The sequence below is a fragment of the Halomonas sp. MES3-P3E genome, from assembly GCF_002836035.1.
In the GTDB taxonomy this organism is placed as follows: Bacteria; Pseudomonadota; Gammaproteobacteria; order Pseudomonadales; family Halomonadaceae; genus Vreelandella; species Vreelandella arctica.
The window spans coordinates 1-186457 of record NZ_PJBT01000192.1; the positions used below are offsets into that span (position 1 = coordinate 1).

General features: G+C 55.5%; 170 protein-coding genes. 90 read left to right on the forward strand and 80 right to left on the reverse strand.

From position 1 onward, the window contains the following. Positions 1 to 325: 325 nt before the first annotated feature. Positions 326 to 1321: a tRNA dihydrouridine synthase gene (locus CXF87_RS19845; RefSeq protein ID WP_232774972.1), complete on the reverse strand. Its 996-nt coding sequence runs from the start codon at positions 1319 to 1321 to the stop codon at positions 326 to 328. Between the two features lie 178 nt (positions 1322 to 1499). Between CXF87_RS19845 and CXF87_RS19850 the strand changes: the two genes are divergently transcribed. From CXF87_RS19850 to CXF87_RS19860, 3 genes are all read left to right on the forward strand, one after another. Next, positions 1500 to 1757: an OadG family protein gene (locus CXF87_RS19850; protein WP_101147916.1), complete on the forward strand. Its 258-nt coding sequence runs from the start codon at positions 1500 to 1502 to the stop codon at positions 1755 to 1757. Between the two features lie 91 nt (positions 1758 to 1848). Continuing rightward, complete coding sequence (oadA, locus tag CXF87_RS19855; protein ID WP_101147917.1) at positions 1849 to 3654, forward strand: sodium-extruding oxaloacetate decarboxylase subunit alpha; 1806 nt, start codon at positions 1849 to 1851, stop codon at positions 3652 to 3654. Positions 3655 to 3664: 10 nt separating this feature from the next. Next, positions 3665 to 4987: a sodium ion-translocating decarboxylase subunit beta gene (locus tag CXF87_RS19860; RefSeq protein ID WP_101147918.1), complete on the forward strand. Its 1323-nt coding sequence runs from the start codon at positions 3665 to 3667 to the stop codon at positions 4985 to 4987. 304 nt (positions 4988 to 5291) lie between these two features. Here CXF87_RS19860 and CXF87_RS19865 read toward each other — a convergent pair whose 3' ends face one another. Together CXF87_RS19865 and CXF87_RS19870 are read right to left on the reverse strand one after the other, a co-directional pair. Continuing rightward, on the reverse strand, positions 5292 to 5918 hold the full coding sequence (locus CXF87_RS19865) for an IMPACT family protein (RefSeq protein WP_101147919.1): 627 nt from the start codon (positions 5916 to 5918) through the stop codon (positions 5292 to 5294). Beyond that, a complete protein-coding gene (locus tag CXF87_RS19870) occupies positions 5918 to 6322 on the reverse strand; it encodes a LexA family protein (protein ID WP_101147920.1) in 405 nt (134 codons plus the stop codon). Before CXF87_RS19870 ends, CXF87_RS19865 begins: the two co-directional genes overlap by 1 nt. Before the next feature lie 197 nt (positions 6323 to 6519). Here CXF87_RS19870 and ccmA point away from each other — a divergent pair, with 197 nt between their 5' ends. From ccmA to CXF87_RS19940, 13 genes are all read left to right on the forward strand, one after another. Continuing rightward, positions 6520 to 7167 (forward strand): cytochrome c biogenesis heme-transporting ATPase CcmA, encoded by a 648-nt coding sequence (gene ccmA, locus CXF87_RS19875; RefSeq protein ID WP_101147921.1) that lies wholly within the window; start codon positions 6520 to 6522, stop codon positions 7165 to 7167. A gap of 86 nt (positions 7168 to 7253) precedes the next feature. Next, the gene (gene ccmB / locus CXF87_RS19880) at positions 7254 to 7967 is read left to right on the forward strand and encodes a heme exporter protein CcmB (protein ID WP_008957503.1); all 714 of its coding nucleotides are present in this window, start codon (positions 7254 to 7256) and stop codon (positions 7965 to 7967) included. A gap of 14 nt (positions 7968 to 7981) precedes the next feature. Further along, the gene (locus tag CXF87_RS19885) at positions 7982 to 8749 is read left to right on the forward strand and encodes a heme ABC transporter permease (RefSeq protein ID WP_008957502.1); all 768 of its coding nucleotides are present in this window, start codon (positions 7982 to 7984) and stop codon (positions 8747 to 8749) included. Then, the gene (ccmD, locus tag CXF87_RS19890; protein ID WP_008957501.1) at positions 8749 to 8940 is read left to right on the forward strand and encodes a heme exporter protein CcmD; all 192 of its coding nucleotides are present in this window, start codon (positions 8749 to 8751) and stop codon (positions 8938 to 8940) included. Before CXF87_RS19885 ends, ccmD begins: the two co-directional genes overlap by 1 nt. Then, positions 8937 to 9446, forward strand: a complete 510-nt coding sequence (ccmE, locus tag CXF87_RS19895) for a cytochrome c maturation protein CcmE (RefSeq protein WP_101147922.1) — start codon at positions 8937 to 8939, stop codon at positions 9444 to 9446. Before ccmD ends, ccmE begins: the two co-directional genes overlap by 4 nt. Positions 9447 to 9498: 52 nt before the next feature. Then, positions 9499 to 11508, forward strand: a complete 2010-nt coding sequence (locus CXF87_RS19900) for a heme lyase CcmF/NrfE family subunit (protein ID WP_101147923.1) — start codon at positions 9499 to 9501, stop codon at positions 11506 to 11508. Next, positions 11505 to 12032: a DsbE family thiol:disulfide interchange protein gene (locus CXF87_RS19905; RefSeq protein WP_008957498.1), complete on the forward strand. Its 528-nt coding sequence runs from the start codon at positions 11505 to 11507 to the stop codon at positions 12030 to 12032. The genes CXF87_RS19900 and CXF87_RS19905 overlap by 4 nt, the downstream gene beginning before the upstream one ends. Then, the gene (locus CXF87_RS19910; protein ID WP_101147924.1) at positions 12023 to 12493 is read left to right on the forward strand and encodes a cytochrome c-type biogenesis protein; all 471 of its coding nucleotides are present in this window, start codon (positions 12023 to 12025) and stop codon (positions 12491 to 12493) included. The genes CXF87_RS19905 and CXF87_RS19910 overlap by 10 nt, the downstream gene beginning before the upstream one ends. After that, a complete protein-coding gene (ccmI, locus tag CXF87_RS19915; protein ID WP_101147925.1) occupies positions 12490 to 13737 on the forward strand; it encodes a c-type cytochrome biogenesis protein CcmI in 1248 nt (415 codons plus the stop codon). Before CXF87_RS19910 ends, ccmI begins: the two co-directional genes overlap by 4 nt. 24 nt (positions 13738 to 13761) lie before the next feature. Next, on the forward strand, positions 13762 to 17256 hold the full coding sequence (smc, locus tag CXF87_RS19920) for a chromosome segregation protein SMC (RefSeq protein ID WP_101147926.1): 3495 nt from the start codon (positions 13762 to 13764) through the stop codon (positions 17254 to 17256). A gap of 649 nt (positions 17257 to 17905) precedes the next feature. Next, complete coding sequence (gene zipA / locus CXF87_RS19930; RefSeq protein ID WP_101147927.1) at positions 17906 to 19768, forward strand: cell division protein ZipA; 1863 nt, start codon at positions 17906 to 17908, stop codon at positions 19766 to 19768. A gap of 155 nt (positions 19769 to 19923) precedes the next feature. After that, positions 19924 to 21957, forward strand: a complete 2034-nt coding sequence (gene ligA / locus CXF87_RS19935) for an NAD-dependent DNA ligase LigA (RefSeq protein ID WP_101147928.1) — start codon at positions 19924 to 19926, stop codon at positions 21955 to 21957. Further along, positions 21957 to 22232, forward strand: a complete 276-nt coding sequence (locus CXF87_RS19940) for a YheU family protein (protein ID WP_008957491.1) — start codon at positions 21957 to 21959, stop codon at positions 22230 to 22232. Before ligA ends, CXF87_RS19940 begins: the two co-directional genes overlap by 1 nt. A gap of 502 nt (positions 22233 to 22734) precedes the next feature. Here the strand turns inward: CXF87_RS19940 and mnmC are convergent. Together mnmC and CXF87_RS19950 are read right to left on the reverse strand one after the other, a co-directional pair. Further along, positions 22735 to 24762 carry a bifunctional tRNA (5-methylaminomethyl-2-thiouridine)(34)-methyltransferase MnmD/FAD-dependent 5-carboxymethylaminomethyl-2-thiouridine(34) oxidoreductase MnmC gene (mnmC, locus tag CXF87_RS19945; protein ID WP_101147929.1) on the reverse strand — a complete coding sequence of 676 codons (2028 nt, stop codon included), beginning with the start codon at positions 24760 to 24762 and terminating at the stop codon, positions 22735 to 22737. A 157-nt stretch (positions 24763 to 24919) separates the two neighbouring features. Next, on the reverse strand, positions 24920 to 25219 hold the full coding sequence (locus CXF87_RS19950; RefSeq protein ID WP_101147930.1) for a YciI family protein: 300 nt from the start codon (positions 25217 to 25219) through the stop codon (positions 24920 to 24922). Positions 25220 to 25370: 151 nt separating this feature from the next. On the opposite strand from CXF87_RS19950, the gene CXF87_RS19955 reads away from it, so the two are divergent. Together CXF87_RS19955 and CXF87_RS19960 are read left to right on the forward strand one after the other, a co-directional pair. After that, positions 25371 to 26285, forward strand: coding sequence for a PHP domain-containing protein (locus tag CXF87_RS19955; RefSeq protein WP_198556151.1), 915 nt, complete (start codon positions 25371 to 25373; stop codon positions 26283 to 26285). A 102-nt stretch (positions 26286 to 26387) separates the two neighbouring features. Further along, on the forward strand, positions 26388 to 27008 hold the full coding sequence (locus CXF87_RS19960; RefSeq protein WP_008959039.1) for an L-threonylcarbamoyladenylate synthase: 621 nt from the start codon (positions 26388 to 26390) through the stop codon (positions 27006 to 27008). Between the two features lie 7 nt (positions 27009 to 27015). Here the strand turns inward: CXF87_RS19960 and CXF87_RS19965 are convergent, their stop codons facing one another. Further along, positions 27016 to 27894: an ion transporter gene (locus tag CXF87_RS19965; protein WP_008959038.1), complete on the reverse strand. Its 879-nt coding sequence runs from the start codon at positions 27892 to 27894 to the stop codon at positions 27016 to 27018. A 64-nt stretch (positions 27895 to 27958) separates the two neighbouring features. Next, complete coding sequence (locus tag CXF87_RS19970; RefSeq protein WP_101147931.1) at positions 27959 to 28873, reverse strand: CYTH domain-containing protein; 915 nt, start codon at positions 28871 to 28873, stop codon at positions 27959 to 27961. 137 nt (positions 28874 to 29010) lie between these two features. On the opposite strand from CXF87_RS19970, the gene CXF87_RS19975 reads away from it, so the two are divergent. The 3 genes from CXF87_RS19975 (at position 29011) to argA (ending at position 32517) form a co-directional block, all read left to right on the forward strand. Next, positions 29011 to 29691, forward strand: coding sequence for a TIGR00153 family protein (locus CXF87_RS19975; protein WP_008959036.1), 681 nt, complete (start codon positions 29011 to 29013; stop codon positions 29689 to 29691). 10 nt (positions 29692 to 29701) lie between these two features. Beyond that, on the forward strand, positions 29702 to 30967 hold the full coding sequence (locus CXF87_RS19980; RefSeq protein ID WP_008959035.1) for an inorganic phosphate transporter: 1266 nt from the start codon (positions 29702 to 29704) through the stop codon (positions 30965 to 30967). 236 nt (positions 30968 to 31203) lie between these two features. Next, positions 31204 to 32517, forward strand: a complete 1314-nt coding sequence (argA, locus tag CXF87_RS19985; RefSeq protein ID WP_101148038.1) for an amino-acid N-acetyltransferase — start codon at positions 31204 to 31206, stop codon at positions 32515 to 32517. A gap of 35 nt (positions 32518 to 32552) precedes the next feature. Here the strand turns inward: argA and CXF87_RS19990 are convergent, their stop codons facing one another. Both CXF87_RS19990 and CXF87_RS19995 read right to left on the reverse strand, forming a co-directional pair. Continuing rightward, on the reverse strand, positions 32553 to 33119 hold the full coding sequence (locus CXF87_RS19990; RefSeq protein WP_101147932.1) for a carboxymuconolactone decarboxylase family protein: 567 nt from the start codon (positions 33117 to 33119) through the stop codon (positions 32553 to 32555). A gap of 44 nt (positions 33120 to 33163) precedes the next feature. Further along, a complete protein-coding gene (locus CXF87_RS19995) occupies positions 33164 to 34489 on the reverse strand; it encodes an aspartate aminotransferase family protein (protein WP_101147933.1) in 1326 nt (441 codons plus the stop codon). A gap of 163 nt (positions 34490 to 34652) precedes the next feature. Between CXF87_RS19995 and CXF87_RS20000 the strand changes: the two genes are divergently transcribed. Beyond that, positions 34653 to 35540, forward strand: coding sequence for a MurR/RpiR family transcriptional regulator (locus CXF87_RS20000; RefSeq protein ID WP_101147934.1), 888 nt, complete (start codon positions 34653 to 34655; stop codon positions 35538 to 35540). A gap of 9 nt (positions 35541 to 35549) precedes the next feature. Here the strand turns inward: CXF87_RS20000 and CXF87_RS20005 are convergent, their stop codons facing one another. From CXF87_RS20005 to CXF87_RS20015, 3 genes are all read right to left on the reverse strand, one after another. Continuing rightward, positions 35550 to 36809 carry a type II toxin-antitoxin system HipA family toxin gene (locus tag CXF87_RS20005; RefSeq protein ID WP_101147935.1) on the reverse strand — a complete coding sequence of 420 codons (1260 nt, stop codon included), beginning with the start codon at positions 36807 to 36809 and terminating at the stop codon, positions 35550 to 35552. After that, positions 36796 to 37050, reverse strand: a complete 255-nt coding sequence (locus tag CXF87_RS20010) for a helix-turn-helix transcriptional regulator (protein ID WP_008959029.1) — start codon at positions 37048 to 37050, stop codon at positions 36796 to 36798. The genes CXF87_RS20005 and CXF87_RS20010 overlap by 14 nt, the downstream gene beginning before the upstream one ends. Before the next feature lie 226 nt (positions 37051 to 37276). Next, on the reverse strand, positions 37277 to 38131 hold the full coding sequence (locus CXF87_RS20015) for an SDR family oxidoreductase (RefSeq protein WP_008959028.1): 855 nt from the start codon (positions 38129 to 38131) through the stop codon (positions 37277 to 37279). Positions 38132 to 38760: 629 nt separating this feature from the next. Between CXF87_RS20015 and CXF87_RS20020 the strand changes: the two genes are divergently transcribed. From CXF87_RS20020 to CXF87_RS21840, 4 genes are all read left to right on the forward strand, one after another. Then, positions 38761 to 39372, forward strand: a complete 612-nt coding sequence (locus CXF87_RS20020; RefSeq protein WP_101147936.1) for a hypothetical protein — start codon at positions 38761 to 38763, stop codon at positions 39370 to 39372. Positions 39373 to 39395: 23 nt separating this feature from the next. Then, complete coding sequence (locus CXF87_RS20025) at positions 39396 to 39833, forward strand: phage holin family protein (protein WP_008959026.1); 438 nt, start codon at positions 39396 to 39398, stop codon at positions 39831 to 39833. After that, positions 39830 to 40930, forward strand: a complete 1101-nt coding sequence (locus CXF87_RS20030) for a DUF3618 domain-containing protein (RefSeq protein ID WP_101147937.1) — start codon at positions 39830 to 39832, stop codon at positions 40928 to 40930. The genes CXF87_RS20025 and CXF87_RS20030 overlap by 4 nt, the downstream gene beginning before the upstream one ends. 437 nt (positions 40931 to 41367) lie before the next feature. Continuing rightward, on the forward strand, positions 41368 to 41514 hold the full coding sequence (locus tag CXF87_RS21840) for a hypothetical protein (RefSeq protein WP_008959023.1): 147 nt from the start codon (positions 41368 to 41370) through the stop codon (positions 41512 to 41514). 78 nt (positions 41515 to 41592) lie between these two features. Here the strand turns inward: CXF87_RS21840 and CXF87_RS20035 are convergent, their stop codons facing one another. The 3 genes from CXF87_RS20035 to CXF87_RS20045 are packed head-to-tail and all read right to left on the reverse strand — an operon-like array spanning position 41593 to position 44565. Then, positions 41593 to 42525 (reverse strand): hypothetical protein, encoded by a 933-nt coding sequence (locus tag CXF87_RS20035; RefSeq protein ID WP_101147938.1) that lies wholly within the window; start codon positions 42523 to 42525, stop codon positions 41593 to 41595. A gap of 44 nt (positions 42526 to 42569) precedes the next feature. Next, positions 42570 to 43913, reverse strand: a complete 1344-nt coding sequence (xseA, locus tag CXF87_RS20040) for an exodeoxyribonuclease VII large subunit (protein WP_101147939.1) — start codon at positions 43911 to 43913, stop codon at positions 42570 to 42572. Positions 43914 to 43917: 4 nt separating this feature from the next. Beyond that, complete coding sequence (locus CXF87_RS20045; RefSeq protein WP_232774973.1) at positions 43918 to 44565, reverse strand: DsbA family oxidoreductase; 648 nt, start codon at positions 44563 to 44565, stop codon at positions 43918 to 43920. A gap of 115 nt (positions 44566 to 44680) precedes the next feature. Between CXF87_RS20045 and guaB the strand changes: the two genes are divergently transcribed. Together guaB and guaA are read left to right on the forward strand one after the other, a co-directional pair. Then, positions 44681 to 46150 (forward strand): IMP dehydrogenase, encoded by a 1470-nt coding sequence (gene guaB, locus CXF87_RS20050; RefSeq protein WP_101147940.1) that lies wholly within the window; start codon positions 44681 to 44683, stop codon positions 46148 to 46150. 96 nt (positions 46151 to 46246) lie between these two features. Further along, positions 46247 to 47824, forward strand: coding sequence for a glutamine-hydrolyzing GMP synthase (gene guaA, locus CXF87_RS20055; RefSeq protein ID WP_101147941.1), 1578 nt, complete (start codon positions 46247 to 46249; stop codon positions 47822 to 47824). A 187-nt stretch (positions 47825 to 48011) separates the two neighbouring features. Here the strand turns inward: guaA and CXF87_RS20060 are convergent, their stop codons facing one another. Beyond that, the gene (locus CXF87_RS20060; protein WP_101147942.1) at positions 48012 to 48659 is read right to left on the reverse strand and encodes a hypothetical protein; all 648 of its coding nucleotides are present in this window, start codon (positions 48657 to 48659) and stop codon (positions 48012 to 48014) included. A 74-nt stretch (positions 48660 to 48733) separates the two neighbouring features. Further along, the gene (dgt, locus tag CXF87_RS20065; RefSeq protein ID WP_101147943.1) at positions 48734 to 50242 is read right to left on the reverse strand and encodes a dGTPase; all 1509 of its coding nucleotides are present in this window, start codon (positions 50240 to 50242) and stop codon (positions 48734 to 48736) included. Positions 50243 to 50433: 191 nt separating this feature from the next. Between dgt and CXF87_RS20070 the strand changes: the two genes are divergently transcribed. Then, positions 50434 to 51567 (forward strand): Fic family protein, encoded by a 1134-nt coding sequence (locus CXF87_RS20070; RefSeq protein WP_101147944.1) that lies wholly within the window; start codon positions 50434 to 50436, stop codon positions 51565 to 51567. 146 nt (positions 51568 to 51713) lie between these two features. After that, the gene (locus CXF87_RS20075; protein ID WP_101147945.1) at positions 51714 to 52664 is read left to right on the forward strand and encodes a DUF808 domain-containing protein; all 951 of its coding nucleotides are present in this window, start codon (positions 51714 to 51716) and stop codon (positions 52662 to 52664) included. 91 nt (positions 52665 to 52755) lie between these two features. On the opposite strand, the gene CXF87_RS20080 is transcribed toward CXF87_RS20075, so the two are convergent. Continuing rightward, on the reverse strand, positions 52756 to 53928 hold the full coding sequence (locus CXF87_RS20080) for an MFS transporter (protein ID WP_101147946.1): 1173 nt from the start codon (positions 53926 to 53928) through the stop codon (positions 52756 to 52758). A gap of 88 nt (positions 53929 to 54016) precedes the next feature. Here CXF87_RS20080 and CXF87_RS20085 point away from each other — a divergent pair, with 88 nt between their 5' ends. Further along, positions 54017 to 54517, forward strand: a complete 501-nt coding sequence (locus CXF87_RS20085; protein ID WP_008957864.1) for an Lrp/AsnC family transcriptional regulator — start codon at positions 54017 to 54019, stop codon at positions 54515 to 54517. 149 nt (positions 54518 to 54666) lie between these two features. Here the strand turns inward: CXF87_RS20085 and CXF87_RS20090 are convergent, their stop codons facing one another. The 4 genes from CXF87_RS20090 to CXF87_RS20105 form a co-directional block, all read right to left on the reverse strand. Further along, on the reverse strand, positions 54667 to 55161 hold the full coding sequence (locus CXF87_RS20090; RefSeq protein ID WP_101147947.1) for a hypothetical protein: 495 nt from the start codon (positions 55159 to 55161) through the stop codon (positions 54667 to 54669). 160 nt (positions 55162 to 55321) lie between these two features. Beyond that, positions 55322 to 56194, reverse strand: a complete 873-nt coding sequence (locus tag CXF87_RS20095; RefSeq protein ID WP_198556152.1) for a flagellar hook capping FlgD N-terminal domain-containing protein — start codon at positions 56192 to 56194, stop codon at positions 55322 to 55324. A gap of 486 nt (positions 56195 to 56680) precedes the next feature. Further along, entirely contained in the window at positions 56681 to 57271 is a 591-nt protein-coding gene (locus CXF87_RS20100) for a TetR/AcrR family transcriptional regulator (RefSeq protein WP_101147949.1), read from the reverse strand. Between the two features lie 74 nt (positions 57272 to 57345). Beyond that, positions 57346 to 58233, reverse strand: a complete 888-nt coding sequence (locus CXF87_RS20105) for an AraC family transcriptional regulator (protein ID WP_101147950.1) — start codon at positions 58231 to 58233, stop codon at positions 57346 to 57348. A gap of 227 nt (positions 58234 to 58460) precedes the next feature. On the opposite strand from CXF87_RS20105, the gene CXF87_RS20110 reads away from it, so the two are divergent. Together CXF87_RS20110 and CXF87_RS20115 are read left to right on the forward strand one after the other, a co-directional pair. After that, on the forward strand, positions 58461 to 58856 hold the full coding sequence (locus CXF87_RS20110; protein WP_008957857.1) for a VOC family protein: 396 nt from the start codon (positions 58461 to 58463) through the stop codon (positions 58854 to 58856). Between the two features lie 2 nt (positions 58857 to 58858). Then, positions 58859 to 59869 carry a saccharopine dehydrogenase NADP-binding domain-containing protein gene (locus CXF87_RS20115; RefSeq protein ID WP_232774974.1) on the forward strand — a complete coding sequence of 337 codons (1011 nt, stop codon included), beginning with the start codon at positions 58859 to 58861 and terminating at the stop codon, positions 59867 to 59869. A 2-nt stretch (positions 59870 to 59871) separates the two neighbouring features. On the opposite strand, the gene CXF87_RS20120 is transcribed toward CXF87_RS20115, so the two are convergent. After that, positions 59872 to 60477 (reverse strand): TetR/AcrR family transcriptional regulator, encoded by a 606-nt coding sequence (locus CXF87_RS20120; RefSeq protein WP_101147951.1) that lies wholly within the window; start codon positions 60475 to 60477, stop codon positions 59872 to 59874. A 141-nt stretch (positions 60478 to 60618) separates the two neighbouring features. Between CXF87_RS20120 and CXF87_RS20125 the strand changes: the two genes are divergently transcribed. Then, the gene (locus CXF87_RS20125; RefSeq protein WP_008957854.1) at positions 60619 to 61362 is read left to right on the forward strand and encodes an SDR family NAD(P)-dependent oxidoreductase; all 744 of its coding nucleotides are present in this window, start codon (positions 60619 to 60621) and stop codon (positions 61360 to 61362) included. A 129-nt stretch (positions 61363 to 61491) separates the two neighbouring features. Here CXF87_RS20125 and CXF87_RS20130 read toward each other — a convergent pair whose 3' ends face one another. The 4 genes from CXF87_RS20130 to CXF87_RS20145 all read right to left on the reverse strand — a co-directional run bounded on the left by CXF87_RS20130 (position 61492) and on the right by CXF87_RS20145 (position 63801). Next, complete coding sequence (locus tag CXF87_RS20130; RefSeq protein ID WP_101147952.1) at positions 61492 to 62220, reverse strand: SDR family NAD(P)-dependent oxidoreductase; 729 nt, start codon at positions 62218 to 62220, stop codon at positions 61492 to 61494. Then, the gene (locus tag CXF87_RS20135; protein WP_101147953.1) at positions 62220 to 62702 is read right to left on the reverse strand and encodes a nuclear transport factor 2 family protein; all 483 of its coding nucleotides are present in this window, start codon (positions 62700 to 62702) and stop codon (positions 62220 to 62222) included. Before CXF87_RS20135 ends, CXF87_RS20130 begins: the two co-directional genes overlap by 1 nt. A 65-nt stretch (positions 62703 to 62767) precedes the next feature. Continuing rightward, positions 62768 to 63169 carry a VOC family protein gene (locus CXF87_RS20140; RefSeq protein ID WP_008957851.1) on the reverse strand — a complete coding sequence of 134 codons (402 nt, stop codon included), beginning with the start codon at positions 63167 to 63169 and terminating at the stop codon, positions 62768 to 62770. Continuing rightward, complete coding sequence (locus CXF87_RS20145) at positions 63166 to 63801, reverse strand: TetR/AcrR family transcriptional regulator (protein ID WP_008957850.1); 636 nt, start codon at positions 63799 to 63801, stop codon at positions 63166 to 63168. Before CXF87_RS20145 ends, CXF87_RS20140 begins: the two co-directional genes overlap by 4 nt. A gap of 84 nt (positions 63802 to 63885) precedes the next feature. Between CXF87_RS20145 and CXF87_RS20150 the strand changes: the two genes are divergently transcribed. After that, entirely contained in the window at positions 63886 to 64632 is a 747-nt protein-coding gene (locus CXF87_RS20150) for an SDR family NAD(P)-dependent oxidoreductase (RefSeq protein WP_198556153.1), read from the forward strand. Between the two features lie 193 nt (positions 64633 to 64825). Here CXF87_RS20150 and CXF87_RS20155 read toward each other — a convergent pair whose 3' ends face one another. After that, positions 64826 to 65746, reverse strand: a complete 921-nt coding sequence (locus CXF87_RS20155; protein WP_101147954.1) for a DMT family transporter — start codon at positions 65744 to 65746, stop codon at positions 64826 to 64828. Between the two features lie 93 nt (positions 65747 to 65839). On the opposite strand from CXF87_RS20155, the gene CXF87_RS20160 reads away from it, so the two are divergent. Next, positions 65840 to 66769: a LysR substrate-binding domain-containing protein gene (locus CXF87_RS20160; RefSeq protein ID WP_101147955.1), complete on the forward strand. Its 930-nt coding sequence runs from the start codon at positions 65840 to 65842 to the stop codon at positions 66767 to 66769. A gap of 189 nt (positions 66770 to 66958) precedes the next feature. Here the strand turns inward: CXF87_RS20160 and CXF87_RS20165 are convergent, their stop codons facing one another. Continuing rightward, on the reverse strand, positions 66959 to 68191 hold the full coding sequence (locus CXF87_RS20165) for an MFS transporter (protein ID WP_101147956.1): 1233 nt from the start codon (positions 68189 to 68191) through the stop codon (positions 66959 to 66961). 80 nt (positions 68192 to 68271) lie between these two features. Here CXF87_RS20165 and CXF87_RS20170 point away from each other — a divergent pair, with 80 nt between their 5' ends. Beyond that, the gene (locus tag CXF87_RS20170; RefSeq protein ID WP_101147957.1) at positions 68272 to 69285 is read left to right on the forward strand and encodes an AraC family transcriptional regulator; all 1014 of its coding nucleotides are present in this window, start codon (positions 68272 to 68274) and stop codon (positions 69283 to 69285) included. Between the two features lie 70 nt (positions 69286 to 69355). Next, the gene (locus CXF87_RS20175; protein ID WP_101147958.1) at positions 69356 to 69538 is read left to right on the forward strand and encodes a hypothetical protein; all 183 of its coding nucleotides are present in this window, start codon (positions 69356 to 69358) and stop codon (positions 69536 to 69538) included. A 40-nt stretch (positions 69539 to 69578) separates the two neighbouring features. Here the strand turns inward: CXF87_RS20175 and CXF87_RS20180 are convergent, their stop codons facing one another. Continuing rightward, the gene (locus tag CXF87_RS20180) at positions 69579 to 69953 is read right to left on the reverse strand and encodes a GFA family protein (protein WP_101147959.1); all 375 of its coding nucleotides are present in this window, start codon (positions 69951 to 69953) and stop codon (positions 69579 to 69581) included. Between the two features lie 302 nt (positions 69954 to 70255). Here CXF87_RS20180 and CXF87_RS20185 point away from each other — a divergent pair, with 302 nt between their 5' ends. The 7 genes from CXF87_RS20185 to CXF87_RS20215 all read left to right on the forward strand — a co-directional run bounded on the left by CXF87_RS20185 (position 70256) and on the right by CXF87_RS20215 (position 78594). Beyond that, positions 70256 to 70618: a glucose dehydrogenase gene (locus CXF87_RS20185; RefSeq protein ID WP_101147960.1), complete on the forward strand. Its 363-nt coding sequence runs from the start codon at positions 70256 to 70258 to the stop codon at positions 70616 to 70618. An 11-nt stretch (positions 70619 to 70629) separates the two neighbouring features. After that, positions 70630 to 72720 carry a pyrroloquinoline quinone-dependent dehydrogenase gene (locus CXF87_RS20190; protein WP_101147961.1) on the forward strand — a complete coding sequence of 697 codons (2091 nt, stop codon included), beginning with the start codon at positions 70630 to 70632 and terminating at the stop codon, positions 72718 to 72720. Positions 72721 to 73375: 655 nt separating this feature from the next. Continuing rightward, complete coding sequence (locus CXF87_RS20195; protein WP_101147962.1) at positions 73376 to 74386, forward strand: TRAP transporter substrate-binding protein; 1011 nt, start codon at positions 73376 to 73378, stop codon at positions 74384 to 74386. Positions 74387 to 74470: 84 nt separating this feature from the next. Continuing rightward, on the forward strand, positions 74471 to 74974 hold the full coding sequence (locus CXF87_RS20200; protein ID WP_101147963.1) for a TRAP transporter small permease: 504 nt from the start codon (positions 74471 to 74473) through the stop codon (positions 74972 to 74974). A 4-nt stretch (positions 74975 to 74978) separates the two neighbouring features. Next, positions 74979 to 76259, forward strand: coding sequence for a TRAP transporter large permease (locus CXF87_RS20205; protein WP_101147964.1), 1281 nt, complete (start codon positions 74979 to 74981; stop codon positions 76257 to 76259). A gap of 24 nt (positions 76260 to 76283) precedes the next feature. Beyond that, on the forward strand, positions 76284 to 77882 hold the full coding sequence (gene ggt, locus CXF87_RS20210; RefSeq protein ID WP_232774975.1) for a gamma-glutamyltransferase: 1599 nt from the start codon (positions 76284 to 76286) through the stop codon (positions 77880 to 77882). Positions 77883 to 77907: 25 nt separating this feature from the next. Continuing rightward, the gene (locus CXF87_RS20215) at positions 77908 to 78594 is read left to right on the forward strand and encodes a TetR/AcrR family transcriptional regulator (RefSeq protein WP_101147966.1); all 687 of its coding nucleotides are present in this window, start codon (positions 77908 to 77910) and stop codon (positions 78592 to 78594) included. Between the two features lie 85 nt (positions 78595 to 78679). On the opposite strand, the gene CXF87_RS20220 is transcribed toward CXF87_RS20215, so the two are convergent. Together CXF87_RS20220 and CXF87_RS20230 are read right to left on the reverse strand one after the other, a co-directional pair. Then, on the reverse strand, positions 78680 to 79594 hold the full coding sequence (locus tag CXF87_RS20220) for an AraC family transcriptional regulator (RefSeq protein WP_232774976.1): 915 nt from the start codon (positions 79592 to 79594) through the stop codon (positions 78680 to 78682). 91 nt (positions 79595 to 79685) lie between these two features. Further along, positions 79686 to 80669 carry an NADPH:quinone reductase gene (locus CXF87_RS20230; protein ID WP_008957831.1) on the reverse strand — a complete coding sequence of 328 codons (984 nt, stop codon included), beginning with the start codon at positions 80667 to 80669 and terminating at the stop codon, positions 79686 to 79688. A 153-nt stretch (positions 80670 to 80822) separates the two neighbouring features. Here CXF87_RS20230 and CXF87_RS20235 point away from each other — a divergent pair, with 153 nt between their 5' ends. Both CXF87_RS20235 and CXF87_RS20245 read left to right on the forward strand, forming a co-directional pair. Then, positions 80823 to 81179 (forward strand): winged helix-turn-helix transcriptional regulator, encoded by a 357-nt coding sequence (locus CXF87_RS20235; protein WP_008957830.1) that lies wholly within the window; start codon positions 80823 to 80825, stop codon positions 81177 to 81179. A gap of 221 nt (positions 81180 to 81400) precedes the next feature. Further along, positions 81401 to 82210 (forward strand): sulfite exporter TauE/SafE family protein, encoded by an 810-nt coding sequence (locus CXF87_RS20245; protein ID WP_101147967.1) that lies wholly within the window; start codon positions 81401 to 81403, stop codon positions 82208 to 82210. Positions 82211 to 82325: 115 nt separating this feature from the next. On the opposite strand, the gene CXF87_RS20250 is transcribed toward CXF87_RS20245, so the two are convergent. Further along, entirely contained in the window at positions 82326 to 83261 is a 936-nt protein-coding gene (locus tag CXF87_RS20250) for a LysR family transcriptional regulator (RefSeq protein ID WP_332870677.1), read from the reverse strand. A gap of 159 nt (positions 83262 to 83420) precedes the next feature. On the opposite strand from CXF87_RS20250, the gene CXF87_RS20255 reads away from it, so the two are divergent. The 3 genes from CXF87_RS20255 (at position 83421) to rhuM (ending at position 85671) form a co-directional block, all read left to right on the forward strand. Next, positions 83421 to 84392, forward strand: coding sequence for a zinc-dependent alcohol dehydrogenase family protein (locus CXF87_RS20255; RefSeq protein ID WP_269801120.1), 972 nt, complete (start codon positions 83421 to 83423; stop codon positions 84390 to 84392). 383 nt (positions 84393 to 84775) lie between these two features. Next, positions 84776 to 84916: a hypothetical protein gene (locus CXF87_RS22205; RefSeq protein WP_232774978.1), complete on the forward strand. Its 141-nt coding sequence runs from the start codon at positions 84776 to 84778 to the stop codon at positions 84914 to 84916. A 386-nt stretch (positions 84917 to 85302) separates the two neighbouring features. After that, positions 85303 to 85671, forward strand: a complete 369-nt coding sequence (gene rhuM, locus CXF87_RS20265; RefSeq protein WP_232774979.1) for a RhuM family protein — start codon at positions 85303 to 85305, stop codon at positions 85669 to 85671. A 133-nt stretch (positions 85672 to 85804) separates the two neighbouring features. On the opposite strand, the gene CXF87_RS20270 is transcribed toward rhuM, so the two are convergent. Beyond that, positions 85805 to 86884 carry an ATP-binding protein gene (locus tag CXF87_RS20270; RefSeq protein ID WP_101147970.1) on the reverse strand — a complete coding sequence of 360 codons (1080 nt, stop codon included), beginning with the start codon at positions 86882 to 86884 and terminating at the stop codon, positions 85805 to 85807. Further along, positions 86881 to 87615, reverse strand: a complete 735-nt coding sequence (locus CXF87_RS20275) for a response regulator (protein WP_008957824.1) — start codon at positions 87613 to 87615, stop codon at positions 86881 to 86883. Before CXF87_RS20275 ends, CXF87_RS20270 begins: the two co-directional genes overlap by 4 nt. 139 nt (positions 87616 to 87754) lie before the next feature. On the opposite strand from CXF87_RS20275, the gene CXF87_RS20280 reads away from it, so the two are divergent. Both CXF87_RS20280 and CXF87_RS20285 read left to right on the forward strand, forming a co-directional pair. Next, on the forward strand, positions 87755 to 88915 hold the full coding sequence (locus tag CXF87_RS20280; protein WP_101147971.1) for an efflux RND transporter periplasmic adaptor subunit: 1161 nt from the start codon (positions 87755 to 87757) through the stop codon (positions 88913 to 88915). Positions 88916 to 88933: 18 nt separating this feature from the next. After that, entirely contained in the window at positions 88934 to 92080 is a 3147-nt protein-coding gene (locus CXF87_RS20285; protein WP_101147972.1) for a multidrug efflux RND transporter permease subunit, read from the forward strand. Between the two features lie 159 nt (positions 92081 to 92239). On the opposite strand, the gene CXF87_RS20290 is transcribed toward CXF87_RS20285, so the two are convergent. Next, entirely contained in the window at positions 92240 to 92749 is a 510-nt protein-coding gene (locus CXF87_RS20290; protein WP_101147973.1) for a cupin, read from the reverse strand. A 212-nt stretch (positions 92750 to 92961) separates the two neighbouring features. On the opposite strand from CXF87_RS20290, the gene CXF87_RS20295 reads away from it, so the two are divergent. Then, the gene (locus tag CXF87_RS20295) at positions 92962 to 94161 is read left to right on the forward strand and encodes a Bcr/CflA family efflux MFS transporter (protein ID WP_101147974.1); all 1200 of its coding nucleotides are present in this window, start codon (positions 92962 to 92964) and stop codon (positions 94159 to 94161) included. Positions 94162 to 94194: 33 nt separating this feature from the next. Here the strand turns inward: CXF87_RS20295 and CXF87_RS20300 are convergent, their stop codons facing one another. The 4 genes from CXF87_RS20300 to CXF87_RS20315 are packed head-to-tail and all read right to left on the reverse strand — an operon-like array spanning position 94195 to position 98123. Further along, complete coding sequence (locus tag CXF87_RS20300; RefSeq protein ID WP_101147975.1) at positions 94195 to 95043, reverse strand: ABC transporter ATP-binding protein; 849 nt, start codon at positions 95041 to 95043, stop codon at positions 94195 to 94197. Continuing rightward, the gene (locus CXF87_RS20305; RefSeq protein ID WP_101147976.1) at positions 95040 to 96083 is read right to left on the reverse strand and encodes a FecCD family ABC transporter permease; all 1044 of its coding nucleotides are present in this window, start codon (positions 96081 to 96083) and stop codon (positions 95040 to 95042) included. The genes CXF87_RS20300 and CXF87_RS20305 overlap by 4 nt, the downstream gene beginning before the upstream one ends. Beyond that, a complete protein-coding gene (locus CXF87_RS20310) occupies positions 96080 to 97171 on the reverse strand; it encodes a FecCD family ABC transporter permease (RefSeq protein ID WP_232774980.1) in 1092 nt (363 codons plus the stop codon). The genes CXF87_RS20305 and CXF87_RS20310 overlap by 4 nt, the downstream gene beginning before the upstream one ends. Next, on the reverse strand, positions 97128 to 98123 hold the full coding sequence (locus CXF87_RS20315) for an iron-siderophore ABC transporter substrate-binding protein (protein WP_101147977.1): 996 nt from the start codon (positions 98121 to 98123) through the stop codon (positions 97128 to 97130). Before CXF87_RS20315 ends, CXF87_RS20310 begins: the two co-directional genes overlap by 44 nt. 294 nt (positions 98124 to 98417) lie before the next feature. Here CXF87_RS20315 and CXF87_RS20320 point away from each other — a divergent pair, with 294 nt between their 5' ends. Further along, positions 98418 to 100544, forward strand: a complete 2127-nt coding sequence (locus CXF87_RS20320) for a TonB-dependent siderophore receptor (protein WP_101147978.1) — start codon at positions 98418 to 98420, stop codon at positions 100542 to 100544. Between the two features lie 37 nt (positions 100545 to 100581). Here the strand turns inward: CXF87_RS20320 and CXF87_RS20325 are convergent, their stop codons facing one another. From CXF87_RS20325 to CXF87_RS20345, 5 genes are all read right to left on the reverse strand, one after another. Continuing rightward, on the reverse strand, positions 100582 to 100878 hold the full coding sequence (locus CXF87_RS20325; protein ID WP_008957813.1) for a DUF1330 domain-containing protein: 297 nt from the start codon (positions 100876 to 100878) through the stop codon (positions 100582 to 100584). Positions 100879 to 100957: 79 nt separating this feature from the next. Then, positions 100958 to 101503: a hypothetical protein gene (locus CXF87_RS20330; protein WP_008957812.1), complete on the reverse strand. Its 546-nt coding sequence runs from the start codon at positions 101501 to 101503 to the stop codon at positions 100958 to 100960. A gap of 80 nt (positions 101504 to 101583) precedes the next feature. Beyond that, positions 101584 to 102876, reverse strand: coding sequence for a PQQ-dependent sugar dehydrogenase (locus CXF87_RS20335; RefSeq protein WP_101147979.1), 1293 nt, complete (start codon positions 102874 to 102876; stop codon positions 101584 to 101586). Continuing rightward, the gene (locus CXF87_RS20340) at positions 102873 to 103301 is read right to left on the reverse strand and encodes a DUF2231 domain-containing protein (protein WP_101147980.1); all 429 of its coding nucleotides are present in this window, start codon (positions 103299 to 103301) and stop codon (positions 102873 to 102875) included. Before CXF87_RS20340 ends, CXF87_RS20335 begins: the two co-directional genes overlap by 4 nt. Positions 103302 to 103538: 237 nt before the next feature. Continuing rightward, positions 103539 to 104282, reverse strand: a complete 744-nt coding sequence (locus tag CXF87_RS20345) for an SDR family oxidoreductase (protein WP_101147981.1) — start codon at positions 104280 to 104282, stop codon at positions 103539 to 103541. Positions 104283 to 104451: 169 nt separating this feature from the next. Here CXF87_RS20345 and CXF87_RS20350 point away from each other — a divergent pair, with 169 nt between their 5' ends. Then, positions 104452 to 105384 carry an AraC family transcriptional regulator gene (locus CXF87_RS20350; protein WP_101147982.1) on the forward strand — a complete coding sequence of 311 codons (933 nt, stop codon included), beginning with the start codon at positions 104452 to 104454 and terminating at the stop codon, positions 105382 to 105384. Positions 105385 to 105460: 76 nt separating this feature from the next. On the opposite strand, the gene CXF87_RS20355 is transcribed toward CXF87_RS20350, so the two are convergent. The 4 genes from CXF87_RS20355 to CXF87_RS20370 all read right to left on the reverse strand — a co-directional run bounded on the left by CXF87_RS20355 (position 105461) and on the right by CXF87_RS20370 (position 109733). Next, positions 105461 to 107536 (reverse strand): FUSC family protein, encoded by a 2076-nt coding sequence (locus tag CXF87_RS20355; RefSeq protein WP_101147983.1) that lies wholly within the window; start codon positions 107534 to 107536, stop codon positions 105461 to 105463. A 3-nt stretch (positions 107537 to 107539) separates the two neighbouring features. After that, positions 107540 to 108436, reverse strand: coding sequence for an efflux RND transporter periplasmic adaptor subunit (locus tag CXF87_RS20360; RefSeq protein ID WP_101147984.1), 897 nt, complete (start codon positions 108434 to 108436; stop codon positions 107540 to 107542). A gap of 35 nt (positions 108437 to 108471) precedes the next feature. Continuing rightward, positions 108472 to 108690, reverse strand: a complete 219-nt coding sequence (locus tag CXF87_RS20365; RefSeq protein WP_008957805.1) for a DUF1656 domain-containing protein — start codon at positions 108688 to 108690, stop codon at positions 108472 to 108474. Positions 108691 to 108830: 140 nt separating this feature from the next. Beyond that, positions 108831 to 109733, reverse strand: a complete 903-nt coding sequence (locus CXF87_RS20370) for a LysR substrate-binding domain-containing protein (protein ID WP_101147985.1) — start codon at positions 109731 to 109733, stop codon at positions 108831 to 108833. A 201-nt stretch (positions 109734 to 109934) separates the two neighbouring features. Between CXF87_RS20370 and CXF87_RS20375 the strand changes: the two genes are divergently transcribed. Further along, positions 109935 to 110513 carry an NAD(P)H-dependent oxidoreductase gene (locus tag CXF87_RS20375; protein ID WP_008957798.1) on the forward strand — a complete coding sequence of 193 codons (579 nt, stop codon included), beginning with the start codon at positions 109935 to 109937 and terminating at the stop codon, positions 110511 to 110513. A 20-nt stretch (positions 110514 to 110533) separates the two neighbouring features. On the opposite strand, the gene msrQ is transcribed toward CXF87_RS20375, so the two are convergent. The 5 genes from msrQ to CXF87_RS20400 all read right to left on the reverse strand — a co-directional run bounded on the left by msrQ (position 110534) and on the right by CXF87_RS20400 (position 114814). Beyond that, positions 110534 to 111154 carry a protein-methionine-sulfoxide reductase heme-binding subunit MsrQ gene (msrQ, locus tag CXF87_RS20380; RefSeq protein ID WP_101147986.1) on the reverse strand — a complete coding sequence of 207 codons (621 nt, stop codon included), beginning with the start codon at positions 111152 to 111154 and terminating at the stop codon, positions 110534 to 110536. Then, a complete protein-coding gene (gene msrP / locus CXF87_RS20385) occupies positions 111154 to 112170 on the reverse strand; it encodes a protein-methionine-sulfoxide reductase catalytic subunit MsrP (protein ID WP_008957794.1) in 1017 nt (338 codons plus the stop codon). Before msrP ends, msrQ begins: the two co-directional genes overlap by 1 nt. 71 nt (positions 112171 to 112241) lie before the next feature. Next, positions 112242 to 113774 carry a HAMP domain-containing sensor histidine kinase gene (locus CXF87_RS20390; RefSeq protein WP_101147987.1) on the reverse strand — a complete coding sequence of 511 codons (1533 nt, stop codon included), beginning with the start codon at positions 113772 to 113774 and terminating at the stop codon, positions 112242 to 112244. A gap of 17 nt (positions 113775 to 113791) precedes the next feature. Continuing rightward, positions 113792 to 114493, reverse strand: a complete 702-nt coding sequence (locus CXF87_RS20395; RefSeq protein ID WP_101147988.1) for a response regulator transcription factor — start codon at positions 114491 to 114493, stop codon at positions 113792 to 113794. A gap of 45 nt (positions 114494 to 114538) precedes the next feature. Next, a complete protein-coding gene (locus CXF87_RS20400; protein ID WP_008957791.1) occupies positions 114539 to 114814 on the reverse strand; it encodes a hypothetical protein in 276 nt (91 codons plus the stop codon). Positions 114815 to 115027: 213 nt separating this feature from the next. Here CXF87_RS20400 and CXF87_RS20405 point away from each other — a divergent pair, with 213 nt between their 5' ends. The 5 genes from CXF87_RS20405 (at position 115028) to CXF87_RS20425 (ending at position 120380) form a co-directional block, all read left to right on the forward strand. Then, complete coding sequence (locus CXF87_RS20405; protein ID WP_101147989.1) at positions 115028 to 115999, forward strand: DUF2157 domain-containing protein; 972 nt, start codon at positions 115028 to 115030, stop codon at positions 115997 to 115999. Beyond that, entirely contained in the window at positions 115996 to 117096 is a 1101-nt protein-coding gene (locus CXF87_RS20410; RefSeq protein ID WP_101147990.1) for a DUF4401 domain-containing protein, read from the forward strand. The genes CXF87_RS20405 and CXF87_RS20410 overlap by 4 nt, the downstream gene beginning before the upstream one ends. Continuing rightward, positions 117080 to 117613 (forward strand): GDYXXLXY domain-containing protein, encoded by a 534-nt coding sequence (locus CXF87_RS20415; RefSeq protein WP_008957788.1) that lies wholly within the window; start codon positions 117080 to 117082, stop codon positions 117611 to 117613. Before CXF87_RS20410 ends, CXF87_RS20415 begins: the two co-directional genes overlap by 17 nt. A gap of 204 nt (positions 117614 to 117817) precedes the next feature. Continuing rightward, positions 117818 to 119545, forward strand: a complete 1728-nt coding sequence (locus tag CXF87_RS20420; protein WP_101147991.1) for a mechanosensitive ion channel family protein — start codon at positions 117818 to 117820, stop codon at positions 119543 to 119545. Between the two features lie 79 nt (positions 119546 to 119624). Then, positions 119625 to 120380 carry an alpha/beta hydrolase family protein gene (locus CXF87_RS20425; RefSeq protein ID WP_008957786.1) on the forward strand — a complete coding sequence of 252 codons (756 nt, stop codon included), beginning with the start codon at positions 119625 to 119627 and terminating at the stop codon, positions 120378 to 120380. Positions 120381 to 120513: 133 nt separating this feature from the next. Here CXF87_RS20425 and CXF87_RS20430 read toward each other — a convergent pair whose 3' ends face one another. Next, the gene (locus CXF87_RS20430; protein WP_101147992.1) at positions 120514 to 123672 is read right to left on the reverse strand and encodes an acyl-[ACP]--phospholipid O-acyltransferase; all 3159 of its coding nucleotides are present in this window, start codon (positions 123670 to 123672) and stop codon (positions 120514 to 120516) included. A 105-nt stretch (positions 123673 to 123777) separates the two neighbouring features. Further along, entirely contained in the window at positions 123778 to 124713 is a 936-nt protein-coding gene (locus CXF87_RS20435; RefSeq protein ID WP_101147993.1) for a LysR substrate-binding domain-containing protein, read from the reverse strand. A gap of 97 nt (positions 124714 to 124810) precedes the next feature. Here CXF87_RS20435 and CXF87_RS20440 point away from each other — a divergent pair, with 97 nt between their 5' ends. Together CXF87_RS20440 and CXF87_RS20445 are read left to right on the forward strand one after the other, a co-directional pair. Further along, positions 124811 to 125704 carry a DMT family transporter gene (locus tag CXF87_RS20440; protein WP_101147994.1) on the forward strand — a complete coding sequence of 298 codons (894 nt, stop codon included), beginning with the start codon at positions 124811 to 124813 and terminating at the stop codon, positions 125702 to 125704. Positions 125705 to 125779: 75 nt separating this feature from the next. Beyond that, positions 125780 to 126649, forward strand: coding sequence for a putative RNA methyltransferase (locus tag CXF87_RS20445; protein WP_101148044.1), 870 nt, complete (start codon positions 125780 to 125782; stop codon positions 126647 to 126649). 186 nt (positions 126650 to 126835) lie between these two features. Here the strand turns inward: CXF87_RS20445 and CXF87_RS20450 are convergent, their stop codons facing one another. From CXF87_RS20450 to CXF87_RS20470, 5 genes are all read right to left on the reverse strand, one after another. Next, entirely contained in the window at positions 126836 to 127042 is a 207-nt protein-coding gene (locus CXF87_RS20450) for a cold-shock protein (protein ID WP_007111402.1), read from the reverse strand. 255 nt (positions 127043 to 127297) lie between these two features. Continuing rightward, positions 127298 to 127513, reverse strand: a complete 216-nt coding sequence (locus CXF87_RS20455; protein WP_008957781.1) for a TIGR02450 family Trp-rich protein — start codon at positions 127511 to 127513, stop codon at positions 127298 to 127300. 65 nt (positions 127514 to 127578) lie between these two features. Continuing rightward, on the reverse strand, positions 127579 to 128067 hold the full coding sequence (locus CXF87_RS20460; RefSeq protein WP_101147995.1) for a DUF6438 domain-containing protein: 489 nt from the start codon (positions 128065 to 128067) through the stop codon (positions 127579 to 127581). 316 nt (positions 128068 to 128383) lie between these two features. Next, positions 128384 to 128740, reverse strand: coding sequence for an Atu4866 domain-containing protein (locus CXF87_RS20465; protein WP_198556154.1), 357 nt, complete (start codon positions 128738 to 128740; stop codon positions 128384 to 128386). 61 nt (positions 128741 to 128801) lie between these two features. Further along, positions 128802 to 129572 (reverse strand): SDR family oxidoreductase, encoded by a 771-nt coding sequence (locus tag CXF87_RS20470; RefSeq protein ID WP_101147996.1) that lies wholly within the window; start codon positions 129570 to 129572, stop codon positions 128802 to 128804. Between the two features lie 183 nt (positions 129573 to 129755). Between CXF87_RS20470 and CXF87_RS20475 the strand changes: the two genes are divergently transcribed. Beyond that, on the forward strand, positions 129756 to 131018 hold the full coding sequence (locus tag CXF87_RS20475; protein ID WP_101147997.1) for a dicarboxylate/amino acid:cation symporter: 1263 nt from the start codon (positions 129756 to 129758) through the stop codon (positions 131016 to 131018). Between the two features lie 49 nt (positions 131019 to 131067). After that, positions 131068 to 131544 (forward strand): nucleoside deaminase, encoded by a 477-nt coding sequence (locus CXF87_RS20480; protein ID WP_101147998.1) that lies wholly within the window; start codon positions 131068 to 131070, stop codon positions 131542 to 131544. Between the two features lie 73 nt (positions 131545 to 131617). Here the strand turns inward: CXF87_RS20480 and CXF87_RS20485 are convergent, their stop codons facing one another. Further along, a complete protein-coding gene (locus CXF87_RS20485; protein ID WP_035538925.1) occupies positions 131618 to 131791 on the reverse strand; it encodes a YqaE/Pmp3 family membrane protein in 174 nt (57 codons plus the stop codon). Positions 131792 to 131944: 153 nt separating this feature from the next. Between CXF87_RS20485 and CXF87_RS20490 the strand changes: the two genes are divergently transcribed. Beyond that, positions 131945 to 134035, forward strand: a complete 2091-nt coding sequence (locus CXF87_RS20490) for a TonB-dependent receptor family protein (RefSeq protein ID WP_101147999.1) — start codon at positions 131945 to 131947, stop codon at positions 134033 to 134035. A gap of 77 nt (positions 134036 to 134112) precedes the next feature. Here the strand turns inward: CXF87_RS20490 and CXF87_RS20495 are convergent, their stop codons facing one another. The 3 genes from CXF87_RS20495 to CXF87_RS20505 all read right to left on the reverse strand — a co-directional run bounded on the left by CXF87_RS20495 (position 134113) and on the right by CXF87_RS20505 (position 138573). Next, positions 134113 to 136659 (reverse strand): glucose/quinate/shikimate family membrane-bound PQQ-dependent dehydrogenase, encoded by a 2547-nt coding sequence (locus CXF87_RS20495; protein WP_101148000.1) that lies wholly within the window; start codon positions 136657 to 136659, stop codon positions 134113 to 134115. Between the two features lie 269 nt (positions 136660 to 136928). Further along, positions 136929 to 137933 (reverse strand): NADP-dependent oxidoreductase, encoded by a 1005-nt coding sequence (locus tag CXF87_RS20500; RefSeq protein WP_101148001.1) that lies wholly within the window; start codon positions 137931 to 137933, stop codon positions 136929 to 136931. Positions 137934 to 138192: 259 nt separating this feature from the next. After that, positions 138193 to 138573: a septal ring lytic transglycosylase RlpA family protein gene (locus tag CXF87_RS20505; protein WP_101148002.1), complete on the reverse strand. Its 381-nt coding sequence runs from the start codon at positions 138571 to 138573 to the stop codon at positions 138193 to 138195. A 325-nt stretch (positions 138574 to 138898) separates the two neighbouring features. Between CXF87_RS20505 and CXF87_RS20510 the strand changes: the two genes are divergently transcribed. Together CXF87_RS20510 and CXF87_RS20515 are read left to right on the forward strand one after the other, a co-directional pair. Further along, complete coding sequence (locus CXF87_RS20510; RefSeq protein WP_101148003.1) at positions 138899 to 139969, forward strand: hypothetical protein; 1071 nt, start codon at positions 138899 to 138901, stop codon at positions 139967 to 139969. A gap of 125 nt (positions 139970 to 140094) precedes the next feature. Next, positions 140095 to 140586 (forward strand): NUDIX hydrolase, encoded by a 492-nt coding sequence (locus tag CXF87_RS20515; RefSeq protein ID WP_101148004.1) that lies wholly within the window; start codon positions 140095 to 140097, stop codon positions 140584 to 140586. Positions 140587 to 140588: 2 nt separating this feature from the next. Here the strand turns inward: CXF87_RS20515 and CXF87_RS20520 are convergent, their stop codons facing one another. Then, entirely contained in the window at positions 140589 to 141467 is an 879-nt protein-coding gene (locus CXF87_RS20520) for a DMT family transporter (protein WP_101148005.1), read from the reverse strand. Between the two features lie 101 nt (positions 141468 to 141568). Here CXF87_RS20520 and CXF87_RS20525 point away from each other — a divergent pair, with 101 nt between their 5' ends. After that, positions 141569 to 142432, forward strand: coding sequence for a LysR substrate-binding domain-containing protein (locus CXF87_RS20525; RefSeq protein WP_008957761.1), 864 nt, complete (start codon positions 141569 to 141571; stop codon positions 142430 to 142432). A 170-nt stretch (positions 142433 to 142602) separates the two neighbouring features. Next, positions 142603 to 143160 (forward strand): cytochrome b, encoded by a 558-nt coding sequence (locus tag CXF87_RS20530; protein WP_101148006.1) that lies wholly within the window; start codon positions 142603 to 142605, stop codon positions 143158 to 143160. A gap of 2 nt (positions 143161 to 143162) precedes the next feature. On the opposite strand, the gene CXF87_RS20535 is transcribed toward CXF87_RS20530, so the two are convergent. Both CXF87_RS20535 and CXF87_RS20540 read right to left on the reverse strand, forming a co-directional pair. Further along, complete coding sequence (locus CXF87_RS20535) at positions 143163 to 144971, reverse strand: sensor domain-containing diguanylate cyclase (RefSeq protein ID WP_101148007.1); 1809 nt, start codon at positions 144969 to 144971, stop codon at positions 143163 to 143165. Between the two features lie 230 nt (positions 144972 to 145201). Next, a complete protein-coding gene (locus tag CXF87_RS20540; RefSeq protein WP_008957758.1) occupies positions 145202 to 146068 on the reverse strand; it encodes a LysR family transcriptional regulator ArgP in 867 nt (288 codons plus the stop codon). Between the two features lie 207 nt (positions 146069 to 146275). On the opposite strand from CXF87_RS20540, the gene CXF87_RS20545 reads away from it, so the two are divergent. The 5 genes from CXF87_RS20545 to CXF87_RS20565 all read left to right on the forward strand — a co-directional run bounded on the left by CXF87_RS20545 (position 146276) and on the right by CXF87_RS20565 (position 153078). Next, positions 146276 to 147571 carry an imelysin family protein gene (locus CXF87_RS20545; RefSeq protein WP_198556155.1) on the forward strand — a complete coding sequence of 432 codons (1296 nt, stop codon included), beginning with the start codon at positions 146276 to 146278 and terminating at the stop codon, positions 147569 to 147571. Positions 147572 to 147678: 107 nt separating this feature from the next. Next, complete coding sequence (locus tag CXF87_RS20550) at positions 147679 to 149145, forward strand: di-heme oxidoreductase family protein (protein ID WP_101148008.1); 1467 nt, start codon at positions 147679 to 147681, stop codon at positions 149143 to 149145. Positions 149146 to 149168: 23 nt separating this feature from the next. After that, positions 149169 to 150194 (forward strand): imelysin family protein, encoded by a 1026-nt coding sequence (locus CXF87_RS20555; RefSeq protein ID WP_101148009.1) that lies wholly within the window; start codon positions 149169 to 149171, stop codon positions 150192 to 150194. Positions 150195 to 150197: 3 nt separating this feature from the next. Continuing rightward, positions 150198 to 151286 (forward strand): DUF1513 domain-containing protein, encoded by a 1089-nt coding sequence (locus CXF87_RS20560; RefSeq protein ID WP_101148010.1) that lies wholly within the window; start codon positions 150198 to 150200, stop codon positions 151284 to 151286. 139 nt (positions 151287 to 151425) lie between these two features. Then, positions 151426 to 153078 carry a multidrug ABC transporter permease/ATP-binding protein gene (locus tag CXF87_RS20565; protein ID WP_101148011.1) on the forward strand — a complete coding sequence of 551 codons (1653 nt, stop codon included), beginning with the start codon at positions 151426 to 151428 and terminating at the stop codon, positions 153076 to 153078. 24 nt (positions 153079 to 153102) lie between these two features. Here the strand turns inward: CXF87_RS20565 and fhuF are convergent, their stop codons facing one another. The 4 genes from fhuF to CXF87_RS20585 all read right to left on the reverse strand — a co-directional run bounded on the left by fhuF (position 153103) and on the right by CXF87_RS20585 (position 156452). Beyond that, positions 153103 to 153891 carry a siderophore-iron reductase FhuF gene (gene fhuF / locus CXF87_RS20570; protein ID WP_101148012.1) on the reverse strand — a complete coding sequence of 263 codons (789 nt, stop codon included), beginning with the start codon at positions 153889 to 153891 and terminating at the stop codon, positions 153103 to 153105. Positions 153892 to 154040: 149 nt separating this feature from the next. Next, positions 154041 to 154808 carry an ATP-binding cassette domain-containing protein gene (locus CXF87_RS20575; protein ID WP_101148013.1) on the reverse strand — a complete coding sequence of 256 codons (768 nt, stop codon included), beginning with the start codon at positions 154806 to 154808 and terminating at the stop codon, positions 154041 to 154043. A 107-nt stretch (positions 154809 to 154915) separates the two neighbouring features. Further along, a complete protein-coding gene (locus tag CXF87_RS20580; protein ID WP_101148014.1) occupies positions 154916 to 155527 on the reverse strand; it encodes a cytochrome b in 612 nt (203 codons plus the stop codon). Next, positions 155520 to 156452 carry a siderophore-interacting protein gene (locus CXF87_RS20585; RefSeq protein WP_101148015.1) on the reverse strand — a complete coding sequence of 311 codons (933 nt, stop codon included), beginning with the start codon at positions 156450 to 156452 and terminating at the stop codon, positions 155520 to 155522. The genes CXF87_RS20580 and CXF87_RS20585 overlap by 8 nt, the downstream gene beginning before the upstream one ends. Before the next feature lie 173 nt (positions 156453 to 156625). Between CXF87_RS20585 and fhuB the strand changes: the two genes are divergently transcribed. Beyond that, positions 156626 to 158626 carry a Fe(3+)-hydroxamate ABC transporter permease FhuB gene (gene fhuB / locus CXF87_RS20590; RefSeq protein ID WP_101148016.1) on the forward strand — a complete coding sequence of 667 codons (2001 nt, stop codon included), beginning with the start codon at positions 156626 to 156628 and terminating at the stop codon, positions 158624 to 158626. Between the two features lie 134 nt (positions 158627 to 158760). Further along, positions 158761 to 159375 (forward strand): LysE/ArgO family amino acid transporter, encoded by a 615-nt coding sequence (locus CXF87_RS20595; RefSeq protein WP_101148017.1) that lies wholly within the window; start codon positions 158761 to 158763, stop codon positions 159373 to 159375. Positions 159376 to 159403: 28 nt separating this feature from the next. Here the strand turns inward: CXF87_RS20595 and ltaE are convergent, their stop codons facing one another. Next, positions 159404 to 160411 (reverse strand): low-specificity L-threonine aldolase, encoded by a 1008-nt coding sequence (gene ltaE / locus CXF87_RS20600; protein WP_101148018.1) that lies wholly within the window; start codon positions 160409 to 160411, stop codon positions 159404 to 159406. Positions 160412 to 160526: 115 nt separating this feature from the next. Here ltaE and CXF87_RS20605 point away from each other — a divergent pair, with 115 nt between their 5' ends. The 6 genes from CXF87_RS20605 to CXF87_RS20630 all read left to right on the forward strand — a co-directional run bounded on the left by CXF87_RS20605 (position 160527) and on the right by CXF87_RS20630 (position 167732). After that, the gene (locus CXF87_RS20605; RefSeq protein WP_101148019.1) at positions 160527 to 161747 is read left to right on the forward strand and encodes an NAD(P)/FAD-dependent oxidoreductase; all 1221 of its coding nucleotides are present in this window, start codon (positions 160527 to 160529) and stop codon (positions 161745 to 161747) included. Between the two features lie 148 nt (positions 161748 to 161895). After that, positions 161896 to 162420: a spermidine N1-acetyltransferase gene (speG, locus tag CXF87_RS20610; RefSeq protein WP_101148020.1), complete on the forward strand. Its 525-nt coding sequence runs from the start codon at positions 161896 to 161898 to the stop codon at positions 162418 to 162420. 51 nt (positions 162421 to 162471) lie between these two features. Beyond that, positions 162472 to 163486 (forward strand): IS630-like element ISHsp2 family transposase gene (locus CXF87_RS20615; RefSeq protein WP_076611625.1). Its coding sequence is split into 2 segments (ribosomal slippage): positions 162472 to 162858 and positions 162860 to 163486, totalling 1014 coding nucleotides; the frame shifts between segments, so codons are not numbered across the junction. 820 nt (positions 163487 to 164306) lie between these two features. Then, entirely contained in the window at positions 164307 to 165122 is an 816-nt protein-coding gene (locus CXF87_RS20620) for an alpha/beta fold hydrolase (RefSeq protein WP_101148021.1), read from the forward strand. Positions 165123 to 165151: 29 nt separating this feature from the next. Then, positions 165152 to 165913 (forward strand): metallophosphoesterase, encoded by a 762-nt coding sequence (locus CXF87_RS20625; RefSeq protein ID WP_101148022.1) that lies wholly within the window; start codon positions 165152 to 165154, stop codon positions 165911 to 165913. Between the two features lie 328 nt (positions 165914 to 166241). After that, positions 166242 to 167732 carry an alanine/glycine:cation symporter family protein gene (locus tag CXF87_RS20630; RefSeq protein ID WP_101148023.1) on the forward strand — a complete coding sequence of 497 codons (1491 nt, stop codon included), beginning with the start codon at positions 166242 to 166244 and terminating at the stop codon, positions 167730 to 167732. A gap of 3 nt (positions 167733 to 167735) precedes the next feature. Here the strand turns inward: CXF87_RS20630 and CXF87_RS20635 are convergent, their stop codons facing one another. Beyond that, positions 167736 to 169124: an aminotransferase-like domain-containing protein gene (locus CXF87_RS20635; RefSeq protein ID WP_101148024.1), complete on the reverse strand. Its 1389-nt coding sequence runs from the start codon at positions 169122 to 169124 to the stop codon at positions 167736 to 167738. Between the two features lie 137 nt (positions 169125 to 169261). Between CXF87_RS20635 and CXF87_RS20640 the strand changes: the two genes are divergently transcribed. Continuing rightward, positions 169262 to 170422: an MFS transporter gene (locus tag CXF87_RS20640; protein ID WP_101148025.1), complete on the forward strand. Its 1161-nt coding sequence runs from the start codon at positions 169262 to 169264 to the stop codon at positions 170420 to 170422. Between the two features lie 16 nt (positions 170423 to 170438). Here the strand turns inward: CXF87_RS20640 and CXF87_RS20645 are convergent, their stop codons facing one another. Next, positions 170439 to 171368 carry a cation diffusion facilitator family transporter gene (locus CXF87_RS20645; RefSeq protein ID WP_101148046.1) on the reverse strand — a complete coding sequence of 310 codons (930 nt, stop codon included), beginning with the start codon at positions 171366 to 171368 and terminating at the stop codon, positions 170439 to 170441. 177 nt (positions 171369 to 171545) lie between these two features. Here CXF87_RS20645 and CXF87_RS20650 point away from each other — a divergent pair, with 177 nt between their 5' ends. Beyond that, positions 171546 to 172382, forward strand: coding sequence for an alpha/beta fold hydrolase (locus CXF87_RS20650; RefSeq protein WP_101148026.1), 837 nt, complete (start codon positions 171546 to 171548; stop codon positions 172380 to 172382). Positions 172383 to 172491: 109 nt separating this feature from the next. Here CXF87_RS20650 and nirD read toward each other — a convergent pair whose 3' ends face one another. Genes nirD through CXF87_RS20665 form a run of 3 tightly spaced genes read right to left on the reverse strand, consistent with a single transcriptional unit; the run spans position 172492 to position 176790 of the window. Further along, a complete protein-coding gene (gene nirD, locus CXF87_RS20655; RefSeq protein ID WP_101148027.1) occupies positions 172492 to 172893 on the reverse strand; it encodes a nitrite reductase small subunit NirD in 402 nt (133 codons plus the stop codon). Positions 172894 to 172924: 31 nt separating this feature from the next. Next, positions 172925 to 175447, reverse strand: coding sequence for a nitrite reductase large subunit NirB (gene nirB / locus CXF87_RS20660; RefSeq protein ID WP_101148047.1), 2523 nt, complete (start codon positions 175445 to 175447; stop codon positions 172925 to 172927). 29 nt (positions 175448 to 175476) lie between these two features. Continuing rightward, a complete protein-coding gene (locus CXF87_RS20665; RefSeq protein ID WP_101148028.1) occupies positions 175477 to 176790 on the reverse strand; it encodes an NAD(P)/FAD-dependent oxidoreductase in 1314 nt (437 codons plus the stop codon). Between the two features lie 754 nt (positions 176791 to 177544). Between CXF87_RS20665 and CXF87_RS20670 the strand changes: the two genes are divergently transcribed. The 5 genes from CXF87_RS20670 (at position 177545) to arfA (ending at position 184027) form a co-directional block, all read left to right on the forward strand. Next, complete coding sequence (locus CXF87_RS20670) at positions 177545 to 180259, forward strand: nitrate reductase (protein ID WP_101148029.1); 2715 nt, start codon at positions 177545 to 177547, stop codon at positions 180257 to 180259. After that, positions 180219 to 181118, forward strand: coding sequence for a uroporphyrinogen-III C-methyltransferase (gene cobA, locus CXF87_RS20675; protein WP_101148030.1), 900 nt, complete (start codon positions 180219 to 180221; stop codon positions 181116 to 181118). The genes CXF87_RS20670 and cobA overlap by 41 nt, the downstream gene beginning before the upstream one ends. A 3-nt stretch (positions 181119 to 181121) precedes the next feature. Then, entirely contained in the window at positions 181122 to 182843 is a 1722-nt protein-coding gene (locus CXF87_RS20680) for a bifunctional protein-serine/threonine kinase/phosphatase (protein WP_101148031.1), read from the forward strand. Positions 182844 to 182944: 101 nt separating this feature from the next. Continuing rightward, positions 182945 to 183754, forward strand: a complete 810-nt coding sequence (dkgB, locus tag CXF87_RS20685) for a 2,5-didehydrogluconate reductase DkgB (RefSeq protein ID WP_101148032.1) — start codon at positions 182945 to 182947, stop codon at positions 183752 to 183754. A 108-nt stretch (positions 183755 to 183862) separates the two neighbouring features. Then, positions 183863 to 184027, forward strand: a complete 165-nt coding sequence (gene arfA, locus CXF87_RS20690) for an alternative ribosome rescue factor ArfA (RefSeq protein ID WP_232774981.1) — start codon at positions 183863 to 183865, stop codon at positions 184025 to 184027. A 93-nt stretch (positions 184028 to 184120) separates the two neighbouring features. Here arfA and CXF87_RS20695 read toward each other — a convergent pair whose 3' ends face one another. Together CXF87_RS20695 and CXF87_RS20700 are read right to left on the reverse strand one after the other, a co-directional pair. After that, positions 184121 to 184369, reverse strand: a complete 249-nt coding sequence (locus CXF87_RS20695) for a hypothetical protein (protein ID WP_101148034.1) — start codon at positions 184367 to 184369, stop codon at positions 184121 to 184123. A gap of 289 nt (positions 184370 to 184658) precedes the next feature. After that, on the reverse strand, positions 184659 to 186457 hold a 1799-nt coding region (locus CXF87_RS20700), incomplete at its 5' end, for an ABC transporter ATP-binding protein (protein ID WP_232774982.1).

The following is a 186457-nucleotide window of genomic DNA, read 5'->3' on the forward strand; positions in this document are numbered from 1 at the left end:
TTAACGAGAGCGGGTTTTCTGTTTCCAGTCTGCCTGCTTGTTTCTAACCTGACTGTCTATTTTCCAGCCTGACCGGTATATAAGCTCGCGCTCCGGTCTTGCGATCGTGTGTAGCGCCCCCGCTTTGCGGTAGGGCGCTTTTTTTTGGCTATAAACTGATAAGGCGTTGCAGAAAGGAGCGCTAGGGCTCTGCCTGAAAGGTCGGCTAGCGAAGACAAGACAAGGCAAAAATTGGCAAAGAAACGGAGTTTACGGGGTGTAAATGAGTATTCTGAGCCAATTTTTAACGCCGTATTGTCGAGCTCAGGCACTTTTCAGACAGAGCCTAAGCCAGGGTGGCGTGCTGCTCGTCAACCACAAGGCTATCGAGCAGGAGATCCAGTTCGGTAATGCGCTTCACCCGCTGAAAGTTCTGCTCGGCTTCGGCGCTGCCTTGGCGCATTTGGGCAAGCCACTGCTTTACTAGAGAGACGACAACGCGGTCAGGCAGCTGTTGGCGCTGTAGGGCGGCGTACTCCTTGAGCACATTGGCGCGCATTGCCCAGCTGCTTTCGGGCAGTCGCTCACCGGTTTGAAGCCAATGGCGAATGCGTGGGGCAAGCCAAGGGTCCGCGAGGGCGCTGCGCCCTAGCATCACATCGCGACAGCCTGAAAGCGTGCGCGCTTTCCAGTAATCTTCCAGCGTCCAGATGTCGCCATTGGCGACCACCGGGATGCTTACGTTGCGGCGAATCTTGCCGATCCACTCCCAGTGGGCTGGGGGGCGGTAGCCTTCGTCACGGGTGCGCGCGTGCACCACTAGTTGTGCTGCGCCACCGGCTTCAGTGGCTTGAGCGCAGGCAACCGCTAAACGGCGATTAGCAAAGCCCAGGCGAATCTTGGCGGTCACCGGGATTTCCCCGTCTAAAGCATCGTGAACGGCTCTAACCGCTTGATAGACGCGATCGGGCTGACGTAGCAGCGAAGCGCCGCCATCGTGGCGATTAACCAGTTTGGCTGGGCAGCCGAAATTAAGGTCAACGCTGACGGCGCCAAGCTTGAGCGCCTGCTGCGCATTCGCCGCTAGAGCAGCAGGGTCAGAGCCCAGTAGCTGTAAATGCACAGGAATACCGCTCGGCGTTGCTACCGGCGGTTGCGCAAGTTCCGGGCAATGCTTATAAAAGACTCTTGGCGGTAGGCGTGCATCGACCACGCGGACAAATTCGGTAACCGTCCAGTCGAAACCCGCATGACGGGTCAGCAGATCTCGGGTCAGTGCATCAATCACCCCTTCCATCGGGGCTAGGCCGATTCTGCCGTTTTGTAGTAAATTAACAACCATGTCTTCCACTATCGCGCCATTGCATTCTATTCTGGGTGTGGCAGGTTAGTGTATTCCCCTCACTGCGCCAAGCGCCTTTATCGGTATTGGCGTAATGATGCGCGTATGAACTATTTAAAAATGGTACACAAAGACGGTACTTAGAGACACGCTACTTAGAGATATAGGAGAGCGCCTTATGCAGAATCAAGAACTCTTACAAGATGGGTTGGCGTTGATGGCGCTGGGTATGGGCGTGGTGTTTGTTTTTCTTACCCTTTTAGTTATCAGCGTCACACTGATGTCGAAGCTTATTGGGCGGTTTCAACCCGTTCCGGTACCTGTTGAAGCGGGCAGAAAATCGCCGCCGCCGCCAGCCGCTTCCACTGAGAAAGATGAGATCATGGCGGTGATCAGTGCTGCAGTGCATCGATACCGTTCAACACGGCGTCGCTAACTTTCTCGATTTTTTTCATTTCAGCCCTCTTTTGGCTATTTTTTTGTTATTTTTACTACAAACTTATAACTCTCTACGGTGAGCCAAGACCATGAACGAAACAAAACGCCCACTAGGCATTACCGATGTCGTGCTGCGCGATGCCCATCAATCGCTGTTTGCCACGCGTATGCGCTTGGACGATATGCTGCCGATTGCTGAAAAGCTTGATCGCGTTGGCTATTGGTCGCTGGAAACCTGGGGTGGGGCGACCTATGACGCCTGTATCCGCTATTTGGGCGAAGACCCGTGGGAGCGTATTCGTGCCCTGAAAGAGGCCATGCCCAATACGCCCCAGGCGATGTTACTACGTGGTCAAAACCTGCTGGGCTACCGCCACTACGCCGATGACGTGGTCGATAAATTTGTCGAACAGGCGAAAACCAACGGTGTTGATGTCTTCCGGGTCTTTGACGCCATGAATGATCCGCGTAATTTGGAGCGCGCCATTCAGGCGGTGCGTAACGTAGAAGGCCATGCCCAAGGCACCATCTCTTATACCGTGAGCCCGGTACATACCCTGGATAGCTGGGTCGATCTCGCCAAAACCATTGCCGGTTTGGGCGCAGATTCATTGGCTATCAAGGATATGGCGGGGCTGCTGACGCCCTACACGGCGTTCGACTTGGTGACGCGGCTCAAGAAAGAGCTGTCGATTCCAGTGCATTTGCACTGTCACGCGACCACCGGCCTTTCCACCTCCACCATTTTGAAAGCGGTGGAGGCGGGCATTGATAACGTTGATACCTCAATCTCCTCCATGTCGATGACCTACGGCCACAGCCCGACCGAATCTGTCGTGGCGATGCTCAAAGACACCGGCCGCGACACCGGGTTGGATCTCGAGCTGCTGGAAGATATTGCCGGTTACTTCCGCGAAGTGCGCAAGAAGTACGCCGCCTTTGAAGGCTCGCTGCGCGGTATTGATTCGCGCATTCTGATTGCTCAGGTGCCCGGTGGCATGCTGACCAATATGGAAGGCCAGCTCAAAGAGCAGGGCGCGGGCGATAAGCTGGACGACGTGCTAAGCGAGATCCCGCGCGTACGCGAGGACCTGGGCTTTATCCCGCTGGTAACGCCCACGTCGCAAATCGTCGGCACCCAGGCGGTGATGAACGTGATGATGGGCGAGCGTTATAAGTCGATCTCCAAGGAAGTTCAAGCGCTGCTAAAGGGAGAATACGGCGCCGCCCCGGCACCGTTTAATGCCGAGCTGCAAAAGCGCGTGTTGGAAGGCGGCGAACCGATTACCTGTCGCCCGGCGGACAATCTCTCACCTGAAATGGATAGATTGGCCGCCGAACTGAAGGAGAAGGCCAGCGCTGAAGGTATCCGCTTGGCCGAAGGCAAGCGCGAAGTCGATGATGTGCTGACCTATGCGCTGTTTCCGCAGATTGGTTTGAAGTTCCTCAAGAACCGCGATAATCCCGATGCCTTTGAGCCCGTTCCCCAGTTAGCTGAAGCAAGCGCTGAAAAGACGCCCGCCAAGGCAGAAAGCAAAGCGCCCGCCACGAGCAGCGGCCCGGAAACCTACACTGTGAAACTCAACGGCAAATCCTTCGTGGTGGAGGTTTCTGAAGGCGGTGAGCTGGGCGAGGTGCAAGAGCAAACGGCAGCCGCACCCAAAGAGGAAGCGCCTGCACCCAGTGGTGAAAGCATTGATGCGCCGCTAGCAGGTAATATCTTTAAGGTGAACGTTCGCCCCGGTGAGCAAGTCGCTGAAGGTGATGTGGTCATCATTCTTGAAGCGATGAAAATGGAAACCGAAGTGCGTGCCAGCAGCGCAGGCACAGTGTCTAAGGTCAACGTCAGCGAGGGCGACAGCGTAGCCGTAGGCGATACGTTGATCGAGCTCTAAGGGCCCAGTAATGGATAAATTAGTGACGTTATGGGAAGGCTCGGGGCTATATAACCTTGAGCTCGGTCAAGCGGCGATGATCATGGTGGGTCTTCTGCTGCTTTACCTTGCCATTTATAAGAAGTTTGAGCCGTTGCTACTGGTGCCGATTGGTTTTGGCGGCATTCTGGCCAATATCCCTGAAGCCGGGCTAGCCATTTCTGCGCTCGACCAGGCGATTGAGGTGGCCAAGCCGGCGGTGCTACAGCAAATGGCAGCAGCGCTGGGTGCGTCCCTTGACCCACTGGCGAACTTAGACGCATGGCGGGAGTCGCTGAAGATGATCGCCCATGATGGCGTCGCACCCGACCAGCTGCGTGCTGCGCGAGACATCGCCGTGGGTGTTGGCTACAGCGACGGCATGCTTTATAACTTCTATAAAGTCGCAATCGGCTCGGGTATCGCCCCGCTGATTATCTTTATGGGCGTTGGGGCAATGACTGACTTTGGCCCGCTGCTGGCGAACCCGCGCACGCTGTTTTTAGGTGCCGCCGCTCAGTTTGGTATTTTTGCTACGCTGTTTGGCGCCGTGGCGCTGACCTCGATGGGCGTCATGGACTTCTCTCTCAATCAGGCGGCCGCGATTGGTATTATCGGCGGTGCGGATGGCCCGACCTCCATCTACGTCTCCAGCGTACTGGCGCCTGAATTACTGGGGGCGATTGCCGTGGCCGCTTACGCCTACATGGCGTTGGTGCCGCTGATTCAGCCGCCGATCATGCGTCTGCTGACGACCGATAAAGAGCGGCAAATCAAGATGACCCAGCTGCGCCCGGTCTCCAAGCTGGAAAAAGTGGTCTTCCCACTGATGCTGTTGATTCTGGTCGCACTGTTTCTGCCCGATGCCGCCCCGCTACTCGGTATGTTCTGCTTCGGTAACTTGATGCGCGAGTGCGGTGTGGTCGAGCGTTTATCGGATACTGCGCAGAATTCCCTGATCAATATTGTGACCATTATTCTGGGGCTGTCCGTCGGCTCCAAGTTAATGGCCGATAGCTTCCTGACGTTTGAAACGTTAGGCATTCTCGGGCTGGGGATTGTCGCCTTCGGGATCGGCACGGCCGCGGGGGTGTTAATGGCCAAGCTGATGAACATGGTCAGTAAAATGCCCATCAACCCGCTGATTGGTGCTGCCGGTGTTTCTGCGGTGCCGATGGCTGCCCGGGTGGCCAACAAGGTGGGGCTGGAGTCGAACCCGCATAACTTCCTGTTGATGCACGCCATGGGACCCAATGTGGCAGGTGTTATTGGGTCGGCGGTTGCGGCCGGGGTGATGATTAAATACCTTGGTTAACTAGTCCTCTGTCATCGCGAGCGAAGCGCGGCGATCTCGGTTTGTGTGCCACCGCAGGACGAGATTGCCGCGTCGCAAGCTCCTCGCAATGACATAGGGGGTGTTCATTGCGAACACAGTGAAGCAATTGTGGATTGGTTTTCAGTGTAGGCTTGAGATTGCTTCGTCGTAGGCTCCTCGCAATGACCGGTGGGTGTCATTGCGAACGAAGTGAAGCAATCTGGGGTTAGTGCTCAAGATAGGATGAGATTGCCGCGTCGCAAGCTCCTCGCAATGACATAGGGGGCCTTTTCGCTCTGCTGCGTCATGCCATTGGTGCAGAGAGAACCTCAATAGCGCTCTTCAAGCGGTTTTCTAGCGGGGAAAGGTCAAGTGGGTTGTCCCGTGGCCAACCAATGGTCAAGCGAACACCGTCGCCATCGTAATCCGCTTGCTCAATGGGGATAGCCTGCTCTTCGCACCAGGCGCGGGCAATCGCTTCATTGGCAAAGCCGAGCCGCAAGGTATAAAGATCGCGCTCGACCACTTCCCGGGTAGGTAGCGTCTCCAAAGCATGACTAACCGCCTGAGCGTAAGCGCGGGCCAAGCCGCCGGTACCTAACTTCGTCCCGCCAAAATAGCGGATCACCACGCAACCAATTTGACCTAATTGGCTGCCCTGCAGAACTTGATACATTGGGCGACCCGCGGTGCCGCCAGGTTCGCCATCATCAGAGAAGCCAATCAAATTTTGCTCGCCGGGTGGGCCAGCAATATAGGCCGTGCAGTGATGGCTCGCATTGGGATGCTCGGCTTTAGCCGCCGCCAGCATGCGGGTGAATGCATCAATGTCTGAGGCGTGGCAGGTCCAGGTAATAAAGTGACTTTTTTCGACTTCGATGTCAGTGGTCTGCCAAGACGAAAGGGGGAGTTCCGGCACCCGGTAACGCATTAATGCTCCGTGATAGTAGCCTTATTTTGCAGGCCAGTTTTTGGATGAGATTCAACACCCATCACCATGCCGAGCACCTGAATATCACGGTTATGCAAAAATAGCGCTGGCTGCAACGTATCCTCAGGCCATAGCTCTACGCCAAAGCGGCTGATCGAGAGCTGCTTCAAGACGATTTTTTGCTGGTTGATTTCGGCAACGGCGGTTTCTGTTTGGGCATCATGCTGATAACGCCGAATAATAATGACATCGCCATCGAACAAGTTGCAATCACGCATTGCGTTACCACGCACTTTAAGCGCATAGGTATTGCGACGAGTAATGCTAGGCGTCGGCGCATAGGTACGCGGGACCGAGTGTAAGTGGTTAGGCTTAACGGTAGGTGCTGCCATCGATATGGTCATTGAGAAATCTCCATTGCATGTTCTTTCATACAGTGGTTTTCAGTATAGACCTGTTTTTGCATACAGTGCTAGCAGTAATTGGTCTTACGCCATATTGATTGAGGTCATGCTGCGACCCAGCGCCGCATAGAGTGAGTGGCGAGAAACGGGCTTTCCGTGTAGAGTTCGACGCGAAATCAATGTGCCTGGAGAGACTCTTGAGCCTGTGTCTACAAGCCCGACAGCTGTCCTGCGAACGTGATGATCGCTCACTGTTTAAGGGGCTGGATCTCGATATTCGCAGCGGTGAAATCGTGCGAATTGAAGGGCCTAATGGCAGTGGTAAAACTAGCCTGCTTAAAATTCTCTCCGGGCAACTGAGCGACTATGAAGGCGAGCTGTTCTGGAATGGCGCTGCAATGCAGAGTGTCCGTGAACATTTTCTCGCTAATTTGCTCTATTTAGGACATGCCCCAGGCATCAAGTCTGGGCTATCCCCCTTAGAAAATTTAGCGTGGTATCAGGCGCTGAGTGGCGAGAGCAGTGGAGGACAGGGCAGCGGGGCACAAGAGGGCGAGGAGCAGCGCCTGGATGCCCTTGAACAGGTTGGCCTGGCAGGCTTTGAAGACGTGCCCGCCGCTCAACTCTCGGCAGGCCAGCAGCGCCGTGTGGCGCTGGCGCGATTGACGCTGACACCCCGCGCGCTGTGGGTGCTAGACGAGCCCTTCACCGCCATTGATCGCCACGGTGTTGCAGCCCTTGAAAGGCAACTGATTAGGCATGCTCAAGCGGGCGGCTGCGTGCTAGTAACGACACACCACGAGTTAGCCGCGTCATCGCTGTTAAGACGCATAGCGCTGGGGTAGAGGAGACCGGATTGCAGGAAACAGGGTTGCAGAAAACAGGCTTGCACAGCTCTTCAGATAGCTCTCTAAACGGATCAGACTCCGTCATGGATGCCCCTTCAGTGCCACTGCTTGAGCATCAGGGCGGGCTGATGATCGCGGTGAAGGCCACGTTGGTGCGTGATTTGACGCTGCTGCTGAGACGTCGCGGTGAAGTGCTCAATCCGCTGGTGTTTTTTGCTCTGGTGATCACCCTGTTTCCGATCGCTATTTCACCCGACCCTGAGCTGTTGGCGACGATTGCGCCGGGGTTGCTATGGGTGGCGGCACTGTTAGCCGCGCTGCTGTCACTAGATAGCCTGTTTCGCAGTGACTACGACGACGGCAGCCTTGAACAGCTGTTACTCGCTCCGCAGCCGCTGGCTGCATTAAGCGTGGCGAAAGTGGCCGTGCATTGGCTGCTGACCGGGCTGCCGTTGGCACTGATGGCGCCACTGCTGGGCATTATGCTCGCACTGCCTGCGGGTAGTTACGCGGTGTTGGCGCTATCGCTGGCGCTGGGCACGGCGAGCTTGAGCCTGATTGGTGCCATTGGGGCGGCGTTAACCGTCGGCTTGGCGCGGGGCGGCGTACTGCTCTCGCTGCTAGTGCTGCCGCTGTATATTCCGGTACTCATTTTTGGCGCAGGTGCCGTCCAGGCGGCTATTTTGGGCGACGGTGTCTCTGCGCACTTGGCTATCTTAGGCGCGCTGCTGGCCGCTTCACTTATGTTAGCGCCGTGGGCGATTGCCGCATCGCTGCGTATCAGTATTAACGGTTAAGGACAGGACACGCTATGTGGGCCTTTATACACAAACTGGGATCACCCAAGTGGTTCTATGGCATTAGCGCCAAATTACAGCCCTGGTTTTGGGCCGCAGCGGTGCTGTTATTGGTCACTGGCTCGCTGTGGGGGCTGGCGTTTGCGCCTGCGGATTATCAACAGGGCAACAGCTTCCGGATCATTTATGTTCACGTGCCGGCGGCCTTTTTAGCTCAATCGATTTTTATCTCCATGGCAGTGTCTGGGCTGGTGTTTATGGTCTGGAAAATTAAAGTCGCCGATATGGCGGCGGCAGTCATGGCACCGCTGGGCGCTGCGATGACCTTTGTCGCGCTATTTTCCGGTGCTGTATGGGGGGTGCCGACCTGGGGTACCTGGTGGATGTGGGATGCCCGGCTTACCTCCATGCTGATTCTGCTCTTTCTCTATTTAGGCGTGATTGCCCTGCGCGGTGCGTTTACCAGCCGCGATAGCGCCTCACGGGCAGCCTCGGTGCTGGCCATGGTGGGCGTCATCAACATTCCCATCATCAAATACTCGGTGGATTGGTGGTACACCCTGCACCAGCCAGCCTCGTTTACATTAACCTCGCGCCCAACGATGCCCACCGAAATGTGGCTACCGCTGGTCATTATGGTGCTGGGTTTCTACAGCTTTTTTATTGCCTTGACGCTGATGCGCACGCGCAGCGAGATCCTACGCCGAGAGTCGAGCAAGCGCTGGGTACAGGAGCTCGTTAACGGCCAGGTAGTGAATGCACAGGCAGAGGAGACGCGCTAATGGCATTTGCCTCATTTTCCGAATTTCTCGCCATGGGTGGCCATGCGCCTTACGTATGGTCTGCCTGGGGAGTAACGGCACTGCTGCTGGTGGCCACCGTTTGGCATGCACGTGTTGAACAACGTCAGTTACTGAATGGCATAAAGCGTCGGGCACGGCGCGCAAATAGCTTGAGAGAGAACGCCCAATGACCCCTAAACGTAAACAGAAACTCTTCGTCATTTTGGGTTTGGTATCGTTAACCGCGATTGCTGTCGGGCTAACGCTGTATGCGCTACGTGCCAACATTAATCTGTTTTTTAGCCCGGTGCAGATCGCCCAGGGCGATGCGCCCGTGGAACGACAGATTCGCGCGGGTGGCATGGTGAAAGAGGGCTCGGTGTCCCGTAACCCTGACAGCCTGGACGTCGCGTTTACCGTGACTGATTATGTCGATGACCTAGAGGTCTACTACAGCGGCATCCTTCCCGATCTATTCCGCGAAGGCCAAGGTGTGGTGGTGGTCGGGGAGCTTCAAACCGATGGCCGTTTGTATGCCGATAAAGTGCTGGCGCGTCACGATGAGAACTACATGCCGCCTGAAGTAGCGCAGGCACTTGAAGAGGCGGGCTATTCGCCAGCCGACTATCAGGCCAAAGCTGCCGAAGTGGGTAAGCGGCTTGATGAAGAGGGCGTCCCTCAAGCAAGCGAGTATTAACCCCCATCGTTTAACCGACTTGCCCTACCGCCAGTGCTAATTCGGAGCGCACATGCTGATTAAAATGATTCCTGAAATTGGCCACTTCGCCCTCATCATCGCGCTGTTGATGGCGATGGTGCAGGCAGTGATGCCCCTGGCCGGTGCAGCGACCCGCCGCCCACTGTGGATGGCGTATGGTCAGCCCATGGCGGCCGGGCAGTTTCTGTTCATTGCCATCGCCTACGCCTGTTTGACCGCGAGCTATATGCTGGATGACTTTAGCGTGGCGAACGTAGCGAATAACTCCAATACGCTGCTGCCGTGGTACTACAAATTCAGCGCGGTGTGGGGCAACCATGAGGGCTCTGTCCTGCTATGGAGCCTAATGCTGGCAGGCTGGGGCTTTGCGGCGAGCCTGTTCACCGGCAACTTGCCGCGGGATATGGTCGCTCGGGTGATGGGCGTCATGGGCATGGTATGTGTCGGTTTCTTACTATTCATCCTGATCACCTCTAACCCTTTTGAACGCTTGCTGCCCGACATGCCGCAAGACGGTGCCGACCTCAACCCGCTGCTGCAAGACTTCGGGCTAGTGGTGCATCCGCCGATGCTTTACATGGGCTATGTGGGTTTTTCCGTGGTCTTTGCCTTTGCGATTGCGGCTCTCATGGGAGGGCGCCTAGACGCCGCCTGGACGCGCTGGGCACGTCCCTGGACGAATCTGGCCTGGGCGTTTTTGACCGTGGGGATCGCCCTGGGCAGTTGGTGGGCCTATTACGAGCTTGGCTGGGGCGGCTGGTGGTTCTGGGACCCGGTCGAAAACGCGTCGCTGCTGCCCTGGTTAACGGGGACTGCGCTGGTGCACTCGCTGGCGGTGACCGAAAAGCGCGGCTCGTTTAAGAGCTGGACCGTGCTATTGGCGATCTCGACCTTTTCGCTGTCGCTGATGGGAACCTTCCTGGTGCGCTCCGGCGTGCTCACCTCGGTACATGCGTTTGCCAACGACCCTGCCCGTGGCTTCTTTATCCTGATGCTGCTGGCGATTACGGTGACGCTCTCGCTGCTGGTATTCGCACTGCGAGCCCCACGGGTCAGCCATAAAGTGGGCTTTAACTGGCTCTCTCGCGATGCGCTGCTGCTGGTCAATAATATCTTCCTGGTCATCATGACGGTCACCGTTTTGCTTGGCACCGTCTACCCGCTGATTCTTGACTCCCTGGGGCTGGGTAAAATCAGCGTGGGCCCGCCTTACTTCAATGCGCTGTTTGTACCGCTCACCGTGATGATGTGCATCTTTATGGGACTAGGCTCGGTAACGCGCTGGAAGGGGATGGCGGTGCGCGACCTAGTCCGTAAGCTCTGGTTGGCGGGCGTTTCTGCGCTGGTATTGGGCATACTGATGCCGCTGCTTTATCGCGGTGAGTGGAACCTGTTTGTCTCCCTGGGGATCGTCTCTGCGCTTTGGATTGTGCTACCGATGGTGCGCGATGTATTTGATAAAACTCGTCACGCCAGCTCGTTTATCGCCGGGTTACGCAAGCTCTCACTCTCTTACTGGGGCATGGTGTTAGGACACATTGGTGTGGCGGTCACGATTGTGGGTGTTGCGGTGGTTTCCAACTACAACATCGAGCGTAACGTGCGCATGTCGCCGGGTACCACGGTTGAAGTGGCGGGCTATCAGTTCACCATGACGGAGTTAGCCGAGCGTCGCGGGCCGAACTTTTTGGCAGACACCACGATCCTTCAGGTACAGCGTGGCGACACCGGTAGCAGTTTCACCATGCGCCCTGAAAAGCGCCTTTATCTCGCGACCGGTATGCCGATGACCCAGGTGGCTTTGCGACCGGGGCTGTTCCGTGATCTCTATGTGGCCATGGGCGAAGACCTTGGCGACGGCAGTTGGGCGATGCGCGTCCAATACAAACCCTTTGTACGCTGGCTATGGCTGGGTGCTCTGTTTATGGCATTTGGCGGCGTATTGGCAGTGCTCGACAAGCGCTATCGCCGCGCGACGGTCACTCGTGAGGCACCGAAAGCGTCCGGCAAAGGCGATACTGCGCAGGAGGCCGCTGTATGAAGCGTCGGTTACTGCTATTACTGCTGCCGGTTTGCTTTTTAGGCTTGGCGTTGTTCTTTTTCCAGGGCCTATCGCTGGATCCTTCCCAGCGCGATTCCGCGCTGATGGCGCGAGAGTTCCCGGCCTTTGAAGCCACCACGCTGCGCGATGAGAATCGGCGCGTGGATCAATCGCTGCTTCAGGGCGACGTCACCCTGGTTAACGTATGGGGCGAGTGGTGCCCCGCGTGTAAGCAGGAGATGCCCCAACTGCTGGAGCTGGCCGATCAGGATATTCGGATGGTCGGGGTTAACTACCGCGATACCCGCGAGAAAGGCATGGAGTTTCTCAGCGAGTTTGGCGATCCGTTTGAAGTGAATATTTTTGATCCAGAAGGCGAACTGGGTTTTGATCTTGGCGTTTACGGCGCTCCGGAAACCTTTCTGGTCGATGCCGACGGCGTTATTCGCTATCACCATAAGGGCTACGTATCGCCACAAGACGTCCGCGAACGAATCCTGCCGGAGGTGGAAAAATGGCGCTAATGCGAACCATGGCAGCGCTACTACTGCTGGTCATAGCGTTTGGTGCAGCGGCGGGGGGGATCGAGCTACGCGAGTTTGACGATCCGGTCATGGAGAAGCGCTATCACGATTTAACCGCCTCGATGCGCTGCCCGCTGTGTGAAAACCAGGCCATTGACGATTCCGATGCCCCTATCTCGGGGGACATGCGCGAGCGTGTCTACCAACTGCTGCAAGACGGCCAGTCGGACATCGAAATCGTCAATCATATGGTCCAGCGATTTGGCGAATATATTCTCTATAACCCGCGTTTGGAAAGCCGCACCTATCTGCTTTGGGGGCTGCCTATTGCGCTGGTGCTGCTAGGCGCGCTGGTGGTTGTGTTAATGATTCGTGCCCGCCGAAATGCCTCTGCTAAAGCGTTGAGCGCCGAAGAGCGCCAGCGTATAGATGCGCTGATTAACCGTAAGAGGTCTTCATGACGCTGCTCTGGATTGCGATTGCCGTTTTACTGCTCCCCGCGCTGTGGCTGCTGGTAGCGCCGCTAAGAAACGCACGTCGATTACATGATCAACAACACGCGTTTGAAACCAATGACACCTCTGCCGAGCAGAACGTGGCGATTTTTAAGCGTCGCTTAACGTCATTAGAAGCGGCGCGAGAGCGTGGCGACATTGACGCCGAGCGCTTTGAAGAAGACCGCTTGGAGCTTGAGCGTAGCCTGCTGGAAGACACCGCCGTGCGCGCGCGCCGGCCGCTCAAACCAGCGGGGGCGGGTCGCCTTGTGGTGCCGGTCGTTATGGTGGCCGTGGTAGTGGTCAGCGTGCTTTGGTATCAGCAAAAAGGTGCCGAAGGCGACCTAGTGCTGCTAGCGGTACAGCAAGAAGTACAGAATGACCCCGAAGGCTCGCTGGAAATGTATATCGAGCGGATGGAAGAGCAGGCCGAGCGTCAGCCGGATAACCCAAACGTGTGGAGCGCGCTGTTTCCGGTCTATCGCGAAACCGGACAGATGCCCCAGGCCGTCGATGCGCTTGAACGCTTGATGGAGATTGAGGGCCGCATTCCACCGCTGCTTGCTCAACTAGCGCAAATTCGTTTCTTTATGGCCGAGCGCGAACTCACCGATGAAGTGCAGGCGCTGGTCGATGAAACGCTGGAACAAGATCCACGCCAGCCGACCGTGCTAGGCATGCTAGGTATTCATGCCTTTGATAACGGTGACTATGAACAGGCTATCGACCGCTGGCGCCGTGCTGTGGCCAACATCGAAGACCCCAATACCGCCGCCTCGCTACGCGATGGCATTCGTGTTGCCCAAGAGCGGATGGGCGTTGCGCCTGAAGAGGCTGCCGTGGAAGCTGCCCAGAGTTCAGGCATTCGTGTGAGTGTCTCGTTAGACGAAAACCTCGCCGATCGCGTTGACGGTGATGACACGGTGTTTATTACCGCTCGTGATGTGGAAGGTGAGTTACCACCGCTGGCCGTGGTACAAGCACAAGTGTCTGAACTGCCCATGACCGTCGTGTTAGATAATAGCGTCGCCATGTCGCCCCAAGCGCAAATCTCTCAGGTACGGGAGGCACGTTTGGTGGTGCGCGTTTCGCCCTCTGGGCAAGCCATGCCCCAACCCGGTGATCTATTTGGTGATCTTGAGAGCGTCAGCGTCGGACCAATCTCAGATGATGAAGCCGCTGAGGTGGTCATTAACCGTGTCTTTGAATAATCGCAACGGGAACGCTGCCTAAGTATGCGCTTAACCTCGATTCGCTTAGTCGGGTTCAAGTCGTTTGTTGACCCCGTGACGGTACCCTTCGATGGCAATATGACCGCCATCGTGGGCCCCAACGGCTGTGGTAAATCCAACATTATTGACGCCGTGCGCTGGGTCATGGGGGAGTCCTCCGCTAAAACCCTGCGTGGCGAGTCCATGGCCGATGTCATTTTCAACGGCTCCACTGGCCGAAAGCCGATCAGCCAAGCCTCCATAGAGCTTAAGTTCGACAACCGTGATGGCGGTATGGGCGGCGTTTATGCGCAGTATGCCGAAATCGTCGTTAGGCGCTTGGTAACGCGGGATGGGCAATCCAACTACTTCTTCAACGGTCAAAAGTGCCGTCGGCGCGATATCGCCGACCTATTTATGGGCACCGGCTTGGGGCCGCGCTCCTACGCCATCATCGGCCAAGGCATGATTTCGCGGTTGATCGAAGCCCGCCCCGACGACCTGCGCTCGACGCTGGAAGAGGCCGCGGGTATCTCCAAGTACAAAGAGCGTCGCCGGGAAACCGAAAACCGCATGCGGCGCACCCAGGAGAACTTGGAGCGTCTGGACGATATTCGCGAAGAGCTGGATAAGCAGCTAGAGCGTCTCAAGCGTCAGGCCGAAGCCGCCAAGCGCTATCAAGATCTCAAGGAGCAGGAGTATCGGCTCAAGGGTGAGCTGGCGCTACTGCGCGGCCGCACCCTGCGGGCGGAGCAGTCCCACCAGGAGAGCCGCGTTCGCGAGTTGGAAATCGCGGTAGAAAAAGATGTCTTCGGCGTTCGTCAGTGCGAAACCCGCTTGGAACAAGCCCGCGAACAGCACGATGAACTCTCTGAAGTGCTCGACCGCCACCAACAGCAGTTCTTTGAAACCACCACGCGCATTGCCCGTCTGGAACAGGATCAGGCCCACCGCCGCAGCCGTGAAACCCAGCTCGCTAACGACATTGCCACGGCTCGCCGCGAATTGGACGAGCAGCGCCGGGTTAGCGAAGGCGACCAGACGCGCCTCGCCGCCATTGATGAGCGCTTTGACGATCTGCTTCCCGAGCACGAAGCCTTAGAGGAGAAGCTTGAAAGCCTGGAGCAGTCGCTAGCCGACGCATCTCCCGCTCTGGAAGCCGCCGAGCAGCAGTGGACCGATGCCGAAACCCGCTGGCGGGATGCCAGCCGCGACGCTGATCGTAGCCAGGATCAATTGCGCGATTTGGAGCAGCGCATTCAGCGGCTGCAAGCCGAAAATCAGCGCCGCCGCCAGCAGCGCAGTGAGGTCGCCGACCTCACAGGGCTGCGCGAAGAGCATGCCGTATGCGAAGAGCAGTTAGCGGATGCCCAGCAGCAGGCGGAGGGTTTTCAAGCCCAGCGGGATCAATGGCAGCAGCGTTATAGCGATGCCAAGGCGGCCTACCAGCAGGCGACTCAAACGCGCGATCATCAACGCGCTGAACTGAGCCAGCGTCAGGGGGAGCTGGCCTCGCTGCAAGCGTTGATTGATGCGGCACTGGTGGATCACGACCCTGCGATAGGCACAACCCTGGAAGCGCATGGTTTGGCAGAGGCTCCCCAGCTGGGCGAGGTATTACAAGTGGCACCAGGTTGGGAAGCGCTTACTTCCTGGTTGCTTGCGCCGTGGCTCAATGCACGCTTAGTCTCTCGCCATCAGTTGGCGGCCTTGCCCGAAGCCTTAGCCACCGATTGGCGTTTGATCGATCAAACCTCGCCAGCTCCCTCCACATCAGGTCAGCGATTAGACAGTTTAGTCAAAGGCGCAGGCGCGCTGGGCGAGTGGTTAGCAAGCATTCACTATACGCAAACGACAGAAGAGGCAGAGGCGCAGGTGGCGCATTTGGCGCCTGGCGAAACCGTGGTGAGCCAGGATGGGGTTTGGTTGGGCCGTGGCTGGCTGCATCAGCAGGCCAACGGCGAAGGCATCGACGGTCTTCTATTGACCCGCCGCCGCTACGACGAGCTTTCCGCTCAGCGCGAAAGTGAAGAAGAGGCCTTGGCGCTGGCAGAGGAGCAGTGTGAGGCGGCCAGTGAGACGATTGAAGCGCTGGAGCAGGCTCGCGAGCAGCAGGCCGAACAGGAGCGTGCTCACGCCACCACCCTGCAGCAGCTGGCGGTAAAAGAGCGTAGTTTGGCCCAGCGCTTGGAACACCTTGAAGGTCGTGCAACGGAGCTCGATGAAGAGCTTGCCCAGCTACAAGAGGATGAAGCAGAGTTAGCGCTTACTCTTGATGAGCAGCGCGCCCGCTGGCATGTAGCGATGGAGCAGCTGGAGAGCACCGCCGAAGCACGGGAAACCAGTGCCGAGCAGCGCAACCGGCAGCGCGAGGCCCGTGATCAACTGACCCAGCAGCATGCGCCGCTCAAAGCGCAGCAGCAGGCGTTGGCACTTGAGCGTGAACGCTTAAGCGCTGAGCGGGATAGCCTGCGCTCTCAGCAGGCGCGCTCAAGTGATTCTGAGGAGCGCCTCTCGCTGCGTATTGCCGAGCTTGAAGAGTCGCGGGAGATGTTGGTCGAGCCCGACGAGCTGGCGGGGGAAGAACTTGAAGAGCTGCTTCATCAGCGTGAGCAGCAGGAGGGGCGCTTAAACGCGACTCGTCAGCAGGCCCAGGCACTGGCTGAGCAACTGCGCAGTGACGAACTTGCCCGTCAGCAGCATGAACGTAACCTGGAGCAGAGTCGTGAGCAGCTCCAGCAGCGGCGTATGGACGTGCAGGCGCTGGCACTTAAAGCCGCCACCCAGGATGAGCAGCTAACGGAGCTTGGCCATAACGTCGAGACCCTCACTGAGCAGTTGCCCCAGGACGCGACGGAAACCCGTTGGCAGGAAGTTCTGGAAAGTACCACGGACAAGATTCGCCGCTTGGGGGCGATCAACCTCGCCGCCATTGAGGAGTATGACCAGCAGGCCGAGCGACGAAATTATCTGGAAGCGCAGCACGCCGAACTGACCGAAGCGCTGGAAACCCTTGAACGGGCGATTAAGCGTATTGACCAAGAAACCCGGGTGCGCTTCCGCGAGACCTTTGATCAGGTCAATGCCGGGTTGCAGGCGCTGTTCCCCCGTGTATTCGGCGGCGGTGCGGCATGGTTAACGCTAACCGGCGATGACCTGTTGGAAACCGGCGTGGCGATTATGGCGCGCCCGCCGGGTAAGAAGAACAGCACCATTCATCTGCTATCGGGCGGTGAAAAAGCGCTGACTGCACTATCGTTGGTATTCGCTATCTTTCAGCTCAACCCTGCGCCGTTCTGTATGCTGGATGAAGTGGATGCACCGCTGGATGACGCCAACGTGGGCCGTTACGCCCGGTTGGTGAAAGAGATGTCTGAGAACGTGCAGTTTATCTATATCACTCACAATAAAATTGCCATGGAAGCCGCCGAGCGCTTGATGGGGGTGACCATGCAAGAGCCCGGCGTATCTAGGTTAGTCTCGGTGGGTATTGAAGAAGCGGCAGCGCTGGTCGATTAAGCGCCTTTTTCCTTCACCTTCAAAAGTCTTGCTGAGCAAGAAATTAACGATAGCCGCTTAGTGCGTGTACTAGATGAGCGTTGGGATATTACGGTGCATATACATCTAACACGACCGGCCGCCCCATCAGTGCGACAGCAGAAGAATTTTGGAAGAGACTGTAACTATAAACAGCAGTTTGTTAATCATGGAGTGATAAACGTTATGCAAATACGCAAAAAAATGTCCTAACGCGCTCAAGTTAACTATATTACCTCTATTAATGTTTGGTATGAGAACGTTAAGCAGCTTATAAATGGATCTTGCCAAGGGGGATGATTAGCACGTTAGTAAGCAAATGGCTGAAACGGTTATGCACTTCCCAACGGTCAAAATGGCTTTTGTAGCTTTCGAGCTTCCTTTATAAAGCGATGTATAACGATTAGATCAAAGGCTCGTGGCACTTTTGGCTGAAGTTAAGGTCGGACTTTTGCCTTAACCGGCTTCAATAACAGTCTCAAAAGCGTGAAAATAGCGTAATTATCAGCAAAAATTGGCCCTTTTCATAGCAATCGCGCTATGCTTGGTGGCAAGTACTTATTAAATAGCAGTTACCCATATTTAGGCATGGTGCCTTAGCAACCGGCAAGATGACCATGGAACGTTCGACATGGAACTAAGAGAGTGGCTAATCATTTTAGGGCTGGCGTTGGTATCGCTCATCGTTATAGACGGTGCGCGAAGACTTCAACGTCAGCGTCGTGTACCCCGTCTGGATCAGGCGGAAAAGGATCTTTCAGCTAGTCAGCTAGAAGATGATCCCGATGAAGCTGCTAAAGCAGCAGAGATCAATTGGGAACTACCCAATGGCGGTGCACGAGTCGTTAAGCCCGCTGACTATAGTGGCTTAGGTAATAAACCAAAGTTAGAGCGTCAAGAGCATCCTGGCCCTTCCAGAGTGCTTTCTGAGTTTAGGCGTTCGGCGTCAGCTAAAGCAGCCAAACGCAAAGCTGCAAAAGCGGAATCCATCGCTAATTCCCAATCAATAGCAGCAGAAAAAGCGGAGCGCCCAGCCGTCGCTAAAGCAAATACTGCGACGACTTCACCCTCCATGCCGACTGAGCATGAGCGCCTTGAGCCCAGTATTTCTATGGCAAGTACTTCAATGAACAGCACTTCAAAGGCCAGTACCTTAAAGGCTGCTGAGGTTCCTCAAGATAGAGAGGCCGTATCGCAACACGAAGCCGAGCCAACGGCGGCCGCTGATTCTGCTGCAATGGCTAACGCAACCGCTTCTAACGCGAACGCTGAAGCAACTGAGCCTGCTCCACAGGCCGCTATAAAAGAAGACTCAACGACCCGTGAGGCAGCTGCTTCGCCTGATGACATGTCTATTCGCGCAAGCGAAACGGATACGGAAGCCTCTGTTCAGCCTGATTATGACGCTGAACCGGTACTGCGTGCTGAGCCAGAAGATGCCGTATTTGCAAAACATGCTAATGATCACTCTCCTAAACGTCGTCAGTTGCGTTCCGATACAGCCGGGGAGCACGACGAGCTGGACGATGACGAAGTGGATGAGTACCGGTTAATCGACTTTGAAGGCATGGGCCGCTCATTGAAGCGCCGGTTGATCGAGCGTCGTAAAGAGAAACAACGTAAAAAGGCTGAGAAAGCGCTGCGAGATAAGGAGCTGGCCAAGCAGAAAGCTGAGCGTAAAGCAGAGGAAGCGGAACAGCGGCGTGAAGCGAAAGAAGCCGCCGATGCTGAGCGTGCTCGCGTAGCCCAAGAGCAGGCGCAGGCACGTGAAGAGGCAGCAGCCAATGCAGCGGCCGCGGATAGACTGGCTGCTCAGCAGCGAGCGGATGATCAAGCTCGTGAAGCGTCTCGGTATGAAGAGCCCCTTTATGAAGAGGGCTACTCTGCTGATTTTGACGAAAACGCCGATTATGCCAGTGATGCTGCTTATGACGATCGCGCTGCTGAGGAGCGCGGGGGGAATGATAGCGTCCGCATACATCCCACATTAGAAAAAGCCCTACGTCACGATGTGAGCGGCGAACACGCCAAAGAGACGCTTTCCAGCGCTGAAGAAGTGGTTGTTATCAGCGTTCTCTCCCGTGATCCCGAAGGGTTTGACGGTAGCAAGCTGCTGGAACTCATGATGGTGTGTGGCTTGCGCTATAGCCGTGAAATGGGCATTTTCCACCGCTTTGAAACGGAAAGTGATGACAGCGAACTGCAGTTCTCCATGGTCAATGTCGTTAAACCAGGCACCTTCCCCATTGAAGAGATGGGCGAGTTCATGACCCCAGGCATCACCTTACTGATGCCACTGCCGGGTGCACTTGATAGCGCAGCCGCGTTCGAGGCGATGGTTGAAACCGCCATGGTCGTGGTACGTCATATGGGCGGCGAACTGAAAGATGAAAACCGCAGTGTGATGACCGCACAAACGATCGAGTTTGCCCGTCAGCGGGTGCGTGAATTTGAGCGTCGCCATCGTCTGCATCGGCATATGCAAGTCCGCTAAATCACACTGGCTGTTCAACACCCGCCTTCTTGCCAGAAGGCGGGTGTTTTTGTTCAATAAACGCTAATTTTACAGTCGTTCAGTTTTCACGTTCGTTCAATTTTTAAATTGCTTAGGTTTTGCGTTGTCGCTGCCGAGTACTGGAACCCATTCTAATGAGCAAGTCTGATTCTCAACCGTTGGAAGAGATTACCCAGCTGCGGGCCGCCCTTGATGAGGCAAACTACCGCTATTACGTGCTGGATGATCCCACCCTTACCGATGCCGACTACGACCGTCAGCTGCAACGTTTACAGCAATTGGAAGCCAGCCATCCAGAACTGATCACCAGCGATTCACCCACCCAGCGCGTAGGCGCCGCCCCCGCCGATGGCTTTCCATCAGTGGCGCACGCAATCCCTATGCTGTCGTTGGATAATGCCTTTAGCCGCGACGATATCCATGCCTTTGCCGAGCGGGTGGCGGAACGCTTGGAGTGCAGTGCGGACGAGGTTGAATTTACCTGCGAGCCTAAGCTGGACGGTGCGGCGGTGTCGCTGGTTTTTGAGCAGGGCGTGCTGGTGAGCGGCGCCACCCGGGGCGATGGACGTACCGGTGAAGGTATCACCTCTAACCTGCGCACTTTGCGTTCGGTGCCGTTAAAGCTGATGGGCAAAAACGTACCCGAGCTGCTGGAAGTGCGTGGTGAAGTGATTATGCGCCATGCAGGGTTTGAGGCGTTGAACGAGCGCGCTCGGGAAGAGGGCAGCAAGGTATTTGCCAATCCGCGCAATGCGGCGGCAGGCAGCCTGCGTCAGCTCGACCCGCGTATTACCGCGAAACGTCCGCTGGAGTTTCACGCCTATCAGGCAGCGCGCTTGGAGCCTGATTTAGGCGATACCACCCACAGCGAACTAATGGCACGGTTATCCACGTTAGGATTTCGCGCCAGTGCAGAGCTGAAAGTCGTCAAAGGCCCGCAAGCTGTCGCCGACTACTGCGAGCAGTTGGGCGAAAAACGCGATGCGCTTGGCTTTGATATCGACGGCGTGGTGATCAAGGTGAATGACCTGCGCTACCAGCGTGAGCTGGGCTTTGTCGCCCGCGCGCCACGTTGGGCGGTGGCGTTTAAGTATCCTGCTCAGGAAGAGGTCACCACGCTTAACGATGTCGAGTTCCAGGTTGGCCGTACCGGGGCAATCACGCCGGTGGCGCGGCTTGAACCGGTCACCGTGGCAGGCGTGACGGTCTCCAATGCTACGCTGCATAACGCCGATGAAATCACCCGCCTGGACGTGATGATCGGTGATACGGTCTCTATTCGCCGAGCGGGCGACGTTATCCCTCAGGTAGTGAGAGTGCATGTTGAACAGCGGCCTGCGGATGCCAGGGCCATTGTTTTTCCTGAACACTGCCCGGTATGTGGGTCGGATATTGAGCGCGTTGATGGCGAAGCCGTGGCGCGCTGTTCCGGCGGCCTCTACTGCGCCGCCCAGCGCAAAGAGGCGTTGAAGCACTTCGCCAGCCGCAAGGCGCTGGATATCGACGGCCTGGGCGAGAAACTGATTGTGCAACTGGTCGACTTGGATTGGGTCAAAACCCCGGCGGACCTGTTTCATTTGACTGTTGAGCAGCTAAAAAGCCTGCCGCGCATGGGCGAGAAGTCGGCCAATAATTTGGTCAACTCACTTGAAAAAGCCAAATCGACCACCCTGGCGCGGTTTATTTACGCGCTAGGGATTCGTGAAGTAGGCGAAGCCACAGCGGCCAACCTTGCTAATCACTTTGGCACGCTTGAAACCGTCCAAACGGCGGAACTGGCAGCGCTGGAAGCAGTCAACGATGTCGGCCCGATTGTCGCCGCCCACGTGCACACTTTTTTCCGCCAGCCGCACAACCAGGAAACCATTGCCGCGCTGATTGATGCCGGTGTGACCTGGCAGGAAGCCGCCGTTACCCAAGGCCCAACGCCGCTGGAAGGCCAGACCTGGGTATTGACGGGCTCGCTTGAGAGTATGACCCGCGATGAGGGTAAGGCGCGCTTGCAGGCATTAGGGGCGAAGGTAGCGGGCAGCGTGTCGAAGAAGACTACCTGTCTCGTCGCTGGCGAAGCTGCAGGCAGTAAGCTAACCAAAGCCGAGCAGATGGGTGTAGAAGTGATCGATGAAGCGACCTTTATGGAACGTTTGGCAGAGTGGGAGCAGAGTTAATGAGCCGTTTTATTGAAGTGCCCGCAAGAATGCTGCCACCGGAAACCCTCAATGCGCTGCTTGAGGCGTTTGTGACCCGCCAGGGTTACGACACGACCGATACCACGGGCGAGGGCATGCATGGCTGGGTAGCAGAGCTCAAAAAGCAGCTTGAGCGTAACGAACTGATCATCGCCCATGACCTTGAGCTGGAGATGACCGAGGTCATGACCCTAGCTCGCTGGCGCTCGTTTGGCCGAGATATCGCCGATGACGAGGAAGAGGGTGATTTTTAGACGCATCTTCCGAAAAGCACTCCGGTATGTCGTTGCGAGGAGTGCAGCGACGCGGCAATCTTTGCTGGCAGTGGCAAGCAAATCCGAGATCGCCGCGCTGCGCTCGCGATGACATTTATCTGAAGCATTGAGTCCTGTCATTGCGAGGAGCGAAGCGACGCGGCAATCTTTGCTGGCAGTGGCAGGCAAATCCGAGATCGCCGCGCTTCACTCGCGATGACATTTAGCTGAAGCATTGAGTTCTGTCGTTGCGAGGAGCGCAGCGACGCGGCAATCTTTGCTGGCAGTGGCAGGCAAATCCGAGATCGCCGCGCTGCGCTCGCGATGACATTTAGCTGAAGCATCGAGTCCTGTCATTGCGAGGAGCGCAACGACGCGGCGAACTTTGCAGGCAGTGGCAGGCAAATCCGAGATCGCCGCGCTTCGCTCACGATGACATTTATCTGAAGCATCGAGTCCTGTCGTTGCGAGGAGTGTAGCGACGCGGCAATCTCAAGCTTGCCTATTGAGCGTTCTCGCCCCGAATAATCGCGCTGATAATGCGTCGCCCTGGGTGCAAGTGATCGACCAGGGGCGCTTCCAGCGGCATCGGTTCATCGCACATTCTTGAAGCAATCACCTCGGCGCATAGCGGCGCGCTGGCTAGCCCGCGTGAGCCATGAGCCGTCGATATCCACAGGCCTGGGTGGTGCTCGCCTGGCGTCTCTGGCACCCGAGTAGCATCTTTAGCTAGCCGCGCATAGTCGGCCTGCCACGCCTCTGCTACCGGCACAGGCCCTGCATAAGGGGTTTTGTCAGGGCTGGCCGCACGCACCGCCGCGCGACCTTGAAGGTGTTCAGGCGTTAATTCACTACCGGCTTTTTCCAGCTCGGCGACTAAGTTGGGCAATGTCTGACGCAGCTCATCAATATTGCGTTGATGATCGTCGGCGGTTACATCGGTGGTTGCATTATTGGGTACAAAGCTGGCGCCAAATGTCAGTACGCCATCCAGAGCAGGCGATACATAGCCACCGGCGCATATCACGCGGGTTGGGCCTGCTACCCCATCGGGTAGTTTTAGCTCGCTAATCTGACCGCGGACCGACTGCAGCGGCAGTTCGCTGGTTTGCGCAAAGCGGTTAGCCAAATGCGCACTGGCAATCACTACCTGATCGACATTAAGCGTGCTGGCATCGTCTAGATTGAGCTGCCACCCGGCGGTTGTGCGGGTAAGGGAGCTAACGTCACCCTGCTGGAAAGTCACTCCTGGCTGACTAAGTAAGTGCTCACATAGTGCCTTGGGCTGAACCCATCCCGCTTGTGGGTAAAACAGCCCATGGGGTGCGTCAATGGGCATGGCCGCTGCTTCGCTTAGCGCCGGGTTGTTTAGCGCAGTGACAACGTTGCTGGGCAGCGGGTGTTGTTCAATAAAACGCTGCTGGCGGCGTGCTTCTTTATCACTACTCGCCAACTGCACCACGCCGCAAGGCTGCCATAAAGGGGGTGTGGATAACGGCTGTGTGGATAGCTGTTGGGTAAGCCAACGCTGGCTGTACAGCAGCCCGGCAAGGTAAACACGGCTTTGGTTATTAGTCTCGGCAGCCAGCTTTACATACAGCGCACCCTGACGATTGCCTGAGCCGCCCGCGCCGGGGGCTTCGCGCTCAACAACCGTTACCTGAATGCCGCGCCGCGCTAACGCTGCCGCCATCGTGCTGCCCGCCAGCCCAGCACCGACTATCGCAACGTGCTTTACAGCCGCCACGGGCGGCGGGGTAAACCAGGGTGTTGCCTGGCGGCGCTGCTCCACAGGCGGCGTTTCGATACTGCCCGCGAGCATTTCCCGCTTGCGACCATAGCCTGGCACTTTCTTCCAGCTAAAGCCTGCGGCTTTTAATCCCCGTTTGACGATACCAGCGCAGGTAAAGGTGGCGAATGTCGCGCCGGGGCGTGAACGGGCGGCCATGGCGTTAAATAGCGCTGGCTGCCACATATCGGGGTTTTTAGAAGGCGCAAAACCGTCTAAAAACCAGGCGTCGACTTGGCCATCTAACTGCTCCAGGCGCTCTGTGGTATCGCCGAAATGCAGATCAAGCGTGACGCGCTCGGTTAAGTGCAGGCGGTGAATGCCGCTCACGGCAGCGGGCCACTGGGCGCATAGCACCTGTGCATAAGCCGCTAGCGAAGGCCAGGCACTAAGCGCCTGTTCCAGCGCCTCATGCTCAAGAGGAAACTTCTCTGTGGATAACAGGTGCAGCCGCGCATTGGGCGCTGCATGCTGCTCAAAACAAGCCCAGGCGCAGAGTATGTTCAGCCCGGTACCAAAGCCGGTTTCACCAATGACGAACGGTCTTGCTGCTTTCCACTCAGCAAAGCGCTGGGGAAGATGGTTGGCACCCAGAAAAACATGTTCGGTTTCAGCGCGCCCATCGCCACGGGTGAAATAGATGTCATCAAATGCGGTTGCGTGGGGTGCTCCCTCGTTCCAGGTAAGTAAAGGCGTGGTTAACGCCGCGAGGGCAGGCAAAGCATTGGGACGTTGGGTCACGCAGATATCCGTTTAATGAAGAATTGGTTAAAAAATGATCAATTTGTCGCCGTCGGCGCTGGCTCTGGCTTAGCGCAAAGCGTCCGCCGGGTTTGCACAGAGTTTTCCACAGGCTCTGTGAAAAAGCGGGCGGACCCTCCACACTCGCCTATTGGGGTCAAGGCAAAACTTTCTTGAACGGCTTAACAATTACCTTGGCATAGACCCCCGCAATCATGTATGGGTCGGCATCCGCCCATGCGGTAGCCTCTTCCAGGCTCTCAAACTCCGCCACGACCAAGCTGCCGGAAAAGCCAGCATCGCCGGGATTTTCAGCGTCGATGGCAGGATGAGGGCCCGCTAACACTATCCGGCCTTCGTCACGCAGCGCTTCCAAACGGGCGAGGTGATCAGGGCGAGCCGCTAAACGACGCTCTAAGCTATTGGGCACGTCTTCACTCATAATGGCGTACAGCATGTAGATATAACTCCTTGAAAAGAAGGGGATGAAAAGTGAGCGTTCATTGACCGCGCAGCCAGATACGCGCACCATATCTTACCCATTGCGAACGATTTATTCACAGCTGAAAAAGCGCATTCTGACAAACTGCTCACACGGCGTCATGCTTATGTCTCGACTTCCTTATACCTTTGATGCCGATCAGCGTTACCCGGTTGATTTGCACATGCACTCCACTGCTTCTGATGGCGCGCTATCGCCCACTGAGCTGGTAACACTGTGCGCCGAACGCGGGCTGACGCATATGTCGCTTACCGATCACGATACCATGGACGGCATTGAAGAAGCGGGCCGCGCTGCCGAGCAAGCAGGGCTATGTCTTATCCCCGGCTGTGAGTTATCCACACGCTGGCAAGGGGTCAATATTCATGTCGTGGCGCTGATGCCCGGTGGCTTGCAGGGGCCGATGGTGGAAGGCTTGATTCAGCAGCGTGAGGCGCGTATCCAGCGTGCGGAAGTCATTGCCGAACGACTGGAAAAAGTAGGTTTACCCGACGCCCTAGAGAAAGCGCGCCTTCACGCAGGCAGCGACCGCCCCCTGGGCCGCCCGGATTTTGCCCGTGCCTTGGTGGCTGAAGGAGTGGTGCCCGACTGGGCAAGCGCCTTTAAGCGTTACCTAGGCAGCGGCAAGAAGGGCGATGTCAAAGCCCACTGGCCGGAAATCAGCGAAGCCGTGAGCTGGATTGTGGAAGCAGGCGGCGTTGCCGTGATCGCCCATCCATTGCGCCATGGACTCACTCGACGCAAGCGTGGCCTGTTGATGGACACCTTCCAGGCGGCGGGCGGCCAAGCGGTTGAGCTGGTTAGCGGCCAGCAGAACCCGGATAGCACCCGTGACTTGGCGCGCCAACTGGTCGAGCGTGAGTTATACGCTTCCTTGGGCAGCGACTTTCACTTTCCCGGCAGCCATGCAGCACCCGGCAGTATGAGCTTGGTACCGCGCACGGCAGCGCCCCCGATATGGCAGCATCCGCGCTTGGTGCATCTACGTGATGCCGCCCCCGGTCTGTTAGCGATTGGCTAAGTTTTCGTTAGCTTAAGTTCTCGTCAGCTTAAGTTATCACCAGCTAAGGTCAGCTATGCTGTAGGAACCGCTAAGACAGTGAGCTATGAAAGGAGCAGTTTTATGAGCCAATATTTCCAGATTCACCCCGAAAACCCGCAAAAGCGGCTGATTGATCAGGCGATTGCGATCATTCGTAAAGGCGGCGTAGTGGCGTACCCCACCGATTCAGGTTATGCCTTGGGCTGCCATCTGGGTGAGAAGAAAGCCATTGAAAAGATTAAATGGCTGCGTTCACTGGACGATAAACACAACTTCACCCTGGTGTGTTCCGATTTATCTGAGATCGGCACCTACGCTAAGGTGGATAACGACGTTTTCCGGTTGTTGAAAGCGCATACGCCGGGGCCGTACACCTATATCCTGGATGCTACTTCAGAAGTGCCGCGGCTATTGTTGCACCCCAAACGCCGCTCCATTGGTGTACGCGTGCCTGATCACCGCATTACACATGCGTTGCTGGCAGCCTTGGGGGAGCCGTTGATGAGCGTGACGCTCATTCCGGTGGGCGATGATTTTCCCATGAACGACCCGGAAGAGATCCGCGAGCGTTTTGGCGCGCATCTGGATGCCATTATCGACGGTGGCGCCTGTCATCTAGACCCCACCAGCGTTATCGACCTGCGCGAACTGCCGCCTACCATCATTCGCGAAGGGCGCGGTGATATCACGCCTTTCGTTTAGATTGAGTCTAGTCAGACGAAGGTTCTTCTTTGGCTTTGCGCGGGTCTTCGCTATTTTCATCAAGCCAAGTACCGCAGCGCAGGCAGTAGCGGGCACGCTTCTCATGGCGGTCGTGCCCGCAGCCGGGGCAGGCTTCCTCGGAGTAACGATCCTCACGTATTGAGCGGATCACCTGAGCGGAGAATACCCCGGTGGGCACAGCAATAATCGAGTAGCCCAGCAGCATCAAGATCATGGTAATCGCTTTACCCAACGCGGTGGCGGGGACGATGTCGCCGTAGCCCACGGTGGTCATGCTAACGATGGCCCAGTACATCGACATTGGAATACTGGTGAAGCCCGCTTCCGGTGACTCAATGGTGTACATCAACGCCGCGAACAGCGTGACCACCATGAAAATGGCAGAAAAAAATAGCAGTATTTGACGCAGACTGCGTTTTAACGCGTCGAGTAGCAGGCTGGCTTCACCGACAAACTCCATCAGGCGCAAAATGCGGAAAATACGCAGCACTCGCAGCAAGCGAACAATCACCAGCCCATGAGCGCCAGGGACCAGTAGCACTAGCCAAGTGGGTAAAATAGCGATTAAGTCGACGATTCCATAAAAGCTTTTTAGATAGAGCAAGGGGCGCTCAAGGCAGTAAATGCGAACTAACAACTCTAAGCTGAACAGTATCGTTAATGCCCACTCGATGTAGAAGAAAATGGGCCCGTAGCGTTCGGCGTAAATCTCGATACTACCCAACAGGATGACCGCGACACTCAACAAAATAGCCCCGATCAAGGCAATATCAAAGGCTTTAGCGCCCGGTGTGTCGGATTCGAAAATAATATGAAACAGTTGAGCGCGTAGGCCTTCCGCACCGGGGGTTAAGTTTAAATTCATCGCATCATCCTGAAGTGGGCCTCAATTCGGTCCTTAAAAACAGTCCTGAAATAGCATTAAGCCGTTAGCGTAGCTCGGTTTGGTACGCCAAGCGATGGGCCAGTGCCAACGCAGCGTTACCGTAAGCCGTGCTGGGCTGACCATGGGCATCTAAGCTGCCGGGTAACGCCTGAGCGTACACGCGGGCGTTGTCATCCAGCGCGGGGTGGTCAGCGAGAGTGACTAACGCCTGTTGGGCATCGCTTAGAAAGCTTGCCTGCTGGCTGTCGTGGTAGGCATCCAGCGCCAGCGTTGCGCGGTGTAGCCACTCAGCCGGTGAGTGCGCCTTGGGAAGTGGCCAGTGCTGGTTGCTAAGTGCATTGCCCCGAGATGCTTTGCTGCTATCTGAAGGGCGCAGCGGTACCTGTTCTGAAAGTGTCAGTGCCAATGCCCACAGCGCTTCCGGGTCGCCGTCCTTTAATTCAAGTTCTACCTCGCGGATGGGCGTGCGGTAGCCACCGCTGATAATTTCGCCCTCATCCAGCACCAGCTCGATATGACTGCGCTGGCCTATTGCGCCTGGGTTTACTAAGCCATCGGTTAGCTGCCAGCTGCGCCGCGTAAAATCGGTGCTGAGTTGGGGGGCGAGGGCATGTAGCACGCTGCTAAGCTGGCCTTGAAAGGGGAGCAGTTCGGCAAGAGCTACCAGATCCAGTTCGTGGTCAGGAACTTGCCACTCCCACTCCTGTCGTTGAGATAATCCGCCGCCGCCCTGGCCTGCGGTTTTCACCGTTTGCAGCACTTTGCCATCTATTTTGCGCAGGCGTAGCGCAATATGCGCCTTCGCTAAATCGCCTTCCGGGGTGTCAAAATAGGTATTGGTCAACGTGTGCTGGTGTGAGGGTTTCGATACTAGAAACGGGTGGTTACACAGCGCGGCAGGTCCCTCTGGTGCAAGGGCAAGTTTCAGTTCTACTTCCATGGGGATTGGGTTTTTCATGACGCTCGCCACCTCGTTATCGTGACATTTAAATGAATATTTGATTACATTTATGAACTTTTCATGACGGCGGCGGGCGCACTCTTTATACTGGCGCCGCCATTTCCAGGCTTCCCGAAAACAGGCTAAAAGGCATTATGGTTACCTCCAATCCTTTTTCTTCGATGTTTGGCCGCTCGCCATTCCAGCCGTTATTGGCCCATATCGTCAAGGCAAATGAATGTGCCGATCTGCTGTTGCCGTTTTTTGAAGCAACGCTGGCTGATGACTGGGACAAAGCGGCTGAGCTGCGCGAAAACGTCACCCGCTTAGAGCATGACGCCGATACGCTGAAAACAGAGCTGCGGTTGAACCTGCCCAACACCATGTTTCTTCCGGTGTCGCGCTCCGATCTGCTCGACCTGATCAGCGTGCAGGACAAGATCGCCAACAAGGTGCGTGACATTACCGGCATTATGTTGGGGCGTAAAATGCGCGTGCCGGATGAATTGGCCGATGCAATGCGCGATTACATCCGTACCAGTGTTGCTTGTGTTGCCCAAGCCCGCCAGGCACTGGAAGAACTCAAGGATCTGCTTGAGTCCGGCTTTGGAAAAAACGTCTCCGACGTCATGCAGAACATGATCCGTGAACTGCACACCCTTGAGCACCAAGCCGATGACCAACAAGTGACGATCCGTCGCCAACTGTTCTCGCTTGAGAGCCAGCTACCGCCAGTGGACGTGATCTTTCTCTACAAAATCATTGAATGGGTTGGCGAACTATCCGATCGCGCTGAGCGTGTGGGTAGCCGTCTGCAGATACTGACCGCCCGCTAAGGGGATCTTCATGCTGATTATTGCCCAGTACGGTGAAATCTTCATTATCCTGGCCTGTTTGTTTGGCTTCTTTATGGCCTGGGGCGTTGGTGCGAATGATGTCGCCAATGCGATGGGAACCTCGGTGGGGTCGAAAGCGATCACCATCAAACAAGCGATCTTGATCGCTGTTGTTTTTGAATTTCTCGGCGCCTGGCTAGCCGGTGGCGAGGTTACCAATACGATTCGTAAAGGTATTATCGACCCCGAACTACTGCAAGACGATCCTCAGCTGTTGGTATACGGCATGCTGGCAGCACTGCTGGCGGCGGGTACGTGGTTGCTTGCAGCGTCTATGAAAGGTTGGCCGGTTTCCACGACGCACTCGATTGTCGGCGCGATTGTGGGCTTTGCTGTTGCAGGGTTAGGCCCCTCCACAGTGGACTGGGGCGCCGTAGGCACGATTGCTGCGAGCTGGGTGGTTTCTCCCTTATTGGCGGGCACCATTGGCTTTTTGCTGTTTAAATCAGTTCACCACCTGATTTTTGAAGATGCCAACCCGTTCACGGCTGCTAAACGCTACGTGCCGGGCTATGTGTTTCTGGTGGGCTTTATCGTTTCGATGGTCACGCTGACGAAAGGGTTGTCCCATGTGGGGCTGGACTTAACCTTTAATCAGAGCCTGCTGCTGTCAATTTTGCTGGGGTTGGTGATTATGGGTATCGGCTTGATTATGCAGCGGCGTATCAAGTTCGAGCACAACGCAAATGATCACTTCGGCTATGCCAACGTAGAGCGCGTGTTCGGCGTGTTGATGATCTTCACCGCCTGTGCCATGGCCTTTGCACATGGTTCAAACGATGTGGCGAATGCGGTTGGCCCGCTGGCAGCGGTGATCAGCGTAGTACAAACCGGCGGCGAAATTGGTGGTTCTGCGCTGGTGCCTTGGTGGGTACTGGTACTTGGCGGCGGCGGTATTGTCGTGGGTCTGGTCACCTACGGCCATAAAGTCATCGCGACCGTGGGTACCGGTATTACCGAGCTTACCCCCAGCCGTGGCTTTGCTGCCACGCTGGCGGCGGCCACCACGGTCGTACTGGCTTCTGGCACGGGCCTGCCGATTTCCACTACCCACACGCTGGTAGGGGCGATTCTTGGGGTGGGGCTTGCACGCGGTATGGCGGCGTTGAACCTGCGGGTTATCGGCACGATTGCCATGTCGTGGCTGATCACGCTACCCGCTGGCGCCGGTCTTGCGATTTTGTTCTTCTTTATGTTCAAAGGCATGTTCGGCTAACCACTAGTTGGCTAATAGCTAATAAGCAGTGCCTATAAAACGCAGTACGCCACGGCTCGAAAGACGTTAAGAAGTACCTGAGCGGGAACATCACAGCGGCATCTTCATGTTTATCTGCATTAGATTCAGCAGATTTGCATTAGAAGGTGCCGCTGTTTTTTGTGCTCTGGTAAAGTAACCCAGTTGGATGTGGTAAACGTCTGATGTTTCTTTCACCTGCTGCCGGAGAGCGGCCCTTGGATACGCGCTTCCCCTTTGTTGATTGGTTTCGTAACGCCTCCCCCTACATTAATGCTCACCGGGGGCGAACCTTTGTCATCTTAATTGAAGGCGAAGCGATGGCGTCTGGCCGCGGGGAGCAACTGATTCAAGATTTAGCCCTGTTGCACACCCTGGGCGTGCGCTTGGTCGTGGTGTTTGGTATTCGCCCCCAGGTGCATGAATCGCTCACCGCCGCGGGCGTTGAGCCCACCCGTATCGACGGCCGCTGGGTAGCGGATCGCGCCGTGATGGCCCATGTAGAGCAGGTCGCCGCCCGCCAGCGGCTGTGGCTGGAAGCGCGGCTGTCGCTGGGCCTGCCCAGCACCCCGCTGCACGGTGTAGAGCTCAGCGTGATCTCTGGCAACCTGGTGACCGCCAAGCCACTAGGCGTGCGTGAAGGCGTCGATTTCGACCACAGCGGTGAAGTGCGCCGGGTGCGTGCCAGCGCCATTGAAGGTCTGCTGGAAAAAGGTTCATTGGTGCTGCTGCCGCCGCTGGGCTTCTCCAGTACCGGCGAAGTGTTCGATTTGGACGCCTCCGAAGTCGCCCAGCACGCCGCCGTCGCGCTGAAAGCCGACAAGCTGATTCTGCTCGGTGAGTCGGAGGGGCTGGAAGATGAGCACGGCGCGCTACTGCGCCAACTCTCGCCAGCAGAAGCCGAGCCGCGTTTAACCAATGCCGTTCCTGGCAGTGAGTTAGCCCGCCATTTACAGGCCGCCTGCACCGCCGCACGGGAAGGCGTGGCGCGCACGCACCTGCTCTCCTGGCACAACCATGACGCCTTACTGGGTGAGCTGTTCACCCGTGATGGCGTGGGTACCATGATTACCCAGCACCGCTACGAACAGCTGCGCCCCGCAACGCTGAACGATGTGGCCGGCCTGCTGGAACTGCTGGAGCCGCTAGAGCGGCGGGGCATGCTGGTCGCCCGCTCCCGGGAGCGCCTGGAGCACGAAATCGATGATTACATGGTGATCGAGCGCGACGGTATGGTGATCGGCTGCGCCGCGCTGCATGTCTTCCCCGATACCAGTATTGCCGAACTCGCCTGCGTAGCCGTGCACGACAGCTACCGTGGCGGCGAGCGCGGCGAGCGCTTGGTGGAAGCCATGGAGCGCCGTGCCCGCCAGCGCGGCTTAAACGAAATGTTCGTGCTGACCACCCACACCGCCCACTGGTTTGTAGAGCGCGGCTTCCGCGCCGCCAGCCTGGAAGATCTCCCGCCACTAAAGCGCGAAACCTACAATCACGCGCGTAAATCGAAGGTGTTAGTTAAGCAGTTAGCGTAATGCGCTTATTCACAGCGCTGGATTAACGGGTTGGATCAACTAGCTTCACGCGGCATCAGCGAAAACATCGCCGGCTGTTGTCGCGCTTCTTGTTGAACAGCTTCATCGATCGGTGTGTCGTAGGTGTTGAGCAGGTAGCCCAGCACCGAATAGAAACCCACCATGGCGATCAGATCGATTACTGCCTTACGCCCGATCGCCTCGGCAAGTTCTGCTTCCTGCGCCTTGGCTAGCATGCGCTCATCGAATAACGCATCCACAGCGTTGACGATAAGGCCGTCGATGCCTTCGGGTGTACCGCGAATAGCCGTAATGCGGTGTTCGGAGAACCCCAGGGCGAGCGCCCGGCTCACATGATGGGCCCACTCGTAGGCGGAGCCCATACGCAGAGCCGCGCGTAATATCACCACTTCGGTCAGCGCTGGGCCTAACGCATTCTCCTTAACGACGTGTTGGCGCAAGGGCGCCCAGGCGCTAAGCAAAGCCGGGTGATGGGCCATGGTGCGATACACATTGAGCGCGCCAGCAAAGCCCTCGCGTAAGTCAGCGATCTCCTCAGGCCAGTTGGCGTCAGAAATGGGCGGGCAGGGGGACGGTGGCATGGGTGAACTCCAGTTAGATCGTTATTCAGATAGTTGTCGTGTTATTACTCTGCAATGGCGGCGTCGATGGCCCCGACGATACGCTCAATGATCAGATCTACTTCGTCAGGCGCAATGATATAAGGCGGTGCCAGCAGGATATGGTCGCCGTGAATGCCATCAATGGTGCCGCCCATCGGGTAGCTGATCAGGCCACGCGCCATCGCCTGCCGCTTGATCTTAGCGTGAAGCTTGCGAGCCGGGTCAAAAGGCGTTTTGCTTTCCCTATCCGCGACAACCTCGATACCGCGAAACAAGCCCCTGCCGCGAATATCGCCCACGTGGGGCGATGCATCGAGCGCCGCTTCAAGGCCGCTCTGCAATCTCATGCCCATTTTATTAACATTCGCCAGTGTCTCCGGCCGGGCAATGATCTCCACCACCTTGTTAGCGGCTGCGGCAGCCACAGGGTGGCCAAGATAGGTATGGCCATGCTGAAAAAGCCCAGACCCATTGGCGAAACTGGCGTAGAGGTTGGCCGATAGCATCACCGCGCCGATCGGCTGGTAGCCGCCACCCAAACCCTTGGCGATCGTGATGATGTCCGGGACGACTCCATCTTGCTCACAGGCGAAGACGGTGCCGGTTCTTCCCATGCCGCACATCACTTCGTCGAGAATCAGCAGTACGCCGTATTTATCGCAAATGGCACGCACGCGCTTGAAGTAATCCGCCTCGGAGGCGACCGCCCCTAAGGTGGCGCCAACGACGGGTTCGGCAACGAAGGCCATGACCTCGTCGGCGCCAAGTTCTAGAATCTTTGCCTCGAGCTCGTCGGCAAGCCGCGCCGCGTAGGCCTCGGGCGATTCATCGCTGCCCTTATCGCGATACGCATAACAAGGCGATACATGGTGGGTTTCTGGCAGGATGGGCTGAAACTGCTGGCGCCGCATGGCGTTGCCACCGGTGGCCAATGCGCCGATGGTATTGCCGTGGTAGCTCTGGCGTCTGGCGATGATATGCCGCCGCTGAGGCTGATTGATCTCGACAAAGTACTGCCGGGCCATTTTCAGCGCCGCTTCAACGGCTTCTGACCCACCCGACACCAGGTAGACGTAATCCAACCCGTCCGGGGCCAAATCCACCAACTTTTCGGCTAGCGCTTCGGCGGCATCGGTAGTGAAGAATGAAGTGTGGGCGTAACAGAGGCTATCGATCTGTGAGCGCATGGCAGCCAGCACTTCCGGGTGGGCATGACCGACGCTGGTGACCGCAGCGCCTCCTGAGCCATCCAGATAGCGGCGCCCCGTAGTATCCGTGATATAGACTCCCTGTGCTGATGCAGCATGAGGCAACTGCGCGCCGATACTGCGGTGAAGAATACGCGTCATAGTCTCTTTTCCTCATGATCAAAACGGTGAGCAGCTCACATGACAATGAGATTGACATACTCACAAAGATATTTGCAACAAATAAATCATTAAAATAACATATGAAACATATAGATCATTTGTTCGCAGAGCCAACCCTTATTTCTTCACAGAGCCAACGACTATGCAGCCGAGCGATTCGCTGAGAGAGCAGATGATTGCCCAGTACGATGCCATGTCTGCACAGCTGCAGCAGGCCGCGCGCTACGTTCTTGAGCATCCGCAGGACGTGGCGCTGGTGTCCATGCGCGAAGTGGCGCGCCATGCCGCTGTACAACCCGCCACCATGACACGGCTGGCTAAATTCTTGGGGTTGCCAGGCTACGACGAACTGCGGGCGCAGTATGCCGCGGCGTTACGCGAGGGGGGCGATGGCTTTGCGGCCAAGGTTCAAAAGCGGGTGGATGAAGGCAGTGAAAGGGGAGTAAGCGATATCGCCTCGCATATGCTTCAGGGGCTAAGTGTCCAGCTTGAAAAGCTGTGTGAGCCCGATTCGCTACGGCGGCTGGAAGCGGCGGCCGATAGGCTAAAGTCAGCGAGAAAGGTGTACGTGCTGGGTTTACGTTCCAGCCATGCCGTTGCCTGGCACTTCCATTACGTGATGACCCTGCTAGGCGAGCGTTCGGTGCACCTGGATGGGCCTGGAGGAACCGGCGGAGACGCGTTAATCCGCGCTACCTCTGAGGATGTCTTGCTCGTTATTTCCATCAAACCTTATGCAACCGGGGCGCTGGAACTGGCCCAGTTGGCAAAAGCGCAGGGGGTAGGCATTGTTTCCATTACTGATAGTGAAGTCTCGCCGCTGGTAGCGCTGTCAGAGCAGGCCGTTTTTTGCCCCACAGAAAGCGATAGCTTTTTCCATACGCTAACCCCGGCATTAGCCGTCTCCGAAGTGCTTTGCAGCTTATTGGCGGAGTTCGATCGGCCCAAAACGCTAGAGGCGTTGCAGCAAGCGGATGAACACCTCTTGCATCTCAATACCTATGCGACGGCTATCCCCATGCGGCGGTGAGAAGCTGACTTAAACCGACCAGCGTTTTGTCATTTTTTGGCAGTTTTGTTTAATGCGCCGAGACAGGCGCTCTAACAATACATGCTCTGTACCTGGCGTTGCGACCTCCTGCAATGCCTCTATCACAGTGGGTAAAACGCTGAGTATTTCATCGGCGAGACGTGCGCCTAAGCTCATGAAGTATGCAGGTTTAAATCCCAACGCCTGGGCGAGAGAAGCAAGGTGTGAGCGTTCGATACTGCCGGGCTGATCAATGCCAGACACTCGAAATGCAAAGCGGTTCGAGAGACCGCTATAGAGCGTCGTGCACATGAGATCGTAAAACGGGGTTAGTTGAACGCCCTGAGGCGTTTGCAATATAGAGAGGTTTTTGGCGTGGCTGTCATTGTTACCAATAAACAGGTTGAAAAAAAACCACTGCGAAAAACGCAGCAGGTCTTTTGCGGGAACACCCGCCGCCTGAAGTAACTGCCGACACTCAATGAGGCCAGGCCCTCCGTCGCTTTCGTATTTGAGGGTGGAAGGTGTCCCTGCTAATTGGCAAATATCTAGCTGGTGATAACGCTGTAAGTTGCCGTGCTCATCATAAAACCGGTCATAGCGCTTAACTAAACAGGCGCGTGTTTGAGGCTGGAAGGTAGCTTCAGCTACCCCTAGCGCTAACGCGGCGGCTAGTTGCATACAGAGCGTTTCATTAAGCGCAGAACACCACACGCCTTTCAAACCACGGATATCCGGTTTCAAAATATGGCTTGAAGGCGCGGCCCCTTCAGGCAGCGCCGGGCTGCCATCAGCGAGTACCATTAGCAGCAGTTTATTTTGAGCGCCCGCTAATGAAATTCGCGCTTGGGGAGCAAGTTGCCCGGTTAATTCACCCTGGGTTTCATTATGCAGAAAGTCGTTTATAGCTTCCCAGTCCGTCTTGCGATAGCTGGCTGGTCGAGGCGTTTCACCTTGCGGGAGTAGGGTGTAGCCACTCGCCGTATCACCGCCAATCGACTTTAAAAGACCAAAAACAGTGGTGGTGTGGTGGCGTAGCTCAATATAGCGACGTAGTTCGCCCTCAGGCAGTAGGTTTTCGAAGTAGGCCAGCACACTATCGCCGCTATGTCGTTGTTGAGTCAGCGGTAGCTGGGGCGAAAGGCTATTCGCTTGGTTATTGGCTAGCCACTCCTGAGTATAGTCAAACCGCAACGGCTGAGTGTTATGCAAACGCCCGACATGCAGTTCCCCCCAGAACAGGTCAAGCGCTTCGCTATGGGCGGCCATGGTGATTCCCTTTGCGCTGTATAATCACTTCCAATCCCATTAGATCCAAAACATCGAGTACTTTTTGTAGCTGCAGGGTTGGCTTGCCGCGTTCAAGATCGACGATAAAGCGGTTGCCTGTACCCGCAAGCCCGGCAATATCACTTTGCAGCAATGATTGATCACGCCGGGTTTGTTGAACTAGCTTGCCCAGCTCTTCACTGCTGCGAATACGTTTTGCACTCTCTATCTGGGAGGTCATAGCGACTGTCCGATAAAATTACCGTACGGTAATGATAGACCATATTAGTGATCAAAACGCTATGATTATTCCCGATCGGTAACTTTCAGTGATTAGAGAGGCTTTCTGGAAGGAAATATTACCGAACGGGAATATTTCGGTGGTCAGTGATTTTATACGAAACGCATTAACGTGGCAGCCCAAGGCCGCCCCGTTAATGTGTGCGCTATATCTGAATAACAAACGCTTAGGTGTTTAAAATCACGCCACCATTGAGGTGCATGGTCTGGCCGCTCATGTAGGAAGACTCTTCGCTGGCCAGATAAACATACGCAGGCCCCATTTCGCTGGGCTGGCCTGCGCGATTCATCGGTACCTGACCGCCGAATGAGGCTACTTTTTCATCCTCAAAGCTGGCCGGAATCAGCGGGGTCCACACCGGCCCTGGCGCCACGGCGTTTACGCGAATGCCGCGATCCATCAGTGACATCGCCAGCGAGCGCACCAACCCCTGAATAGCGCCTTTGGTAGCGGTGTAATCGATCAGCGTCGCGTTGCCCTTAAAGGCGTTGATAGAGGACGTGCAGATGATCGTATCGCCCTTGTCGAGATGCGGCAGGGCAGATTTGGTGAGATAGAAATGGCTGAAAATGTTGGTCTGAAACGTACGCAGCAGCTGTTCATCGGGGATCTCGGTAATATCGTCCCAATCATACTGTTCAGCGGCATTATTGATCACAATATTAATCTTGCCGAAGTGATCGAGCGTGCGCTTAACAATATCGCGGCAAAAGTCTGGTTCAGCCACATCGCCTTTTAACACCAAGCAGCGGCGGCCTTCCGCTTCGACTAACCGTTTGGTCTCTTCGGCATCTTTATCTTCGTCTAAATAGGCAATCGTGCAGTCCGCGCCCTCGCGGGCATAGTGCACGGCCACGGCACGACCAATGCCGCTGTCGCCGCCGGTAATAATCGCGACTTTTTCCAACAGCTTGTCAGTGCCGCGGTAGCTTTCGCGAATGTACTCAGGCTCCGGGTGCATCGCGTACTCATCACCCGGCTGCTTATCTTGATGCTGGGGAGGTTGCTTTTGATCACTCATGTGCGGTCACTCCATTGTTGGCACGGATGTGTGTCGTTCAAACTGATGGTTACTACCTATGACTGATGGTTAACATTGATGGTTAACACCTAAGGCAAACAGCAAATATTCACTCCTCGAATATTCGCCAACCTTCAACGTAGACCAAAGGCGTAGAAACAAGCAAGCCGCCGTTAATTAATGGACTTTTATAGATTTCAGGGATTTAGCTGAGATTCGATAACAGGCGTTAAGGTAAAACCCCATTCTGATAAATAAATAACCTATGTTAAGTAAATAAATGGGTTTTTAAATGGCGGCGCGCATAAATTGACAATAATAGAAAGAGCGCTATGTTTTAAAAGTGCTCGGTTTTAGAGGTGCTCGGTTTTAAAAGAGCTAGGCTTTAAAAGACTAACTTTTATAAGCGCTATATCAAGCACTATGTTTTGGAAGGTAATCAATCTATTAAGGAGGATGAGAATAAGTTCACTAGGATAAGTGCTTATTTTCTCTAAGTGCATAATTTTATTAACGTATTAGGTATTAACATCGTAGCGTTAATGAGGTGCACCCGATAGATTCGCAGTGACGCTGATTGTGTTTCACCACGGATGCTGACAAGTGAGACGACAAGGAGGAAGTGACAGATGACCGATCAAGGAAAGCAGCCCAATCCAGGCGCACCCAACCAGACAAGCCACTCAACGGAGTCGCTCAAACAGCAAGGACGCGATACCGCACATGAGGTGAGTGATGCGGCCCATCATCAAGCTGAAAGCTATTTTAATCAACAGCGCGATAGCGCGGCAGAACAGTCCCACAAGTTCACCAGCGTTTTGCAAAAAATGGCTGATGAGTTCGATAACCAACAGCAGCCCTATTTCTCGAAACAAGCGAGAAAGTTTGCTGATACCACCGAACGGTTTTCCAGCTCATTGCGCGATAAAGATTTACGTACTGTATGTAATGAAGCGCAAAGCTTTAGCCGTCGTGAGCCCGCGCTGTTTGTAGGCGGCCTGATTGCCGCTGGCTTTTTAGCTTCCCGCTTTCTGCGTAGTTCTAGCCAGCACTCACATAATGACGATTCGCACTCACGTTATTCAAATACCACCGACGAGCGCGCAACGGGTCTTCCGATGCAGGAAAACGTACCTGCCGGGCAGGCGTCACCAGTTAGCCAATCATCAAGTCTTTCAGGCAGCTCCGTTGCCGGTAATGGAGCAGTAGGTTCATCGGGTCGAGAAAATGGAATGCCCTAACGTAAGGGCCAGGGAGGCATAGAATGGATTCGGATAACAAACCCACGTCGCAAAGTTCATCGGTCGGTACGCTACTGTCGACGGTGATGCAGGAAATTAGCTCGCTGGTGCGCAACGAAGCCGCGCTCGCCAAGACCGAGATGACCGAGAAAACCCATCAAGCGATGGGCGCCATCGCTTCGATTGCGATGGCCGGTGCGGTACTGATGGGCGGCTTTTTAACCCTGTTGGCAGCGTTAGTCTTTCTGCTTAATGAGGTGCTTCCGCCCGAGACCACACCGTGGCTCTCTGCGTTGATTGTCGGCGTCGTTGTGTCGGTTATCGGTGTGATGATGCTTAAAGCGGGCCAGAAGAAACTGCAGGCGCGTAATTTGATGCCCAGCCGTACGATGCATAGTTTGCAAAGCGACAAAACAACGGCGAAACAGCATCAGCACAACGTCAAGGAGGAGTTGAAATGACGGATCATGACCATCAGCGCAGTCCCGAAGAGATTGAAAAGGATATCAATCAATCGCGCGAGCGCCTTGATTCTACCCTGCATGAAATCGAAGAGCGCTTCTCTCCTCAGCAGCTGTTGAATACCTCCTATGAGTATATTCGCCATGGAGGCGCTAACGAATTTGTGTCTAATTTAGGCACCACCATTAAGCAGAACTCGCTGCCGTTTCTGGTCACCACTGCCGGTCTTGGCTGGTTAATGCTGGCCCAGCGTCACCCAAATGAGGCGCGCCACAAGCAGCAGTACGCGTCTGATATCGACCAGCGCTTTTACACCGGCGGGCAATCTTCATCGGGCACAAGCGGCTCCCATGGCGCGCCAGGTATACCCGTGCATGAAGGCACGCATCCCAACGCTGGAACGCCCACCTACAGCGGTAGTTCAGAAAGCCATAGCGATGGTCAAGGCCGTATGAGCCGGGCGAAAGAAGGTGCCAGCAGCATGAAAGACGGTGCCAAAGGCAAAGCCCAACACTTAGGCGAAAAAGCCAAGCACACCGCACAGCAATGGGGCAGTAAGGCTCACCAAATGGGGGATAATATGCGCAATTCTTCATCCCATCTTCAGCACAGTGCTCACGATCGCATGCACGATATGGAGCACCGTGCTCACCAGTCCGGGAGCCAAGCCTCCGATTTTATCCAGGATCATCCGCTAGTGGTCGGCGCACTTGGGTTTGCGCTGGGTGCCGCCTTAGGCGGTATTTTCCCCGCCACCAAGAAAGAGGATGAGTACATGGGTGAGTATCGCGACCGCGTTATGCATAAGGCTGCCGAAACCGGGCAAGCGCAAGCGGATAAGGCTCAGCATACGATCCATGAAAAAGCCGAATCTGCTAAGGGCGATTCCCATCGCGCTAATGATGCGAACGTAAACGCCCCACAGCATCAGGAAGCGGGAGTTGCAGGCTCACCCACCCCAACGCCCACAACGGAGCGCTCTGCACCTGAGAGCCATGACCAGAAACATGACCATCAGAAACATAGCCAGGGCTTGGCGGGGTCGAGCACACCTTCCGGCAACACCCAAGGGTCGGGGACTAACCACACGCCCTAACATTGCTGATATGGCTGATAAAAAATGAGTGAAACCAGTGGCCGCTTAATGCGGCCACTGCTTTTTAGCAGGGACGGTTTAGCAAGAACGGTTTGGCTAGAACAGTCGGCATAAAAAGCCAGCACAAAAGCCGCTAACAGCGCTAATCGATAGCGGCAAACCATAAGCATTATTGGGATTCCCAATACGGTCCGTTTAATACGCTATTAATTATCCAACTGTCTGTTTTTAAATGGTTATATTTAAAATGGTGATTGGTTGGACGCCGCGCTGCTGCATTGCAAGTTAGTCAGTAACAGCTACAGTAAAAGCAGCTTGGATAGGAGGTGAGATTGATAGCCTTCATTCTTGCGTTTATCACGCTATTCAAGGAGCCCGGTTGGCTGAGATAGCCAGGGCAATAAGGAAACCCAGACCCTCACCATAAGGAAAAAGCGATGACTCAAGCCTCCGAGCACGACAAAAAAGCGCCTAAAGACCGCGACGATCACCACGATGATGCCAATCCAATGCCGGATACCCATCACGTTAACCCCGATTCCGACAGCCAGAAATCAAAGGATGACCAGAAAAAAGGTCACTGAATATGCTTTGAGCGCTGCTGATAACAGCGCTGATACCGCTAAGGCGCTACTGATGAGTAGCGCCTTTTTCATTTAACGCTAAACCTCGATGTTGATAGACGACGTTGATACGGAAACGTCACCTAACGAGGTAGGCAGCAACTGCCCCAATGAGGAGTAGAGGGCGTCAGAAGAGGAGGCTGCAACCGCTTGATCCGTCTTTTCCATGGCTTCTTCCGCTTTCTTTAGCTCACGACGAGCTTCCTTGTCTTCTTCACTCAGCCGAATCTTGAGTTCGTTAACCGCTTCGCGAAGCGCTTTCTGGGCGTCAGTCAGTACGCCGCGTAGTGCATGTTCACTAGCGCTGGCGCCATTGGATTTCGAGCGGTTGTCTTCATTCTGAATGGGGCTGGGTAGGCTAGGTAATAAGCCGAGCTCGCTGGATTCATCGTCTTCAGGCTCGCCCGCTGCTTTTTCGGCCTCTTGTTCCGCCTCTTCCTCTGCTGTTTGCGCATTGGCCTCGGCTTGCTGCGCGTCACTCGACACCGTTGCCTCAGCGCTCTCATCGCCACCCGTTTGGGCCGCAGCTGAATCGGCCCCGCTGGCTTGAGCGACTGTTGTTGGCGCTGCTGCTGTTGGAACCATTGAAGGGATAGCGGTCATGCCAGCACCGCCGCCACCTTGATTGCTCAATAGTTTAGCCGCACCGGCAAGTTCACGGGCGATGCTCTTGAGCTCCTTGGCCATGTTTTTAAGCTGTTCAGGAGAGGCGAAGGCCATCATGGCTTTCAGCATTTCAATCCGCTGCCGCAGGAAGCCCACTTTATCGGTAGCCTGCTGCTGGGAGGCTTCCTTTGGAGAAGGTAAAGACGCCAAGCTCTCCAACGCTTCCTGCTGCTTTTTAAGACGTTTAGTGAACGGGTCGTCTTCAGCGGGCTCGCTCTTTTGGGGAGCGACACGAGTAGGCGTTAAAAACTGTGGCTTATCCTGGCGCTGGTTAATCAGTGTAAATAACGAAAATCCTATCTTCATGGCGATGGCCTCTTCTCATTGTTATAAGGTATCGGCCATTTGGCTTATGTCTTTAGACGCCGCTTAACTTCCACGCTTAGCCTGCCTTCACCTAGCTTCAGTTTCAGCTTCTGGCCGGGCTGGGTATCTTCCGCGCGTCGAATCACCTGGCCCTGCTCATCCTGGGCAATCGCGTAGCCACGCCCCAATACCGCCAGCGGGCTGACCGCATTGAGCTCCCGTGCAGCACTGGTTAAGCGTGCCTGACGGTTTTCGAGCTGGCGCTGCATGGCGGTGCCCAAGCGGCGCTGAAGCTGACTTACCCGCTCGCTTTCTGCACGATGCAGCCGCGTCATATCCTGGCTGGCCAAGCGCCTGCTTAGCTGTGTGAGCTGGGCTTTCTGCAGGCTGAGCGTTTGCTGCATGGCACGATTCAAGCGCTGATCAAGGGCGGTTAAGTGCTGGCGCTGGCGATTGAGCTGCTCGCCAGGGTGGCGCAGCTTGGCGCGCAGGGTATCTAGGCGCTGGCTGTCGCGCTCCAGTCGCGCCTGCATGGCCCGCTGCAGGCGGTTGTGTTGATGCTCTAGCTGGCGCTTGAGGGTGTTCTGATCCGGCACTAAGCGTTCGGCCGCGGCAGAGGGCGTGGGCGCACGCATATCGGCGGCGAAATCCGCCAGCGTAATATCCACCTCATGGCCTACCGCCGACATCACCGGCAGCCGGGAGTGAAAAATCGCCCGTGCTAGGTGCTCGTTATTAAACGCCCATAAATCTTCCAGGCTACCGCCGCCGCGGGTGATCAAGATTACATCCCGCTCGGGGTCTAATCGCGCCTGACGGTTAAGCAACGCCAGCGCAGAGATCATCGCCGGTGCCGCTTCTGCGCCCTGCACCGGCACTGGAATCAACGTTACGTCCGCCAGCGGCCAGCGTGCTTCCAGCACCGCCAGCACATCGCGAATCGCCGCGCCAGTGGCGGAGCTCAAAATCAGCAGCTTGCGGGGCGGGAAGGGCAGCGGGCGGGCGTTGGCAAACACTCCTTCGCCTTCCAGCTGCGCTTTCAAGCGCTCAAACGCCGCCAGCAGTTCCCCCAGCCCCGCAGCCTGCACGGCCTCGGCAATCAGTTGGTAGTCACCGCGGGGCTCGAACAGCGACACACGCCCACGCAGCTTGACCTGATCGCCATCGCGCATCGGCGCCGAGACAAACCGCGCCCGCTGGCGAAACAGCGCGCAGCGGATCTGCGCCCGGTCATCCTTCAGCGTGAAATAGACATGCCCAGAGGCCGGGCGGGAAACGTTAGAGAGCTCGCCCTCTACCCACACTTCGCCCACATCGCGCTCAAGGGTTTGCTTGGCGCGCTGGTTGAGTTGGCTGACGGAGAGTGCCTGGGGAGTCGGGGAGGCCATAGAGTTACGCCCGCTCTAATAAATAACGTTTTAACGCCGCAGGATCGGGCACGCCCTGAATCACTTCGCCATCGATCACCAGCGTTGGTACCGACTGAATACGTGCTTCATCCACCGCGTGGCGCTGCGCCGCTTGGTGCTGCTCGCGGTAACGGCCTTCGGCCAGGGCATTCAGCACCGCTTGGCGCTCCAGGCCTACCGACTCGCCAATATCGGCCAATACCTCAGGGTCGCCAATGTCTCGCTCCTGCTGGAAAAACGCTTTTAAGGCCGCCATGGAGTAGGGGTGACCCAATCCCTGCTCTTCGGCCATGGCAAACACTTCAAAGGCTTTATCCGTACGTGGCTGCGGGGAAATGTTGGGCAGCGTAATGGGCACGCCGAGTTTTTCCGCCATGGGGTAAAGCGAATCGCGCCATACTTGGGGCAGGTAAGGGTCTTCCACCTTCAGCGTAGGCACTGGGGCAGGGCGCAGCTCGAAAGGCCGCCAGCGGATTTCTACATCCATACCGTCGGTTGCTTGAACAATCGCCTCTTCCGCCAGCAGGCAGAAGGGGCAAACATAGTCAGTATATACAATGATTTCCTGAGGCAACAGAACGCCCTCCGCGTCGTAAAATGTCCAGTTCAGCAGCCTAACATTAAACGTCATTAGCAATTGGTATAAGCACAACAGCCTGACTGCATTGCTGGAGCACCCCTCAAAACGCTATAATAGGCGATTAACCTTTCACGCCCCACTTCCTCTCAATCAGGGTGTTGCCGCTATGCTACGTATGGCCCAAGAAGCACTTACGTTCGATGACGTTCTTCTCGTTCCCGGCTTCTCCGATGTCCTCCCCAAGGATGTCAGCCTCAAAACCCGCCTGACCCGCAATCTCTCGCTCAACATTCCGCTACTTTCTGCTGCGATGGACACCGTTACCGAAGCGCGTCTAGCGATTGCGATGGCTCAGGAAGGCGGCATTGGCATCATCCATAAAAGCATGACCATGACCCAGCAAGCCGCTGAAGTGCGCAAGGTCAAAAAGCACGAAAGCGTGATCGTGAAAGACCCGGTCACCGTGAGCCCCAAGGCCAAACTCGAAGACCTGCTCGCCATGGCGCGGGAGTACGGCTTCTCCGGCTTCCCCGTGGTAGAAGGCGAAACTCTGGTAGGCATCGTGACCGAGCGCGACATGCGCTTCCAGCCTAACCACGGCGACAGTGTAGAAGCGATCATGACGCCGCGCGACCGGCTGATTACCGTCAAAGAAGGTACCGATCTCGAAACCAGCAAAGCCAAGATGCGAGAACACCGCATCGAGAAAATGCTGATCGTCGATGATGAGTTCCACCTGCGCGGCCTGGTCACCTTCCAGGATATCGAAAAAGCCCGCACCTACCCAATGGCCGCAAAAGATAGCGACGGCCGTTTGTTAGTCGGCGCGGCGGTCGGCACCGGCCCGGAAACGCCGGATCGCGTCGCGGCGCTGGCTGAAGCAGGCGTGGACGTGATCATTGTCGATACCGCCCACGGCCACTCTCAAGGCGTGATTGATCGCGTACGCTGGATCAAACAGAACTTCCCGGCCATTCAGGTGATTGGCGGCAACATCGCCACCGGCGCCGCTGCCAAAGCACTGGCCGAAGCGGGTGCGGATGCCGTTAAGGTCGGCATCGGCCCCGGCTCGATCTGCACCACGCGTATCGTCGCCGGTGTTGGCGTACCGCAAATCACCGCGGTTTCCAACGTGGCCGAAGCGCTCAAAGAGTTCGATATTCCGCTGATTGCCGATGGCGGCGTGCGCTACTCCGGTGATTTGGCCAAAGCGATTGCCGCGGGCGCCAGTGCCGTGATGGTCGGTGGCCTGCTGGCCGGTACCGAAGAAGCGCCGGGTGAAGTCGAGCTTTACCAGGGCCGCACCTACAAAGCCTACCGTGGCATGGGCTCCATGGGTGCCATGTCCCAGAACCAGGGCAGCGCCGACCGCTACTTCCAGGATAAGAGCGAAGGTGCCGAGAAGCTGGTGCCGGAAGGCATCGAAGGCCGCGTCCCCTATAAAGGCATGATGAGCGCCATCGTTCACCAGCTGATGGGCGGCTTGCGCGCTTCCATGGGCTACACCGGTTGCCGCGATATTCAGGAAATGCGCACCAAGCCGGAATTCGTACAGATTACCGGCGCTGGCTTTAACGAATCCCACGTCCACAACGTGCAGATCACCAAAGAAGCTCCCAACTACCGGGTGAGCTAACCAGCAAGATGAGTTATATGGCGCGGCGGGCATTGCCCCGCCGCTTGCTTTTTGGCCTTACCAGCGGCACCCACACCGCTTAACCGAGACCCCGCCATGAGTGACATTCACGCCCATAAGATTTTGATTCTCGACTTCGGCTCGCAGTACACCCAACTGATCGCCCGCCGCGTTCGCGAGATCGGCGTATATTCCGAAGTCCGCGCGTTTGATATCACCGAAGAAGAGATCCGCGAGTACAACCCCAACGGTATTATCATGGCCGGTGGCCCGGAATCCGTGACGGAACTGGACTCCCCGCGTGCGCCGCAGTGCGTGTTTGAAATGGGCCTGCCGGTGTTTGGTATCTGCTACGGCATGCAGACCATGGCCGAGCAGCTAGGTGGTAAGGTAGAAGGCTCCAACCAGCGTGAATTCGGCTACGCGCAGATTCAGATCGACGAAAACAACGCGCTGTTCAAAGACATCAAAGACCACGTAGACGCGAAAAGCGGCAAAGCCCTGCTGGACGTATGGATGAGCCACGGCGACAAAGTCGCTCAAGCCCCCGACGCGTTCACCGTGACCGCCTCCACGCCGAGCTGCCCGATTGCCGCCATGGCGTGGGAAGAGAAGCAGTTTTACGGCGTTCAGTTCCACCCGGAAGTGACCCACACCCTGCAGGGCCAGCGCATTCTCGAGCACTTCGTGCTGGATATCTGTAAAGCCGAAAAACTGTGGACGCCCGCACAAATCATCGAAGACCAGGTACAGCGCGTGCGCGAGCAAGTGGGCGACCGCCATGTTCTGCTTGGCCTCTCCGGCGGTGTAGATTCTTCTGTAGTGGCCGCGCTGCTGCACAAAGCCATTGGCACCCAGCTGACCTGCGTGTTCGTTGACAACGGCCTGCTGCGTAAAGCGGAAGGCGACCAGGTCATGGAAACCTTCGCCAAGCATATGGGCGTGAAGGTGATCCGCGTAGACGCCGAAGACCTGTTCCTCGGCAAGCTGAAAGGCGAGAAAGACCCGGAAGCCAAGCGCAAAATCATCGGCAACACCTTTATCGACGTGTTCGATGAAGAGGCCAGCAAAATCGACGGCGTCGAGTTCCTGGCCCAGGGCACCATCTACCCGGACGTGATCGAATCCGCCGCCTCTAAAACCGGCAAAGCGCACGTGATCAAATCCCACCACAACGTAGGTGGCCTGCCGGAAACCATGAAGCTCAAGCTGGTCGAGCCGCTGCGCGAACTGTTTAAAGACGAAGTGCGCAAACTCGGCCTGGAACTCGGCCTGCCCTACGATATGGTCTACCGCCACCCGTTCCCCGGCCCCGGCCTGGGTGTGCGTATTCTCGGTGAAGTGAAGAAAGAGTACGCCGACATCCTCCGCGATGCCGACGCTATCTTCATAGAAGAGCTGCGCGCCTCTGGCTGGTACGAAAAAACCAGCCAAGCGTTCGCCGTGTTCCTGCCGGTGAAATCCGTAGGTGTAGTAGGCGACGGCCGCCGCTACGAATGGGTCATCGCGCTACGCGCGGTCGAAACCATCGACTTCATGACCGCCCGCTGGGCGCACCTGCCCTACGAGCTGCTGGAGAAGGTTTCCAACCGGATTATCAATGAGTTGGAAGGGGTTTCGCGGGTGACTTATGATGTGAGCAGCAAGCCGCCTGCTACTATTGAGTGGGAGTGATTACACGTTGCGCATTAACTGGTGCTGACTAGCAAAAAATCGAATCAAGCCCATGTTTTAATGGGCTTTTTTTGGTTCATGATTTAGCAAAGATTAGCAAAGTTGAGAGTGAAAGTAGCCCTATAAGCTGGTTTAGGGTGATCTAATGTTTCTACCTTAAAATGTTTGCAACCTACTGTTTTGTAAGCTAAGAGCGGTGCTGTATTGCTGCGACCAGCATAAGTGATATGTGTAGAAAGGCTTGCTTCAACTCTCGGTAAAGTTCCGGATCTGCATTTTTTTCGCCAGGGCCTAGAGATAACTCAACATGAAGCGAACCGTCGTCTTGTCTGTTAATTGGTTTAGCTTGTTGGAGAAGTTGTGTTATGTGGAAGTCTGAAAAGTGAATGGCTCCTGATGTTCTTTTATAAACATCTGGAATCCATGCTCCTAACCCTTCAATCTGTTCAATTAACCATCGGTCTGTAGCTTTATTTTTTGATCCTCGAAGCTTCATGTTTCTGATGTTTGTACCCTTTGCAACGCTTTGTGCGAATGTCTCTGCAGTCATGCCCTCTGTTTCCTCGGCCCAATAAATTGCATAAAGACGTGCAAGTGTGTCTAAGTTAAGGCGAATAAGTGTCATGGCCATTTGCCCATTTCTGGCTTCAACGGCTTGTATAAAAGCTTCCTCAAGAGAAAGAGTTCTTCTTATGGCAGCGAGCAGGAAGTTTCTTTCATTTTCACGCTCTCTCGGAAATTTAAATAAAAAGTTACAAATTTCATAAAGGTCTCGCCGGGCTCTTTCATATTGTGAGAAATCTCCGAAGATTTCCTTTTTAGGAGGCTTTTCCATAATTTCCCTAGTTATTTTTTAGTTTTAGATCAGTTTAAATGTTGTCGGCTAAGTCAGAATGAGATGTATAATAATTAATTATCACTTGCTACCGTCAGCGTTCTGTACTCATCATAAGCAAACTGGTCTGTCATTCCACTAATAAAATCCTGGATTAAACGACAGCGATAATATATTTCCCAGGATTTGTAATCGTCATTAAGAGACAGTTCGTCAATGGATTTTTTGTAAGCTTTGACATGTCTTTCCGCTAGTCTGCTAGCCAGTTTTTTTAAGTAAGAATCTGTCCCTTTCTCTTGATCTATAATTCTTCTGAATATTTCTTGGCTACATTTTAGTAATGGGCTATATATTTCGATTAGGCCATATATAACTCTATAGCCTTGAAGTTCTAATGTTTCTACTTCTTTGTTGTTGAATACTTTTTTTATGGCGACAGATTTTAGTGCTTCTATTGCATGAGAACCTGGAGAGTTGTCTTCCATTAGCGCTTCATCAAAATCTCCCGTATAAATATGTTCGATGTTGTCAATGAAACGTTGGGCTGCGTGCTGAACAAGAGAGTGTATTAGATTTACTCTTAGCCAAAGGAAAAACTCATTATTTTGATTTATGTTTGCGGCGCTAAATCTTCTGTCGGCATATTCCACTATTTCTCTGAAACTTTGCTCTCCTGCCATAGGGGTGGAGAAAGCCTTAGAGTTAACATCTCCATTTTTTTGAAATTCTTCGATTAACATTTCTTTTAGCTGAGGTATATGAATAATCCCTTTTTCGACAGCATCTTCAATATCCGCAAGTCCATAAGAAATATCGTCAGCCGCTTCCATGATCCAGGTGGCAGGGTGGCGTGCACCTTCTGGCATATCTAGTTTAGACCATAGCTGTTTTACAAATTTTTCTTCTGAAAGATAAAATCCAGGTTTTTTACGTAAATAAGCACCGGGTGACTTTTTTTCAGGCTTTTCAAGGTAAGCCGGCCTCACATACTTTATTAGGCATGCTGTTTGAGTGTAGGTCAAATTTAGCGTTAGTAGGCTGTTAACCAAACGTATAGCTTGAGCATTCCCTTCGAAATTTTTTAAATCAATAACCATTTTTTTTATAAGATTTTGATTGCTGCTTTCAAAATGATTGATCTTTTCAATGTTTTTATCAAACCATGAATTAATGGCATACTCACCGAAATGACCGAAAGGTGGATTGCCAATATCATGGCTTAAACATGCCATCTCTACGATACTTTCTAGTATTCGTTCTAAATCATCTAGGCCATATTGTTTTGTTAAACCTAGTTCTGAGAGTTTTGTGAAAATAGTCCTTGTGATGAAGCGTCCTGTTTGCTGTACTTCTAAAGAGTGAGTCAGGCGACTTCTGACTGTGGCGTTTCTTTCAAGTGGAAATACTTGAGTTTTCTGCTGAAGTCTTCTTATCGCTGGTGAATTAATGATTCTACCGCGGTCACTTTCCATTTGCCTAGTAACATATTCAAGGTAGTCGTCATGTTGCCAAGGCTGTTTAGCTACTCTTTCATATGGCCTTAAAGCATTAATTCTTTTTTTAAAATCTATATTTTTTGACATTTTCTTTCCTTATATTAGATTAACTATTCTTACCATGCTTTGGGTTTCAATTTCAATATTTTGATAGCTGGATGTTTATACCCTGCTCAACGCCTTTTCCGCCGCCTGCGTAGTCCTCCGACTAGCCTATGAGCCGAATATAAACCATAATCGGCTCATAATATGATCTGAATAGGTGGGGCAAACGGCTCATGTATATCTGGGAACAGCAACATTGGCCACATTTTGAGTGGGACGAATCCGTTCTTCGACCTATGTTGGATGCCGTGCGGTTACTGCAGGGCAGGGTGTTGGGTAAAACCGAGGCTGTCCACGGCCAGGCCGATCTGGACGTGGAAATGGATGCGCTGATCCAGAATGCTATTCGTACCAGCGAAATCGAAGGCGAGCGTTTGGACGTTGGCTCTGTGAGGTCATCCGTTGCTCGCCAGTTGGGATTAGAACAGGCTGGTGTTTCCGCTAGAACAACACCTGAGTCTGAAGCGCTGGTCGAGCTATTGCTGCAATCCACACATCAATTGGATGAGCCGCTTTCCCGCGAACAGTTGTGCCTCTGGCAATCCATGCTTTTTGTGCAAGGCCCCGGCGTGCTTGGCAATGTACGTGTAGGCGAGCTGCGTGGCGATCACCCCATGCAAGTGGTGTCGGGGCGGCTTGATCAGCCTAACGTGCATTTTGAAGCGCCGCCCCGTGGGCAGCTGGAGGCTGAGCTGGATGCCTTTATTACTTGGTTCAACCATCCACCATCGTGGCTTGATGGGCTGGTTCGCGCTGGCATCACCCATCTATGGTTGATTACCTTGCACCCCTTTGATGATGGCAATGGGCGTGTTACGCGCGCGGTGACAGATCGTGCGCTTGCGCAAGCAGAGCGGCAATCCGTGCGCTTCTATTCCTTGAGCGCGGCCATCATGGCGCGCCGCCACGCTTACTACGATCACCTTGAAAGCGCTCAGAAAGGCAGCCTCGATATTACGCCGTGGTTGTTGTGGTTTCTGGACACGCTGAAAGAGGCGCTTGAGCAGGCGCTGTTAAGGATCGACCGTGTGTTAATGAAAGCCACCTTCTGGCAGCGCCATGCCACCACCGTGCTGAACGAACGGCAAATCAAGGTGCTGAACCGCTTATTGGATACAGCAGGGGAAGAGTTTGAGCAGGGCATCAATGCGCGTAAGTACCAATCGTTGGCCAAAGTAAGTAAAGCCACCTCAACGCGGGATTTGGCAGAGCTGCTGGAAAAAGGCTGCCTTTCCAAGCTCCCCGGTGGTGGGCGCAGTACGCGCTATCAGGTGTTACTTGGGCAAGCTCATGAAGGCACTCAGTAAGTAGTGAACTTTGTCATTGAGGCCATATCGCTTGCATTGAAAATCGACCAATAGCAAGTGAAAGCCTTTGCTTCAAAACTCTTTGAAGGTAACTCAGCCGCTGTGTGCTTTACTATCTGCAACTGTTATTCACGGAGGAAGCATCCATGGCCATAGGCGGCTTGATAGGATTACTGGATGACATTGCCGCATTGGCGAAGTTGACCGCAGCATCACTGGACGATGTGAGTGCCGCCGCTGGGCGTGCGACGGCGAAGGCGGCCGGAGTGGTGGTGGATGATACGGCAGTGACGCCGCAATATCTGCAGGGGGTGGCAGCGGAGCGTGAACTGTCGCTTGTGAAGCAGATCGCGCTGGGGTCGATCCGCAACAAGCTGATTTTTATCCTGCCGGTGGCGCTGCTGCTGAATCACTTTTTGCCGTCGCTATTGCCGATCATCCTGATGATAGGCGGCACCTACCTAGCCTTTGAGGGCGCGGAGAAAGTCTGGCATAAACTTTCCGGCAAGCATGATGAGGATAAGCCAGCGGTAGAGCAGGGGCCGGAAGCCGAGAAGAAGATTGTGAGTGGTGCCATTCGTACCGATCTGATTCTGTCTGCTGAAATCATGGTGATCGCGCTGGCCACGGTCTCCCATCAAGGCTTCTGGTCACAGCTGGCGAGCCTGGTGGTGGTCGCGTTTTTCATCACCATTCTGGTGTATGGCGTGGTCGCGCTATTGATCAGGATGGATGATATCGGCCTGAAGCTCGCCCAGCGGGATAGTTCGAGCATGCAGACCCTGGGCCGTGGTCTGGTGACGGCCATGCCCAAGGTGCTAGCGACCATCTCGGTCGTGGGCACCGTCGCTATGCTCTGGGTGGGCGGGCATATCCTGATGGTCAATCTGGGTGCCGATGGCACGGGTTGGTTCAACGCGCCCTATGAGTGGGTACACCATATTGAGCTAGGCATTAGCGAGGCCACCGGTGCCTTGGGCGGCACGCTGGGCTGGAGCTTCAATACGCTGTGCTCTGCGGTGATTGGCTTTTTGGTGGGCTCGGTGGTGGTGGGGGCGCTGCATCTCATTCCCACCAAGAAGGCGCATGCCGAGTAGGTGCGCGCCGGGAAGTAAGTATCAGGCATCTAAATGCCCGCCATCAAGGCGGGCATTTTTGTGAGATAGGGTGAAGGTATTTCTCGTGACCTTACTTTGCCAGTGCCGCTGAATACTGCTGACCGGCGCTCGCCCAGGCAATGACAGCCAAGCCTAAAGCGATCAGCGAAAGGATGGCACCCGCCCAGTTTGGAGAGGCCAAACCGAACCCGGCGGCAATCGTCGCGCCACCCACCCATGCCCCGATGGCATTACCCAGGTTGAACATACCGATGTTCACCGACGCTGCCATGGTGGGCGCTCCTGCTTGGCTGGCACGGTCCATCACCAGTTTCTGGATCGGGGAGACGGTGGCGAAGCCAAAGGCGGCCATAAGGAAGACAGAGACCGAGGCCACAACGCTGTTCCCAACGCCCAGCCAGAAGACGAAAAGTACCGCCGCCTGCGCGGCAAGGGTCACAAACAGCGTTCCGAAAAGTGAACGGTCAGCAAAGCGACCACCTATCCAGTTGCCAACCGCCAGACCCAACCCGAACAGAACCATCAGTTTTGCCACACCAGTGTCGGTAAAACCTGCCTCTTCGACCATCATTGGGGCGATGTAGGTAATAGAGGTAAAGAAGGCGGCAGGGCCGAAGACGGTAATGCCCATGGCGAGCAGCACCTGGGGGTCTGCGAAGGCACGTAGTTCACTCTTCAAGGCGATTGCCTTGCCCGCTTTGATCTGGGGCACTAGCAGCGCGATGCTGAGGACGGTGATAAGACCGATCCCGGCGATCAACCAGAACACTAGCCGCCAGCTGTAGGCTTGCGCGAGCCAGGTGCCAGCAGGAACGCCGAACAGGTTGGCCATCGTTAGCCCGGAGAACATGAAGGCGATGGCACTTGCTTGTCGGTCTTTCGCGACCAGCGAGGCGGCGATGATGGAGCCCATGCCGAAGAACGTGCCGTGGTTGAACGCCGTTAAAATACGGCCCGCCAGCGCGATGGGGAGCGTCGGCGCCACTGCCGTGATCACGTTACCTAGCGTGAAGATGAGAGAGAGGCTAATAAGCATCGTTTTACGTGGCACCTTGGCGCCTAGAATCGTCAGGATGGGCGCACCTACGAACACGCCTAACGCATAGGTGGTGGCCATTAAACCTGACGTGGGTATATCGACGCCGAAATCCTTGGCGATTTGGGGAAGGATGCCAGCGACGACGAATTCCGTCATTCCGATACCGAATGCGCCAATCGCTAACGCGAAAAGTGCTAATGGCATAATAGTGTCTCCGTAAATGATATTTTCAATCGAATGTGGTTCGGTTATATTTATTTTATTGAAAATAATATTCGGAGGTAAAACGATAATGGTGCCGTCAGATAAAGAAACAGATGCTATTCGGCAGATAAAGCATCATCCGGCTGAACTTGATTCAATTGACCGAAAAATATTAGGCGCGCTCGCCGAAGATGCGTCGCGTAGCTACGCAGAACTCAGCAAAATCGTGCACCTCTCCGCCCCCGCTGTGCATGACCGTGTAAAAAGGCTTAAGCGTGATGGGGTCATCAAGGGCACCGTCGCCATACTGGATGGCTGCAAGCTTGGCCGAACGCTGCTGACTTTCTTGCTGGTGGATACCAGCAGCTACAGCGCCACGCGCAAACTACTGGCCTTTGCCGACAGACCCGAAGTAGAAGAGCTGCACACCGTGGCAGGAGATGGCTGTGTGTTCATTAAGGTACGTGCTGCTAACACCGAATCGCTTGAGGACTTCCTGATGGAGATTCAGAGCCTTGAAGGGGTCAGGTCTGTCCGCAGCTACATTGCGCTTTCAACCTTCCTGGAAAGAGGCCCATCGCCAGATTAGGTAGCCCGCTCGATAGCATGATGGAAGGGGGACGGCGAGCCAGAAGAGTATCTTTGAGGTGGTGCCCTTGGCAGGACACTGATCTACCCCTCGCCTTGAACGATACAGCCGAGGGAGTCGGTAACCACGCAACTTAGAACTTATTTACCTTAGTTGTTCAGCCTATTTTGAAGCGCTTGTTGTTTGTAGAGCGCCCGCAGCTGCAACGGAATACCAAGAATGAGTGCAAACAACAGTACGCTTTGTACGCCGAGCAATAGCGGGTCATCCAGATTAGTCACGAGTGGATCTCCGACAGGTAGCCGCCTCAAACTTTCACTGACGGTGGGGATCATTAACATGAAAATGCTGATGCTCAGTAAAACAGTTTCGACATATTTGCCGAATCGCTTCGTTTTGGGCCACCTGGCGATACCATATCCCAACAAAACCACCCCGAGCGTGATGGTGGCAACGATCGAGCTTATGGGCTGATGCGCAATAGGATAGACCGTGAGCGCGCCTAGCAACATGAACCAGAAATAAGCGCGACCTGCCTTGGTGTTGGGGGCAACTCGACCATGTTTAACAAGCATATAGATAGCGAGAGGAATGGCCGGAAGGCTTCCCATAGTGTGTAACCAACCAAGAGGTGAAATGTCCATAAAGGGTTCCTTATGATAATTTAAAATACTCTATACCTATCTTCTAGTAGGTAGCGTGTAGTGGATAGTGTGTAGCAGGTAGTTAGTAAGACGCAGCTTTGCTGCGAGGTAGTGCGTGTTTCTGTTTTAGGAGAAGGTGCTGTTGGCCATCTTATTTATTTCATTGAGCAGCAAGCCCAGCAGGCAGCTCGTCTTGCTCCAGGCTGTTGTGTCTACTTGATATCCAATGCTCAGTTAGGCGGGAAGGCGATGACCGGCGTTTCGATTTGGCGCCTGTTCGTTTGGGTAGGGCGGGGTTGTAGAACGGAATCCACACGCCAATGGCCCAGGCGTGGCTCAAATTTATAGAGATACTCACCGGGTCAGGATAATAAACGTCATCCATGAAGGCTTCCCAAGCGAGCGCTTGATCGAGTGCTGCAGGCGCCTGAAGAGGGGGCGTATGTAGGTCGGTTTTTTCAGCCGCTAGGAAAATAACGTCAGCATCCCATTTGCCGCCCTTCAGAAACTGCTCAGCATATCTTTCCTCTAGAGGTGGTGTGGTGGCCTGAAGCGCAATAGTGTCGCAATTGAGCCAACTGGCATCAAAGATGCCGCTGCCTGGATGGGAATGGCACTGTCTCGGCGCTCTGCCCGTATCGTGATATATAGACAACCTTGAGAGGGTGACCAGTTGCGACACTGAGTCGAAGGAGCCTTTTGATTCAAGAAGCTGCTGGTGTTTTATCTGCTCGTTCAGGAAGGCGAGAAACTGTCCACTTTCCGCTGAGGGCGGGATTCTGTCGCTGCGTTCCTGTGTGCTATCAGTCTCTTGAAACGCAGCCAACTCCGATAGGGAGGAGGGCTGCGACACTGCGTTGGAGGAATCCACGGGCTTAAGAGCATCTTGGTGTTTTATCTGCGCAGCCAGCAGGGGGAAGAACGGCTCCTCTGATACTTTAATCCCTCTTTGCCCATGGGCGCTGGTTCTTGTTGTCCCCGTGTGGGAAGTTTTCATTGTTGCTACGGGTGAGCTGCTAATTGGGTACATCATGCGATCCACCTCCTGGCACTGATGAGACATGCTGCTAGCAAAACGGAAATCAGCAAGATAGCTACCGCGAGGGGCAGGCTTAAGCCGCTGCCGTATGGCATTTCCTTTGCTGGCAAGAGGAAATTCGTATCGTTATATCCAGTCATAATCGTCATCTCGCTCCTATTGCTAAATTAATGGCTCGTTCGTGGTGTACCCATAGCCTCAACGAAGCGAAGTGCCATACCATCTAGTCCACGCTGTTCATTTCGTCATAGCGGCCGCTTCCGTCGATCCTCCTCTCTAGCTCATCCCCACAGTAGCGCCGAGAATGATTCGGATAGAATTCTTCGCATATTTTTCACATTAGCTTCCTACTAGAAGGTAGGGTGAAAGGACGAATTGAAGTTACCCTGGATGCGATATATTGGGAGAACCCATCGGAGTGTGGTTAGTGATATTTACCTTCTAGTAGGTAGGCTAAGTCGATAAATGAAAACTGCCTTTTTACTTACCCTGATCATTGATAAGTCGTTCGATTAAGGGTTCGGTAACAACGCTAAATACTTTTTCGTCGCCGTAGACTCTTGCCGACAGCATGGCGCCATGCACGGCCGCCATGAAGCTTTCCGCTTCAGATTGCGCGGTCCCGGTAAGTAAAAAGGCATTTTGCATCGCCCCTTCCTCTATTACAGAGGCCAGCCACGTCGATAGCGTTCGGAAATGAGCCCTCACCTCAACCACAATCTCTGGGGGTAACACCGGGATTTGGCTCGCGAGTAATGCGCACACACAAAAGCTGCTCGTGGGATCGCCAATACACGCCGTCCAGTAGTTGATATAGGCGCGCAGTTGGTCTGCTGGGTCGGTATTATAGCTTTTTACTGTAGCCAACCCCGCTTTCGCTTCTTCACGATAAAGCTGCAATAGTGTTCGGACTAAATCGACTTTGCTGGGAAAGTGATGGTGAATGCTTGCCTTTCGAATACCGACAACGTCGGCAATATCAGCATAACTGAAACCGTTATATCCGCCCGCAATGATCAAGGTGCGCGCGCAGCGGATGATTTCGTCAGAAGTGTTAGTCAGTTTAGTCATGCGCCAAACCTACCTTCTAGTAGGTTTGCTGTCAAGAAGCCCGACGTAAAATTGAGAGGATGTGGCGCGCTAAGTTACCTCGACTTCATCTGCTCAACAATCCGCGCAGCATCTTTCGCCGGAGGCCGGCCGAAAGTGCGGGCATATTCCCGGCCAAACTGCGTGGAGCTTTCGTATCCCACTTCGTGAGCTGCCTCCGTGACACTGTAGCCAGTGGAAATCAGTAGTGTCCGCGCCTTAAGTAGCCGCACCTGCTTCTGATACTGCAAGGGGCTGAGCGCCGTCACGGCTTTGAAATGACGGTGGAACGCAGAGACGCTCATGGCTGCTTCCTTGGCCAGTGCCTCCATCCGTAAGGGCCGTGCATAATCGTTACGAAGTCGCTGAATGACCTGGTGCACCCGTGCCAGGGCGGTGTCTGGTGTGGCGATGTCGCGCAGCATCCAGCCCATTGGCCCCTGAAGCACGCGGTAAAGAATCTCGCGCTCGTAGGCGGGTGCCAGCGCCGCAATGTCGGCTGGCTGCTCCATCAATCGCAACATGCGCACCCAGGCATCGAGCAGTTCCGGCGTCACCGCTGCCACAGAAAACCCCGTTGTATGCCCGGCGCTGCTTGCAGCATTGGGCAGTTCCGATAGCAGGCCTGCCAGATGGCTAGCGTCTAGGGTTAGGCTCACCGCGAGGTAGGGTTCTCCCGAGTCGCTACTGCGTACAACCCCCGCCGCAGGCAGGTCAACCGACATCACAAAATAGGTCGCGGGGTTGTAGTGCAGGGTACGCCCGCCCACGGTCATGGATTTGCTGCCCTGCAGGATCAGGTTGACCATGGGGTCGTACACGGCGGCAAGCTCGTGTTCTGGAATGGCGCCTTGCACCATCGCCACCCGGGGAATACCGGTCTCGGTGCGGCGGTTTTGTGCATGGGCAGCCAGACGGCGGAGTTCGTTGAGTTGTTCTTCCATGGCGCTATTGAATGCCAGACCAGGAGCAGAGGCAAGCGAAAAGCAGAAATAGGCAGGATTTCGGTAGGAACAGGCGGGCCGTTAGGTGAGCGGGTACCTATCATGGGGAGACTAAATCTCACAGGAGCGTCACATGAGCACTATCGTCATTACCGGAGGTAGCCAGGGGATCGGCGCAAGCACGGCACTGCGCTTACCGGTGGCTATGCCATCTAAAGGGGTGACCCATGCTTGATCATATTTTCCTCACGGTGAGCGATACCGAGCGCTCCATCGTTTTTTACGAGCGGGTGCTACCCCTTTTGGGAATTACCAACCGGCATGACTTTGACGGCCATGATGGCCCGCCTGGCCACCCTGATCTGAAGGGGTTCGGTGCCAAGGGGCGTGTGTTTTTCTGGCTAAAGCAGGGAGAGGCGGCGCCCGGCGCGGTGCATGTGGGCTTCGTTGCAGCGTCCGAAGAGGAGGTCAATGCCGCCTATGCCGAAGCCTTGGCAGCGGGCGCCACAGCGATCCACCCGCCTGGGCCTCAGCTCCACTATGATCCCCGCTATTACGCCGCGCAGGTCAGGGATCTTGACGGCTACACCCTAGAGTTTGTCTACAAAAGCTGGCAGCACTGACCATGAAAACATTGATGATCTATGGCGCCGCCGGTTACACCGGTGGCATGGCGGCGGAGCACGCTGCATCCGCAGGTATTCACCTAGTTGTCGCAGGGCGTGCGAAGGATCGTGAGTCTCTGGACATATTGGCAGGGCGTTTAGGCGCTGATATTCGGCTCTTTTCGCTCGATGATCCGGAGGCAATCGCAAGGGGCCTTGAAGGCATCTTTGTTCTGCTCAACGCCGCCGGGCCTTTTATGAACACGGCCAAGCCGCTGATGTCGGCCGCCATTCGTGCTGGCGTGCACTACCTCGATTTCTCGGCCGAACTCGATACCTACCGGCAGGTGTTGGCGCTCGACGGGCAGGCGCGTGCTGCGGGTGTGATGCTGCTGCCGGGAAGCGGTGGTAGCGTCGCGATGCTGGGAAGCTTGGCGGGGCATGCCGTGGCGCGGGTCACCCATCCCCGCACGATCAGTATCGCCTTGCAGGTGGCGGGGGGAATGTCGAGAGGGTCGGTGACCAGCGCGAGCCAGAACATCACGACGGAGACGCTTCATCTGGTTGGCGGCGAACTCGTTGCACGCAGCCCAGAGGAGGTGCGTGATTTCGATTTTGGCGAGGGCCCGCTATCGTCGTTCCCTGTCACGCTGCCCGATCTCGTGACACTTCACCAGGCGACAGGCGTGCGTGATATCGAAACCTTCGTGCACGTGGCGGCGGGTGCGTTCCCCGATGGAGACGCCAACGAACTCCCAGCGGGGCCCAGTTCCGATGAGCGGGCGGCGAACCGCTACCATGCGGTTGTCGAAGTGACCGATATGGACGGTTCGGTGGCGCGCTCGGTGCTTGATACGGTGAACGGTTACACCTTCACGGCCATGGCGGCGGCAGAGGCAGCCCGGCGAGTACTTGCAGGTGAGGTGCAGCCTGGCTTCCAGACCCCTGCGGGCCTGTTCGGCAACGGCTTTGCCGAGAGCATCGCCGATACACGGATTATCGACGTTACGCCCAGCGAGGATGGGGATTGACGTTAGCTGGAAGCGAACTCAACGTCCAAAGCGCGCCCGGCGACCTCTGCGCACCCAACGAGCTTTTGCTGAGGCAGCCCAAGACAGGCATAGGAAGAGAGGCCGCGCAGCGTGAGTAGGACATAGTCGGTGATTTGGTCGACATCTCCCGAGCGGCAGAAGTTGGCGATGTAGCCATGAATGTCTCCGCTAATGGGTTTGGCCAGCGTGGCAGCCAACGCCGCGGCTTGCGGGTCGTCCGCCCGCATTGCCTCTGTCACCATGCACCCGCGCAACACCGGGTCGCGCGTGTAATGTTTCGCTGCGGCAACGAACAGGCCGGTAAGCGCCTCAGCGGGGGAAGCATCCGAGGAAAGGATCTTGTCCAGCGGCAGCATTTGCTTCGCCATATAACTCTGCAAAGTACGCTCGAACAGTGCCAACTTGCTTCCGTAGGCGGCATAGAGACTTGGCGGCACGATATCCAGTGCCTGCGTAAGCTCTGCGATCCCGACCGCATCATATCCTCGTGCATGAAAGAGCGCCCGCGCGGTCTCGATACCTTGTTCACGGTCGAACGCAGGCCTGCGCGTGCGGGCGGTCTTGATTTTTATGGACTGATTGGCCATGGCAACGGCTACCTAAAATGAAGAGCAAAGCAAGAGTTCTGTTACCGATCGCTACGTTCTGCTATCGATCACTACATAGTACTTGCGCGCCGTTTTAATGCCAAATATAGTGACCACTATACTCAATCAGAGGGAATATCCATGCACTTCGAAAACAAAGTAGCTTTGGTGACAGGCGGCTCTTCAGGTATCGGCCTTGGCATCGCCACGCATCTCGCCCAGTTGGGTGCCCACGTCATCATCACCGGTCGCGACCCTGCGAAGCTGGCGCAAGCAGCTCAAAGTATTGGACCAAACGTCTCTTCTGTCGTTCTGGACGTCACGAATGTCGCGGAAATCGACGCGCTCTACGAAACTGTGCGGCGCGATCATGGTCGCCTCGATATTCTCGTGGCCAATGCAGGTAGCGGGCAGATCATTCCTCTTGGATCACTCACCGAAGAGTATGTCGACAGGACGTTCGATACCAACGTCAAGGGTGTCATTTTCACGGTGCAGTCGGCACTCCCGCTGATGACTTCCGGCGGCTCGATCGTGATCGTGGGCTCCACCTCGTCGATCAATCCCGCGCCTGGTCTAAGCGTCTACGGTGCATCGAAAGCCGCAGTGCGCACTCTTGTTCGAGCCTGGATCCAAGACATTAAAGGCTCCGGCGTTCGTATCAACGTGGTCAGTCCTGGCCCGGTTCACACGGAAAGCCTTGAGAACTTCTTCCCGCCAGAGCAGGCTGAAGCGGCTTTCGAATATATGAAGGGGCAGAGCATGGTCGGCCGGATCGGCACGCCGAAAGACATTGCGCATGCAGTCGCCTACCTCGCAAGCGACGAGGCGGCCTACACCAACGGCATAGAGTTATTCGTAGACGGCGGCGCCTCTCAAGTGTGACCGCATGGGCCAAGCCTTTTGCTATCGCCTCGATCTGCAGATGGATCAGCAGATCGGTGGCCCGTTCCTGAAGTGGCGATAGAAAGCTGACACGCTTATGTCTGCCAACGCTCTATCCGAATCGTGCAATTACCAGGGCTGGCGGCCGTTGCTTCCGAAGAAGCCACCGGTGGGGCCGTCATCGCCTATTAATGACATCCTAATCGCAGTCACTGCGCCTTCATCCGGCGTGAGCGCACCGACGTTGCCATTGAGGTCGGTCTGGACATTGCCGGGCTCGACCACGTTGACCTTGATGCCGAGCGGCTCAAGTTCCTTCGCGAATGCAACCGTGACGGCGCTCAACGCGACCTTCGACGTCGTGTAGTCCATGAAATTGACGCTAGAGTAAATGGACGTCGGATCGGTGATCAGGGCGAGCGAACCCACTCCGCTGCCCATCATGACGATCCGCGCTCCACCCGCCGCCTTGAGTAGCGGAAGGAACTTTTGCGTGACCCGGATCGGACCGTAGAGGTTCACCTCGAAAGTGGCCTTGATGTCCTCCATCCGGGCCTCGCTCGGCGGCAGTTTCGGGTCGATGATGATGCCCGCATTGTTCACGAGAACGTGCAGGGCGCTGGCTTCAAGCGCGACTGTATCCGCCGCGCGGTGAACGCTGCTTTCGTCGGCAACGTCAATATCGAGGAACCGGACGTCTAGTCCCTCATCGAGAAGGGTTTTGACCGCCGCTTCTCCACGGGTGCGGTCGCGCGCCCCCATCCAGACCGACATGCCTGCCTGCGCGAGCCCCCTGGCGATGGCTAAGCCGATGCCTTTGTTGGCACCGGTGACCAGGGCTTGCCGCTTTCCAGACATCACTTGGCCGCCTGTTCGACCGGGACGGCGACGTGGCGGCTGATGTCACCGAACAGGCGCGGGTCGACTTCGCGCGAAGCGTAACGCCATGCGCCGTCGTGATGCTCGAACGTGTCAACATACCGGCCAGTCACGATCGGCTGCAGCGGAAAGCCGGGAAGTTCCTGGTGGACAGTGAAATAGCTGACCGTGCTGACGCTCGTGGCGCTCTTGATATCGATAAGAACGTTCGAGACGGAGTGCCAGGTCCGCGGGGTGTCGTCCACATGATACTGGAGATTCGTGCGGAGAAAATTCGCGATGTCGTCGCGACCTGTGACATAGGTATCGATGACCTTGAACTGGGCGTGCGCGAGCAGCTCGGCGTTCGCGTCGACCTTCCCGATATCCAGGTTGTGGACATAGGCGGCGAGCAGGCGGCGAACCTCGCTCTCTATCACTAGGCGGTCGAGAGCAGTAAGCGTGGTTTCGGGAGTGGTCATAGTCTTCCTTCACAGAGTTAAAGAGATTACGTATATAGCGTGGTTGTCCTCAAGAGGCTGAAGAGTCAACGCTCGGATGGCTGCTGACAGACGACCTCAACATTGACGCCATCGGGATCCAGGACATAGGCGGCGTAGTAGTGGTCGTGATAGTGGGTGCGAATGCCCGGTGCGCCGTTATCCTCCCCACCCGCTGCCAGCGCGGCGCGATAAAACGCATCGACAATGGACCATTTTGCTGCGGCGAAGGCGATATGGAGGCCTTCGCCCGGTAGTTCGTTGTCGTGTATCCATAGCCTTGGGTAGCCCTCCATCCCAAAACCGTGCCGTGTGCCGCCGCTGCGTGTGCGGTCTGGCCCTACGGTGATGATGCGGGTGAACCCCAGCGGGGCAAGCGCCTGTTCGTAGAAGCATCGCGATACTTCCGCATCACGTACGGCGAACTCGACATGGTCAAGAATACTCATGCGTTTTTGCTCTCATCAGGTGTGTGAAGAAAGGTCTCGAAGGCCTGGCCAGACAGTTCGGCTACGGCAAGCAGGCGAGCCCTGGAGCGGCCAGCGCGCGCGCCTGCTGAGAGACCTTGCAGTGTCGTCACGACGTAATCGGCTAGTTGTTGTGCCTGGTGCGGCTGACTTCTCTTGATGTAGCCCTCGATAAAGTCCGCCGCTGCATCGCCATAGGCGTTCGCCAGTTGGCGGGCCTGAGGATCATCGGCGCGCATGCCTTCAGCCACCATGCAGCCACGCTTGGCTTTCGACTTGGTGTAGAGCCGGACGGCTTGCCGCAGTAAATCATCGATTGCTGCTGATAAGGGCCGGTCGGGCGTCAGGATCTTGTCGGCCGGCAGGTTGGCTTCTGCCACGTAGATCGCCAGGCAGCGTTCGTACAGCCCCGCCTTGTTGCCATAGGCGGCGTAGAGGCTAGGCGGGTTGATGCCCAGTGCACGGGTGAGCTCGGCAACTCCTACCGCGTCGTAGCCGCGTTCGTGAAATAGATCTTTTGCAACGGCAACGCCCGCCTCTCTGTCGAAGGGGCGTCGAGGTGAGCGTTCTGCCACACGTTCGCCAGTACCTGTATTGGATGGTTTGCTTTTCATGTTGACGATACCGATTGACTCTTTGGTTTGTAGTGGTCACTATAGCATTGCTTTAGTGACTACTACAAACTGAAAGGTGATACTGTGAAACAAGATATGAACCGTAACGTTGCTGTTGTGACCGGTGGCAGTAGTGGTATCGGGTTTGCCATCGCCAAGCGCTTGATCGATGACGGAGCCGATGTCGTGATAACGGGAAGGCGGCAGGCGGTATTGGATGAGGCCGTACACAGGCTGGGCAGCAGCGCTACGGGGATAGTGGCTGATGTCGCCAGTGCTGCGAGCTTGGCGTCTTTCTATGAGTCTGTGAAAAACCGCTTCGGACGTATCGATACCCTGGTGGCCAATGCCGGTGGCGGTAGTCATGCACCGCTTGGGCAAATCACGGAGCAACAGATCAACCAGCAGTTCTCAACCAACGTTAAAGGCGTGGTGCTGACCGTCCAGGGAGCGATGGGATTAATGGGCTCCGGTGCCAGCATCGTGATCGTTGGTTCCTCGTCCTCAATAGACCCAGGGCCAACCATGAGCATTTACGGTGGCACCAAGGCAGCCGTGCGCAACATGGTGCGCAGTTGGGTGGCGGAACTGAAGGGAACGGGTATTCGCATCAATATCCTGAGCCCTGGGCCCACCAACACGGCTTCATTGCGCGAGGCATTCGGCGAGCACGCTGAGGAAGGCATGGCGTTTCTGACAGCCAAAAGCCCGCTGGGGCGTATCGGTGAACCCGAGGAGATTGCCTCGGTCGCGGCCTTTCTGGCCAGCGATGCCGCCAGCTATGTCAACGGGGTGGAGTTGTTTGCTGATGGTGGCGCTTCACAGACATAGTGAGGCACCAGCACCGTCGGATAGAGCCATACAGTTCCTTGCTATCCTTATCTGCCATTGACTGATCTATGAGCCGAATATAAACCATAATCGGCTCAAGATATGATTTGAATAACTGAGGTGGTAAGGGAATTTGTTGATGCTGGTTAAGCAACTACCGAAGGCTTTTCGGTAGTTCATCAAGAAATAGGCGTCAGACCCGCCGTTGCCGTAACACCATCACCCCCGCCATTAAGATCATGCCCATACCCAGCCACGTCATGGCATCGGGCACTTCGCTGAATAGCAGGTAGCCCCAAAGGCTGGCAAAGATGAGGTAGGCGTAATCAAAGGTGCCGATCAACGCCGATGGGGCAATTTGATAAGCCCTTGCCACCCCGGTATTCACAATGATCAGCAGTAGGGCGTAGGCGCCCACGATCAATAACGCTTTGGCGTCTAGCGGTTGCCAACCGGCGAACAGGAATGGCGCGCGTTCAGCGAGTGTTTCTGTGCTGTTGATTGCTACCAGCACACTGAAGAGAGTGCCTGCTGCCAGGAAGGCTAGATTCAATCCCAGGGTGAGAAGTAAGGGGTGCTCCCGTTGGCAGTGGTGGCGAGTGACCAGCATGGCTAGCGCATAAAAGAGGGCGGCAAGCACGGGTAGAAGTGTGGCAGGTGTGAAGGTGTCGCCGCCAGGGCGCAACACTACCACCACGCCCAGGAAACCGCAGAGGATGCCCAGCCAGGCCTGGCGTGAAAGATGCTCGCCTGCACCAAAAGCAGCTAGCACGGCAATAAACAGCGGTGTGGTGTAAATGGCGACCGCTGCCACTGAGAGCGGAATCAGCGGCAGTGCTGCGTAGTAGGCGATCCACATCAGCAACAGAAGCAGGCTTCTTATCGCCACCCAGCGGCGTGATTTTACCCTGGGGCGAGGGCCTGGATGGCCAATGATCAATCCAAACAGTATCGGCAGCGATAGTGTTGAGGCGATGACATAGAGTTGCCATAGCGACATACTGGCACTCAGATACTTAACCAGAGCGTCGGTCAACGCCAGGAAAAAGACAGCCCCCACGATAAGGCTTATGCCCTGTAGGATATTATCTTGTGGTTCAGCGGTGGCCTTCATTGCAGCATTCCAAGTATGAATTCCGCTCTAGAATGCCGCTGCCTTTAGCAGTGCTTCAAACGACTTCTGCGTCACCATGCATGAGCTCAGATTATGGATAACTTCATCAAGTCTCTTCCACCGCTGGCTTCGCTGCGCCCCTTTGAGGCAGCCGCCAGGCTCGAAAGCTTTTCGCGTGCGGCGGATGAGCTCCACCTGACCCAGGCGGCGATCAGCCGACAGATCCGTGCGCTGGAGGAAGACCTTGGCGTAATGCTTTTCGAGCGCCGTCATCGCCGTGTGTTTCTTACCCGTGAAGGGCGTGAGTTTGGCCGTACGGTCTCCCAGGCGCTGGAAAGTATTGCTACGGGGGCTCAGGCGCTGCGCGGCGACCCAAATGATAAGCGCGTCGTGTTGTTCTGCCAGTTATGTGAAGCGTTCTATTGGCTGATGCCAAAGCTGGCTGACTTCAATCGTCGCTATCCTGACATTGAGATACAACTGGCGACGTCGACACGCCCGATTACCGAATTTAGTGGTAGCTTCGACATTGCGCTGCAAACCAACGGAAGGCCTAGCGGGAGCCATCGATTGGTGTTTACCGCCGAGGACGAGATATTTCCGGTCTGCAGCCCAGCGTACCTGAAAGGGGTCACTACGCCGTTGAGTCTCAACGCGTTGCTGAACCAGCGGCTACTGCACCACCATGCTGACCCGGCGGATTGGTTGGAGTGGGATGACTGGTTGCGTGCCATGGGGCACTTTGAACTCTCAGCAGCGGAGAGTGCTGTTTTCGATAGTTATCCGCTGCTACTGCAAGCGGCTGTCGCGGGGCACGGTATCGCCTTGGGATGGCAGCGCACGACGCAACGCTTAATTGAAAGTGGCGAACTGATCCGCCCGGTGGCCGAGAGCTTGCCCCAGCACGATGCCATCGCTCTATACACACGCCAAGGCGCACCTCAACGCGCAGGCAGCGAAGCGTTATTGGGTTGGCTGCGTGAGGTGTTGGGTGATGAGCAGACTGCTGAAACGGCAGGCTAGGCGCTAGATGAAGTGGCTGAACTGCGTATTGTATTGAAGGTAAGCGCTGATCCTTGCTTTCATTTCCGTATGCCCGCTTCACACATAAAACGAAAGGACAGTCCAAGTGACTGCCCTCTCCTGCTTGATGGCGCTCGAGGTGGCCATCGACCGTGGCTGTTTTTCACGGCTGGCGAGAGTTTCCCTTCTTTACTGACAGGCCTCCGCGACGGCATCGCCATCGGTAGAGACAGTAGGCCGCGTTCTCACGCCGACGAGCACCAGGGCGGCAGCGGCCAGCAACAGCGTGCCGGCGGTTGCAAACACGCCCAGCACGCCGCTGATATCGAACATCACGCCACCGATGGCGGCCCCCAGGGCGATTGCCAGTTGTATCGAAGCGACGATGAGACCACCGCCGCTTTCGGCTTCGTCCGGCACGACACGGGTGATCCAGGTCGACCAGGCGACTGGCACGGCGCCGAAGGCTAAGCCCCACAGCGCCACCATGACGATATCGGTGCCCATCGAGAAACCGCCCAGTGTGGCCAGCAACCAGCCCAGCACCCCCATGATCAGCGGCATCAGCAGCAGCGTCAGGCGCAGGCTACGCTCCAGCAGGTAACCCGCGGCCAGCGTGCCTACGAAGTTAGCGACTCCGAACGCCAGCAGGGTCGAGGAGAGCTCGTTGATACCCATCCGGGATATGCCTTCGAGAAACGGCCGTACATAGGTAAAGAAGGCGAAATGGCCGCAGAACACAAGCAGAAGGGCGACGATGCCGGCCGCCATGCCCGGCCGCTTGATGACGCTCACCAGCGTGCCGAGCGGCGTCGGGCGTCCGGGTGCCATCCGCGGCAGAGTGAAGTACTGCAGCACCAGCGTCAGCACCGAGAGTGCCGTCGTCAGCAGAAAAACATTGCGCCAGCCGATCATGTCGCCGAGATAGCTGCCCAACGCTGCGGCGCTGATGGTGGCAATGGGCACGCCAGCGAACAGCAACGACAGCGCGCGCGGCACGTCATGTTCCGACACCAGCCGCATGACTGTGGCGACAGATAGCGCCCAGAACCCGCCCAGCGCTACCCCGAGTAGTACCCGCCCGACCAGCAACCAGGCTAGATGCGGCGCGAATGCGACGATCAGGTTAGCGGCGATCATCAGCACGGAGAACGCCAGCAGCACGTGGCGACGGTCGAGTCGCTGTGTGACGGAGGTCACCAGTAAGCCGGCAAGCAGCGCCACCACCGCGGTGACCGTGACAGCCTGTCCGGCCTGCCCTGCGCTGATCATCAGCGAATCTGCCATCGGCGTCAGCAGGCTGGCCGGCAGAAATTCAGCCATCACTAGGCTGAACACGCCCATCGTCAGTGAAAACACGGCGGTCCAGCGCGATGGGGTCTGCGACTCGTGTGGCGAGTGTTGAGATTCGTATGCCGTCATTTCGATACTTCCGATTAAGACTTGGGATGACGCGTAGGTTAAAGTATTACCTCAAGACCCTCTATCACTATGAGTGCGGTATGTTTGATAAAACGTCCGAAAATTTCGCCACTGTCGGCCCTGAGAACAGCTCCAGCGAATGGATCAACGAATTGATGCTTGGCATGCGCTTGTCCGGGTTGAGCTATCGGCATGTCCAGGTAGCGCCACCTTTTGGCATTCTTTTCGATACCGACGCCAACTGTGCGCAGTTTCACTTTATTGCCCGGGGGGCCGTCATCCTGCGGCTCGGCGGTGAGGAACAGGTTCTGGAGACCGGCGATGCCATACTCCTGCCTCGCGGCGGCCAGCACTGCCTGCTTTCTTCGCCCGAGGTGATGAGTCGCGACATCGAACAGATCGACTCACTGCCGGTGTGTGATAACTTCAGTTGCGTCAACGAGTGCCCGGACACTGCTGATGTCGCTCCATCGGTGCGTCTATTCAGCGGCTGCATGCAGTTCGATCTCGGTGGTATGCAACCGCTGGTCTCGATGATGCCTGACGTCATGCATGTGGGGACGCTGCTGTCGCGCTATCCGGAGGTATTGCCGATGCTGGAAGCGATGGCGCGTGAAGCGAGTCTTAAACGGGCCGGTTCTGCTGGCATTCTCTCCCGGTTGGCAGATGTGGTAGCCGCCAGCATCGTGCGAGGCTGGGTTGAGTGTGGCTGCGGTGATATCGGTGGCTGGGTCGAGGCGCTGCGCGATCCGCGTCTGGGCAAAGTCATCGCCGCCGTCCACCGCGAGCCCGGGCGTGACTGGACCGTGGCCACCATGGCAGCAGAGGCGGGCAGCTCGCGCTCGGTGTTCGCCGAACGCTTCCGCAGCTCACTGGGTATCTCGCCGCTCGGCTATGTCACCCAACTGCGTATGCGCTTGGCCACGCGATGGATTGCCGAGCGGCAGCTATCCATTGATCAGATCGCCTGGCGCCTGGGCTACGGCTCTCAGGCCGCCTTTAGTCGCGCTTTCAAGCGGTCGACTGGGCAGACACCGGGAAGGTTGAAACACGGCCAAGCACCCGGTTCAAGCGTGGCACGCCTAGGCCAGTAGTAGTTTTGGCGGGTGATCGTGGTGTCGCTCGACGGTCCATCAGCTCAACAGTTTGGTGGAGGATAAAGAAATGTTGGCAGAAAATTTGAGAAACTGGGCTCAGCAAGAACGTCAGGAAGGCGAAAAGCTGGGTATTGAGAAAACAGCTCGTAATCTGCTCAAGCTGGGGGTGCTTAGTGACGAGCAAATTGCTGAAGTGACCGGCTTGGCGTTAGAGGATGTGGTTAAGTTGCGTATTGAAGGTAAGTGCTGATCGATTGCCTTCTGACCTAAGCGGCAGCCCTTGAACCTGCTCAATCTTGCCGATCCCGGTCATATCGCTCCATGGCAGGGAAAGGCGGCAGCCAATGTTCGCGGCGAATGTTCCAAAGCTCATACGTCGGTTTTAGTTGATTCGGAGCATCAAGAGCACCAAGGTGTATTTCGATTTCTTCCTCGCTTACCGAAAAAACCGACGAACCGCATGTCGAACAGAAGTAACGCCCCTGATAACTCTGCGGCTCACCTTCGATAATGACAGCTTGCTTGGGATAATCAGCAGCCGCATAGAAAAGCGCCCCATGATGCTTGCGACAATCCATACAGTGGCAAATACCTACCCGAAGCGGCTCGCCATTGGCCACGATTCTGATCTTACCGCAGAGACAGCCGCCTGTTAGTTGCACCATTGCCAATCTCCAGAAAATTCATACCTTCTGAATTCAAAGTAGGTGGCACTTTCGGTTTTGTCTTGCCGCCATCTCGTTGGTATTTAATGGCCGTCAATTTAATGGCCGTAAACTGACATAAATCGAGAATGACAGGCTTTAACACATAAGTTAATCAAGTGATCCTTTACAGGGTCGAGAATCTCTACTTGGATTAAGGAGGACGGCGCTTCATTTTATAAAGGCATTTTGTAAAGGCATTGTTAGTGGGTTTGCCAAGCGCTCTTGATAGCAATAAACCACGATCAACGGAGGTATCTGGTTTGGCTACCGATAACGCATCTCGAAGTGTGGGCGGTTGGTTTCTGCTCGTGTTCGCCATCATTCTGGTCATCCTCGGCCTGATTCTTGCCGCTGGCGGGATCTGGCTGGTGACGCTGGGAGGCTCTTGGTATTACCTCATTGCCGGTCTGGGGCTGATCATTTCGGGTGGCTTAATGGCCAGGGATTCGCTCACGGGAGTCTGGGTCTATTTCTTGGTGCTGTTCGGCACGCTAATTTGGGCCTTGTGGGAGGTGGGCTTTTCGCCATGGGAGCTGTTGCCCCGGGTATTCGGTTACATCGTCCTGGGTGTCATCGTCTTGGCGCTCCTGCCTACTCTCAAACGCCGCCAAGCGACTATATAAGGAGCGCTGCCATGTTCACGTCACTGCGAGTGCTGGCTTATGTCGTCAGCCTGTCACTGGCGACGCATGCCGTTGCCCAGAATGCCGAGGGTGAAACCGAAGCCCCTGAGGAGCCCACCTCAAGCGAGGCCCAGACACCGACCTTCTCGACGACGCCGCAGCCCAGCGATGACCCAGCGCCCGGCGATTGGGCCGCCTGGGGGCGAGAGAGCGGCGCCTCACGTCATTCGCCGCTGGATGAAATCACGCCCGACAATGTCAGCCAGTTGGAGGTTGCCTGGACCTATCGCACTGGCGATATGCCGGAAGAAGGGGAGGGCAAATACGCGCCCGAAACTACACCGCTCAAGGTTGGCGACAATCTGTATCTCTGCTCGGCCATGAACGTCATGGTCTCCCTTGATGCACGGACCGGCGAGGAGCAGTGGCGCCATGATCCCCAGGTCGATCCAGGTGCCATTCCCTATAGCGCCAGCTGCCGCGGCGTGACCTATTACGAAGTTCCTGATGCCGCCGATGACCAGCTCTGCGCAACCCGCATTATTGAGGGGACGTTGGACGCCCGATTGATTGCCGTCGATGCGCAAACGGGCGAGCTGTGCCAGGAGTTTGGTGACGGCGGTACGGTAGATCTATGGGCAGGCATCGGCGAGAAGGTGCCCGGTTGGTACTCCGTCACCGCGCCACCGGTCGTCGTCCAGGGCGTCCTGGTGACCGGTGCCCAGGTCAAGGACGGACAAGCGGAGGATGCGCCATCTGGCGTGATTCGCGGCTACGATGCCGTTACCGGTGAACTGGAGTGGGCCTGGGACATGGGCAAGCCCAATCTGGACGGGCTGCCACCCGAGGGCGAGACCTATACCCGAGGCACTCCCAACATGTGGACCACTGCTTCCTCCGATGAGGAGTTGGGTTACGTCTACCTGCCGATGGGCAACTCCTCGGTCGATTACTGGGGCGGGAACCGCAGCGAGGAGGAAAATGAATTCTCGACCTCGCTCGTCGCCATCGACGTCAACACCGGCGAACCGGTCTGGCACTTCCAGACCGTCCATTACGATGTCTGGGATTATGATCTTGGTTCGCAACCGACCCTGGTCGATTTCCCACGAGATGACGGCAGCACGGTGCCGGCGATCATTCTGCCCTCCAAACAGGGCGATATTTACGTTCTCAACCGTGAAACCGGCGAATCGCTATTTCCCGTGGAAGAGGTCGAGACGCCCACTGGCGGTGTTGAGCCAGATAACCTCTCGCCCACACAACCTAGTTCAGGTTATCACTCCCTCGCTTTCCCGAACCTAGAAGAGAAGGATATGTGGGGGATGACGCCCATTGACCAGTTGTGGTGTCGTATTCAATTCCGCCGAGCCTCCTATAAAGGCATGTACACGCCGCCGACCGTGGGTCAGCGCTTCATTCAGTACCCCGGATACAATGGCGGCAACGACTGGGGCAGTACAGCGGTGGACGCCGAGCGTGGCATCATCATTGCCAATTACAATGACATTCCCAACTTCAACCGTCTCATCCCCCGTGAAGAAGCCGAGGAACGTAATCTTCGACCCATCTATGCAGGAGGTGACAACACCGATAGCGAGTCGGATGGGCCCGCCGAAGGGGCCGGCGATCCACAAGTAGGTGCGCCTTATGCGATCGACGTCAATGCCGGCTGGCGAGCGCCGGTTACCGGCATGCCCTGTACCGCGCCTCCTTATGGCGGCATTCGCGCCATCGATCTCGCGAGCGGTGAAACGCTCTGGGATGAGCCATTGGGCACGGCACGCAAGAATGGCCCCTTCGGGATACCTTCATATATGCCTTTCAAGATCGGCACACCCAACAACGGTGGCCCTCTGCTGACAGCCAGCGGTCTGATATTCATCGCTGCCGCCACCGATGATCTGATTCGCGCCATCGACACGGAAACCGGTGAGGTGCTTTGGAACGATGTACTGCCGGCCGGTGGGCAGGCCAACCCCATAACCTATGAGGCGAATGGTCGCCAATATGTAGTCATCGGGGCCGGCGGGCATCACTTCATGGAAACACCGATAGGCGATTATGTAATCGCCTATGCGCTACCGGAAAACGGGAACTAAGATCGCTGTCTTGGCTGAGCCAGTATTCGACTGGCTCAGCTACCAGCCTGTGAGGATGAATATGGGAAGGGCTGACAAGAAATACAAGCGTCCTAACAAGCCCTCTGAATGCCCATGAGCCGAATATAAACCTTAATCGGCTCATAAAATGATCCGAATAGATGGTGCAATCAGCTCATTTATATTTGGGAACAGCGCAACTGGCCGTCTTTTTAGCCGAGCAACTGTGCACCTGCTTCATCGCCGTCCCGTTCATTTGAGTAATTTAAGGCCCATGAGAGCTAATATGGGCCTTTAAATGCTCATTCATGAGAATTGACTAAGAGAACGATGACTTCAAAGCGATTCAGGCTAGGCGCTCACAACGGTGTCTTTGCCATGCCAACACCGTGCTGAACGAACGGTACATCATAGTCGCTTAGGTGCTCGACGCTGGTTTGATGGGTGGCATCAGGCCCTGAATAAATTCGCACCATATTGATTCCTTCAGCACAAAGTTGGTGCGAATTTATGCATCGGTATGTTCGACAACCCGCAGAATCTCTCATTTTCTGAAGTGGCACGATAATTGCTTTTCCATTAAGTAAGTAAATAGTTACTTAACTCGCTCCATGAAGAGTGTTGCCTGAATGGGCGCAATGGCAAGGATCTCACTATGAAAAAGCAATTTAAGAACATGAAGCTGAAGGCTCTCGCTTGTAGTTTCGCGTTGGGCACCTTGGTACACACCGGCATGGCAAGTGCCGATATCAATATCAAATTCCACCATGATTTGCCTGAAGACAGCGCACAGCACCTAGCCGCTGAGCGTTTCAGGGACATGGTGGCTGAGCGTAGTGGCGGTGAGATTTCAGTAGAAATTTTCCCCAACAACACCCTTGGTGATGATGTCGAAGTCACCCAGCAGTTGCAGATGGGGGCTGTGGAAGCAGCGATTATTCCGACCGCCAAGCTATCGGGCTTCGTTCCTGCCATGCAGATCGTCGATCTGCCTTTCTTGTTCCCTTCTCCCGATATCGCCCACACCGTTCTTGATGGGCAGGCCGGTGATGATCTATTGGCGACTGTGGAACAGGTGGGTCTGAAGGGGGTTACTTTTTGGGAAAGTGGTTTCAAGCAATTTACCTGTGACCAACCCGTTAATGGCCCGGAAGACTTCGCAGGCCAAAAGGTACGCGTGATGCAAAGCCCTATCATCATGGAACAGTTTAAAGCGATGGGCGCTAATCCGGTACCGATTGCCTTCGGCGAAACTTACAATGCGTTGCAACAACGCATTGTCGACTGCCAGGAAAATCCGCTGGTATCAATTACACAAATGAAATTTTATGAAGTGCAGTCGGATGTGGTTATCAGCAACCACGCTTATCTAGCCTATGCATTTCTGTTTAGCCAGAGTTGGTTCGATAGCTTAAGCCCTGAAAACCAGGCGCTATTGACGGACGCTGCACGTGAAACCACCGCATTCCAGCGTGAAGAAACCGCCCGCCGTGAAGAAGGTTACATTGCCACTATCGAAGCCAGTGGCACTAACGTTAGCACTCTGGATGATGCCCAGCTGACGGCTTTCAGAGAGTCGACCGCATCGGTGCACGATGCATTTGCCAATGAAATTGGCGCAGATCTCATGGCGGAATTCCAGCAAGCGATTGCCGATACCGAATAGTCGCGCTTCACCCATTAAAGGGCTGATCGGTTATCCCGATAGCCCTTTCCTTCCCCATTGTTTTCATCGCTGGTGGAGTTCGCTATGCGCAAACTTGATCGCCTAATATCGCGTGCCGAGGAGGTTTTGATTGGCCTGCTGATTTTGTCTGCTTCGTTCATTCTTTTCGCCAACGTCATTGCACGCTATGTGTTCAACGATGGTTTTTCATGGGCCGAGGAGTTGGTGCGTTACCAAATTGTATGGATGGTGCTGCTTGGAGCAAGCGTTGCTGCGAGACAAGGGATTCATATTGGGATCGATATTTTACTCAGGTTTAGTCCTCCCCTTATGGCGAAATGGATAGAGTTGCTAGTTCATGCGATTTCTATCGCTTTCTGCCTCTTCCTGGTGTTTTACGGTATCCAGTTAACTGAGCAAACCCATCGGTTCGGCCAAGTGAGCTCTGCTCTTCAAGCGCCTATGTGGATCGTTCAGTTGGCCATTCCTGTGGGCGCTCTCTTGATGGGCATTCGCTTTACCCAGCATTTCTTCCGGATATTGCTTGGTCGAGAGCAAGCCTCTGCCCACCTTGATCAAATTGGATAAGAACATGGTCATCACATTCCTGGTGCTATTAGCTGTTTTGATGTTAGTGGGAACGCCCATCTTTATTGCGTTGGCGGGTTCTGTGGCGGTGGCAATGGGTAGTTTTAGCTATATTCCGTTGACCATTGTTGCCGAGCGCTTGTTTGCTGGATTGGATAAGTTTCCATTGATGGCGATTCCCTTTTTTATTCTCACCGGTAGTTTGATGAGTGCGGGTGGGTTATCGCAGCGTATCATCCGCTTGGCCAACTTGTTGGTGGGGCGTTTTACCGGTGGCATGGGTATGACGGCGGTATCAGCGAGTATGTTTTTTGGTGCTATTTCTGGATCGAGCCCGGCCACCGTTGTGTCTGTGGGCTCATTGCTCTATCCGGCCATGCGCAAGGAGGGATATTCCGGTCAATTTTCGATTGGCGTGCTGGTGTCTGCCGGTTCGTTGGGCATCATCATTCCCCCTTCGGTTGTGATGATCGTCTACGCAGCTGTCACTGGAGTGTCAGTGGGTGCGCTGTTCATGGCGGGGGTGGGAGCTGGTTTATTATACGCCGCTTGTTTGCTGCCTTACTGTTGGTACCGCGCCAAAAAGGACGGTGTTACTCCCTCGAAGCCGCCTAGTTGGGGCGAAGTGCTGCAGGGACTCAAAGATGCTTCGTGGGGATTAGGGGTACCTCTCGTCGTTTTGGGTGGTATTTATCTGGGTGTCTTTACCCCCACTGAGGCCGCCGCTGTATCCGTAGTATATGCACTGTTGGTTTCAGCCCTGATTTATCGTGAGAAGAGCTTTGCAGAGTTATTTCAAAGCATGATTGAAGCGGCAACCACAACGGCTCAGGTAATGATTATTCTTGCTGCTGCCTCGGTGCTGGCGTGGTTTCTTTCCAGTAATGGGTTAGCCGCGATGTTGGCTAACGCGATCCTGTCGTTATCAGAAAATCCGTATCATATCTTCCTGCTGATCAATGTGACGGTACTGATTGCCGGCATGTTCCTCGATGCTTCCTCCATCATGGTGATTCTTGCACCCCTGTTTTACACCGTGGGCATACGCGTTGGTATTGACCCTGTCCACCTGGGGGCAGTGCTGACCGTAAACGGGGCGATTGGCATGTTCACGCCGCCGTTTGGCCTCAACCTGTTTGTGGCAGGCACTATTAACGGTGTCGATTACGTCCAGGCGGTACGTGGTGCATTGCCCTTTATTGGCATTGCTCTGTTTGCCTTGATACTGCTGACCTATATTCCTGCGATCAGTATGTGGCTACCCAATATGGTGTATGGCGGCTAAACAGCCAAAATAAGGATGGTAGCAATGTCTACTAGTATAACTGCATCAGCATTGGCGCATTCCCATGAGGGGGTGGTGACCAGTCCACATACGTTGGCAACAGAGGCGGGTCTTAAGGTACTTCGTCAAGGGGGCAATGCGGTTGAAGCTGCCATCACCATGGGTGCCTGCCTAGCAGTGACGTATCCGCATTTTACCGGGCTTGGCGGCGATGCCTTCATGATCATTGCGGATGCAAACGGTGGTGTGCAATCCCTGTCAGGCATTGGCCAGGCGCCACAGGCTAAGTTGGAACTGTCTGGCCAATTGCCTGCGAGAGGGCCAGGTTCTATGTTAACGACGGCTGCCACGGTCGATACCTGGGGGCAGGCGCATGAGATTTCTCGTCAGAGCTGTGGTGGCCAAATGGGCTGGGCAGCGCTGTTAGAGCCAGCGATACAGCTAGCGAAAGAGGGCTTCCCCGTGACGCCATCGCAGCGCTTTTGGCTTGATTATCGTAGCGATGACCTGTGGATGATGCCTGGCGTACGAGAGCTCTTTATGTCAGGCGGGAAGATTCCCCGTGACGGTGAACAGCTGTGCCAGCCACAGCTGGCCGCCTCGCTGCAGTCCATTGCAACCCACGGCTACCGGGACTTCTATGAAGGGCAGTTGGGGGCGAAAATTGCCGCGGGACTGGCTGCGGCAGGGTCTCCACTCACTGGCGCTGATCTGGCGGCTACCCGAGCACGAATCGAAAAGCCGTTGTCTGTTCCCTACCGGGGTGGGGAGCTGTTGGCCCATCGTCCCCCAACCCAGGGTATGACGACTCTAGAGATAATGGGTATCCTGGCGCGTTTTGATCTCTCCAGGATCGAAGAGGGCAGCGCCGATTATTACCATCTGCTGGTGGAAGCGGTAAAGCGCGCTTTCCTGGATCGTAATAGCTACTTGGCTGATCCCGACTTCGCGTCGGTGCCTTGTGAAAGGTTGCTATCGCCTGCCCATCTTGATGCTGAAGCGGCAAAAGTGGAGGCGGGAAAAGCATTGGATTGGCCCTTCGCTTACCAGCATGGCGATACGGTTTATCTGGCAGCAGCTGATCGTTTCGGGAATGCCGTCTCCATGCTGCAGACGATTTATTACGATTGGGGCAGTGGTGTCAGTGTCGGTGATACGGGGATTTTATGGCATAACCGTGGTGCCGCGTTCAGTCTTGATCCTGCTCATCCAAATGCGCTTGCCCCCGGAAAGCGTCCTTTCCATACCCTTAATCCGGGTATGTATCGTGTCGATGGAAAGCCTCGTTTACTTTACGGTACTCAAGGCGCTGATGGACAGCCGCAAACCCTCGCTGCCGTGCTGACGCGCTTGATAGACTATGGCATGGATCCGCTCAGTGCGCTTAAAGCGCCGCGTTTTCTACTGGGACGAACCTTTTCCGATGGCAGTGACACCTTAAAACTGGAGCAGGATGCGGGAGATGCTGTCTTCGCTGAATTGAGTCAGCGTGGTCATCAGATGAGTCCGCTACCCGCACAAAGTGCCCTGGCTGGCCACCCTGGCGCCGTCGTTATCGACCCGACGAAAGGCTTTTACGCGGCTCATGATCCTCGCAGCGATGGCATCGCGTTAGGGCTCTAGCACCTATAGAAACAAGGATGTGTACATGACAAAAAGCGATACGCTCGATGTGAAACAGAGTGCCCGTACCCGGGGTAAAATCCGCCGCAATGCTCATGAAACGCGCGAGCGCCTGCTTCAAGCGGCGACTCAAGAGTTTTCCGAGCGCGGCTACGATGGCGCTCGCATGGAGCGCATCGTGCGTGCCGCCGATTGTAATGTGCGTATGGTGTATCACTACTTCGATGATAAGGAAGGTCTTTATCTGGCTGTTCTCGAGCGTGTTTATGAGGAGTTGCGCGCCAAGGAGCAGGCACTCAATCTAAGCTATCTTGAACCAGTTGCAGGTATGCGCGCGTTGGTTGAATTCACCTTCGATCATATGGCCGAGCATCCCGAGTTCACCAGTTTGGTACGCAATGAGAATCTGTTGGGTGGGCGCATGCTGCGCAAATCGAGTAAAGTCGTCCAGCAAACGACGCCGCTCGTAGGCATGATCCGGGATACCCTAAAGCGAGGGGAAGCAGCAAGGTTATTTCGCTCGGCTGTAGACCCTACCCAGCTCTACATTTCGATTCTTTCGCTATCAATCATTCATATTAATCAACGCGACACGCTATCCATCATCTTCGAGCAGGATCTGGCTGCCCCAGATTGGTTGAGTGAGCGGCGTGCCCATGCGGTCGAAGTAATACTTTCCTATCTATGTGTTGAGTCCCGGGCGATCAAATAAGCGATAGGGGCTATCTGTTTAGCTACTTGCCCATCTGTATAAGCTCACGCCAGCAAACTAAGCCAGCGCCGCCGCTTTTTTCCTACTAACGATTAGCCGCCCGAACAAAAGCGCTGGGGGATTGGCCGAGCACCTTGCGAAACATGCTGGAGAAAGCGGCAGGGCTGTCGTAGCCGAGTTCCAACGCGGTTCGGGTAACGGAATTGCCGGAGAGCAGCCTGGGAATCGCCGCCATTAGGCAGGCCTGCTGGCGCCATACGCCAAAGGAGAGTCCGGTCTGCTGACGGAATAGACGATTGAAGGTGCGTTGACTGCAATGCAACTGCCGCGCCCACTCTTCGGGAAGGGTATGAATGCTCGGTTGGCCGAGAAACGCTCTGCACAGGCTAGCGAGTGGAAGGTCATGGGGCAGGGGCGCAAACAGTGGCAGGGCCTGAGCCTGTTCCAGTTCGCATAGGAGTAGTTGAGCCAGGGCACCGTCGCGGCCATTTTCATCATAGAGTGCGGGGATGTGGGCGGAAGCCAGCAGCAGGTGATGCAGGAGAGGCGTCACGACCAGCACCTCGCAGTTGTGCGATGTGCGTGGCGCAATGTGGGGCTCGATATACAGGCTTCGGGTGCTCACCCCGTTCATACGCACTTGGTGCCGCTTGTCCGCAGGTAGCCAGACGCCGCTATAGGGCGGCACCATCCAGGTGCCGTCATCCGTGTTCACCTCCATCACGCCGGTCATGCCATAGAGAAACTGGGCACGGCGATGGGTATGAAAGTCGAGGAGGGTGCCGGGGCGGTAATCAGTGCCGATGGCCACCATGGGCCGTGCTACATGATCCACATCTGACAGGGGCGTATTGAGCATTAGCGTTAACCTGGCTGAAACGCGTTGATGGTCTGTGCTGCTTTCCTGTCCACATGGCGCCACCACCAACGGCAGACCGTGCAATGGCACGGTGGGCTCATGGCTCGGGATCCGCTTGGCGTCGTGATGGATCTGGCGCATTCTTGATCGCATTCATACTAGGGCGTCCTGTTACTGCTGACGGTAGTGCTGGTGGTGATAGTCGTCATGCGTGATTCCAAGTAATCTCAGCTCACATGTGTACAAGAACCTTGCCTATAACGCTGGACGATTCCAATGCCTCGTGAGCATCCGCTACGTTCCGCAAAGGCATGTTTAAACCAATTTTTGGCGAGTAGTATCCGGCCTCAAGGCACGAGTTGATATCCGCTATAGCAGCTTGTTTCAACTCATCGGGTACATTGTAGATATACACGAAACGGAAGACACAGCCATGCATCATGGCCTTCAATAATGGAATGGAAAGCTCATCCATCGCATTGGCGGTTGCATAGGCGCTTATAACCCCTCCTTGGGACAAACAGGCCAAGTTAATGTCAAGATTGGGCTTCAAAGCGACATCGACAATATGGTCAACGCCGAGTCCTTCTGTGGCTTCTAAAACAATACTCGCAACATCTGCCGACTTTCGGTCGATCACTAGATCTGCGCCATTTTCTTCGGCTACGGTGGCTTGTTCAGTGCTCATCACCGTTGTTGAAACCCATGCGCCGGCCCACTTTGCCAATAGAATTGCTGCTGTTCCGACCACTCCGGCTCCGCCATGAATCAGCACTCGTCGGCCTTTAAGACTGCCATCAGAAAACAGGCAGCGGTGAGCTGTTAGCGCCGGAATCCCAAGCGAAGCACCTACTTCAAATGAGGTCGTATCCGGCAAGTGAACCGCCTGACGCGCAGGAACCACAACGAACTCTGCTGCCGTGCCTGTCGCTCGACCGTATTGTGCTTCGTATACCCAAACCCGCTCGCCGAGCCTATCCGGTGGCACGTTCGCGCCAACGGCATCAATAACCCCTGCGCCATCTTGATGGGGAATGATGCGCGGATAAGGCATTTCTGCGGAGAAACCAGTTCGCGCCTTGACATCGGTTGGGTTGAGTCCGGAAACATGAATGCGGACGCGCACCTCGTCTGACCCTGGTTCTGGTGTCGGCAATTCACCGACTTTCAGCACATCACGAGCGCTGCCTTGGGCTTCATAGTAAGCTGCTTTCATCAGGGTGCTCCATCAAGCTTTTCAGGTAAAAGGGTGCAGCACAGCACTAGCCGCTGCGGAAGAGATATTCTAGATACTAGGGGTGAAATTGAAAAGTAGGCACTGATTTGATATATAGGGATATATTTTATACTAATGGCGGGTGTATAACGGATGAAGAAGCAAGAAGCTCGTGAGTATCGGTGCACTGTTGAAGCGACCGTTGCTGTTGCTGGCGGCAAATGGAAACCGCTGATCATTTACTATCTACTCAGCGGAACCAAACGATTTGGAGAGCTTCGCAAGCTTATCGGTGGCGTTACGCAACGGTCGTTGACATTGCAACTTCGAGAGCTTGAATCGCACGGTATTATCTCTCGAGAAGTGTTTGCCGAAGTTCCCCCACGTGTCGAATATTCGCTTACCGAGCTTGGGCTGACTCTGGCCCCTGTGCTCAACGCCATGAAAGAGTGGGGAGATAGCTATCTCTCTTGGCAAGACACCAACAGCAATAATACTCATATTAACTAACAGCCTCTTTTAAGCTTGGTAATTGATATGGTCAATCTGTGCTCCTTAATCAGTGCCGATGGCCACCACGGGCCGTGCGACATGATCCACATCTGAAAGCGGCGTATTAAGCATTAGCGTTAACCTGGCTGAAACGCGGTGATGGTTGTCCGAATGACGAATGTCGGCCAAGCCTCGCCAGCATATAGTGCCTGCTGTTTCGTTTCATCAGGAGAGTGCCGGTGTATAGCGTATTGCTTCTTTGTGGCGGGGTGGCGGGAGTGACCACCGTATTGTTCGGTTTCGGTGGCGGGTTCGTGGTGGTTCCCTTGCTGTATACCCTGCTGATTGCCGTCCATGGGTCGGATAGTGGTATCGGCCAAGCGGCCATGCATATCGCGGTGGCTACCTCGACGGCATTGATGGTATTTGCGGCTTCCCTGTCCACGTGGCGCCACCACCAACGGCAGACTGTGCAATGGCACTTGGTGCGTCCGCTGGTGGGCTATATCGCCGTGGGCGCTGTGCTAGGCGCAGCGGCGGCCGTGTCGTTAAGTGGCGATTGGGTGCGCTGGGCGTTCATTGGTTATTTAGTCCTCACGATTGCGGATGCCATTTTGCGGCCCGGTTTTCTGCATCAGTCAGGGAGTGATGTGCGTCCTATGGGGCGTGGAGTAACGGCGATGACGGGGACATTGATTGGTGCGGTGGCCGCCCTGCTGGGCGTTGGCGGCAGCGTGATGACCGTACCGCTCATGCGTCGGAGAGGCGCGAGCATGACGGCAGCCACTGCTATGGCCAATCCGTTGTCGTTGCCCATGGCGGTGAGTGGCACCGCGACGTATGTGTTGCTGTCGGCAAATCACCCGGCGTTGGGGGACTGGTATGCCGGTTATGTGGATCTGCGCGCCTTGCTGGTACTCGCAGTGGGCTCATGGCTCGGTATTCGCCTGGCGTCGACCTGGATCGGGCGCATCCCTGACCGTATTCATGCCAGGGTGTACTTGCTATTGCTGACCATGGTGCTGGTGGTGATGGTTGTCATGCATTAACACAGGCCATAGTCCAGAGATGAGTGAAGGTGGGGCGCTGCATCACGTGCGCTTCGAAGTAAATGTAGGTATTTCCTCACAGGTATTTCCACCATGACGCATGCTTGCGCCTCCGTTATAGAGGTTGTGAGTGTGGTGGCTGGCTCATGGGCCCCGTCATGAAGTCGACGAAGGCTCTCAACGCGCTGGGCATGTGCTCGCGATGAGGATAGTAGAGATAGAACCCTGGGATCGATGGCATCCATGAGGACAGGACTCGCACCAACTCACCGCTGTCAAAATGGGCTTGCAGGTGATTCTCGGGCAAATAGGCGAGTCCGGTGCCTTCCAGAGCCGCCGTGGCAATCAGGCTGGTGTCATTGATGGTCAATACGTGGCGCACCTGTAGATCGAAACATCTATCGTCCTCCTGAAAAGTCCAAGCGTACAAGGCATTCGAGGCGCTCCAGCGGTAGTTGATGCAGACGTGGTCGTGAAGATCGGCCGGCACTTCCGGTGGCGGGCGCCGAGCAAAGTAGCTTGGTGAACCCACTACGGCCATATCAAGGGCCGGCGTCAGTTGTCTGGCGACCATATCCTGTTGCAAGCGCTCGCCCGAGCGAATACCCGCGTCGAAGCCTTGCGAGACGATATCGGTCAGTGTGTCATCGATGACGAGATCTACATTGATATCAGGATAGTGCTCCAGGAAGGCATGAAGTTGTGGCATTAGCACCAGCTGTGCTGCGATGCGGGGCAAATTGATCCTGATCGTGCCTTGCGGTGAGGCCTGAAACGCTGCCGACTCATGAACGGCCTGCCGGATGTCCATGATGGCTGGCTCCACACGCTGTAGTAGACGTTCACCCGCCTGAGTGAGCGATACGCTACGGGTGGTTCGACTCAAGACTCGTACGCCCAGACGCGTCTCCAGCGAGCGGATGGTGTGACTCACTGCCGATGGCGACATTCCCAGGCGTAACGCAGCACGACGGAAACTCTGCGATCTGGCCACCTCCATGAACGCGATGAGCTCGGCAATCTCCTTTCCATTCATATTGATGTCTCTCATTCATCACTACGTGTTGATTGGTGCGTATTATAGTACACGCGCCGTCGTGGGATAGTTCCGACACGCTGTCGACATCCGTCGGCACGACTCGATGGAGCTAACATGATGAAAGAGATAAGGCGTTGGGAGATGGACGCGATCGGTCGTGGAAGACTGAAAATGGCCACCCGCGAGAAGCCGCGTCCCGCGGCGGGGGAGGTGCTGGTCAGGGTGGCAGCCGTCTCGCTCAACTACCGCGACAAGATGGTAATCGAAAGCGGCAGAGGACTGTCGTTGACTTACCCCTTCACTCCCGGTTCCGACATGGCTGGCACCATCGTCGAACTGGGGGAGCAAGTGGATGGGTTTGACGAAGGAGATCGTGTCATCTCCGTGTTCACGCCTGACTGGATCGATGGACGTCGACCTGGTAACGCGCGAACACCGGCTTACCGCACCTTGGGAGGTTTCTATCCCGGTGTGCTGAGCGAATACGTTGCCATTCCTGCCGCATGGGTGGTTCATGCGCCGCGCTCTCTGAATGATCTCCAGGCAAGTACATTGCCCTGCGCTGGACTCACCGCCTGGTTCGCGCTCGTCGAGAGATCCGGTGTCAAAGCTGGCGATCGGGTGCTGATTCCGGGGACAGGCGGGGTGGCGCTATTCGGTTTGCTCATTGCGAAGATGAGCGGGGCAGAGGTGATCGTTGCCACCCAACCGTCTAAAGGCGAGCGAGTGCTGGCGCTGGGTGCTGATCACTGGGTGGATCGTTCCCGCGACGACTGGATGGAAGCCGTGTACGCGCTGACTGACGATGAGGGCGTGGATCACGTGCTCGACGTGGTCGGTGGCGATAATCTCGGCGTTTCAGTCCAACTGGCCGCCGTCGGTGGGCACGTATGCCAGATCGGGGCGTTGGCAGGATTCGATATCGCATCCCCGGCCATGCCTTTGATGCTAAAGGACGTCACGATTCACGGTATTGGCACAGGCAGTCGACGAGCGCTGGAACGCTTCGTGCGGGCGGTAGATCAAGCTCGGCTTGAGCCGGTCATTGATGCACGTTATTCCCTCGCCGAGCTGCCTCAGGCACTGGATCATCTGGATCAAAGGCCATTTGGCAAGATCGTGATCGACGTGCATGACGATTGAGATCAGTGCGGTGGAGCGCTGGTCTATGAAGCCGATGCGATCATGTGGTTCGAATGACGAATGTCGGCCAAACCTCGCCAAGATATAGTGCCTTCTGTTTCGCTTCATCAGGATTGTGTCGGTGTATAGCCTATTGCTTCTTTGTGGAGGAGTGGCAGAAGTAACCACCGCGTTGTTCGGTTTCGGTTGTGGGTTTGTAGAAGTTGCTTTACTGCTTCCCTGTCGGCATGGAGCATCACTAACGACAGATCGTGCAATGGTACCTAGTGCGTCCGCTGGGCGTTGTCGGCAGCGTGATGACTACACAGCTTATGCAACGTATGTGTGACTAACGGAAAATCACCCATGGAGACTGGTATGCCGGTTATGTGGATCTGCGCGCCTTGCTGTTACTCGCAGTGGGCTCATGGCTCGGTATTCGCCTGGCGTCGACCTGGATTGGGCGCATTCCTGACCGTATTCATGCCAGGGTGTACCTGCTATTGCTGACCATGGTGCTGGTGGTGATGGCTTTTGTAGGTTGAAGCGCCCACTTTTGCTAGGCAGATTTATTTGGCAGAACCAGGGTAATATTTAGCTGTATAAATAAGCAGCTTTTATGCTAAGGTTTACTTAATCTCTAATGGCGGGCGCGCTGGAGTCTCTCTTTTAGTATGGAAAGATGAGTACTGCTGGATTGACCACTGCTGGATTGAGTGCTGCTTGCTTGGGAGGTGCTTGTTTTGAAGATGCTTGTTTTGGAGATGCAAGGCGCTTTATGTAAACCTGGGAGGCAACACTCATGAATGATCAGCAAATACAGATATTCACCAGCGAAGATGGCCAAGCCCACCTTGAGGTGACGCTGGAGCAAGAGACCGTTTGGCTGAGTTTAGATCAGGTGACTAATCTATAAGGTCGGGATAAGTCTTTGATATATCGCCATATTCGCAACATTTTTCTTGAAGGTGAGCTTGAAAGGGAGCCAGTTGTTGCAAAAAATGCAACAACTGCCGCTGACGGTAAGATCTATCAGGTTGAGTACTACAACTTAGATGTGATTATTTCAGTTGGCTACCGCGTGAAATCTCAGCGTGGTGTGCAATTTCGTAAGTGGGCAACTCAAGTATTAAAAGACTACTTGGTGCAAGGCTATACCCTCAACCAACGCCGTCTAACCGAGCGTGGCATAGAGTTTGAGCAGGCGGTGAATTTGCTCAGCCGAACCCTGACCAATCAAGGCTTGGTTTCAACAGAAGGCGAAGCGGTTGCTCGTGTGATTAGCGCTGTTAGTGGCTGAAAGCCTACCTGATCAGAAAACGTTGATGATTCGGCTGATCGAGCATTTCATACTGCTGAAAGATGAATAAAGCTATCAATCAGGCAGCGCTGAGATCTAATGCCATGGCACCGACCGCCGATTATTCAAGCAATCACGTGCTATGTGATGGAGTAGGCCAGCGCAACTCAAAACAAGAGCCACCCTCATCAGAGGGGTAGCATTTAGCCTCGCCACCATGGGCCCTTGCAATAGCCGCGACTACCGCCAATCCTAGCCCGCTTCCTTGTTTGTCTCCTGGCATACCACTGTCAGCGTCCCGCGCATGGCGGAATGCCGTGAAAATATGAGCGGCATCTTCCTGCGGTATGCCTGGGCCAGCATCGCTAACACGCAAAACACACCACCCGTCGTTCTGGCGCGTTTGGATGATGAGTGTCCCTGGGGATGCATGCTGGCGAGCGTTTTCCAGCAACGCAAGCAATGCCTGACGTATACGGAAGGGGTCGCAATACGCAGTGCCAGACTGCAGATCAAGGGTTGGATAATGCTGTGAGGCATTCAGAGCATGTCGACAAAACTCAACGACAGATTCAATTTCAGCAGAAAGATCACATTCCTTGTTCTCAATATTCAGATGACCGCTTTCGGCCAAGCTCACGGCGCGAAGGTCTTCAATCAGTTGTGCCATGCCGTCGATTTGGGTAAGGAGACTTTGAAACTGGGGTTGTTCAGGAGGGAAGACGCCTTCTGCCAAGCCTTGCAGACGTCCGCGTAAAATAGTGACCGGCGTACGCAGCTCATGGGCAATAGCGGCATTCCAGAACGTCATTTCCTTGGACATACGCTGTAATTGGTCTGCTAGCGCATTGAAGTCGTTGGCTAACACGGCGGCCTCGCCTAAAGAGCGATCACCCGTTGTGGCGCGTGCGTCCAGGTCGCCTTGCGCGACGCGACGCATGCTTTCTGTGACGGAGTTTAGGGGTACCAGAATGCGACGTGCCAAGTGAACGCCCACTATCACGGCGAACGCCAGCCCAACCAACGTTGTGCTAACGAGCCAAGCCCACTCTAGCCCCGACGGGAACATGTTGGGTTCGTTAATCGACCCCTGCCAAAAATGGAAGGTAATGAAATAGAACACATAAGAGGTCACCACGACTAACAGTGTGATGCCAAACGCCATCGCTGCCATTGTTAACGCGATGGTGCGGCTTAGCCCAACGAGCTTCATTCTGTTCCCCATAGCCGGTACCCAACGCCGCGTATGCCAACGGGTATGCCTCTCACATCGACATCTTCCAGTTTTTTACGCAGCTTGCTGATATGGCTGTCGACAGTGCGCTCGAGCGCCTCGCCCTCGGGCAGGCAGGCGGCCAACAGCTCTGCGCGGGTGCAAACTTTTTTGGGCGCGCGGGCAAGGTGCGTCAACAATCTGAATTCGGTGAGCGTTAACGCAAGGCTGTGCGAGTCTCCACCCACCTGAACAAAGGCTTCGTGTTGTTCAAGGTCGATCTCAAAGGGCGGCACCCGGAGGACACGGGGTTGGTGGCTTGCATCAGCCATGGTGCGTCTTAACACTGCCTGAATGCGTGCGACGACCTCGGCAGGGTTAAACGGCTTGACGACGTAGTCGTCGGCACCAAAACGTAAACCCATGAGTTTATCGATATCCTGATCCATCGCGGTCAACATGATGACGGGTGTCTTACCACGGTGGCGAACCTCTGACAGCACCTGCCAGCCATCCATTTTAGGCATCTTTACATCAAGTAAGACGAGATCGGGTTTCATCGACATATGCATGTCCAATGCTTTGCGTCCATCTTCTGCGTAGATGGTTCGGAGCCCCGCCCGTTTCAGATAAGCCTGCAGAATATCAGCGATCTCAGGCTCGTCTTCGGCGATGAGAACCAGTGCTTGCTGGCCAGAATAAGAACTTGGCGACTGATGAGTCGTGGACATGAAAGCGCCTAATGAAACATTAATTGTGTTCTCCATCATATCTACACATACCGTCGACGTTAATACCACGCTACAGCGATATAGTCCCCTTCAATTTTATGGCTAGGCAAATGTTTGCCTATGTCTGAAGGGACGATACATGACGATCCGACATATCTATCGAAATGGTGGCTTCTGTGCCTTGCTGCTGATCGTGCTAACTGCTTGCGGTTCAGTTGAGCAAGAAGTAGCGCCGCCTCCTGCTCGAGTGACGGTTGTTACCTTGGAACCCGTTAAATTGGAGCTGACTGAAGATTTGTCGGCCCGGGTCGTTCCTTTTCAAATGGCGGAAATTCATCCGCAGGTCAGCGGGATTGTTCAACGTCGCCTGTTCGAACAGGGAACCGACGTGAGTGCGGGGCAGCCATTATTCGAAATCAACCCAGCGCCGTTTCGAGCGGAAGTGGAAACAGCAGAAGCCGCTTTGCAGAAAGCCGAATCCGAACTTGCTCATGCCCGTGCGCAGTCAGCCCGGTTGGAGCCGCTTGTCCGGGCACAGTCGGTGAGCCGTCAGGCCTACGATGACACCGTCTCCAAAAGTCAGCAGGCCGCTGCTGATGTGGCCCAAGCGCGTGGCACGCTGTCGCGCCGCCGCCTTGACCTGGAGTTCTCCACGGTGGTGTCCCCCATTGCAGGCCGAATTGATCAGGCGTTGGTAACGGAGGGAGCGCTGGTGGCCAGCAGCGATAGCACGCCCATGGCCCGTGTTCAGCAGATCGATAAGGTCTATGTCGACGTTCGGCGCTCGGCTTCCGCGCTCGAATCGCTTCAAGATGCGATGGCGGCGCAACCCTCCCTCGACAATGGCTTACCGGTCACCATCCTGGGCAGCAACGGTACACCCTACGATGTCACCGGACGCATTCTTTTTTCCGGAGTCAATGTGGACACCAGCACGGGTGACCTTTTGCTGCGAGTACTTGTAGACAATCCCAATCGGCGCTTGCTGCCCGGCATGTTTGTGCGTGCCCGCGTGCCGTATGCACGCTATGACGATGCGTTGACGGTACCGCAACAGTCTGTGGTGCGCATTGGCGGTAAGCCCTACGTTTGGTTGATTGGTGCTGACAACAAGGCGGTGATGGTTTCAGTGGAGCTTGGTGAATTGGCGAACGGCAATTATCGGGTGCAAACAGGAGTGACAGAGGGGCAGAAAGTCGTCGTCGAGGGTATAGAGCGACTGACTGATGGTGTCGACGTCAGCGCGACTGATTGGAAGATGCCTATGCCACTCAACGCCTCAGCGGCATCCTCTCACTAAGTTTCAGGAGTATCCGCAATGCCCCAGTTCTTCATCCAGCGCCCAGTCTTCGCGTGGGTGGTCGCGCTGTTTATCATCCTGTCGGGTGTGATCGCCATACCTAAGCTGCCGGTCGCTCACTACCCTTCGGTAGCGCCCCCTTCGGTGACCATCACCGCGACGTATCCCGGCGCCACACCGCAGACCATGAACGACGCCGTGCTCAGTCTCATTGAACGAGAGCTGTCCAGCGTCAAGAACCTGCTGTACTTCGAGTCGTCCGCCGATGCTTCGGGGTCAGCCTCTGTCACCGCCACCTTCAAGCCAGGGACAAACCCAGAACTGGCCCAAGTGGATGTGCAGAACCGGCTCAAGGCCGTCGAACCCCGGTTACCCCAGGCGGTTCGTCAGGATGGGCTGAGCGTAGAGTCAGCGTCATCCAGTTTTCTGATGATTGTGGGCCTGAATTCCGATGATGGGCGCTTTGATGAGATCGCGCTGAACGACTATATGGCGCGCAATATCGTGGAGGAGCTACGCCGCATTGACGGTGTCGGTCGTGTGCAGCTGTTCGGTGCTGAGCAGGCAATGCGCATCTGGATAGAGCCGGAGAAGCTGATTGCTTTCGGCTTGTCGGTGAATGATCTCTCGACCGCGATCACGGAGCAGAACGCACCGATTGTGCCGGGCAGCATCGGCGCGTCTCCGGCCTTACCCGGTCAAAAGGTGTCCTCGCTGTTGACCGCACAGGGGCAATTGAGCACGCCTGAAGCGTTCGCCGCTATCGTCCTGCGCGCTAATGTCGACGGTTCAAAAGTGGTGTTGGGCGATGTGGCGCGCGTCGAGTTGGGCGCCCAATCCTACGGCTTCTCCAATCGTGAGAATGGCCAGCCAGCGACGGCGGCTGCCATACAACTGGCACCCGGTGCCAATGCGGTGCGCACGGCGGAAGGCGTGCAGGCGCGTTTGGCTGAGTTAAACCAGGCGTTGCCTGCGGGCATGAGCTCATCGATCCCCTTTAATACGGCCCCGTTCGTTAAGGTGTCTATCAAGAAGGTCATCCATGCCCTCATCGAGGCGATGGTACTTGTCTTCCTGGTGATGTTGCTGTTTCTACAGAACATCCGTTACACGCTGATTCCCGCACTGGTCGCGCCGATTGCACTGTTGGGGACCTTCACGGTGATGCTGCTGGCAGGTTTCTCCATCAACGTGCTGACGATGTTCGGCATGGTGTTGGCGATTGGCATCATCGTCGATGACGCTATCGTGGTGGTCGAGAACGTTGAGCGCATCATGGCGAAAGAGGGATTGTCGCCAAAGGACGCCACCGTCAAGGCGATGAAGGAAATCACTGGCGCCGTGGTGGGGATCACCCTGGTATTGACGGTGGTGTTTATCCCGATGGCTTTCTCGAGTGGCTCGGTCGGGGTGATCTACCAGCAATTCGCGCTGGCAATGGTGGTTTCGATTCTGTTCTCGGCGTTTCTGGCGCTGTCGCTGACGCCAGCGCTATGCGCCACCCTTCTCAAGCCCATTAAGCCGGGGCACCACGACAAAGGCGGTTTCTTCGGCTGGTTCAACCGGGCGCTTACCCGTATGACCACCCGTTACGAATCGCGTGTTGGAAAGCTGGTCGCTCGCAGCGGTCGGGTCATGATGATGTTTGTGGTCATCGCGGGTGTGCTGCTGCTCGCCTTCCGCCAGTTGCCTTCGGCTTTTCTGCCGGAAGAGGATCAAGGCTATTTCATGACCAGTATCCAGCTACCCGCCAATGCGACCACCGAGCGTACCTTGGATGTCGTCAAGGCGTATGAGGAGTACGTCATGGCGCGCCCTGCAGTGGACGGCAATATGTCTATTTTGGGCTTCGGGTTCTCGGGGTCCGGTGCGAATACGGCACTGACGTTCACCACGCTAAAGGATTGGGGGCAGCGCGACGGCGTTACGGCGGCGAGTGAAGTGGAAGGGGTTCAGGAAGCCATGAGTCAACTGAACGAAGGGACGGTAATGAGTATGTTACCGCCGGCCATTGATGAATTGGGCACCAAGTCCGGCTTTACGATGTTCTTGCAGGATCAACGCAATCAGGGGCCGGCCGCCCTTAAGGCTGCCGAGACGACGCTGCTAGAACTGGCGGCGCAGAGCAAGATAGTCAGCGACGTCTATTCCGATGGCCTTCCGGCAGGTGCGAGCATTCGTCTTGATATTGATCGTCAAAAGGCCGAAGCGCTCGGGGTGTCGTTCGCCAACATTAGCGAAATCCTGTCGACCGCAATGGGGTCGTCTTACATCAACGATTTCCCGAATGAGGGCCGGATGCAGCAGGTGATTATGCAAGCGGATGCGTCGGCACGCATGCAGGTTGATGACGTGCTCAAGCTGCACGTGCGTAATAGCAGGGGTGGCATGGTGTCCTTGTCAGAGGTGGTTACCCCGGTGTGGGACGAAACACCGCTACAAATGGTGCGTTACCTGGGCTATCCCGCCACCAGCATTTCCGGCAGTGCGGCGAAGGGGGCTTCCACTGGTGACGCCATGGCTGAAATGGAGCGTCTGGCGCAGCAACTTCCGCCCGGTTTCGCCGTGGCCTGGACGGGGCAGTCCCTTCAGGAACGCCAGTCGGCAGCCCAGGCGCCAATGCTGGTGGCGCTATCCATCCTGGCGGTGTTCCTGGTGTTAGCCGCGCTCTACGAGAGCTGGACGATTCCGCTGTCGGTCATCCTGGTTGTGCCGCTGGGGTTGCTGGGTGCGGTGGCCGCCATGTTGCTGCGTGACCTGCCGAACGATGTTTTCTTCAAAGTCGGTATGGTCACCGTGATCGGACTGTCGGCGAAAAACGCGATCCTGATCGTTGAGTTCGCAAAACAGTTGCGTGAGCAAGGTAAAGGGCTGATGGAGGCCGCGGTGGAAGCCGCCAGCCTGCGCCTGCGCCCGATTCTGATGACCTCACTCGCTTTCGGCTTGGGAGTGGTGCCGTTGATGGTTGCGTTTGGCGCCAGTGCCAAAACCCAGCATGCGATAGGCACGGGCGTTTTCGGCGGCATGGTTAGCGGAACGCTGCTGGTGATTCTCTTTGTTCCAGTGTTCTTCGTTTTTGTGATAGGTCTTCAGGAGCGCGTTAGTGGCTGGCGTGCGGCTCGTCGCCCCTCATCATTACAACCCGATAACGATATAGCGCATTAATGCCATGCGACGACTGATGCTGCCAACTTTGAGCATCGGCCTGACTGCTCCTCAATTGTAATTATGGGGGCAGCAGGTGCCTGTAGAGGAGGGACTGCAGGCTCTTTGGAAGCCACCGGCTACCTGACCCGTCCATCGAACAGTTGATCAACAGTCGCCTTAGCGCCACAGCCCTGTAAGTGGCCCGCCTACCGGGGAATCCTTGGGTAATGTCACGGCAGCGACTCGCGATTGTGCTGCTGCAAACTGTGCGGGGTCGCCGCGCTCTATTTCCGGCTCTTGCCCTGGTGGGTAGGCGCCTACCATGCAGAAATCATCGTCCGCCTCCAGGCTGGCATGCCCAACGCCCGCTGGCAGCACTAGCACATCGCCTGCGTAAAGCATCAGTTCCTGGCCGTTAGGGCCTCCCAGCCGTGCCCGGGCCTGCCCTCGGAAGATGCCCAGTGCTTCATGGGCAGTGGAGTGAAAGTGGTCAAAGTCATACAGGTGGTAGCGCCACGCTGGTGGCCAGCCGTGGCGTTTGAACATGGCTTCGAACGACTCGGCCCGTTCCTCGGCATTGCTGAGGTCGAGAACCTGGCGATAAACCAGCACCGGGAGAGGGGAGTTGGGGTAGCCGGTCGCTTTATCGCTGTCAAAATGGAGTAATTCGGGCTGGGGGATCGGCATCCTGGTCTCCTCGTTGGGGGGTGTGTTTTTAGAATAGCTTTGAGCACACTCTTTTGCATAGCCGAGCTAACCGATAACGGGCTGGCTGCGTATTTAGTCGATTACCGCCAAGCAGCGTATCCCTCGTTTTCTGTTCGATTGCCTTGATAGCATCAGTCGGTATCATATCCTTGATGTTGTCCATCATTACGTCCTTATTACCGCGAGCTTCTATGACCCAATCTAAAACGCCCTTCATTGTGGTACTGAGCTTGGCATTGACCATGATGCTGGGCCCGTTTTCCATGGACACGTACCTGCCGGCTTTTCCGGTTATCGGCGAATCGCTGGGGGTTTCTCAGCAGGCGGTATCGTTGAGTGTTTCGGTGTATGTATTCGCGATGGCGTTGGGGCAGTTAATCGGCGGTGCGCTTTCAGACCGCTTCGGGCGCCAGCGTGTTTTGATGAGCGGGCTGGCGATTTTTGCGCTTTCAAGCGTTGTTATTGGTGTGGCGGATTCTTTAAACATGCTACTCAGCGGGCGGGCCGTTCAAGCCCTTGGCGCCGGTTTTACTCTGGTATCTGTACCGGCGCTGGTACGCGACCGAGTGGCGGGCCGCGACGCCGCGAAACTGTTTTCGATGATGGGCTTTATCATGGTGCTGGCACCTGGCATTGCTCCGAGCGTAGGCAGCGCGATTCTGGCGCTGGGTTCCTGGCACACTATCTTTTTCGCCTTGGCGGTATACGCGTTATTGCTGGTGCCGTTGTTGGTGCGGGTGATCTTTACCGGTACGGGCAAGGTGTCTCGAGCGAAAAGCCCTAAGATGAGCCTGCTGGCGCGTTACAAACTGGTACTGTCGACCAAGCCGGCCCTGCCGTTCATCGTTTGGCAGGCCGCTTCTTTTTCTACCCTGATGATGTTCATCACCTATGCGTCATTTATCTATCAGGGGCATTTCGGCCAGTCACCTTCGGCCTTTTCGATACTGTTTGCGGCGAATATCGTCGCTATGCTTATCTTCAATATTCTCAATCGGGCGATGCTTTCCAGGCTGTCTTCGCTGCTTATCCTGCAGTTGGCAACGGGCTGTCAGGCAGTTGGCGTAGTATTGCTGGTGATGGCTGCCTTTATGGATTGGCCGATGTATGCCTTCCTGCCCCCCATGATGCTGACCATCGGCTCGATAGGGGCGATCTCGCCGAATATTCAGGCCTGTTTTTTGGAGTTTTTTCCCACCAGTGGCGGGACGGCCGCAGCGCTTCTGGGCGCAGCCCAGTTCGGTGTCGCCGGGCTGCTGAGCGCATTGTCCGCCATGGTGCCGCATACGCTTGAAACGGTCATTCTGGCTATGGCCGCCTGTGGCTCGGTGGCGTATCTGATGCTTGCCCGCTCTATCATCAAAGGGCGTGCCGCTGGCGAGGTGCTCTAGGTCAGACGGCGCGCTCTTGCTAAAAGCCTTGTGTTAACCAAAACATGGGGCTTTTTTAGTTCGTGAACATGTGTCGTTGGCGGTGTGGTGCCCGCTATGTCGCCCGAGCGGTATCATCATCGGTTTGCCGGTGACGGGGTCTTCGATCACCCGGCTCTCCAGGCCAAATACCTCCCGGACCATCTGCTCGGTCAGAATCTTTTCTGGTGGGCCTACTACGTACACCTGGCCGTTAGCCATGGCGACCAGTTGGTCGGCGTAGCGGGCGGCCAGGTTGAGTTCGTGGAGTACCATCACGATGGTGGTGCCGCGCTGTCGGTTTAGGTCGGTGAGAAGATCCAGCACGTCGACCTGGTGGTTGATATCCAGAAAGGTAGTGGGCTCATCCAGCAGCAGCACTTTGGTTTGTTGGGCCAGCGCCATGGCGATCCACACCCGCTGGCGCTGCCCGCCGGAAAGCTCGTCTACATGGCGTTCGGCCAGCTCGCTCATATGGGTGGCGGCCAGGGCGTCGGCGACGGCAGTCTCATCGGCCGCGCTCCAGCGTTTGAATAGCCCCTGGTGCGGGTGGCGGCCTCGGCTGACCAGCTCGAGCACGCTAATGCCTTCCGGGGCGATGGGCGATTGCGGCAGAAACCCAAGTTGCTGCGCCAAGCGGCGGGTGGGTAGCTGGTGGATGTCGTTACCCTCCAGCAGCACACTGCCCTGGGTGGGTGTCAGTAATCGTGAAAGCACGCGCAAAAGCGTCGATTTTCCACAGGCGTTGGCACCCACAATGGCGGTGGTCTGACCGGCGGGCACGGTCAGGCTAACGTCATGCAGAATGGTGCGTTCCCCGTAGCCTGCCACCAGGCCTTGGGCGAGAAGTGAGCAAGCGCTCATAGAGTGCCTCGGGTTTTGTTGTCGCGAAGTATTAAGTAGAGAAGATAAGGCGCACCTAATACGCCGGTCACGATGCCGACCGGATAGCGGGCGGGCAGCAGGAACTGTCCGGCGTAATCCCCCAGCAGCACCAACAGAGCACCTACCAGAGCGGCGGGCACCAGCAGCGAGCCGTTGCGGCCCATCAGCCGCGCCGCAATGGGGCCGGAAAGGAACGCTACAAAGGCCACCGGGCCGGAAACGGCGGTGGCAAACGCCACCAGTGCCACCGCGGTGATGATTACGATCACCCGCGTCACCGCCAAGCGAACACCCAGCCCGGCGGCAAGGTCGTCACCCATGCGCAGAGTTTCAAGATCGCGGCGGCAGCTTAGCAATAGTCCGCCGAACAGGAGCAGGGCAATCAACAGCGGCAGCGCTTGATCTAGCTGTGCGCCGTTGACGCTACCGGTGAGCCAGCGCAGGGCCTCTTGCAGTGTCCAGCTGGGTGCGCGCATCAGCAGGTAGGCGGTCACGCTTTGCAGCATCGCGGCCAATCCGATACCAATCAGAATCAACCGACCGCCGGTCACGCCCTGGCGCCAGGAGAGCGTGTAAATCAACAGCGCCACGCCCAGCCCTGCAGCAATCGCCACCATCGACACCGCCGGGCCGCTCAGCGATAGCACCACGATGGCAAACACGGCGCCGGTACTGGCGCCGGTGCTGATGCCAATGATGTCCGGGCTTGCCAGCGGGTTGCGCAGCATGGTCTGAAAGGCGATGCCGCCCAGGCCAAAACAGGCGCCTACCAGCACTGAAACGATGGCCCTGGGCAGGCGCAGCTCACGCACGGTGAAACCAGCGCCAGGCACTTCCGCACCGCCAAGTATGCGTAGCACCGTGGTTAGCGGGGTGAAGGACTGTCCCAGCATCAGGGTTAATAGCACGCCTGCTAAAAGACAGGCAACAAGCACCGCCATGATGCGTGCGCGGTGCCTGGCGTTCGTCCGGCGGATGTGTCGGAAGTGGCTGATCGCGTTGAGGGGCGGCTGGTTCATAGCGAGCCTACCTTGCGGTTGCGCACAATCCAGATAAACACCGGCGCACCGATAAAGGCGGTCACAATGCCAACGTCCAGCTCCGATGGGTGGGCCACCAGCCGCCCGGCCACGTCTGAAAACGTCAGTAGTACTGCACCACCCAAAGCAGAGAAGGGCAGCAGCCAGCGGTAATCGCCGCCCGCAAGCAGGCGGCAGGCGTGGGGCACCACCAGTCCTACAAAACCAATCGGGCCACACACGGCGGTAATCGAACCGCATAGCAGTACCGCGCCCACCGCCGACATGGCTCGAGCTACCGCTACCTTCTCACCCAGCCCGGCGGCGGTGTCGTCGCCCAGCGCCAGCATATTGAGTTTGCGCGCGGCGAGTAAGGTGATCACAAACCCCGTCGCCAGAAAGGGCAGCACCGGCAGCAACTGGCCATAGGTCGCGCCGCCCACGCCGCCGACTAACCAGGATTGCACCAGCCCACCGATATCGCCACGCGGCAACACTACGGCGGTCGTCAGCGAGCTAAGTGCCGCGGTGATGGCGGCACCTGCCAGTGCCAGCCTGAGCGGCGTGGCGCCGCCCCGGCCAAGGCTGGCAATCGCGTAAACCGCACAGGCTGCGATACCGGCGCCAGCTATGGCTGTCCAGATGTAGCTGGTCGTCTCATCGATACCGAACCAGGCAATGCCAATCACCACCGCCAGCGCCGCTCCGGCGTTGACGCCCAGAAGGCCGGGGTCGGCCAGTGGGTTACGGGTCAGGCCCTGCATGACTCCACCAGAAACGCCTAGCGCGGCTCCCGCCAGCATGGCAAGTAACGTGCGTGGCAGGCGGCTGGCCACGGCGGCATCGCCCATGGTTTCTACTTGGCCGCTCAGCGCGGCGACGATTTCCGACCAGCCTACTTCTCGGGCGCCAAACGCGACAGAGAGCGTGGCGGCAAGGCCGAGCAGAACAAGCAGCGCTGCGCCACCGGACAACCGCTGGGCAGCATTGCGTTTGATGCGAAGAGCGACAGCGCGATTAACGCTTGAGCCAGACGCCGGGACGCTACTGCTGTGACTTGCGTGCGGCTTCTGAGAGCAGGTCTGCATAATCGTCCAATAGCCATGAAATCGACATGGGGGTAGGGTTGGCCGCCGTGCCCAGCGGCGTGTTGCCGAGCATGACAATGGCGCCGTTTTCTACTACTGGCAGGCGGGAGGTGAGCGGGTGCGCGTTGAGCTGATCGATCAGCGGCTGACCACCGTAAGTGACGAGAATATCCACGTCGTTGAGCTCGTCGATCAATTCAGAGCTGATTTCGCCAGCAAATTTACCGGGAGTGGAGTTCTGTTTGACGACTTCAGGCGAGACTAGCCCGAGGTCATGAAAAAACCGCACCCGCGCGTCGTTGTCGGTGTAGAACGAAATGCGCCCCAGGTTAGTGGGGTCAAGGTGGGTCACGAACATGGCTGTCTTGCCCGCTAGCTCTGGGTGGTTGTCGGCGGTGTCGGCAATCTGTGTCTCGATTTGCTCGATGAGCGCCTGGCCTTCCTCCGCCATGCCTAGTCCGGCGCTGTTCAGTTGAATCATATCCCGCCAGTCGGTTGCCCAGGGACCTTGGGGGTAGGCCACCACCGGGGCAATCTGGCTCAAGGTGTTGTAGTCCGCTTGGCTCAACCCCGAGTAGGCCGCCAGAATCACATCGGGCTGGCTGGCAGCCACGGCTTCAAAATCAATCCCATCGCCTTCATCGAACAGGGGCGGGGGCGCGCTACCTAGCTCTTCAAACCGGGCTTCCACCCAGGGCAGCAGCCCGTTGTCGTTGTCATCGCCAAAGTTGGCAGCGGCAAAGCCGACCGGTATCACGCCAAGCGCCAGCGGCACTTCGTGATTGGCCCAGGCCACGGTCGCTACCCGTTCGGGCTTCTCAGAAAGCACGGTTGTGCCCAGAGCATGTTCGATTTCAAGGGGATATTGCTGCGCGCCAACGGGAGCAGCGCCAAGGCTGCACGCAGTGAGAAGGGCCACACAGGCGGCCAGACGTTGATGGAGCGATGCCATCGCTTCCTCCGAAAGCTTGAGTCTTTGAAATAGCTCTTTGCTAAAGCCCTTTGAAAACGCTCTTTGCAATAGCGTGATATCCGAGAGGTAAGTTCGCGGTGTCAGTGGGCTTGGCAAGTGGCTCCAATAACGTATGGCGTGTTGCCAGTGTGGTCGCTATTTTTAAAACAAATGATTATGATTGACATTAGCACTATTGACTCGGTGATGCTAGCTTCGGATACTCTCCCGGCTTTTCAAAAGAAAATTATAAGGCGAGCAGGGCCGGTTTAATTATTTCAAGGGATCTTCAACATGACTGATAGCAAAGGCACCGTCCGGCGTAACGCAAGCCGCTTGCGGTGGCAGCAGACCACGACAGCCATTCTGTGCGGCACGACGCTGGTCACACTTCCCATGATTGGGAACGCACAGGAAACCGGCGATGGCAGTGACGATAATGAGGGGTATCGCCTCACTCCCATTATCGTCAATGCCCAGGCCTACGCTGATGATGATGCCAACTCGATCGTTGCTCAAGAGCTGTGGGTGGGCGGCAAAGTGGCCACCAGTATTCTCGATACGCCGGCCTCTGTGTCAGTCATCACTGAGAAGGAGATCGAGCAGCGCAACGCCTCAACCACTGAGGAAGTGCTGCAATATACGCCTGGCGTTCTCACCGATTATTACGGCACCGATGACCGTAATGACTATTTCCAAATCCGGGGCTTTCAGGCGACCACCTACCGTGACGGGCTGACGCTAGGCTCAATGCGGGGTGTGCGTGAGGAGCCTTACGCCTATGAGCGCGTCGAGGTGTTGCGTGGGGCCAACTCCACTCTATTTGGTCCCGCGGATCCGGGCGGTTCGGTCAACTTTGTCAGCAAGCGGCCACTGTTTGAGCGGTTTGGAGAGGGCTATCTCTCCTACGGTTCATTTGATGCAAAAGAGGCCGGTGTTGATGTGGGTGACACATTGAACGCTGACGAGACAGTGGCCTACCGCTTTACCGGCACCATCCGAGACAGCGATCGCGAGTACGATCACTCGAAAGACAACAATGGTTTCTTGATGGGCGGCCTGACCTGGGAGCCAACGGATGCCACGTCAGCCAGTGTTATCTTCGATTACCTGAAGCGTGACGACACCCCTAACAGCGGTGGTTATCCGCTTGACCGTGAGTATGATCGCAGCGAGTTCTTTGGTGAGCCTGGCTTTAATTATCATGATGTCGAGCGTACCAGCCTTACCGGACAGCTCACCCATGATTTCAACAACGGCCTGACGTTGCGGGGCAACTTGCGTTACAGCGACCTGACCGACGACTTCGGCTATGTCTATATCACTGACTCTGCGGCGCGAGTTGGCAGCGTGGTGGATCGCGACTACTTTGGTACCGACAACGAAGCTCAGGAGCTGATCGGCAACGCTATTCTGCAATACGATGCCCGCTTTGATCAGGTCGATAGCAGCACGCTCGTGGGTGTCGAGTATCGCGATGCTTCAACCGAAGACAGTTCGTTTTACGGGGATGCGACCTCCATTGATATCGCAAATCCCGTCTTTAGCGGTGCCCCGAGTACCCTGAACGTCTACAGCAGCAATAAGCAGGACTTCACCACCGAGTCGGTCTTCCTGACCCAGAACTTGTCCTTTTATGATCGATTTATCGTGACGGCGGGCGTGCGCAACGATGGCCTGGATATCTCCAGCACGAACATGGCGGGTGACACTGATTCCGCCGACTATTCGGAAAACTCCGTTCGTGGCGCGCTGACCTATCGCGTCACCGACGAAGTTTCCGCTTATGTCAGCATGGTGGAGTCTGTCGCACCGCCCACAGTTGGTGTCGAGCCCGAGAGGGGCGAGCAGTATGAGATTGGCGCGAAATACGCTCCATTCGGTACCAATGCGCTGTTTTCGGCGTCCATTTATGACCTGACCAGAGATGATGTCACTATCTCGGTGGTACAGGACAATGGCGTTATCGAGCGGGAAACCGTGGGTGAGTCCCGCGTGCGGGGTATTGATCTTGAGGCCAAGGCTGAATTGACCGATAGCCTTAGCCTAGCGGGTGGTTACTCCTATATGGAGTCGGAAGTGGTGCGCGACAGCAATGCAGCCAGAGAAGGGAACGAGTTTACTGCGGCACCCAAACATACGGCGTCGTTGTGGGGCTACTATACCTTGCCACGCCAGGACATGAGTGTTGGCCTTGGCGCCCGTTATGTCGGCTCCTACTACTTTGACGCCGCCAATACGTCCAAGAGCAGTGCGGCCACGCTCTTCGATGCAGCCTTCAGCTACCAGCTCACCCAAGATGCCGACCTGGCCGTCAATGTCAGCAACTTGCTCGATGAGCAGCACGTGGTCGGTTCCAGCACGGCTGATTACTATAATCCGGGGCGCGAAATCAGCGCTAAAGTGAGCTATCGCTGGTGATGTACTTCCCCCGCTTTTAAAGGCGGGGGGAGGCGCTTTACGCTTCTTGAACACCGTCAACGATAAAGACGCGGTAGTCGGCGCCCTGGAAGCGGTGCTTGCGAGCTTCCTGGTAGGCGGGGCTTTCATACCAGGCGCGGGCGGCAGCCATATCGGGGAAGCGCAGAATCACGGCCCCTTCCATGGCGCTGCCTTCCAGCACTTCAAAATCACCGTAGAAGGCGAGCGGCTGCGGGTCGTGGCCTTCACGAGCGGCTTTCGCCTTCTCGCCGTAGCGCTCCATCTCCTGAGCATCGTGGGTGTGTTCGCGGGTCAGTACGACATAAGCGGGCATTCAGTTCTCCTGATGTCATCGTTAATCAATCCGCTAGAGCATATCACCGCCTAACAGCGGAGCCACATTAGAAAGATCGTTATTCAGCTTTACTGGAAATATCGGCTGTCAGGGGCGGCACTGGTTCAGGCGCTGACGCTATCAACGCCACGGGCTCCAGTTGGTCGTTTTCCAGCGTTGCCAGGATTATCTCGTAACAGTCGTCGATATGGCTGTTGCCCAAATACTTCATGGTGGCGAAGCTGATCCCGCCCGCAATGGCGCTGCCCAGGAAGGGTACATACTTAGACGCACTTTTTGCCGATATCCTGCCAGTCATCCTTTTGAACGTCATCATGAGCAGTTTACGGGTGATGTATTTGCCCGCCATCTTGCTGCCGGTCGTTGAAATGGAGTTCATGACAAATAGCCGGGTCTCTGTATCCAGGCTCTCGATCTGTTCAGGCGATAAGCCAAATTTTTCGTTAATCTTGGGAATTAACCGCAGCAATATGGCGACATCCGACCCGATGTTCACGCCTGGGATGGGAATGATGGCGGTGCCCGCGGAAAGGCCCGAGCTCTTCGTAACCATCGAGCGGCACGATTGCTTGATGGCCTCGAGCTCTTCAAGTGACTCGATCATATAAGGTCCTTTTTAGATCAAACGGAAAAGGCGGCAGCCCAAGCGGCTGCCGCCTTGCTCACGCTGTTGATTTAAGCGTCTTATTCGTCACCTTCATAGGTGACACGCCAAACGGCGTTCGTCAGGTCATCAGCGATGATAAGGGCGCCTTCGGGGTCGATGGTGACGCCGACCGGGCGACCGCGGGTTTGACCCTCTTCAGTCAGAAAACCGGAGACGAAATCAATGGGGTCGCCAGAAGGGCTGCCATCGCTGAAGGGCACAAAGACGACCTTATAGCCAACGGGGTCGGCGCGATTCCAACTGCCGTGCTCGCCGATAAACACACCTTCAGCGAACTCATCGCCCATTTCGGGGGTAGAAAAGGCGAGGCCTAGCGGTGCCACATGCGAACCCAGGCTGTAATCAGGGGCAATCGCCGACTCGACCTTTTCAGGGTCCTGTGGGCGAACGCGGGGGTCGACATTCTGGCCCCAATAGCTATACGGCCAGCCGTAGAAACCACCTTCCTGAACAGTCGTAAGGTAGTCAGGCACCAGGTCGGGGCCTAGCTCGTCGCGCTCGTTGACCACGGCCCATAGCTGGTCAGTGTCTGGCTGAATGGTCAGCGCGGTTGGATTGCGCAGCCCGGTGGCATAAGGCCGATGCATGCCCGTTTCGGCATCAATTTCCCACACCTCGGCGCGGTTAACCTCCGCTGCCATGCCGCGTTCGGTGATATTGCTGTTGGAGCCAATACCCACGTACAAGAATTCACCGTCGGCGCTGGCGGTCATCGCTTTCGTCCAGTGGTGATTGATTTCAGCCGGTAGCTTGGTAAGCTCCTCCGGTGGCCCGCTGGCCTCGGTTTGGCCTTCTTCGTAGTCAAAGCGAACGACCGCATCCTGGTTGGCCACATAGAGATTGTTATCAACTAACGCCAGCCCGTAGGGCGCGTTGAGGTCTTCGGCAAACACCGACTGCTCGTAGTTGCCATCGCCATTTTCATCGCGCAGCAGGGTTAAGCGATTGCCGCTCTCAACAGTGGTGGTGCCCTGGCTTTTGATATATCCGGCAATGAAATCTTTCGGCTTCAACTGAGGCGCGTTGCCGCCGCTACCTTCGGCCACCAGAATGTCGCCGTTAGGCAGCACCAACGTTTGACGCGGTATCTGAAGATCCGTCGCAATGGCGGTAATGGTGTAGCCGTCGGGAACGGTGGGTGACTGGCCCCCCCATTCAGCGGGCTCGGGAATTGTCATGTCGGGCAAAAGCCCGCGTTGCGGTTCAGCAAGGTCAGGGTTTGGGCCGTACTGTTGTGCGTCTTGGGCGCTGGCGCTACCTGCCATCAAAAGCACCGAGAGAGGTGCAGCGTAGAGGCTGGGAAGCTTCATGACTTACCTCCAGTGCCTAGGCGAGAAAAACCGACCCACGTGGCTGTGCCGGCCAATAAAACAACAACAATGGAGAGGGCAAAGCCAGCAGGCATCATGGCCCAGGCGTCCCGCGCATGCGCCAGCGCATTAACAAAAGCCAGTATCCCTGTCAGCAGTAGTAGCGCTGGGTAAATCATGTGCGCCAGGCCGCGGTGCGAAGCGCGAAAGAAGCCAATAATGGCACATAAAAATGCAAGCCCTGTGAATACAAGCCCACCCACGTTTAACCAGGAAGCAAAGGTAGCCCATTGAATATGGTAGGTCGTTGAGTAGGCGTAATCACTTAGCGTGGCGCCCAAAAAGAGAGGGATAGTGCCAGCAAGCAGTGTGGCGTGAAGCGGATTCAGCCCGCTTCGATAAGTGCGATTGTCAGTGGCTGTCACGGCAAACTCCTTATGCTGTTCAAGCTAATTAATTTACCTAGATTGACCGACGCTAAACGCCAAGCCATCCCAGGCAACGACATCATGTTCGTCAGGGGGGAGTATAGTTGACGATCAAAAACTTGCCCAAAGCGAAGCGGGCAGGTGGTTAGCCGCACGTGATGCTCATGAATGCTTACCATAAGAACTCTTTAATGCTGCCACGAGACCGCTTTTTGTGAGGAGATGCGGGGGAAGTCACATCTTACTGAGCATTTCGACCGCTTGATCGAAGTGTCCATCCCGCTCTGCCCAGCGCAGGAACTTCACTTTCTCCACCAGAATTTCCTTGGGTGTCGGTTGTTGGCTAAACAGCGTCATGACTTCTTCGATGTAGTCATTGAGCGGCATATAGCCTTCCCGGGTCGACTGGCCTGGCGTCAGCTCTGTCTGTACGGCGGGAGGAGCGAGCTCGATGAGCTCGACCTTACCCTTGAGCTGTTCGCGTAGGGAGATTGTGTAGGAGTGGATGGCTGCCTTCGTGGCGTTATAGGTAGGCGTACCGCTTAACGGTACAAACGCCAACCCGGAGGAGACGTTCACGATTGCCGCGTCTGGCTGCTTTACCAGATGGTCGGTCAGTGCGTTCGTTAGCCGAATTGGCCCGAGCAGATTGGCAGTGACCGTCTGCTCGGCATCGCTCAAATCGCGGGTGCAGGACACGTCTTCGCGCCGCATAATGCCCGCATTGTTGATCAGTACATTGAGGTTGGGGTGCTCAGCGACGACACGCTCTGCAAAGGTAGTAATGGCTTTTGGGTCCTCGATATCGGCGACCATCGCGTGCATATCGCGCTGACCAGCAATGGTCTCCTCCAGCGTTTCCATGCGCCGACCGGCGACGATGACGGTGTTGCCAAGAGCATTGAAGCGTAAGGCAAGTTCACGGCCAATCCCGGAGCCGCCACCGGTGATAAGCATAGTATTTCCTGATGTTTTCATGGTTTCACTCTCCGTCTATTTGTAGGATTCGATGCCACTATGTTTTAACAATTCGGTGGCGGTGGGGCTTGCCAACACCTGCGCAAAACTTGCCTGATCCTGCAGGTGTGGAGAAACAACTTATCGGCCATGCTAAATTTGAGTCGAGAGGGTGGCTTGAGGAAAGCAGATGAACTCACTTATACAAGCGGTTCAGACATATGCCACGCAACATGCTAATAGCGATGGTTTGGTGTTATCCCGTGTGCCGGGGCTTAGTATGATGTGTGTAGAAACCCCCGCTGGTGACTTGCAATCGATATATAAACCGCTGGTTTGCCTAGTGTTACAAGGGGCAAAGCGGATGATGGTCGGGCGCCAGAATAGAGTGGTAACTGCGGGGGAATCCGCGATCGTGAGCGCGGATATGCCTGTCGTCGGGCGGATAGTCCAGGCGAATCCGAGCGAGCCCTATCTGGCGGTCGCGGTCGAACTGGACATGGTTATCTTGCGCGAGCTTGCCGCTCACTTAGGGACGCCGCGGCCACAGCGGCCATCTGAGATGCAGACACTATTTGCTGAAGATACCGAAGCCGAGGTGATTGACTGCGTATCACGGCTGATGAAGCTGCTGGATCGCCCTGACTCAGCACCGCTTCTACGCCCGGGTATCATGCAGGAGTTGCACTATTGGCTGCTATCGGGCCCTCATGGCATCGCTTTGCGGGGTATTGCCGACCCTGATAGCTACGCGAGCCGTCTTGCCGCTGCCATTGACATCTTGAGAGCCGAGTACACATCGCGCGTGCCGGTGGAGCAATTGGCGACAAAGGCAGGCATGAGCCTCACCTCGTTTCATAAGCACTTCAAACACATGACGTCGCTTACGCCGGGGCAGTACCAGCAACGGCTGCGCTTGATCGAAGCGCGCCGCCTAATGCTCCATGAAGGGTGTTCCGCGAGCCATGCTGCCTTCGAGGTGGGGTACGAAAGTGTTTCTCAGTTCACTCGCGAATACGGTCGCCTTTTCCAGCTGCCGCCAAAGCGTGATGCGCTGCGCTTTCAAAAATCCAGCGAGGCGAACAGCAGTCATGCAGCGGCGTCGCAACGACTAGGTGCCTGAGCCTTCTGCAGGCACGTCAGTGCCAAGCTGTGCGTGTTTATCGATTGGGTCGTGGCGTTGATGGCGCAGCACGCACCTACGGTTGATCGACGGGGAATAGACGTTTGAGAGGTGAGCGGGGCCGCGTTGGCTGATTCGCCATGATGCGCGCCAGGCGCTCGAGGGCCAGTTCGAGCCGCTCAATCAAGCCCTCCAACAATACCCGACGGTCGGCGGGTACGTCGCCGTAAGCCTTTATCGCCTCATCCAACTGCTGGCCTGCTTCACGAATCCCTTGGGGTGGCCGCCCGTTGGCGCTCGCTTCAAACCCCTCTGCCAGCGTGCGCAACAGGTGGTGGTGGGCGTCGCGAATGAACGGGTGAGGTGCATCATCCAGCCGGTCACGCAGGCGCAGCGTTGCAGTGCCCAGGTCGAGCCCGGTCAAACCAAGAATAAACAGATGGCGCTGGTCCTCTGGCAGCATGTCGTCGTGCTGGGCCAGCTGCAGCAGGCGGTCTGCCATGTGACCGCTGAAACGGGTCTCGGCGTCGCGAATCGAGCGTCGTCCAAGCTCGTGTATATCCCGGGATATGGCCTTGATCAGACGCCGCCGCCTGAGCCTTGCGCCAAGGCCTGGCAGCAGCCGAAAGCCCATGACCACAGCGCTCAGCCCGATTACTACCGCCACCACCCGGTTGGCGAAACTGTCGAACGAGAAGTCCATGCCGTTGCCGGGCATGGTGAGCAGGATATTGAAAATGGTAAATGCCAGGCAGTAACCCATGGTCGCTGGGTTGGTGGCGCCCAGCAGGCCTAGAAACAGCGGCGTGCCAAACAGCATGGCCAGCATCGGGAAGCCGTTGGCCTGTGAGAGCAGCACGTGACCGAACAGAAAGGCGCTGGGGATTGCCGCCAGCATGCCCTTGTAGAACATCATGGTAATCGCCAGGGGATTGTCACGGCTGGCGAAGAAGGCGGAGAAGAGCGTGCCCAGCATCATCGCGATCATGGCGCTTTGCCAAGCAGTGACAATCCAGAAGGTTGCCAGCAGCGAAAATAGCAGCCCCGAGCGTAGGGCGTTGATACTGGCGGCGAGGTGGTCACGGTGCCAGGCCAGTGGCGACGAACGAAGCTTGTGGCTCGCCGGTGAGGCTATCGCCTCGCGGGCGTCGAGCATGATCATGGCGTGACCGATGGATTCACGTAGCCCCAACCGGAGACGACGATCGAGAGGGGCTAAGCTGGCCTCTTCCTCACTTTCATGAACCCTATGGCGTAACGCCTGCAGGGCTTTTCTAGCCTCAATGACTCCTTTGACGTGTTCAGCATCGCGAAAGCCTTTTGCGACCTCGCCCGCGAGTTCGATACTTTCAGGGGCAAGGCGGTCGGCGTGGTCGTGCATCAATTGGTGAAGCGCCTGCAGGTTGGCGAAAAAGCGTAATGTGCGCCGCGTTAGAACATGAGTAGCACGCACTCGGCCGGGGCCCACCGGGCCTTCAAAACGAGCGGCCTGGCTATCGGTTTCAAGCAGCGTTAACGGCCCTAGACTGCTGCGCAGGGCCTTCTGCATGGCTGGAATATCGTCACTGGCTTCTAAGCGCAGGGCAGCATGCTCGAAGGCTTCATTGATGACGCTGTCAGCCTGGGTGGCAAGGTGGGTGCCTACATGGGAAGGCCAAAGCAGTGAGCTGACCAGCATGGCGCACACTGCGCCAAGCCCCAGTTCTGAAAGGCGTGCCACGGCGATGTCGAAGATGCCAGCCGGGGTGCTGCCACTGGAGATCACCACGATCAGCATCGCGGTCACGGCGGCCATCAGGCAACCATAGGTGTAGTTGTTACGCCACAGCGAACCGACATAAGTGCACAGCATGATCCAGCCGGTCAGCACGATAAGCGCAGGTATTCTGGCCTGGGCAAAGAGTGCCATGATCGTGATACCCGCCACTGCGCCGATAAAAGTACCGACAAGCTGGCAGATGCCTTTTTCGACCACCATGCCACTCATGGGTCGGATCTGGAGAAATGCTGCCGAGATCAGTGCCCAGTAAGGGCGCTCCAGGTCGAACAGCAGCGCGATGTAAAGCGCGAGCATCATGGCCAGGGTCGTCTTGATGGCGAATTTGACCGCCGTGGCGTTGGGTGTCAGGTAAGTACTAAGAAACGGTGACATGGGTCACTCGGGCTGTTGGGTCGAGAGTTCGTCGGTAGACTCGGCTGGCTCGACGCGTACCGTGGCCGTCATGCCAACGCTCAGCAGCGTGTCATCGGGCACCTCGTCTAGTGCGATGCGCACCGGTATACGCTGCGCCAGTCGCACCCAGCTAAAGGTGGGCTCCACCTGCGGTAGCAATTGCTGGTTGAGGGTCGTGTTGCTATCGGCAATGCCGCGGCCAATACCGACGACGCGTCCTTCCAGGTGTGTATCGCCATTCATCAGCACGACCTCGACCGGCGCGCCAACCTGGATAGAGGGCATTTTAGTCTCTTCAAAGTAGCCCACGACATAGAAAGAGTTTTCGGCAATCAGCGCCATGACCGGGGAGCCGCGATTGACGTAAGTCCCCGTGCTGAGTTGCACATTGAGTATGTGGCCACTGACGGGAGCACTTATCTGGGTGCGCGCCAAATCAAGCTGGGCGCTGGCCAGTTCCGCTTGGGCCTGTTGCAAATCGGCTTCGGCAATCCGCGAGTTGATCTGGGCGATCTGCTGGTTCTCTGCGCTAATCGCTCGATTGTTGCTCAACTGGTTGCGACGGCTCTCTTCGGCACGGCTTAGTTCCAGCGTTGCCTGGCGATGATTGACCGTGGCCTGGGCGCTATTCGCCGCTGCCTGGTAACGCGTGTCATCGATCTCAAACAGCGTATCGCCCTGGGTTACATGGTCGGTGTCAGCGACATTTAGGCTGCGCACCCAGCCGGAGACATCCGGTGCAATAGTGACGACCTCGGCGTGAACGCGAGCGTCGCGGGTCCATGGGGTATAGAGATAGTACCGCCATAGCCAGGCACCGGCGGCGATGGCAATGGCAACGATGATCAAGGTGAGCAAAATACGAAGCGAAGGGCGCATCAACGGTTCTCTCAAGGGCTGTCACAAGGACTGTATTAAAGGCGTTCAAGCAAGACGGTAAACAGGAAGGTGGTCGCCGCCATTAAGATGACAAAAAGCGAGATATCGAACCAGGCTTCATACCAGAGTGCGTACTCGCCAACCATCCAGTGCAGCAGTGAGCGAATGACCAGTGTGCCGATAAAAGCAATCAGCGCGTAGATCAGCAGTGGACTGAGATAGATGCCGCCAACGGCAATTTCTTGAAGACCCATAACATCCTTACGTGGCAGGGTGTTGATAATGATGAAAGTAATATTAGCCTGTTAACAATAGATGGGTCAGGTATTTTGTCTCCCTTTAATACTCGGAAAAAATGATGAAGTCGAACAGGGTTAGCGACGTTATAAGCCCTTTATCCTTGCAAATACTTCCCTGGTAACCGTTCGGCCAGATACTCCATAAATAAGCGAGTGCGTTGAGAAAGCGTGGCTTGTCGGTAGTAAACGGCGTTGACCGCTTGAGTCTGCAGCTCGGTGTGGTCGGGCAATACGTCGATCAGTGACCCCTTCTGGCGGGGAGCGATGGTCATAAAGTCGGCCAGGCAAACAATCCCTTCTCCGGCGATGGCCAGCTCTATTAGCGTGCTGCCGCTGGAGGCCGACAGGGTAGGTGTGATGTGTAAACGCTTGCCGTCGGCGCCGGTGAGCGGCCACTGATTAAGGTGTTCTAATTGACTAAAACCCATCAGGCTGTGTTGCGTTAATTCATCAATGTTTTGCGGAGCACCGTGGCGTTCAATATAGGTGGGGCTGGCGAGAAGTCGCAGCGGACTATGGCCCAGCAGGCGGGCGTGAAGGGATGAGTCTTCCAAATCGCCGATGCGAATGGCTAAATCGACCCGCTGTTCCAGCAGGTCGACAAACCGGTCGTGGGTATCCAGTTCCAGCGTAATACCGGGGTAGCGGGCGCGGAACTCGCCAATCACCGGCACAATCACGAACTGCATAAAACTAGGGGCTGCGTTGACCCGGAGCCTGCCTTGAGGCTGGTTGTGGCGATCCAGCATGGCTTCTTCGGCCTCTTCCACGGCGGCCAGAATACGGCGGCAGTGGTTCAGAAATGTTTCGCCCTCTTCCGTCAGTTCCAAACGGCGCGTGGTGCGACGCAGTAGTGTGGCACCGAGTTTCTGCTCTAGACGATTGAGTGAGCGGCTCACCCCGGAAACAGTGATGCCCAGCCGCTCGGCGGCGCCGGTGATTGAGCCGCTATCCACTACTGTCACAAAGGCTTGCTGCTCTTCAAGGGTACTTTTCATGATGTGTTTCTCATAAAGTGCTTTTCACAACGTTCTCAAACCCCTTAATGGTCAGTGATGAGCATTGTTGATTTTAAATCAAAAGTGTCTTGCCGCAGCATCGCTTCTTTTTTTTCGCCATAACTCCCACAATACGCGCCATTAACATCATGTCTACTTTCGTTAGCGATGATGGTGAACCTCTTTGGGAGAAATTGCTAAATGAAGATCCTGCTGATTAATGGTGGTAAAGCCTTTGCACACTCTGGCGGTGAGCTCAACAATACGCTACACGGCGTGGCGGTGAGTACGCTGACGGAGATGGGCTACGAAATTCGTGAGACGGTCATTGATCAAGGCTACGATCTTGAAACCGAGGTGCAAAACTACCTATGGGCAGACACGATCGTGTACCAGATGCCTGGCTGGTGGATGGGCGCGCCCTGGATCGTGAAGCGTTACATTGATGAAGTGTTCACCGAGGGTCACGGTTCGCTTTACGCCAGTGATGGCCGCAGCCGCCAAGACCCAACCAAGCAGTATGGCAGCGGTGGTTTGCTACAGGGCCGTCGTTATATGTTGTCGCTGACCTGGAACGCCCCCTTGGAAGCGTTCGAAGAGCCGGATAATTTCTTTGAAGGGCGTGGCGTGGATGGTGTTTATTTCCCGTTCCATAAATCTCAGGAATTTATCGGTCTAGAGTCGCTGCCGACGTTTATTGCCAACGATGTGATGAAAGTACCGCAGGTAGACCGCAACCAAGCCGATTACCGCGACCATCTGCGTAAAGTACTTGGCTAAGCTTTGTACGTCATATGTCCCTAAGCACGACTAAACCGGTAACGAATTTTAGGTAGCGTACGAGCGACAGAGGGAAGGCGGGTTACCATCACCAGCGCCGCAATAGTGGCATACATCGCCCACTCCTGCATATCGGCGCGTACCACCCAGAAGAAGTGCAGCAGTACCAACCCCAAAATGGCGTAGGAAAACTTGTGCAGCGGTTTCCAGCGTTTGCCTAAGCGCTTCATCGCCCAGCGGTTGGACGTGGCGCCCAGTACGGCAAGGCCGATCAGCGCGATCATGCCGACAATAATGTAGGGGCGTTTAACGATTTCGCTGCCTAGCAGCGCCCAGTTAAGCCCCAGAATAAACAGCGCGTAGCTGAGCATATGCAGGGTGGCGTAGGCGAGTGTCCAGAGACCGAGCTGGCGCCGGATCAGCGCAAAGCCTTTCCAGCGGGTAAGCTTGGTAAGTGGGGTAAGGCTAAGGGTGAGCAGCAACATCCACAGCCCGCCGATACCGATATTCAGCAGTAGGTAGCGTCCAGGCTCGGGGCCGGCAGCGTTAGTCGCTACCTGCCAACTCCAGAACAGCAGCGGTGCTAGCGCGGCCAGAAACACGCCCACGCGCCATGCTAACCATATACGTGGGCTGGCCATTAGTAATTTTCCTTCAAGTTCATACCCGCATAGAGCTCGGCGACTTCGTCGGCATAGCCATTAAACATTAGGGTATCAATGGTGTTGGGGTTGAAGAGGCTGTTGGGCAAACGACGCTCGGTGGCTTGGCTCCAGCGAGGATGGTCAACCTCGGGGTTAACGTTGGCGTAAAAGCCGTACTCATCAGCGGCGATCTTCTGCCAGGAATTCACCGGCTGCTCTTCCACCAGCGATATCCGCACAATCGACTTGATGCTCTTGAAGCCGTATTTCCACGGCACGACCAGCCGCAGAGGGGCGCCGTTTTGGTTGGGCAGTTCCCGGCCGTACATGCCCATGGCCAGTAGCGTTAGCGGGTTCATGGCTTCATCCAGGCGTAAGCCTTCCACGTAGGGCCAATCAATGATCGAAAACGAGGAGCGCTGCCCGCGCATTTGCTCAGGATCGACGAGGGTTTCAAAGCGTACGTATTTGGCTTTGCTGGTAGGGTCGGCGCGTTTGATGATTTCGGCCAGTGGAATACCCAGCCAGGGAATCACCATCGACCACGCCTCCACGCAACGCAGGCGGTAAATACGCTCTTCAAACTGTGACGGTTTGGCGAAGTCCTCTAGGGCAAAGCGACCGCCGTTGTTAACTTCGCCATCGACCACCACGCTCCAAGGTTCCGTCTTCAGACTGCCCGCATGGCGGGCAGGGTCGCCCTTGTCGGTGCCGAATTCGAAAAAATTGTTGTAGCCGCTGGCATCATCAAAGGGGGCGATCTTGTCTTTTTTGGGGTCGCTGGGCGTAATCGCTTCCCACTGAGTCTCGCTGATTTTTTCCTTCAACCACGCTGGCGCATTGCCATCAGGAACATCCGAATAATCGGCATTAGCTTGAGCGTGGCCGGAAAGGGCCAGCCCCGCACCCAAGCCCGCCATACCCCCCATGAAGCGTCGGCGGGAGAGGTAAATAGATTCCGGCGTGACATCGGATTCGTGTAAGTCACTCGGTTTGGCAATCTTTATTAGCATGGGGTGTCTCCACTAGCGATGGATAAGGTGTGTGTTACTACTGTGACCAGTTTGTACAAGATTTATCACAGTTAACTCTCCAAATTATTACGTTTTTTAAACGTCGGCTCAGTGGGGGTGTATACCGGCAAGCGTATGCAGAAGGACGCTCCCCCAGGGGCGCGGTTTTCCACACGGATATCACCTCCCTGAAGGGTCATGATTCTGCGCGCAATTGCCAGCCCGAGCCCTGCATGGCCAGAGCCGCTCGAGGCTTCACCTCGATAGAAGGGATCAAAAATATGCGGCAGATCCTGTTCTGCAATGCCCGGGCCACTGTCTTGCACGTAAACCTCCGGTTTGCCGCCCGTCTGACCAACCACGACATCAATACGGCCGCCAGGGGGACTGTAGGTAATGGCGTTGCTGATCAGGTTGTCCAACACTCGTTCGGTCATGGCGAGATCGGCATAGGCGGTGGGCAATGCCGGATCGCCGCTTAGGCTTAGCGTTAACTGACTCTCCTGGGCGGCTTGACCGTGCTTCTGAACCACATCGTGCACTAGCTCTGCGAGTGGGAAGGGTTCAGGCACCGGCTGCTTTTCCCTCGCCTCAAGCGCAGCAAGCTCGAAGAGCTCATCCACCAAACGGCTTAAGTTGCGACCCTCTTTGAGGGCTATATCGAGAAAGCGATCCTGCTCCTGGGGGCTGAGGCGGTCACGTCTTAATTTGAGGCTTTCGATATAGCCTTGCATGGAAGCCAGCGGCGTTCTCAAGTCATGGGATACCTGGGCAACCAAGCGGCGACGCTGGGCGTCCTTTTCCTTCAACTGTTCAATCTGATAGGCAATCCGGTTGGCCATATCGTCGAAGGATGCCCCTAGGTAATCGATTTCGTCGCGTACCACGGGCCGCTTGTCGCGCCATCTTGTCGTGTTAAAACCAGCGCTGGGCGAGTTCTGATTCATATTGCTGTTTTCAAATTCTGCTACCAGCCGCGTCAACGATCTCAATCGGCGGGTCAGTAGGTGGAAAATAGTCAGTCCCGCGACCATTGCTACCACCAGGCTAACCAGCAACGCCCAGGCGCTCATTGCGAGTATTTTGCCGCCACGGGCCATGGTTTCCGCCGCATCGTATTCCTCACCCCGCAACACCACATAAAGATACCCTTCCGGCTTATTGGCGGAGGGCACCGGGGTAACGGAAAAGACTTTCTGCCGATCATGGCTGCGAGGGTCATCGCCGAGTAGCGGGTAAAGGCTCATGTCATCCATTAGCCTGCTGATGGGCGCCAGGGAGACCTGATTGCGTTTGATTTTCGCCGGGTCTGCCGAATAGGAGAGGATAGTGCCATCGAGATCCAGCAGGTAGATCTCGATACTAGGGTTAATGGCCATGTAGAGGGCGAACAGTTCTTCCATGGCGCTACGGTCAAGTTCACCGTCGCGGACTAGGTTCCTGTCAGACACTAAGTTCTGGGCCAGATCCTGATGCAGTGCCTGATTGACTGACGCACTGTATTCACGCAGCGAATACAGGCTGATAAAGGTGTACAGCAGGCCGACGGCCAGCAACAGCAAAAACAGGCCGAGGGCGAGCCGGGTGTAAAGTGTTTTCAGCATGGTTTTTTCAGCATGTTTTATTCGCGGAAGCGATAGCCCACCCCCCAAACCGTCTGGATAAATGTCGGGTGAGCGGAGTCCGTTTCGATCTTACCGCGCAGCCGGTTGATGTGGGTATTGACGGTGTGCTCGTAGCCTTCGTGGCTGTAGCCCCACACAGCGTCGAGTAGTTGAACACGACTAAATACCCGCCCGGGATGGTTGGCAAAGTGCCAGAGCAGATCAAACTCCCGCGCGGTGAGTTCGACGGCTTGCTCGTGTATAAACACTCGCCGCCGAACGGGATCAATACGTAGTCCATCGGTGATTAACGCTTCACTGCAGGTTTCCGCGACGGGCGTGGATGCCATGGCATCCACGCGTCGGAATAAGGCCTTCACCCTGGCAGAGAGTTCGGCCACGCTAAAGGGCTTGGTGAGGTAATCATCTGCCCCGATTTCCAGGCCCAGTACACGATCCAATTCAGTACTTTTAGCCGTGAGCATCAGTACCGGAACGTAGCCTGGGCCAGCGCGGATTTCGCGGCAAACTGACAGCCCATCGATGCCAGGTAACATCAGATCAAGAACCACCAGGTCGATTCCCCCTTCACGAAAACGTGCAAGCCCGGTATCACCCCGCTCATAAAGAACGGGGTTCATGCCGAGTTCGGCGACGTGTATACGGAGGAGCTCCCCAATACCCGGGTTATCCTCGATAATCAGTACGTTTCGTGTCATAGGCGCCTGGCATTTAAATGCCCTAGATAAGTGTGTGGCCGAGGCTTACATGCCTTCGCTTTCCATGTCCTCTTCCATTTCCATATCGCCCTCGGACATGCTGTCATCTTGCATATCACTGTCTATGGAATCGCCCATGGAATCGCTCATGGCGTCACCCATTGAGTCGGCCATATCGTCCGAATTCATGTCGCTATTTTCCATCGACTCATGCATGTTGTCTTCCATCATGCCCTCGTCAGACATTTTCTCATCGGCATGGCTGGTCGTTGCTATCAGGCTGAGTAGACAGATGGCAGCGAAGGTAGTGAACTTGTTCATCGTGAGTTCCCCAGGGTTTTAAGTCTGCCATGCTGGCAGGCTTAAAATCATTTTCGATACTCACCATCACAGTAGAATCACGCAGTGTTAAAGAGTGTATCGCGCAAATCTCACAAAAGTGTCACGGGCGGCCGAATGATAGTGCGATAACCACACCAACTCCTTTATTTCAAAAAGCTGGTTGCAACAAGTTAGTTTCACCAAGGAGTCCCCATGGCATCTACCCGCCGTGAACTGATATCACTGATAGAGCAGGGCGTAATACCGCCTGAAGAGCTGACGCGCGCGGTGCAAGCCTCTGGGCTGTACCCATCAAATCGCGCCTGGGCCGTGTTTGTTGATCGATTGCTACTGTGGCTAGGCGGGCTGGCGTTGGCCTTCGCGGTGCTGTTTTTCGTAGCTTATAACTGGGCCGAGATGGGCCGTTGGCTGCGCTTTGGCGTGGTACAGGCAGCGTTGGTGCTGGCGGTAGTTGTCGCCATTTGGCCCAAGGCCAGCCCGATGGTTCAGCGTGTGGCGCTAACATCGGCCACTTTATTGGTGGGCGTGCTGTTGGCGCTGTTCGGGCAGGTGTACCAGACCGGTGCCGACCCGTGGCAGCTATTTTTTACCTGGGCAGTGCTGACGCTGCCCTGGGTATGGGTGGCACGTTTTGAGCTGCTGTGGGTGCTTTGGCTAGGGTTATTGAATTTGGCTATCGGACTCTATTTCCGCACCTGGGGCGGGCCGTTTGGCGTTTTGGCCAGTAGCGATGCCGCACTTTGGGGGCTGTTTGGGGTTAACACCCTGGTATTAATCATCTGGGAGTGGGGTGCTTGTTACCGGGGCTGGCCACGGCAGTGGGCACCACGCTTGCTCGCGGTGGGCAGTGGGGTGCCCATGACGCTGTTAGCGGTGACGTTGATCGCTGATGTCGGCCTCGTGTGGTCGCCAGTGCTGGTGATTTATCCGCTCTGGTTGGCGGCGCTGTATAGCATTTACCGCTATTGGCGGCCTGAGCTGTTTATGATTGCGGGCGGCTGTGTCTCATTGATAACGGTGACCACGCTGTTACTTGCGAGGCTGTTGCTCTGGGAAGGTGATTGGCAGGAGGGAAGCCTACTGTTGATCACCATTGCGGTACTGGCGATGGGCGCCGGGGCCGTAGTATGGCTGAAGCGGCTACATCGGGAGCTTTCCCAGTGACGAACAACGTTAATGATTTAAGCGTTAGGCTCAGCCAAGCGGGTATTCTGTTAAACGAGCCCACTTCCCCAGCGCAACTGCAAACGCCTTGGTTCGTACGGGCATTACAGGCCTTTTCAGGCTGGTTGGCGGCGCTGTTTCTGCTCGGTTTTATCGCCATGGGCGTTGTGTTTGTGGTGGAGAGCCCAGCGGCGTCTATGGGCTTGGGTCTAGCGATGATCGGTGCGGCTTATGGGCTGTTTCGCCGGGCTCGCAGCGATGTGCTGGAACACCTGGCGCTGGCTATTAGCTTGGCTGGGCAACTGCTGGTCGCCTGGGCATTGGTGGCGTGGTGGGAAGCCTCTCCTGACTCGCTTTGGGCGCTGCTGGGGTGGTCTCTCTTTGGTTTACAGTGTGTATTGGCACTGATAATGCCAAGCCAAGTGCACCGCGGTTTTTCTGCCTTTGCCGCCAGCTTGGCTCTCTATATGGCGTTGGCAACGAGTGCTATGGCAGCGGTGGCGAGCGGACTTGTGCTGCTTGCGATCACGCTGCTTTGGCTGAATGAGTTTCGGTGGCCTGGGCGTTTTAAGGATGTGCAAGCGTGGGGGTACGGCTTGCCGTTGGGCCTGTTGGTCATTCAATGGCTGGCTCATAGCGGGCAAGCGTTACCGCTTCTAAATGACATGACGGATAGCGCTTGGGCGGGGTTAACGCCGTGGTTAAGTGTTGCATTGTTAGCGCTGGCGTTGCTGCTGGTTTTTCTTAGCGTGTTTCAGCGCTTTTCTTCATCCAGGGGGCGCTGGGCGGCCTACCCTTGCGCGGCCGCACTGCTCATCGTGTCATTTTATGTGCCGAGTGTCGGGCAGGGCGTGGTGGTGATGTCATTAGGCTTTGCCATTGGTCATCGTGTGCTGGTGGGCGCTGGTGTGCTGTCGCTACTGTTGGGGATTGGCAGTTATTACTACTGGCTGGAGTCCACGCTGTTGCTGAAGTCACTCACGCTATTGGTAATAGGAGGACTGCTACTGTTATTGCGCTGGGCGTTACGCCAGTGGTTAAGCACACCGGTTGCCACGCCAGACGATGGGAGCTTAGACCATGATGCTGAGCGTTAAGTGGTACCGGGCTCTTGTCATTGCGACTACATTGCTGATCCTGACAGTGGTGAACGGGTCAATCTGGCAGAAAGAGCGCCACTTAGCAGAAGGCGAAGTCGTTTATCTGGAGCTGGCGCCAGTCGACCCGCGCTCGTTAATGCAGGGCGACTACATGGCCCTCAACTTTGCACTTAGCAACGATATTCAGCGCGCGCTGCAAAGCCACCATGGCAGCGACACTCCAAAAGCGCATGATGGCTACGCTATCGTGCGCTTGGACGAACAGCGCATTGGCCATTTTCAGCGATTGGCAGACGGCGAGGGCACGCTGGGTAACGACGAACGGCAACTACAGTATCGGCTGCGCAATGGTCAGGTGCGCTTGGCCACCGATGCATTCTTTTTTCAGGAAGGCGATGCTGAACACTATGAGACTGCTCATTACGGCCAGTTTCGTGTGAATACCAAGGGCGAGCCATTGCTGGTTGCTTTGCATGATGATGAGCTGGATCGACTGGGTGAAATAGCTAAGTAATGACTAGCCAGCAAGGCTTTTTGCTTGTTCTTAATGGCTTGCTCTAGTAGCCGGGTGACCATGCTACGCCTTGCACCATGCAGAAAGGTAGGCTGTAATTCGTCCTCCCGCTGACAAGGATGGCCCTGTGATGCAGGTTGGGCTGGCTAGTCATTAGCCTGTCGGCGGTCGGCAACGTGGCCCACCTACTTCACTAAGGTATTTATGAAAGTAAAAAGCTCGTGGTTCGCATGGTGTTTGTTGGTGGTAGCACTAACTTTTTCCAGCCTATGCGCAGCGCAAACTCAAGGAGGAGAGAGCGAGAGCAGTCGATGGTTTACCGTCGACGCCTTGAACTCGGGGCTCGGCGAGCCGCCCGAAGAAGCGAATCGGGTGACGCCCCGTGAGTCAATCAGGAGTTTCCTGGAGCTGACGGATCAAGAGGAGTATGAAGCCGCTGCCCATATACTCAATCTTGCCGAATTCTCGGAAGCAGAGCAGCCAGAGCAGGGGCGTGAACTGGCCCGGCAATTGGCCGAGATTTTCCAACGTGGTGAATGGCTGACTGTTTCTGATCTGCCGGGGCGGGAAGACGCTGTTATTGAAGACTCTTCGGGCCAAAACCCGCGTGTCGGTGAGGCGCGCCGCAATATCGAAGTCTCCTCTATGCAGGCCAGTGGAGAAACTTACGATATTCGTCTAGGTAGGTATCGGGTCGGTGATCAAGAGCCCGTCTGGCTGATCATGCCCATTAGCGTGTCATATATTCCGGTGCTGTATGAGCAGTACGGTCCGTCAATGCTGGAAGGCTACATCCCAGAGCGCTTCCAGGCGTCGTTTGGCCTTTTGCGGATTTGGGAATGGATCGCCATTCCGCTCTTTTTGCTGTTCGTCGGCATGGTGGGGTGGGGCGTTCATCATCTGATAGGGGTGATGTCGAAATGGCTGCCTTCGGGCGTGTCGAGCATTTTTGCCAGCCAGATTGGCATGCCCGCAGCGCTGATTGTGATGTCATTGGTCACCCAGGTACTGCTGGATTATGTCGTGTCATTTTCGGCGGTCGCCACGACGACCTTTCGAGTTCTGTTAATCAGTATTCTTGCCTGGGGAGCTGGCACGATTGCGTTGCGCTTGGTAGATACGATTATGCTGCGTTTAACGCGGCGATTAGTGGGCGAAATTGATGACACGAAACCTCGAGACGAGCGCAGGCTGCTAACCTCTCTCTACGCGCTGCGCCGTATTATTATTCTGATCACCGTGACCGGTGTATCGATTTATATACTGGGACAGATTCAGCTCTTTGAATCCCTCGGCCTTTCTATTCTGGCCTCTGCCAGTGTGTTAGCGGTACTGGTGGGTGTCGCGGGTCAAACGGTGCTGGGTAATATCCTGTCGTCGTTTCAGCTGTCGTTTGCCAAGCCTATTCGTATTGGCGATCTGGTGATTTTTGAAGGCCAGTGGTGTTATGTAGAAGGCATTTTTTACACCTTTATTCGCTTAAGGTCATGGGACGAGCGGCGTTTGATTGTGCCCGTCACCTATTTTACGTCTAAGCCTTTCGATAATTTGTCGGTGAAGAGCACCAAGATGTATCGGACGCTAGAGCTGACACTCCACCTCAGTGCCGATATAGGGTTGTTAAGAGATAAATTCCTCGAAGTAGCCAAAGAGGAAAATAGTGTTATCGAACACCATAAATTGCTGTGTTACGTGACCGCTCAAACAGGAACGGCACAAACTGTCACCTGTTACCTTATGACGTCAGACCCGCTAGCGGGCTGGACGGCAGAGATGAACGTGCGAGAGAGGCTATTGGCGTATATCCGTGATAACCATCCAGAGTGGTGGCCACGTGAAATTGTGGTGATTAGTCACAACGATATTGCTCGTGGGGCGCAAGGAAAAAGCTCGGGGGAAGTGGATAGTGTTGAGGTAAAACCATCTGAATAAAGGGTGTTTGTGCAGCGGCAGATGAGGCTTTCGCGCAGATGATAAATAGACCGCCTAAGAAGTCAGGGATTGTTTTTAGATGCCTTTAGATATCGTGCAGCGTTTGATACCCGGCTGGGGCGTTACTTATGGCCCACCGGGCGATGGCCCTTTTCCAGCCCTCATGTTGCTGCATGGTTCTGAAGGCGCATGGGCGGGGTGGAGCCATCGTGACGCGATGCTATTCGCAGCCCATGGCTTCTTGGCGTTCCCTTATGGTTACTCAAGCGGCGGTAATGCATGGAACGCGGGGCATATTATCGATTACCCACTGGATCGCAGCGTGGAGGCATTTAAAGCCCTACGAGAACTCCAGTTCGTTGATAAGCGGGTAGGGCTGTATGGCATCTCACGCGGCGCCGAGCATGCGTTATTGCTCGCCTCCCTAATGGCAAGAGATAAGATCGAAGGCGCACCTGATGCTATCGCCGCCCACAGCCCACCAGATGTTGTGTGCGGGGCCTTTGATGCACGTAATTTTCGCGATGGAGGGGATCCAGGCTGGCAAGCCTGGGATGTCAGTAAACGCGCCTGGACATGGCGTAATAGTCACGAAGACTTACTGCCGACCACGCCGATCGAAATCGAACGCTACCCTGGGCCGCTGCTGCTTTCCCATGGCACCAAAGACCGAATGTGGTCGGTGGAGATGACCAAGCGCCTGGAAGAACGCCTGCACGAGCATGGCCGTTCCCCAGAAGTGCACTACTACGAAGGTGAAGATCATATACCGAGTAGCTCAGGGCAGAATAAGCATCACGAGTTGCTCCTGGGTTTCTTTTCAAAACACCTGTAAGTCACCGTTCATTATTTTCCCATTCAAAAAGCCCATCTCTGTAGTTAAGAGGCGTAACTGTGATGATGGCTGCCTTTGGGCTTTAAGCAAAGATCCTACTCATTGACAGGGTACAGTGACTATCGAAGATAAATCACTGAGTGCTGTCATAACGCTCTACAAGTGTTAAAAAACCGTCTTCGTCAATGAACCCTTTGTCCCCTGTGATATACCAGCGTTGGCCATCCATTTCGTGGATAGCCTGGGCGGTGCGCTGTGGTTCGTTGAGGTAGCCTTGCATTATCTGGGGGCCGCTAATTAACACCATGCCTGCTTCCCCGGTAGGAAGTTCCTCAAAGCTTTCTGGCTTGACGATTTTAAAACTGGTGCCGGGCAGCGGCATACCCACGGTACCTGGTTTGCTGCCGCGCTGTACCTGCTGGTAATTAACGCCCAGAGCGTCGGGTAGATTCACGGAGGCCACGGGGGCAACTTCGGTAGCGCCGTAGCCTTCATAAACGGGCTTGTGAAACTTCAGCTCAAAACGGGCGCGCGCATCCTCGTCGAGCTTTTCGGCTCCGGCAACTACCACCCGTAGGCTTTCCAGCATCATCGGATGCACGGCTGAATTGCTGACAAACATCGATAGGAAGCTGGACATGCTGAACAAGAGGGTGGCTTTGTGCTTGGCAACGGCGCCAGCAATGCCGGGAGCATCGGCGGGGTTGGCATGGCAGATCAGCGGCAACCCTTCGATTAACGGCAGCAACTGGGTCACCGTGAAGCCAAAGACGTGAAACAGTGGCAGCGACCCCATAACTACATCGTCGCTCTGGGTATTGAGCACATCAGAGGTCTGTTTGATATTGGCCATCAGATTGCGATGGCTCAACATTACGCCCTTGGGAGAGCCGTCGCTGCCACTTGTGAACACGATGGCAGCGGTGGCATCAGCATCGTGACTATGGCAGAAACCATGCTGTATCAGCCATGTCGGTAATAAGCGAACGGCTAGCCAGGTACCCAAGCGCTCGGTGGTGCCAATGTCGCTTTGCAGGTGCTCCAGATAGATCACCTGCTTTCCGGTTAGTAATTGGCTGATGTTTAGCCCGCTCTTTTCCAGTTTCTTCACAAACCGTTGTGAGGTGAAGACGACTGCAATTTCCGCCTGGGAAAGCGCAGACGCGAGCACTTCCTGGGGGGCGGTGTAGTTGAGGTTCACCACCGTTTTGCCGGCCAGCAGTGTGGCCATGTTGGCAATGACGCCGGTGCTGCTGGTAGGAAGCAGCAGGCCGACGTTTTGGCCGGGATTGAGTTTGCGAAGACGTTTCGCCAGTAACAGACTGGCGCTTAACGCCTGGCTGGCATTAAGCGGGCTGCCCAGGGTATCCGTCAAGGCAAGGTCGCTAGGCCGACGTTTGACGGTCTGAATCCAGGCGTTGGGTAGCGTCGGCAGTTCGTCCATGGCTCGCTGCCAGGAGCGCGTTGCCTGTTCAAAAATACGCCGTTTAAGCACATCGGCAGAGGTATCTTTGGGTAGCGGCTTGCCAAACGCGACGATCACCGAACGGTGCAGTGGTGCGTTACGCATCTCTTTTAATTTGCTGGAGGAGCGGGAGAACTGGCTGCCCCATAGGCCACGCAGGTAGAACGGTACGATTTTGACGTCTGGATTTGCCATGTCACAGGCGCGCTCGTAACCACGACGGAATTCGCCCAGTTGACCAGTGCGGCTGATGGCCCCTTCAGGAAACAGACACACCACTTCTCCCGCATTGAGCTGTGAGGCCACATCGGCGAGCGCCTGTTCGGCACCGCTGCCGCGCTCGATGGGAATACAGCCTAGGGCTTTGAAGAACCAGCGGAGGTACCAGCGCTGGTAAACCGATTTCAGCATCACAAAGCGCACTGGGCGAGGGCTGGCGATCTGCACCATGGCCCAGTCCACCCAACTGATATGATTGCCCAGTAGCAGTACGCCACCCTGGGCGGGCAGGTTCTGCAAGCCATGCACATCGACGCGATAGCGGCGGGTCAGCAGGAAGCTCAACAAAAAGCGTACCAGACTTTGGGGCAGTTTGAAGATCGTATAACCGCCGCCCAACATCGCCACGCTAGCGATCAGTAACAGCAGATAGTGGCTATCCACACCCGCCAGCGCGAACAGCGCGGTGAGTACCAAAAAGCCCAGCATGGCGATGTTCTGGATCCAGTTGTTGGCGGCCAGTACGGTGCCTAACTCCTTGTCGGCAGCGTGAAACTGAATCAGTGCATTGAGGGGGACGATAAACAGACCGCCCATGATGCCAATAAAAACAAAATTCACTGCCTGGCTAGCGGGCGTGGTTAACAGCGGCAGGCACCATAAGCCAACGGCCACGCCAATAGCGCCCACGGGGATTAGGCCGGTTTCAATACGGTTGTGAGATAACTTGCTGGCCAACAGTGAGCCCAGCGCAATGCCGATACCGCTGGCGGCTAGAATGCCTTGTAGCACCAGTGTGTTATCGACGTTGAGGGCTTCCTTGGCGTAGGCGGGGAAGGCCGCGAGTAGCACTTGGCCCACTGACCAAAAGGTGGCAAGGCCGATAATGGAGAGCCTGAGGACTGGCTGGCGGGCGATAATCCCCAGGTTATCTTTAAGCGCCGTACCCTTGAGGTAGCGTTGCCAGGTTAGCGGCGTATCGGAGCGGGTGGTTTCATCCAATGGCAGGCGATACAGCGTGATGACTTGGATAGCGCTATTGAGCACTAATAGCCAACCCAGCGGGGCTATTTGGCGTAACAGCTGCGCTGGCGTTTGCTTATCAGACGAGACCCAGGTTTCAAATAGCGCCGTAAAAACCACTGTTCCTGCCAGGATGGCAGCAATGGTGATGGCCTGAATGAGTCCGTTGGCTTCCGCTAGGCGAGGTTTGCCGAACAAGCCTTTTACCAAGCCATATTTGGCCGGAGAGTAGAACGCCGACTGGATGGCGAGAAGTAGCGTCATGGCAAACGCCAACCAAAACCAACCCTGATAGTAAGCAGCGGTAATGCCCAGCGATACCGCTACTGCGGTCCAGGCAGAGACCCGTAGAATACGCACTTTGGGGTAGCTATCGGCTACGTGGCCAGCCGGACTGAACAGCAAGATGAACGGCAGTAGAATCAGCCCATTCACCAGCGCGGTGAGTACTACCTGAGTTTCGCCATCGTAACTTTTGAAAATCGTGTTCTGGATCACGATTTTGTGACCCAGATCCACAAAGGCATTGAGAAAGATAGCGATCAGGTAGGGCCAGGCGCCTGTTACGCGCAGCAGTCGATGCATGAGGTGTCGCCTTGTCATTGCTTGAAAGTCGTGCGGTGCCAGCAGTATACCGCCAATACGCGTATCGGCTTGCGTGAGTTGCTACCCGCTTAGTAAGCCGTCTGGCTACAGCGGATCGTCACGAAAGTGAGCGGCTTCTTGCGCTAGCCACTCGACAAAGCGTGCCACCGCCGCTGGCATTTCACCCTCATCAGGTAGAAGCAGGTCATAGGCGAACGGAGAAGCGAGTGGATACTGCTCCGCAAAAGGGCGTGCCAGAACACCGCTCGCCAGCCGGTCAGCCACCAGCGGGTAGCTGGCGAGTACTACACCTTGCCCGGCAATGGCCTGATCGAGCGCCAGACTATAAAGCGAATAATGGCGTTGATTGGGCGTCTTCTTTATGGCTACTCCGGCGCTTTTAAACCAATCGCTCCAGCTTGGAATGGGATGGCCTGCGTGACTGCACCACTCCACGGTGAGCAGCGTCTGTGCCAGCAAATCGTTGGGGGTCTGTATGCTTGCCTGCGCTAATAGGGAGGGCGAGCAAACTGGAAACAGCGTGTCTTCAAACAGCCGCAGGCTGGTGACACCGGGCCAAGGGCCCTGGCCGTAGCGCAGTGATAAGCGCGCCCTGTTGGACAACCATAGCGGTGGCGTTAAGCGCGCCTCGGCATCTAGCGAGATTTCTATTTCCCGTTCATTCACTTCAAAGTGAGGTAAGCGGGGGAGTAGCCAGAGTTGTAGGAATGAGGGCGGTGCGCTAAGAAGCAATCGAAAGATCTCTTCTGAGTGCTCGGTGACGTTCTGGACGCCGCTGGCGATACGCAAAAGGCCAGCCTGGACATCTTCAGCCAGCATCCGGCCGGCGTCAGTGACATAAACGCCATTGGCGTATCTTTCAAATAGCACTACCCCTAAGTGAGCTTCCAACTGTTTAACTTGTCGACTAACCGCGCCAGGCGTAACCCCTAAGCGATAAGCGGCAGCTTTGAAGCTATTTTCTCGCGCGGCCTCAGTAAATGCGCGTAATGCATTAAGCGGCAGCCTTTCAATTTTCATAGCATGAGTTTTCCTAGGCCTAGGTATATCAAGTAATCGTTTGTAGGCAGTAGCGCTTCCTGATGCAATAGGCGTCTTGATCTTACCGGAGTGCGCAATGAATCATCAAAGGATAGCTGAGCGAAAGCCCGTGGACACCACGGCGGCTTCGCTAATGCTGCTGTTTTGTTTGATATTGGGTTTTCAGCAGGTGGCGATTAAAGGGGTGGCTGAGGATATCTCACCCATCGTGCAGATCGCACTGCGCTCCGCTATCGCAGGTTGCTTGGTGGGGTTGCTCGCCTACTGGCGGGGCATTCACTGGAAGGAGATCAGGCGCCATTGGGCCCCCGGTGTGCTGGTCGGCCTTGGGTTTGCCGCCGAGTTTGCTTTTGTCGCCTGGGGGTTAACGTACACACTGGCCTCGCATATGTCGGTCTTTCTCTATACAGCGCCCATCTTTGCAGCGCTTGGATTGCATCTTTGGGTTCCTGGCGAGCAGCTCTCGACCCGCCAATGGTGGGGCGTTGGCTTGGCTTTTGTAGGCATGGTAATAGCGATGGCACCAAGCGGCACTTACGGCATCGATATTATCATTGGTGACGCGCTAGGCTTGCTCGCAGGACTCTCGTGGGCTGCCACTACTATCGTCATCCGCAGGACATCGCTTTCTGAAGCACCAGCAGAGCTCACCCTTAGTTATCAATTAAGCATAACGGCGCTGTTATTACTGCCGTTCGCGGCTCTTTCGGGGCAATTGTTGAGCGCGAAGTTTACTTCCATAGCTGTCGCTAGCCTTGGCTTTCAGGCACTGATTATCTCGTTTGCGGCTCTGATGCTGTGGTTCACGTTGCTGCGCCGTTATCGTGCGTCGCAGTTGGGCGTGTTCTCTTTTCTAGGCCCGCTTTTTGGCGTCCTTTTTGGTACCCTATTGCTCAACGAGCCGCTCAGTATCAATTTTCTATTGGGGGGTGGTGTTATTCTAGTTGGCATTATCCTGGTGACGCGCTGATTCGTGCGTTGATCACGGCTGTCTTCTCTCCTTTTTTGATTGGCAATGAACTTCCCTTATGAAGCTGAGCGTCTTATGAGTACCGCCCCTTTTCATGCACTGGAATGCCCGCTGGATGGTGAACCGCTTCGGCTTTCGGACAATGTATGGCGTTGTGCGGCTGGGCACAGCTTTGATATTGCCAAGCAGGGGTACGTTAACCTTCTGCCTGTGCAGCAGAAGCGCTCCCATGACCCCGGCGATAGTAAAAACATGGTGGCAGCCCGGCAGCGTTTTTTAAACGCGGGCCTCTACCAGCCCATTGCAGATGCAGTCAGTAACGCCGTACTGCGCCATGTTGATGTGCCGCCTACGTCAAGCAGCTCGCCGCTAAGTTGTCTGGACGCAGGCTGTGGGGAGGGCTATTACCTGCGTCAACTGGCCCGCGCCGCACCAGCCCAGGCATCACTGGCGCTGATGGGGTTAGATATCTCGAAATGGGCAGTGCTCGCCGCGGCGAAGCAGGATAATAAGCAGACGCCGACAAGTCGTTGGGTGGTGGGTAGCAACGCACACTTACCCGTAGAGGCGGGAACACTAAATAGCGTTCTGTGTATGTTTGGCTTTCCTGTATATAGCGAATTTTCCAGGGTGTTAAAAGCCGGTGGAGTGCTGCTCCAAGTTGAGGCGGGGCCAGATCATCTGCGAGAGCTACGGGAAATTATCTATCCCGCATTAAAGCCTGAGCGTTCAAATGAGGGGGGAGTGCCGGAAGGTTTTGTCTACCAAAGCAGCGACAACGTGCGTTACACGCTAACGCTAAAGGGAGCTGAGGAGATCGCCGATTTATTGGCGATGACACCGCATCTTTATCGGGCCAGTGCGGAAGGGCGTGCGCGGGCAGCGGCGCTGGAGACATTAGTCACTACGGTGGATGTGCGAGTAGTACAGTGGCTTCGAGTTTAGCCGTTACTTAAAGCAGAGGCTGTTGATGCTCTGTCGTACTTCTCACATTAGCGTACTTGTCACATTGGCGTATTTGTCACGTTAACAGTGCCCAAACGCAACAAGGCCCGCATAAGCGGGCCTTGTCGTTCGAACCTCGGAAGGTTCGAGCAAATTCTAAAGCGCTATCTCTTGAGAGACTTAGGCTTAGGAAATTTGCTTGATGTTTGAAGCCTGAAGGCCTTTCTTACCCTGGGTAACGTCAAAAGAAACGTTAGCGCCTTCTTGCAGGGTTTTGAAGCCGTCTGCTTGAATTTCAGAGAAATGGGCAAACAGGTCATCGCCGCCGTCAGAAGGAGCAATAAAACCGAAGCCTTTAGTATCGTTAAACCACTTAACTGTGCCAGTAGACATAGTAAAAATCCTTTCGCGCAATGCGCTTTGTAAAGTTCCTGGTATCACCCAGATTAATAGCGGATAAAACAAGGAATACAATTACAGTCTTGCCGAAAGATTTTGTACACGTCTATCTCGTACATTTCTAAATCTTTTTCGTACACTTCTGAAACCATGCTTGCTTGCTAACCAACTGGCGCTACAGTGTCATGAAATGTAGCTCGTGTCAAACCCTTTGCTGATTATCTTACCTTTGCGCTCACTAAACAGCCTCTATTGCCAGCCCACTTTCCACACGCTGTCATCTTTTAAGCTTTGCCAAGGCACAATGAGCTCGCGATGAGAGTACACCGCCTCAATCACGACCTCTACTACGTTCTCTTCTTCATCTCGCAGCAGCTGGGTAACTATAAAGTGCTTCTCTTTATTGCTTGGCTGGGCAGCCGTCCATTTGCTGTGATGTAGCTTGCTCGGATTGATCGTATGCATTGACGTTCCTTGGCAAAGATATCTCGTGTTAGCTGCCATCAGTGATTATGCACTGACTATTGCACTTACTGTTGTACCCAGTTTTCAATGCCAAGCTCTGCATTTAGGCTTCTTAGGGTCTCGGTGCGTTCGCGACCGTTTTCAGAGTGACAGCCAGTATCGTGTTCAAGCACCGCTTGGGCGCCATCCTGGTTAACCCAGGTCACTGTATAGTTAGGCAGGTCGGTGGCACGGGGTTCGCAATCAAGGGTTTGCTGCGTTGTTCCCATGTCGGGTTGCATTGCAGCTAGTCGCTCTTGCAGCGAACGAAAAACAGTCGCGTTGCCTGCCTGAGTGCGCTCACCTTCCACGGCCGTGTGGCGTTCACCTGTGTAGCGGGTCGTACCATCCGCCTCAACTGCAACGCGATAGACAGGGCAGGTGCCGTAGCAAGGGCCTACTTCATAACGGATTTCAGCCAGGCTGTTTTCGCTGGTCGTGGCGGAATGTTGAGCGCAGCCCGCTGTCATTAGCGCCAATGTGGATACCGTTAAACAGGCGAGAGAAAAACGCATGCGAAAACTCCTTTTCTTGTAAAGATAATCTGACTTGATACGTTAGTTGCAAAGGGCTTCATTAGTGCCAGCAATACTCAATGCTTGAATTAGGGTTTGTACGAAAAGTCGGCGAGCGCAGGCAGTTTTCGTACAAAGCCTAGAGCATTTGGCTTTGCAGTGTATGTTAACGCCATCCGTTTCCATAAAGTAATCGCTAAATTAACAAACATGCACAAGGCTGTGCATGTTTGATGCGTCTGAGCTACATAAAAACCGCCGGGATAAAAAGCCACCGGGCCTTCATCATCGATGAAAGCCGGGCGGCTTTGACAGATTACTCTTGGCGATATAGCACCATGCCGCCGTGATAGAGCACGTCATTGATGAATTCTCCATCAGCGGTGAAGCCGGTGTCATCCCAGTATTCGATGTAGTTATCCGTTACCCGGTAGCGGCCCTGGTAAGCGCTTTCGCGTTCGCCCCGTGCCTCGTCGTAACGATTGTTGGGTAAAAGCTCATGTCGAATTCGGCCATCTTCGGTTACCCACATACCAACATAGGGATGGTCTGCCATGTCGGTTTCTCCTGTGTCATGGGATGTTTGCGCCGTTGTCAGTTCTGGCATAATAGTGATAATGCCAGCGACGATCAGGGCGCGTTTCCAGTAAATGGGAAGCTTGGTGTCTTGCATGTGAAATCACTCTTTCTAGGCATCGCACCCGGTAAGTCGCTCGGGTGTGACGTATGCGGTGTTATAGGCTAGCGGTGGGGCGCACGACGATGTCGCTGGTATCGACATCGTCCGGTTGATTAATCGCATGGGCGATCGCTGAGGCAATGGCGTCGGGTTTAAGTGCAATCTGTCGATAAGTCACCATGGCTTCAGCCGCCTCGGGATCCGTAATGGTATTCGCCAGTTCGGATTCAACGACGCCGGGGTAAACACAGGTAACGCGGATTTTATCGGTTTCTTGGCGTAACCCATCGGAAATAGCGCGAACCGCGTATTTAGTGGCGCAGTAGACCGCCGCCGTTGGGACGACCGTGAATCCGCCTATAGAAGAAACGTTGATGACCTGGCCGCTCTCCTGTGCTTGCAGGGTAGGCAGAGTGGCGGCGATGCCATTGAGGACGCCACGAATATTGACGTCGATCATTTGGTTCCACTCATCGACTTTGAGCGATGCCAACGGCGAGAGCGGCATAATTCCAGCGTTATTGACGATGACATCGATGCGGCCATGCAACGTAAGAGCGTAATCTGCGAAGGCCTGCATATCTTCCAGGCTGGTTACATCCAGCGCCCGATAGTCGACTATGCCACCCTCGGCGCGAATGGACTCGGACAGAGCTTTCAAGCGATCGCCCCGGCGTGCGCCGACCACGAGGCGGTGGCCTTGACCCGCTAGCCAGCGAGCGGTGGCTTCACCGATACCGCTGCTAGCACCGGTCAATAAGACAACTTTTGAAGGATGAGTCGTTGATGATTGGCTAGTGATTGAAGGGTTAGTTGCCGTCGTCATGTAATGATCCTCTCGTTTATTTACTACCGGGAGCAGATTAACGAGCGGCAGCAAAAGCCAATAGAGGCGATCCTACTGCATGCTTGCCTAATCCTATGGCGTGCAGATAAAGGCAGGCTGAGAGGGCTGTGCCAAACTACCATGATAGCAACCTAAGTTTTCAATCGACCCGTAGGGATTTAAATGACACGTATATGGAAGGCCTATTGTCAGGCATCGCTGATTTTACGCGTCACCATCGCACTGGTGCTGGGCGTTGTGGTCGGGCTGGTGGGCGGTGAACCGGTAGCGGTTTGGTTAGCACCGTTAGGCGATTTGCTGCTTCGGCTGCTTACTTTTCTGATTGTTCCGATTGTGCTGTTTACGCTGATGGTGGGTGTGAACCAGTCACGAGAGGGCAGTGCAGGACGTATTGGCGGCAAGGTATTTGGTTACTATTTAGCGTCATCGGCATTAGCGATCACCGTGGGTTTAACTATCGCTTCCCTGTTCAATCCGGGTAGCGGAATGAGGCTGGAGGAGGAAGCCAGCTTCTCGGTGCCGGATAACCCTGGCGTTATGGATGCCCTGCTTAATATCGTGCCCAGTAATATTATCGGTGCGTTTGCCGAGCTCAATATGCTGGGTATTATTTTTACAGCGCTGGTGTTTGGCATCGCCTTGTTAAAAATGCGGCAGTCTGAACGTCAGCAGGCGATGGGCGAACGTCTGTATGAGGTGATTGAAGCGCTCAATGAGGTCACCTTAAAAGTGATGTCTGGCGTCTTGCACTACGTGCCTATCGGCGTGTTTGCGATTGTCGCCGAAACGGTAAGTCAGCAGGGGTTGGAAACGCTGCTATCGCTGGGCGATATGGTGGTGGTGCTGTATATCGCACTCGCCGCTCATTTGCTGATTTATTGCGGCATCATGCGGCTATTTGGTGTGAAGTTACGTACTTTCTTTCGTGAGGCCCGCACGCCGATGGCGACGGCGTTTGCGACCCAAAGTAGCTCGGGAACATTACCACTCACCATTAATGCGGCCCACCGGTTAGGGATTTCCAAAAGTATCTATGGCTTCAGTCTGCCATTAGGCGCTACGTTAAATATGGATGGCGCGGCGATTCGTATCGCGATTTCGGCGGTCTTTGCTGCCAACGTGATTGGCGCGCCGCTGGATTTCATTAGCATGGTGCAGATAGTGCTGATTGGCACGTTGGTGTCGGTGGGTACCGCCGGCGTGCCAGGCGCTGGGATCATTATGATCGCGACCGTGTTTGCCCAAGTGGGGCTGCCAATAGAGACGGTTGCGCTGCTCACTGCCATTGATGCATTGGTAGGTATGGGGGCTACGGCGCTTAACGTGACAGGCGATTTAGTGGGTACCTCCGTTATCGCCCGAAGCGAAGGCGAAGAGCTGAAAGAGACAGCTCTGGAAGATACGTCCGCCACGGCAAAGGTGTAGTAAGTAAGGGATAGTAAGTCAGCGCCGTTGATTTAAAGGAGGACTCACGATGAATGATCGAGAACTCACCTATCTGAGACGTGCCATTGAACTGGCTGAAGAGGCCCTTGAGGCAGGCGATGAGCCCTTTGGGAGTGTGCTTGTAAGTGCTGACGGTGACGTGTTGGCAGAAGACCGTAACCGCATTGCCGGTGGTGATTCCACCCAACACCCTGAGTTTGCTCTGGCACGCTGGGCAGCACAGCATATGACGCCAGAAGCGCGAGCAGCGGCGACTGTCTATACTTCAGGCGAACATTGCCCCATGTGTGCTGCTGCCCATGGCTGGGTGGGGTTGGGGCGTATTGTTTATGCGAGCTCATCGGAGCAGCTAAGTAGTTGGCTTGCGGATTTAGGGGTTGGGCCGCCACCTGTTGCCACTTTGCCTATTCAACAGGTGGTACCTGGGCTGAAAGTAGAAGGCCCTATTCCTGAGCTTGATGAAAGCGTGCATGCACTGCATCAGCGTCGACATGGACACCCTTAGTTAATGTCACAAAAAAGCCGCCTAAGCGTTAGCTTAGGCGGCGTCATACTCAATCAGCAAACAACTTCAAATGCTAGTGCTTCAAAATCACATAAAACGCATGGATGATGCCCGGAATGAAGCCAAATAGCGTTAGGATAATGTTCAGCCAGAAATGCCCTTTAAAACCGACCTCAAAAAATACGCCGAGTGGGGGAAGTATAACGGCAAAAATCATCTTAATCGGATCAGTCGCTGTAAACGCCATGAAGCCTCCTTTGCTTTCAGGGGTGTAACTTGTACAAGTGTAGGCACTGTCGGAAGTTTTATCCAGGCCTTGGTGAATAAGCTGAGACTGACCCAATAGAAAATCGTTCATTTACACTTTCACTTTCCACTAACACTATCTGGGAGGGACCCCATGCCCAACGTAACATTAAAAGTCACCACCGCGTCTTTAGGGGTGTTGAGCTGCTTTGTAGCAAGTCAAAGCTGGGCTCAAGAGGGCCCGACGAACAACACTAGCCTGGCCACCGTGGAGGTGACCGCGCCTCGTTTGGCGCGTGAGCTATATGATACGCCCGCGGCGGTTTCCACCATTGACCGCGAAGCCATTGCGCAAGGCCAGCAGCGCACGCGATTGGATGAGTCTCTGGTGCGGGTGCCGGGTGTTTTTTTGCAGAACCGCGATAACTTTGCACAGGGACAGCGTATTTCCATCCGCGGTTTTGGTGCGCGCGCGCCGTTTGGCGTACGCGGGATTACCGTGATGGTCGATGGTATTCCCTACACGCTGCCGGACGGTCAGGCGCAGTTAGATGCCATTGACCTGGACAGTGCCGAGCGTATTGAAGTCATCCGTGGGCCTTCTTCGGTGCTTTATGGCAATGCGGCAGGCGGAGTGATTGATATCACAACAGCGGATGGGCGCGATAACCCTGGTTCAAGCGTGCGTACCGAGGTGGGAAGCGATGGCTACCGTAAGGCGGTCGTGCAAACCGGTGGCGCCCAAGGGGATTGGTCGCACCATGTGAGCTTTTCAGCGCTTAATGTCGATGGCTATCGAGAGCAGAGCTCCACGGAAAAGTACCTGCTGAACGCCAAGCTACGTCGCGAATTAGGCAGCGACCGAGCGTTAACCGCGATTATCAATCTGCTCGATAACCCCCGCTCTGAAGATGCGGGGGGCGTTACACGTGAAATCGCGAGAAATGATCCACAAGGTACAGTCGACTCAGAGTTTTATTCCCCTACACGTCTCGACTCAAGGCAAAGTGTTGATCAGCAACTTCTTGGTTTACAGTACGAAGATTTGTCCGCAGGCCCGGGCGAGTTCTACTTAAAAGGTTTCGTCGCCCAGCGTGATTTTGAGCAGCAGTTGCCCTATGTGGGCGATAGTCGCATCGGCTACCAACGTGATTACCTGGGCGCGAGTGCCGAGTATCATCATGAGATCAGCCTGGGCAGCCTACCGCTGAGCTATATCACCGGCGTTGATGTGGCCCGCCAAGACGACGATCGTTTCCGCAATAATGTAGACGGCGGAGGTGTGGTGGGCGAGCAAGCGGCTGAAGAGACCCAAACCGCGACTTCGGCGGGGGTGTTTGCCCAGGGTGATCTAGCATTGACCGAGCAGGTAACGCTCTCGCTGGGTGCGCGCTTCGATAGGGTGGAATTAGAAATAGATGATCGCTATCTGGCCGATGAAGGTGGCGATCAAAGTGGCGAGCAAACCTTCAATGAGTGGAGCGGTTCGGCAGGTTTAAGCTATCGTTATCGCCCCCAGCATCAAGCCTATATCAATACCGGCACGGCGTTTGAAACCCCGACATTCTCAGAGTTTGCAAACCCGGTGGGTGGCGGTTTTAACCCGGGTGTTAAGCCACAAAAAGCGTGGAGTCGTGAGGCTGGCTTGCGAGGTTATGTGGAGCCGCTCGCGATGGATTATGACCTGGCGCTGTTTTCAGTACGCGTACGCAATGAGTTAGTGCCCTATGAGTTGGAAGAAGACAGCCGTACTTTCTACCAGAACGCGGGTGATACTGATCGTGATGGTATCGAGCTGGCGCTCGGTTGGCAGTTGGCCGACCAGTGGCGGTTGGATAGCGCCCTGACGCTGGCGCGCTATGAGTTTGATCAATTTGCCACACCAACGGAAAGCTTTGGTGGCAACCGCATCCCCGGCTTACCCGAACAGACCTGGGTCAACCAGCTAACCTGGCAAGGGAGTGATGAGCGCTTTGCGACCCTGGAAACCCAATACGTGGGTGACTTGGTGGCGGATAACACTAATGATACTGAGGTCGATAGTTACTGGCTGTTGAACCTACGCGTAGGCGATGGTTGGCAGTTGGGCAGTGATACGCGATTAAATGCTTATGTTGGCGTGCGCAATCTATTGGATGAAGAGCACTACGCCAACGTACGCTTGAACCCTGATCCTGATTTCGGCCGTTTCTACGAACCCGCGCCAGGACGCAGTGTTTATGGCGGCTTAGAAGTACGTTTCTAAATGCTACATAAATAAAATAAAAACGGGCGGCCCATTGGGTCGCCCGTTCTCGTTGGTGAGTCTATTAGCTCGACCGGTTACTCAGGCAGCGCGTAGCCAATCACGTAATCACCCATCTTGGTGCCAAAGGTGCCGTGACCACCCGCCGTGACCACGACGTACTGACGACCATCTTCGCCGGTGTAGGTCATGGGGGTGGCTTGGCCACCTGCCGGCAGGCGCGCTTTATACAGCTCTTCGCCAGTGGTGATGTCGTAACCGCGCAGGTACTGATCCAGCGTGCCGCTCAGAAACGATACACCGCCCGCAGTAGTGATCGGGCCGCCGAGTGCGGGAACACCGACATTCAGCCCAATCGGCAGGTCGAACGGCATGCTGTCGCGTGTCGTACCATTACGGTGTTTCCATGCCACTTCTGCGCTTTGTAGATCGATACCGGCCACATCGCCCCATGAGGGCGCTTGGCAGGGCAGGCCTAGCACGGAAAGCAGTGGGCCAAGCTCAACGGCATAGGGGGCGCCTGCATTAGGCTGCAAACCCTGCTCGCTAGCCGAACCTTGTCCTTCTTCTACCTCTTCGCGAGGTACCAACTTGGAAACAAATGCCAAGTATTTAGCGCCGGTGAATAGTGCTTGGCGTTCAGGGTCAACGGCGACGCCACCCCAGTTCATTACCCCGACATTACCCGGATAAACAATACTGCCTTCCAACGAAGGCGGTGTGTACTGTCCTTCATAACGCAACGAGTTGAACTGAATGCGGCACATCATCTGGTCAAACGGTGACGCCCCCCACATGTCGCGCTCGGTGAGCGGGGGTGGCAGTAGGTTAAGCGCTGAGCGTGGCTGGGTTTCGGCTGTCCAATCACCTTCAACAGCGCCTTGCGGCGCAGGCACTTCTTCGATGGGCACGATTGGCTCACCGGTTTCACGGTTCAAGACGTAAAGGCTGCCTTGCTTGGTCGGTTGAATCACCGCGGGCTGGGTACCTTCATTTGTGGCCAGGTCAATCAGCACCGGTTGCGCAGGTGTGTCCATGTCCCACAGGTCGTGGTGAACGAACTGGTAAACCCATTCCACTTGGCCATCTTCTAGATTAAGGGCTACCAGACCTGCGCTATAGGTTTCATCGTTTTCACTACGGTTAGCGCCATACTGGTCAGGCGTCGCGTTGCCCATGGGCAGGTAGACCATGCCGAGTTCTTCATCGACGCTAATCGGCGCCCATACGTTAGGCGAGTTACGTGTGTAGGTTTCGCCTTCAGCTAGTGGTTCGGTGTCATCGGGGTTGCCGCTATCCCAGTTCCACACCAACTCGCCGGTATGCACGTCGAAAGCGCGAATGACACCAGAAGGCTCATCAGTGGAACTGTTGTCGGTAACGTGTCCGCCAAGAATAACCAGGTTTTCCGTTACCGTTGCAGGCGAGGTGGAGTAGTAACCACCAGGGTCGAAGTCGCCAATATTGTTGGTCAAGTCGACTTCACCATTCTCGCCGAAGTTGGCGCACCGTTCACCTGTGTCGGCATTCAGCGCAATTAAACGTGCATCAGCGGTGGGCAGGTAAAGCCTGCGTGGACACATGACATCCGTTTCGCTGAGCATGGGTTGCGCGTTACCTGCGCCTTCAGCACCAAACATCAAAGACAGGAACGAGAGGTCCAGGCTGAATATATCGCTGTTATCGAAAATGTCGAATGAGAGCGCGGTATCACTCGTCGCGGCACTATTGTTGCCGGTCTCGTTGCCGTCTGCTGCTTCGCTAGTGTCTGAGCCAGCCGCGTAATTAGCTGCATCGTAGTAGGCGAGGCCGCGGCAGGTCATATGGGCCCAGAGCGAGAAATCCTCGGCACCCAGCGTGCTAACCTCTGGGTCAAACTCCCACAATGTTTCCCCTGTTTCCGGGGAGAGCGCCATCGCGCGGCTGTGCGAGGTACAAATATATAGGCTGTCGTTTACTTTAAGCGGGGTATTCTGGTTGGTGATTTCGGGCGGCGCGCTGGGCCCCGCCACGTCACCGGTTTGAATGCGCCATACCTCTTCCAGTTCACCGATGTTGTCAGGCGTAATCTGTTCAAGCGATGAGTAGTGAGTGCCTGCATTGGTGCCGCCATAGGCAGGCCAGTCGTCTCCCGCTACTTGCGCAGGGTTAACGGTGCTAGCCGCTTCGTTGGGGTTGGAGATCGTCCCTTCGATTCTGTCTGGGTCGCTCAGCTGACTCGCAATAGCCACCAAGATGGCAGCAACAATGCTACCTGCCAATGCCAAGCTGCCGCCCCGTGAATGTAACGGTTTACGCCACCAGGGAAGCAGTAGAATAATCCCGATTAGACAGAGAATCGCAACGCGTGGCACCAACTGCCACCAGTCTAAGCCGACTTCCCATAACGCCCATACGAGCGTCGCAAACAAGATAAGCGCATACAGCCAGAGCGCTGCGCCCTGGCGCATGGCCAGTAAAACACCGCTGGCGATAACGCCTATGCCGGTAATTAAATAATAAGCACTGCCGCCTACGCTAAGCAGCTTGCCGCCGCCAATGGCCAAGGCAAGTCCCGCCGCAACTAGCAAAAGGCCAAGCAGTAATAGCGGCCATCTGCTGTGCGTACGTGAGTGTTCATCCATGAGGTAACCCCTATTTAACAACGAGTGAATGCCACTTGGCAGTGGCTGCTAAGCGGCGATTCCGCAAAGTGCCCTAACCCATCAGCAAGGCCGATGGGTTAAAACACATCTCAATAGCTAATCGATTTTAATAATCAATTCGCTTTTGGTCTAATGATTTCTGGTTGGCCAGTGCGAACAATGATCAATAAAAAAGCCGCACTATCAACGTAGCGCGGCTTTTGGGGGGTGGGGTAGGGAGCACCTGTAAGTTTAATCTAACGCAACGATTAGCTGTCTAGTTTGACCAGCATCTTACCGGTATTGCCGCCCTCAAACAGGGCTAAGAAAGCCTCTGGGGTGCTCTCTAAACCCTCTTTCACGGTTTCTTTATAAGCCAGTTTGCCAGCGGCGACTTGCGGGGCCACTTCGTTTAGGAAGTAGGGATAACTCGACCAGTGATCCGCCACGATAAAGCCCTGCATTTTAGCTTTACGGGTGACCAGTTGCGACAGGTTGCTGGGGCCTGGAGTGGGCTCTGCGTCGTTGTAACTGTCGATCATACCGCACACTGCGATTCTGGCGCCTTCATTTAACTGGCTGAGGGCAGCTTCCAGGCAAATGCCACCCACATTTTCATAATACACATCAATACCGTTGGGGCTTGCGAGCTTAATGGCGTCGCTTAATTCATGCGCATTGCGATCGCGATAGCTGACCGGTTCGACACCCAGTGACTCAAGCCAAGCGAGCTTATGGGCAGCGCCTGCAATGCCCACTACATGGCAGCCTTTTGCTTTGGCTAACTGAACCGCCAATGAGCCAACTGCACCGCTGGCCGCACTGACCAGAACGTTATCGCCCGGTTTGCACTCAGCAATCAAATTAAGACCGGTCCAGGCGGTCATGCCGGGCATGCCTAACACACCCAGGTAAGCCTGTTCAGGAACATCAAGGTCGGGTAGTGGCGTCACCCCTTGGGCAGGCAGTTGGGCAATATCACGCCAGCCGCCCATATGGCTGACACGATCGCCCACCTTGAGGCTTGCGTCATTGGATTCGATCACTTCGCCAATGGCGCCGCCTTCCATGGGTTGGCCGAGTTCAAATGGGTCTACATACGTGCGAACGCCATTCATGCGGCCCCGCATATAAGGATCCACAGAGAGCCAGCGATTACGAATTCGCACTTCTCCGTCGGCTAGCTCAGGCAGCGTTTGCGTCTCCAGTTTAAACAGAGAGCGATCGGGTAGGCCCTTGGGGTAATCAGTAAGCGTATAAAACTGTGACTGCATAAATGCCTCCTGCGAATAAATGGCGCCTTGAGCTATCTGTTTCAGCTAAGCGCGTTGAACTCCTTGCAGCATAGAGACCATTAGCTTGCTTGCAAGTTCGCCATGCATGAGAAAGCGGTAGGAGATAAAGCACCTCAAAAGAAACAGGGCGACCATTGCTGGTCGCCCTGTATTTATAGAGTGGCACTATTTTGACTGGTTTACTGTCGCATTAATTAGGCTAAGGGGTATCACACACCAACCAAGAATGTGTTATCCGTTAATCCAACAGCGTTACCATAACCGGTGCTGTACCGCGGCGTAGCATGCCAAGCTTCACTGCCGCGCGTTTGGATAAATCAATAATGCGCCCTTTAACGAAGGGGCCGCGGTCATTGATCATTACTTCTACCTTTTGCCCCGTGTCCGGGCGCGTCACCAACACCTTCGTGCCAAACGGCAAACTAGGGTGGGCGGCTGTCAGTGCCTGCTGGTCAAAGGGCTCTCCACTCGCTGTGGTGGCTCCTTGAAAGCGGTCACTGTAAAAGGAGGCGACGCCTTCCTGTGTATCTGTTTCGTGTGCGAAAGCACTATTAGCAGCGCTACCAACTACTACCGCTGCCAAACAAATCGTTCGGATCAGTCGTTTGTGGGCTCCCATAGGAGTACCTCAGTTTTGCGTATTACGGATCCCGCATTCTTTGATGAGGTGCCGAGTAGGCCTTGCGATAGTACCCTTGTCGTTGCGGGTCAGCAAGCTTTGAGAAGATCGACGCAATTAGGTTCAATTTCAAGATTTTTTAATCGCAATGTTCGTGCCCTTGAGTTTCAGTGACTTATCAGTCCAAGGGTTAAGTTAGTAAAAATACAGATTTGTGCAATGCAGTATTTTTTATCAAACGCTCACTTGATTTCGCTAAGCATCTTATAATCACGTTTGCTTAATTTATTAATGATTGTCATTACAACTTAACAAGGGATCGTTCATGGCTAAATCGGCTTCGCTAGCATTTGTATTGGTGGCGTTGGGCGGCGCTACCGTCGGTTTTCTGGCTGCTCAGGTTATTCCCTTGCAGCTGCAAACTGCTGAGGATAAGCCCACCAAGAGGCTCATACTTACAGAGCCTTTACGCGGGGAAATAACCTTGGCGAGCGAACTTAACGGGAACGATGGCAGCCGCTTTGTGCGCTATGCAATCTCGCTAGAAGAAGATGAAATTGTTGAAATCTCTCTTGATGGTGCCTTGGAAGGCGTTGTGGCCCTTTACGATGATCAGCTGCAGTTGCTCGATAATGCGCCTGTTGTGCGCCACCGCATCGAAGAAAGCGGTGATTATGTGGTGGTGGTAAGCGGGGCCGATGCTTATAGCTATGGCCCATTTACCATTGATAGCCGCAGCGTAGAGCTCACCGATGCCGACACGGTGACAATAGGCGAACCATTCGACAGCTGGTTGCAGGGCGATGCCGATGAAATAGCGCTGAACATAGAAGAGGCGGGTCTTTACCAGCTTGAAATGCGCTCTGATGATTTTGACCCCTATTTAGCCATAGAAGGACCCAACGGCTATACCCGTGAAGATGATGACAGCGCCGGTGATTTAGACGCCCGCATTGCCGATTTCTTTGAGCCCGGTGAATACACGCTGACCGCGCGCAGTGCTTATGACGATGGCAATGGTGTTTATACCCTTTTAGTGGCGCCTCACGAATTACCGGGCGATGGCGAGCTGCGCAACGAGGGGTCACTCACTGCCGATGGATCGCTAAGTGGTTGGTACAGCGGTGAACCACTGATCTATCAGCTGGAGCTGGAAGAGAGCTCGTTGGTTACCATAGAAATGCGCTCCGCTGATTTCGATACATTGATTGAAATTAGTGGTCAAGGCGTTGCAGCCAGCGACGACGATGGCGCAGGGGGCACCGATTCCCGTCTTCAAGAGCAATTGCTGCCTGGTACTTACACAGTAAGCGCAAGCGGTTTTAGCGCTACCGGCAGCGGTTTGTTCGAATTAAATGTGGAAATGGAACCGACGGAAATTCCTCCTGAGCTGTAATGACTAGCTCACTTATCCCGGTAAATCTATTTAAACCAGCTAGGCTGAAGAGGCATTGCCAAAAGCACGCATTGTGTCTGCTTTAGCACTGTTTACTGCAATTCAATAATAGGCATGGATCGCTTATGAACCAACAAATCAAAACACACCGCTCAGCACGTTTAATGGTGGTTGACCCGCAAGGCCAGCTACTGCTTTTTCGCTATCATGATGAGCATCAAGCGCCTTTTTGGACCACCGTAGGCGGCGAATTGCTTGAGGGAGAGGATTATCCCAGCACGGCAATGCGCGAGCTGAAGGAAGAAACGGGGTTGACCTGCCCCATCGGCCCGCTATTGCGCGAACGAGATGACATAGGCGCCGTGGCAGGCTCTCCGCCAGCCCGCTGGCTTGAACGCTACTTTCTGGTGCGCTGCCCGCCAATGGCTGAAATTGCCACTGCCCAGTGGAGCGATGAAGAGCCTTCTACTGTTCATGCCAGGCATTGGTGGACGCTGGAAGAGATGCGCGAGGCCGACCCCGCGCTTTTTAAACCCGGGTGGTTACCTGAATTACTCGACGACATTCTATCTAGCGAGCCAGTGACTAAAGTAGCCGAGGTGAATCTGTTTAAGTAAGCCTAGCGGCCAGCTTTAAGGCAGCCAACCACCACCAGCACTGCCGCTGTGGGTAAGCGCCAGTCGAGCACACTCATGCCTGCTAGAACCAGTAGCAGGGCGGCCAGAATCGGCACGCCATACGCTAAGCTGCCCACTAGGCTGGCGTGCCCCCAGCGGAGTGCTTTATCCCATGCCACCATGGCCACGCCGTAAGGGCCTAACCCCAGTGCAATGCCTGCTAGTAACGCTTCCCCGCTGGGTAAAGGGAGTTGTCCTTCAAGTAGCAGGCTAGCGGCCACGGCAATAGCACAAGCGATCAGCAGCAGTCGTGGCAGTAGCGGTGTCAACGCCACTGGGGCTGCCTGGCTGAGCCATGAATAGAGTGCCCAACAGCAGGCAGCCAGCAGCGCTAGAGCATAGCCAGTGGTGGCGCCCCCTAATCCGCCGCTGATGGCTTGAGGAACCAGCAGTAACGCTGCGCCTGAAAACGCTATCAGCGCACCGACAACGCCTGCGATGCGCAGACGGCCAAAGCGGCTCCACTGACTCAGCAGCACAAAGAGCACTGGCCAGGTATAAGTAATCAGCGCCGCTTCAGCGGCGGGCGCTAGCCGCATACCAATAAAGTAAGTACTCACAGCACCAAAAATAAGCAACGGGATGCCCACCCAGACACTTAACTTCCAACCCGCGCCGCTGGCAGCAACATTAACGCGGCGGCTCAGCGGTAGCGTTGCCAGCGCCCCCGCAAGCAGTGTTACTGCGGTTAGCTGTAAAGGTGGCGTCGCCTTGGCAAACTCTGCCAGCAGCGGCGCTGCACTCCAAAGCATCACGGCCACCAGTGCCGCACCAACACTGTACCAACGTGGAAAAAGGGCGGGGGAGTGAGCGCGATGCATCGGAAGTCTCCTTGATTTGAGCATGTGCCGAGCAGCATACTCATCATCAATGCATCACAATATCGATCTTTTATGATCATTTTAATCAAGAATGGTGATATATGCGCGCGCCCACCTTAGACCTAACCCTGCTTCGTACCCTGGTGGCAATTTCGGATACCGGCAGTGTGACCGCCGCCGCCAAACGCTTGGCTTACACGCAGTCTACGGTGAGTATGCAGCTGCAGAGGCTGGAGGCGCAGTTATCGCTAACACTGCACGAGCGGGAAGGGCGGCGAATACGCTTTACATCAGAAGGCGAGCGCCTACTTAATCATGCTCGGCGGCTGCTAGCGCTTAATGATGAAGCATGGAGTGATATGCAGGCGCGCCAAGTTACCGGTGACCTCACGTTAGGCATACCCGAAGATTACGCCTCGCTGCTGCCCTCGGTGTTTGCTTACTTTAATCAGCTCTATCCGGCGGTGGGACTCAAGGTGATCTGCGGTACCAGCGCCCATCTCGTAGAGCAGGTAAAAGCCAAAGAGCTTGATCTGGCACTGGTGACACGCCAACGCAACTCACCAGGGGGCGATGTAATCCGTCGAGAGCCTTTGCTGTGGGCCGTTGGAATGTACCAGCAGCCGCTGCTAAGCGATCCACTGCCGTTAGCGCTTTATTCGCCGGGGGCTGACGTGTTTCGTGAAGTCGCCGAGCAGGCGCTGCAGTCGGCAGGGCGCAGTTGGCGTGTTGCCTATACCAGCCAATCAATGGCCGGGCTGGCGCCGATTGTGACCGCGGGGCTCGCGATAGTGGTGGTGACGCGCAGCATGCTGACGCCGGCGCTAAGGCCACTGGATGAGAGCAGTGGCCTGCCTGCGCTGCCAATGATTGAGCTGGCGCTTCACCGCGCACCCCACCGGCCCTCAGAGCCAGCGCGGCGCTTGGGTGAGTTAATACGTGAGCAATTAGCCGTGCCTGACTAGGCTATATAAATACCGACCGTAGCGATGCAACCGTTCCCAGCAGGTAGTAGACGAGAAGCATTGGGTAAAAGTAACACTTAACGTTGAGGGCAGCGAAGTGCTTTAATCAGCGAAAGGGAACGTTACTGACTAGACTAAAAAGCAAATAAATTTGCTGTTAGGAGCACTACATGCACGAACTGGATCATTATATCTACCCGCACCGGGTGCTGCACTGGCTAGTGGCGGGTGCCGTGTTACTCTCGTTGGCTAGCGGTTTAACGCTAGGCTTTCTGGGGTTTGAACGCACCGTTGCGTTGGTAGGCAATACGCTCACGAACTTGCTTTATACCAGCCATAAAACGCTCGGCGTATTGATATTATTGCTGATGACGCTGCGCATTATTACCCGGCTGGCGTTTGTGGTCCCAGATCATGAACCACCTTTAAATGCGTTCGAGCGGATTGTTAGCTCCAGTGTGCACCATCTGCTCTATTTAGCGCTCATTATTATGCCTTTACTGGGCTGGGCCGCCACTGCTAGCGGCGGCTTTCCGGTAGAGTTTTTCCACTGGCATTTGCCCGGTTTACTTGCTGAGCGTGAGCAGCTCTCTGAACAACTTTTTATGTGGCATGGGCGGTTAGGTTGGATCATTTTAGGTTTAGTGGTACTGCACGTTGCTGGCGCGTTATTCCATTGGAAAATCAAGCGTGACAACGTTATGAAGCGCATGAGCCTGTTTGACTAGAATTAAGAACTCGCCGAGCCGTAGCGATAGTAAGCGGCGGCTTGGCTTGATTTAACTGCATACATATTGCTATCAGCTTCACTCAGCAAGCTTTCAAGCGTTGCAGCCTCTGTGCCGTGACAGGTGCTTACTCCAATACTGACGCTAACGCTGACTTGCTCACCGCCGGGAAGGTTGATCGGCGAACAGATGGCTTGGTCAATACGCGCCAGAATAGGCGCTAGCGTATCGCCGGTTCCTATATTCTCCATGATAATAATGAACTCATCGCCTCCATACCGGGCACAGTGATCATTGGTGCGCGCTAAGTGGACGATGCGTTTGGCTATTTTCTGTAAAACGAAGTCGCCTGCTTCATGACCATAATTATCGTTAATAGGCTTAAAGCGATCCAGGTCGAGCATTAATAGCGCCAAACGATGACCATGCTGACGATTACGCTGTAGCGCTCCTTCGGCAGAACGCATCAGTCCATGGCGATTCAGCAGGCTAGTGAGTACATCATGATTGGCCAAATGCTCCAATGCTTTGGTGCGGGCAGCGACTTTTCGTTCCAACAGGGTTTCCTGTTTCTTGAGTGCTGCCAACATCGCGCTTTGAGTTCTCTCTTTTTGCCGTTTAAGTTTATTGAAGCGCGATGCTAAGGCAAACGAGAGCAATAACATTTCCAGCGCTGAGCCAATTTGAATACCGTGCAGAGTAATAAAGTTGGCTGGAAGTAGGCTCAGGTTACGCAGCGCAAAGACACCAGTACCTAGTAAAAATAGTGACCAAGCAAATACAAACAGACGCGCACTGGGTACGCGTTGCAAACTACAGTAGCTGCCGCATAGCAGGAGCAGTAAAGCGGCCATAAAGCCCGTCACATCCATGAGGTGAAGCGCCGAGGGAGTGGGTAATAACAGTGTGGCAATCACTGTCAACCAGCAGTAACTGCGAAAGGTACTCAATACGTTGTGCCAGCGAGGACAATAGGTCTTCGTGTTAAGAAAGCTTTGCGCAAATAGCGTGGCCATGGTGGAAGCGAAGGTAAAACCGAGTGCCACGAGACGAGCCGTGTTGTCACCCAGAAAGCTCCAAAACATCAGTGTACCGATGCCGTTAAAGGTCAGAATAGCGAGAGCAAAGCCGCCGACAAAGAGCGAATAGTGAAGAAAAACCCGTTCCTTTAAGCCAAAAAATAGCAATAAGTTATATAAACCCATTGCCAGCAGCATGCCGAAGTAGGTAGCCAGCCAAAAATTATGGCGATCGTTTTGGGTATAAAACGCCTCGGGCGTTATTAGCTTGTAGTTGAGCATTTTGCTGCCTGAGGCAGCCACATGGGTATACAGAGTTACTTGCTCATGGGCAGCAAGCTCCAGTGAAAAAACCGCCTGACGATGGGCTAGGGCGCGCTGTTCAACCGGGACTGCACTACCGCTGCGCTGCGCCTCAATGCCCTGTTGGCGCAGTGTGTAAAGTGTGACGTAATCCAAGAATGGGTACTCAAACTGTACCATCCAGCGCTGGGTTTCCGGCGAGTCATTACGCACTTGTGTTCTAAGCCACACATCATGACGGGTATAGCCGAAGTTTAAATTCTCTTCGTGATGGGAGTGCTTAAAATTAGGCGGGTGAGAGAGTAAGTTATTTAGCGTGATTGATTTATCAGTTGCATGCCAAAATTCACTGTAAGGAGCAAGCGAGTAGCTCGCCTGGTTTGGCGCTGCTGATAAGAGGGTATTTGCATGTGCCCAAGGTATCCAACATCCAGCCAACAGCAGCAGTAGGCCGATATAAACACCTGCCTTTAAACGTCGAACATGCATATCACATCGCTTTTTTTAGTTTTTATTCCGCTCTTTGTTCCCTGGGTTCCCTTACCCATACCAGGGGCCGCCCATCGTTATATTATAGCGCTTAGGTAAACGTGCAATTTACTCGCCGTTTGGCACTAATGCAGCAGGAGAAAATATCATCACCAAATTTTTCTGTGCTGTTTGATGGGCACTTTCAGTGTAGACAAGTTTGTAAAATTAACTGTTTAAAACTTCCATACTTAATAAAAGATATGACCTAAATGTTGGGTAAGTCGTTGAATTAATTCTCCGCTGTGACGCCAAAAATGCCAGTAGAGCGGCACCGATAAAGAGTGGCCTGGCGCCACGCTGACCAGTTGACCACTTTGCATTAATTCTCTCGTCTGTAATTGCGGCATCATGCCATAGCCAATCCCTGCGGCGGCTAAACGAACAAAGCCCTCCGAAGAGGGGCAGAGGTGATAAGGAAAGTGGCTGTGGAAACCAAACAGCGCCATAAACCGATGCTGCAACTGATCGTGGGGGCCGAAAACGATGGCTGGTGCACGCTGAAAGTTCTCTGTTGTCGGGCCATCTGAAAAATAGCGCTCAACGTAAGCGGGTGTCGCCAACGGGTGATAGCGCATTTCTCCCAGCGCTACGCAACGCGCACCCGCAATCGGTTGCGGTGTGGCGCATAGGCAGGCCGCTACATCTCCATCGCGCAACCGCTTGAGTCCGACATCTTGATCTTCAATCACAAGGTCCAGTAACACGCCTTCTTGTTGACAAATAGTGGCAACAGCCTCGGCCCACCAGGTGACTAGGCTGTCCGCATTAATCGCAATACGCAGGCGCGGCGCCTGATCATCTAAGGTGGGTAGTGAGCCACGCAGGTCACGCTCTAATAGCTGTACCTGCTGGTAGTGGGTTAACAGCCGCTGGCCAGCAGGGGTTGGAGCTAAATGCGGGTGCCGAACCAACACTGGCTGACCAAGGCGAATTTCTAGTGCTTTTATACGTTGGGACACGGCAGATTGTGACAGTCCCAATTCATCCCCCGCGCGCTCAAAGCCGCCGCACTCCACCACGGTCGCCAAAGCATGAAGTAATTTGTAATCGAGCATGACGGTTTCCCACGGTAGCACTAAGTGACATAAGGCAAAAAATGGCGTTAAAACGGTGTAGCGCTTTTTATTTAGATTCAAATAGGATTGAATCTCATAAGCTAATGAATTACATTTCAGGCAGAGCTAGAGCATCAGAATCCTCACGGGTTGCCTAGCACTTTATGTGAGTAGTTTCTGTAATGCCACAGCCTAAAGGACACCGTAATGCCCGCCATCATGCTCCGTCGCCCTCTTGCTGGCATCGTTGCGCTTAGCGCGCTGATGCCTTTTGCCCCAGTTGCTATCGACACCGCTGCTGCCGACACCGTTAGCGCTGACGCCGTGGTTAATCACTACGCCGATTTGGCGCATGCCAATTACGCCGATGCACTGAAGGCTGCCCAAGCATTGAACGAGCGTATCGACGAATTGCTCGCCAATCCCACGGCTGAAACACTGAGCGCAGCCAAGCAAGCCTGGCTGCAGGCGCGGGTGCCTTATCAGCAGAGCGAAGTGTTTCGTTTCGGTAATGCGGTGGTGGACGACTGGGAAGGGCAGCTCAACGCCTGGCCTCTGGACGAAGGCATGATCGATTATGTCGAAGGCGACGACTACCAGCATGAACTGGGTAACGAGGGCGCCACCGCCAATATTATTGCCAACGAGCAAATCACTGTCGGCGGCGAAACTCTGGACGTTAGCGATATTACCCCGGAACTCCTTGCTGACCTGAACGAAATAGGCGGCTCGGAGGCCAACGTCGCCAGCGGCTATCACGCCATCGAGTTTCTGCTCTGGGGGCAGGATCTGCATGGCTTTGAGGCAGGCAACGGCGAACGACCGGTAAGCGATTACCAAATCGGCGACGAGTGCACTCATGGCTACTGCGATCGCCGCGGTAGCTACCTGGATGCGGTGTCCGACCTGCTCGTTGACGACCTTGAGTGGATGGTGGCCCAGTGGGCGCCGGAAACTGAGGGTAACTACCGCCTGGAGTTGCTTGCCGAAAGCGATCAGGAGGGCCTGCGCCGTATGCTGTTCGGCATGGGTTCGCTCTCTCTGGGCGAGCTGGCGGGTGAGCGATTAAAGGTCGCCCTGGAAGCCAACTCTTTTGAGGATGAGCACGACTGCTTCAGCGATAATACCCACAACTCCCACTACTACAACGGCCAGGGTATCCAGAATATCTACACCGGCAGCTATCAGCGCCTTGATGGCAGTGTGGTAGAGGGACCTTCGCTGCAAGACCTGTTATCTCAGCAAAATGCTGAGCTGGCCGATACACTCCATGAGCAGCTAGAAGCCACGATGGCGCGGCTTGATGCTATCAAGGAGGCGGCTGAAGCGGAAAGCTCGCCGATGGCCTTCGATATGATGATCGCCCCGGGTAACGAGCGGGGCAGTGAACTGATCAACGAGGCGATCCTTACCCTAGTGGCGCAAACAGGGTCTATCGAACAGGCCGCAGGCGATCTGGGCGTGACCTCCCTGCAGCCTGATGATGCCGGTCACCGGTTCTAGGCTGGACTAGCGTCTACCATGAGCCGCCGATAGTGTTGCTATCGAGCGGCTCTGTTGGTTTTTGTCGAATGGCTCGTATTCAGTATCATCCCTCGCAAGGTATCACCATGTACCGCTTACTCCGGTTTATTGTCTTAGCCAAGTGGGTGCCCAGCACATTAGCCCACAGCAGTTTATTACTGTTCTTGCTGGCCACGCCCCTGCAGGGAGCCGAATCACCTACCCAGGATTACCCTATTCAGTTGCCGCCTATACAGACCTCGCCCATGAGTGGCGGCGATGGCTCGGTAGAGCAGTTTGACCATAACGCCTATTCATTGCCGCTGAGTAATATGTCGATGACCAAGCGGCTGGATTTCAGCGTTGGCAACAGCTTCTTTCGCAACCCTTGGGTGGCGGCGCCCGCCAGCACCGAGGCCCGGGATGGCCTGGGGCCACTCCTGAATACCAATAGCTGCCAGGGCTGCCACCTTAAGGATGGTCGGGGGCACCCACCCACCGGCGACGAAAACCCCATCGCGCTGTTTCTGCGCCTCTCGCTACCCGCTAGCCAAGCGAACCCAGAGACACTGGGGCAGCGAGGCGCGCTTCCGGTACCTAATTATGGTTTGCAGCTACAAACCGCGGCGATTAGCGGTGCCAAGCCCGAGGCCAAACTGGTGATTGAGTATCGCCCTCGGGAAGTGAGCTTCACCGATGGCACCAGCGTCACCTTGCAGGAGCCGATTTACTCGATTGCCGAGCCCGCCTACGGGGAGCTGCCGGAGTCACTGCAAACCTCGCCGCGGCTGGCACCGCCAATGATTGGCCTGGGCCTGCTAGAAGCGATTCCTGAAGCTGACCTTATCGCTGCCGCTGACCCTGAAGACGCCGATGGCGACGGGATTTCCGGCCGCTATAACCAAGTGTGGGATGTGCGCAGTGGCACCCCGGTGCTAGGGCGTTTCGGCTGGAAAGCCGGTGAGCCCAGCATTGAGCAGCAGGGCCTGCACGCCTTTGCTGGGGATATGGGGCTGACCTCCAGTCTGGTACCGCAAACCGACTGCATGGAGAGCCAGGGGTGCGATGCTTTTCCTAATGGTGGCACGCCCGAAGTCAGCGATGACGTGGCCGACTTCGTGACCTTCTACGCCTCCAGTCTGGCGGTGCCAATGCGCCGCAATATGGATGACCCAGCGGTGAAACAGGGCGCTGAGCGTTTTAACGCGCTCGGCTGTGCGAGCTGCCATACGCCGCGCCAGCGCACTGCTGCGGACGCCCCCCGTCCGGCGTTGGCGGGGCAGGAGATATGGCCTTATAGCGACCTACTGCTCCACGATCTGGGCGATGCCCTGGCTGATCATCGTAGTGAGTTCCAGGCCGATGGCCGAGAATGGCGCACCCCGCCGCTGTGGGGTATTGGCTTGGCGCAAACGGTTAATCCTCGGGCTGGTTTTCTCCACGATGGTCGCGCCCGCACTTTGGAAGAGGCGATACTCTGGCACGGTGGCGAGGCAGAAAGTGCCACCCAGAGCTATCGCGCATTGCCCGCCGACCAGCGAGCGGAACTTATCCGTTTCCTAGAATCCCTGTAAGTCATTATTGTTAAGGAGTTAACGTGATCGCATCTTTTCGCCGCCTGAGTTTGCTGGCCTGCGCGCTACTTGCAGCGCCGCTCTCTTTTGCTACGGACACCCCTACGCCGCGGGAAATGTGGCACGGCGCGGTAGAGCTTCAGTATGCCGAACTCAGCGCCGCCTCCGAACGCCTGGAAGCCAGCGCCGCACGTTTTTGCCAGAGCCCAGACGAAGCACTCAGGCAGCGCCTGGAAAATGACTGGCTGAGCGCCTATCAAGCCTGGCAGGCGGTGCGTTTTATTCAGTTCGGTCCGGTTGAGCAGAATAGCCGAGGCTGGCAGCTGCAGTTCTGGCCAGACCGTAAAAACCTGGTGGGCAGTAAGGTGCGCGGCTGGCTGAAGGCAGCCGACGCCCCAGATGCCCAAGATATCGCCAGTGACAGCGTGGCGATCCAAGGTTTTCCCGCCCTTGAATACTTGCTTTATGACGACGCCATGGACGAACAGGCCCTGAGCGACCCTGGAGCCTGCTCGCTGATGCAGGCCATCACCACGCATCTTGCGGATACCACAAGCGCGCTGCATCGCGACTGGCAGGCCTTTGGCGAGCACTATCTTGAGACTCCTGACTACACGGAGACCACGCTGGCGAGCGCCATCCAGGCTCTCGAAATACTCGAAGATAAACGGCTCGGTGAGCCCATGGGCCTTAAAGGCGCACCCGCCAACGGCTACTTGGCGGAAGCGTGGCGAAGCGGACAAACGGTTCGATTGGTAGAGAGCAGCCTGGAGGGCCTGCGTACCGGCTTTTTGCCGGGGCTCACCGCGCTGTTGCGCGAGGCTAATGCGCTGCCGCTCGCCGAGGCGTTCCGTGATCAGTTGGATAAAACACTCGTTCAGGCCAGCGACTTGCCACCGGGCTTGGTGCCTTCCCTTAAAAACGAAGAGGCGTTTCGCGGCCTGCAGTCGCTCTACCTCGACATCAGCCAGCTACGCCATCTGCTGGGTAACGAGATCGCAGGTCAATTGGGGCTGGTGCGCGGCTTTAACTCCAGCGATGGGGATTGAACTATGCAGCGACGACAAATACTCAAAGCAGGGCTGAGCAGTGTGGCCCTGGCGCTAACCCCGTTGAGCTGGGCGCTGCCCGCGCGCGAGGAAGCCGCGTGGCTGTTCAGCGCGGTAGACGACCCTAGCGGGGCGCATTACATCGCCGGGGTGGCATTGGATGGCCAGACCCGCTTTATGATCGAAGTACCCGAACGCTGCCACGGCGGCTGTCTGCGGCCAGATTCCCGCCAGGCAGTATTGTTTGCTCGCCGCCCTGGCACGCGGATGTATGTGATCGATGGCGACAGCCGTCAATTAGCCCACACCATTGCGGCCGGAAAGGGCTACCACTTCTACGGGCATGGCGTGTTCGACCTGAACGGGCGCTATCTGTATGTCACCGCCAATCGTTTGGAGGACAGCGCCGGGCTAGTGCGCGTTTACGACGCTGCCAACGACTACGCCCATGTGCGCGATATGCCGCTGGGCGGTATTGGGCCCCATGAGCTTCGGCTGATGCCGGATGGCGATACCCTGGTGATTGGCTTGGGGGGGATCCAGACTCATCCTGACTACGGCCGGGTTAAACTCAATCTTGATACCATGGCACCAGCGCTGATGCTGCTGAATCGCCACAGCGGGGAGATACTGGCACGTCACGAACCTTCGCACCACCAGCTCAGCTGTCGTCATCTGGATGTGGCGGCGGACGGTACCGTGATCGCTGGCTACCAGTTTGAAGGCCCTGAGTGGGAAACCCATCCGCTGATCTGCCGACTTGATAGTGATGGTCATTTCTCTGAGCTGACGCTTGACGATGAAGTCACCACCAGTCTAAAGCACTACACTGCCAGCGTGGCGTTTAGCCGTGATTCTGACAATGTCCTGGTGACTGCCCCTCGCGGCAACCGGGTACTGCTGCTGGATGCCGAGCAAGGTAAGCTTGTTGCCAGCCTGGCGCTGCCCGACGCCGCCGGCGCCCGCTGCGACGGTAACGGCGGTTTTCTGGTCTCCTCCGGCCAGGGCGGGCTCTACCGTGTTACGCCTGACTTAGCGATGCCCGAGCTTCTCGCCAGCCTGGAACTGCGCTGGGATAACCATCTGACATGATTTTCAGAAAAGCGGCTTGGGATAGTATTCCGCACCAGTGACCCGGTTGCCACATAATCACCCAATGTTAATGACTCCTTCTTGGTGAGCGGCGGCGCTGTTAGACTTCAGCGCTCTTTTCAGGAAGGCAAGGAGACCCATGGAACTGCTTCGTTTAGTATTTCGTCACTACCGCTGGCCTTTTTTGGGCGCCATTGCGCTGAGCCTATTGAGCGCTGGCTTAGGGGTCGGGGTGATTGCCTTCATCAATCAGCGCTTAATTGAGGTCGGCAGTTTGGCGGCGTTGCCGCAGTTTTTAGGCTTGTTAGCGGTATTGCTGGCGGTGACGCTGGGTACGCAGTTGGCGCTTACTTTGCTGGGTCATCACTTTGTATTCGATCTACGCTCCCGCCTAGTGAAGCGAATTCTAGATACTGATATTGAGCGTTTGGAGCAGTTGGGTAACTCCACCTTGCTGGCCAGCCTTTCCAGCGATGTGCGCAACATCACCATTGGTTTTGTGCGCCTGCCGGAACTGATTCAAGGCGTCGTGCTGACGCTGGCTTCGGTCGCCTATTTGGCGTGGCTCTCGCCCCAAATGGTGGTCATCACCGTGCTATGGATCACTTTCACGATGGGGGTGGGCTGGTGGCTGGTCTCCAAAGTGTATCGCCACTTTCATCTAGTGCGGGAGAGCGAGGATCGCCTTTACAAGGATTATCAATCGGCGATTGAAGGGCGCAAGGAATTGGCGCTCAACCGCGACCGCGCCCGGCGCTTTTTTGACGAGCGTTACACTCTCAATGCCCAGGACTACCGTTACCACATCATCCGTGCCGATACCTACCACCTCAGTGCCAATAACTGGTCCAACATCATGATGTTGGGCGCAATCGGCGTGGTGTTTTTTCTCTCTAATGGGCTGGGCTGGGCCAATACCACGGTGGCTTCCACCTTTGCACTGACACTTTTGTTTCTGCGCACGCCGCTGATTCAGGCGGTGGGCGCTTGGCCAACACTGATTAGTGCCCAGGTCGCCTTTGATAAGCTGAGCAGTCTGGAGCTAGCCGAATACCAGCCAGGTTTTGCAGTGGACGATACGCTGACTGATTGGCAGCGTCTGGAGCTGGAGGAAGTCACTTATCACTACCCGAACACTGCCCAGGGCGAGGGCTTTCAGGTGGGGCCACTCAATATGACCCTAGAGCGTGGTGAACAGGTGTTTTTGATCGGCGGCAACGGCAGTGGTAAGTCGACTCTGGCAAGGCTGCTCTCGGGGTTATACCGTCCCCAAAGTGGCACTATTAAAATTGATGGGCAGGTGGTCACTGCTGCTCAATGGGAGGCTTTCCGTGCCCGTTTTGCCAGCGTGTTTACCGATTTCCATCAGTTTGATCAAGCAATGGGCCCTGAAGGGCTACCTGCTGACCCAGAGGTCGTTGATACCTGGCTTGAGCGACTGCAGATGCAGCACAAATTGCAGTGGGAGGGGGATCGCGTTATTAGCACTCAGCTCTCCCAAGGGCAGCGTAAACGCCTAGCGCTTTTGCTGGCAATTGCCGAAAAGCGTGACATCTTGCTGCTCGACGAGTGGGCGGCGGATCAAGACCCCCAGTTCCGGCGTCTGTTCTACCGCGAGCTGTTACCGCACTTAAAAGCAATGGGTAAAACCGTGTTTGCCATTAGCCATGACGACAGCTACTTCGCCCACGCTGATCGGTTGCTGGAGATGTCGAAGGGGCAGCTTAGCGAGCTGAAAGGCGAGCAGCGTGCGCGGGCAAGCGAAGATGCAGTTGCGCAAATTAATATCTAACCAGCGTTAAAAATAGCTAACGTTTTAACGGGCGACCTGCCTGGCGCGCTTACGCGCTTCCAGGTCGCAGCCCTCTAGCGGGCAGGTGCCGCAGGTATCAAACTCATCCAGTAAATAGCGCAGGCAGCAGAGCTTGCGCACCCGCTTAACTTCCTCACTACCCTTGGGCGTAAAGTAACGCACCGGCTGAAACAACGGGTTGCGCTTGCCGTTGGGCAGGTTGCGCGCTTCCAGCAACGCCTTGGCGGCCTCAAACGCCTGCCGATTAGCAAGCGGATGCTCGCCTAGTGCGTTGACGTAGAAGTCCAGATAGCCACCGGCATTGCTCCAGAACACCCGCTGTGCAGCGCCGGAGATAGCTGCTAATTGCTCAATCAACGGTGCCCAGTGCTGCTCAATCAGGGTAGCAAAACGCTCAAACGGATCTTGAGTGGATATTGGCGTGCCTTCGTGGGGCAACCACAGCTGAGAGGTGGCGCCCTTATCGTTAAAGATAACCTGCATGTCGTCCAGCCCCACCGGCAGGTCACGGTTAAGCAGCAGGTTGGCTGTGAGTGTGGGAACGGTTAGTGCGCTTAAGTGCCATTTCGACCAGATCGATACCACTGCCCGCTTGTCTCCGCCTGGGTACTGTTCAGCGAAGCGGGAGAGATCCTCTTTGAGCCAATCGGCATCCCGCCAACGAGCTGTTTTGAACGCTTCCAGCGGTGGCGTTCCACCTATTAACGGCGGCGTAAAGTTCGCCAACGGCCCGGTGTAGCAGGCGGCCAATGAAGGCTCGAACAGTTGCGGCTGACGCAGAGCAGAGGGCATCGCGAGGCTCCATCACAGGGATTTAGCGCAGGGTTTTGACACAGCACACAGGGGAAATACGGTATCCAGCTTAATCGATAATGCGTATCAGTTGAAGCGTTTGCTTGCGAATGAGTGCTTTTAAAAGCCTTTGGCCTCGGAGAATAACGTTATTGTGCCACGGCGATATTGTGCTCTCCGTTGGGATGCTTCATGACCTGCATCGGTAGGCCATAAATCGCCTCTAAGGTGCTGCAGCTCATCAAATCACCCGGGCTGCCATGGGCCAGTAAGCGACCGCTGTGCAGTGCCATCAGTTCGTCACAGTAGCGCGAAGCCATGTTGATATCGTGCAGTACAATAATCACCCCAAGGTTTAGCTCATCGCACAGCTTGCGGATTAGCGCCAGTACTTCGATTTGGTGGGCGATATCCAGCGCCGCTAGCGGCTCGTCCAGCAGCAGGAATCGGCTGCCCTGGGCGAGTAGCATCGCCAGCCATACCCGCTGGCGTTCCCCTCCGGAGAGCGTATCCACTAGGCGGTCTGCAAATGCTTCGGTGTGCGTGAGGGCAATAGCGCGCTCTACGGCGTCTTTATCTTTTTGCGTATGACGCCCCAAGAGCCCATGCCAAGGATAGCGGCCGAAGCCCACCAGCTCACGCCCGGTCAAGTTTTCGGCACTCGGCAAATGCTGTGGCAAATACGCTACTTGGCGTGCGAACTCGCGGTTTCCCCACTCATTGAGCGGGCGTTGGTCAAAGTGGATATTGCCCTGGGAGGTAGGCTGCTGCTGGGCCATTAGCTTAATTAACGTCGATTTTCCCGAGCCGTTATGGCCAATCAGACCGTATACCTTGCCCTCATGAAAGGTGTGTTCAATGGGCGCTAAAAGCGGCTTGCCATTGATTTCAAAGGTGGCGCCTTTGACCTCGAACATGAATGACTCCTGGCGGAAGGGTAAAGAGTAGTAGGTACATTCTAGTGCTAATAGTTCTCATTTGTAACCTGGTGGCAATAATAAAATGTCTATCAACCTCGGCTCCTTTAACCCATCAAACGCGCCCATATTGAATCCCTGAGCCATAAGCGACGAACCAGGGCAATAACGATATGGCCGATGATGAGTCCAAAGAGCAGCCAGGAGAGTGGACTATGCAGCACGCCGGCAGGAGCCATCATCCAGGTGATGTTACGCTCTGCTTCGGGCAGTAAATCAAGGCCGTAGAATTGGAGTGCTCCACCACGGCCGTACTGGCGCAATAGACCAAAAGCGGGCAGCCACAGCAGCAGTCCATAAAAGGTGATATGGACGATACGTGCCATTTGACCACTAATTCCCGGTGGAGCCAGTGGGCGATGCTGACGATTACTCAATGCCCAGCCAAGGCGGGCCAGGGTCACGAGTAAGATTAGCAAGCCCAGGGAACCGTGCGGGCCAATGCTTGATAGGAAGACTGTGAGTGAGTTTTCGCCCATGGCTCGCCAAGCCAGTACGACGATAAATTGAAATAAAACCAGCGCCGCCGTAAGCCAGTGTAAAGCCCGACTAATACGCCCAAAGTGATGCGGGCTGTCTCGCCAGCCAAGAGGCGTGTGAGCGGGCTTGCTTGTGTGGCTACTGTTTAGCGCCGTGTTGTTTGCTGTTCCCTTAACCATTGGCCTTGCCCAGGCGCCAGTAGCCCATGCTGGTAACGTACTGTTTTGGTAGCCCGCACTCGTTAATCAAATAGCGGCGCAGCTGCATGGCGACCTTGGTTTCAGCGGCGATCCAGGCGTAGAAGGGTGCGCTGTCATCCAGGGTGGCGGGTTCCCAGAGTGGTCCCTCCTCATCGTCGCTTTTGTCCTGGGGAGTGGGTGACGTAGGTGTGCCGCCTAGCGCTTGAATTTCTTTTTGTAAATCGATATCACGCAGCGCTCGCATTAGCAGTTCACCGTGTTGGCAGCCCGGTTCAGCGTCGCGGGCCAGCCAGCGCAGCTTGGCGGCCTGGGGCAGCGGCTGAACGTCGTCGCCACGAGGCACTTCGAACAGCGCTTCGACTTTGGGTTTGAGCGGCAAATCATCAAGGGTTTCCAGAATGCCGGCAGCAGCGGGTAGGGCGGTTTCATCGGCGATGATCAGAATACGGCGTACGCCTTGGGGCGGCTTCCACTCGTAGCCTAGCTTTGGGCCATCCGCATTGGCGGTAGGAGCTGTCATGGCCAAGCGGTCGCCGGGGCGGGCATGCATTGCCCAGCGTGATGCGGGCCCCGTGTCACCGTGGAGCACGAACTCCACGTCCACCTCGGCTTTTTCCGGGCGCAGAGCGCGGATAGTGTAAGTGCGCGCGGAAGGTCGCTTGGCATCCGGCAGGGCACGGTAGGCGCTATACCAGTCGTGCTCATCCAGTTTGGCGATTTCAAATAAAGGGTCGAGAGTACCGTCTCCTTCCGGGAAGAACAGTTTGACGCGCTGATCCGGTGCGTAAGTGGTCATCTGGCTAACGGCGGGGCCGCTGAACGTAAATCGAACTAATGAGGCGCTGACTTGGGTGCGCCGGGCGAGGGTGATATCGAATAGCTGGTAGCTCGGTTTGGCTGCCATAGAATTGCCTCCCTTGATAAAGGTGTCAATTGTAGTGCTAATCGTTATCATTTAGAATCGATAGTTATTATTCAGTGACTGACTTCCAAACACGATTAAGGCTAACCAATGATGCTGCTGCCTACCGCCGTCCCTTCGGAAAGTGCCTCGTTTATGAAAGGGGATTGCTCGCTATGTTAGGCGCTGCTCAATTCGCCCAGCGAATGGGAGGGATGTCGCCAGCGAAAGCCTGCCTGTTGCTTAGCCTGCCGATGGTGGTGCTGTTTTGGCTGGGGCTGCAGGGCCAAGGCGGTTTTGCGCTGGGACTACAGGCCCTTGTAGCGCCCTCTTTTGAGAACGTTGACGAGCTGCTGCTTTATTACGCTTGGTGGCCGCGCCTCTCGATTGCTTTGCTCGCTGGCGGCGGCTTGGGGCTGGCCGGGGTGCTGATGCAGCAGGTGCTGCGCAATCCGCTGGCCTCGCCCACCACACTCGGGGTGGCCTCGGGCGCGAACTTGGCGCTGATGACGGCCACCCTGCTGGCACCGGGGCTGCTGGTTGCCGGGCGCGAATGGGTAGCGTTGTTGGGCGGTGCGCTGGCGGTAGGGCTAGTGTTCCTGCTTTCGTGGCGTCGCGGGCTGGCGCCCATCGTGGTGGTGTTGGCAGGCCTGGTGGTGAATCTCTATTTAGGAGCGCTCTCCACAGCGCTCCTGCTGTTCAACCACGAAGCGCTCTCGGGGCTGTTGATTTGGGGCGCTGGTTCGCTAGCGCAAAATGGTTGGGACGGCGTTGCGATACTTTGGCCCCGGCTGGCCATTAGCTGCGTAGCGGCATGGTTTTTATTGCGTCCGCTGGCCGTGTTGGAGCTGGATGATGCAAGCGCCAAGAGTCTGGGGGTTTCGCTTGCCTATCTTCGCTTTGCGGGCATGGGGCTGGCGGTGTTTATTACCGGCAGCATTGTTAGCGTGGTAGGCATCATTGGCTTTATTGGCTTGGCCGCACCCAATATTGTACGCATGGCGGGCGCGCGCCGGTTAGGGCCACGGCTACTCTGGTCGACCCTTTTGGGGGCTGTACTATTAGCCACGACGGATCTTTTGCTTCAGCAGTTTTCGGGCATGGCGGCTGCCTTTATTCCTACCGGGGCGATTACCGGTGCGCTAGGGGCGCCACTATTAATGTGGCTGATTCCGCGCTTAAAACTGCAGGGCGATCGGCCGCCAAAAAGCGCGGGAGTATTCACGCATCGCCACCCTGCACCCTCGCGGTTAGCTGCTGGGTTACTGCTCGCGCTGCTCGCCGCAACAGTGCTTGGCCTGTTATTTGGTCAGGGGGTAGACGGTTGGTATTGGCTTGCGCCTAATAACTGGGGCGTGATGCAGTGGCGCCTGCCCCGCGTAATGGCAGCCGCGGCCAGCGGCTTGATGCTGGCCATTGCAGGTACGATTCTCCAACGCCTTTCTGCCAACCCTATGGCCAGCCCTGAAGTGTTGGGTATCAGCGGTGGCTGTGCCATTGCGCTGATTTTGGGAATTTTCCTGCTGCCTGCGCCCACCAATATGATGCTGATTGGCGTAGGCACGCTAGGGGCGTTTGCAACGCTATTGGTACTGGTTGGAATCAACCGCAAAAGTGGTTTTCTCCCTGAACGCTTACTGCTCACCGGGGTAGCGATCAGTGCGCTGTTTGATGCGGTTCGCAGCGTAATGCTGGCAGGTGGCGATCCTCGTGGCCAGCAGGTGATTGCTTGGCTGGCGGGATCCACCTACTACGTGGATATCACCAATGCGGTGGTGGTAGGGGGCATTGCCGCCGCGCTGGCGCTGATCACGCTACCCTTCACCCGCTGGCTGGATATCTTGCCCTTAGGCGCGCCGACGGCCAAGGCGCTTGGGGTAACCCTCAACCGCGCTCGTTTGGTGTTGCTGCTACTGGTGGCCTTGCTAACCGCCTGCGCTACCCTGGTGGTAGGGCCGCTTTCGTTTATTGGCCTACTGGCGCCGCATATGGCGCGGTTGGTGGGTTTCTCCAGAGCTAAGCAGCATCTGCTAGGAGCGGCATTGATCGGCATGCTGCTAATGGTGCTGGCGGATTGGGTAGGGCGTCAGATTATCTTCCCTTACGAGATACCGGCAGGCTTGGTCGCTTCACTGATTGGCGGTGCCTACTTTATGTGGGGGCTGCGGCGGCTTTAATTCGCTAAAAGCATCCCTTTATAAGTAAAACTGATGCCCCATTAGCAGGATGATTATTAGTTATCCAGCTTGCTCGTTATCTTAGTGCCACGTTTGTTTAACACGATACTTATTCTGGCACTGGGAGCTAGGCAATGTGGGAAAGCTACTTCACCGGGCTGCTGGTATGCGGCGGCATCATCATGGCGATTGGGGCGCAGAACGCTTATATCTTAGGGTTGGCTATTCGCCGCGAGTATCACTGGTGGTCGGCGGGGCTGTGCATGAGTGCGGATATTATCCTGCTCACGGCGGGTATGTTTGGGGTGAGCGCCTTTCTGCTGACGATGCCCAGTGCGCTGGAGGCAATGCGCTGGGTGGGCGTGGTGTTTTTAAGCTGGTTGGCGGCGCAGGCGTTATTTAGAGCCGTCAGTGGACGGCAAGGGTTGAGAGCCGAAGCGGGCAAAGCGCCTAGCTTAACGAAAGTGATTTTCGCAACCCTTGCCGTCACCGTGCTCAACCCTCAGGTCTACCTGGATACGCTGCTGTTGATACCCGCCATCGGCGCTCAGCAGGAGAGCGCCGGTGTTTTTGTGGCAGGGGCATCTACCGCTTCCATCCTCTGGTTTAGTCTGCTGGCCTGGGGTGGCGCCGCACTTTCGCCTTGGCTGTCAAAGCCTATCGCTTGGCGCATCATCGATGGTCTGATTGGGTTAATGATGGCAGGCATCGCCGTTCATCTTGCCCTGGGAGCAACTTCTCTTAGCTAAACCGCTTAGTGAGCAAGTTAGTTAGCATTTAGTGACGGCTGAAATAGGCCTCCATCACCGCTACTACTTTATCAATATCGGCATCATTGATATCGCGATGGACCACAAAACGGGTGGCGTACAGTAACTCAATTAATATGCCATGCTCTTTTAGCCAGGCGGATAGTGGCTGGACATGGGCGTCGGGAATTTGTGCAAATACCATATTGGTGGCTTGCGAGGTGATCTCTACCCCTGGCAGTTTCTCCAACCCTTCCGCCAATCGAGCGGCACGGCGGTGATCTTCGCTGAGATCGGTAACGTGGTGATCCAGGGCGTATTGACAGGCCGCAGCGATAATGCCCACTTGTCGCATACCACCGCCTACCATTTTGCGTAAACGGCGAGCCTTATCAATCAGCGTTTGAGAACCCACCAACGCCGATCCCATCGGAGTCCCCAGGCCTTTTGAAAAACACAGGGAAACGCTATCGAATGGCAGGCACAGCTGCTTAAGCGATGTATCGGTTGCGATGGCGGCATTAAACAGACGTGCGCCGTCTAGGTGTGTTGCCAGCCCGCGTTCGCGAGCAAGATCGGTCGCTTTTAGCGCATAGTCGGCCGGGAGTACCTTGCCGCCAATGGTGTTTTCCAATGCTAATAGTTTACTGCGGGCAAAGTGAAAATCGTCGGCTTTAATCGCGGCGCTTATTTTTTCCAAAGGTAGCGAGCCATCAGCGGCATTCTCAATGGGCTGGGGTTGGATGCTCCCCAATACCGCAGCGCCACCACCTTCATAGCGATAAGTGTGGGCTGACTGCCCCACAATGTACTCATCACCGCGTTCACAGTGAGCCATTAGCGCCACTAGGTTGCTTTGTGTGCCGCTAGGAAATAGCAGCGCGGCTTCCTTACCTGCCTGCTCGGCCAGGTTGGCTTGAAACGCATTCACCGTTGGGTCATCGCCCCACACATCATCACCTACCGGCGCTGCCATCATGGCTTCCAGCATGGCGGGAGTGGGGCGGGTCACCGTATCACTGCGTAAATCAATCATGCAGATCTCCTTTTTTTTGTAAGGGCAACAACTTAGATTAAATTTTTTAAGCAAGTTTATAAGAACCATCTATGGTTAACAGCATACTGCAAGTCTCTCCAGCATAGGCAACCCGATGGATCTAAAAAGTGGCTACCCCTTTTGGGCTGTAAAAAACGGCCTGCTTAAAGCGTATCCCCCGCTTGCTCGCGATCACCAATGCGATATTGTCGTCATCGGTGGTGGTATTACGGGGGCGTTAATTGCGGACGAGTTAAGCCGCCATGGTCATTATGTCGTGGTGCTTGAACGGCGTGATATTGGCTGGGGCAGTTCCGCCGCCAGCACTGCTTTATTGCAATATGAAATTGATACCCATATGACGGAGCTCGCGAAGCTTTATGGAGAAGCGAATGCTGTGCTCGCTTACCGTGCCTGTGCTGAGGCGATTAGAGAGCTCGAAACGTTAGCGGCAGGGTTGGGGGATGTGGATTTTGCGCGTCAACAAAGCCTTTATTATGCCAGTGATGAAGGGGATGTTGCGTCACTCAAAGAAGAGCTAGCGCTGCGCCAAAAGCATGGTTTCGACGCCTCTTGGCTTGAGCGCGACACTATTTTAGCCGATTACGGTTTTGCAGCACCGGGCGCTATTCTTACCCAGTTGGCCGCCAGTATTGACCCCTACCGTATGGCTTATCAGCTGTTTGCCAGGGTGGTTGAGCGTGGTGGTGAGGTATATGACCGAACACAAATGGAGACGATGACGCCGGATGATCAGGGAGTCACGCTGACACTGACCAATGGCTCCAACCTGCGCTGCCAGCACGTGGTGTTGGCGACCGGCTATGAATCGCAAGCTTGGTTGCCGGAAAGCGTGGCGATCAACCGCAGTAGCTACGCGCTAATCACCGATCCCCTCTCACCCAAAGCACTGGGTAAATTACGCCATACCATGGTGTGGGAGTCTGCGCGGCCCTATCTCTATCTACGAACTACCTGCGATGGCCGCTTGCTTGTAGGGGGCGACGATGATGATGAAGATATCCCCCAGCGTCGCGACGCGCGGGTCGAAGAGAAAGCCCAGGGGCTGGCGAGCAAAGTAGAGGCGTTGTGGCCTAAGCTGGATATTAATCCAACGTTCTCGTGGGGCGGTACGTTTGCCGAAACCAAAGACGGATTGCCATTTTTTGGCCCCCATGAGGCCCATGGGCCCCGCGTACACTTCGCCATGGCATATGGTGGCAATGGCATTAGCTACAGCATGATCGGTGCAAAATTACTGCGCGCGCTGATCGAAGGAGAAGAGCATCCGCTGGCAGAGCTATTTTCATTCAAGCGGATAGCTACAACCACCTGACCATCAAAAACCACCTAATCATCACAAAACACCTAATCATCACAAAACACCTAAGCACTTAAAACAGAGTTCACAGCGCCCTTAAAATTTAGCAGCGAGCCAAGGAGAAACGGGTATTCTTATGGGATACCCACCAGAGTAGAGGACAATGAGCCACACACTATTTTTAAGGGCACTGGAGCGCAATGATTTGCGCTTTGTCCACGAGCTCAATAATAACCAGAGCATCATGTCGTACTGGTTTGAGGAACCTTACGAGTCATTTGATGAGTTGGAAGAGCTATATAACAAGCACATTCATGACAATGCCGAACGGCGCTTTGTCGCGGAAAATAGCCATGGTAACGCGATTGGTTTGGTGGAGCTGATTGAGATCGACTACATCCACCGCAGCGCTGAATTTCAAATCATCATTGCTCCCGATCATCAGGGCAAAGGGTTTGCTCGTTCGTTGATTCACCAAGCGTTGCACTACTCGTTCACGATCTTAAACCTGCACAAGGTGTATCTCATTGTGGCGGTGGAAAACGTCAAAGCGATCCATCTTTACGAGGAGAGCGGTTTTATTGAGGAAGGGCACCTAGTGCAGGAGTTCTTTATCAATGGCAAATATAGGGATGTGAAGCGTATGTATATCCTGCAGGACGCCTACCTCGGCCAGATAAGTGCCTGATCTTAAGTTTTCGTGTAACGTTGGAGTCTGATATCTCTAACGGATGGAACCATGTTAAGGCGTTTCGTTGCTCCCCTTACTGACTCTGAACAGCAGACGCTGTCCTCCGCCTATCACCACGGTGAGAAGCGTGCTCTACGACGCCGTGCACATGCCATCCTACTGAGCAATCAAGGCCATACGATCAACCAAATTAGCCAGATACTGGAGGTCCGCCGCGACGCCGTATCACGATGGCTCAAACAATGGGAAGCGTCAGGCCTCGATGGATTGATCGACAAGCCCCGCAGTGGTCGCACGCCCGTCTTGGACGAGAGCGATCATCAGCGACTGCAGGAGCTCGTCGCCGAACAGCCTCACCAGATTCGATCCTTGCAGGCCCGTTTTGAAGAAGAGACGGGCAAGACCGTCAGCACGGTGACCCTTCGCCGAGCGTTGAAAAAAAAATGACTTCAGCTTCAAACGTATCCGGCACTCACTCAAAGCATTGCGTGACGAGACGGATTTCCGAAACACCCAAGGCCTCCTCAAGGCACTCCATCAGCAGGAGGACCAGGGTGAGCACGAGCTCTATTACTTTGATGAATCGGGTTTTTCACAATCGTCGTCGGTACCCTATGCGTGGAGTCCCATCGGGCAACCCTGCGAGGTGACCGCCTACTCACACAGCCGAAGGCTGAACGTATTGGGGTTCCTCAGCCGTGCTGGGAAACTGATCTACCACACCACTACCGGGTCAGTGACCACCGAGACGGTCATCGAAGCGTTTGACCAGTTTGTAGCACAGAAAAAAACCGATACCTTCGCTGTTGTGGTGCTCGACAACGCCAGCATGCATCGCTCGCAGGCCTTCAGGCGGAAAATAGTCGAGTGGATGTCGCACCGTGTGCATCTGGTTTACTTATCGGCCTACTCGCCGGAGCTGAATCTGATTGAGATACTGTGGCGTCAGATGAAGTACGCATGGCTGCCGTTGAGTGCTTACCTTTCGTTTGATCACCTCTGTGAAGAGGTACACCGGCTATTGGGTAGCTATGAAGCTGATCACGCGATTAATTTTGAATAAGCACTTAGATAGCGTCGATGCGCCAGAATCTAACTGGCTGTAAGCGTTACAGCAAAACGCCCTAATAAAACTACACAATAAAACGCCTCGCGGAGACGAGGCGTATGAATAGTGTTAACTACTTATCCCTTTAGCCTAAGTAGGCCTTGATCGCGTCAAAGGCCGCGCGCTGTTGTCGTGCGCGGTGTGCCCATACTTCCATAATATCGGCATCCCTTGTCTGTCCTTGATTCACTGAGTGTTGCATAGCGTCCACTCCTTTTTCAGAGGTTAAGTGAAAGGCCTTATTCATAGCCTTTTTTGTACACAAATTAATTTGTGCGAAGCAGCATTTTAGTTCTGGGTAGGATAATAAGGGCTTTTGCGAGCTTCGGGTAGTCCAAATGATGTAGGTAATTTGCCATTTTGTGTAAGCATATGCTTACAATTAGCCTACTGACACCTCTATCCATTTGAATGAAAAAGTTTTTCATAGTCATAAAAAAGCCGGGAATTAACCCGGCTTCGGTGATTATCTTTTAGTCTTAAAGAGTCAAAAGCACCTGAATTAACCTAAATAGGCTTTCAGCGCCTCGGCTGCGGCACGATGCCACTGGGCATTCAAGCTCCAAAACTCCAGAACTTCATTATCGCGTGCATGGGAGGGTATGAGAAACGTCATAATATGGTCCTCCTAATGGGACTACATATGAAGTATAGCCTCTTTATGCTGCGATGCAGCATAAAAGGTTGTTATAAAACCTCTGGGTAAAGGGGAACAGGCTTAAAATAAAATATGTTATTGTTAATAAAAGACTAAAAATAACGATAGTATCTTCTAATGACTTATCTCTCTTCCGCCTCGGTTGTACACCATGACAGCATGATAGATGCCACAGAGGGGCGACTATTAACACGTGTCTGGCAACCAGCCAGTGCCGCGTCCCTTGAACAAAGCCCTATCGTACTGCTGCACGACTCACTAGGTTGCGTTGAGCTATGGCGTAGCTTTCCTGCGGCGCTGTGTGCAGCCACCCAGCGCACCGTAGTCGCCTATGATCGCCTTGGTTTCGGCCGTTCTGATGCCCGCCACGACACGTTGCCATTGAGTTTTATCGATGATGAACCGGCTCAAGATTTCTCTGTCCTTCGTGATGCATTGGATATTAAGCGCTTTATTGCCATTGGGCATAGCGTAGGCGGTTGTATGGCTGTTCACTGCGCGGGGGTATATGCCGATGAGTGCGATGGTTTGATTACCATCTCTGCCCAGGCATTTAACGAAGCACGAACGCGAAACGGTATTGTGGAAGCCAAAGGGGTATTTCAGGCGCCAGAACAGCTTGCCAAGCTGGAAAAATATCATGGTGATAAAGCCCATTGGGTACTCAATGCCTGGACAGAAACCTGGTTAAATCCAGCGTTTGAAAACTGGTCATTAACGCCAGCATTGGCGCAGGTGACGTGTCCCAGCTTAGTTATTCATGGTGAGAAAGATGAGTATGGCTCGCACCGTCAGCCGGAGCGTATGGTTCGCTATATCAACGGCCCTGCACACTGTGAAATGCTGGCCAATATTCACCACGTCCCTCATCGTGAGTGTGAAGCCGATGTAGTGAGTCTGGTCAGCCGGTTTGTTGAATATCGTTCACGCTAGCTACCGTGATGAAAGCCACAAGGAGCCTTATGCGCCTGCGTATTTTGTCTGATCTACACTTGGAGTTTTTCGACGGCAACCGCGAACTGCCAGAAGTGGACGCCGACGTGGTGATTCTAGCTGGCGATATTCATCGCGAGAGCGAAGGGCTTGCCTGGGCGCGTCACCGGTTCCCGGACAGGCCCATTATTTATGTACCTGGCAACCATGAATTCTACGGAACATGCATGCCGCAGCTGCGTGAAGAGTTGGCGCGCGAAGCCGAGCGCCTCAATATCGAGCTTTTGGATAATCGCGCGGTAACCCTCGACGGCGTGCGCTTTTACGGCACAACACTGTGGACGGACTTCGCGCTCTATGCCAATGACCCGACCCAAAACCCTGCCCATACCGAGTCAAAAGCACTGCGTTATATGCCCGATTTTAAGATCGTCGAGGCATCTCCTGGTATAACGTTCACCCCGCTAGCGAGCCGCCAGCTACATGCTGAAGCGCTAGCATGGCTTGAAAGCCAACTGGCCCAACCGTTTGACGGCCCCAAGGTGGTGATCAGCCATCATGCACCGCTGCATGAGTGTATTCCTGGCCAATACCTAGGCGACGCGTTATCCCCCGCGTTTGCCTCCAACCTACCGCACCTAATGGGCAAGATGAATATGTGGGTGCATGGGCATGTTCATGAACCAATAGATATTTTGCGCAACGGTACGCGTGTTATCGCTAACCCCGGTGGTTATCCCTATGAGTTCACTCCTGAGTTGTTTAAGCCAGATTTTGTGATTGATGTATGAAAAATTTTTTATTTCATTGGGTTGTGATTATCTGATGGCTATTTTGGCACCCAGAAAAGCTGCTAAGTACCTATAAAAAAGTAATCCGGTATTCGCTGCCGTAACATGAAGATCGTCAGCGGCTTGAAGCGCAGCACGCAGCGTTGAACACGCTAAGCGGCCTGCGGGCCGCTTTTTTATGCATGTTTTTTGGGGCTGGTACAAAAACTGGCTAGAATCGGTGTGTGGCGTCGTGTTTTCGGCGGCCATTTCAACACATTGGGCTAGGGTACTTCCTGGATTTTCTGGGATCCCGGGTGTGAACAAACGCTAACTGGAGAGCATTCCCATGGAGACCCTCGAATTACTCATTGCCCCGCTGCGCGATGGTCTCTATACCATCATGATGCCTGTCAGTAACTTTATCTGGAGCTACATTCTTGTCTATCTACTGCTAGGCGCTGGCCTGCTGTTTACCATCATGACCAAAGGTATGCAGTTTCGTTTGTTTAGGCACATGGCGTATGTGACATTCACTGCCCGCGGAGCTGGGGATGGTATCAGTGGCTTTCAGGCCTTTGCGACGTCGATGGCGGCGCGGGTCGGTACCGGTAATCTAGCCGGTGTGGCTCTGGCGCTCTGGATTGGCGGGCCGGGGGCGATTTTCTGGATGTGGGTGACCGCGCTGCTGGGTTTTGCCACCGCGTTTATCGAGTCGACCTTGGCCCAGGTCTATAAGCATCGCAACGAGGATGGCGTATTCCGCGGTGGGCCAGCTTACTATATCGAACGCTGCCTGGGGTGGCGCTGGTTAGGCGCGCTGTTCGCAGTGTTTCTGATTATTGCGTATGGCTTGGCGTTTAATGCGGCGCAATCCAATACCATCGCGCAAGGGATGAATGGCGCTTTTGGCATTCCCAATTGGCTGACGGGCGTAGTGATTGCCATCTTGGCAGGCTTTGTCATTTATGGCGGCCTCAAGTCGGTAGCGCGTACCGCTGAGAAAATTGTGCCAGCAATGGCGATTGCTTATCTGCTCGTGGCGCTATGGATACTGTTCACTAACCTTTCTGCCGTGCCCGACATGCTCTCGCTGATTGTGATGAGTGCTTTTGGGTTGGGCCCAGCGGTGGGTGGCGCGGCTGGCTATGCGATCAAAGCGGCAATGGAAAACGGTGTCAAGCGTGGCCTGTTTTCTAATGAAGCGGGCATGGGTTCCACCCCAAATGCGGCGGCCCAGGCGACCGTCAAGCACCCGGCGGCCCAAGGCTTAGTACAATCTTTCGGTGTATTCGTCGATACCATCGTGATTTGTAGCTGCACAGCAGTAGTGATTTTGCTTTCAGGCGTTTATGAGCGGCTGATGTCGGAGTCGCCGGGCGATAGTATTGAAGGTATTCAACTGACCCAGGATGCCATGGTGGATCATCTAGGCGGGTTTGGTGAGATATTCATCGCGCTGGCGATTCTGTTTTTTGCCTTTACCTCAATCTTGGCCAACTTCTCGTTCTCAGCGGTGAATATCGAATTCCTGTTCCGCCGTCACGCCGCAAAAGCGGTGAGTGTGTTCAAGGTGATTGTGATCGTTATGGTGCTGCTCGGGTCGGTGGCTGAGCTGAGTGTCGTCTGGGACTTTGCCGATCTTGCGATGGGGCTGATGGCGACTACTAACCTGTTTGCGATACTAATCATGGGGCCAATCGCCGTAGCCGTGCTGAAAGACTATGAGCGCCAGCGCCGTGAAGGTATTAAAGAACCACTATTTGACCCTGCCATACTGAAACGCCCAGAGCTTGTGGATGCCGATGTATGGCCAGTGAAAGAGGTCAAGGAAGGGTAGGGTTCAACGGACTGTATCAATAAACGCCTTCGCCCTGGGATCCTGCATATAGGCAACGTTTAGCCGGAGCCAGGGGGTTGGTTGATGATCCGCAAAGAATAGATGTCCTGGTGACAGCATTACCTCGCACCGGTCAGCCAGCTCAGACAGCGCCTCTGGCGTGATGGCGGTCGGTGGCTTGGCCCACACAAACATCCCCCCTGTCGGTTCGGTATAAACCTCCCAGTTTGCCTTTTTGAGAATACCTAGCGCCAACGCCATTTGATTGGCGAGCTTGGTGCGCAGCCGCTCGGTCAGCTTTCGATAGCTGCCGTTCTGCAGCATGGTAGTGACCACTTGCTCCGCAAAGCGCGACGCAGAAATGCTGGTCAGCATCTTAATATCGACCAAGCGCTGCACCAGAGAGGGTGGGGAGGCGATAAAGCCTACCCGCAGCGAAGAGGAGAGGCTTTTTGAAAAGCTGCCAAGATAGAACACTCGATTCAAACCGTCCAAGGCCGCTAGGCGAGTCGTCGGTGCGTGCTGAAAATCCGCGTAGATATCGTCTTCGATAATCTGAAAATCGTGCTGCTCGGCGAGCTGCAGCACCCGGTGAGCCACCGCTGGGGTGAGGGTGCTGCCGGTGGGGTTATGAAACACGCTGTTAATATAAAAAAGCTTGGGTTGGTACTGCGCCAGTAACGTCTCCAGGCGCTCGATATCTGGTCCATCTGCCAATCGCGGTACGCCAATCACGCGGATGTGCTGCAGGTGCAGTAGGCCGAACAGGTTGTAATAACCCGGTGATTCCACGAACACCACATCGCCCGGTTCAAGCAGCATTCTGACCAATAGATCCAGCGAATGGCTGCCGCCGCCGGTCATCACGATCTGCTCGGCATTAGCGGTAATCGATAGGGGTCGCAGGCGTTCCTGGATCAAGCCGCGCAACTCCTCTGGCCCTTGGGGCGTGCTGTACTCGAAAATTCCCGAGCGGCTTTTACGCGCGACCTGGCGAATGGCATGGGTCAGATCATCGCCCTCGCGCCAGTGGCTTGGCAGCCAGCCGCAACCCAGCTTAAGCGTGTGCTCGTTGGCACTGAAAAGCCCCCACAGGCCATTGGTGACCTCTTCCAATCCGCTCGTAGCTTCTGGTTGTGACACCAGTCCTGCTGCGCTATCCGCCACATAAAAACCTGAACCGGGCCGGGAGCGCACCAAACCGGCAGCCACCAAGCGCTCATAGGCGTCAATCACCGCGTTACGGCTAATGTGATGGGTCGCTGCCAATCGGCGAATAGAGGGTAAACGGCGGCCACCACCGGCACCGTGCGCTGCAATCCAGGTGCGAATACCGGCTTCAATCTGCTGTGTAATGGGCGTGGGGGCGTCGCGGTTAACCTTAAGCTTCATAGCTGACCCTGTGGCTCACAACTGTTCTCGGAAAGGGCGGAACAGTGTCTTGAAAGTGGTGGTTAAGTGTACCTTACCGGTGATCGGCAAGCGTGGGAGCTTAGCGGTTCAAATACTGGCTTATTTAGGATAACGCTATGAATCGCGCTTTAAATCGAACCATCGCCCAAGGTAGCGCTGTTGGCCTGGCCTTTGCACTGTGCATGATTACCACGGCAGTCAATTTACAGGCGCCGCTCTACGATGCACTGGCGGTGCGCGATGGCTTGGGGGTAGGGGCAACCACGTTCGCCTTTGCTTGCTATGTGGCGGGTGTCTTGCCGGTACTGCTGGGCTTAAATGGCTTGGCAGATCGGGTGGGGCGCAAGCCAATGATCATTGCTGCACTACTGTTAAGCCTGATGGCGACGGCGATGATCTTGATAGCTCCCAACCTGGTGGCACTAGGGGTTGCCCGCTTTCTGTTGGGCATCAGCATGGGATTAACGTCGGCAGTGGCGCCTGCGTATATGCAACTGCTCGTGGATAGGGATGATAATCGCGTCGCCACCAACGTCGTGACGGCCAGCACCTCGCTTGGGTTTGGCCTGGGAGCAGCGGTCACCAGCCTGTTTCTCTTTCACACCCCCAGTGTGTCGCCGCCCAGCCTATGGATTTACCTAGTCGCCGCGGCGCTGGCGCTAGTGGTGGTCACTACATTGGAGGATAGCCCGCCGAGTGCCACCAAGCGTTCGCTACTGCGTCTGCCCAGCTACCCTCGGGGCGCTTTTGCCTTTGGATTGGCTATTTTGCTGGCCTGGGCGACGGTGGGGTTAGTGATTGCGATACTCCCTTCCGCCCTGCAGCGACACGGTTTATCCACCTGGAGCGGCTTCGCCACGTTCGGTATTTGCAGCTGCGGGGTGCTGTTTCAGCCTTGGGCAAGAAGGTTCACACCACGAAGCGCGACGCGACTGGGGCTGGCGATTTTACCGATGGCCTATGCGCTAATCGCCTGGGGAGCCGTTCAAGGCTACCTAGCAGCGGTGCTGCTGGGCACGGTGGCTGCCAGCAGCGCCTGCTATGGGTTTATCTACCTGGGTGGGTTGAGTGGCGTGTTGGCAGCGGCCGATGCGTCCGCGCCTCAGGCCAGCGCAGGCTATTTTTTGATGGCGTATGTTGGCTTCAGCCTCCCGGTGATCACGACCGGGGTGCTCATTGATGCAGTGGGGCATACCCTGGCGCTAACGCTGTTTGGTTTTGCGCTATTAGGCGGTGTGATCACGGCGTTCGCTATGCTGCGCAGAGCGCTCACGTGATCGACGACCACTTAAGCTACCCTTTTTCGACCAACAGCCCGCAAGAGGGCGCGGCCCAGCGGGTGTTGGCGGTAAACACCACGTCACACACCACCAGCGAATAGTAACGGCGCACTTCTTCATCGACCCGTGCGCGCAGCGCATCTTGGTGAACGATGGTTAGATCGGGTTCCTCTGGCAATACCACATGCACCATCACATACAGCAGGCGGCCAGGGCGAACCATGCGCACGCGTACCTCTTGCGTGTCAGTGCCCGCCAGGGCATTCGCAACGGCGCGGCGGACGGGTGCTGCGATGGCCTCTTCCGGGGTCTTGTTAAGCAGTTCCTGCAGCGCTTGGGAAGCCATGCGCACCGGTACGCCCAAACACAGCACCACCACCGCAATCACCAATACCGCATCCACGTAGGGCAGAATGGCCTGCCAGCCCAGGTGTTCAAACAGCATCACCAGACAAAACGCCGCGAGTACGGCGGCAGAAATGACGCTGTTGACTAGCCAGTTGAGTTTGTCTGCCGCCACCAGGGGGCTACTGACATGGCGCTGGCTGTGGTGCATCACCCAGGCGGTAAGCGAGCAGGCCGCAGTGGCAAAAAGGGCGTAGATAACGGCAAGCCCAGCGGCAATGTCACGACCGCCTGTTAGTAGCGCAGCGACAGCATCCACCAGTGCAAAAATGGATACACCTAAAATCAGCAGCCCTTTGCAAAGATTGACCAGCGACTCGAAGTAGCTATAGCCAAAAGGGTAGGATTCGCTATCCGGGCGGCTGGCAAGCTTGCTGACTTTAATGGTTACGAGGGCAACGCTGAAATAGATCAGATTAAATAGCCCATCCAGTAAGATCGCTTGAGAGTTAGAGGCCAGCGTGGCCACGATGCCTGCACAGCCAATGAGCAGCGCCATAAAAGCGGAGAAGGCCAAGGTACTCGATTCTGTCTTCACGAACGTTTCTGCTCCAGTGTGCACACCGTATAAATAGCCGCTAAGCATAGCAAAATGTCTCTCACCCTGTTTTCTGACCAGACTGCCCAACGCCTTGTTTTGGACAGCACCGCCAGTTCTACTAACCTTAGAGCACATTTGATTGATTCACGTTAAGCCAAACAGGAGGGTGAGACGATGCCAATGCTGAGCGTAGGAACGGAGCAGGGCACGCCGGTAGAGCTTTATTACGAAGTACGTGGGGCAGGTAAGCCCGTGGTACTCATTCATGGCTGGCCACTCAGTGGCCGTTCATGGGAAAAACAGGTGCCAGCGCTCGTTGAGGCGGGCTATAAAGTCGTGACCTATGACCGCCGGGGATTTGGCTGGTCGACGCAGGCCGATGGCGGCTACGACTACGATACGCTCGCATCAGACCTTAAAAAGCTGATCGACACGCTGGATCTACACGATGCCACTCTAGTGGGCTTTTCCATGGGCGGCGGCGAAGTGGCCCGCTATCTCTCAAGCTACGGCGCTGGCCGGGTGAGTAAAGCCGTGTTTGCCGCTGCTGTGCCGCCTTACCTGTATAAAGCTGACGACAACCCCGAAGGTGGCCTGGACGATGCGACGATCAATCAGTTCCTGGAGGGAGTCAAAGGTGACCGTATCGCCTTCCTGGAGGAGTTTACCAAGAACTTCTTTGCTGCCGGTGAGCGCAGCGATTTAATCAGCGAACCGAATCGCCAGTACCATCGTGATATTGCCGCCTTTGCATCACCCCAAGCGACCTACGACTGCATCAAAGCCTTCAGCTACACCGATTTCCGCAAAGACTTGCCTAAGATCGATATTCCCACGCTAGTGCTGCACGGTGATGCAGACGGCATCGTGCCCTTTGAGGTAAGCGGCAAGCGGACCCAGGAGCTACTGCCCAACGCGAAGACGGAAGTGATCAAGGGTGGGCCGCATGGCCTGAATGCCACGCACCCAGATGCGTTTAATCAGGCGCTGATTCAGTTTATGAATGATTAGGGGTTGGATGAATAAGCATCTGGATGAATAACGTTTGAGAGTTACCGCCTGCTAACGACAACGCCGCCCTGAAGGCGGCGTTGTCGTTTTATCGGGCTAAATAACCACTTTACCCCTCAACCCACACCTCATCACCTTTAAATTCGATCTTCCAGGTGCGCAGTTTGACGCTTTCATCCTCCAGACACTGGCCATCTTCAAGACGGAAGTGTTGCTTGTAGATAGGCGAGGCGACTACTGGGGCGCCTTTAAGGTCGCCGACAATGCCTCGGGCGATTACGTTGGCGTTCGAGAAGGGGTCATGATGATCGAGAGCATAGAGTTCATCGCTCTGCCCTCGCAGCCCGGGCAAGTAGAAAATAGCGACCTGGGCGGGACCGTCGGCGGTTTCCAACCAAGCGGCGACGCCGGAGAACGCGACTAGGTCGGCTTTGGTGCAGGCTTTTTGCCATGCCTTACTGTTTTGAACATCCGCCATATCCATCTCTTTTTTCAGTGCCGTTGCGGTCATGGGTTGCCTCTTCTATAGCTATTCAAAAGCGTCAGTGAGAAGTAGTCTGGGCTGGCCGTGGCTGGCCGCGCTCGGAGGTCATAATGATTGACGGATCCGGACGGTCGTCGTTGACGAAGCTGCGGAAGCGCTTGAGTTTTTCCGGGTCGCTGATGGCGTCTGCCCATTCGCACTGGTAGGTGTCCACCACGGTTTGCATCTGACGCTCCAACTCGTCGTTGATACCCAGGCTATCTTCCAGAATCACCTCTTTGAGGTACTCCAGACCGCCATTGAGGTTTTCACGCCATACTGAGGTGCGTTGCAGCCGGTCAGCGGTGCGCACGTAAAACATCAAGAAGCGATCAATGGTGCGGTAGAGCTGCTCGTCGTCGAGATCCGTGGCGAACAGTTCGGCGTGGCGCGGGCGCATGCCGCCGTTACCGCACACGTAGAGGTTCCAGCCGTTTTCGGTGGCGATAATGCCAATGTCTTTGCTCTGGGCCTCGGCGCACTCGCGGGTGCAGCCGGAAACGCCGAATTTGATCTTGTGAGGGGAACGCAGGCCTTTGTATCGGTTCTCCAGCTGGATCGCCATGCCAACGCTATCCTGCACGCCGTAGCGGCACCAAGTGCTACCCACACAAGATTTCACCGTGCGAAGTGATTTGCCGTAGGCGTGGCCGGTCTCGAAGCCTGCTGCAATCAGTTCGCTCCAAATATCCGGCAGGTCTTCCAGCCGCGCGCCGAACAGGTCGATACGCTGGCCGCCCGTCACCTTGGAGTAGAGGCTATATTTGTTGGCCACTTCGCCCAGGGCGATCAGTTTGTCGGGTGTAATCTCGCCACCAGCCACACGCGGCACCACCGAGTAGGTGCCGTTTTTCTGCATGTTGGCCATGAAGGTGTCGTTGGTATCCTGCAATGGGATATGCGCCGCATCGGTGATCGGCTCGTTAAAGCAGGAGGCCAGAATAGAGCCCACGGCGGGTTTACAGATGTCGCAGCCCAGGCGGTAGGTGTCGGCGTTGCCGTGTTTTTCAATCAAGTCGGTGAAGGTTTTAATGCCCTCGACACGAACGATATCGTAAAGCCCCTGGCGGGTATGGGCGAAGTGCTCGCAAATCGATTTATCGACTTCCACACCGCGGGCTTCCAGCTCGTGATCTACCACGCTTTTAAGCAGCGCGGTGCAGCCGCCACAGCCAGTACTGGCCTTGGTAGCACCTTTGACACCCCCTAAATCTACCGCGCCGTCGTCAATCGTGGCGCAAATATCGCCCTTGGTAACGTTATGGCACGAGCAGATGGTGGCGGTTTCCGGCAGCGCACCGGGGCCGAGTGTGGGCGCGGCGCCGCTGCTTTGCGGAAGAATCAGCGAGGCGGGTTCAGCGGGCAGCTCAATACCGTTGGAATAGTACTGCAGCAGCGTGTCGTAAACGCCGTTGTCGCCGACCAGCATGGCGCCCAGTAGTCTTTTACCATCGCTGGAGACTACTAGCTTGCGGTACTCCTGCTTGATGGGATCCAGGTAGCGAAACATCCGCGCGCCGGGGTTCTGGTTACCGTGAGCATCGCCAATCGAGCCCACATCCACGCCCAGCAGCTTGAGCTTGGTACTCATGTCGGCGCCGCCAAACTGGATATCGCCTTCGGTTAGCGTCGACAGCGCCGTTTTGGCCATCTGGTAGCCCGGTGCTACCAGGCCAAAAATGCTCTGGTTCCATAGTGCGACTTCGCCAATTGCCAGAATGGCCGGGTCGTTGGTCAGGCACTGATTATCCACCACGATGCCACCGCGCTCACCAATCTCCAGGCCGCAGTCGCGGGCTAGCTGGTCGCGGGGGCGGATGCCGGCCGAGAAGACAATCAGGTCGGTTTCCAACACCTTGTCGTCCTGGAAGACCATGCGGTGACGGCTCGCCTCGCCATCTTCAATGCGCTGAGTGGCGCGCTCGGTGAGTACTTGTACGCCCAGGGCTTCGATTTTTTCCCGCAGCAGCTCGCCGCCTTCGTTATCTACCTGCATCGGCATTAGGCGTGAAGCGAATTCCACCACCGCCGTATCAAGATTCAAACCGCGTAGGGCGTTAGCCGCTTCCAAGCCGAGCAGGCCGCCGCCTACCACTACGCCAGTGGTGGCATTTTCGGCGGCAGCACGGATATCGTCTAAATCGTCCAGGGTGCGGTACACCAGGCAGCCATCGCGGTCATTACCAGGAATCGGCGGCACAAAGGGGAAGGAGCCGGTGGCCAGCACCAGGCGGTTATACGGGTAACGGCCTTGGTCGGTGACCACTTCCTGCGCGTTGCGGTCGATTTCGATTACGGCCTCGCCAGAGCGTAGTTCTACGCCGCTTACGTCGTAGTAATCCGCATCGCAAAGCGCCAGGGAGTCGGCATCACGGCCGCTGAAGTATTCAGATAAATGTACTCGGTCGTAGGCGCGGTGGCGCTCTTCGCCAAACACGGTGACCTGATAGCGCGCTAGGGCGCCGTTATCGACGAGCTGCTCGACCAAGTGGTGGCCGACCATGCCGTTGCCGATAATGATGAGCTGTTCAGGAGTAGTCATGTTCTGAGTAACGTCGTTAGTAACCATCGTTATGCCGCCTCTGAAGTAGGAAGATGAGAAGTGCCAGAATCGCCTTGGGCTGCCTGTAGGGCGCTAACGTCGGCGGCGCCAAAGAGCAGTGCCTGACGGCAGTTATTCAGGTTGCTACCTGCTAGCGCTTGCTCGAAGTACCAAGGGCCTTGGCTGGTGTCGCCGTAAAGCACCGCGCCCTCTATTTGACCGTCACGCAACAGCAGGCGGCGGTAGTCGCCGCGCTCAATATCGTGGTAGCTCAGCACTTCGTGCTCGGCGCTGGCCTCGGTGGGGCCAAAGGCGTAGAGCGCCACGCCGCTGATTTTAAGTTTGGTGGCGCTGGGGACATCCGTGTAGCCAAGGGTAGGCGTGCCACCTAGCCGGGCGGCGAGTACTTCCACCTGACGCCAGATCGGTTCCACCAAGCCATAAGTAGTGCCATCAAATTGGCAGCACTCGCCCAGCGCTGAGATCGCCGGGTCGCTGGTGGTGAGAAATTCATCCACCACGATAGCGCGCTCGGTGGTTAGGCCCGCTTGGTGGCCAAGGGCTGCGTTAGGCGTAATGCCCGCCGCGATAATGACGCTCGTGGCAGCCAGTTGGCGGCCATCATCAAGATGAATCTTGCTGACCTGTCCTTGGGCGTCGCCTTCTAGACGTGCTAACTGGGCGCTGGTAACAATCTTCAAGCCGCGCTGGGCCAGTTCGTTTTCAAGCAGATGTGAGGCGGTCGTATCCAGCTGGCGGTTCATTAGCCGTTCGCTGCGCTGGAGCACGCTGACGCTGATATCGTTGCCGCGCTTACGCAGCCCTTCGGCAGCTTCCAGGCCTAGCAGACCGCCGCCAATCACCACTGCCTCGCCTCCACGTTGAGCGATGTCGGTCAGCGCATCAGCATCTTGCAAGTCACGAAAGCCGTGCACGCCCGCCAGCTCAATACCGGGAACATCGGGCATCGCTGGGCGCGAGCCGGTAGCAAGCACTAGGTGGTCATAAGGCAGCGTGCGGCCGGTGTTGGTGACCACGGTTTGGCGGTCGCGATGAAGGGCGTCGACCTTTTCGCCAAGAATCAGCGTGACACCCTGGTCCTCGTACCACTGAGCATCGCGCAGAGTGAGTGCATCCTGATTCATCTCGCCAGCCAGCAGTGGCGAGAGCAGAATACGGTTATATGCAGGAGTTGGCTCGGCGCCAATCACCGTGATGTGTTGAGGGCGCGTGGGTAGTTTTACCAACGCCTCAATCAGGCGGTGGCTGGCCATACCGTTGCCAATAATCACCAGATGGTCATTGAGATGGTCATTGTGTGAGCACCGGGAAGTGGTTTCCATGGGTGGCTCCTCTGTGTCTTTGCGGCTTCTTGAGCACCAAACAAAAAACGCCCCTAACGCACCTTCCTTTCCACGATGTGTAGAAAAGGGGAGCATCAGGGGCGTCGTTGCCCGATAGCGTTGTTTAAAATCTATGCTTTAAACGCGCGGCAACCGCCATTGGCTGCCAGCTGATTAAAAACCTTACCGTGTATAAAGCAAGGAGCTAGCCAACTGGCTATTAATCACTTTTTTTTCAAGCATGTCAGGTGTTTAAGGAGTAAGGGAGGAGGTGCGGACGCGTCGCTGCTTGAGCAAGCTGCACAGCGATGGTGCGAAAAGGGAGGTGGCGTGCACTCTCACACGCCATTTAGCGTGGCCACAGTGCCAAAAAGAGCATTGCGTGATGCTCTTTTATTTTTTAACTATTTGTTTTTAATTAGTTAATTTTCAATAGGCCGGTTGTCGGCTTGGCTCTTGCAGATATCAAGGCAATAAGTGAGTTAACAAGGGATAAGCGCTCATTGTTTGGCGATGGCAGCGAACAACTCCAAAGCCGTTATTAGAAGAATAAGTAGCCGTTAGAAAAAATGTGTAGCTGTTAAAAATTTTGCAGTTGTTTGAAAAAAGTACTGCAAACCGTACTGCACCGAAGAAGGTGCGCTGTGGCAACGACGTCCAGCCCTCTTCTCTTAATGCGTTTATATAGCGCATTAGAGAACGGGACTGGGCGTTTTTTTATGCTTGGCGCTAATGAGGAATCCGAGGAGTAGCTATGACTCAGGCCAAAACCACATGCCCCTACTGCGGCGTCGGCTGCGGCGTGACGGCGACCATTGAAGCAGGCACGCTAAGCGCTGTAGAAGGCGACCGTGAACACCCTGCGAATTATGGTCGGCTGTGTGTGAAGGGTTCTGCGCTACATGAAACGTTGGGCGAGCAGGGCCGCCTGACGCATCCGCGTGTAGATGGCGTCGAGGTCTCCTGGGAGTCCGCACTGAGCATCACCGCTGAGCGTTTAAACGCTCAGCGGGCCGAGCATGGCAATCACAGCGTAGCGGCGTACCTGTCGGGGCAGCTCTTAACTGAAGATTACTATATCGCTAATAAGCTGTTTAAAGGCTTCTTGGGCACCCCTCATTTAGATACCAACTCGCGACTGTGCATGGCTTCTGCGGTCGCTGGCTATAAGCGTGCCTTCGGTGCAGATGCGGTGCCGTGCAACTACGAAGACTTGGAAGAGGCGGAGCTGGTCGTGCTGGTGGGCTCCAACTTGGCCTGGAACCATCCGGTGCTTTACCAACGCATTAAAGTTGCTAAAGAGCGCAACCCACTGATGCGCTTGGTCGTCATTGACCCGCGGGTGACCGATAGCTGCGAAATCGCTGACCTCTACCTGGGGATTAAACCGGGCAGCGATGCTTACCTATTTAATGGCCTGCTGGCGTGGATGGCAAAGCGTCGCAAGCTCGATACCCTCTATCTTGAGCGTCACACCGAAGGCGTTGAAGAGGCCCTGGCGGCAGCGCAACAAACCGCTGGCTCGGTGGCGGAAGTAGCGGCTGCCTGCGATGTCGACCCTGAGCGTCTGGAAACCTTCTACTACTGGTTTGCCAGCCAACTGCATGTGGTCACGCTCTATTCCCAGGGCGTTAACCAATCCGCCAGCGGCACCGATAAATGCAATGCGATTATTAACTGCCACCTAGCGGGCGGAAAAATCGGTTTGCCGGGGGCAGGGCCGTTCTCGATTACCGGTCAACCCAATGCCATGGGTGGGCGCGAAGTAGGCGGGCTGGCCAACCAGCTAGCTGCGCATATGGATTACCACACCCCCGGCGCCATTGATCTGGTCAGTCGCTTCTGGGCGACCGATAATCTCACGCCCATCCTGCCGGAAGGGCCGGGTTATAAAGCGGTGGAACTGTTTGAAGCCATTGAGCGAGGCGAGATAAAAGCGCTCTGGGTAATGGCCACCAATCCCGCGATTAGCCTGCCCGATGCCGCGCGAGTACGCGCTGCGCTGGAAAAATGCCCGCTGGTGATTGTCTCTGAGTGTGCCGCCCATACTGATTTGCTGCCTTATGCAGATATCGTGCTGCCAGCCTCGGGGTGGTCAGAAAAAGATGGCACCGTGACCAACTCCGAGCGGCGGATCTCCCGCCAGCGGGGGATGCTGCCACCCCCAGGGGAAGCTCACCATGATTGGTGGATCATCGCCGAAGTGGCCAAGCGGCTGGGGTTTGCCGAGGCGTTTGAATACTCGCACCCTTGGGAAATATTCGATGAACACGCCCGTCTGTCTGGCTTTGAAAATGGGCTAGCCGGCAGCCCGAAGCGGCTTTTCGATATCTCGGGCTTGGTGGGCCTGGGCCGGAAAGACTACGATGCCTTGGTGCCGGTTCAGTGGCCGGTGACGGCTCGAGCGCCGCAGGGAACCGCGCGCCTGTTTGAAGATGGTGAGTTTGCCACGGCCAATGGCCGTGCCAAACTGTTGGCGGTTAAGCCACAGGGCCCTGAACAATCGCTCAGCGCCGCCTATCCGCTGCGTTTAAACACCGGTCGAATCCGTGATCAGTGGCATACCATGACCCGTACTGCGCGCGCCCCGCGGCTGATGAATCACCGCGCGGAGCCGTTCATGGACGTGCATCCTGATGACGCTCAGGACGCCGGTGTGGTAGATCAAGGCTTGGCGGTGCTAAGCGCCGCAAAGGGTGAATTTCGTGCTCGGGTGCGGGTGTCCAATGCCCAGCGCCGCGGCGAGGTGTTTGTACCCATCCACTGGACTGACTGTTTTACCCAGCAGGCCAGAAGTAGCGCGCTAATCGGCAGCATCACAGATCCGCTCTCCGGGCAGCCGGAATCAAAGCACGGCGCCGTGGCGTTGGCCCCGCTTGCCACGGAGTGGCAGGCCACATTGTTAGTCGCCGATGGCGCCGCTGAGTTGACGCCGTGGTGCACCAGTGCTTATTGGACACTTATACCCATGCGCGGCTGCCAGCGCTGGCAACTTGCCCATACGCAGTCAGTTAACGATTGGTTGGCGCAGTTGAAAGAGTGGCTGCCTGGGGAAGTAGTGGTGGTCAGCCAAGACCCCACTAACGGCCGGCTGCGTGCCGCCTGTGTGGAAAATGGCAAGCTGCGCTGGTGGCTGATGGTTGGCCCACCCAAAGAGTTGCCAGGGCTGGCTTGGCTGGAAGCGCGTTTTAACGAGGCGGCGCTAAGCGATACCCACCGCCGCCGCTTATTAGCGGGCTGCGATGACGGCGCTGCTGATACTGGCCCCGTGGTGTGCAGCTGCCACCAGGTCGGCCAAACCACCATTGCCAACGCTATTCGTGCAGGCGATACCAGCGTAGAAGCGTTAGGCGCCAGACTTGCCTGCGGCACCCAATGCGGTAGCTGTATTCCTGAATTGAAATCACTGATTGAAGAGGAGCGGCCCAATGCGCGCACTAAGCAACCCATTGCTACTGAAGTGGTTTAACGCCTTTATGCGATTGTCGTCACCAGTGCGGTCGTCGTTGGGTCGCAAATGTGACACTGATTTACGCCTGCCGCTGCATGGCGAGTGCCACGCCGGTCAGGTCTATCTGGTCGGGGCAGGCAGTGGTGATGCGGAGCTGTTAACCCTCAAGGCCGCTCGGCTGTTAATGCAGGCAGATGCCGTGGTGTACGACCGCTTGGTGGGCGATGACGTGCTGGCGCTGATTCCCAACGGCAGCGAGCGCTACTACGTGGGCAAAGCCCGCGGCCACCACAGCGTACCGCAAGCGGAAATCGGTGAGCTGATGGTAAAACTCGCCCGCGAAGGGAAATCGGTAGTGCGCCTGAAAGGCGGCGACCCGGCGGTGTTTGCGCGCATGGGCGAGGAACTGGATGCCCTGGCCGCCGCCCAGGTGCCAGCCGCCATTGTGCCGGGAATTACCGCGGCCTCTGCCGCCGCGGCCTGCATGGGTATCCCGCTCACTGATCGTGGCCATGCGCAGCAGCTGCGCTTTGTTACCGCCCAGCTATGCCGCGAAGACGGCACGCCGGACTGGCAAGCACTGGCGCGCAAAGATGAAACCCTGGTGTTTTACATGGGGCTTTCCAAAGTGAGTGCAATTTGCCACGGCCTGCGTCAGGCGGGTCTGCCGGATGAGTGGCCCATCATGCTAGTTGCCAATGCCAGCCAGCCCGAACAGCAGTCGCTGGTGGGCTCACTTGAGGATATGCCCGAAAAACTCGCTGCCCACCCTCTGCCATCTCCCTGCTTGATTGTGGTGGGCAGCGTGGTGCAAAGGGTCGCCACATCGCCCGTTGAGCTAGCCGCCGTATGTCGTTCCAGCGAAGGTGCTCGTTAACCGATGGCAGCGCTGACCATTTCGCTAGGCCAGCACTCAGATAAAGGGCGCAAACCAAGCAATCAGGATTTTTATGGCGCTTACCTGCCCAATGAATCCCAGCGCGCCACCAAAGGCATCGCGATTGCGTTGGCGGACGGGATCAGCAGTAGCGAGGTGAGCCGAGAGGCAAGTGAAGCAGCGGTGGGCGGCTTTCTGACGGACTACTATGCGACCCCTGCCACCTGGGCGGTGAAAACCTCGGCCCAGCGGGTACTGCAGGCCACCAACGCATGGCTTTACGCCCAAACCCGACAAAGCCAGTACCGCTACGATCTTGACCGCGGCTATGTATGTACCTTGAGTGCGATGGTGATCAAGTCCACCACTGCGCATCTATTCCATGTCGGCGATAGCCGTATCTACCAGCTGGCGGGCAACACGCTGGAGCCGTTGACCGAGGACCACCGCTTCTGGGCGTCACGGGAAGTGAGTCATTTAAGCCGCGCCATGGGCGCTGGTCAGCATCTGGAGCTGGATTATCGTGCGGTATCGATTAGTGCAGGCGATGTGTTTGTACTCGCCACCGATGGGGTTTATGAGTGGCTGCCAGCGACCGAAATGGCGGCACTGATTCATGCCCACTGGAGCGATCTGGCCGCCGCCGCCGAGGCGATGATTACCGTGGCAATCGAGAACGGTAGCGATGATAATCTGACGGTGCAGATTGTACGCATTGAGACGCTGCCCGACGGCCGTGCGGATGAGCTTTATGCAGCACTTGGTGCGCTACCCCAGCCGCCGGAGCTGCGCGCAGGAAGCGAGCTGGATGGCTATCGTATCGTGCGCCCACTGCATGCCAGTAGCCGCAGCCATGTCTTCTTGGTAGAAGAGATATCAAGCGGCCATAAAGTGGCGCTCAAGACCCTTTCCACCGAGCTAAGCCAAGACCCGGCAAGCATTGAGCGGTTTGTGCGCGAAGAGTGGATTGCCCGCCGAATCGACAATGCCCACGTGCTAAAAGCCCCCGCGCAAGAACGCCCTCGCCACTACCTTTATACGGTGCTGGCATATATCGAAGGGCACACCCTGACCCAGTGGATGCACGATCACCCTAACGCCGACTTAGCCACTGTAAGACCTATCATTGAGCAGATCGCTAAAGGCCTTCGCGCTTTCCATCGCCTGGAAATGCTCCACCAGGATTTACGCCCCGACAACGTCATGATCGATAATCATGGCACAATAAAACTGATCGATTTTGGCGCCGCCAAAGTGGCTGGCATCGCCGAAGCAGCGGGCGAGGACCTTGCTGGCGGCGATATTTTAGGCACCGCCCAGTACACCGCACCGGAGTATTTTCTGGGCGAAGGTGGGTCGCCGCGTGCGGATCAATACTCCCTCGCCGTTATCACCTATCAGATGCTAACCGGCACGTTGCCCTATGGTACCGAAGTGGCTAAAACCCGCACTCCGGCGGCACAGCATAAACTTGCCTATCAATCGGCACTCAGCGAAAACCGTGAACTGCCCGCCTGGGTGGATGAGGTGCTCAAAAAAGCCTTGCACCCCAACCCTCACAAACGCTACCCAGCGCTGTCGGAGTTTATCTTTGAGCTGCGCTCGCCAAGCCCTGCAATGCTTAAGCGCGCCCAGTTACCACTGCTAGAACGTGACCCGGTACTGTTCTGGAAAGGTGTGTCGCTGGCGCTGGCGATAGTGGTTATCACTTTGTTATTGCGTTGACGGCGCTGCTGTTGGTCTGGAAACAACAGGCAACGGGGTTGAAGTGGGGCGGTTGCCACCCCATGTAGTTAACACGCTATCAATAGAAAAGGGCGTTAATGATGCAAAATGTAATGCCTAACCCCGGTTTCGGTACCTTTCGCCTGGAAGGCGAGACGCTCAAGCAGAGTATTCATGTGGCGCTTGAGGCGGGGTATCGGCACATCGATACCGCCCAGTTTTATGGTAACGAAGCGGATGTGGGAGCGGCGATTCGTGACAGCGACGTGCACCGCAGCGATATTTTTCTTACCACCAAGGTGTGGTTTGACAACCTGGAACCCGCCACTTTGAAGGCCAGCGTAGACGAAAGCCTTCAGAAGCTGGGCACAGGTTACGTTGATTTGTTATTGATTCACTGGCCGTCGCCCAATAATGAAGTGCCGATGGCAGATTATTTGACGGCGCTTAAAGAAGTCAAAGCAGAAGGTAAAGCGCACCATATCGGTATTTCCAATTTCACCTGCGAACAGGTGGACGAAGCGATTAGTATTCTGGGTAAAGGTGAAATTCTGACCAATCAGATCGAAGTTCACCCTTTTCTTCAAAACCGTAAATTAGTTGATCACTGCGAGCACCAAAATATTCAGGTGACCGCCTTTATGCCATTGGCAGTGGGCAAAGTAATGGAAGATCCGACTCTTCAGAAAATTGCCGACGCCCATGGCGTAACACCTGCGCAAATTACCTTGGCCTGGGTAAACCAGCGCAATATGATCACTATTCCGTCTTCCACCAAGGCGCGGAATATTCAAAGCAATATCGCTGCCTTTGATTTAGTGCTAAGCGACAGTGAAATGGCCGATATTGCCATGTTGGATCGCCAAGAGCGTATTGCTAACCCAGATTTCGCGCCCGCTTGGGATGAGTAAACTGATTGAATAAGTAACTCGGAATAGGCAAAACGTGGAACGCTAAAAATTAATAGCTGTCTTAACGGATGCTTGCCATTGGCAGGCATCCTTAAATTAGCGGAGAACATGATGAAACAGCGCAAGATTCAAGATAACGCGTTAAAAGCGCAGCTAAGAACGCCGATGTTTAAAATGCAGCAGCAAACCCCTAAAAAGGGTAAAGGGAGTTACACACGTAAAGGGCGTACCACTAATACAGGCGCTAAGCAGGGATATAGCCAAGCCGCTTGAGCCAAGTTTCTTGTATTGGTCGATTTGGCTATATCTCTGCCATTTTCTCTGACGATAAGACGCCCCAGTCACTCCCTGTGACCGAGGCGACAGCTACGCCAAACTACTCCCGCAATGTGGACACGTTTCATAAGCATCGCGAGTTTCAATCTGATGGCGTTGGTTGAACTGACTTGCCTCCTCTATACCGTGAATAGATACCAATTGGCCCTGCTCCCAGCGTAGGCCGATATCCTTTAGTACATGAGGGTCGTGTAAGCGCGGGTCTTCGTAAAGGCGCTGCTGAGTACGATAATGGTTAAAAGCATTAACCAGTTTGCGAATGATTGTTGCCATTGTCATGGGGTCGGTCTCCTTGGTTAGGAGGCCGGGCAACATCGCGGTCAGGAAGCATCAAAAGTAACGATAAAACACATGGCCGCGACACCTGCCGCGGCCAATTTTCTCAATACATCTCTGGCGCGCGATGACAATAAGCTGGTACCGCATTATTAATAATGCGATGCAGTTTATTCATTTGTGTAACGCGGATTTGCCAGCGCATGAGAAGGTCTCGTTAAAAGAAAAGAGCTACCTTAAAATGGTAGCTCTTTTCTTTTAACCGATGCTTATATGTGCGTCAACAGTAAAGTTAACGATAACCTTTCGCCTGAAGCTTAAATAGCTTTGCATAACGCCCATTAGTTTCCAGCAGCGCTTCATGGGTGCCACGTTCAATAATATGCCCTTGGTCGATCACTAAAATGAGATCAGCACTGCGTACTGTGGAGAAGCGGTGCGAGATCAGTATCGCCATCTTATCGCGGCTATGTTCGCGGAAGCGGGCGAAGACTTCAGCTTCAGCGGCGGCATCCATCGCTGCCGTGGGTTCATCAAGCACGATGATGTCGGCATTTTCGCGCATATAGGCACGGGAGAGGGCAATCTTCTGCCACTGACCGCCGGAGAGCTCCTGGCCATTTTTAAACCAGCGGCCCAGTTGGGTTTTGTAGCCATTCCCCATGCGGGTAATAAAGTCGTCCGCCATGCCGTGCCGTGCGGCTTGCTGCCAGCGCTGCTCATCGTCAAAGGCATGGGTATCGCCAACGCCAAGGTTCTCACCAACCTGTAGCTGATAGCGCACGAAGTCCTGAAAGATGACGCCGGTACGCTCACGTAGTGCTTGAGCGCTCCAGTCACGTAGGTCGCTACCGTCTAATAGAATGCGACCTTGAGTAGGTTGGTAGAGTCGCGTCAAAAGTTTGATCAGGGTGGTCTTGCCAGAGCCGTTTTCACCCACCAACGCCAAGCTTTGCCCAGGGGAGAGGTGCAGCGAAATATCGTGTAGAACCGGATCTTGGAGAACAGAATCGCCGCCAGGGTAAGAGAAACTAACATTCTCAAAGCGCAGCCCATCCCCAGGTTGTGCACCCTGAGTTAGCGTACCGTTTTCGGCCTCAACCGGTTGCTCCAGGTATTCATAAAGATTGGATAGATAAAGGTTATCTTCGTACATGCCGCTAATGGCGGTAAGACTGGCGGAAAGCGCCGCCTGGCCTTGCTTGAAAACCATTAAATACATGGTCATTTGACCCAACGTCAGTGCCCCTGCAATGGTTTCAATCACCACCCAGCCGTAGGCAGCGTAAAACGTTAAGGTGCCGAGCAATCCGAGCAGAAATCCCCAGCTTTCCCTGCGAAGGGTTAAACGACGATCTTCTGCAAACAGTTGGGTAAAAATATCGCGGTAGCGCTGCAGAAATAACCCTTCAAGACCAAACAGTTTGACCTCTTTAATGCTGTCTTCCCGTGCAAGTACTGTCTCTAAATAGATCTGCATACGGGTTTGGGGTGAGCGCCAGCGAAACAGCCGGAAGGCATCGCCCGAGAATTTGGCCTCCGAGATAAAGACCGGCAGGGCGCCAGCTACTAAAATCAGCAGTGCCCAAGGGGAAAACTGCACCAGCAGTACGCCAAAACTGCCCAGCGAGATCGCATTTTGTAGCAGCCCAAAGGTTTTATTCACCAGCGCAAGTGGGCGCGTAGAGGCCTCACGCCGTGCTCGCGTGAGCTGGTCGTAAAGCTCTGAATCCTCAAACTGGCTAAGTGACAGCGTGCCCGCTTTCTCCAGAATCATCACGTTGACCTTCTGACCCAGTAGCGCTCTTAACAGCGACTGCTGGGCCGAAAGGCCGCGCTGGGCCAGCGCAATTAATCCAATGATCAGCGCTTCAAACCCCACCAGTTTCAACACCGGCGTAATAGAAACCAGCAAATTGGGATCGTTGGCTTCGCGGTGTGTCTCCATGGCATTCACCACACCATCGACAATTAACTGCCCGACCCAGGCCGCCACCGCGGGCAGCACTCCCGCCACCAGGGTGCAGAGCGCTAACCCAAGCATCATCCAGCGGGAAGTTTCCCACACTAATCCAAGCGCGCGGCGGCTAT

What these genes read in the sequence shown, in the direction of transcription:
- CXF87_RS19845 (WP_232774972.1), bottom strand. Translation starts at nt 1,321, where the DNA reads ATGGTTGTTAATTTACTACAAAACGGCAGAATCGGCCTAGCCCCGATG.
- CXF87_RS19850 (WP_101147916.1), top strand. Translation starts at nt 1,500, where the DNA reads ATGCAGAATCAAGAACTCTTACAAGATGGGTTGGCGTTGATGGCGCTG.
- oadA (WP_101147917.1), top strand. Translation starts at nt 1,849, where the DNA reads ATGAACGAAACAAAACGCCCACTAGGCATTACCGATGTCGTGCTGCGC.
- CXF87_RS19860 (WP_101147918.1), top strand. Translation starts at nt 3,665, where the DNA reads ATGGATAAATTAGTGACGTTATGGGAAGGCTCGGGGCTATATAACCTT.
- CXF87_RS19865 (WP_101147919.1), bottom strand. Translation starts at nt 5,918, where the DNA reads ATGCGTTACCGGGTGCCGGAACTCCCCCTTTCGTCTTGGCAGACCACT.
- CXF87_RS19870 (WP_101147920.1), bottom strand. Translation starts at nt 6,322, where the DNA reads ATGACCATATCGATGGCAGCACCTACCGTTAAGCCTAACCACTTACAC.
- ccmB (WP_008957503.1), top strand. Translation starts at nt 7,254, where the DNA reads ATGGATGCCCCTTCAGTGCCACTGCTTGAGCATCAGGGCGGGCTGATG.
- CXF87_RS19885 (WP_008957502.1), top strand. Translation starts at nt 7,982, where the DNA reads ATGTGGGCCTTTATACACAAACTGGGATCACCCAAGTGGTTCTATGGC.
- ccmD (WP_008957501.1), top strand. Translation starts at nt 8,749, where the DNA reads ATGGCATTTGCCTCATTTTCCGAATTTCTCGCCATGGGTGGCCATGCG.
- ccmE (WP_101147922.1), top strand. Translation starts at nt 8,937, where the DNA reads ATGACCCCTAAACGTAAACAGAAACTCTTCGTCATTTTGGGTTTGGTA.
- CXF87_RS19900 (WP_101147923.1), top strand. Translation starts at nt 9,499, where the DNA reads ATGCTGATTAAAATGATTCCTGAAATTGGCCACTTCGCCCTCATCATC.
- CXF87_RS19905 (WP_008957498.1), top strand. Translation starts at nt 11,505, where the DNA reads ATGAAGCGTCGGTTACTGCTATTACTGCTGCCGGTTTGCTTTTTAGGC.
- CXF87_RS19910 (WP_101147924.1), top strand. Translation starts at nt 12,023, where the DNA reads ATGGCGCTAATGCGAACCATGGCAGCGCTACTACTGCTGGTCATAGCG.
- ccmI (WP_101147925.1), top strand. Translation starts at nt 12,490, where the DNA reads ATGACGCTGCTCTGGATTGCGATTGCCGTTTTACTGCTCCCCGCGCTG.
- smc (WP_101147926.1), top strand. Translation starts at nt 13,762, where the DNA reads ATGCGCTTAACCTCGATTCGCTTAGTCGGGTTCAAGTCGTTTGTTGAC.
- zipA (WP_101147927.1), top strand. Translation starts at nt 17,906, where the DNA reads ATGGAACTAAGAGAGTGGCTAATCATTTTAGGGCTGGCGTTGGTATCG.
- ligA (WP_101147928.1), top strand. Translation starts at nt 19,924, where the DNA reads ATGAGCAAGTCTGATTCTCAACCGTTGGAAGAGATTACCCAGCTGCGG.
- CXF87_RS19940 (WP_008957491.1), top strand. Translation starts at nt 21,957, where the DNA reads ATGAGCCGTTTTATTGAAGTGCCCGCAAGAATGCTGCCACCGGAAACC.
- CXF87_RS19950 (WP_101147930.1), bottom strand. Translation starts at nt 25,219, where the DNA reads ATGCTGTACGCCATTATGAGTGAAGACGTGCCCAATAGCTTAGAGCGT.
- CXF87_RS19955 (WP_198556151.1), top strand. Translation starts at nt 25,371, where the DNA reads ATGTCTCGACTTCCTTATACCTTTGATGCCGATCAGCGTTACCCGGTT.
- CXF87_RS19960 (WP_008959039.1), top strand. Translation starts at nt 26,388, where the DNA reads ATGAGCCAATATTTCCAGATTCACCCCGAAAACCCGCAAAAGCGGCTG.
- CXF87_RS19965 (WP_008959038.1), bottom strand. Translation starts at nt 27,894, where the DNA reads ATGAATTTAAACTTAACCCCCGGTGCGGAAGGCCTACGCGCTCAACTG.
- CXF87_RS19970 (WP_101147931.1), bottom strand. Translation starts at nt 28,873, where the DNA reads ATGAAAAACCCAATCCCCATGGAAGTAGAACTGAAACTTGCCCTTGCA.
- CXF87_RS19975 (WP_008959036.1), top strand. Translation starts at nt 29,011, where the DNA reads ATGGTTACCTCCAATCCTTTTTCTTCGATGTTTGGCCGCTCGCCATTC.
- CXF87_RS19980 (WP_008959035.1), top strand. Translation starts at nt 29,702, where the DNA reads ATGCTGATTATTGCCCAGTACGGTGAAATCTTCATTATCCTGGCCTGT.
- CXF87_RS19990 (WP_101147932.1), bottom strand. Translation starts at nt 33,119, where the DNA reads ATGCCACCGTCCCCCTGCCCGCCCATTTCTGACGCCAACTGGCCTGAG.
- CXF87_RS19995 (WP_101147933.1), bottom strand. Translation starts at nt 34,489, where the DNA reads ATGACGCGTATTCTTCACCGCAGTATCGGCGCGCAGTTGCCTCATGCT.
- CXF87_RS20000 (WP_101147934.1), top strand. Translation starts at nt 34,653, where the DNA reads ATGCAGCCGAGCGATTCGCTGAGAGAGCAGATGATTGCCCAGTACGAT.
- CXF87_RS20005 (WP_101147935.1), bottom strand. Translation starts at nt 36,809, where the DNA reads ATGGCCGCCCATAGCGAAGCGCTTGACCTGTTCTGGGGGGAACTGCAT.
- CXF87_RS20010 (WP_008959029.1), bottom strand. Translation starts at nt 37,050, where the DNA reads ATGACCTCCCAGATAGAGAGTGCAAAACGTATTCGCAGCAGTGAAGAG.
- CXF87_RS20015 (WP_008959028.1), bottom strand. Translation starts at nt 38,131, where the DNA reads ATGAGTGATCAAAAGCAACCTCCCCAGCATCAAGATAAGCAGCCGGGT.
- CXF87_RS20020 (WP_101147936.1), top strand. Translation starts at nt 38,761, where the DNA reads ATGACCGATCAAGGAAAGCAGCCCAATCCAGGCGCACCCAACCAGACA.
- CXF87_RS20025 (WP_008959026.1), top strand. Translation starts at nt 39,396, where the DNA reads ATGGATTCGGATAACAAACCCACGTCGCAAAGTTCATCGGTCGGTACG.
- CXF87_RS20030 (WP_101147937.1), top strand. Translation starts at nt 39,830, where the DNA reads ATGACGGATCATGACCATCAGCGCAGTCCCGAAGAGATTGAAAAGGAT.
- CXF87_RS21840 (WP_008959023.1), top strand. Translation starts at nt 41,368, where the DNA reads ATGACTCAAGCCTCCGAGCACGACAAAAAAGCGCCTAAAGACCGCGAC.
- CXF87_RS20035 (WP_101147938.1), bottom strand. Translation starts at nt 42,525, where the DNA reads ATGAAGATAGGATTTTCGTTATTTACACTGATTAACCAGCGCCAGGAT.
- xseA (WP_101147939.1), bottom strand. Translation starts at nt 43,913, where the DNA reads ATGGCCTCCCCGACTCCCCAGGCACTCTCCGTCAGCCAACTCAACCAG.
- CXF87_RS20045 (WP_232774973.1), bottom strand. Translation starts at nt 44,565, where the DNA reads ATGACGTTTAATGTTAGGCTGCTGAACTGGACATTTTACGACGCGGAG.
- guaB (WP_101147940.1), top strand. Translation starts at nt 44,681, where the DNA reads ATGCTACGTATGGCCCAAGAAGCACTTACGTTCGATGACGTTCTTCTC.
- guaA (WP_101147941.1), top strand. Translation starts at nt 46,247, where the DNA reads ATGAGTGACATTCACGCCCATAAGATTTTGATTCTCGACTTCGGCTCG.
- CXF87_RS20060 (WP_101147942.1), bottom strand. Translation starts at nt 48,659, where the DNA reads ATGGAAAAGCCTCCTAAAAAGGAAATCTTCGGAGATTTCTCACAATAT.
- dgt (WP_101147943.1), bottom strand. Translation starts at nt 50,242, where the DNA reads ATGTCAAAAAATATAGATTTTAAAAAAAGAATTAATGCTTTAAGGCCA.
- CXF87_RS20070 (WP_101147944.1), top strand. Translation starts at nt 50,434, where the DNA reads ATGTATATCTGGGAACAGCAACATTGGCCACATTTTGAGTGGGACGAA.
- CXF87_RS20075 (WP_101147945.1), top strand. Translation starts at nt 51,714, where the DNA reads ATGGCCATAGGCGGCTTGATAGGATTACTGGATGACATTGCCGCATTG.
- CXF87_RS20080 (WP_101147946.1), bottom strand. Translation starts at nt 53,928, where the DNA reads ATGCCATTAGCACTTTTCGCGTTAGCGATTGGCGCATTCGGTATCGGA.
- CXF87_RS20085 (WP_008957864.1), top strand. Translation starts at nt 54,017, where the DNA reads ATGGTGCCGTCAGATAAAGAAACAGATGCTATTCGGCAGATAAAGCAT.
- CXF87_RS20090 (WP_101147947.1), bottom strand. Translation starts at nt 55,161, where the DNA reads ATGGACATTTCACCTCTTGGTTGGTTACACACTATGGGAAGCCTTCCG.
- CXF87_RS20095 (WP_198556152.1), bottom strand. Translation starts at nt 56,194, where the DNA reads ATGATGTACCCAATTAGCAGCTCACCCGTAGCAACAATGAAAACTTCC.
- CXF87_RS20100 (WP_101147949.1), bottom strand. Translation starts at nt 57,271, where the DNA reads ATGACTAAACTGACTAACACTTCTGACGAAATCATCCGCTGCGCGCGC.
- CXF87_RS20105 (WP_101147950.1), bottom strand. Translation starts at nt 58,233, where the DNA reads ATGGAAGAACAACTCAACGAACTCCGCCGTCTGGCTGCCCATGCACAA.
- CXF87_RS20110 (WP_008957857.1), top strand. Translation starts at nt 58,461, where the DNA reads ATGCTTGATCATATTTTCCTCACGGTGAGCGATACCGAGCGCTCCATC.
- CXF87_RS20115 (WP_232774974.1), top strand. Translation starts at nt 58,859, where the DNA reads ATGAAAACATTGATGATCTATGGCGCCGCCGGTTACACCGGTGGCATG.
- CXF87_RS20120 (WP_101147951.1), bottom strand. Translation starts at nt 60,477, where the DNA reads ATGGCCAATCAGTCCATAAAAATCAAGACCGCCCGCACGCGCAGGCCT.
- CXF87_RS20125 (WP_008957854.1), top strand. Translation starts at nt 60,619, where the DNA reads ATGCACTTCGAAAACAAAGTAGCTTTGGTGACAGGCGGCTCTTCAGGT.
- CXF87_RS20130 (WP_101147952.1), bottom strand. Translation starts at nt 62,220, where the DNA reads ATGTCTGGAAAGCGGCAAGCCCTGGTCACCGGTGCCAACAAAGGCATC.
- CXF87_RS20135 (WP_101147953.1), bottom strand. Translation starts at nt 62,702, where the DNA reads ATGACCACTCCCGAAACCACGCTTACTGCTCTCGACCGCCTAGTGATA.
- CXF87_RS20140 (WP_008957851.1), bottom strand. Translation starts at nt 63,169, where the DNA reads ATGAGTATTCTTGACCATGTCGAGTTCGCCGTACGTGATGCGGAAGTA.
- CXF87_RS20145 (WP_008957850.1), bottom strand. Translation starts at nt 63,801, where the DNA reads ATGAAAAGCAAACCATCCAATACAGGTACTGGCGAACGTGTGGCAGAA.
- CXF87_RS20155 (WP_101147954.1), bottom strand. Translation starts at nt 65,746, where the DNA reads ATGAAGGCCACCGCTGAACCACAAGATAATATCCTACAGGGCATAAGC.
- CXF87_RS20160 (WP_101147955.1), top strand. Translation starts at nt 65,840, where the DNA reads ATGGATAACTTCATCAAGTCTCTTCCACCGCTGGCTTCGCTGCGCCCC.
- CXF87_RS20165 (WP_101147956.1), bottom strand. Translation starts at nt 68,191, where the DNA reads ATGACGGCATACGAATCTCAACACTCGCCACACGAGTCGCAGACCCCA.
- CXF87_RS20170 (WP_101147957.1), top strand. Translation starts at nt 68,272, where the DNA reads ATGTTTGATAAAACGTCCGAAAATTTCGCCACTGTCGGCCCTGAGAAC.
- CXF87_RS20175 (WP_101147958.1), top strand. Translation starts at nt 69,356, where the DNA reads ATGTTGGCAGAAAATTTGAGAAACTGGGCTCAGCAAGAACGTCAGGAA.
- CXF87_RS20180 (WP_101147959.1), bottom strand. Translation starts at nt 69,953, where the DNA reads ATGGTGCAACTAACAGGCGGCTGTCTCTGCGGTAAGATCAGAATCGTG.
- CXF87_RS20190 (WP_101147961.1), top strand. Translation starts at nt 70,630, where the DNA reads ATGTTCACGTCACTGCGAGTGCTGGCTTATGTCGTCAGCCTGTCACTG.
- CXF87_RS20195 (WP_101147962.1), top strand. Translation starts at nt 73,376, where the DNA reads ATGAAAAAGCAATTTAAGAACATGAAGCTGAAGGCTCTCGCTTGTAGT.
- CXF87_RS20200 (WP_101147963.1), top strand. Translation starts at nt 74,471, where the DNA reads ATGCGCAAACTTGATCGCCTAATATCGCGTGCCGAGGAGGTTTTGATT.
- CXF87_RS20205 (WP_101147964.1), top strand. Translation starts at nt 74,979, where the DNA reads ATGGTCATCACATTCCTGGTGCTATTAGCTGTTTTGATGTTAGTGGGA.
- ggt (WP_232774975.1), top strand. Translation starts at nt 76,284, where the DNA reads ATGTCTACTAGTATAACTGCATCAGCATTGGCGCATTCCCATGAGGGG.
- CXF87_RS20215 (WP_101147966.1), top strand. Translation starts at nt 77,908, where the DNA reads ATGACAAAAAGCGATACGCTCGATGTGAAACAGAGTGCCCGTACCCGG.
- CXF87_RS20220 (WP_232774976.1), bottom strand. Translation starts at nt 79,594, where the DNA reads ATGCGCCAGATCCATCACGACGCCAAGCGGATCCCGAGCCATGAGCCC.
- CXF87_RS20230 (WP_008957831.1), bottom strand. Translation starts at nt 80,669, where the DNA reads ATGAAAGCAGCTTACTATGAAGCCCAAGGCAGCGCTCGTGATGTGCTG.
- CXF87_RS20235 (WP_008957830.1), top strand. Translation starts at nt 80,823, where the DNA reads ATGAAGAAGCAAGAAGCTCGTGAGTATCGGTGCACTGTTGAAGCGACC.
- CXF87_RS20250 (WP_332870677.1), bottom strand. Translation starts at nt 83,261, where the DNA reads ATGAGAGACATCAATATGAATGGAAAGGAGATTGCCGAGCTCATCGCG.
- CXF87_RS20255 (WP_269801120.1), top strand. Translation starts at nt 83,421, where the DNA reads ATGGCCACCCGCGAGAAGCCGCGTCCCGCGGCGGGGGAGGTGCTGGTC.
- CXF87_RS20270 (WP_101147970.1), bottom strand. Translation starts at nt 86,884, where the DNA reads ATGAAGCTCGTTGGGCTAAGCCGCACCATCGCGTTAACAATGGCAGCG.
- CXF87_RS20275 (WP_008957824.1), bottom strand. Translation starts at nt 87,615, where the DNA reads ATGTCCACGACTCATCAGTCGCCAAGTTCTTATTCTGGCCAGCAAGCA.
- CXF87_RS20280 (WP_101147971.1), top strand. Translation starts at nt 87,755, where the DNA reads ATGACGATCCGACATATCTATCGAAATGGTGGCTTCTGTGCCTTGCTG.
- CXF87_RS20285 (WP_101147972.1), top strand. Translation starts at nt 88,934, where the DNA reads ATGCCCCAGTTCTTCATCCAGCGCCCAGTCTTCGCGTGGGTGGTCGCG.
- CXF87_RS20290 (WP_101147973.1), bottom strand. Translation starts at nt 92,749, where the DNA reads ATGCCGATCCCCCAGCCCGAATTACTCCATTTTGACAGCGATAAAGCG.
- CXF87_RS20295 (WP_101147974.1), top strand. Translation starts at nt 92,962, where the DNA reads ATGACCCAATCTAAAACGCCCTTCATTGTGGTACTGAGCTTGGCATTG.
- CXF87_RS20300 (WP_101147975.1), bottom strand. Translation starts at nt 95,043, where the DNA reads ATGAGCGCTTGCTCACTTCTCGCCCAAGGCCTGGTGGCAGGCTACGGG.
- CXF87_RS20305 (WP_101147976.1), bottom strand. Translation starts at nt 96,083, where the DNA reads ATGAACCAGCCGCCCCTCAACGCGATCAGCCACTTCCGACACATCCGC.
- CXF87_RS20310 (WP_232774980.1), bottom strand. Translation starts at nt 97,171, where the DNA reads ATGCAGACCTGCTCTCAGAAGCCGCACGCAAGTCACAGCAGTAGCGTC.
- CXF87_RS20315 (WP_101147977.1), bottom strand. Translation starts at nt 98,123, where the DNA reads ATGGCATCGCTCCATCAACGTCTGGCCGCCTGTGTGGCCCTTCTCACT.
- CXF87_RS20320 (WP_101147978.1), top strand. Translation starts at nt 98,418, where the DNA reads ATGACTGATAGCAAAGGCACCGTCCGGCGTAACGCAAGCCGCTTGCGG.
- CXF87_RS20325 (WP_008957813.1), bottom strand. Translation starts at nt 100,878, where the DNA reads ATGCCCGCTTATGTCGTACTGACCCGCGAACACACCCACGATGCTCAG.
- CXF87_RS20330 (WP_008957812.1), bottom strand. Translation starts at nt 101,503, where the DNA reads ATGATCGAGTCACTTGAAGAGCTCGAGGCCATCAAGCAATCGTGCCGC.
- CXF87_RS20335 (WP_101147979.1), bottom strand. Translation starts at nt 102,876, where the DNA reads ATGAAGCTTCCCAGCCTCTACGCTGCACCTCTCTCGGTGCTTTTGATG.
- CXF87_RS20345 (WP_101147981.1), bottom strand. Translation starts at nt 104,282, where the DNA reads ATGAAAACATCAGGAAATACTATGCTTATCACCGGTGGCGGCTCCGGG.
- CXF87_RS20350 (WP_101147982.1), top strand. Translation starts at nt 104,452, where the DNA reads ATGAACTCACTTATACAAGCGGTTCAGACATATGCCACGCAACATGCT.
- CXF87_RS20355 (WP_101147983.1), bottom strand. Translation starts at nt 107,536, where the DNA reads ATGTCACCGTTTCTTAGTACTTACCTGACACCCAACGCCACGGCGGTC.
- CXF87_RS20360 (WP_101147984.1), bottom strand. Translation starts at nt 108,436, where the DNA reads ATGCGCCCTTCGCTTCGTATTTTGCTCACCTTGATCATCGTTGCCATT.
- CXF87_RS20365 (WP_008957805.1), bottom strand. Translation starts at nt 108,690, where the DNA reads ATGGGTCTTCAAGAAATTGCCGTTGGCGGCATCTATCTCAGTCCACTG.
- CXF87_RS20370 (WP_101147985.1), bottom strand. Translation starts at nt 109,733, where the DNA reads ATGAAAAGTACCCTTGAAGAGCAGCAAGCCTTTGTGACAGTAGTGGAT.
- CXF87_RS20375 (WP_008957798.1), top strand. Translation starts at nt 109,935, where the DNA reads ATGAAGATCCTGCTGATTAATGGTGGTAAAGCCTTTGCACACTCTGGC.
- msrQ (WP_101147986.1), bottom strand. Translation starts at nt 111,154, where the DNA reads ATGGCCAGCCCACGTATATGGTTAGCATGGCGCGTGGGCGTGTTTCTG.
- msrP (WP_008957794.1), bottom strand. Translation starts at nt 112,170, where the DNA reads ATGCTAATAAAGATTGCCAAACCGAGTGACTTACACGAATCCGATGTC.
- CXF87_RS20390 (WP_101147987.1), bottom strand. Translation starts at nt 113,774, where the DNA reads ATGCTGAAAACACTTTACACCCGGCTCGCCCTCGGCCTGTTTTTGCTG.
- CXF87_RS20395 (WP_101147988.1), bottom strand. Translation starts at nt 114,493, where the DNA reads ATGACACGAAACGTACTGATTATCGAGGATAACCCGGGTATTGGGGAG.
- CXF87_RS20400 (WP_008957791.1), bottom strand. Translation starts at nt 114,814, where the DNA reads ATGAACAAGTTCACTACCTTCGCTGCCATCTGTCTACTCAGCCTGATA.
- CXF87_RS20405 (WP_101147989.1), top strand. Translation starts at nt 115,028, where the DNA reads ATGGCATCTACCCGCCGTGAACTGATATCACTGATAGAGCAGGGCGTA.
- CXF87_RS20415 (WP_008957788.1), top strand. Translation starts at nt 117,080, where the DNA reads ATGATGCTGAGCGTTAAGTGGTACCGGGCTCTTGTCATTGCGACTACA.
- CXF87_RS20420 (WP_101147991.1), top strand. Translation starts at nt 117,818, where the DNA reads ATGAAAGTAAAAAGCTCGTGGTTCGCATGGTGTTTGTTGGTGGTAGCA.
- CXF87_RS20425 (WP_008957786.1), top strand. Translation starts at nt 119,625, where the DNA reads ATGCCTTTAGATATCGTGCAGCGTTTGATACCCGGCTGGGGCGTTACT.
- CXF87_RS20430 (WP_101147992.1), bottom strand. Translation starts at nt 123,672, where the DNA reads ATGCATCGACTGCTGCGCGTAACAGGCGCCTGGCCCTACCTGATCGCT.
- CXF87_RS20435 (WP_101147993.1), bottom strand. Translation starts at nt 124,713, where the DNA reads ATGAAAATTGAAAGGCTGCCGCTTAATGCATTACGCGCATTTACTGAG.
- CXF87_RS20440 (WP_101147994.1), top strand. Translation starts at nt 124,811, where the DNA reads ATGAATCATCAAAGGATAGCTGAGCGAAAGCCCGTGGACACCACGGCG.
- CXF87_RS20445 (WP_101148044.1), top strand. Translation starts at nt 125,780, where the DNA reads ATGAGTACCGCCCCTTTTCATGCACTGGAATGCCCGCTGGATGGTGAA.
- CXF87_RS20450 (WP_007111402.1), bottom strand. Translation starts at nt 127,042, where the DNA reads ATGTCTACTGGCACAGTTAAGTGGTTTAACGATACTAAAGGCTTCGGT.
- CXF87_RS20455 (WP_008957781.1), bottom strand. Translation starts at nt 127,513, where the DNA reads ATGCATACGATCAATCCGAGCAAGCTACATCACAGCAAATGGACGGCT.
- CXF87_RS20460 (WP_101147995.1), bottom strand. Translation starts at nt 128,067, where the DNA reads ATGCGTTTTTCTCTCGCCTGTTTAACGGTATCCACATTGGCGCTAATG.
- CXF87_RS20465 (WP_198556154.1), bottom strand. Translation starts at nt 128,740, where the DNA reads ATGCAAGACACCAAGCTTCCCATTTACTGGAAACGCGCCCTGATCGTC.
- CXF87_RS20470 (WP_101147996.1), bottom strand. Translation starts at nt 129,572, where the DNA reads ATGACGACGGCAACTAACCCTTCAATCACTAGCCAATCATCAACGACT.
- CXF87_RS20475 (WP_101147997.1), top strand. Translation starts at nt 129,756, where the DNA reads ATGACACGTATATGGAAGGCCTATTGTCAGGCATCGCTGATTTTACGC.
- CXF87_RS20480 (WP_101147998.1), top strand. Translation starts at nt 131,068, where the DNA reads ATGAATGATCGAGAACTCACCTATCTGAGACGTGCCATTGAACTGGCT.
- CXF87_RS20485 (WP_035538925.1), bottom strand. Translation starts at nt 131,791, where the DNA reads ATGGCGTTTACAGCGACTGATCCGATTAAGATGATTTTTGCCGTTATA.
- CXF87_RS20490 (WP_101147999.1), top strand. Translation starts at nt 131,945, where the DNA reads ATGCCCAACGTAACATTAAAAGTCACCACCGCGTCTTTAGGGGTGTTG.
- CXF87_RS20495 (WP_101148000.1), bottom strand. Translation starts at nt 136,659, where the DNA reads ATGGATGAACACTCACGTACGCACAGCAGATGGCCGCTATTACTGCTT.
- CXF87_RS20500 (WP_101148001.1), bottom strand. Translation starts at nt 137,933, where the DNA reads ATGCAGTCACAGTTTTATACGCTTACTGATTACCCCAAGGGCCTACCC.
- CXF87_RS20505 (WP_101148002.1), bottom strand. Translation starts at nt 138,573, where the DNA reads ATGGGAGCCCACAAACGACTGATCCGAACGATTTGTTTGGCAGCGGTA.
- CXF87_RS20510 (WP_101148003.1), top strand. Translation starts at nt 138,899, where the DNA reads ATGGCTAAATCGGCTTCGCTAGCATTTGTATTGGTGGCGTTGGGCGGC.
- CXF87_RS20515 (WP_101148004.1), top strand. Translation starts at nt 140,095, where the DNA reads ATGAACCAACAAATCAAAACACACCGCTCAGCACGTTTAATGGTGGTT.
- CXF87_RS20520 (WP_101148005.1), bottom strand. Translation starts at nt 141,467, where the DNA reads ATGCATCGCGCTCACTCCCCCGCCCTTTTTCCACGTTGGTACAGTGTT.
- CXF87_RS20525 (WP_008957761.1), top strand. Translation starts at nt 141,569, where the DNA reads ATGCGCGCGCCCACCTTAGACCTAACCCTGCTTCGTACCCTGGTGGCA.
- CXF87_RS20530 (WP_101148006.1), top strand. Translation starts at nt 142,603, where the DNA reads ATGCACGAACTGGATCATTATATCTACCCGCACCGGGTGCTGCACTGG.
- CXF87_RS20535 (WP_101148007.1), bottom strand. Translation starts at nt 144,971, where the DNA reads ATGCATGTTCGACGTTTAAAGGCAGGTGTTTATATCGGCCTACTGCTG.
- CXF87_RS20540 (WP_008957758.1), bottom strand. Translation starts at nt 146,068, where the DNA reads ATGCTCGATTACAAATTACTTCATGCTTTGGCGACCGTGGTGGAGTGC.
- CXF87_RS20545 (WP_198556155.1), top strand. Translation starts at nt 146,276, where the DNA reads ATGCCCGCCATCATGCTCCGTCGCCCTCTTGCTGGCATCGTTGCGCTT.
- CXF87_RS20550 (WP_101148008.1), top strand. Translation starts at nt 147,679, where the DNA reads ATGTACCGCTTACTCCGGTTTATTGTCTTAGCCAAGTGGGTGCCCAGC.
- CXF87_RS20560 (WP_101148010.1), top strand. Translation starts at nt 150,198, where the DNA reads ATGCAGCGACGACAAATACTCAAAGCAGGGCTGAGCAGTGTGGCCCTG.
- CXF87_RS20565 (WP_101148011.1), top strand. Translation starts at nt 151,426, where the DNA reads ATGGAACTGCTTCGTTTAGTATTTCGTCACTACCGCTGGCCTTTTTTG.
- fhuF (WP_101148012.1), bottom strand. Translation starts at nt 153,891, where the DNA reads ATGCCCTCTGCTCTGCGTCAGCCGCAACTGTTCGAGCCTTCATTGGCC.
- CXF87_RS20575 (WP_101148013.1), bottom strand. Translation starts at nt 154,808, where the DNA reads ATGTTCGAGGTCAAAGGCGCCACCTTTGAAATCAATGGCAAGCCGCTT.
- CXF87_RS20580 (WP_101148014.1), bottom strand. Translation starts at nt 155,527, where the DNA reads ATGGTTAAGGGAACAGCAAACAACACGGCGCTAAACAGTAGCCACACA.
- CXF87_RS20585 (WP_101148015.1), bottom strand. Translation starts at nt 156,452, where the DNA reads ATGGCAGCCAAACCGAGCTACCAGCTATTCGATATCACCCTCGCCCGG.
- fhuB (WP_101148016.1), top strand. Translation starts at nt 156,626, where the DNA reads ATGTTAGGCGCTGCTCAATTCGCCCAGCGAATGGGAGGGATGTCGCCA.
- CXF87_RS20595 (WP_101148017.1), top strand. Translation starts at nt 158,761, where the DNA reads ATGTGGGAAAGCTACTTCACCGGGCTGCTGGTATGCGGCGGCATCATC.
- ltaE (WP_101148018.1), bottom strand. Translation starts at nt 160,411, where the DNA reads ATGATTGATTTACGCAGTGATACGGTGACCCGCCCCACTCCCGCCATG.
- CXF87_RS20605 (WP_101148019.1), top strand. Translation starts at nt 160,527, where the DNA reads ATGGATCTAAAAAGTGGCTACCCCTTTTGGGCTGTAAAAAACGGCCTG.
- speG (WP_101148020.1), top strand. Translation starts at nt 161,896, where the DNA reads ATGAGCCACACACTATTTTTAAGGGCACTGGAGCGCAATGATTTGCGC.
- CXF87_RS20620 (WP_101148021.1), top strand. Translation starts at nt 164,307, where the DNA reads ATGACTTATCTCTCTTCCGCCTCGGTTGTACACCATGACAGCATGATA.
- CXF87_RS20625 (WP_101148022.1), top strand. Translation starts at nt 165,152, where the DNA reads ATGCGCCTGCGTATTTTGTCTGATCTACACTTGGAGTTTTTCGACGGC.
- CXF87_RS20630 (WP_101148023.1), top strand. Translation starts at nt 166,242, where the DNA reads ATGGAGACCCTCGAATTACTCATTGCCCCGCTGCGCGATGGTCTCTAT.
- CXF87_RS20635 (WP_101148024.1), bottom strand. Translation starts at nt 169,124, where the DNA reads ATGAAGCTTAAGGTTAACCGCGACGCCCCCACGCCCATTACACAGCAG.
- CXF87_RS20640 (WP_101148025.1), top strand. Translation starts at nt 169,262, where the DNA reads ATGAATCGCGCTTTAAATCGAACCATCGCCCAAGGTAGCGCTGTTGGC.
- CXF87_RS20650 (WP_101148026.1), top strand. Translation starts at nt 171,546, where the DNA reads ATGCCAATGCTGAGCGTAGGAACGGAGCAGGGCACGCCGGTAGAGCTT.
- nirD (WP_101148027.1), bottom strand. Translation starts at nt 172,893, where the DNA reads ATGACCGCAACGGCACTGAAAAAAGAGATGGATATGGCGGATGTTCAA.
- nirB (WP_101148047.1), bottom strand. Translation starts at nt 175,447, where the DNA reads ATGACTACTCCTGAACAGCTCATCATTATCGGCAACGGCATGGTCGGC.
- CXF87_RS20665 (WP_101148028.1), bottom strand. Translation starts at nt 176,790, where the DNA reads ATGGAAACCACTTCCCGGTGCTCACACAATGACCATCTCAATGACCAT.
- CXF87_RS20670 (WP_101148029.1), top strand. Translation starts at nt 177,545, where the DNA reads ATGACTCAGGCCAAAACCACATGCCCCTACTGCGGCGTCGGCTGCGGC.
- cobA (WP_101148030.1), top strand. Translation starts at nt 180,219, where the DNA reads ATGCGCGCACTAAGCAACCCATTGCTACTGAAGTGGTTTAACGCCTTT.
- CXF87_RS20680 (WP_101148031.1), top strand. Translation starts at nt 181,122, where the DNA reads ATGGCAGCGCTGACCATTTCGCTAGGCCAGCACTCAGATAAAGGGCGC.
- dkgB (WP_101148032.1), top strand. Translation starts at nt 182,945, where the DNA reads ATGCAAAATGTAATGCCTAACCCCGGTTTCGGTACCTTTCGCCTGGAA.
- arfA (WP_232774981.1), top strand. Translation starts at nt 183,863, where the DNA reads ATGATGAAACAGCGCAAGATTCAAGATAACGCGTTAAAAGCGCAGCTA.
- CXF87_RS20695 (WP_101148034.1), bottom strand. Translation starts at nt 184,369, where the DNA reads ATGACAATGGCAACAATCATTCGCAAACTGGTTAATGCTTTTAACCAT.